The sequence below is a fragment of the Sulfitobacter sp. IGS-18 genome (assembly GCF_059628195.1).
On record NZ_CM184556.1, the window covers coordinates 3,419,919 to 3,644,417 of the forward strand.

A 224,499-nucleotide genomic window follows, 5' to 3' on the forward strand; every position below is an offset into this window, starting at 1 on the left:
ATTTCGCTGCCCGGCACCGGAAGACATTCGATTTCCCATGGCATCGACCTGCGGCTTTTCGGCGGCGGACCGTTGCCGCAATCGAGCCGCGCAAAGGCCTGGGCCTGGTCGCCGGTCACCTCCACCACCTTGCAACCGCTCACCATCGCGATCGCCGCACCGGCGCGCGACTGGATCGGTCCGAACCTCGGCGCATATTGCGCGTTGACGCGAATGGCCTCGGCCCTGCCACCCCGCACCCTGACATCGAAGGTGGAGCCCTGAACGGTCACACGCGTCGGGGCGACCCCGCGAAATTCAGGCGACGGGGTATTGCAGGCAATCAGGAATACCGCGGCACAAACAGCAAACAGGGATCTCATGACACCAGTGGAGGGCGGAAGGGTTAACAAATCCTTTCCCCCAGGGGCCCGCGAGACCAAACCGCCATAATGCATTTGCGGCAGGGGCGCTCTGGTCATATGATTTGACCAATTCAAGGGAAAGCCCATGCCATTCCAACCCGTCACCCCCGAGAAACTGTCCCAGGCCGTGATCCGCCAGATCGAGAAACTGATCCTGCGCGGCATCCTGCGTCCGGGAGAGCGGCTGCCGCCGGAGCGTGAACTGGCCGAGCGTCTGAACGTCTCCCGCCCGTCGCTGCGCGATGCCATCGGTGCGCTGCAGGCGGCCGGTCTGCTCAGCGCCAAGGCTGGTGCCGGGGTTTATGTCGCTGACGTCCTTGGCAGCGCCTTCGCGCCCGCGCTGGTGGAATTGTTCGCGCGCCATGACGAGGCTGTCTTAGACTATCTGTCGTTCCGGCGCGACATGGAGGGGCTGGCAGCAGAACGTGCCGCCACCCATGGGTCGGACACCGATCTGGCCGTGGTGCAGGCGGTCTATGACAAGATGGAAGCCGCCCACGGCAAGCGTAACGGCGATGAAGAGGCGCAGCTGGACGCGCAGTTTCACATGGCCATCATCGAGGCCAGCCATAACGTGGTCATGCTGCACATGATGCGCTCGATGTACGAGCTGCTGCGCGGCGGTGTGTTCTACAACCGGCAGGTGATGTTCAAGCAACGCACAACCCGCGCCGCCCTGCTGGACCAGCACCGCGCCATCAACGATGCGCTGCAGGGAAGGGACGCAACACAGGCGCGGGCGGCCGTCGAAGCGCATCTGGATTATGTCGAGGATGCGCTGACCAACCAGAAAAAGGCCGACCGGAACGAAAGCATCGCACGCCAGCGGTTGCAGCACGAAACGAAAGGATAACCCGCAGGTCCCAGGGGGCGCGCGCTCTTCACGGGTTTCGCCGGGACGTTGCCCCCGGAACGAAAAAAGCCCCGGCAGGGCCGGAGCTTTCAAACGTTTCTGGAAACGCCGATCAGTGCAGCTTGGCGTCGACCTGCGTAATTGCATCGTCGATCAGCTTGTTGCCTTCTGCTGCCGACATCTGCTTGGCGATGACATCGCGTGCCGCAGCAATCGCAATCGTCACGGCCTGATCACGGACTGCCTTGATCGCTGCCGCCTGGGCAGAACCGATCTGGTCTTCCGCAGCCGCAAGACGACGCTCAACCGATTTGGCCAGCTCTTCACGCGCCTGTCCGGCTGAACGCTGCGCTTCTTCCTTGGCGGTTGCGACGATGCGGTCGGCCTGTTCCTGCACTTCCTTCTGCTTGCGCTCGTAGCTTGCCAGCAGGGTCTGTGCTTCTTCGCGCAGGGCGCGGGCTTCTTCCAGCTCGGTCCGGATGTCCGCGGCACGTTTGTCCAGCATCACGCCGATCATGCCGGGCACCTTGAAATAGAACAGCACGGCAATGAACAGGATGAATGCCAGAAGCACCACGAAGTCGGTGTTCCCCAGCGAAAAGAACACGTCGCCTGCGGCAAGCGCCGGTGACGCGGCAAGAGCGGCGGTGAGGGCGGTCAGGGTCAAACGCATGGTTTATCCTTTCATCCGGGATGCAACGGCCGCATTGACAGTCTTTGCATCCGCCTTGCCACCCATGGCTGCCACGATCTCTTTTGTGGTGTCCTTGGCGACTTTCTCCACGTTCTCCAACGCCCCTTCGCGGATTTCCGCGATGGCTTTTTCGGATTCGGCGGTCTTGGCCGCGATCTCTTCGTCGGCCTTGGCCATGGCGGCATTGAGATCCGCCTGCATGTCGGCCTTGGCATCTGCGATGATGCGCTGCGCCTCGGCGCGGGCATCGACAAGCGCCTTGTTATAGGCCTCTTCCGCTTCCAGGGCCTTGGCCTTGAGATCCTCGGCAGCGGCGATATCGTTTGTGATCGTGCCCTGCCGTTCCGACAGAACCGCGCCGATGCGCGGCAGCGCCACGCGGGACAGGATCAGGTAGGTCGCGATCAGCGCCAGCACCAGCCAGAAAATCTGGTTTCCCCAAGTGGAGAAATCCAGCTGCGGCATGCCGGGTGTGCTTGCGTGTTCCGCCATATCGACGCCAATGGCGTCGGCAAGGCCATCGCTATGTGTTTCAGTTGCCATCAGGGCCTCCTTGGAAACTTGGCCTATACGCTTGGGCGGATGTCAACACACCCGCCCGTTCGTAAGGATGTCGTAACCTGGAAGTTAAACGGCGAACATCAGCAGCAGCGCGACGAGGAAGGCAAAGATGCCCAGCGCTTCTGCGAACGCGATGCCGATGAACAGGGTTGCTGTCTGCGATGCAGCAGCCGAAGGGTTGCGCAATGCGCCAGCCAGGTAGTTGCCTGCAACGTTGCCAACCCCGATTGCGGCTGCGCCGGAACCGATTGCTGCCAGACCTGCGCCGATGTGTGCGAGTTCGCCTTCCATGTGAATTCTCCTTACGATTGGAAGTTGAGAGGTGGCGGGCAAGCCCGCCGTTATCTTAGTGATGCGGGTGAAGCGCGTCCTTGAGGTAGACACACGTCAGGATCGTGAAAACATAGGCCTGGATAAAGGACACCAGAACCTCAAGCCCGTACATCGCGGTGATCGCCACCACGGAGACGGGACTGATGATGGTGATCGCGGCGAAACCTGCGAAAACCTTGATCACCGCGTGGCCCGCCATGACGTTGCCTGCCAGACGAATGGAGTGGCTGACCGGGCGGACGAAGTAGGAAATCAGTTCGATAATCGCCAGGATCGGGCGCAGCGCCAGCGGCGCGGAAGCAACCCAGAACAGGCCCAGGAAGCTGGCGCCATTCTTGACGAACCCCAGGATCGTGACGGTCAGGAACACGGCCAGGGCCAGCAGAACCGTCACCGCGAAGTGAGATGTCGGCGTGAAAGACGTCGGGATCAGCCCGAGGAAGTTGGCGCAGACAATGAACATGAACAGCGTCATGATGTAGGGGAAGTATTTCACCCCCTCCTTGCCGCAGATATCCTCGACCATCTTGTAGACAAAGCCATAGGCCAGCTCTGCCACCGACTGCATCCGCGAAGGCACGATGGCCCGCTTGGAGCTGCCCAGGACCATCAGCGCAAAGGTCGCCACAACCGCAAGGAACATCCAGAAAGTCGCATTGGTCACCGTGTACCAGGAAACCGCGCCCTCGCCGAAAAACGGTTCGACGATGAATTGATCCATCGGGTGAAAGACCAGACCGCCTTCTTCTGCACCGTGTGTCTCTGTCGCCATCTCAGGCTCCTTCGTTCCTGTCGTCCGTGTCGGACGCGTCCCCGGTCATTTCGACCATCTTCTTTTCCTGGATTTCCTGTGCGGAGCGGAGCATCGTCTTTACCCCCGCCGCCAGGCCCAGCATGACAAACAGCACCATGAAGATCGGCAATGTACCAAACAGCACATCCAGCCCGTATCCGATGCCAAAACCGATCCCCAGACCGGCCACAAGTTCGATCACCATCCGCCAGGCAAGCTGTGCCTGAGAGTGATGTTCATCCGCACGGGGCTTGGGCGCGCTGCGCTTCTTTACGGCTTTGATCCGCGCCTCTAGCTGCTCAAGCTGCTGCTGCTGGTCCGGATCGCTCATGCCGCATACCCCAAGGGATGACTTGGGCGTTAGGTACTGGGCAGGGCCGTTAGAGTCAACTGAGATCGGAGAGGCAATAAAGCAATCATTTACAATGCGTTACAGGTCGAATGAGATCGCTTCGCGACACGACGCCCCCGCCAGCACGCCGAAACTGCGGTGCTTTTCATATTCAACCTTTTGGTTGATCATTCTCGTCCGGTGTCCGCCAGGCCGCCGTCTGCTCAAACAACCAGTCACGGAAAACGCGCACGGCCTTGCGGCGCAGGACCCCATGACCACGCACCAGATGATACCCCCCTTCGCGAATCCCGATGTCGGAAACCCGCAGCAGCCGCCCCGCCGCCACCTCGCCTGCGACCACCTCTTCGGACACCAGCAAGACGCCCTGACCGGCAATCGCGGCCTCGACGCTCAGAACGGAACTCAGCCGCCAGGTAAACGCCGGCACTTCCGCCGGGGCGACCCCGCCCGCCAACGCGAACCACTTGTCCCAGCTGCCCTCCGACCGGTCCCGAAGCAGCGGATAGCTCAGCAGGTCACGCGGAGAGGGTTTGGCAGTGCGCAGCAGCCCCGGCGCGGCAAAGGGGTACAACTTCGCGTTGGTCAGCAGCTCCGAATTCGGATAGCGCGCGCCAGGCGGCACGAAACGGATGGCAAGGTCAGCCTCATAGCGCGCCACATCCGCCAGGTGGCGCGACGCTTCCAGCCGCACATTCACCTCCGGGTGCGCGCCGGTGAAAGACGCCAGATGCTGTATGAGGAACTTTGTCGCGAACAGGGGTTCCGAATTGACAGTGATCGTTCCCTCCGGCGTCTCGGCCAGCCCTTCGGTGGCAATGCCGATGGCATCGAGCGCGGGCGAGACCTGCGCCAGATAGGCAGCACCGTCATCGGTCAGCACAAGACCCCGCGACAGATCGCGGAACAATTGCACGCCCAGCCGGTCCTCCAGCCCCCGGACATGACGGCTGATGGACGAATGGCTGACCCGCAGCTCTTCCGCCGCGCGGGAAAAGCTCTGGTGACGCCCCGCAGCCTCAAAGGCGCGCAGGGCATTCAGCGGGGGCAATGTTCGGCTCATGCTTACTTGTGCAGTTTTCGCACATCTCACGTCAACCATTTGTCTTTGTGGGGCCTGGGCGATTTTGGCAAATTAGCTGCAACAGCAAGCAAGGAAGGCACAAAGATGGCCTATGTCGCATATCCAATGGTCCAGAAGTCAAACAAGACCCGTGCAAATTTGAAACGCATCCTGGAGTCACTGCGCAGCCTGTTTCAACGCCGCAAACATCCGCACCTGCGCGATCTGACCGACCGCGCCGCGCGGGATGCAGGGATCGACCTGGCGTCGCTCGAACCGCACCGCCTGCGCCTGCCGTCGCAGCACAGCCACCATCCCCGCAGCTGAACCGCTTCCCCAAACCCCACAGCTTCGTTATTGAAAGGGGATGACACCCACACTCGATCAGGTTTTTGCCGCCCTCGCCGATCCCACACGCCGCGCGATTCTGGCCATGCTGCTGGAAGACGACATGGCCGTGACCGATGTGGCGGAACCGTTCGAGATGTCGCTGGCCGCGATTTCAAAGCACCTCAACGTGCTGACGGGCGCTGGACTGATCTCTCAGGAAAAGAGGGGGCGGGTGAAATGGTGCAAACTGGAACCCGAAGCGATGAAGGCCGCATCGACCTGGATGCAGGGCTTTGGCCAGTTCGAACCGATCCATCTGGACGCGTTTGAACGTTTTCTGGAAACGGAGCTGCCAACGCCAGATGAAAAAGGCGCGTGATCCCTCACGCGCCGTGTTTTCAAAAGGCCAGTTGGATTATCACGAGAACGACAACAACAAGACCAACGATGTAAATGAGGTTACGCATCCGCGGCCGCTCAGACCAGGCCGATCAGGCGCAGGATGGCAAGAACAACGACCACGAGGCCAATGAGATAAATGATGCTGCGCACGTTCACGCTCCTTTTTATTCAGATTGAATAACGAACGCGTGATCAGCGGCTTTGGTTCCCGGCCTTTCAGATATTCTTTGCCGTGTCGTCCCGCAGCAAGAGCAGCAGCGCCAATATGGTCAGCCCGACACCCCCCAACACGAACACCGACGGCACCCCGTTGCCCAGGAAAATTTCCCAGACGATCACCCAGGTCGGTGTCAGGTAGGTATAGGCCATGACCTTGGCCGAGGGCAGCCGAAGCGTCGCAAAAGACAGCAGCACCACGGTGATCGACGTGGCGCAGATGGTCACATAGGCCAGCGTGATCCAGACAAGCGGCGGCAATCCCGTCCAGTCCGTGGCAGCGATGTCGCCCCAGGCATAGACCAGCAGCAAGACGGCACCGGCCAGCAAGGTCCCGAAAGTGAAGGTGACAGGCCCCTCGCCCCGGTTCAGGCGGCGGACCAGCGGCGTATAGATCGCATGGCTGACACAGCCCACGAAATAGATCGCCTCGCCCCGCCCCACGTCGAACGCCATCAGGGCGCCCAGATCTGCGCGGAAAATCACCCAAAGCGCCCCGACCCCGCCGATGACCAGCGCCAGCGCCATCCGGGAGGTCAGCACCTGTCGCAACATGAACCAGGCAATCGCCGCAGCCATGACCGGCACCAGGGTGAACACCGCCGCCGCGCTGACCGGCGGCGCGGTTTTCAGCCCCTCGAACATCAGGACAAAGTAGAAGGCAAAGAACCCTCCCAGCATCAGGTAACGCCACGGCGCGACAAAGCTGGAGCGCGAGAGCGAGCCGCGACGCCAGGCCAGCATCCCGACAACAAGCGCCGCGAGCCAGAAACGAAGCGCCGTGAACGCGGTGGGCGCGATGTCATTGGCAACAAGCGCGCCCAGCGAAAACGACCCGGCGACCAGCGCCGAGAAAGCCAGCATCGCCAGATGGCCCTGTGCGCCGGGGCTCAAACCCATGCCTCGCCCACATGTTTCTTGATGAAGGCCACCAGCGCCTGCACCTTGGTGGTGCGGTGCAGGTCCACATGGGTGACAAGCCAGAGCGGCCCGGCCCATTCGTCGCGCGGCGCGTGGACTTCGACAAGATCGGGATTACGGGCAGCTTCCACCGCATCCAGAAAGCCGATCCCGGCCCCGGCCAGCAGGGCGGCATCGGCGGCATGAGAGTCGGTGCAGCGAAAGCTGATCGCCTCAGCGGGAATGTTTTCGCGCAGCCAGATGTAGAAAGGCGCGCGGCTGTTGACATTATCCGGCCCGATGAACCGGTGATTGGCGTAGTCCTGCGGCCCTTCGGGCAGGCCGTATTCATCGACATAGGCGCGGCTGGCATAGGCCCCGATGCGGCTGGAGGCGAGCGATTGCACCACATTGTCGGGCTGGTCCGGCACGGTGCCCGCCCGGATGGCGACATGGGCCTCGCCATATTCCAGCCGGAACAGGCGGTCGCCAGTCAGATAGCGCACCATGACCCTTGGATATTGCCGCTGGAAGGCCACCAGCATGGGCGCGACGCTTTGCGACAGGCTGGCCAGCGAGGTCACGACAAGCTCGCCCGATACATCGGCACCCTGCCCCTTGATCCGCCCGACCAATTGGTTGAACTGATCGTCGGTGGCCTGTGCCACGCGCAAAAGGTCCACCCCCGCCTCGGTCGCGGTGTAACCGCGCGCATGGCGCTGGAACAGCTTGACCCCAAGCCGCCCCTCAAGCGCGTCGATATGCCGGATCACGGTGGCATGATGCACGCCCAGAATCTCCGCCGCACCGCTGACCGTGCCCAGCCGGGCCACATGAAAAGCGGTCCTGATCTCGTCCCAGTTGTCCATTCGATCCCTCACATCGCCTTGTGCAAATTTGAACAACGCAAGTGCATTTTCTGCCAGTTGTGTTTGGAAATGCAAGTGCTGATTTTGGATGTCAGAACAGCAAGACAGGAAAACATATCATGTCCATACTCCGCATCGACTCCTCCGCAAATACCGCAGATTCCGTGACACGCAAGCTCACCGACCGCATCGTCGCCAAACTGGGTGACAGCGATATCGTCACCCGTGACCTCGCCCTCGAACCGCTGCCCCAGATCACCCACACCTGGGCCGTTGCCCGCGCGACACCGGAAGCCGACCGCGCCCCCGAGCAAGTCGAGGCGCTGAAGGAATCCGACAAGCTGGTCGCCGAACTGCTGGCCGCCGACACCATCGTGATCGGCGCGCCGGTCTACAACTTCGGCGTGCCCGCATCGCTCAAGGCATGGATCGACCTTGTGGCCCGCGTCGGCGTCACCTTCCGCTACACTGAAAATGGCCCCGAAGGGCTGGTCAAGGGCAAGCGCGTCATCATCGCCATGGCCTCTGGCGGTGTGCCGGCAGGGTCGCCCGCCGATTTCGTCACCGAATACCTGAAATTCGTTCTGGGTTTCCTTGGCATGACCGATGTGACCATCGTCGCAGCAGATGCGCTGGCCAAGGATGCCGAAGGCACCATCGCCCGGGCAAATGACCAGGTCGACGGGCTTGCCATCGCCGCCTGAGGCCAAACCAACCGAACAGTAAGAACGCCAGTAACGCCGGGCCGACACCCCCTGTCGGTCCGGCGCAATTTATTGCCACCCGGTCACAGCCAGCCGGAACCACCCGCCGCCCTGCCGCGTTGACAGTCGGGTTCTGCCGCAGCGCACAAAGGGGTGAAGATGAGTGATTGGTTTGCGGGGTCCCAGGATCTTGTCGCATTGGGCCTGCTGGCCTGCGTGTTCATCGCCTTTATCCTCGAAAAATACCCGCCCGACACAACAGCGGTCGTTGGCGCGGCCGTGTTCATCCTCTTGGGTCTGGTCAGCCCGGACGACGTGATGGCCGTCTTCTCGAACTCCGCCCCGATCACGATTGCAGCGATGTTCGTCGTCTCGGGCGCGCTGGTGCGCACCGGGGTGCTGGACGCCATGGCAGGTTTCATCGTCGAACGGGCCAGGACGCGGCCCACCCTCGCATTGGTCACCTTCTTCCTTGCCGCGCTGGTCGCCTCGGCCTTTGTCAACAACACCCCGATCGTGCTGATCCTGATCCCGCTGGTGCTGCGCCTCAGCCATGCGGTGGGCATCGTTTCGACCCGCTTGCTGATCCCCCTGTCCTATGTGTCGATCCTGGGCGGCACCTGCACCATGATCGGCACCTCCACCAACCTTCTGGTGGATGGCGTTGCGCGGCAGAATGGCCTCGACGCCTTTGGCATTTTCGAAATCGCGCCGGTGGGCATCGTTGTGGCCCTCACCGGCCTGATCTTCATGGTGCTGGCCGGTCGGTTCCTGCTGCCCGACCGTGCCGACCAGGGTGCCGTGTCCATGTTGACCGAAACCACCTTCCTGACGGAGGTTGCCATCCTGCCCGACGCGCCGATGATCGGCCAGACGCTTGCCGACACGCCCGAATTCAACCGCACGGCGATCCGCATCACCGGGCTGCGCCGGGGCGGCAACATCCAGCGGTCGGACCTGCCCGAAACGGTACTGGCAAAAGGCGACACGCTGATCCTGTCACTGCCGACGTCGGAACTGCTGACATTGCACGACATTCCGGGGTTGCGCGTGGGTCTGCGGCGCCCGGGCCGCCCCCGCGAGGACGAAGACCCCCTGATCGCGGAAGCCATCGTGCCGCCGGGTCTGGCCCAGGGCCGGACCATGCTGGGGGTCACCGGGCTGGGCGCGGACTATGGCGTGCGCATCCTGGGGGCAAACCGGCACGGGCATATTCCGGGTCCCGACCTGTGGTCGGTCAAGCTGCGCTCGGCGGACAGGCTGCTCTTGCAGGGAACGGCGGCAGGGCTGGATGCGCTGGCGCGCGGCGGCACCATCGTCTCGGTCTCGCGGCCTTCGGGACGCGCATACCGGAGGCGTCAGGCCCCCATCGCCATCGGCGCATTGCTGGCTGTCGTGATCCTCGCCGCCCTCAACCTGGCCAGCATCACGCTGCTGTCGATCCTTGCGGTGGCTTTGATCCTGCTGCTGCGCTGCATCGACAATGATGAGGCCTGGGGGTCGATCGACGCGAGCATCCTGATCCTGATCTTTGCGATGCTGGTGATCGGCACGGGGCTTGAAAACAGCGGTGCCGTCGAAACCATCGTGGGCACCCTGACCCCGCTGCTGGAAACCCTCCCGCCCGTCCTGTTGCTGGCGGCGGTCTATCTGACCGCCTCGGTTCTGACGGAGCTTGTCACCAACAACGCCGTGGCGGTGGTCCTGACTCCCATTGTCATCACCCTTGCACAGCAATTGGGCATCGACCCCCGCGCGCTGGTGGTGGCCGTGATGTTCGGTGCCTCGGCAAGCTTTGCCACGCCGATCGGCTATCAGACCAATACGCTGGTCTATGGTGCCGGAAACTACAACTTCCGCGACTTTCTGCTGATCGGCGTGCCAATGAACCTGATTGTCGGCGGCGCGGCTGTTCTCTCCATCGCTTTCTTCTTCCCGCTCAGCTGAAACGCCGCCATGCTTGACTCCGCCCCGTCCAGCGCCTAAAGCGCTCGCAATCCCCGGAAGCATCGCCTTCCGGTCCCTGCCTTGTGCGGGGATCGCCCTCCACCAGCGTGTTACGCCCGTGGGGGCATTTGTGTATTCACTGCGGCCTCCCTACATCTGGGGTATTCCGCAACCGACGATAAGGGGCTTTGCCCATGTTCGAGAACCTCAGCGAACGCCTCTCCGGCGTCTTCGACCGACTGACCAAACAGGGCGCACTGTCCGAAGAGGATGTGAAAACCGCGCTGCGCGAAGTCCGCGTCGCCCTGCTGGAAGCCGACGTGTCGCTTCCCGTGGCGCGCGATTTCGTCAAGGCGGTGCAGGATCAGGCCACCGGACAGGCCGTCACCAAATCCGTCACCCCCGGCCAGCAGGTCGTCAAGATCGTGCATGACGCGCTGATCGACACCCTCAAGGGCGAAGGCGAGCCCGGCGCGCTCAAGATCGACAACCCGCCCGCCCCGATCCTGATGGTCGGCCTGCAGGGCGGCGGCAAGACCACCACGACCGCCAAGCTGGCAAAACGGCTCAAGGAGCGCGAGGGCAAGAAGGTCCTGATGGCCTCGCTCGACGTGAACCGCCCTGCGGCGATGGAACAGCTTGCCATTCTGGGCGTGCAGATCGGCGTCGATACCCTGCCCATCGTCAAGGGCGAAGACCCGGTCGCCATCGCCAAACGCGCCAAGACGCAGGCGGGGCTGGGCGGCTATGACGTTTACATGCTGGATACTGCCGGCCGTCTGTCCATCGACGAAGAGCTGATGCAACAGGTCGAAGCGGTGCGCAATGTCGCCAACCCGCGCGAAACCCTTCTGGTGGTCGATGGCCTGACCGGTCAGGACGCGGTGCACACCGCCCAGAACTTTGACGACCGTATCGGCATCACCGGCGTTGTCCTGACACGGATGGACGGCGACGGCCGCGGCGGTGCCGCCCTGTCGATGCGCGCCGTCACCGGCAAGCCGATCAAGTTCGTCGGCCTGGGCGAAAAGATGGACGCGCTGGAGACCTTCGAACCCGAGCGGATCGCGGGCCGTATCCTGGGCATGGGCGACATTGTTGCCCTGGTCGAGAAAGCGCAGGAAACCATCGAGGCCGAACAGGCCGAGAAGATGATGAAGCGCATGGCCAAGGGTCAGTTCAACATGAACGACCTGAAGATGCAGCTTGAACAGATGATCAAGATGGGCGGCATGCAGGGCATGATGGGCATGATGCCCGGCATGGGCAAGATGGCCAAACAGGTCGAAGACGCAGGCATGAACGACAAGGTCCTGACCCAGCAGATCGCGCTGATTCAGTCGATGACCAAGAAGGAACGCGCCAACCCCGCGCTGCTGCAGGCCAGCCGCAAGAAACGCATCGCCAAGGGTGCCGGCATGGAGGTCTCCGACCTCAACAAGCTGATGAAGATGCACCGCCAGATGTCCGACATGATGAAGAAGATGGGCAAGATGGGCAAAGGCGGCATGCTCAAACAGGCGATGAAGGGCATGATGGGCAAGGGTGGCGCCGGCATGGACCCCAGCCAGATGGACCCCAAGCAGCTTGAAGCCGCCGCAAAGGCGATGGGCGGCAAGCTGCCCGGCGGTCTGGGCGGCCAGAATCCCTTTGGTGGTGGCGGCATGGGCCTGCCCCCCGGCCTGTCCGGTTTCGGGAAGAAGAAATGACTGCCTTGACGTGTCAAATCCCTGTGATTGAAACCGAACGTCTGGTCCTGCGCGCCCCGCGTCTGTCGGATGTGGACGCCTACGTTGGGTTCAAAACTTCGGATCGGACAGAGTTCACGGGCGGCAAAGCCAGCCGGAAGGATGCGGCACGAAGTTTCTTTGCCATTTCCGGCCAGTGGCTGCTGCGGGGATACGGGCTGTTCATGGCGGCCCGCAAGGATGATCTGGAGACCGCAATCGGCGGCTTTGGCATTTTTCATCCCTTACACCAAGAAGAACCAGAGTTCGGCTGGACGCTCTACGACGCGCAATACGAAGGGCAAGGTTATGTGACCGAGGCCATGCGCAGCATCATTCCATGGGCATGGGACGCGATGGGTGTGGACACGGCGCAGTCTCATATCGACATCGGCAATGAACCGTCCGTCGCCGTAGCGCGCGCACTGGGTGCGACATTCGATCCCGAAACCACGAAAAAGGCCAATGGCCCTGGTGGGGAATTCGACGACGACGGTCCTTTCGTCAATATTTACCGCCACTACAAGGGGGCCCTGCAATGACCGACGCCATCACCCGCGCCGCCGAACTGCTGAAGGGCCACCGTGCCAGCATCGACCGGCTGGACGCCATCCTTGTCTACACTCTGGGCGAGCGGTTCAAACACACACAGGCTGTGGGGAAACTCAAAGCCGAACACGACCTTCCCCCGTCTGATCCTGCGCGCGAAGCCACGCAGATCGCACGGCTTGAAGATTTGGCGAAAGAGGCCGACCTCGACCCCGAATTCGCCAAGAAGTTCCTGAACTTCATCATCGCCGAAGTCATTCGGCACCACCAAATCCACCAATCTGACTCTTAAGGAATACACACAATGGCCATGAAAATTCGTCTCGCCCGCGGCGGTTCCAAGAAACGCCCGTTCTACCGTATCGTAGCCGCCGACAGCCGCATGCCGCGCGACGGCCGCTTCATCGAGAAGCTGGGCACCTATAACCCGCTGCTGCCCAAGGACAGCGAAGACCGCGTGCAGATGGACGTCGAGAAGGTCAAGGAATGGATCGCCAAGGGCGCCCAGCCGACCGACCGCGTCAAGCGCATGCTGGAAGCTGCAGGCGCATTGCCCAAGACCGAGCGTAACAACCCCAAGAAGGGCACACCCGGCAAGAAAGCCGCTGCCCGCGTCGAGGAGAAAGCCGCCAAGGCCGCTGCCGCTGCAGAAGCCGCCGCTGCCCCTGCCGAGGAAGCCCCGGCAGAAGAAACCGCAGCACAAGAATAAGGCGACCTGCCCGGCATGGAACAGTTTTCAGACGAATTCCGTGCCGGGCTTGCCGACCTGATGCGATGGCGGCGCGATGTGCGCCGCTTTCGCCGCGAACCTGTGGAGGCGGCGCTGCTGCAGCGCTGCCTCGATACCTTCGGCCTTGCCCCATCGGTGGGCCTGAGCGAGCCATGGCGCATCTGCCGTGTCACCAGCGACACCGCCCGCGCCCAAGCCATCGCCAATTTCAAGGCCGCCAATGCCAAGGCCCTGCAAGGCTATGACGGCGACAAGGCCGCGCTTTATGCCTCGCTCAAACTCTCCGGCATGGAAGACGCCCCTGAACATCTCGCGATCTACTGCGACGATGCCACCCCCAAGGGATCCGGCCTGGGGGCTGCCAGCATGCCCGAAATGCGCCGCTATTCCGTGGTCAGTGCGATCACGATGATGTGGCTCACCGCCCGCAGCCTTGGCCTGGGCATTGGATGGGTCTCCATCCTTGACCCGGCGCGCCTCAACCGCGATCTTGCAATTCCGGAGGATTGGTCGCTGGTTGCCTACCTGTGCCTGGGCTGGCCCGAGGAAGACAGCCTGACGCCGGAACTGGAAACCAGGGGCTGGGAAACCCGGGCCACCGCCCTTCATATCGAGGACCGCTGATGTTTCGCCTGATCACCATTGTCATCACACTCGCCATCGGTTTCAGCATGGGGGTCAGCTATGACCGCTGGCAGATGCGCAAGGAATGCGCTGCCGGCGAAGGCGGCTGGACCGGCACCATCTGCGTCAATTCGGAGTTGCTTCAATGACCGACATGATCTGCGTCGGCGCCATTGCCGGTGCCTACGGCGTGCGCGGCGAGTTGCGGGTGAAAAGCTATTGCGCGGTGCCGGAAGACATCGAAACCTACAGCCCGCTCTGGTCCGAGGACCGCAGCCGCCAGTTCGCGCTGGCCATCCTGCGCCCGATCAAGAACGGCTTTGCCGCCCGCATCCCGCAGGTCGCCACCAAGGAAGACGCCGACGCCCTGCGCGGCACGGCGCTTTATGCCGACCGGGATCAGCTGCCCAGCCTGCCGGATGATGAATTCTACCATGCCGACCTGATCGGGCTGGATGTCTATGACACCGGCGGCGTCCTGCTGGGCCGGGTCAAGACCGTGCAGAACCACGGGGCGGACGACCTGCTTGAACTGCAACTTGCCGGCAATTCGGCCACCACCTTCCTGCCCTTCACCAAAGCGGCAGTGCCCACGGTGGACCTGGCGGCCCGACGCATCATCGCCGATCCGCCGGAGGGCATCCTGCCCGACGCGCGCGACTGATGCCGCGCCGGATCATAATCCACGCAGGCTTTCACAAGACCGGCACGACCTCAATCCAGGCCACGCTGCGCGAAAACCGGGTGGCGCTGAAGAAACATGTCGCCCTGCGCCTGCGCTGGCACATGAAAGACCTTGTCGCCGCCACCCGGGGCTATTCGACCTGGCGCGACCCGCTGACGCTGATCAAGGTGCAGGATCGTTTCACCAGGCTGATGGAAGACCTGCCCGGCATGCCGCGGCGCACGCTTGTCATCTCTGCCGAAGAGCTTTCCGGCCACCTGCCCGGACGCGGCGCGCTGGAGGATTATTCCGCCGCGCCGATCCTGCTCTATGCTTTCTGGGAGATCGCCCGCGCGCGATACCCGGAGGCCGAGATCATGATCTATCTGTCCACCCGCGCGCCCGAACCCTGGCTGGCCTCTGCCTATGCCGAGCACGTCAAGGCCTCCAACATGACCCTGGATTTCGACGATTTCGCCGCGCGCTACCGGGGTGCATCAGACCTTGACGGCATGGTCGCAGAGGTCGCCAGCCGCGTGCCTGTGCCGGTACATCACCGCGCGCTGGAAAGCTGTACCGATCTGCCGCTTGGTCCCGCCGACCCGCTGCTGGACCTTTGCGACATACCGCTGAGCCTGCGTGCAGAGCTGACAGCCGTGCCGCCGGCAAATACCCGGCTGGGCGAAGACGTTCTGCAGGCCATGTTGCAGGCCAACCGCACCCATGAAAGCGCCGCGGCACGCAATGCCGCCAAGGCCCATATCCTGAAAGAGGCGCAGCCACGATGAAACCGCCCCGGTCCCACGGCCGCCAATCCGTCCGCGCCACGCTGAAGCCGCGCGAGCTGATGCAGGAAGCGCCCGACTATGCCGATGTCTGGCAGGCAAGGATCATCACCCTGTTCCCCGAGCTTTTCCCCGGGGTGCTGGGGGCCAGCCTGACCGGCAAGGCATTGAACGACGGGCTGTGGCAATTGCACACCCATGACCTGCGGACATATGGCATCGGCAAGCACCGGAATGTGGATGACACCCCGGCGGGCGGCGGTGCGGGAATGGTGCTGCGCGCCGATGTCGTGGGCCCCGCGATTGAAGAGGCGCAATCACACGCACGGGGGCGCTGGCCGATCCTTTACATGTCGCCGCGCGGCCGGCCCTTTACCCAATCCATGGCCCGCGATCTGGCCAGCTGCGCCGGTGTCACCATGCTCTGTGGCCGGTTTGAAGGCGTGGATGAGCGTGTGCTGGAACATTACAACGTGACCGAAGTGTCACTTGGCGATTTCGTGATGACCGGGGGCGAACTGGCCGCACAGGCGATGATCGACGCCACCGTGCGCCTGCTGCCTGGTGTGCTTGGCAATGCGGAAAGCACGGTCGAGGAAAGCCATTCAAGCGGGTTGCTGGAACACCCGCAATACACCCGCCCCGCCACCTGGGAAGGCCATGACATTCCCCCCGTGCTGATGTCGGGCAATCACGGCGAAATCGCGAAATGGCGTCAGGCGCAGTCACAGGAACTGACCCAGACGCGCCGCCCGGACCTTTGGGCGCGCTACAAGAAACCCTAGGACCCGGCCCTAGAAGTCCGCGTTGACGCCGGGCAATTTCAGCGCCTTGATCAGGTCGCGCAGCTCCTGCCGCGCCGCAACGTTGGATATGTTCAACTGCTTGACCCCGATGTCCTTGAGATCCAGCAAGGTCAGACCGCGCGGGAACAACTCCCGGAAGATCACCCGCTCGTTGAAGCCGGGGGCCACGCGGAACCCGATGCGCTTGGCCAGGTTGGCCACCGCGCGTTCCATCTTTTCCTTGTTGACCATGCGCTGCGCGCCCAGACGGTTGCGCACCACAACCCAGTCGATCGGGGCCAGCCCGGCCTGCGCGCGCAACTGCCGCGCATTCCAGACCATTTCGGAATAGACCGACGGCCCGGTGATCTTGTCGCCGCTGGCATCGGTATGGGCCAGCAGGTCAAAGTCGATGAAACTGTCGTTCAGCGGCGTGATCAGCGTATCGGCCAGCGAATGGGCCACCTGGCTGAGGCGCGTGTGCGAACCGGGACAATCGATCAGGATGAAATCACTGTCCGGCTCCATCGCCGCGACCGCCGCGCTCAGCCGGTGGTCATACATGTTTTCGCCGGGCCGCAACGCCCCGGCTTCGATCACGGGCAGCTCATGCAGGATCGGGCTGGGCAGCTCAAGCTCGGCCTGTTTGAGGAACGCAATCCGGTTCTCGACATAGCGGCCAAATGTCCGCTGCCGCAGGTCGAGGTCCAGCCCGCTGACCTTGTGCCCCATCCGGACCAGTGCGGTGGCCACATGCATCGACACGGTTGATTTGCCCGCGCCGCCCTTCTCGTTTCCGACAACGATGATATGCGCCATGCCTGTCCCCTTGCATCCGCGGTTTCTGTGCGGTTTGCCTTCTTTGGCACACTATATGTTGTGGATCGACCTGTGAAAAGCAGGGAGAGGCGCAAAGCTGGCAAAAATGACAGTGTGCGGGGTGGTTGTGGGGTCTTAGCTCGAAGCCTCGCGGCTATCCCCCGCGCGGAATCAAGGCCGCAGGCCGCCGCGCATCGCCGGGCCGCCCCACGGCACGGCGATTTGGTTGCTGTTGCGCGTGACGGATAGGTGGGAGGTGCTTGGCTGCCATAAAGTGGCATGCACGACGGTCGGATCGCCGCACCACGGCCCGACGATGCGCGGCTTCGCACTCCATTTCAAACGGCAGCTTCGTCCCGCTCACCGGACCTTGCCCCACACCGCATCCAAGGGCAGGTGTGGGTTACATACACTCACGCATAACGTCTGCGCCGGAACACTCCTGGGCAGTTATTCCGTTTCATCTGATGTGGATCGTGGGAAGGCCGTAAAAAAGGCGGCGCCGCCAGATCGGAGTGTGAGACAGGATTTTATCCCTGCATGTCTGAACCGTTCAGATATGACGCGGCCTGCGCGCCTCTGGTCCTATGGGATGCCGGTCGGGTTGATGGCCCGCACCGGCGGGTGTTGCAACGGGGCCAAGGATGCCGCCGACGGGTTAATGTCGCGTGAGCCGGGCGCGCGGTGCATCCCCCGCCAAAACGAAAAAGGGCGCGGCCATCGCTGGCCACGCCCTTCGTCATAACTGCTGGCAGGCTTAGAAGCCCAGACCGGCGTATTTGTTCTTGAACTTCGACACGCGGCCACCGGTGTCCATCAGACGGCTGGTGCCGCCGGTCCATGCCGGGTGGACGGAAGGGTCGATGTCCAGCGACAGCTGGTCGCCTTCCTTGCCCCATGTCGATTTCATTTCCACAACGGTGCCGTCGGTCATCTTGACGTTGATCGTGTGGTATTCGGGATGTGTATCGGCTTTCATGACCGCTCTCCTTACGCTTCGGCGCCAGATTTGGGCTTGTAATGCGCGTTCTCGACGATCCGCGCGGATTTGCCACGACGGGCGCGCAGATAGTAGAGTTTTGCGCGACGCACGCGACCGCGGCGCACCACGGTGATGCTGTCGATGTTGGTGGAATGCAGCGGGAACACACGTTCGACGCCTTCACCAAAGCTGATCTTGCGCACGGTGAAGGACCCGGCGATGCCGTGGCCGTTGTTACGTGCAATGCAGACGCCTTCGTAGTTCTGGACACGGGTGCGCGTGCCTTCGGTAACCTTGAAGCCGACGCGGATGGTGTCACCGGCGCGGAAATCGGGGATTTCCTTGCCCAGTTCGGCGATTTGTTCCGCCTCTAGTTGTGCGATCAGGTCCATTGACCATTCTCCTAAATGTGCTCGTGGTATGCCACGAAGTTGATTGTCCGATCCAAGAGCTTCGGTCTGTCTGTCGGGTCTGCACCGTGATCCCTTCAAGGGGGTGGCCCACCGGAGGTAACATCGTCTTTCCTTGTCGCTTGCGCATAACGCAAAGCACCGGAGCCGCAGAAACGCGATTCCGGATGGGCGGGGTATAGGGGGGATGACCGCAGGGATCAAGGGGGATGGTCAGCCATCAGGCCCCCTTTCGACGGCCGGACAATCTGCCCTGTTCAGAGGCCCTGCGCGCTTGGCCGGGGTCAGGACCCTGCCGAAGGCGCCCTGCGCCGCCGCGCCAGCACGACAAGGTTCGACAGGAAAAGCGCACCGACCACGATGCCGCCGCCCAGCAATGCATAGCCCCCAGGGTCCTCGCCGATAAAGAACCAGGCCAGCAGCGGTGCAAACACCGATTCCAGCAGGACAAGAAGCCCCACCTCCGCCGAGGTGATGTAGCGCGGACCCAGCGCCAAAAGCACCGAACTGCACAGGATGAACCCCACATGCATTGCCACCAGCGGCGCCTGCTCCGGCTGTATCGCGCCGGGCTGCGCCCAGGGCAGGATCACCAGCGCGCCCAGCATGTAACCCAGCGCCACGCCGGGCACCATCGACACCTGCCGGACCAGCCGCACCGCGGTCAGCCCGGCAGCGAAGACCGCCGAAACCGCCAGCGCCAGCAGGTCGCCTGCCAGCGATGCATTCGCCGTCTCGCCCGAGCCATAGGCGATTACCGCAAGTCCCGGCAGCACCGCCGCCATGGTCAGATACATGCGAAGGCTCAGCCGTTCGCCCAGTGCGACGCGGCTGAACAGGGCCGCAAAAACCGGCAGCGAGGCGATGATGAAAACAACATTGGCAACCGAGGTGAGGCTGACCGCGATCACGAACATGACACCGCTTGCGCCAATGGCGATCACATAGATCAGCCCGGGCCATCCGGTCCGCCAGAACGCGCGGAACGGCGCTGCCCCCTGCCAGACAAGCAGGGCTGCAAAGATCAGCAGACCCACCAGCAAGGCACGCCAGAAGGCGACAGTCAGCGCCGGGGCGTCTATCAGGCGCACGAACAGGGAATCCGGCACGACGCACAGCACGCCGAACAACGTGATGAGCAGGCCCTTGAGTTGATCATTCATGCCGCATCGGTGGCAAATTTTCCGGGCCGGGTAAAGTACCGAGCAGAAGACGATACCGCGTGCAGATTCGCCAGCTGCGCCGGCAAGACCGGCAAAAACCGGCGATGGCGCCACATTCGAGACATTTTTTCTGATGTTCCCCGGCCGCCCCCTCAGCGGCGGCGAAGGCCGAACCAACGCCCGATCCCGCGCAGGCGATTGTCAGAACTGCGCTGGCAGACTTGCCTCTGGGCGACAGCCAGACCGCCTGAAACGACGCTTTCCCAATGCCGCTGCTGCCAAAGAACGCCGGAGCGACCCGATCGGAACATCCTTGCAATCGGCCAGCGCGCGCAATGCTTTCAGATCAGCAACCCGATTGTACATGTCACGCGCCCGCAGCCGCGGGACGGAAGGCCCGATGGGCTTGACCTTACGGGGGGGAGTGCGTGACACTCTGCTGGCACCCTGCGGGGTTTGACATAAAACATGCAGGTCAACTGTATCACCCGGTGTCCGAACAGGCATCAAATTGGCGGGACATCGACATCCCGCTGACAACAGAGAGGAAGACAATGAAGCATCTTACACGTACCGGTAAACCGCTGCCGCAATCCATTCTGGATTCCGCCGAGGCCGCAAAAAGAGATCCGGTCAACCGCAGGGAATTCCTGGCGCTCGCCAGTGCATTCGGTGCGACCGCCGCCACCGCCTATGGCATGATCGGAATGACGCCGCCGGCCTACGCCGATGCGCATGCCAACATGAAAGAGGGCGGCACCGTCCGCATGCAGATGGAAGTCCGCGCCCTCAAGGACCCGCGCACCTACGACTGGTCGCAGATCGCGAACTTCTCGCGCGGCTGGCTGGAATACCTCGCCATCTGGGAAAACGACGGTACATTCAGCCCCGCCCTGCTGGAAAGCTGGGAAATCAACGACGACGCCACCGAATACACATTGAACGTCCGTCAGGGCGTCAAATGGAACAACGGTGACGATTTCACCGCCGAAGACGTGGCGCGCAACATCACCGGCTGGTGCGACAAGTCGCTCGAAGGCAACTCCATGGCGGGCCGTTTCGCGTCGCTGATCGACGAAGAAACCGGTCAGGCCCTCGAAGGTGCAATCGAAGTGGTCGACAGCCACACCGTCAAGCTGAAGCTGCCGGTGTCCGACATCACCCTGATTCCCGGCATGGCCGATTATCCTGCGGCCATCGTGCCCGCGGATTTTGACGCCAACAACATGGTCGACAACCCCGTCGGCACCGGCCCCTACCTGCCTGAATCGCTCGAAGTGGGCGTGAAGGGTGTGCTGGTCAAGAATCCCGATCACACCTGGTGGGGTACAGAGGTCTATGGCGGGCCCTACATCGACCGGCTGGAATACATCGACTACGGCACCGATCCTTCGGCCTGGATTGCCGCGGCGGAGGCCGAGGAAGTCGATGCCTTCTATTCCATGGAAGGCGAATACATCGACATCATGAGCACGCTGGACGGCTGGGTCGAGAACGAGATCGCGACCGCCGCGACCATCGTCATCCGGCCCAACCAGCTGGCCGAAGTCGATGGCAAGCGCCCCTACGAGGACAAGCGTGTCCGCCAGGCCATCGCGATGGCGGTAGACAACGAGATCCTGCTGGAACTCGGCTATGCCGGGCGCGGCATCGTCGCCGCCAACCACCACGTCGGCCCGATGCACCCGGAATACGCGGAACTGCCGCCGCTCAAGGTCGATCCCGCCGCCGCCAAGGCGCTGATGGACGAAGCAGGCTACGGCGATTTCGAGCACGAGCTGTTCTCCATCGACGATGCCTGGCGCAAGGACACCACCGACGCGGTGGCGGCGCAGCTGCGGGACGCGGGCATCAACGTCAAGCGGACCATCCTCCCCGGCTCCACCTTCTGGAACGACTGGACGAAGTATCCGTTCAGCTCCACCAACTGGAACGCGCGTCCGCTGGGCGTACAGATCTGGGCGCTGGCCTATCGCACGGGCGAGGCGTGGAACGAGTTCGGCTATTCCAGCCCCGAATTCGACGCGCTCCTGTCCGAGGCGCTGGCAACAGCAGATGTGGACAAGCGCCGCGAGCTGATGGCCAAGGGCGAAGCGATGCTGCAGGAGGATGGCGTGACGATCCAGCCCTACTGGCGGTCGCTCTACAACCACACCCGGGAAGGCCTGGTGGGTGCCGCGCACCACATCGGCTTTGAATACCATCCGGCACGGATGGCCTGGACCGGCGACGCCTAAGCACCGATCCCGTCAAAAACACGGGGGCCGCGTTCATCGCGGCCCTCAGATTGCTGACAAACCCGGAAACGGCTGCCGCCGGAGGTAAATCGTTCTTCTGCGCTCAGCGTTTCGTTTTCGAACGAAGGGCCGCGCCCGAGCCTGGGAGGGCGCATTGAGACGCGCATTCGGAGCGCTTCCCTTACAAATATCAATGTTGTCAGTGTGATACGAGAAGTCACCAAAAGCGCCCTCCCGTTTTGCCGGAGGCAAACCTTCGGTTTGACGGGAGGGTCGGGCGCGGCCCGGGCTGACACCCGGGCCAAGGCTTGTGGCTGGCGTCGTGGAAGAACGATTTCGTTGTTTCGGGGGGGGGCGGGTGCAGGAACGTGCTTTTTCAGCAGCCTCAGGGCCGCGTTCATCGCGGCCCTTTTTCTTTGGCGTGGTCGCACCCTGTATCGAAACAGATTTCAGGCAGCGTTACGTGATTCCGCTCTCTCGCATGACGCTTTAACGATTGGCGTCCAAATGCTCCGTTACCGTCTTCCTGCGCCGCATGGCATCGGGCTTTTCACAAGCCTGACCGGGATCCCGGAGCTGCGGCGCAGCCTTGTGTCGGCTCTGTTTCAGGTAGCGCAGGCAACCACAATCACCCAAGCGCGACAGGTCGTTCAGACCGCCGCCTTGCGCATCTCGTCGAGATAGATTTCCCGCAGGCGCGGCGCCACACGACCCGGCGTACCATCGCCCAGCGCCACGCCGTCGATCTCTACCACCGGCATGACAAAGGCCGAAGCCGAGGTGGTGAAGGCCTCATCCGCCTCCTTGGCCTCGTCGATGGTAAAGTTGCGCTCTTCCACTTCCATCTGCGCCTCGCGGGCGAACCGCAGCACCGCCGCACGGGTGATGCCGTGCAGGATGTCGTTGCTGAGGGCGCGGGTGATGATCTTGTTGCCCTTCACGATATAGGCGTTGTTGGAGGTGCCTTCGGTCACGAAACCATCCTCGACCATCCAGGCATCGTCGCAACCGGCCTTCTTGGCCATCATCTTGCCCATGGAGGGATAGAGCAGCTGCACCGTCTTGATGTCGCGGCGACCCCAGCGGATGTCCTCGATGCTGATGACCTTGGCCCCTTTCCGCGCCGCCGGATTATCGGCCAGGCCGGGCTTGTTCTGGGTAAACAGGACAACGGTCGGCTCGGTCTCGGGCGCGGGATAGGCGAAATCGCGATCGCCGTCGGAGCCACGGGTGATCTGCAAATACACCAGACCCTCGTCGATCCCGTTCAGGCGCACCAGCTCGCGGTGCACCTCCAGCAGATCATCCTTGCTGATCGGGTTCTTCATCTCCAGCTCGTTCAGCGAGCGGCTGAGGCGCACGGCATGGCCGTCGAAATCAATCAGCTTGCCATCCAGCACGGATGTAACCTCATATACGCCATCAGCCATCAGGAACCCCCGGTCAAAGATCGAGACCCGCGCCTCGTCCTCGGGGAGGTATTCGCCGTTCACATAGACTGTCCGCATCTTCTCAATCCTCTTTCAGCGGGCGACGCCCGTCCTGTTTTGTCCGGGTCCGACATGGCCCGGACGCCGCCGCCTGTCCATCCCTTTTGCGGTCCCGGTGCCGCCCGTTCGGCGCTGAAAAGCGCCACTGGAGCTTTTCCGGGACGCGCCTCACCCCCAAAGTGCGGCGAGCGGCGGGTGCACCCCGGCATCGTCGAACGTCAGGGCATTTTCGCGGTCCTCGCCCAGAAGCAGCGGCCCGTCAAGATCAACCACACGCGCCCCCTGGGCGACCAGTGTCGCAGGCGCCATCGCCAGCGACGATCCGACCATGCAGCCAACCATCACGTCGTATCCTTCGGCCAGCGCCGCCGCCCGCAGTTCCAGCGCCTCGGTCAAACCGCCGGTCTTGTCCAGCTTGATGTTCACCACATCGTATTTGCCTTTGAGATGCGGCAGGCTCGTCCGGTCGTGGGCGCTCTCGTCCGCGCAGACCGGCACCGGCCGGTCCATCCCGATCAGGGCGTCATCCTCGCCCGCGGGCAGCGGTTGTTCCACCAGCGCCACCCCAAGGCGGACCAGATGCGGGGCAAGGTCGGCATAGACCGCCGCCGACCAGCCTTCGTTTGCATCCACGATAATGGTCGATTTCGGCGCACCGGCACGGACAGCCTCAAGGCGGGGCATATCGTCCGGCGTCCCCAGCTTGATCTTCAACAGGGGGCGATGGGCGTTTTTCGCCGCCTGCGCCCGCATTTCCGCAGGTTCGGCCAGGGACAGGGTATAGGCGGTGATCTCGGGCCCCGGTTCCGGCAGACCGGCCAGTTCCCACACCCGCTTGCCGGCGCGCTTTGCCTCAAGGTCCCAAAGGGCGCAATCCACCGCGTTGCGCGCAGCACCTGCGGGCAAAAGATCATAAAGGCCCGCGCGGGTCAGATTGCCGCTCAACCCCTCGATCTGCGCCGCGACACTGTCCAGCGTTTCATCATAGCGCGCATAGGGCACACATTCTCCCCAGCCTGTCACGCCATCCGCGTGGATGTGCACCGTCAGCACCTTCGCTTCGGTCCGCGAACCGCGCGATATGGTAAAGACCTGTGCCAGCGGAAAGACATCCCGGCTCACTTCTATGCGCATGACCGCTCCCCTTTTTGGCCAAAAATATCCAATCCCGGACGCGCTGCGGTCGCGACGGTCAAAGGACTTCCAGCGCCTCGGCCAGGCGCGCGGCACCGTGGCGGAACGGATCGACCGCAGGCAGGCCCAGTTCGGCCTCTACCTTCCTGAGGTATTCGTCTGCTTCCTGCTCGGACAGATGCTGGGTGTTCACCGAAATGCCGACGACCTTGCAATCCGGGTTGGCCACCCGTGCCAGGGTCAGCGCCACGTCGCGCACCGCTTCCAGCGAAGGCGGCGTGTAATCGGGCAGGCCCCGCATATGCGGGCGCGTCGGCTCGTGGCACAGGATCAGCGCATCGGGCTGACCGCCATGGATCAGCGCAAGCGTCACCCCGGAGTAGCTGACGTGGAACAGGCTGCCCTGCCCCTCGATGATGTCCCAGTGATCGGGGTCGTTGTCAGGTGTCAGGTATTCCACGGCACCGGCCATGAAATCGGCAATCACCGCGTCCAGCGGCACGCCGGAGCCGGTGATCAGGATGCCGGTCTGCCCGGTGGCCCGGAAGGTGCTTTTCATGCCGCGCTCGCGCATCGCCACGTCCAGCGCCAGCGCCGTGTACATCTTGCCCACTGAACAATCCGTACCAACCGCCAGAACCCGTTTGCCGGTCCGCTTTTTGCCATTGGCGATCGGGTATTCCACGTTCGGCACCCGGACGTCATGCAGGGTGCGGCCGTTGACCTGGGAGGCGGCGACCAGCACGCCTTCATTGGCCAGCAGATTGTGCAGGCCCGACGCCAGGTCGAACCCCATGTTCAGCGCTTCTACCAGCACCTCTTTCCAGGCCGCGGAAATCACCCCGCCCCGGTTGGCCACGCCGATCACCAGCGTCTTGGCACCGGCTTCCTTTGCCTCCGCCAGGGTCATGTCCTTGAGACCCACATCCGCCTTGCACCCCGCCATGCGGAACTGGCCCACTGCATTCTCGGGGCGCCAGTCCTTGATGCCCTGGGCCACCTTCGCGGCAAGCTGGTCAGGCGCATCGCCAAGGAACAACAGATATGGGGTCTCGATCATGGCAGGCTCTCCAATAAGGTGGTTTGTCGCATCTTCCGCCATGTGGCACGCAAATCGATTGCAATTCTGCAAGCGACAGCGTCACGACGACAAGTTTCCAGCGTCAAGCCTGATATATGTGCAAGAATATTGCAACCGCCGCGCCAATGAAATGCTGCACCTGCGAAATCCGGCTTGCAGCTTGCTGCGCAATTTAATACCTGATTGCATCAGGAAAATCGTAATATTATTTCGCCACGAAGGAATCCGCCATGTCTTTCCGCATCCAGCCCACGCCGCCCGCCCGCCCGAATCGCTGCCAGTTGTTCGGCCCCGGCTCCAACAAGAAACTCTTTGAAAAGATGGCGGCCTCGGCAGCGGATGTGATCAATCTCGATCTGGAGGATTCCGTAGGGCCCAATGACAAGGACATGGCCCGCGCCAATGTGATCGAGGCGATCAACACCGTCGACTGGGGCAACAAGACCCTTTCGGTGCGCATCAACAGCCTTGATACGCCCTACTGGTATCGCGATGTGGTGGATCTTCTGGAACAGGCCTCAGAACGGCTCGACATGATCATGATCCCGAAAGTGGGCTGCGCGGCGGACGTCTACGCCGTCGACGCACTTGTGACGGCGATCGAGGCCGCCAAGGGGCGCACCAAGCGGATTGCGCTTGAGGTCATCATCGAATCCGCCGCCGGCATCGCCCATGTTGAGGAGATCGCCGCATCTTCCCCCCGGCTTGAGGCGATGAGCCTTGGGGCCGCAGATTTCGCGGCCTCCATGGGGATGCAGACCACCGGGATCGGCGGCACGCAGGAAAACTACTATATGCTGCACGAGGGCCAGAAACATTGGTCCGACCCCTGGCATTGGGCGCAGACCGCCATTGTCGCCGCCTGCCGGACCCATGGCATCCTGCCGGTGGACGGCCCCTTTGGCGACTTCTCAGACGACGAAGGCTGCCGGGCGCAGGCGCGGCGCTCTGCCACCCTGGGCATGGTCGGCAAATGGGCCATTCACCCGAAACAGATCGCAATCTCCAACGAGGTCTTCACCCCCTCGGAAGAAGCGGTCACCGAAGCGCGCGAAATTCTGGCCGCGATGGAGCAGGCCAAAGCCAATGGCGAGGGGGCGACGGTCTACAAGGGTCGCCTTGTCGATATCGCCAGCATCAAGCAGGCCGAAGTGATCGTGCGCCAGTCAGAAATGATTGCGAACAGCTGAATTCTGCCTTCAACCTGCCGGGTCGGCCCCTTTTGACAGGGGGCCGGCTCAGACCATCTGCTGCTGCGCCGGGGGCAGCTGATCGGCGGCATCGCTGCCAAAGCTGACCCGATGCTGGTAGATCGCCATGGCCACAACCGTGCCAAGCATGCCCGCGAGAATGTAATTTACCAGCGCCATCTTTGGCCCCTTTACCAACATATTTCCGCCTTAATCCAAGGCCCACCCTTCGCCTGACCCGGGGTTTTCGCAAGTAAAACAAGGAAAACACACTGTTTCCGCGAGGTTCTTCGCCTTAATTGCGCCGCATTCAGCCAATTGTCGCCGGTGGCGAAACACGGGGGTACGCACGCGCGCGCCCGCCGCCCCGCTGCCGCCGCGTTGCAAAGCGCCGCAACTGCGGCCATATATCGGGCAACAAGGCGGAGCATTACATGACGCAGTATCTGGATTTTGAGAAACCCCTGGCAGAGATCGAGGGCAAGGCGGAAGAATTGCGCGCCATGGCGCGCGAAAACGGGGAAATGGACATCACGGCCGAGGCCAAGGCGCTGGATGCCAAGGCAGCCAGCCTGCTTGAGGAAATCTATGGCTCTCTGACCCCCTGGCGCAAATGTCAGGTTGCCCGGCACCCCGAGCGTCCGCATTGCGAACACTACATCAAGGCCCTTTTCACCGAATTCACGCCGCTGGCAGGCGACCGCAACTTTGCCGACGATCTGGCGGTCATGGGCGGCCTTGCGCGTTTTGGCGACCGCCCCGTCATGGTGATTGGTCATGAGAAGGGCAATGATACCAAGTCCCGGATCGAGCGGAATTTCGGCATGGCCCGCCCCGAAGGTTACCGCAAGGCGGTGCGCCTGATGGAACTGGCCGGCAAGTTCGGCCTGCCGGTGATCACGCTGGTGGATACGCCCGGGGCCTATCCCGGCAAGGGGGCCGAGGAACGTGGCCAGTCCGAGGCGATTGCACGTTCCACCGAGAAATGCCTGCAGATCGGCGTGCCGCTGGTGAGTGTGATCATCGGCGAGGGCGGATCGGGCGGCGCTGTCGCCTTTGCCACCGCCAACCGGGTCGCGATGCTGGAACATGCGGTCTATTCCGTGATCACCCCTGAGGGCTGCGCATCGATTCTCTGGAAGGATTCCGAAAAGATGCGCGAGGCCGCAGAGGCCATGCGCCTGACCGCCGATGACCTGCGCAAACTGGGCGTCACCGACAGGATCATCACCGAACCGAAAGGCGGCGCGCACCGCGATGCCCCTGCCGCGATCAAGGCCGTCGGCAGCGCAATCGCCGCCATGCTGAAAGAACTCGACGGCAAGGATGCTGCCGCCCTGATCGCCGACCGCCGCAAGAAATACCTGGACATGGGCGCCAAGGGCCTGGCCGCCTGACGCCCCCTACCATTTGATGCGAAACCGTGGTCCCGGTTGCGGGACACGGTCGAACCCCATGGCGACATAGGCCTCCTGCGCGGCCAGGTTGCCCGGATCGGTCCCGACCGCCAGAAACCGGCAGCCCCGCGCCTGCGCAACGCCGATGCAGGCGTCGACCAGGGCGCGCCCCACACCCTGCCCGCGCATGTTGTCCCGGATGAACAGGTGATGCAGGTCCATGCCACGCACGCCGAACTGCAATTGGGCAAGCGGGCACAGCGCGGCATAGCCGGACAGGCCCTGTGCCGCTTCGGCGACAAGGACACTCAGCCAGGGATGCGCACCCAGCGCATCGCGGGCAAGGTCGTCAAGCGTAAGCTGCGCGGTATCGCCATGGTGCCGGGCAAGGTGGCAAACCATGGCATGAACCTGCGGCAGATCGTTTTCGGTGACAGGTCTGATGAGAGGCATTGAAAAGCTCCGTTCGGGCCGACCGCACGGAGGGGCCGCGCGTCAGGCGGCCAAATGTTTCTGAATAGGGAAAGGACCGCGCTTATTGGGTGCGGCGATAGTAGCGCTGGGTCGTGGTACGGCGGTTTTCCATAGGGGTAATTTGCGACCGGACAGGTGATGTGTCAACGCCACACCGCCGAAGTTGTGAAGCTGCCTGAATTGCAAACCCGCCCCCGCATCACGATATTTGTATCAGAGGGCGTCTGAGACCACCTCTTGGCCCCTAGGCGCCTTCCGGATCACATCGGAAAGGAGCCAGTCATGTACAAACGCATTCTCACCGCTGCCCTGCTCTTCGGGATGGCCTGCACCGGGCCCCCGGCCTGGGCCCTGACCTGCGCCCCGCGCGAGGCGCTGGTGGCGCGGCTGACGTCGGAATATGCCGAAACGCTGACCGCGCGGGGGTTGCAGAACGGCGCGGCCCTGATCGAGGTTTGGAGCTCGGAAGAAAGAGGCAGCTTTACCATCCTGCTGACCCGCCCGGACGGCATAAGCTGCGTGATGTCGGCAGGCACCCACTGGATGATGGAAAAGCCGATCGTCACCACCGGCGACGCTGCGGGCTGAGGCCGCGGCGGCAAGGGCAAGTTTCCGCGGCTTGTCTCCGGCTGAAGGGCTACCGCGCCAGCATCCGCAGGCCCTGCGTCACGTCGGACCGCACTGCCAACCGCAGACCGGGTTCATCCCCTGCACGCAGGGCGGCAATGATCAGCCGGTGAAACTGCGGCGGCTCGGTACGGCGCAACCGCCCGTAAAGCGCGCGCATCGTCGGCCCCATCTGCAACCAGACCGTTTCGGCCATGGCAAGCATCGCCGGCGCCTGCGCACGCAGGTAAAGCGTGCGGTGAAATTCAAGGTTGGTGCGGATATAGCTCACCGCATCGCGCTGCGCGACGGCCTCACCCACCGCATTGTTGATGGTCTGCAACCGTTCGATCAGCGCCAGATGTGCGCGCGGCAGGGCCCGGCTTGCCAGTTCCACCTCGATCAGGGCGCGCAGGGCCGCCAGTTCCTCGATCCGGTCGCTGGACAATTCCGGCGTCGAAATCCGCCCCGAGGTCGACATGGTCAGCGCTCCCTCGGCGGCCAGGCGACGCACCGCCTCGCGCGCGGGCGTCATCGACACGTTGTATTCCTTGCCGATGCCGCGCAGGGTCAGCGCCTGACCCGGCGGCAGATCGCCGTGCATGATCCGGCTGCGCATCCGTCGATAGACACGGTCATGGGCTGGCGGCGTGGCCTCGGCAGGGCGGCGGTTCAGGTTCATGAGGTTTGTGTGATCACAAATTTTCACCCGGTCAAGCGATTTGAAGGCACTACAGACCGCCGGATCAGAACCGATAACGGTGCAGGCCACTGCCATGTGTCCGCAGCCAGCGCCGGGGCGGATCATAATCACCGTAGAGCCGCGTGACCTCGGCCCAGAAGGCGGGCGAGTGATTCATCTGCGCCAGATGCGCAACCTCATGCGCGGCGACATAGTTGAGCACCTCGGGCGGCGTCATGATCAGGCGCCAGGAAAACATCAGCGCCCCGTCGCTGGTACAGGACCCCCAGCGCGACCGCGTGTCCCGCAGGGTCAGGCGGCTGTATCCCAGGCCAAGCTGCGCGGCATAGGCGTCGCTGGCCGCTGCCAGCCGGTCCCGCGCCACCAGCTTGAGATGGCTGGCAAGCCGCACACCCACGCGCTCCTCCGGCCCCGGCACGGCGATGACGTCAGCCCCGATCTGCACCCGGCGCCCCTGCCCCCGCGCCACCTTGAGCATCTGACCGGCCACCGGCACCTCGACCCCCGGCAACACCTGCAGATCTGCACCACGCGCATCCAGATGCTTGCGAATCCATCCTTCCTTGCTGCGCGCAAAATCCAGTGCCTCCCGCTCCGCCAGCCGTTTCGGCAGCGTCAGCGTGACCCGTCCGTCCAGTTGCGAAATGCGCAGGGAAATACGCTTTGCCCGTGCGGAACGACGCAGGATCAGGGGAATAGGCGGGTCGCCGGACAGGACAGGATCGCTCATCAATCGGACTCTACTCGGACAAGGGGCTAAAGCCTTTGACAGTCTCCCCCTCATATGGCACTTGCCCTGAATCATCTACACGCAAACGCAATTTTCAGAAGGGGTGTTCCATGCCCAACGAAGAATGGGGAACCAAGCGCCTGTGCCCCACAACGGGCAAGCGCTTCTACGACCTCAACAAGGATCCGATCGTCAGCCCCTACACGGGTGAAGTGCTTGAGATCGACGCATCCAAGTCGCGCATGATCGCCGCCGACGCCGAGGATGCCGAAACAGCCAAGGCCAAGAAGGCCGAAGTCGAAGATGATGTGATTCTGGACGATGACGACGATGTCGATGTCGATCTGGATGACGATATCCTGGACGACGACGACGATGATGATGACACAGTGCCGCTGGACGACATCGCGGATGTGACGACCAACGACGACGATTGAACCATTTGCGGTGGCGGGAGTGGATTTTCCACTTGATCCCGCCCCCGCTTGCGCCTAATCACGCACCACCAAACGGACCGCAGACAAGACGCGGACCTGAATGGGGCATTAGCTCAGCTGGGAGAGCGCCTGCATGGCATGCAGGAGGTCAGCGGTTCGATCCCGCTATGCTCCACCATTCCTTTCTTCGTAAGAGACCAGATAGGTTTGCCTTTCTCGTCAGGGGATTTGCCTCTGGCCGGATGGCCTCTGTCGTATTGGTCTTTTGCTGCGTCGGGCCATCGCCTGCGCGCCTCGCCGCCGTTGACCGGCCCTTTGCAATGCCCGAAATCAGGCCGGAGATACCAGTATCCTGATATGCCAGGTGATCGCGTTTCGATATCCCTGCTGTTCCAGCAGGCTGATCTTGGATTGCCACCGGGCCGGGCAGACCACCAGAATCGCCCGATCGCCCCGCTCTGCACGCGCCGCTTCCGCCGCCGAAAAGAGCGCCGCTGCTTCCGGCCCGGAGCTGGCGCGCATTTGCCTGTCTTCAAAGGCATCGTGGAAAAAATCGTCTATCACCCCGACATCCGAAATGTCATGGGCTGCCGGGAAATGCAGCGCGGTCGCGGGCTGCGAGATGGCATAGCCCCGGATGCCCCCTTCGTCCTCCGAAACGAACATGTCACGGTCCTCCAGCGACAGGCTCCGCCGCATCCAGGATCCAAAACGTGCGTCCGCCTCCTCATGTGGTTGCCAGAACAGGTGATGGATGTTGTCCAGAACGCGGCGGTGCAGGGCGCTTGCCCTGACAATCCCGGGGATGTCGCCACCGGTTGCTCTTCGCACCTTTGCCCCGGCAGTCTGCCCCCGCAGCCCGGATTTCGCGAAATACGCAGTAAGTCGGTCATAGCCCTGCGCGGCATAGGTCTCCTGCCAATCCCCGCCCTCCACGCCGGAGGCCAGAAGGATCACGGCGCCCGCTTCGATCAGGTCGGCTTCAGCGGCTCTGAACAGCGCGCGCCGGGTCTCCGCCGGGGCATCCGGCACAACAAAGCAGTCTTCCATGATCAGGCCGGGCGGCCCGAATGCGCCCGCATAGATCGGCGGCACCGGCAACAGGATGGTATGGGCAACACCAATGGCCTTGCCCCCATCCTCGGCGATCAGCCATTGCTGCCGGAACGGTGGCTGCGCAGCCTCCATCGCCGCTTTGACGGTTGATCGGATCTTGTCCCGGGCCGCCTGATCCAGCTTCCACAAATCGGGATCAAGGGCGTGCCGTGCCTCAGCATCCGCAAGCAGCAGCTCCGAAACAGCATCAAGGTCGCGCAGCTTGGCAGGTCGGATTGCAAGGGACATGGGGAGCCTTTCCTGTTCGCGGGGCATGATGGGTCGCGCACAACCGATTGCAGAAACGGAACGAATTGACAAAGCAGGAAATTTGCTTGCGATGTTAGAAAAACTAACAGCTTGGCAACCCGATGCAAAACCTCAATCTTAACGCCCTGCGCGTCTTTGCCATGGCCGCCCGGCATGGCAGCTTTCAGAATGCGGCAGAGGTGCTGAACATCTCGCACGGCGCGGTCTCCCAGCGCATCAAGCAGCTTGAGGCCGATCTGGGTGTCATCCTCTTCAACAGGAAACCGCGCGGCGTTTCACTGACCCACAAGGGCAGGACATACTTTGATGCCGTGGAACGGGCGCTGACGATCCTGACAGAGGCCACCACCGACCTGCAACAGCCCGGTCGCCAGATCACGCTGCACATCGGGGCGTCATCCGCCTCGAAATGGCTGATGCCCCGGATGGATGCATTCAACATGCGCCATCCCGACATTTCGCTGGAAACACAGATCCACAGCACCCTGCTGCAACGCAATCTGGGCCGCAATGAAATCGCCATATGGCCTGCCAGAACGCCAAAACCGAATGCGGCCCACCATATCCGGCGCCTCTGCGAATTGCGGCTCGTGGCCCTGTGCAGCCCGGATTTCCCGCTCCCCGACGGGCCTGTCGACCTCGGAACCTTGCTGACCTTGCCGCTGCTGCAGGATGCCCATCACCGCTGGAAACAGCTGATCGAGGCATCGGACCATCAGGGGCCGCAACGGATACTGAACTTCGGCAGCGCGGCCCTTGCCGTGGACGCCGCCATTCAGGGGCATGGCATCGCCATCGCCCCGACATACATGACAGAGGCTGATATCCGCGCCGGTCGCCTGAAACAGATATGGCAGCTTTCGGAACCATCGGGCGAATTCCTGTTCCTGTCCTGGTCCAGACACCACGCCCACGACCTGTCGCTGCGGCAAACCTTGTCCTGGGTTCTCTCGGAATTCGGATGTGATGAAACATTGGCCAGGGGATGACAGCCATCACGCATTGGCCCATGAGCAGAGCCAGATTGCGCCCCTGCCCCATTCCCAGCTAAAAGAGCCTGTCCCAGTGCAAGGCGTCCGATGAAACCACTGACCCTCACCTCGCTTGCCGAACTGGCCGACCTGACCGTCGATACCATCATCGACGTGCGCTCCCCCGCGGAATTTGCAGAAGACCATATGCCCGGCGCCATCAACCTGCCGGTGCTCTATGACGCGGAGCGCGCCGACGTGGGCACAATGTACAAACAGGTCTCGCCCTTTTCTGCGCGCAAGGTCGGCGCGGCGCTGGTGGCGCGCAATACCGCAACACATCTTGACGGACCGCTTGCGGACAAGCCAGGCGGCTGGCAGCCATTGGTCTATTGCTGGCGCGGCGGTCAGCGCTCCGGGGCCTTCGCCACCATCCTCGACCAGGTCGGCTGGCGCGTCACTCTGTTGCAGGGCGGCTATCGCAGCTATCGGCGTCTTGTGGTGGATGCGCTTTATGACCGGGCGCTGCCGCACCGTATCGCGCTGGTCTCCGGCGGCACCGGCACCGCCAAGACGGAAATGCTGCACCACCTGCAGGAGGCAGGCGCGCAGGTGCTGGACCTTGAGGGGCTGGCCCGGCATCGCGGCTCCCTTTTCGGGGCGACAGAAGTGGCTCAACCCAGCCAGAAGATGTTCGAAAGCCGTATTGCCAGCGCCCTTGGCCGTCTTGAGCCCTCCCGCCTGACCTGGGTGGAGGCCGAAAGCAGCAAGGTTGGCAACCGGATCATCCCGCCCGCGCTCTGGACCGCGATGTGCGCCGCCCCAAGGGTCGAAATCCATGCCCCCTTGCAGGCCCGCGCGACCTATCTGTGCCGCGCATATGCGGAGCTGAAGGAAGACCCCGCCCGCCTGCACCGCCAGATTGATCACCTGCGGCCCTACCACGCGGCCAAACAGATCGCGCAATGGCAAGAGCAGGCCGACACCGGCGATTTCGTCGCGCTGGCCGAGGGGCTGATGCAGACCCATTACGACCCGCGTTATGAAAAGGCCAATGCATCCGCCCCCGCGCCGATGCGCCGGCTTGATCTGCCCGATCTTGAGGCCGCAACCCTGCGCGCCGCAGCCGCCCGGCTGACGGCGGATTTCACGTAACCCGCAAGGCACCCGCGCCGGACCACAGCCGCCCGATCAGATGGCCGTCACACCCCTGGGCAGCAAGGGCGACCAGCGTCGCCTCCGCCAGCGGTTCCGGCACGGCGGCCAGCAGCCCGCCCGCCGTCTGCGGATCGAACAGCAGCGGATCGGCGCGCCCGCTCACCGGCGCATTCACCCGGTTTGCCGCCATCAGGGAGGATGCGACGCCCGCGCCGGACAGGGCCTGCGCACCTGCAAAGTAAGGCACCCTGTCGCCCCAGATCTCCACATCCAGGCCAGAGGCCCGGGCCATCGCCGCAAGATGCCCGGCCAGCCCAAAGCCGGTCACATCCGTCATCGCATGGGCCACCCGCGCCAGGACTTTGGCCTCGCGGTGCTGGGGCCGTGCCATGACCGCCAGTGCCGCCGCCAGATCGCGGCCATCGGCCTGCCCGGCCATGTCAGCAGCCAGCAGCACGCCTGACCCGACCGGACGGGTCAGGATCAGCAGATCACCCGCCAGAGCGCCCCCCTGCGTCAGCGGCATGTCGTCCCGCAGGCCGGTCACGGTGAAGCCCAGCGTCAGCTCCGCCCCCATGGTGGTATGGCCCCCGACCAGCTGGGCGCCCACCTCGGCCATCACCTCCTGCGTCGCCTGCGTGATCTCTGCCAGGGTCCGCGCCTGCATCTGAACCGACATCTGCGGCAGCACGATTGACGACAGCACGGCCTGTGGTGTCGCCCCCATCGCCCAGACATCCCCCAGCGCATGCACCGCCGCGATGCGCGCCATCAAATGAGGGTCTTCGATGAAACCGCGCAGGTGGTCGGTGCTGATCACCTGGAACCCCCCGTTGGGCTGCCGCAGGATCGCGGCATCATCCCCGGGGCCGGTCACCACGTCATTGCCACTCTGGGCGATACCGGCCAGCGCACCGCCCAGCACAGCGCCATCCACCTTGGCCCCGCAACCGCCACAAAGCGGCTTGTCCGTCAGCGCCTCGGCCACGCCCTGCGCCACGGGGCCGCGCACCCGGGGCGGCGGCATCGACGGCAAGGCGCCCAGCCGGTCCATGAACGCCCGGTCGATCCGGTCCTTCCAGCGCCACATCCAGGGGGCGGAAACCGCCAGCCCGAACTTCTCCCCCACCGCCGATTGGCCGCCAAGGGAAATCAGCTTCAGATAATGCTTCTGCGGCCGGAACGCCCGCCGCCGTCCCGCCCCCAGTGCCGCGCGCAGATTGCCATGCAAGACCGGCGCCGCGCGCACCGCAAAAACACCGGCCCTGGGCCGCGGGGCATGGTCCATCTCGGCGCAATCGCCCACGGCAAAGAGCCTGTCATCCCCCATGACCCCAAGGTCCGGCCCCACCTTGATGAAACCATCGCGCTGCGGCAGATCGGTCCCGAAGATCCATCCATGGGCAAAGGCACCCGCCGCCCCCACGCAAAACCGCGCTGGCACGCTGCTGCCATCGCCCAGCACCACGCGATCAGCCTCGATCCGTGCCACCTGCACCCCGGTCCGCAAGGTCACGCCAAGCCCGCGCATGGCAGACAGCACATGGCTGCGCGCCCGGTCCCCCAGGCCCGAGACTTGCTGTCCGGCCTCGATCACCGTCACCTCGGGCAGAGCGCCGCGGTCGCGCAGGGCATGGGCCATGGCCATCGACAATTCGCAGCCCGCCACACCGCCACCGATCACCACCACCTCGGGCGCAACCGCCCCACCCTCGACACGCTCCAGAAAGGCCCGCCAGCGCGCCGCATAGACATCCAGCGGCTTGGCCCCGACCGCATGATCGGCAAATCCCGGCACATCCATCTGCGCGGTGATGCCCACGTCGATGCTGGCCACGTCATATCCCACCGGCCCGCGCCCCGCGACACGGACCTGCTGCGCCGCCCGGTCGATGGCCTCGGCGCGGCCCAGGATCAGCCGCGCGCCCGCATGACGGCACAACTTGCCCAGGTCGATCTCCAGCTCATCGCGCCCGTAATGCCCCGCCACATGCCCCGGCAACATGCCGGTATAGGGTGCCGTCGGACCGGGATTGATCACCGTCACCCGCACCCCCGGCAAGGGGTCCATCCCCCAGCTCCGCAACACCAGCGCATGGGCATGCCCGCCACCCACCAGCAGCAGATCACGGGTCAGGGGCACCGCGTTCAACACCCATCCTGCCTTTTCTTTTTGGCCATAAATATTCCCGGGGAGTTTGAGGGGCAGCGCCCCTCATCAGCAAAAATAGATCGAATGCGGCGCAGCCGCTCCTGTTCCTAACAGCGCATCTTGCCCATCGCTAATGAAAATCCCGCGACCGGGGGTGCAGATGCGCCGCCGCGCCCCCAGCGCGAAAGGCCGGCAGCAGCGTTTCATCCGCCCCCCCCGGCAGGCTATTTTTTGGCGGTTGGAAAACCCGCGGCCAGCGTCGCCCGCGCATGCGCGATCAGCTTGTCAAGCATCATGTCAAAGCTCGCCACTTCCGCCAGGCTCAGAGGCTCAAGCACCTTTTCATTCCGGTCAAGGACATGCGCCATGGCCCGATCATATAGATCAAGCCCGATCGACGTCAGCTTCAATGCCACCGCGCGCCCGTCACGCGGGTCGGTGGTATCGACGACCAGATGCTTGGCGGTCAACTGCTTGATCGCCCTGCTCAGCTGGCTCTTGTCCATCAACAGGATGTCGGCAACATCGCCCGCCCGCACCGGTTGCTGCGATCTGACCACCGCCAGCACCCGCCACGCCGTGAGGCTCACCCCGAACAACGCCTCGGACCAGCCGCTTGCTGACCGGTCTCCGATCGTTTCCAGGGTATGCAATTTGAACGTGATGACATCCGTGATGCCCGTCACCGCGGGATGTTTCCCGCGCGGGATCTCGAATGCACCCGAGGTGTCAAAATCATGTGACATTGATTGCCTCCACCAACAGCAGCCCAGATATAATGGACTTTATCCATTATATTCAAGCAAAATGCGAAACCACCCTTGTTTCGACGTTGAAAAGAACCCCATGTACAAACGTGCCTGAACAACATAAGGCCTGCCCAACCCCTTCAAAGGCCGCCTCCCCGGCCCCCTGTGCGGTGCACAGCGACCTCACGAACAGGACGGACCCCGTGATTCAGACCATTGCCGACGCCCTTGCCGCCCAAGGCTACGATACTCTTACCCCCGTGCAGGAGGCCGTGACCGACCCCGCATTGGCCGACGCGGACCTGCTGGTCTCGGCGCAGACCGGCTCGGGCAAGACCGTGGGCTTCGGCCTTGCCATCGCACCCACCCTGCTGGGCGACCAGCCCCGCTTCGGCGCTGCCGGGGCACCGCTCGCCCTGATCATCGCGCCGACCCGCGAACTGGCCATGCAGGTGGCCCGCGAAATCACCTGGCTCTACGGTCAGGCGGGGGCCGTGGTCACCACCTGCGTGGGCGGCATGGACCAGCGCAGCGAACGCAGCGCCCTGGACCGTGGCGCGCATGTGGTCGTGGCCACCCCCGGGCGCCTGTGCGACCACATCAAGCGCGGCAACATCGACCTGTCCACCCTGCGCGCCGTGGTGCTGGACGAGGCTGACGAAATGCTGGACCTCGGCTTTCGCGAAGAGCTGGAGTTCATCCTCTCGGAAGCCCCCGAAGACCGCCGCACCCTGTTGTTCTCGGCCACGGTCCCGGCGGCCATCGCCAAACTGGCGCAATCCTACCAGAAGGACGCCCAGCGCATCAGCACCACCGGTGAGGCGCGCCAGCACGCGGACATCGAGTACCGCGCGCTGAACGTGCATCCCCGCGACACCGAAAACGCCATCATCAACGTGCTGCGGTTCTACGAAGCCAAGAATGCCATCGTCTTCTGCAACACCCGCGCCGCCGTGGCGCGGCTGACCACCAAATTCACCAACCGCGGCTTTTCCGTCGTGGCCCTGTCGGGCGAGTTGACGCAATCGGAACGCACCAATGCGCTGCAGGCCCTGCGCGACGGGCGTGCGCGGGTCTGTATCGCCACCGACGTGGCCGCACGCGGCATCGACCTGCCCAACCTCGAACTGGTGATCCACGCGGACCTGCCCAGCAATGCCGATACGCTGCTGCACCGCTCCGGCCGCACCGGGCGCGCGGGGCGCAAGGGGGTTTCCGCCCTGATCGTGCCGCCCAAGATGAAGACCAAGGCCAACCGCCTGCTGGGCTGGGCCAAGCTCAAGGCCGAATGGGCTGCCGCCCCCTCCGCCGAAGAGGTCAACGCCGCCGACGAGGCACGCCTGCTTGCAGACCCGGCCTGGGAAGCACCCGTGCCGGAGGAGGCCGCCGATTTCGTCGCCAACCTGGTCGCGACCTACAGCGCCGAACAGCTTGCCACCGCTTTCGTCAACCTCTACCGCGCCCGCGCCTCCGCGCCCGAGGAACTGGCCGATCCGGGATCAAAGGACGACAGCAAGCGCCCGGCCTTCGGCCCCTCGGTCTGGTTCTCGGTCAGCCAGGGCCGCAACGACGGGGCAGAGCCCCGCACGCTGCTGCCGATGCTGTGCCGCGCCGGCGACCTGACCAAGGACGACATCGGCGCAATCCGCGTGCAGGCCAGCCACAGCTTTGTGGAGATCCTTGCCAGTTCCGCCCCCAAGTTCCTCAATGCCCTCGGCCCCGACCGCACGGCAGAGGAAGGCGCGGTGGTCACCCAGCTGGACAAGGCCCCGGACCTGCCCAAGGGCGGACCGGCATCGCGCGCCCCGCGCGGACCGAAGCCCGGCGGCCCGAAGCCGCAGCGCAAACCCGCCTATGATCCCGACGCGCCATCACACAGCCGCGAACCCCGCGCCCCCCGCGATGCAGCGCCCATGGCAGAGACACGCGCGGAAAAGCCCAAATTCGACAAACCGAAGTTTGACAAACCAAGGGGCGACAAACCAAGGGCTGACAAACCAAAGGCCGACCGGCCGAAATTCGACAAGCCCAAAGCGCCCAAGGGCGAACGCCCGCCAAAGTCGCACAAGACCGAACGCAGCCCGATGAAGCCCGGTGCCGCGCCGAAGCCCAAGGCAGACGGCTCGCCCCCCAAGGCGAAACCCGTGTGGAAAAAGGACGGGCCAAAGTCTGATGCACCGCGCCGGGCTGCCCCGGCGGGCGAGGGCAAACCGGCCAAGAAAACCTATCAACGCGCGGGCGATCCCTCGAAACGCTTCACCCCGCCGCACAAGATGGGCAAGCCCGGCGCCAAACCCGCGCGCGGCAAACCCGCAGGCGGCAAGGGCGGTTTCAAGCCGAAGTAAGACGCCCGGGGCAAGGACCCGGAGTTTTCAAAAACTCCGGCCCGATTTTTTCGAAAAAATCGGCGCGACCCGCGCCGGAGGGATAACCCGCAGGGGTTATCCCTTTCCTTTCCAGGGCACCAGGAACCGCTCAGCCGCCCGCATCAGCATGTCGATGCCAAAACCGATGACGCCGATCAGGATGATCCCCATGATCACGATATCGGTGTTCTGGAACTTGGATGCGGTCATGATCATCATGCCCGCGCCCTGCTCCGCCGCAACCAGTTCCGCCGCCACAACCGTGCCCCAGCAAACCCCCATGGCGACACGCGCCCCGGTGAATATTTCAGGCAGCGAATTGGGGATGATGACATAGCGCATCACCTGCCATTTGCTGGCCCCCAGCGAATAGGCCGCATGCACCTTGGAAATCTTGACGCCCGACACGCCGGAGCGTGCCGCAATTGCCATGATCCATAGCGCCGCGAGGAACAGCAGGATGATCTTGCCCGCCTCCCCGATGCCGGCCCAGATGATCACCAGCGGGATCAGCGCAAGGGGCGGCACCGGGCGCATGAACTCCACGATCGGGTCGAACCAGCCTCTGAACCAGTTGCTCAGCCCCATCGCATAGCCCAGCGGAATCCCCACGACAGCGCCCAGCAGGAACCCCAGGATCACCCGGAACAGCGAATAGCCCAGATGTTCCAACAGCGTGAAATTGCGGAACCCGTCGCGCATGATCTGAAGCGTTCTGCTCCAGACCACTTCGGGGGCAGGCAGGTACAAAGGCTCCATCTGCCAGCCGCGCGCGGGCTGGAAATTGGGTGTCCCCTTGTCCGAGAGGGTCACGGTGCCATCCGCCGTCTGAACCGTCCCCCCGGGGGCGATCTTCTGACCGTTGATGGCAATCACCTCGGCCCCGTCGCTCTTTTTCAGCGCGTCGTTGGCATCGACGCGGATCAACCCGCTGCGCCATTGCGCAATGGCGATGGAATCGTCCTTGGCAAAGCCCTCTCCCGGCGGCACCTCGGGCGCCTCCGCAGGCGCGCCGCGCGGATGAACCACCACAGTCACCGTGGCATCGTCAGGTGCCTGCCCCGGCGCCTGGGCTGTATAGGTAAAGGTGGTTGTCCCCACAAAGGCACCCGGCGCATGCAGGAAGGAGGGCAGCAGGCTGGACCCGGTAAAGACCCCCCACATCACAAAGATCGTCAGGATCGACACCACACCGGCAACCCGGTTTGGCCGCACAGCACTTTCATCCCCGAAGGTCACTGTTTTCAACGAGGTATAATCCTGCGCCGTCTTCTGCAGCACGCGGGTCACGACAAAGGCGCTGACAACAAAGATGGCGACATAGATCGCGAGGAAGAACAGACCGGTCATGCCGCGTCCTCCTTGGTGCCCATGATCTCCTCTTCCATGTCCCAGATCATGTTGAGTATCTCTTCGCGGCGCGGCCCGAATTCGGGATGTTTCTTGACCTCCCGCAGGTCCGCATTCACGCCCAGCTCAGCAAAGGGCAGGCGGTATTCCTTGTGAATGCGCCCCGGCCGGGGTGCCATCACGATCAGCCGCTCACCCAGCAGCAACGCCTCCTCGACCGAATGGGTGATCAGGATGATGGTCTTGCCGGTCTCTTTCCAAAGTTTGAGCACGAGGCTCTGCATCTTCTCGCGGGTCAGCGCATCCAGCGCGCCCAGCGGTTCGTCCATCAGGATGACGTCAGGGTCATTGGCCAGGCACCGCGCCAACGCCACACGCTGCTGCATCCCGCCTGACAGTTCGTAAACCGCCTTTTCCTTGAAATCCTGCAGGCCCACCACATCCAGCAGACGATTCACCGTCTCGGCCTTGTCGTTTTTGGGCATGCCTTTCATCGAGGGGCCAAAGCCCACATTCTCCCGCACCGACATCCACTCGAACAGCGCCCCTTGCTGAAACACCATGCCGCGTTCCGCATCCGGGCCGGTGATCTGGTGGCCGTTCAGGGTCATCTTGCCGCCGGTGGGGGCCAGGAACCCGGCCACGATGTTCAACAGGGTGGTCTTGCCGCATCCCGACGGGCCAAGCACGCTCAACAATTCGCCGGCCTTGAGGTCCAGCGTCACGTTCTGCAGGGCCTGCACATGGCCGCCCCCCGGCAGATCAAAACGCATGGAGAGATTGTCGATGGAAAGTCCGCTCATCATTTCGGCTTTCTGCCCGGGGGGCAATGGGGCGGGTACACCCGCCTCAGTTTCGTTAGGTCGCCAGTTTATCGGGACCGGTGCAGAGAAATCCGCACCGGCCCCGAACCATCACGAACCGCTGTCCATCATCTCCTTGGCCGCTGTCAGCGGCGCGGTGTTGACGGCACCTTCATAGCTGTCCAGCGCCGAATCGATGGAGCCCGCCGCGACAAAGACCTCGGCCACACCTTTCATGAAGGTCGCCGCATTGCCGCCCAGCCAACGCTCGGAAAGCTGATCTTCCACGGTGGGGAACTTGAAGGTCGCAATCGCCGACCGAGCCGCTTCCAGGTCCATGCCGGATTGCTCCGCGATCTGGGCCAGCATCTCGTCACTGGGGTCGGCCGCCCATTGCGCATTGGCCTCGGCAGAGACTTTCAGGAACTTGGCCAGTTCCTCGCCGTTTTCCGCCGCATAGGACGCAGGCACGGAGGTCACGTCAAACACCAGGATGCCCAGTTCTTCCTTTTCATCGCCGGTCAGCAGAACGTTGCCATATTCCTTCATCCGCGTCAGGCCACCGCCATAGCCGCAGGCGAAATCAACCGCGCCCTGGCTCAGCGCAGCGGCACCTTCCGGCGGTGCCATGTCAACGATCTGCAGGCTGTCCAGCGACACGCCGAAGTGGTCCATCTGGCGCAGGAAGCCATAATGCGCCGCCGTGCCCAATGGCACGGCAACCTTCTTGCCCGCCAGTTCGGACGCGCTGTCCTTGTCGATCTCCAGATCGGCCTTCACCACGCAATTGTCATTGTCGGAATAGGACACGGCCACATCGACCACCTGGATGTCCTGCCCGCCCGAGACCGCCACGACGAAGGGCGGCACACCCTGGCTGATTGAAATCTGCACGTCGCCCGAAGCCATGGCGGCGGACATCGCGGTGCCGGTCTCGAAAGAGACCCAGTTGATCTTCTTGCCCAGCGCTTCCTCATAGGCACCCGAAGCCTTGGCCGCCAGCAACGGCATCGGCCATTCGAGAAAATAGGCGACGGTGATCTCGCCGGAATGGGCATCCGCCAATGCGGCCTGACCGGTCAGGGCCATCACGGCGCCGGCGACAAAACTGGTGGTGGTTTTCTTGATCATTGTAATCTCCCTTTGATCTTATTTACGGACATTGGCTGCCCGTTATTGGGTCGTATCGTCTCAATTTGTAATGCCAAGTTGGGCGTTATCCTGCGCGAAAATGCAAGGGACGCCGCGCTCACCTTCAAATTTCTGCCTTGTTTTCTCGTTTGTTCCGGTTTTCGCACGACCGCTGACTGATGTTTGGGCAGAGCCAAGGGGACATTTCAGCAAACCCGATTTCGCCATTCGGAACATCGAAATCCGATCTGACCTGGCTCCCGATCCTGTGAGCGATCACGCCGCGAACAAACGTCCAACCGGCGGCAGTGCATGAGTCCAGATGGCACAACCTGTCGCGCGCGACCGCCGGATTTGACCTCGGCTGCCACACCTCCTAACCTGATCTCATTCAACAGAACTGCTCCGCAGATTGAAAGGCCAGAAAAATGGTCATATTTTCCAACAACAGCTATCACCAGTTCAGTGACTGGATCCCAGGCGGGCACCAACTGGTGTCAGACCCCGATACGCCCGATCAGTTCATGTTCCTGCCAACGATCGAGGGGGAACGGGCGATCCGGGTCATCGGAACAGATCTGGTTTTCGATGATGCCGGATGGCCGATTTCAGGAACCGTCACCCAAATTGACTATCTGGAGGCCGATCTTTCCACCGTCGCCTCGAACATGACAGGCATGAATTGGGATGCGGCAGAGGTCGCACAAGCGCTGGATGACGCACTTACCCTGACAGGCGATGCGCGCTTCGCCGGGCTCGTGGACCTGCTGCGGGTTGAGGATATCGTTCTGAATGCCTCGATGGGCTACATGAGATATCAAGGGACGCTTTACGACTACCTCCCCGACCCACAGTCCATCACGATCATGGGTGGCATGTACGGCGAAATAATCTGGGGCTATCAGACCGGCACGGTGATCTACGGCAACGGTGGCGTCGACAGGCTTGATGGCTTTAACGGCGACGACACGCTCTACGGCGGTGCCAACAACGACTACCTGCGCGGGTTCAGCGGGGACGACGTGCTTTTCGGCGGTCACTGGCGTGACAACCTTCAGGGCGGAAGTGGCAACGACATCCTGCACGGCGGAAATGACCATGACCAGTTGAGCGGCGGTTCCGGGAATGACCGGTTGCATGGTGGTGCCGGCAATGACTTTCTGACAGGCGATTTCGGCTTTGACACCCTATATGGCGGCACGGGCAACGACACCCTGCGTGGCGGGGGCAACGCCGATTGGCTTTTTGGTGAGGATGGTAATGACCTCCTCGAAGGATCCGTCGGTTCTGACCGCCTGTACGGTGGCACCGGCGAGGACAGCATCGAGGGGCTCGGTTCTGACGACGCGCTGTTCGGCCAGCAGGGCAACGATCTGTTGTCCGGGAACGACGGTAACGACCGCATATTTGGCGGCACCGGTCACGATACGTTGGAAGGCAATGACGGGAACGATTTTCTTTCCGGCGATGCAGGGTTCGACAGGCTTGACGGAGGGCTTGGGAACGACAGCCTGATCGGCGGATACAATGCCGACACCTTTATCTTTGCAGATGGTTTCGGGCAGGACACTATCGCCGATTTCGAGGCTCTGAACCCTTTCGAGCGCATCGACCTCAGTGGCGTAACAGCCATCACCAATTTCGCGGATCTGCACGACAACCACCTGTTCCAGATCGGTGCGGACGTGGTGATCGACACCGGCGACGGCAGTACCATCACCCTCACCGGCACCGACCTCAGCGACCTGGACGCCTCGGATTTCATCTTCTGACCTCTGCCCCATTAGACACGCCCGAATTCTGGCGCTACGAATGGGGCAGGTCTGGCCCTACTTGATTCTGCCCGCAACCCTCAGACAGTTGGACAGACGGGGCCAGTTGTGCCCTGAATTCACCCGCTCTCCCAGCGAAGAAAGGTCCGATCCATGGATGGCAATTTCAACGAGAACGATATTTCCCGCGTGGTGGAATCCGACCGCGCGCATATCTGGCACCACCTGAGCCAGCACAAGCCCTACGAGACCACCGATCCCCGCATCATAGTCGAAGGCAAGGGCATGCGCGTCTGGGACCAGAAGGGCAAGGAACACCTCGATGCCGTTTCCGGCGGAGTCTGGACAGTCAACGTCGGCTACGGCCGCGAGCGTATCGCCAATGCCGTGCGCGACCAGCTGATCAAGCTCAACTACTTCGCAGGCTCCGCAGGCTCCATCCCCGGCTCCAACTTTGCCGAGATGCTGATCGACAAGATGCCCGGCATGAGCCGCGTCTATTATTGCAACTCGGGGTCCGAAGCGAACGAGAAGGGCTTCAAGATGGTCCGCCAGATCGCGCACAAGCGTTACGGCGGCAAGAAGCACAAGATCCTCTACCGCGACCGCGACTACCACGGCACCACCATCGGCGCGCTGTCGGCGGGCGGTCAGGACGAACGCAATGCGCAATACGGCCCCTTCACCCCCGGCTTTGTCCGGGTGCCGCATTGCCTGGAATACCGCAGCTTTGAACAGGACGGCGCACCGCAGGAAAACTATGGCGTCTGGGCCGCTGACCAGATCGAAAAGGTGATCCTGGCCGAGGGGCCCGATACCGTCGGCGGCCTGTGCCTTGAACCCGTGACCGCCGGCGGCGGCGTCATCACGCCCCCGGAGGGCTATTGGGAACGTGTCCAGGAAATCTGCCGCAAATACGACATTCTGCTGCACATCGACGAGGTTGTCTGCGGCGTGGGCCGCACCGGCACCTGGTTCGGCTACCAGAACTACGGCATCCAGCCGGACATGGTGACAATGGCCAAGGGGGTCGCCTCCGGCTACGCCGCCATCGCCTGCCTTGTCACCACCGAAGAGGTGTTCAACATGTTCAAGGACGATGCCGCCGACCCGCTGAACTACTTCCGCGACATCTCCACCTTCGGGGGCTGCACCGCCGGGCCGACCGCCGGCATCGAGAACATGAAGATCATCGAAGACGAGAACCTGCTGCAGAACACCACCGACATGGGCCATTACATGCTGGACCAGCTGCAGGCGCTGGCCGACAAACACGCCGTCATCGGTCAGGTCCGCGGCAAGGGCCTGTTCCTGGGCGCAGAGCTTGTCACTGATCGCAACAGCCGCGAACCCGTCGCTGAAAAGCTGGTGCAGCAGGTGGTGGGCGATTGCATGGGGCAGGGTGTCATCATCGGCGCCACCAACCGCTCCCTGCCGGGCAAGAACAACACGCTGTGCTTCTCGCCCGCGCTGATCGCGAAAAAGGACGACATTGACCAGATCGTCGAAGCGGTGGACGGGGCGCTGGGCCGCGTCTTCGCCTGAGCATCCGGGCGCTCAGCGCTTTCTTGCCAATAGAAACAGAGGCCGGGCTTGACCCGGCCTTTGATTTATCCGACCCACGCCATGTCTTGCCCGAACAAGATACGCGACCCTGCCAGATGGCTGATCTCCGCCGATAAACCGGTCGGTTAAAAATTTGTCTGAACTTTTCTGGAATGGATCGCGTTAACCCACGAACAACAATTCGGGAGACCAAAATGAAAAAGCTTCTTATCGCCATCCCCATGATCGCCGCACTTGCAGCCTGTGAACCGGGCGGTCCAAATCAGGGCGCCCTGACCGGTGCCGCTCTTGGTGCCGCAACAGGCGCTGCCGTTTCCGGCGGTGACGACCGTGTGGCCGGCGCGCTGATCGGTGGTGCCGTTGGTGCCGCTGCCGGGAACTACATCGGCAAGACCCAGACGGGCACCTGTGTTTACCAGCGTCCCGATGGCTCGCGCTATTCGGCGGCCTGCCCGTAAGACTGAACATCCCTCCAAGGATCGGTTGGGCTTCGCCGCAAGGCGGGGCCCTTCTTCATTTCGGCCCTTGTTGACTCCGATGCGTGCTGGTGGGCCGAGATCATGGCACGCTGATCCGCGCTGTCGGTCGCGGGACAGGTGCCCGTCGATCCAGCCCGATCCACTTTTCGGTCAGGCTTTCCCGCAGCCATGCGTCCTTCATGCCGTTCTGCAGCCGCTTCAGGCTCTGGACCCATTTCGGTATGCGCATCCATTCGCCGGGTTATGGTGGCGGCAAGGATGGCGCGCTTAGCTGAACAAACAGAGGATGCACCCTGCGGTGCATCGCCCGTGTACGGGTTGTGTCGGCCAATTCCCTTCGATCAATGGAATTGAACGAAACCAAAAGTCTCATTTATTGATTTACACGCGCTGAACGACCAGATAGACTCTCCCTGCAAGGCAATTCCATTTCGCATACCGATATCTCCAGATTGATTGCCCGTTAGGTCCAATCTAAGGTAACGTCATGGCCCTTCCCGTCGAAACCTTCTTTCTGCGCCCCGGCACACAGGGAACACTGCAGCAGCAGATCCAGCAAATGATCGCGCAGGGCATCCTGTCGGGCCGGTTCCGGCCGGGTGAAAAGCTGCCCTCCACCCGCAGGCTGGCCGCACATCTCGGCGTCAGCCGGATCACCGTCACCATCGCCTACACCGAACTGCTGGCAAACGACTACCTGACCTCCAAGGGCCGGTCCGGCTACTTCGTGTCGGGCAACGCCCCCACCCCGCCCAGCTTTGCCCCGGCGGCGGAACGGAAAGACGCGGTCGACTGGTCGCGCGCCATCGGCCAGAAGTTCAGTGGCGGCGCCACCGTGTCGAAACCGCAGGATTGGGCAAAGTTCCGCTATCCTTTCATTTATGGTCAGGCCGACCCGACCCTGTTTGACCATGCCAACTGGCGGCTTTGCGCCCTGCAGGCCCTGGGCCAGCGCGACTTTTCGGCCCTGACCACCGATTACTTTGACCGCGACGACCCGCAGCTGATCGAATTCATCGCAAGACACACCCTGCCGCGCAGGGGCATCAACGCCCGGCCCGAACAGATCCTGATCACCCTGGGTGCGCAGAACGCCCTCTGGCTGACCACCCAGGTGCTGCTGACCCAACGCAGACGCGCCGCCGTCGAAGACCCCTGCTATCCCGCGCTGCGCGACATCCTGACCCAATCGCGCTGCCATATGACACCCGTCCGGGTCGATGCCGATGGCATCCCGCCCGATGCGATCCCCCCCGACACGGATGTCATCTTTACCACCCCCAGCCATCAATGCCCGACCAATGCCACCATGCCGATGGAGCGCCGCCATGCCCTGCTGGCCCGCGCCGGAGAGATGAACGCCCTGATCGTCGAGGACGACTACGAGTTCGAGATGTCCTTTCTCAAACCACCCTCGCCGGCGCTTAAATCCCTCGATAGCGATGGCCGGGTGATCTATGTCGGCAGTTTTTCCAAGTCGCTGTTTCCGGGGCTGCGTCTTGGCTATCTCGTGGGGTCCGAGCCTTTCATCAAGGAAGCCCGCGCGCTGCGCGCCTCCGTCCTGCGGCACCCGCCGGGACATATCCAGCGCACCGCCGCCTATTTCCTGTCACTGGGCCATTACGATGCCCTGATCCGGCGCATGGGCAGCGCCCTGCAGGACCGGCGCGCGGTCATGGAAAAGGCCCTGTCAGAGCACGACCTGCGCATCTCCGGGCGCGGCTATTACGGCGGTTCCTCCTTCTGGATGCGCGCGCCCGACGGGGTCGATACCGACGTGATGGCCCGCAGGCTGCATCAGCAGAACGTGCTGATCGAACCGGGCCGCCCCTTCTTTACCGGCGCACATCAACCATCGAACTACTACCGTCTGGCCTATTCCTCGATCCCCGCCGCCCGCATCCCGGAGGGCCTGGCCCTGGTTGCACAGGCAATCCGGGAGTTTTCCTGAAGTGGCCTTAGGCGCCTGTTCTTTTTGGCCCTAACAGTAGGGGATATAGCCGCCTAGGGTGGGCCAAACGCCCGGGAATCGCGCGACTCACGAAATATTAAGGATCATCTGCGATGAAAATGACGACCGAAGAAGCATTCGTAAAAGTCCTCCAACGTCACGGCATCGACAATGCCTTTGGCATTATCGGGTCTGCGATGATGCCAATCTCTGACCTGTTTCCGCAGGCGGGTATCATGTTCTGGGACTGCGCCCATGAAGGGTCGGCCGGGATGATGGCCGATGGCTTCACCCGGGCGACCGGCAAGATGTCGATGATGATCGCGCAGAACGGGCCCGGCATCACCAATTTCGTGACCGCCGTGAAAACCGCCTACTGGAACCACACGCCGCTGTTGCTGGTCACGCCACAGGCCGCGAACAAGACCATCGGCCAGGGTGGCTTCCAGGAAGTCGAACAGATGAAACTGTTCGAGGATATGGTCGCCTATCAGGAAGAGGTCCGCGACCCGACCCGCGTGGCCGAGGTGCTGACCCGCGTCATCGCCAAGGCCAAGCGCCTGTCCGGTCCCGCACAGCTGAACATCCCGCGCGATTTCTGGACCCAGGTGGTGGACATCGAGATCCCCGAACCGATGGAATTCGAACATTCCCCGGGCGGCGAAGGCTCCGTCACCGCGGCGGCCAAACTGCTGAGCGGGGCCCGGAACCCCGTGATCCTCAATGGCGCCGGCGTGGTCCTCTCCGAAGGCGGCATTGACGCGGCCAAGGCGCTGGCCGAGCGGCTGGATGCCCCGGTCTGTGTCGGCTACCAGCACAATGACGCCTTCCCCGGCTCGCACCCGCTGTTTGCAGGCCCGCTGGGCTACAACGGGTCCAAAGCGGGCATGGAGCTGATCAAGGATGCCGATGTGGTTCTCTGCCTCGGCACCCGGCTCAACCCCTTCTCGACCCTGCCGGGCTATGGCATGGAATACTGGCCCAAGGACGCCAGGATCATCCAGGTGGACATAAACGCCGACCGGATCGGCCTGACCAAGAAGGTCACGGTGGGCATCGTGGGCGACGCGGCCAAGGTGGCCAGGGGCATCCTGAACCAGCTGTCCGACGATGCGGGCGACGCCGGCCGCGCAGACCGCAAGGCGCGCATCGCCAAAGCGAAATCCACCTGGGCGCAGCAATTGTCCTCGATGGACCACGAAGAGGACGATCCCGGCACCACATGGAACGAACGCGCCCGCAAGGACAAGCCGGACTGGATGTCGCCCCGCATGGCATGGCGTGCGATCCAGTCTGCGCTGCCGCGCGAGGCGATCATCAGTTCGGACATCGGCAACAATTGCGCCATCGGCAATGCCTATCCCGATTTCGACGCGGGCCGGAAATACCTCGCACCCGGTCTCTTTGGCCCCTGCGGCTATGGCCTGCCCGCCATCGTGGGTGCCAAGATCGGCCAGCCTGATGTGCCCGTCGTGGGTTTTGCGGGTGACGGCGCCTTTGGCATCGCGGTCAATGAGTTGACGGCAATCGGACGTGGCGAATGGCCGGCGGTCACGCAGATCGTCTTCCGCAACTACCAATGGGGTGCGGAAAAGCGGAACTCGACCCTGTGGTTCGACGACAACTTCGTCGGCACCGAGCTGGACACCAAGGTGTCCTATGCGGGCATCGCCCAGGCCTGCGGGCTGCAGGGTGTCGTGGCGCGCACGATGGATGAACTGACGGCGGCCCTGAAACAGGCGATCGACGACCAGATGAACCACGGCAAGACCACGCTGATCGAAGCCATGATCAACCAGGAACTGGGCGAACCCTTCCGCCGCGACGCGATGAAAAAGCCGGTCAGTGTTGCGGGCATCTCGAAGTCCGACATGCGGCCGCAGTCGGTCTGATCTGTGCCGGGGCCGATACTCGTCCTCAATGCGGGATCCTCGTCGATCAAATGCGCGCTTTTCGGGGCGCATTTCCGCGAGATGCTGCGGGTCGAGGCAACGGGGGTCGGTGCCCGGGGCGCGGTGAAGGTCAGCGGTGCCGCACCGCGCGCCCTGTCCCTGCCGGACAATGCCGCCGCGCTGCGCGCGGTGGCGGATGCGCTGGCGGCGGAAGGTGCAGCGCTGGACCGGCTCGCGCTGGTGGCCCATCGCGTGGTGCATGGCGGGGACGAATTCACCGCCCCGGCGCGCATCACTGACAAGGTCCGCGCGGGCATTGAGGCATGCATCCCGCTGGCGCCGCTGCATAACCCGCATCATCTGGCCGCCATCGACTGGATCGCGCAGGCCGCCCCGTCGCTGCCGCAGGTGGCCAGCTTCGACACCGCCTTTCACGCCACTGTGCCCGAGGTCGCCCGGCGATACGCTCTGCCCGATCTGCCCGCCACGCGCGGGCTGCGGCGCTACGGGTTTCATGGCAACAGCTATGCCGCACTTACCCGCGCCCTGCCGGAGATGACCGGCGCGCCGCTGCCCGCTCGGTTGTTGGCATTACATCTGGGCAACGGTGCCTCGCTCTGCGCGATCCGCGAGGGCAAGTCTGTGGCCACCACCATGGGTTATTCGCCTCTGGGCGGGCTCACCATGGGCACCCGCGTCGGCGTGATCGACCCCGGCGCGGTGCTGGAACTGGTCTCCCGCGTCGGGTTGCCGCAGGCCGATCAGATCCTCAGCGCGCAGAGCGGGTTGCTGGGGCTATCGGGCCTCAGCGGCGACATGCGTGAGCTGGCTGCCGGTGACACGCCTGAGGCCGCCTTCGCCCGCGATCACTTTGCCTATTGGGCCGCACGTCAGGCCGGGTCGATGTTCGCGGCCATGGGCGGCTGCGACGCCATCGCCTTTACCGGCGGCATCGGCGAGAACGACGCGGACATCCGCACCCGCATCACCGACCTGCTGCGCTGGGCCGGGGACCTGCCTGTCCATGTTGTCCCCGCCGCCGAAGAGGCGCATATCGCCATGCAGGCCGCGCAGCTGACCCGCATCGACACCGCCGATGCCTGATCCCTGGTTCCCCCTGCCTCTCACCCCGGTCGAGGTGGCGCTGCTGCTTGGCATCACCTTCGCCGCCGGTCTCGTGCGGGGGTTCGCGGGCTTTGCCCTGTCGGCGCTGGTGATGGCGGCTGCGGCCAGTTTCATCGCGCCGATCCTGTTGATCCCGATCCTGTGGTTTCAGGAAATGGCGGCCAGCCTGCTGATGGCACGGGGCGGCTGGCAATCCGCGAACCGAACCCGCGCGGGTCTGCTGGTTGCAGGCAACTGGATCGGCTGGCCCCTGGGCCTCTGGCTGACCGTAAGCCTGCCCGCCACCGCGTCCGGCCGCATCGCATTGGGCATGATCCTTGTGCTGGCCGCCCTGCAGATGCTCAAGGTCAACATCCCCGCCCTCGCCACCCGTGGTGGCACGCTCGTTGCCGGGGTGCTGGCCGGTATCGTCTCTGGCGTGGCACATGTGGGCGGGATGGTGGTCGCGCTCTATGTGCTCAGCCAGAACGATACGGCGCGGACCATGCGCGGCACCCTGGTGCTTTACCTCTTTGTCGGCTCACTTGGATCTTTGATATACCTTCTGGCTTTTGGCGTGATGACCCTTGCGTCAGCACAGGCTGCCATGTTCCTATTGCCGGTGACATTGCTTGGCGTCTGGCTCGGTACCAGGCTCTTTAATCCGAGGTGGGAACCCTACTACAAACCCTTATGTCTCAGCCTTCTGATCGGCTTGGCGATGCTCTCGCTGATCCGCAGCCTAATCTGACTCCCAAAAAAGGACCCGAGTGATGAACCAGCCCAAGCTGAACCTGAGCCCGAAAGTGTCAGATGAGGTGCGCAAGACGACCTGCTACATGTGCGCCTGCCGCTGCGGGATCAACGTTCACCTCAAGGAGGGCAAGGTCGCCTATATCGAGGGCAACCGCGACCATCCCGTGAACAAGGGTGTGCTTTGCGCCAAGGGGTCGGCAGGGATCATGCAGCACAATGCCCCCTCGCGCCTGCGTGCGCCACTGAAACGTGTCGGGCCCAGAGGGTCGGGCGAGTTCGAGGAGATAAGCTGGGACGAGGCCTATCAGATCGCCGCCGACTGGCTGAGGCCCATCCGCGAGTCAAATCCCGAGAAACTGGCCTTCTTCACCGGGCGCGACCAATCGCAGAGCTTCACCAGCCTCTGGGCACAGGCCTTTGGCACCCCGAATTATGCGGCACACGGTGGGTTCTGTTCGGTCAACATGGCCGCCGCGGGCATATACACCATGGGCGGCGCCTTCTGGGAATTCGGCCAGCCCGACTGGGACCATACCAAGCTGTTCATGCTGTTCGGCGTGGCGGAGGACCATGACAGCAACCCGATCAAGATGGGGATCGGCAAGATCAAGGGGCGCGGTGCGCGGGTCATCGGGGTCAATCCCATCCGCACCGGCTATAACGCCGTGGCAGACGATTGGGTCGGGATCACCCCGGGCACCGACGGGCTGTTCATCCTGTCGATGATCCATTGCCTGATGAAGGCGGGCAAGATCGACCTGCATTACCTCGCGCAATACACCGATGCCCCGGTTCTGGTGAACGGTGATGAAAAGTCGCCGGAGTTCGGGCTCTACCTGCGCGATGCGGATGGCAAGCAACTGGTCATGGACCGTGTGACCAAGAAGCTGACACCCTATGACCGGCCCGGTGTGAAGCCGGACCTGTCCGCCACCTACCGTGCAAAGGGCGTGACCCACCGGCCCGTGTTCCACAAGATGGCCGAAATGTACCTGAGCGGGGACTACGCCCCCGAGGCCGTCGCAGACCGTTGCGGCCTGCCTGCAAACCGCATCCGTGCCATCGCATCGGAACTTGCCCGCGTCGCCTTTGAAGAGGCGTTCGAGCTGGACCACAAGTGGACCGACTTCCGGGGCGAGACCCATGACACGATGATCGGCCGCCCGGTCAGTTTCCATGCGATGCGCGGGATCTCGGCCCATGCCAATGGCTTCCAGACCTGCCGCGCGCTGCATGTGCTGCAGATCATCCTCGGCACGGTCGAGGTGCCTGGCGGTTTCCGTTTCAAACCGCCCTACCCCAAGCCCGCGACCGCACATCCCAAGCCCCATGTCGGCATGACGCCGGGGGGGCCGCTGAACGGCCCGCACCTCGGCTTTGTCCATGGCCCCGACGATCTGGCGCTGAAGGAAGACGGCACACCCGCCCGCATCGACAAGGCATTCACCTGGGAAAACCCAATGTCCTCTCACGGGCTGATGCATATGGTGATCTCGAACGCCCATGCAGGCGATCCCTACAAGATCGACACGCTGTTCATGTATATGGCGAACATGTCGTGGAACTCCTCGATGAACACCGGCGGCGTGATGCAGATGCTGACCGACAAGGACGAGAACGACAATTACGTCATCCCGCATATCATCTACTCGGATGCCTATAGTTCGGAGATGGTGGCCTATGCCGACCTGATCCTGCCCGACACCACCTATCTGGAACGGCATGACTGCATTTCCCTGCTGGATCGCCCGATCTGCGAGGCGGACGCCGCCGCCGACGCGATCCGCTGGCCGGTGGTGGAGCCGGACCGCAATGTGAAGGGCTTCCAGTCCGCGCTTTGCGATCTGGGGGCGAAGCTGGGCCTGCCCGGCTTCGTGAACGAAGATGGCAGCCAGAAATACGCCGATTATGCGGATTACATCACCAACCACGAACGCCGCCCCGGCATCGGCCCGCTGGCGGGCTGGCGGATGGGGGCAAACGGCCTGCAACACGGGCGCGGCGGACCGAACGAAGGGCAGCTTGACAGCTACATCAGGAACGGCGGCTTTTTTGCCGAACACATCCCCGATGGTGCAAATTACTACAAACCCTGGAACCGGGCCTATCAGGACTGGGCGGTCAAACTGGGCCTCTACGACAGCCCGCAACCCTATCTGTTCTCGCTCTACGTGGAACCGATGCGCAAGTTCCAGCTTGCTGCCGAGGGCCATGGCGACCGCCAGCCGCCTGAACATCTGCGCGAGCGGATCAAGGCGACGATGTCACCCCTGCCGATCTGGTACGAGACCGACCAGCAGGGCAACGAGGGTTTCACCATCAATGCCCTCACCCAGCGGCCGATGGCAATGTATCACTCCTGGGGCAGTCAGAACGCCTGGCTGCGTCAGCTGCACGGCCACAACCCGCTGTACCTGCCGACCAAGCTGATGCGCCAGCATGACCTGTCGGATGGCGACTGGGCGCGGGTCAGCTCGCCACATGGTGAAATCACCGTGCCGGTGATGGAGATGGCTGCGCTGAACGAGAATACCGTCTGGACCTGGAACGCCATCGGCAAGCGCAAGGGAGCCTGGGCGCTGGACAAGGATGCACCCGAGGCGACCAAGGGGTTCCTGCTGAACCATCTGATCCATGAATTGCTGCCGCCCAAGGCGGACGGGATGCGTTGGGCCAATTCCGATCCGATCACGGGTCAGGCGGCCTGGTTCGACCTGAAAGTGCGCATCGAAAAGACCGAAGCGCCCAGGGAAGCACGGCCCGAGTATCCTGTGATCAAATCGCCCGTCCCGAACGCCCCGGACAATCTGGCGTGGAAGGTCGGCAAATGATCCCCTCTCTTTTTGGCCTTAAATATTCCCGGGGTCCGGGGCAGCGCCCCGGTGCCACACCGACAACGGAGCGCATCAGATGACCACTCTCCCACCCTCCACCGAAAAGAAGCTGGGCCTTGTCATCGACCTCGATACCTGCGTCGGCTGTCATGCCTGCGTGATCTCCTGCAAGGGCTGGAACACGGAGAACTACGGCGCGCCGCTCAGTGACCAGGATGCCTATGGCGGCAACCCCTCCGGCACCTTCCTGAACCGGGTGCACAGCTACGAGGTGCAACCCGAGGAAGGCCATGCGCAGCTGATCCACTTCCCCAAGTCCTGCCTGCATTGCGAGGATGCGCCCTGCGTCACCGTCTGCCCGACGGGTGCCAGCTACAAACGGGTCGAAGACGGGATCGTGCTGGTCAACGAGTCCGATTGCATCGGCTGCGGGCTGTGTGCCTGGGCCTGCCCCTATGGCGCGCGCGAGATGGACATGGAAGAGAAGGTGATGAAGAAATGCACCCTCTGCGTGGACCGTATCTACAACGAAAACCTGCCGGAGGTGGACCGCATCCCATCCTGTGTGCGCACCTGCCCCGCAGGGGCGCGGCACTTCGGCGACCTGGGCGACCCCGACAGCGATGTCAGCCAGTTGGTCGCAGAACGTGGCGGCGTGGACCTGATGCCCGAACAGGGCACCAGACCCGTCAATAAATATCTGCCGCCACGGCCAAAGGATAGGTTGCCGGAAATCGACGTGCTGGCCCCCTTCCTGGAACCGGTGGCGCAGGAGCCCAGCGGTTTCCTGGGCTGGCTCGACAAGGCACTGGAGAAACTCTGATGCATCCCGCACCTTCCGTCATCGCATTTTCGACCTTCTCCGGCCTGGGGTTCGGCCTGTTGTTCTGGCTGGGCTTCGGTGTGCCCGCGGTCAGCGGCTGGTCCGCCTTTGCCTTCTTCACCATCGCATACCTGCTGGCCGTGGGCGGTCTGATCTCTTCGACCTTCCACCTTGGCCACCCGGAACGGGCGCTCAAGGCCTTCACGCAATGGCGCTCCAGCTGGCTGAGCCGTGAAGGCCTCTGCGCCGTTGCAGCCCTGATCGTGATGGCGATCTATGGCGCGGGGCTGGTGTTCTTTGACGCCGCCTGGCAGCCCCTCGGGATTCTGGGGGCGCTGCTGTCGCTTGGCACGGTGTTCACCACGGCCATGATCTATACCCAGCTCAAGACTGTGCCGCGCTGGCACCAGCCGTTGACCCCTTTCTATTTCCTGTCCCTCAGCCTCGCGGGGGGTGCCCTGCTTGCCGGTCAGATCACCTGGGCGGTCGTCCTGCTGATCGCCGCAGGCGCGGTCCAGATCGCCACATGGCTGCTGGGTGACAAGGCGCTGAAGCAATCGGGGACCGATATCGCAAGCGCCACACAACTGGGCGGCATCGGCAAGGTCCGCGCCTTTGAGCCACCGCACACCGGCACCAATTATCTGCTGCGTGAATTTGTCTTTCAGATCGGCCGCAAGCACGCGCAGAAGCTGCGGGTGATTTCATTCGGCCTGATGATCGTGCTGCCGGTGCTGTTGTTGCTGCTGCCCTTCAGCCACCTGCTGGCGGTGGTCGCCGTGCTGGCGCATGTGGCAGGCGTGCTGGCCTCGCGCTGGCTGTTCTTTGCAGAGGCAGAACATGTGGTCGGTCTCTACTACGGCAAACGCTGAACCTGCCCCTGGATGGGTCAGCCGTTCAGGGGAAGCCGCCGCTCCACCACCCGCGCCATGATCGAGGCGCCCAGGGGCAGGACAGATGTATCCGGCACATAGCCCGGATTATGCAGCCCGGCGGTGCCCGCATGGCCCTGGGTGCAACACAGCGTCCCCGGCGCGCGTGGCGACGGTGGGCAGAATGTCCATGTCAGAAACTCCGGTCAGGCGAGGGTTTGCCCAACCCTGCGCCTGCTTTCGGAGGATGTGTCGCGCGGGCTACCCTGCGCCGATGGAGCCTAGTTCAACAGCCCTGCATGGCGCAGACCGGCATCGACCAGTTTCTTGGTCTCGTCGGACAGGCTTGTCAGCGGCAGGCGCACTTCTTCGCTGCACAGATCAAGCCGTGACATGGCGTATTTCACGCCAACCAGCCCAGGCTCGGTGAACACGGCAGTGTGCAGCGGCATCAGGCGATCCTGAATTTCCAGGGCCGTGGCATAATCGCCCTTGGCACAGGCCGCCTGCATCTGGCTGAGCAGCCGGGGCGCGACATTGGCCGTGACCGAGATACAGCCGACGCCGCCCTGGGCGTTGAAACCATGTGCGGTGGGATCTTCACCGGAGAGCTGGATGAAATCCTTGCCACAGGTGATGCGCTGGGCGCTGACACGGGCCAGATCGCCGGTCGCATCCTTGACGCCCACGATGCGCGGCAGCTTGGCCAGTTCGCCCATCGTCGCCGGTGTCATGTCGATGACCGACCGGGGGGGGATATTGTAGATGATGATCGGCAGTTCGCAGCAATCATGGATCGCCGTGAAATGTGCAATCAACCCCCGCTGGGTCGGCTTGTTGTAATAGGGCGTGACCACCAGAATGGCGTCTGCGCCCACCGCCTCGGCATGTCGCGCAAGCCGGATGCTTTCAAGCGTGTTGTTCGAACCGGCACCGGCGATCACCGGGATACGGCCCGCCGCCGCCTTAACAACCTCTTCGACCACCTGTTCGTGTTCGCGGTGCGTCAGGGTCGGGGATTCGCCGGTGGTGCCCACCGGGACAAGGCCGTTCGACCCTTCGCCGATGTGCCATTCCACAAGTTTCTTCAATGTCCCCAAATCCAGCTCGCCGTTCCTGAACGGCGTGACGAGGGCAGGCAGTGAGCCTTTGAACATTTGCACGCTCCTTTTGTGCTGGCCGGCGGGTTGCCGGACTGGAATACATTGGCAGGCACAGCCAAGTGATTTGAACTCACCTCAGCATGCCATATGTTGCAAGCCTCTAGCCCCTGACCCATGGAAACTCAAGCGATGACACGACTTCTGACTGCGCTGATGCTGGTTTGCACTGTCGCCTTCGCGGCTGAGGCCGAGCAACGCCCGCGCCCGCTGGGCTGGGCGATGGACGCCATGCGCAACGGCAATTGGGAAACAGCCGCGATGATCGCCGCCCGCGACGGCGAAGTCGCGGCAGATGTGATCGAATGGCACCGCCTGCGCGCGGGCCGCGGCACCTATGCCGAGGTCCGGGATTTCCTGGCGCGCCGGTCCGACTGGCCCGGCGAAGATTATCTGCGCCGGCAGAGCGAAGATGCCGTTATCGACGCGGGCAATGAAGCCATCCTGGCCTTTTTCAAGAATGTAGCACCGCAGACACCGCGCGGCGTCCTGGCCCATGCGGCGGCCCTGACCGCGGCGGGAAACCTGGGTGATGCTCAGGCTGACCTGGTTCTGGCATGGCGGACGATGCCGATGAATGCGACATCACAGGCACTGTTCCTGAAAGACCATGCCGAGCTGCTGAAACCCCACCATGCCGCCCGGCTGGAGGCGATGCTCTGGGACCGCGCACATGCCGAGGCGCGGCAGATGTTCGACCTTGTGGGCAAGGAGGACATAGCGCTGGCCGAAACCCGCATCGCCTTGCAACAGCTGCAAGGCAACGTGAACGCGATGATCGACGCCCTGCCCGCCTCCAAAAAGGCCGACGCCGGGTTGCAGCATGACCGTTTCGAATGGCGCCTCCGCAAGAACCTGGTGGATGACGCCAGGGATCTGATGCTGGAACGCTCGACATCCGCCGAAGCCCTGGGCCGACCCGACAAATGGGGCAACCGGCGCCGCGCGCTGGCGCGGGAGGAGATGCGCACCGGCGACCCCAAGGTCGCCTATCGCATGGCCTCCCGGCATTTCCTGCTGCCGGGGTCGGACTATGCCGATCTGGAATGGCTGTCCGGCTATATCGCACTGCGTTTTCTCAAGGATCCGGAAACCGCCCTGAAACACTTCAGCAACCATGACAGCGCCGTCGAATCACCAATCTCGCAGGGGCGGGCAGGCTACTGGCAGGGCCGGGCGCTTGAGGCGATGGGCGACAGCGAAGGGGCCGCCAAGGCCTATGCCATGGGGGCAAAGTTCCAGACCGCCTTTTACGGGCTGCTTGCGGCGGAGCGTGGCGGCCTGCCCTTCGACACCAGCCTTGCGGGGCCTGAACCGGAACAGGATTGGCGCAGCTCGGCGCTGGCCAAAGCCCCCCTGTTCGAAGCGGGCCTGCTGCTTCAGGCGTCGGGAGAATTGAGCCTGGCGGAACGTTTCTGGACCCATCTTGCCGATCAGCTTGTCGAAGAGGACCTGCATCTGCTGGGGCAGGCGGCGATTGACATCGGCCAGCCGCATCTGGCGGTGATGATCGGCAAGCGCGCCGCGCAGCGGGGTCTGACCATCGCAGCGCCCTATTACCCGCTGCATTCGCTGATCGAGATGGATCTGCCCATGGCCCCGGAAATGACCCTGTCTATCGCCCGCCGGGAAAGCGAATTCGACCCGGTGGTGCAAAGCGCAGTGGGCGCGCGGGGCCTGATGCAGATCATGCCTGCAACGGGCCGCGACATCGCGCGCGACCTTGGCATCAGCAGCCTGCACACCACCGACAGGCTGATCGCCGACCCGGATTACAATGCGCGGCTGGGGGCGACCTATCTCAGCCAGATGGCAGGGCGGTTCGATGGGAACGTGGTGATGATGTCGGCCGCCTATAATGCGGGGCCGGCGCGACCGCCGCGCTGGATGGCGCTTTACGGCGATCCGCGAAAAGGCGAGATCGACATCGTCGACTGGATCGAAATGGTGCCGTTCCGCGAAACCCAGAACTACATCATGCGTGTCACGGAAAGCCTGCCGACCTACCGAGCAAGGCTGGGCAAGGATCCGCTGCCGGTGCCCTTCTCAGAGGAGCTGACCGGGTCGACGCTTCAGGCGTTCGCGCCAAAAGGTGAATAGCCCCGCCGCCACGATGATGGCGGCCCCCAGAACCACGTTTGCCCGCACGGTTTCGCCAAAGAAGCTCAACCCGATGACGGCGGCAAAGGCGAGCTGGAAATAGGCAAAGGGCTGCACCGCGCTGGCTTCGGCCACCTCGTAGACGCGGATCAGCAGCCAGTGGCCGGAAATGCCCGTCACGCAGAGACAGGCCATGATCAGCCAGTCGGAACCGGCCATCGGTTCCCAGAACCAGACACCTGCGAGGGTCATGGTGATGGCCCCCGTGACCCCGGTCCAGAAGAAGCTGGTGGCCGTCGAATCCTTCTTGGCGACATATCGGGTGAGCAGGCCATAGACCGCAAACATGGCAGCCGCCAGCAGGGGGATCAGCGCGGCAGGGTCAAAGACGCTCATCCCCGGTTGCAGGATGATCAGCACGCCGACAAACCCGACCGCAATGGCCGCCCAGCGCCGCCAGCCGACACTTTCCCCCAGGATCGGCCCCGACAGCGCCGCCACCAGCAAAGGATAGCAGGTAAAGACCGCATGGCTTTCGACCAGCCCCAGAATGGTGAAGGCAAAAACCATGACGCAAATCTCGGTGGCCAGCAGAAAACCGCGAATACCCTGCACGATCGGCTGCGAGGTCCGGGCCGCCGCACGCACACCGCCGGCCTTGCGCCCCGCAATCGCGATCACGAAAGCTGCGAAGAACCAGTAGCGGATCATGACCACCATCAGCACGTTGTATTCCGATGCCAGATGCCGCGACAGGCCATCCTGAACCGCAAAGACAAATGTCGTCGCGATCATCAGGCCAATGCCCAGCGGTGTATTGTTGCCCTGACTCACCCTGCTATCCTTGCCCGTGTCATGTGCCGCTTGCGGCCAAATCCCTGTACCCGCTGCACCTCAAATCCTGCCGCCGCCAAACCGCGCCGCACATCGCCCGCCGCCGTATAGGTCGCCGCCGTCCCCTGTGGTGCGGTATGTGCTGCAACCTCGGCCATCAGCTCCGGCGACCAAAGTTCGGGGTTCTTGGCCGGGGCGAAACCGTCAAGGAACCATGCATCTGCGCGTCCGGCCCATGCGGGCAGCGTGACGCGCGCATCGCCAAGGATCACGTTCAGCCGCAATCCCGGCAGATCGAACGATCCGCCGGTCCCGGTCCAGGCCGCTGCCAGCGTATCGCGCTTGCCGTCGAATGAAGGGAAAGCACGATGCGCGCGGGCCATGTCATCGGATGACAGGGGAAAGGCTTCGAAACTGGTGAAATGCAGCGTTGCCCCCGGCATCGCGGTGGCGAAAGCATCCCAAGCGACCAACAGGTTCAGACCGGTGCCGAAACCCAATTCGCCGATGGCAAATGCATCGCGGAACCGCGCAGGCAGGTCATTGCCGGTCAGAAACACATGGCGTGTCTCGGCGATCCCGTCGTCCAGGCTGAAGAACGGGTCGTCGAAACGGGTGGAGACGGGGATATTGCCGTCGCGCCAGGTGATCGGATCGGAGGGTTGCTGCATGGGGTTGCCCGCTGGGGAGAGTTGCGCCAGATGTGCGACAACAGGCGGGGAATGGCAATGCATGATATCACCATCCGAGGCGCAGGCATTTTCGGCCTTTCGATAGCATGGGCCTGCCTCCGGCGCGGTGCCAAGGTGCAGGTGATCGACCCCAACGGCCCCGCCGCAGGCAGCAGCGGTGGCATCGTCGGAGCACTGGCACCACATGTGCCGGAAAACTGGAATCCCAAGAAGGCGTTTCAACTGGAGAGCCTGCTGATGGCCGCCGCCTTCTGGCGCGAGGTGGACGCAGCGGGTGGCGGTGAGAGCGGTTATGCGCGGCACGGCCGCCTGCAGCCCATCCCCGATCCGCATCTGCTGGAGCTTGCGCAGGCCCGCGCGGTAACAGCGAAGGCCTTGTGGCAGGATCACGCCACATGGCAGATCATCCCCGCCACGGGTGCCGCATGGGAACCGACAAGCCCGACCGGGCTCTTGATCCAGGACACGCTGAGCGCACTGGTTCATCCGCGCAAGGGCTGCGCATCGCTGGTGCGCGCCCTTGCCGCCCATGGAGTCCCGGTCACCACCGAAGGGGCCGATGAGGGTTCGACCCTCTGGGCGACGGGGGTGGCCGGGCTTGAAACTATGAATGCCGCTCATCACCGTGTGATCGGCGCAGGCGTCAAAGGACAGGCCGCCCTGCTGCAACATGACGCCAGGGGCGCGCCGCAGCTGTTCGCGGGCGGGGTTCACATCATCCCGCATCAGGACGGAACTGTCGCCATCGGCTCCACCTCGGAACGGGATTATGACAACCCGGACCGGACCGATGCGCAATTGGACGAGGTGATCGAACGGGCCCGCGCGGCGGTGCCTGTGCTGGCGGATGCACCCGTGATCGCCCGTTGGGCCGGGGTGCGGCCCCGTGCCCGCAGCCGCGCACCGATGCTGGGGCCGTGGCCCGACCGTCCCGGCCATTTCATCGCCAACGGCGGCTTCAAGATCGGTTTCGGCATGGCACCCAAGGTGGCTGAGGTGATGGCTGATCTCATGCTGGAGGGGGTCGATGCCATCCCCGATGGTTTTCGGGTCGCGGACAACCTCTAGATCATGCGGCGCAGGGCCTGCATGAGACCGGTCAGCTCCCTGACGTAAATCTCGCCCTTGAGCCTGCCCGCCTCGTCAAACTGGTCACCGCTGCCCGCAAGGTGAATTTCGGGCCCCTGCAGGATCCGGGGGCGGAAAGGCACCATGAATCCGCGCAGAACCATCTGCGCGCGTTCCCCGCCCGCGCGACCGGCAGCCGCCGACATCACGGCGACGGGTTTGTCGTTCCATGGCTTGAAGTCGACCCGGCTGATCCAGTCCAGCGCGTTCTTGATCACGCCGGAGGGTCCCTTGTTGTACTCCGGGGTAGAGATGATCACCGCGTCCGCCGCCTCGATCTGTCGGGCAACCTTGACCACGGCCTCCGGCACGCCCTCTGCTGCCTGCTCGTCGGCGTCAAACAAAGGGAACCGAATGTCGGCCTGGGTATATTCTGCCGCACCAAACAGCCGCGCGGCCTCGCGCAGCAGAAGCGTATTGGTGGCATTTGTCCGGAGGGACCCCGAAATCCCCAGGAGTTTTGGCTTTGTCATGGCAATCTTCGCTCCCCGTAAGTGCTCTGCCTTTTACAGCGTTTCGGGATGGGTTTGAAACATCCCACATCACTTTTCGCGCAGGGCCGAAGGGAGCGGCAGCGAACAAGTGATTCAGGTATATCCCGAAACGCCAGGTCGGGCGCAGGCACAAAAACAAGGAGCCCCCGCGCCATGCAGGGGCTCCGTGCAAAATTCAGCAATCAAGCACCCCGTGACGGGGCGCCCGGGGATCAGCGCGCGTTGGGCAGAATCACGATTTCGACCCGGCGGTTCTGCTGCTTGCCCTGCGGCGTCAGGTTGCTTGCAATCGGCTGGCTTTCGCCGCGACCGTAGGTCTGGACCCGGCTGACGGGCACGCCGTTGGCATAAAGCACCTGGGCCACCGCATTCGCACGACCTTCGGAGAGGGTCTGGTTGTAGGCGGCATCGCCGTCGCTGTCCGTGTGGCCGATGATCTGCAGCGTGGAATTTGCATAGACCTGCACGTTCTGGGCCAGTGCCCGCAGATCGTCCTGAATGCTCGGCTGCACCGCGGTGCTGTCGGTGGCAAAGGTGATGTCCTGCGGCAGGGTCACGATCAGCCGGTCACCGGTGTTGGTGATCACGACCCGGCTGTCCATCTGGCGGCGCAACTCGGCCTCCTGCTTGTCCAGTGAATAGCCGACGCCAGCACCGACGGCACCACCGAGCAGAGCACCGGCAAGGGCGCGGTCACCCCGGTTGCCGTCATCTGCCGTGAGCGCGCCCAGAACCGCACCGGACGCGGCCCCGATCAGCGCGCCGTTCTTGGTTTTCTGGTTCGGATCGTTGGGACCTGCACCCAATTGACCTGGCTCTGTACAGGCGCTGAGGGTCAATGCGCCGGCGATCAGCGCGGCGAGGGAAAGTTTGGAAGAAATCATATCTACTGCCTTTGGTTCTGGGGCCGCGTTCGGGCGCGGCATCTCGATGTAGCGCATATATAGTGCGCAAACGGCCCGCGTTCAGGGGGAATTTTCGATCGGCAGCATCCCGCCTACAGCGTTTCCAGTTCATGTTGTATCGCCAATACCCTGCCACGCCTTCGGCGCTCCCGGGACATCGGCGATGCCTTGTTTCAACGAAAACCGGAAACGCGTTAACAGCGCTCTGTCAGGCCTCTGCGCGGGCGGCCTCAAAGGCAAGCATCGCGCGTTTGACCGGCATACCCCAGTGGTAGCCCCCCAGCGCGCCGGATTTCCGCAGCGCCCTGTGGCAGGGGATCAGCCAGCTCACCGGGTTACGCCCCACCGCCGTGCCGACGGCCCTGACCGCGCGTGGGCTGCCAATCGCCTGTGCGATGTCGGAATAGGTCGTGACCTGCCCCGAGGGGATGCGCAGCAGTGCCTCCCAGACCTTGATCTGGAAGGGCGCACCGATCAGGTAGAGCGGCGCCTTTTCCAGCCTGTCATCCTGCGCGCCGAAGGCCGCCAGCACCCATGGCCGCAGCAACATCGGGTCCTCCACGAAATCCGCCAGCGGCCAGCGACCTGTCAGATCCTGCATCGCCGCCTCTTCACCGACTTCAGCGGCAAGGGCCAGGCCACAGATCCCCTTGTCGGTCCCCATGACCAGCGCCGGGCCGAAAGGGCTGTCGAACCAGCCCCAATAGATGGTGAGCCCCGCCCCCTTGCGGGCAAAATCGCCCGGGCTCATTGCCTCCCAACGCAGGAACATGTCGTGCAGACGCCCGGTCCCCGACAGGCCGACCTCATGGGCTGCATGCAGGGTTGTGGCATGATCGCGCAGCATCTGCTTGGCCTGGCCCAGCATCAGGTATTGCTGATACCTTTTGGGCGACACGCCGACCCAGCGGGAGAACACCCGTTGGAAATGGGCGGGAGACATGCCCATCCGGGCCGCCAGCGCCTCAAGCGTCAGGGGGGTTTCCGACGCATCAATCAAATCGATCGCGCGGCGCATCACGCCAAAGTGGTAGCCGTCATCGGCGGGGGAGGAAGCTTGGTTTGTCATGCAGCCAATCTAGGCAGTCCGAAGCGCCCAGGCGACCCGAAACATGCGCCTTTGCCGCCATGCCTTGCCCCCACCCCCGTTTCTGCGTCATATGCCCGACATGGCAAAACAGCTCGACTATCATACGATCCGCGAGATTTTCCTGCGCTTCCAGGCTGCTGACCCGGAACCCGAAGGGGAGCTCGATCACGTCAACGCCTATACCCTGCTGGTTGCCGTCGCGCTGAGCGCGCAAGCCACCGACGCCGGGGTGAACAAGGCGACGCGCAGTCTGTTCAAGATCGTCGATACTCCCGAAAAGATGGTCGAACTGGGGCTGGAAGGCCTGACTGAGCATATCAAGACCATTGGCCTGTTCCGGCAGAAGGCCAAGAACGTCATGAAAATGAGCCAGATCCTCGTGGAGGAATATGGCGGTGAGGTGCCCAATTCCCGCGCCGCCCTGCAGGGCCTGCCCGGTGTCGGGCGCAAGACCGCCAATGTGGTTCTCAACATGTGGTGGCGGCAGCCTGCCCAGGCCGTGGACACCCATATCTTTCGCGTCGGCAACCGCACCGGCATTGCGCCGGGCAAGACCGTGGACGTGGTGGAACGCGCCATCGAAGACCACATACCGGCGGATTTCCAGTTGCACGCGCATCACTGGCTGATCCTGCACGGCCGCTATCATTGCAAAGCCCGCAAACCCTTGTGCAGGACCTGCATTATCCGTGATCTCTGCCCATTTGAGGAAAAGACAATATGAAGACCTACGACCTTGTTGGCATCGGCAACGCCGTTGTGGATGTGATTACCCAGTGCGACGACAGTTTTCTCGATCACATGGGGATCGAGAAAGGCATCATGCAACTGGTGGAACGCGAACGGGGCGAAACGCTTTATGCCGCGATGGCGGAACGGGTGCAGACGCCCGGCGGGTCCGTGGCCAACACCATTGCGGGGGCCGGTGCGCTGGGGTTGCAGACGGGTTTCATCGGGCGCGTGCGGGACGATGCCCTGGGCAAGTTCTATGCCAGCGCCATGTCGGACCACGGCATCGACTTTGTGAATCCGCCCGTCACTTCGGGCGACATGCCGACGTCGCGCAGCATGATCTTTGTCACCCCCGACGGGGAGCGGTCGATGAACACATATCTTGGCATTTCAACCGGCCTGGCGTCGGAGGATGTATCGGGTGACGTCGCGGGCAACGCAAAGATGATGTTTCTCGAAGGCTATCTGTTTGACGAGGACGCGGGCAAGACCGCCTTTCGCGAGGCCGCGCGCGCGACCAAGGCGGCAGGCGGCATGGCAGGCATCGCCATTTCCGATCCGTTCTGCGTCGAGCGCCACCGCGCGGATTTTCTGACCCTGATCGAACATGACCTCGACTATGTGATCGGCAACGAGGCGGAGCTGAAATCCCTGTTCGAAACCGAAGATCTGGAGGAGGCGATCCGCAAGACCGCAGCGATCTGCCCGATCGTGGTCTGCACCCGTTCGGGCGACGGCGTGACCCTGATCCGTGAGGGTGAACGGGTTGATGTGCCGGTGAAGAAGATCACGCCGGTGGACGCCACCGGCGCGGGTGACCAGTTCGCGGCCGGGTTCCTGTTCGGCCTCGCCAAGGGGGCCGATCTGGAAACCTGCGGCCGCATGGGCAATCTTTGCGCTGGCGAGGTGATCAGCCACATCGGACCACGCCCGCAAGCGGACATGCTGGCGAGGTTCCGGGCCGAAGGTCTGTTCTGAGCCATGATCGCGGACGGGTTGCATGACGTTCCGCCGGGCAAGGTGGCAATGGTGGTCACGCATCTGCACATGCAGGCAAAACCGCCCCTGCGCCCCGTCGATCTGCCTGCCGGGCTGACATTCGAACAGATCAGGCCCGACCTGGCCCGCTACAGGGCGCTGTTTGATCGGGTCGGACGCGACTGGCTTTGGTTTGGTCGCCGGATGATGCCGGATGCCGAGCTTCAGGCGATCCTGGATGATCCCAAGGTGACATTCCATACCCTGCAGAAGGCGGGTGAGGATGCGGCAATCCTGGAGCTGGACTTCCGCCAGGAAGGTGCCTGCGAGCTTGCCTATTTCGGGCTGGCGTCCAGCCTGATCGGCTCCGGTGCCGGGCGTTACCTGATGAACCAGGCGATTGCGCTGGCATGGCGCGCGCCGATCACGCGGCTTCACGTGCATACCTGCACGCTGGACAGCCCGCAGGCCCTGGGGTTCTACATCCGCAGCGGCTTTGTTCCCTACAGACAGCAGATCGAGATCGAAGATGATCCGCGTCTGTCCGGCATCCTGCCCGCTGAGGCTGCTGGCCATGTCCCGATCTTCCAGCCCGGTTGAGCAGCTTGCGCATCAGGGGGCGGCCCCGTCTGCGCCGCTTTGCCTTTTTCGACAACGCCTGCACCCGGAAACATATCAAGACATGTCATAAATGACATGTCTTGATATGTTGAAACGGTCTTACCGGGTTCAGGGTTACCGACGTTCAGTTCCCGCGAACCTCTCCGGAACGGCTATTTCTTCTTGCAGGTCCCGCCGGTGAAACATTGTCTTACCTGTTCCATCTGAGCCGGTTGGGCAGGGGCAAATACATGCCCCCCGCAGGGGTTGATCCCCAATGCATAATGCCCGCCATCACGGCGGACAAAGGCCAGGACATCCGCACCATCGGCGATGGATCCGCACCAGGGACCAAAACAGGCGACTTCCAGCATGATGTCGTGATCAAAGGGCGTGTGGAAGCCCGATGCGCTCAGCGAGGTTCCGTTCAGCGTCGCAGGCACCATCGTCATCTTGGGCGGATTGGATTGCGTCGTACCCTCACTTGGCAGTTTGCTCTGATCCAGCGTCAGGCGTCCATGCACCACGACGTATTCGGCCTTGGCATCATTGACCTCGTGAAAGGTCCGCTCGACGGATGGGGCGATGCAGGACAGCGCCAGGGCCGGAAACGGGGCACAGAGTGCCAGCATGAAGACAACAGATCGCATTACAGATACTCCTCGAACTCATCTACCACAGCGCGGTAAACCGCCTGCTTGAAGGGAACGATGCTGGGCACCAGCTGATCCACAGGCAACCAACGCCAGCGGGAAAACTCGGGGTGCGCGGTTTCGATGTTCACCTGATCGTCCGTACCCGTGAAACGCATCAGGAACCATTTCTGTTCCTGCCCGCGAAACCGGCCCTTCCAGATATTCGGCACCAGATCATGCGGCAGGTCATATGGCACCCAGCCCCGCGTTTCAGCGACCACCGTGACCAGATCGCGCGAGACGCCGGTTTCCTCTTCCAGCTCACGCAGTGCCGCCTCGCGCGGGGCTTCATCCTTTTCAATGCCGCCCTGCGGCATTTGCCAGGCGTCCTGGTCGCGGTCCTTGCGCTGCCCCACAAAGGCGTCACCAGCGGCATTGACCAACATCACGCCGACGCAGGGGCGATAGGGCAGTTCGGCAATTTCTTCGGGGGTCATGCGAGCATCTTCTCCATTTCGGCGCGGCGCAGAACCTCACCGTTCCGGGTCACGTTTTCCTGACGGATAACATGGAACCCCACCGCCAGAAAGGCAGGTTGCGCCATCAGACTGGCGTGGGTCCAAAGCCGCCGATGACCCTGAGCCGCCGCTTCGACCCGGGCAAAAAGAGTCTTGAAAACACCCTTCCCCTGCCAGCCTGCAGCGACAAAGGCCAGGTCGATGTAATCCCCGTCAAGCGTCATGAAACCGACCGGACCGGTGCCGTCATGGGCGACCCAGACCTGTTGCGCCGACAGGCGCGCGCGCCACCCATCGCCCGCGTTCGGGGCCGGTAGCCAGGCCTGCCTTTCCGCGGCTGAATACTGGCTCGGACCGTGATGAATAGCATCATACATGATCCGGCCAAGCGCTTCGTCCTCCGCGCCCTGATCCCTGCGCGCCCGCACCTGCATCCTTGCCTCCATCGCCCCGATCATTACCAATGGTCAGGATGACGCCGCGTCTGCCGTGACACAAGCCTCCGGATCGGGTGTTCTTGCGCACAAGTGCCCGCAAGCCAGAAAGGATTTTCCATGTCCAGCTACCCTCATATGCTCGCCCCTCTCGATCTTGGGTTTACCACGCTGAAGAACCGCGTGCTGATGGGGTCCATGCATACGGGACTTGAGGAAACCGGCGACTGGAACCGTGTCGCGGAATTCTACGCAACGCGCGCACGCGGCGAGGTTGGTCTGATGGTCACCGGCGGCATCGGCCCGAACGCCGAAGGCTCCGTCGCGCATGGTGCGGCGATGATGATCAGCGATCAGGACGTGTCGAACCACAGCATCGTGACCCGGCGGGTGCACGAGGCAGGCGGCAAGATCGCGATGCAGATTCTGCACGCGGGCCGCTATGCCTTCTCTCCCGACTGCGTCGCCCCTTCGGCGATCAAATCCCCCATTTCCATGTTCGCCCCCAGGGAGCTGGACGAGGAAGGCATCGAAAAGCAGATCAGCGACATTGCAGCCTGCGCCGGGCGCGCCAGGGACGCGGGCTATGATGGCGTCGAGGTGATGGGATCCGAAGGCTATTTCCTGAACCAGTTCCTTGTCACCCACACCAACAAACGCTCCGACCGATGGGGCGGCTCTTATGAAAACCGGATGCGCCTGCCGATCGAGGTGGTCAAACGTGTCCGCGAAACGGTTGGTCCCGATTTCATCATCATCTACCGCCTGTCGATGATCGACCTGATCCCGAACGGATCGACCTATGACGAAGTTGCGCAACTGGCGCAGGAGATCGAAAAGGCAGGTGCCACCATCATCAACACCGGCATCGGCTGGCACGAGGCGCGCATCCCGACCATTGCGACATCCGTGCCGCGTGCCGCCTTTGCCTGGGTCACGAAAAAGCTGATGGGCAAGGTCGGCATCCCGCTGATCACCTCCAACCGGATCAACACGCCCGACGTCGCCGAACAGGTGCTGGCGGACGGCTGCGCCGATATGGTCAGCCTGGCCCGCCCCATGCTGGCGGATGCCGAATTCGTGAAAAAGGCGATGGAAGGGCATGCCGCCCGGATCGCACCCTGCATCGCCTGCAACCAGGCCTGCCTGGACCATACCTTTGGCGGCAAGATTTCAACCTGCCTTGTCAATCCGCGCGCCTGTTATGAAACCGAACTCACCCTCGAAAAGGCCGCGACGCCAAAATCCATCGCCGTTGTGGGGGCCGGGCCGGCGGGCCTGTCGGCCGCCATCACCGCGGCGGAGCGCGGTCATGCCGTGACCATCTTTGACCGCGCGTCAGAGATCGGCGGCCAGTTGAACCTGGCCAAGCAGGTCGCGGGCAAGGAGGAATTCTGGGGCTTTGTCGACTGGTATCGCACCATGGTCGCATTCCATGGGATCACGGTTGAACTCGGCACAGAGGTCTCTGCCAACGATCTGGACGGTTTTGACGAAGTGATCATCGCCACCGGTGTCATCCCCCGCGACCCGCAGATCCCGGGCCAGAACAGCGGCAATGTCGTCAGCTACATCGACGTGCTGAACGGCACCGCAAAGGCAGGGCAGCGGGTGGCGGTCATCGGCGCGGGGGGCATCGGCTTTGACGTATCCGAACACCTTGTCCACGACGGCGAAAGTACAACGCTGAACCTGCCCGAATGGATGCGTGAATGGGGTGTGACCGACCCGGCGCAGCATCGCGCGGGTCTTGCCCCGGAAGGCCCCCAGCCCGACGCCCCCGCCCGTGAGGTCACCATGCTGCAACGCAAGACCAGCAAGGTCGGCAAGGGCCTGGGCAAGACCACAGGCTGGATTCACCGTGCCTCACTGACCATGAAACAGGTCAGGATGATCGCAGGCGTAAACTATGAAAAGATCGACGCGGAGGGGCTGCACATCAGCTTTGGCGAGGCGCGTGAAAACCCGACCCTGATCGCGGCTGATACAATCGTGCTTTGTGCAGGGCAGCTTTCGGACCGGTCGCTGGCCGATGCGCTGGAGGCCAAGGGCAAGACCTGCCATGTCATTGGCGGCGCGGATGTTGCGGCGGAACTGGACGCAAAACGCGCGATCAATCAGGGGACAAGACTGGCGGCGACACTCTGAACCGGGTGCGACTACACCTTGCGGGCAAGGGCTGCCGGGTGCAGACTCAAGCCCGGGTAACGAGGGACCGCCAATGCCGATCTGTGTTTTCGATATTGCCGAGGACGGTACGACCACAGTGCCGCAGGACAACAATCTGACCGGCGGCGGGGTTTTCCGGTGGTGGCATTTCGACCTGTCCGATCCACTGCTTGAGGCCTGGACCAGAGAACACCTGCACAGCATTCCGGGTGGTGCCCTGATCCAACCCAAGACACGGCCAAGATGCGACCGCTTCGAGGGCGGGCTGATCCTGAACCTTCGGGGCATCAACCTGAACGCAGGACAGGATGCGGACGAGATGGTGTCGGTCCGCATCTACGCTGATGAGGACGTGCTGATCACCGTCCGCCGCAACAAGGTATTTGCCATCGACGCAATCCGCCGGAATGCAGAGGCTCAGCAAGCCCCGGTCAGCACGGCTAAGTTCCTTGAAACCCTGATCGAAGGGCTGACCGACCGGGTGGATCAGCATGTGGCCACGATCGACGCGCGCACGGATCACTATGAAATTGCGCTGGAGGACAAGAACACGCCGATGCCCCGGGACCTGCCGGAAAACCGTCGGAGTGTCATTCGCCTGCGTCGTTACCTGGAGCCGCAACGCGCCGCACTCAGCAAACTTTCAACACTTGACCTGCCCTTGATTCCGGAAACTGTCAGCCTGGGTTTGCGCGAACTTGCAAACCGGGCCGCGATTGCGGTGGAAGAACTTGACGAGCTGCAGGGTCGCCTGATCTCCGTTCAGGAAGAACATGACGGGAATATCGCCCAGAGGCAGGCGCGGCACAGCTATGTACTATCCGTGGCCGCTGCCATCTTTTTGCCTTTGGGCTTCCTGACCGGGCTCTTCGGGGTCAACGTCGGTGGTATGCCGGGTGTGGGATCGCCCAGCGCCTTTGCCATCCTTAGCCTGTCTATGCTGGGACTGGGCGCCATCATGGTTGCCCTTCTCAAGCTGGTGCGCTGGTTCTGATCACAGGCAGAAACAGACTGTTCCGTCGTTTCCCTGCCATCAACGATTCCTGCAAAGACCTTGCAACTGTCCCATCCCTGCCGCGATCTTGCCTAAATTGAACAGCATACACGGTCCTTGAAACTAAGAGGACGAGGAACCCTTGTATGGACCGCCTGACAGAAATGGAAGCATTCGCCACCGTGGTGGACCAGGGAGGCTTTACCGATGCCGCCAAGAAAATGGGGATCTCCAAATCCGCTGTGTCAAAACACGTCTCGTCCCTTGAGGCGCGGCTGGGCGCGCGCCTGCTGAACCGGACCACACGCCGCGTGTCCCCCACGGAAATCGGCCTTGCCTATTATGACCGGGCACGTCGCGTGCTGAACGATGCGGGCGAGGCGGATGCCCTTGTCACCTCGATGCAATCCGCGCCCTCCGGCCTGCTGCGCATTTCGGTTGCCACCGATTTCGGCGTGAACCACCTGTCACCGGCACTGTCGGATTTCCTCAAGGATTTCCCGGATATCACCGTGAACATGGTGCTCAACAACCGTTACGTCGAACTGATCAGCGAAGGTTTCGACATGGCCGTGCGCATCGGGGAACTGGAGGACAGCACATTGCGCGCGCGCAAGCTGACCGAAACCACAAAGCGCATGATCGCAAGCCCGAAGTATTTCGAAACCTATGGGCGGCCTGAAAAGATTGACGATCTGAACGACCACAAGCTGCTGCATTATTCCAACCAGTCCAGCGGCAACGTCTGGAAACTGACCGCCCCGTCGGGCGAAAAACGGCAGGTGCGCACCGCGGGCTGGCTGTCGGTCAACGACGGGCAATCCCTGCTGAATGCGGCGATCTCGGGCCTTGGCATCGCCTACCTGCCCAGCTTCCTTTACTCCGACGCGATGGAAAAAGGGCTGATCGAAGATGCGATCCCCGATTTGCCGCTTGAGACCCAGGGCATCTACGCTGTCTATCCGCCGGGCCGGTTCACCCAGCCCAAGGTGCGGGCCTTCATCGACTTTCTGGTGCATGCCTTTGCCGACAAGGGCCCCAACGACTGGTGAGCGGCCACAGAATTACGAACACCAACCTCCCTCGGTGAACTCCCCCGGCACATTCAAGGTGTCGGGGTTTTTTCTGCCTTCGGCTCACTCTCCCAGCACGATCACCTCAACCCTGCGGTTTTCGTCGCGGCCTGTTTCCTCAAGATTGCTCGCAATAGGCGCGAGGTATCCCATCCCTTCAGCCTCCATCCTTGCACCGTCGATCCCGTAGCTGTCGATCATGCGCCGGCGCACGGATTGTGCGCGGCGCTGGCTGAGCGCGATATTACCGTCCAGCCCGCCGACCGAATCCGTATGTCCGACAAGTGCGATGCGCAGCTCTGGCCGCGCCTCCAGCACCTCAGCCAGAGTTTGCAGCGATGCATAGCTGCCGTCGTTGAGGTCAGAGGCCCCGGTCGCGAATTCGAGATCCCGCAACACGGCATGGCCCTGCTGTATCAGCCGGTTGCCCAGATCGTTCTCGACCTGCGCTGCCGGGGCAATAGGCACCGGCGCATCGGTCACCACCTCGTCATCGCTTACCTCGCCCGCGCGGATGATCTGCAGATAGGCCGAGTTTGCCGCAGTGCTCGCAAGGATTGTCAGCACCTCCTGCGGAGCCGCGACAGAGGGGCGCACAGCGGTGATGAAATGATAGGCCCGGATGTTGACGTACATGTTCGGCCCCGGCAGCGTTTCCGTGGCAAAGCGGAAATCGAAGCCGCCGCAGGTCTGCGACGCGCAATCCAGCAGTATCTCGTATCCGGCGTCGACCAATTGCCGCCGCAGGGGGCGGACCAGTTGCAGCGGTGTCAGCCCTTGCTGGCTCAACCGCCAGGCGGCACGGTGCACGTCGCCCTCGACCTCAAGCGTGACAACCTGGCCATTGCGGAAAATGCCCGCCGGGGCGGAATACCTGTCAGGCCCGGTGTTGCGTTCGGCCGTCAGCCGCGCCGCGGCAGGCAGGGAAAGTTCCAGGGCCGCCGCCGGACCGACCAGAAAACAGCCCAGAACCAGCACCCGGAGGATCATCGCGCCTGTGCGTGATATTCGGCGTTTGGCCGCATGTCCGTACCGCTCGCCACGCGGTTGGTCATGTTGAAGAACCCCGCGACACTGGCAATATCAAAGATATCGCGGTCGGAAAAACCGTGGTCGCGCAGCACTTGCCGGTCCGCCTCGACCACGGCGGCGCTTTCGCGGGTCAGCTTGACGGAAAAGTCCAGCATCGCCATCTGCCGCGCGTCGATCCTGGCAACCTTGTAGTTCATCACCAGCGCCTCGCCCAGTTCAGGGTCCCCCGACAATTGCCGCACCGCCGCCCCGTGGGCAACGAGGCAATAATAGCATTTGTTGACCGAGGACACCGCCACCGCGATCATCTCGCGCTCAAGCTTGGTGAGGGCGCTGTCGCCCAGCATCAGGTCGTTATACATCGCGGTAAAGGCGTTCAGCTTGTCGATGTCGAAGGCATAGGCGCGCAGCACATTGGGGATCATCCCCAGTTTGTCCATGCAGACATCGAAATACTTCTGCGTCTGCTCTGGCAAGGGCTGGACCATGGGCAGGTCCAGTGCGGTTGGGGATGTGTCAGCCACGAAAGTCTCCTCTACTCCGGGGATTGACGATAATGGTAGCGTCCTTGCTCGGTGAAGCCCATAGCCCGATAAAGCGCGTTTGCGCCTGCATTCTGCACCACGCAGAGCACCGCCATCTGCGTCGCGCCCCGCGCCTGCGCCCAGAAGGCGGCACGCCGCATCATCCACCCGGCGACCCCCTGCCGCCGCTGATGGGGCAGAACCTCGACCGCGTGAACCATGCAGATGCCGTCATGGATCGCGGCAAAGGCGACCCCGGCGGGCATTTCCTTCCAACGGGACAGGATCGCCGTCTTCTCCTCGGCGCGTTCCATCACCTGAATACGCGCGGGACCGACCCCGCCCTGCGCCCATATCTCACGCATGATGGCCAGCGGCTCCCAGATGTTGAAAGCGGTCACCCGCGGGATCGGCACATCGGTCAACCGCTCGATCGGCAGGCTGTAGATGACAACCGGATCGACAACCCGGTAACCGCGCGCCTCAAGCATCCTGTCAAGCGCCTCATCCCCGTTGCGAATCATGAACAAAGGGGTCTGTTCCAGCGCGCGCATCGCGGTTTCGGCATCTTCGATGTCGGCGGCAGCAACCTGACCCCGCGCTGTCGCGGCAGAGACGCGCTTGCCACCGCCCTGCCCCTCCCGCAATGTCCAGACCCCGTGATCGAAACGCCGCGCGGCGGGCCAAGTCCGGTCGCAGACCTCGAAGAACCGTGCCGTTTCAGGTGTCATGGAAAGGCCGCCTTCAGCTCAACCAGCGCCGCATCGACGGCCACGGCATCACTGCCCCGGATCACGACATGCGCGCCGTATTTGCCGTCTTTCTGGAACGGGTAGGACCCCATCGACAACATCGGATAGGCCCTGGCCAATGCGCCCAGCGGTTCGGCTATGTTCCCCTCGCCCCGGTCAACGCGCAGGCTGCGGCTGATCAGCGGGGCACCACCGGTCAGGCCGGGCAGGACAGATTCGACCATGGCGTGAAAGACGCTGGGCACCCCCGCCATGACATGCACATTCTCAAGTTTGAAACCGGGCGCGGCAGAAACCGGGTTTTCGATCAGTGCCGCCCCGTCGGGAATACGCGCCATGCGCAGGCGCGCGGCATTCAGCTCGGTCCCGGATTTGGCATAATGCGCGGCAAGGATGGCGCGGGCATCGTCGCGCACGTCGATCCCCCGGCCAAAGGCCGCGGCAATGCTGTCGGCCGTGATGTCATCATGGGTGGGGCCAATGCCGCCGCTGGTAAAGACATGATCGTAGCGGGCTGACACCTCCTGCACAGCGCCGACAATTGCATCATGGTCATCGCTGATCATGCGCACTTCTTTCAGGTCGATCCCCGCCTCCGCCAGCTTGCCCGCCAGATGGTACATGTTGCTGTCCCGCGTTCGGCCCGACAGTATCTCGTCTCCGATGACGATCATGGCGGCGGTAGGGTTTGGCATCGGGTTCTCCTTGAGGCATTCTCAGGATCGGTATAGGCCGCACCCCATGCGCTTTCAAACCCAACTTGTCCCCGCCCGGCTGATCCGACGCTACAAGAGGTTCCTGGCCGATTGCAGGCTGGAGGACGGGCGCGAGATCACCGCCCATTGCGCCAACCCCGGGTCGATGATGGGGCTTGCCGACCCCGGCAGCAAGATCTGGCTGGAGCCCAACGACGATCCGAAGAAAAAGCTCAAATTCGGCTGGCGGCTGGTGGATCATGAGAACGGTCATTTCACCGGCGTCGATACCAGCCTGCCCAACCGGGCGGTAAAAGCCGCGCTGGAGGCCGGTGAGATTGCCGGGCTGGCAGGTTATGACGCCCTGCGTGCCGAGGTGAAATATGGTGAAAAGTCCCGTGTCGATTTCCTGTTGTCCGGTGCAGGGCGGCCCGATTGCTATGTCGAGGTCAAATCGGTCACGCTTTGCCGAACACCGGGCCTGGCGGAGTTCCCCGACAGCGTGACCGCAAGGGGTGCGAGGCACCTGGACGAACTTGCGCAAATGGCACGCGATGGCCATCGTGCCGTATTGCTTTATCTGGTGCAGCGTACCGATTGCACAGATGTTACAATGGCCGCGGATATTGACCCTGCCTATGCTGTGGCCCATGCGGCGGCGACCCGGGCCGGGGTGGAAACGCTGTGTCTCGGCACCCATATCAGCCCGGAATGCGTCACTTTGGCCGCCCCTCTGGCATTGCGCGGCCCCACGGGTTAAATATCGTTGGAAATGAGAATGGTATCATCATGGAGAAGCCGGTGAACGAACAGCACCGTGGCCGCGTCACAAGGGACGGCATCCGCATCTACGACCCGTCGGATTTTGCCGGAATGCACGCGGCCGGGCGGCTTGCGGCAACCATCCTGGATGAGATTGCCGAACATGTTTTCGTCGGCCAGACAACCGGCGAGATTGACCGCATCATCGAGGAAAAGGTCAATGCGGCCGGCGCGAAATCAGCGACCATCGGCTACAAGGGGTATCAGCATGCCTCCTGCATCAGTGTAAACCATGTGGTCTGCCACGGCATTCCCGGTGACAAGAAACTGAAGGACGGCGACATCCTGAACATCGACGTGACCGTGATCGTCGATGGCTGGTTTGGGGACACGTCGCGCATGTATGTCGCGGGCAAGCTGCCCCGCAAGGCGGAGCGGTTGATCGAGGTCACACATGACAGCCTGATGCGGGGCATCGGGGTCGTGAAACCCGGCAACACCTTTGGCGACATTGGCCATGCGATCCAATCCTACGTCGAGGCGCAGCGCATGTCGGTGGTCACGGATTTCTGCGGGCACGGGCTGGGCCGCGTCTTTCATGCGCCGCCCAACGTGCTGCATTACGGCAGACCCGGCACCGGCGCGATCCTTGAACCGGGCATGTTCTTTACCATCGAACCCATGGTGAATCTGGGCCGGGCCGAGACCAAGACCCTGTCCGACGACTGGACTGCCGTGACACGGGACAAATCCCTGTCCGCACAGTTTGAGCATTCTGTCGGCGTGACGGAAGATGGGGTCGAGATCTTTACCCTGTCTCCATCGAACATGTTTCATCCGACTTATGGCGGCTAACCCTCCGGGTTGTCTTCCGCTTCTGCCATCTGCTTCATCAGCAGGCTGAGCAGGGTCTCCCCCGCGACAGGTGTGATCGCATCGGTGATGAAGATCGCGGGGCCTGCCGGAGTGCGGACAGGCGCGGTGCGGTCATTGGCCCTTGTCTGAAACAAGGGCAGGGCCCAGCGTGGCAATGTCAAATCCATCATGCGGGGAAAAAAGCACGGAAGCGGAGCCTTTGCAGCTTTTGCCTGCTGGCGGGGTATTTGGGCCAAACTGTCCATTTGTCCGAACCGCCCCTGATTTACCCGGATGCACCCAGGAAAATCCGAACGCTGACCCGTCTTCGCCCAATCCCCGGGCCCGGCAACTATCCCGCCAGTTAGGTAAGAACTATTGCCATAGATTTGGTTTCGTGGTTACGTCCCCAAAAAGGGAGGGACCCATCATGGATTGGCACGATATTTTCGCGACGCGCATGGACCGCATGAAGGCCAGCGAAATCCGCGAGTTGCTCAAACTGCTGGATCAGCCCGACATCATCTCTTTTGCCGGCGGCATTCCCGACCCGGCGCTGTTTCCGACCGAAGCCTTCAAATCGGCCCTGGCCGATGCCCTGTCCCCTGAAAACGCCAGCGCCGCCCTGCAGTATTCGGTATCCGAAGGATACGCGCCCCTGCGTGACTGGATCGTCACCCAGATGGAGGCGCTGGGCGTGCCCTGTACCCGCGACAACGTGCTGATCACATCCGGCTCGCAACAGGCGCTGGACTACCTGGGCAAGCTGATGCTGTCGCCCGGTGACACCGCGCTGATCGGCTGGCCGACCTACCTTGGTGCGCTGGGGGCGTTCAACGCCTATGAACCCAACTACGACCGCCTGATCCCGCGTGGGAACCGGTCCGCATCGGATTATGCCGAGGCAGCCAGCGCGCAGGGCGGACGGGTGAAGTTCGCCTATGCCTCCGTCGATTTTGCCAACCCGACCGGTGAAACGCTGGACCTTGCCGCGCGCCAGAGCATCCTTGACCTTGCGGACGAGATGGACATCGCGGTGATCGAAGACGCCGCCTATCAGGTGCTGCGCTACGATGGTGATCCGATCCCGCCGATGCTGGCATTGGAAGTTGCCCGCAAGGGAACTATCGAAGACTGCCGGACACTCTATTGTGGCAGCTTTTCCAAATCCCTGGCACCGGGACTGAGGGTCGGCTGGGTTTGCGGTGCTGCCGATGTCATCAGCCGCCTTGTGCTGATGAAGCAAGCCGCCGACCTGCATTCCTCGACCATCAATCAGATGGCAATCAATACCGTCGCGCGCAGTGTCTTTGCCGATCACACCGCCAGGCTGCGCCGGACCTACGCCGCGCGACGTGATGCGATGCTGGCGGCGCTGGAAACCCATATGCCCGATGGCGTGACATGGACCAAACCGGAAGGCGGCATGTTCGTCTGGATCACGCTGCCAAAACACATGGACGGCGCCGACCTGTTGCGTGTTTCGCTGGAAACCCAGCGCGTGGCCTTTGTGCCCGGTCAGGCCTTCTTTGCCGACAGGTCCGGGGCGAACACCCTGCGGCTGGCCTTCTCCCTGGCGGATGATGCAAAGATCAGCGAAGGCATCAAACGACTGGCGGCAGCGATCCGCGCCGCCTGACCCTATCCCGCGTGGCGCAAAAGCGTCACATGGGTATCCCCGAACCGGCGATTGTCCAGCGGCGCGAAGCCATTCGGGGCAATCATCGGCGCGCTTTCTTCCCAGACGATGGTGGCCTCTGCGGCCAGCCATCCCCCCGCATGGGCAGCGGTCAGAGCCAGTTCGCCCATCCCCTTGCCATAAGGCGGGTCAAGAAACACCAGATCGAAGGGCGCGTTAGGCCAGGCCCCAAGCCGGGTCGCGTCGTCGCGCATGAGTTTCACCTCCTCCGCAACCCTCAGCTTCTGGATGTTCTGGGAAATCAACCGCTGGCCCACGCGACCATTCTCGACAAAACAAACCTCCTGCGCACCGCGGGAAAGCGCCTCCAGCCCCAGCGCGCCGGTCCCTGCAAACAGGTCAAGCACATGCGCGCCCGCAATCACATCGCGGTGGGTCAGCATGGAAAACAGGCTCTCACGCACCCGATCCGACGTCGGCCGCAGATGCGCCGCCGCGTCCCCCTTGCCCAGAGCCGCCAATGCGGTGCCGCGAAATCTGCCCGCGATAATCCTCACGCCTTTAGCAATGCCTTCAGGTCGGTTGCCGGGTCGGCGATGGCCATGGGATCAGGCGATCTTCCTGCTTCGATCAGGCGCTTGCCCACCATGTAGCCGCGCGGATCGTTCATCGCATCCACCGCAACCAGCTCCTCCCCCCGGTAATACCAGAACCCGACCGAATCCGCGTCCACGCGCCGGGTCACCACCCGGTCATAGCCGGTATTCAGGCCCGCAATCTGGAGCTTTACATCATATTGATCAGACCAGAACCACGGTTTGGCAACATAGTCCCTGCCCGCACCCATGATGTTCTCTGCCACCACCTCTGCCTGGTCGATGGCATTCGGAACCGATTCCAGGCGAATGCGCCCGCCACGGTAGGGGAAAGACGTGCAATCACCCGCCGCCCAGACATGCGGGGCCGAGGTGCGGCCCTGCGCATCAACCTTGATGCCATTGTCGATTTCGATGCCCGCAGCCTCCGCCAGCGCCACACCCGGCCGGATGCCGACGCCAACAATAACAAAATCGGCCGCAATCTCGGTGCCGTCGGTCAACCGCGCGCCACTCACGGCACCCTCGCCCAGCAATCTGTCCAGCCCGACGCCTTCGCGGATGTCCACACCATGCCCGCGATGCAGCGCGCGAAAGAAATCGGAGGTTTCAGGCGCCGCCACCCGCTGCAAGATCCGGTCGGCCATTTCCACCAGAACCACCTCAAGCCCGAGCTTGGCGGCAACCGATGCCGCCTCCAGCCCGATATAGCCACCGCCGACGATCAGAACCTTCGCACCCTGTTTGAACCGGGGGGCCATCGCGTCCACATCCGCCAGATCACGCACGACAAAGACGCCCTCCAGATTGCCCCCGATCGCTGCTGGCAGCCTGTTGGGGGTGGACCCGGTGGTCAGCACCAATTCGTCATATGACAGCGTTTCACCGGACAGGGTCACGGTGCGCGCCGCGGTGTCCACGCTTTCAATTGCGGTCCCCATGCGCAACGTAACGCGGTTGTCGGCATAGAACGCCTCGGGCCGCAGGAACAAACGCTCAAGCGACATGTCGCCCATCAGATAGGCCTTGCTGAGGGGTGGACGCTGGTAGGGCGGCACCGGCTCTGCGCCGATCAGGGTCACCTCACCGTCAAACCCGCCATTGCGCAGCTTGGCAACGCAGGACGAACCAGCTTGCCCCGCCCCCACAACTATCACATGTCCCATGGTCATTCCTTCCGATTATTCTGGTCGCGCCGATTGGGGAAACCTATATGGTTGCGAGGAATAAACACAATCACACGAAAGGCCCAGCCAATGACAATTTCAACAGGCGACGCACTGCCCGACGCAACCCTTGTCCAGATGGGTGCGGAAGGGCCGGCGCCGGTAAAGATGGCCGACAAGGTCGCGGGGCGCAAGGTGGTGATCTTCGCTGTACCCGGTGCCTTCACGCCCACATGCCATTCCGCCCATGTGCCCAGCTTTGTGCGCACCAAGGACCAGTTCGACGCCAAAGGCGTGGATGAGATCATCTGCATTTCCTGCAATGACCCCTTTGTGATGAAAGCCTGGGGTGAGGCGACCGGCGCGACCGAAGCCGGGATCACCATGCTGGCCGATGCCACGTCGGAATTCACCAAGGCCATCGGCATGGATTTCGACGCGCCGCCCGCCGGGCTGGTCGCACGGTCCAAGCGTTATGCGATGCTGGTCGAAAACGGCAAGGTCACCCTGTTCCAGCCCGAGGAAAACTCCGGTGTCTGCGACGTGTCGGGCGGCGAAGGTCTGCTGGCCAGCATGTAAGAACCAAAGCGCCCCGCCTTAAACTTGAATCGCCGATACCCTGCCGCGCTTCGCGCTCTCGGGACATCGGCGATACTGAGTGTATCAGGTTAAAGGCGGGACGCTGTAAAAGGCCGGGCCTCTGATCGAGGGGCCCGGCCTTTTCCCGGCAAGCGCTGTTCAGCTTGCCTGGTACAATGTCCGCGTCGGGAACGGAATATCGACGCCACCGGCATCCAGCGCCTCTTTGACCTGACGGGTCATATCGGCCCTGAACCCGAAATAATCCCCGGCATCGCACCAGACCCGCACCAGGAAATCGACGGAACTGTCGCCCAGATTCGTGACCTGAACGAAAGGGGCAGGTTCGGTCTTTGCCCGTGCATCCGCCATGATGGTGTCGCGAATGATGGTTTCAGCATCCTTGAGATTCGCACCATAACCCACCCCGAAAGTCCATTCGGCGCGCCGGGTCGGGTTGACCGAATAATTGTCGATCACATTGCCCCATACCTGTGAATTCGGCACGATGACATGGACATTCGACAGATCGGCAAGCTCGGTGAAGTTCAGGTTGATCTGCTTGACCGTCCCCATCTTTCCGGCGACCTCCACAAAATCACCGATCTTGATCGGGCGAAACAGGATCAGCATGACACCGGCGGCAACATTGGACAGCGTCCCCTGCAGCGCCAGGCCGATCGCCAGACCCGCGGCACCGATGAGCGCAACAACCGAAGTGGTCTGCACCCCGAAGGTGTTAAGTACGAACAGGACCGCGAAACCCAGGACCACATAGCGCACGATGGACGCCAGAAAATCGAACAGCATCTCGTCCAGGTGCCGGTTCTTCTTGCCCAGGTTCTGGACCCGGCGTTGCAACCAACTGGAGATAATCCAGCCCGCCAGCAGAATGGCAATCGCACCCAGGATAGAGCCTGCGGTGCTTGCCAGAAACTCTAGCGTCAAGAGATCGGCAAGCGATTTGCCGTTCCAGATCTCGGTATTCAGAAAATTATTCAACTCTTTATCCATCAGTCCCTGTCCACTCGGTCCTTTTCGATTCCGTACAATCCATCCATCTTGCGGGCCAGTTTCGCGTCCAGCGTGGTCAGGCTGTCCACGTCATGTGTGGTCAGCGTCACATTCACGGTCTTGTACACATTGTCCCATTCGGGGTGGTGATCCCATTTTTCGGCCCAGATGGCCACCCGCGTCATCCAACCGAATGCCTCCACGAAGTTCTGAAAGACAAATGTCTTGCGGATGGCATCGCGGCCTTCGGTCACCTCCCAGCCACTGTCGAACAAGGGTTGCAGCACGGTGTGGCGTGTCTCTTCACTGAGTTTCTCGGTCATTGCTGTTCCTCTATCTGAACGTGTTTGAACGGGCCGTATTCGGTCAGCACTTCAATTTCATGATCCACCGCTTCCCGTTCGGCCTGTAGATAGTTCTCGACCGCGCGGGCGAAACCCGCATCGCGCATCCAGTGCAGGGACCAGGTCGGCGTCGGCAGATAGCCGCGCGCCAGTTTGTGTTCGCCCTGTGCCCCCGCCTCGACGGTTTTCAGAGCGCGCGCGATGGCGATATCCATCGCCTGATAATAGCACAGTTCGAAGTGCAGGCAGGGATGATGTTCGATACACCCCCAATAGCGCCCGTAAAGCGCATGCCGTCCGACAAAGTTCAGCGCTCCGGCGACCCATCGTCCCTCGCGCTCCGCCAGCACCAGCACCATGTCGTCGCGCAGGGTTTCCTGGGCCAGATCGAAGAACCGGCGCGTCAGGTAAGGTGAACCCCATTTGCGCGCCCCCGTGTCTTGGTAGAACTGCCAGAACGCGTCCCAGTGTTCTGGCCGCAGGTCGTCACCGGCAAAGGTCCGGATCGTGCCGCCGAACCCCTGTGCCTGCGCGCGTTCCTTGCGCAGGTTCTTGCGCTTGCGGGAGTTGAGCCCCGCGAGAAAACCGTCGAAATCCGCATAGCCCTCGTTGCGCCAGTGGAATTGCTGCGATTTGCGCACCATCATGCCCAAGGCCTCTGCCCTTGCGACCTCATTGCCGGTGCAAAAGGTGACATGCAGCGAAGACAGACCATTGTTTTCCGTCAGTTGCACCGCCCCCTGCACCAGGGCCGCCAGCCCCGTCTCTTCGAACCCCGGTCGGGTGAGAAACCGGCGGCCCGTCGCGGGGGTATGCGGCACGGCGATCTGCAACTTGGGATAATACCGGCCGCCCGCCTGCTCATAGGCATGGGCCCAGTTGTGATCAAAAATGTATTCGCCTTGCGAATGGGATTTCGCATAAAGCGGCGCAACCGCGATGACCTGCCCTGCCACGGAGGCCGCCAGATACTGGGGCTGCCATCCCGTACCGGCACCGACACTGCCGCTTTCCTCCAGCGCAGACAGGAAACGGTAGGTCGTGAAGGGGTCGTATGGCGCGCCACCATCGCCGGTTTCGGGGCAGGCGCAGGCATCCCAATCGGCCTGCCCGATCTCGGACAGGTGGGGAACCACCCTGATTTCAATCTCTTGTGCGCTCATGCCTATTGCCCTGCCTGCCCTTTATCTGGTCCGGGCACGCGCCGGATCAAGCGGGAATGGCCGGTGAATACCCTTCAAAGGTGATATTATCCGCGACCCTGCGCGCCCATGCCTCCTGCGCCGCATCGCGAATCGTCCAGCAGCAGATCATCGCGCCCTTCGCCTTGATCTCTGCCACGCGGGGACGTGCGAGATCGTCGACCTCATGGCTGATGAATGACGCGCCGACCCGGTCGAAATCCGGCACTTCGCGCAGCATGTCGCAGGTGGCACGCGGCAATGGCCAGTCTTCATACCGGTAGGCGCTGGTCACGATGCCACGGGGCACCTCGGGCAGCAGTTCAGCCATTCGCGCCACCGAATGCGGATTGAAAGACATCACTGCAACCGGGCCGACATAGCCGGCAAGGCCCTCGGCAGCCGCCGCTTCCAATGGCCCGATGTCATGACCCATACCGCCATCCTGATCTTTCAGCTCGATCAGGAGCGGCACCTGCCCCGCCACCAGATCAAGGATTTCCCGCAGGGACGGTATCCCCTCGTCGCCGCCTTTCAACTGGATCTGTGCCAGTTCTTCGGCCTTGCGCAACCGCAGGGCCCCTGACGCCACCGACAGACGGTCCAGCGCATAGTCGTGAAAGACCATTGCCGCATGATCCGCACTCAGCTGCAGGTCAATTTCGATCCCGTAACCCGCCGCAATGGCCGCGCGGATGGAAGCACGGCTGTTTTCAGGCAGCCCGGCGTTCACATCGTGAAGGCCCCTGTGTGCGATAGGGGTAGAGTGGAATGCGCGTGGCAGGGTCATTTGATTTCGAAGATGCCTTCGATTTCGACCGCAACGCCCAACGGCAGCGAGGGCGCGGAAACCGCGGAACGGGCATGCCGCCCCGCGTCCCCCAGCGCCGCTACCAGAAAGTCGGAGGCGCCATTGATGACCTTGGGCTGATCGGTGAAATCTTCGGTGGAGTTGACAAAACCGGTCAGCTTGATGACCCGAACCAACCGCTCGATATCGCCACCGCAGGCCGCCTTGACCTGGGCGAGCAGGCTGATGGCACAGGATTTTGCCGCATCTGCCCCCTGCTCGACAGTCATGCCGGCGCCCAGCTTTCCAAGGATAAAACCATCCGGCCCATTGGAAATCTGGCCGGAGACGTAAAGGATATTCCCAACCTGCACGTAAGGCACATAGTTTGCCGCCGGGGCGGGCGCATCGGGCAGGGTCACGCCCAGTGCCGACAGCTGGTCTGCAAAACTCATGGATCGTCCTTTCGCGAATATTGCTTACGCAGAAACTAGCGCCGCAGCGCGGAATCCGAAAGCCCCGCGATCAACTTTCGCGAAACGCGCGGGCGAAATAATCGGCAACCGGTTTGACAAGATAAGCCATGGGGGACCGCTCGCCGGTGCGGATGAAAGCTTCCACCGGCATGCCGGGCAACAGGATCGTCCCCTCCGGCAGCTTGTCCATCTCGCCGGGGTTCAGGGCAATTTCCGCACGGAAATAGGATTGGCCCGTGGCCTCGTCCTCTATCGCATCTGCCGAAATCTGCATGACCTGTCCCACCAGTTCCGGCGTCGTGCGCTGGTCCAGCGCCGACATGCGCAGGTTGACCTGCTGGCCGACAACGATCTGGTCGATGTGGATCGGCAGAACCCGCGCCGCGATCACCAGCGGCCTGTCCTGCGGCACCAGGAACATCAGTGGTTCCGCCGCCCGCACGACCGACCGGGGGGTCTGCACCTGAAGCCCGTAGATGATGCCGGAGACCGGCGCGCGGATCGACAGGCGCTCGATCTCGTTTTGCAGGGCGCGGCGTTGCTGGATCAGCTCAAGCTCCCGATACCGCAGATCACGCAGGCGGGTGATGGCCTCTTCCCGACCCGCGGTGCCCAGTTTCAGGATCTCGATCTCGATCTCGGTGATCCGTTCCTCGGATTGTGCCCGGCTGGCCGCCAGTTCACCGATCTGCCCGGTCAACCGCGCCTTTTCCCTTTGCAGGTTCAGCACGGTCGAGGCCTGCGCCAATCCGCGATCCAGCAAGGACTGCTGGTTCGAAAGCTCCTGCTCAATCAGCCCAAGCTGCTGGGCAAGCGCGTCTTCCTGCGCGGTGACGCCGTTGATCTGCGCGCCGATCTGATTGCGGCGCTTGCCCAATTGCTCGATCTCCCGCGCGACAGAGGCGCGGCGGGCGACGAAGAGATTTTGCTGCCCCTCCATCAGTTCCGCAATTTCGGGATCCCTTGCGCCGGTCGCGATCAGTTCCTTTTCGTAAACGATTTCTTCGGCTTCGTCTCGCTCGGCCTCGAAACGGCCACGGCGGGCCATTAATTCGTACAATTGCCCTTCGACGATCGCCAGCTGCGACCCGATCTGCTGGCCGTCCAGCTGCAGCAAAATATCCCCTGCGACCACCGCATCGCCCTCGACCACGCGGATTTCGGCAACGACACCGCCGTTTTCATGCTGCACGATCTGCCGGTTCCGCTCCACTTCGATGCGCCCCGATGCGACCACCGCACCGGCGATCTGGGTCATCATCGCCCAGGTGCCAAACCCGCCGACCAGCACCAACAGGCCGAGAAGGCCAATGACAACAGGCCCGGTCGCGGACCACCTTCTTGTCGGTTGCGGGGTCATGTGACACCTCCTGCGTCCGCCGGGGCCGATTGGATCGCCTTCGCGTTCTTGACCATGCCTGCCAGCACCTCATCCTTGGGCCCGAAGGCCATGCGCATGCCACCATCCAGCACCAGCAATGTGTCACATTCCTGGATCGCCGCCGGGCGGTGCGCCATGATGAGAACAGAACGGCCATCGGCCTTCATCGACCGGATCGCATGGTTCAGCGCTTGCGAGCCGACATTGTCGAGGTTGGAATTCGGTTCGTCCAGGACAAGGATCACCGGATTGTCGTAAAGCGCGCGGGCCAGCCCGATCCGCTGCATCTGACCGCCCGACAGCCGGATCTGCCCGGCACTGACTTGGGTATCATAGCCTTTGGGCAGTTCGAGGATCATCTCATGCGCTGCCGCCTTCTTGGCCGCTTCGATGACCTTTGCATCGTCGGGCTGCGGCGACAGGCGTGCGATGTTTTCCGCAATCGTACCGTCGAACAATTGGACCCGCTGCGGCAGGTAGCCGATATGTCGGCCCAGCACTTCGGCCCCATAGTGGTCCAGCGCCGCACCATCGAGCCGCACATATCCGCCAGCGGGCGGCCAGACGCCGGTCAGGGTGCGCGCCAGGGTGGTCTTCCCTGCCCCGGAAGGGCCGATCACCCCGACGGCCTGCCCCGGTTCAACGTTGAAGTTGATCGACTTGAGCGAGGCCTGGCGCTCTCCCGGCGGGACGACGGTCAGGTTCTTGGCCACCAGCTTGGCCGCCGGTTTCGGCAGCGCTGTGCGCAGCGGCTCGGGCGACACGGCCCCCAGCAAGGTCGCAAGGCTCTGCCAGCCGTCGCGGCCCCGTTGCACGACCGGCCATTGATTCAGCGCCATTTCCACCGGCGCCAGGGCACGGCCCAGCAGGATGGACCCGGCGATCATCGCCCCCGGTGTCATTTCACCCTGCAACACCAGATAGGCACCCAGCCCCAGCATGGCCGACTGCAGGAACAGGCGCAGCGTCTTGGTCATTGACGAAAAGGTGCCGCCGACATCCGTCGCCCTGATCTGGCTTTCCAGCGCCTCGCCCCGGGCCTTTTGCCAACGGTCAAAGGCCGCATCGCGCATCCCCATGGCCTGCACCATTTCGGCCTCTGTCCGGATCTGATCCGCGATTGAACCTGCGGCCTGTCCTGCCATCCCCGCCTTTGCCTGCGAATTGCGGGACAGAATCTGGTTGGCGAATGTAATCGCGATAAGAACCCCCGCGCCGCAGACGGCAAGCCAGCCCAGCATCGGGTGGAAGATAAAGATCGCGGCGAAAAAGATCGGCGTCCACGGCATGTCGAAGAACGCCATCAGCACCGGTGAGGTCAGCAGCCGCTGCACAGCTTCCAGATCGGCCAGGTTGGCATTGGTCCGGGTATCCGGCGCAATCGCCGATTTGCGCACAACCGCGTCAAAGACGCGACGGTCCAAGGCATCCTGAAACCGCGCGCCCACCCGCGCCATGATGCGGCCCCGGGTGTGGTCCAGAACCCCCATCACCCCGTAGAGAAAGACCACCAGGATCGACAGGGCAATCAGCGTCTCTTCGGAGCCGGAGCCCAGCACCCGGTCATAGACCTGCAACATGTACATGGGGCCTGTCAGCATCAGCAAATTGGCAAACAGGCTGAACAGCGCCACCGTCCAGTAAAGCGCGCGACTGCGCTTGCGCACAGCGCGTAGTTCGGCAAGGCCACGTTGAGTTATTTCATCACGCATCTGCGCCTTCCTGCCCAAAGGCTGTCTAAAATCTCCGGTGTCAGGACAGACAGCGACAGACGCCGCAGATCGACCCGACAATGCCCCAAAAGGCCCGACCAGTCATGGCATAGCCAGTTTAACAGCGAATTTCCATTCCAAGAATCCGCAAGTCCGGCAACTGTGGCCCGTTCACATCCGGCGCACCGCGCCAACTCGCCTGGTCGGCAGAGTGCCAGACGGAACAGAAATCAAGCGAAGTGTGGTGACCCTCACCGGAACTGGAGGGTTACCTGTCCGAGGGGCTGGGCGGGGGGGAGGAACTGCCCGATCCGGTGCTGCCGCCGCCAAAGATGTCCTGAAGGACCTGGTCAATAATGTTGCCGGTGCCCTGATTGCCGCGATTGTCATCAACCGGAATCGGGTCAGAGGCCAGCACTGGATCACCCTCACCCAAACCACTGGGCGCGATCGGGGGCGACATCGGCAGCCCTTTCAGTTCGACCCCTTCATGCGCGCGGCTCATTGCCTCGCGCCAGATGTCTGTGGGTAGGCCACCACCGGTCACCCCCTTGAGCGGGGTGTTGTCATCATAGCCCATCCAGACCCCGGCCACATAATCTGCCGAAAATCCGATGAACCAGGCATCCTTGGCCGCCGAGGTTGTCCCGGTCTTGCCGGCCAGCTCGCGCCCGCCGAACTGCGCCCGCTTTCCGGTGCCGTCCGAAATCACCTTCTCCATCATATAGACCAGCTGGCGGGCCGCTTCTTCCTGGATGACCCGTTCGCCGATACCCCCGCCGGTCCCCATCAGTGGATCGTTGTCGCCCATCAGGCGCAGATCCACCAACCCGTAAGGCGTGACGGAGGAACCGCCGTTGAGAATGCCCGCATAGGCGCCGGTCATCTCGATCAATGTGCTTTCCGAAGCCCCCAGGGCGAGCGCCGGACCGGCGGCGAGGTCATTCTTGATCCCGAATTGGTCGGCCACCCGGCTGACCAGATCGCGCCCGACGCTTTCCGAGATTTTTACCGCAGGAATGTTCAATGAATCCTTCAAGGCATGGGTCAGCGTCACCGGGCCGAGAAAACGGTTGGTATAGTTTCTGGGGCACCACTGGCCCGACCCGGGGATGTTCATGCAAAACGGTTCGTCCACAACGATGTCATTGGGCGAATATCCCAGATCAAGCGCAGCAGCATAGACAAAGGGCTTGAAGGCGGAGCCGGTCTGCCGCAGGGCCTGGGTCGCACGGTTGAATGCCCCCGCCACCTTGGTCTTGCGCCCGCCCACCATGGCGCGCACCGCACCGTCCGCCGACATGATGATGACCGCGGCCTGCGCCGTCGATCCCTCGCGGACCTTGTTCTCGAAAACCCACTTCAGCCCGTCCTCGGCGGCCTTCTGGATGCGTTGATCCAGGGTGGTGCGAATGATCACGTCCTCGGTCGTGTTGCGGGTAAAAAACTCCGGCCCCGTCGACATGACCCAATCCGCGAAATAGCCACCCGCGCGGGCTTCTGCCGCTTCGGACAATTCGGCGGGGTTTGCCATGGCCATTTCGGCCTCCTCGGCCGACAGATACCCCTGCTCACGCATCAGCCGGATCACCGTTGCCGCCCGGTTCTGCGCCCGGTCGAGGTTGTTTGTAGGCGACAGGACGGAAGGCGAGGTCAGTAGCCCCGCCAGCATTGCAGCCTCGGACGGATTGACCGCCGCTGCCGACTTGCCAAAGAACCGCTGCGCGGCGGCCTCGGCCCCATAGGCGCCACCGCCCATGTAGGCGCGGTTCAGGTAGATGGAGAGGATATCGTTCTTGGAATACTTGACCTCCATCGCCATGGCATAGAGCGCTTCCTTGGCCTTGCGCTGCAGGTTGCCTGCGCGGCACCCGGCCTCGTATTCCTTCTCGGTCTGGCCGGTCGAGGGGTCAAAGGGCTCTCCCAGGCAGATCAGCTTGGCAGTCTGCTGGGTGATGGTCGAACCACCGTGCCCGGAAAGCGGCCCGCGCCCCTCGCTCAGGTTGATGCGCACGGCAGAGGCGATGCCGCGCGGGCTGATCCCGAAATGGCGGTAGAACCGCTTGTCCTCGGTCGCGACAACAGCATTCTTGAGGTGTTTTGACACGCTGTCGGCAGTGACCACACCGCCGAACTGGTCGCCGCGCCAGGCAAAGACATCGCCGTTGCGGTCCAGCAAGGTGACAGAGCCGCGCGCACGGCCATCCAGCAGCGCCTCCAGCGGCGGCAATGTGGTATAGAAATAGCCCACGGCCAGCGCGAGGCACAGAACGGCAACCGCCGTCACCCGCCAGACGATCTTCCAGATCAGCCGCAGAATCCATGACACCAGCGCCGCCAGCAGACCGATGATCCCGCCGCGACGGGGCTTTTTGGTACGGGCGGGTTTGCGCCGCACCGGAGCCTTCTTCGCAACCGGTTTCCTGGCAGGCTGTTTCGCAGCAGCCTTGCTTTTGGACGGATAGCGCTTGTCCGCCACCAACGGGCGTTTGCGCTTTGATGAATCACTCATGAATCTGGCCTGCTCGCCTGTCTTTTTCTGCACCTTACGCTGCAAATGCAGGATTGTTTAGCGCATCCAGCCGGAAAGCCCATCATTTATTTGATTATTTTTTGTGCAGATTCCTATTTCTGCACATTTTCCATGCAGGAAGCGGCGATTTTCTGCGCATATACCTGCGTCAAACCTTTCACCACAGGCTCAATACCCTGTTTTCTGCGGGGGCATCACGCAGGTCGAACCTGCCAACCGGAAGAGGGACTCAGAAGGTGAAACTCATCATTGCTACTATCAAACCATTCAAGCTCGAGGAAGTGCGCGAAGCGCTGACCGAAGCGGGTGTCCGCGGGCTGATGGTGACCGAGATCAAGGGTTTTGGCGCCCAGTCAGGTCATACCGAGATTTATCGCGGCGCCGAATACGTCGTGAACTTCGTGCCCAAAGTCAAACTGGAGCTTGTCGTCGCCGACAACGTCGCGGACCAGCTGGTCGAAGTGATCTCCAAGACAGCCCAGACCGGCAAGATCGGTGACGGCAAGATCTTCGTGCTCGACGTCGAACAGGCCGTTCGCGTGCGCACCGGCGAAACCGGCGAAGACGCCATCTGAACCTTCCCCTAGATCTGAGGAAACCCGAAATGAACAAACTCAAATATATCCCGCTGGCCACCGCGATTGCGTTGGTGCCCACGCTGGGGGCGGCCCAGGATGCGGAATTTGCATCACTCGCCCAGACAACATTCATCTTCAACACGCTGCTGTTCCTGATCGGCGGCTTTCTGGTGTTCTGGATGGCTGCAGGCTTTGCCATGCTCGAAGCCGGGCTGGTCCGGTCCAAGAACGTCACCACCCAGTTGACCAAGAACATGGGCCTCTTCGGCATCGCCGCAATCATGTACTGGCTGATCGGCTATAACGTGATGTACCCCGGCGACGGCAACTGGATGATGGACGGCGTGCTTGGCACGATTTCACCCAAGGACATCAAGACGGACATCGACGCAGGCGGCTATTCCAACGCTTCCGACTTCTTCTTTCAGTTGATGTTCTGCGCCACCACCGCTTCCATCGTTTCGGGTACATTGGCCGAACGGGTGAAGCTCTGGCCCTTCCTGATCTTCGTTGTCGTGCTGACCGGCCTGATCTACCCGATCGAGGCATCCTGGCAGTGGGGCGGCGGTTTCCTTTCCGCGATGGGCTTCTCTGACTTTGCGGGCTCCACACTGGTGCACGCCGCGGGTGGTTTTGCTGCCCTGGCCGGTGTCATCATCCTGGGACCGCGCATCGGCAAATATGCCAAGGACGGTCGTGTGGTGCCGATGCCGGGTTCCAGCCTTCCGCTGGCGACGCTGGGTACGTTCATCCTGTGGATGGGCTGGTTCGGCTTCAACGGTGCATCCCAGCTCGCCATGGGTACGCTGGAAGATGTCGATGCGGTTGCACAGATCTTTGCAAACACCAACATGGCGGCAGCAGCCGGTGCCGTCGCGGCGCTGATCCTGACACAGGTCCTGTACCGCAAGGTCGACCTGACGATGGTGCTGAACGGCGCACTTGCCGGTCTGGTCTCCATCACCGCTGGCCCGCTTGACCCGACGCTCTTTGGCGCGCTGTGGATTGGCGCTGTGGGCGGTGTCATCGTGGTCTTCGCCGTGCCTTTCCTTGACAAGCTCAAGATCGACGATGTGGTCGGCGCGATCCCGGTTCACCTGGTCGCGGGCTTCTGGGGCACATTGGTGGTGCCGGTCTATACCGACGGGACATCCTTCGTGACGCAGATCATCGGCTTTGTCGCCATCGGCGCCTTTGTCTTCATCTCAAGCTTCATCGTCTTCAGCATCCTCAAAGCCGTGATGGGCATCCGGGTGAGCGAAGAAGCGGAAATTCAGGGTCTGGATACCACCGAATTGGGCATGGAAGCCTATCCGGAGTTCTCCAAGGGCTGATCCCCCTCAAACCCTGTGGCAGCGAACCCGGCCTTTCGAGGCCGGGTTTTTTTATGCCGCCCGCCCCGATTGGCCCGTCAGCCAGATCTGGCCGACCCGCCTTTATCAAGATCACTCATCGGGAACCGCAACCACCCCTGCCGGGTTTCCACATAGATCAGACCGGACACGCGATCACCGCGCGCCGCACCTGACCTACCCCGAGAGGATCAGACCATGGGTGAGATTGCAGACAAGGCCAAGGGCAATGCCAACAAAGCCATTGGCGCCGCAAAATCTGCGGCGGGCAAAGTGACTGGAAATGACAAGCTGAGGGTCGAGGGCGAAGCCCAGAAGATCAAGGGCGAGGCACAAAAGGCCAAGGGCGCGGTCAAAGGCGCATTTGGCAACAAGATCTGATCCCGACGACATCCGGGATTGAAACATCCGGGGGCCCGCGCCGAAAGATCAGCGCGGGCCCCTTTGATGTCCTGCTCAGATACCGACGTCGATAATCGCCCGGGCAAGGATCGGAATGGTCTGCTGGTTCAGGCCGGCAATATTCATCCGGCTGTCGCTCACCATATAGACCCCGTGTTTGGCGCGCAGCTCCTCGACCTTTTCAGGCGTCGTGCCAAGGCGCGAAAACATCCCCCGGTGCTGCGCGAGGAAACCGAAACGATCAGATCCCGACAGGCGCTGCAATTCACCGGCAAGCTGGGTCCGCAGGTTCAGCATGGTGCCGCGCACGTCTTCCAGTTCCTGCATCCAGTCCTCCCGCAGCGCAGCGTCGTTCAGAATCGTCGTCACGATCCGCGCCCCGTGGTCCGGCGGGAAGCTGTAGTTCTGGCGGTTGAGGAACGCCAAAGTATCCTGATTGAGCTTGCGCGCCGCCGGGTCGGCAGCAATGGCCATCAGAAGACCTGTCCGTTCCCGGTAGATCCCGAAGTTCTTTGAACAACTGGCGGCGATCAGGCATTCCGGCACTGCTGCCGCGATCTTGCGGGTCGCGGCGGCATCTTCTGCCAGCCCGTCGCCAAAGCCCTGATAGGCGATGTCGATCATCGGCGTGGCGCCGGTTTCCTGCAACACCTTGATGACGGCATCCCATTCACTGGCGTTCAGGTTCGCCCCTGTCGGGTTGTGACAGCAGCCGTGCAACAGGATCACATCGCCCGCATGTGCCTTGCTCAGATCCGCGATCATGCCGTCGAAATCGACCCCGCGCGACTCATCGTCGAAGTAGCGGTAGTTCACCACCTCCATGCCAAGATACTTCAGGATCGACAGGTGGTTGGGCCAGGTCGGGTCCGACACGAATACCCGTGCATCGGGGCGGGCCATCTGGATCAGCTCGAACGCCTGACGCACCGCACCGGTGCCGCCCGGTGTCGCCGCCGCAGCCACGGTGTCGCGCGGAACGGCCCCCGCCAGCACCAGTTCGATCATCGCATCGGAAAAGGCCGGGTCACCGATAAGCCCGGTGTAGACCTTGCTGTCCTGCGACTGCCAAATCTGCTGTTCTGCCGCCTTTACCGCCCGCATCACGGGGGTGAGGCCCGTCGCGTCCTTGTAGACGCCGACACCAAGGTCGATCTTGGTGTCCCGGGGGTCGTCGCGGTACATCTGCATCAGGGCAAGGATCTTGTCCGCGGGCTGACTTTGTAGGGTTTCGAACATCTTATGCGTCTCCGGTAGCGATCGGCACGGTGGGGAACATCCCCCATTCCGCCCATGATCCATCATAAAGTGACCACGAGGTCTGCCCCATCCGCTCAAGCGCCAGCGCCAGGATTGCGGCCGTGACACCCGACCCGCAGGTCGTGATGACCGGTTTCGCGGGATCGACACCTGCGGCTTCGAAAACCGCGCGCAGGGCGTCGGGATCCTTCATGGTCTTGTCATCGTTCAACAGGGTCTCGTAATGCACGTTGCGCGACCCCGGAATATGGCCCGCGCGCAGCCCTTCGCGTGGTTCGGGCGCATCGCCACGGAACCGGGCGGGTGCCCGCGCATCGACGATCTGCGGCTCCCCCAGCTTGGAAGCCTGGGCCACCTGCGTCACATCCCGGACAAGCTGGTTCTGCAGGCGGACCGTCATATGGCGATCACGCGGAATCGGCGGCATGTCTTCCGTCGGGTGCCCCTCGGCCACCCATTTGGGCAATCCGCCGTCCAGCACCGCGACATTTTCCTGACCCATCAGGCGGAACAGCCACCAGACCCGCGCTGCAGAGAGCAGACCGGCCCCGTCATAGACCACAACCTGATGCCCGTCGCCCACGCCCATCGCGCGCATCCGCGACATGAATTTTTCCACCGGCGGCGCCATATGCGGCAGGTCCGAACGCCCATCCGAAATTTCGTCAATGTCGAAAAACCGGGCGCCTGGAATATGACCGGCGTCATACTCGGCCTTTGCGTCACGGCCCGCATCCGGCAAGTACCATGATGCATCCAGCAACCGCAGGTCCGGGTCCTTGAGGTGCTTGGCCAACCATGCGGTGGACACGAGCGTCTTGGGATCATCAACCATGGGCAGTCCTTCTAGAAAATGGCTCCATTCTTGCCTAGCCGCGCTGATGCAAACTGGCAAGAGCGCGCCCCGGTTGCGGAGTGATTACGGGCGTTCCTCGCCGGGAAACGGGTCCGTTTCCTGCACCAACGGGCTGCCTGACATTCCGGACCACCACGCCGAAAGGTCGGGATACTCTGCCAGGAGCTCTGCCCCCACAGCAACCCGCGTCAGGTAATCCATGACCGGGGCCAGATGCAGATCGGCAAGGGTCAGATCCATGCCGTTCAGCACCAGCCCCTCCGCCGCGATGGTATCGAGAAGTTTCAGGCCTGGCCTGCCCGCTTTGATACCGGCCGCGACCTGATCGGCATCAAAGGGTTCATTCATCAGCGGTGCGTAGAAGCCGTTGGAGAAAACCTGCCGGACAAGCGGCCAGTACAGGCTGGTATCCACAATGCCAAAGACCTGATCCATCCGTGCGAGCGCCTGTGAGTCGTCGGGCAGCAGGTGCATGGCGCCACTGACCCGCGCCAGATAGCGCAGGATCGCCGCTGTCTCGGTCAGCGTGAAATCACCGTGGCGCAGAACCGGCACGCGGGCCAGCGGCGTGAAACGATCCAACGCGGACGGATCGGAAAACGGGTCCACCTCGACATAGCTGGCCTGCAGGCGCATTTCGATCAGGGCAACCCGGACAATCCGCGCGTAGACCGAATGCCTGAACCCGATCAGCGTGAAACCGTCAGCCATGATCTTTGAGCAGACGCGCCTTTTGCCGCGACCAGTCACGTTTCGCCGAGGTCTCGCGTTTGTCGTGATTCTTCTTGCCCTTGGCGACGCCGATCTTCAGCTTTGCCATGCCACGATGGTTGAAATACATCACCAGTGGCACCAGGGTCATCCCCTTGCGCTGGGTGGCATTCCACAAATCCGCCATCTGCTTGCGCGAGACGAGCAACTTGCGCCGCCGCCTTTCGTCATGCTGAAACGTCTTTGCCTGCGCATAGGGCGCCACATAGGAGTTGACCAACCACAGCTCGCCCTCTTCCACAGCCGCATAGCTTTCCGCGATGTTCGCGCCGCCCTGCCGAAGGGATTTCACCTCTGACCCCTCCAGGATAATGCCGCATTCGATATCTTCCTCGATAGCGTAATCATACCGCGCCCGGCGGTTTTCGGCGATCACCTTGTAATTGGGATCAGATTTCGTGGCGGATTTGACCTGTGACATGCAGGCAGATGTAGAGCGCACCCAAAGCCAGTGCAAGGTTCGGCACCGCGCTTTCGCAGTTGCTTTGTCCTTAATACGGAAAGCACGAGCAGCATTGCCTACAACTTCGGGGAGAGTTCCCCGGATTTCCGCCAAACTTCTGCAGCAAGTGACGGCAGCTATCACGCGGCGGATATGGTCCCCCCTCCACCAAGGGGAGCGCCACCGCCGCCGCGCGGCGTGTCCTGGCGGCGCATTCAAACGCGCATGAAGCGCCTGTTACCCGCGCTTCTGAGAGCGGCGCAGGTGATGCACGGCCAGCAGCAGCGAAAGCGTGGCAGCCATGCCGCCGCCCCAGACAATGACGGGAATATGGTGGATATGGCCCAGCACCCGCGCCAGAACCGCGCCCACAAGATGCCCGACCAGGATGTAGAACAAAGCCCAGATCGCAGATGAAACTGCGGTGATCGCGCCATAGCGGCGATAGGTGATCTCTGTCTGGGCCAGCGCCAAGGGAACCAATATCCGCATGCCGGGTATAAAGCGAAACGATGCGGCAAACCGGCCGGGCTGGCTTCGGACCTTGCCCAGCAGGGCCGCAATCCGGCTTCCCGCCAGTTGACGCTTCACAAACGGGTGAGACCGGAAACGCCGCCCGAGCCAGAAAAACAATGTATCCGCGACCCAGGCACCTGACCCGATGGCAAGCAACACCGGGAAAAACGGCAGGACATGCCGGTGCACCAGAGCGCCGCCCATGATCGCAACGGATTCCCCTTCGATCCCACATCCAAGGAACAGAGCCGGCACGCCATAGGTGCTGACAAGGCTTTCCAGGCTCACGGCATCACCCTATGGCCAGGGGCTGCCATGGCCCTCAATCGCCCAGTTTGGCGTGCACTTCGTCCAGGTCGATTTCGCCCACCGGCATCTTGTTGCCCGGATTCTCGAAATCATACTTGAACAATTCGAAGTCGCGTTTGTAGATTTCGCGCATCAGGTGCATCGACAGATCGTCGAAGTAGTCTTCTACCGGATGGGCCCGCTTCGGGCCGTGCCCCTCGCTCTCGTTGAACCGCGGGATATCCGCAAGACGGACCTGGTGGGATGTCTCGATCGCATCCAGCACGTCCTGCATCCCGTCGTTGAATGCCTCGGTCCAGAAAATCTTGTCATAGCGCCCACCGTTCACGATGAAGGTGCTGACATGGCCGGACATGGCCGACCAGTGAATGTCGGGGTCCATCGGCCGCCGCCACCGGATGGTATCGCGGGCGAACAACAGGAACCTGCGGAAACTGGCAATCTGGTCGAACTCCTGCTTGCCGTCATCGCCGCCGACTTCGATGCCATACTTCTGGATCAGCAGGGGGACCAGGTTGCCGCGATAGCGTTTGCCGTTGCGTTGGATGCCGCAGATCTTGTCGAAGAACGAGCTCAGGATCCGCGTGTAGGGATTGCGCACGCAGGTAAAGGTGTAGGACTTGTGGCCCTTGACGTTCTCGGTGATCGGAAGTTGCGAGGCATCCAACGCCCATTTGTGCAACCCGGACTGCGCATCATGGATGTCACCGTCGAAGAATTCGCCGTGGTCGGAGTAGTACATGATCTGCCCGATTGTCGAACAGGCGCACTTGGGCACCACCCGATAGACCACGCTTTCGCTTTCCGTCATCCATGTTCCGGGAAACCCCATAGCCGACTGCCTCTCACTCGTTCTGTCATGACTGTTTTTAGCAACAGTTCTGAGTTGCCGCAAAAAAGCAAATAAATGCGGTTTATTCAATGTTGCTTCATCATTATCTAGGTAAACAATACAAGGTAAAGAGGCAGTTCGTTTCAGTCGTGGCCAAAATCGCTTACATACTGCTTTGTCACAAGGACCCGCTGGCGATCATCCGGCAGGCAGAGCGGTTGACGACGGCCGGCGACTATATGTCGATCCACTTCGACTCCCGGGCAAAGCCCGAGCATTACCAGCAGATCCGCGCGGCGTTGGACAATAACCCGAACGTGATCTTCGCGAAGAAACGTGTGAAATGCGGCTGGGGCGAATGGTCCCTTGTGCAGGCAACACTCAGTGCCCTGACCTCCGCCGTTGAGGCGTTTCCCCGCGCAACGCATTTCTACATGCTTTCCGGCGATTGCATGGCGATCAAGTCGGCGGAATACACTCACCAGTTCCTTGACGACAACGATGCCGATTTCATCGAAAGCTTCGACTACTTCGAAAGCGACTGGATCAAGACCGGCTGGAAAGAGGAACGTCTGATCTACCGGCACTGGTTCAATGAACGGACCCAGAAAAAGCGGTTCTACTGGATGTACGAGGTCCAGAAGAAACTGGGGCTGACCCGCAACATCCCCGCCGATCTGCAGATCATGATTGGCAGCCAGTGGTGGTGCCTCCGCCGCCGCACCGTTGAATGGCTGCTGGATTTTGTGAAAAAGCGCCGCGATGTCGTCCGTTTCTTCCGGTCCACCTGGATTCCCGATGAAACCTTCTTTCAGACGCTGGTCCGCCACCTGGTGCCCGAGGTCGAGATCCGTTGCCGCACCCTGACCTTCCTGATGTTCACGGATTACGGGATGCCGGTCAATTTCTACAATGACCATTACGAGCTGTTGCTCAGCCAGGATTACCTTTTCGCCCGCAAGATCAGCCCCGAGGCGCAGGACCTGAAACGCAGGCTCGGGCTGCTCTACGCCGCCGAGGGCGTCCAGTTCCAGATCAGCAACGAAGGCCGCGGCCTGTTCAAGTTCCTGTCAGGCCGGGGCCGGATCGGTCGCCGCTTTGCCACCCGTTTCTGGGAAACCGAAAGCACGCTGGGACGCGAACGGGAACTGCTGATCGTTGTCTGCAAGAAATGGCATGTCGCCAAAAGGGTCCTCGACCGCATCCGGCAGGTCACCAACGTCCCCGCGATCGAGTACCTCTTCAACGAAGAAGATACGACTCTGCCCGATCTGGGCGGCATCCAGAACACGCTGGAAAAACGCCACCGTCACCGGCGGGCCTTGATGCGGATGCTGTTCGACTATTTCGAAACCGACCGCATGATCGTCTGCATGGACCCGGGCAATATCGAGCTTCTGAACGATTTCGCCTCTGACCGGTCCATCACCCGCATTCTGGAAATCGAATGCCAGTTCACCGACGACTACCTGATCGGCCATGCGATGCGCGTGGGCCTTGCCGGGGAACAGACATCGCAGGACACGCTGGAACGCCTGTTGCCGACGATCCGCAACGACATGGTGCACGAAAGCGACCGCATCCGCGACGCCCAGTTCGAGAACCACATTCGCATCCGCGAGGCTGCCGATCCCGAGCTCAACGCCGAAAACCTTGAGAAATTCCTGAACATCTCCAAGGACAAGGCCCGCGAAATCGCCAAGACGGACTATCTGTTCGCAGACTGACGCAGATCATCGTTCTTTTGCCGGCAAACCGCCGCTTGGGGGAACGAGAGGGCAAGCCGCCCCCTCACCGGCACGCAGGGATCACAACAGCGCGGTCACTTCTTTGCCCGCCAGCTCCCGATCCACCGCGACATACCCTGCCGTTTCTCCGCCAGATCATCCTCAAGCGCCTCAAGCGTCGGGTCGATCCGCGCCCGCCGGAACCGCCGCCAGCGCACCCAGATGGCATAGACGATGGCAAAGAAAAGCGTGAGAATGATGATGTTCAGCCAGGGGATGCCCTTGGAAGCGTCGGGCCCCTCGACCTTGCGCAGCGATATGGCGTTGGGAAACACCGTCAGGAACTCGTTGCGCCAGCCGTAGTGTTTGATCGCATACCATTCCGGCGCCGCCTCGGTCGATTTGGCATCCGCCGCCTCTGCCTGCAGGTTCGAAGTGTCGAACTTGAAATAGGGCGGCCAGCCCCAGCCTGTATCCTCGTTGCGATAGACCATGACGTCACCCTTGGCGCGCCGCGTCTGGATGAAGAACACATCCCGGTTCGCCAGCGTCCCGTCCGTTCCGATATCCGCCTGCGCCCAGAAGATCGAGTTTTCACCCGGATCGACACGCTTTTCGTAGGTGTCGGTGACCCGGACGATATCGACCTGCGGCAGTGTGTAGTGGAAGAAGGCCGCCACCAGCACCCAGATGGTGATCCAGAAAACCCACTTGATAATCGCCATGTTGGCCCCTCTCAGGAAAAATTCGTCAGGTAAATGACCACGCCGACAACGACGACGGGTACGATATAGACGCCCAGGATCAGCTTGCGCCGGATCGACCCGTCATAGCGTTCAAGCCCGCGCTGCACAAACGTGTCGCGGTCCACCAGCTGTTTGCCCTCGTACCACTTCTTGCGCAGCTTCGACCGCCGCACGCTGCGCGAATAGAACGACAGACAGACATAGATGATCGTCAGAACGACAAAGCCGATCACCACAAGACGCGCCAGTGCAAACATCTATCTCTCCCTCACCGCGCCCCAGGGGCCGACACGGGCGATCATGTCGGACACCGGATCGGGCTTGCGGGGGGCAGGTTCTTCCATCGGCGCATCATGGCCGAACAGCGCCGCCCGCGCACCCGCCTTGTCCATCTGATACTCGGCCACGAGGAAATCGGCAACATAGGCCTTCTTCGCATCCGGCCAGCGGGCATAGGTCTGATAGAACAATTCCTTGTGGCAGATGAACATCTGCCGCGCGTCCTTGGGGGCCAGTTCGGCCAGCAGCATGTTCACCAGCGCCGCGTCCTTGGTATCGCTCGCCCGCAGGGTATAGAAATAGGCCGGATGGTCCGAGGATATCCGCGGCCAGTTGCCACCGTTCTCGGCCCAGTTCACCAGCGCGCCCAGCGCGTGGAACTCCTCCGGCAGCTTGTCCACATGCTCCCGCGCCAGACGCCGCATATCGGCGCGCGTGGCCCCGGTCAGGTCGCCGCCCTCATCCGCCACCGCGTCGATCAGGATGAAATCCATCTTCTGCCGCAGGATCGCCGCCGAGTTGATGCCCCGCGCCTCGACAATCGTTTCCGTCAGGCCGTTGTATTCGAAAAACTTGGCAAGCTGGTTCCGGTCGTCGGCGTCAAAAACATATTTGATCGGCAGATCGCCCAGACGATCCTTGCCAGAGGGGGCCACGACCGCCGGATGGTCCAGATCCTGGAACAGGTACAGCCCGCCGAAATGCGCCGTCCAGAAATTCCGTTGATCAAAGGACATCTGGCGCAGCCTGACCGGGTTGCGCACCACATCCCCGGTCTTGCCCGCCAGTTCGATCATCTGCGCGATCAGCACATCGTCGTACCAGCCGTCTTTCTCGGTCTTGAACCGCTCGACCATCTGCCCCAGCTTTTCCGCGTCGCGCACGGTGCCCGCGGTGGTATCGGCCTCGACCTTCACGCGTCTTATGTCGAACAACCGCGCGGGGGTTGAGACATCATAGACGCTGTTCACCAACTCCCCCGCCACCGCGTCACGGGCGGTCAGCGCGAACAACTGCGCCTCATTCTCGGCGATGAACTGCTGCAGGATACCGCGCGAAGTGGAGAATTTCATGTTGAGCAAAGGCGCCGAGCGCTGCTCCATGCTCAGCAGGATGAACTGCCGGTTCACGCCCGCATGGTTGAGATAGAGGTGATCGCCCAGCTCGTCACCCACTTCGGGGGAATAGCCTGAGATGTCGATGTGGAAATCGGTGAGGTCGGTGCGTTTGCCCGTCAGATGCTGGAGCGCCCGGTTGTAGCGGTCCACCAGCGCGGGGGAATCCACGTGGAAGAGGTTGCCGAACATGAGGCCGTGGCGGATGAGGCGGTTCATGGCTGCAACTCGCGATCACGCAACTTCCAGACATCTAAACTTAGTAGTTCGTCCAGGCGCTGAGAGAGTGCAGCAATTCTCATATTATGCAGTCGAATTTTCTGGTCATCCGCAAGAATCTCTTCCAAACGATTAATGTCGTCGAGCATTATCCTGAGACGCCGAAACTCTGACTGCCACGGCCTTCTTATTATCTCTTTAACCCTATCCGATTTCAGATGTTCAGAAAGGTCGGAAATTCTTGACGACGCAGTTCTAACGTTCTCATCCACATCAAGCATCCCGTCAAAAAGCTTTGCACGAACTGTCGCCTCTTCTGGCTCTTTCTCGTGATACTCCCGGTTTTCTCGCAAGGCGCTCTGCTTTGACAACTTTTGGAGTAGATTCAACTCTGGAGTTTGTAGGACGTACCAACTTTCCTTTTCAGCAATGACTAGCTGAGTTTGGATTCCTTTTAGAACCTGTTCCAAAACTGCCGCCGCTCGTGCTTCGGACCGATACTTCTGTTCGTCCTCAAATACTTTTGCTTGGGCTTTCATTGCCCTTGCCATGTCTTCTGTTGCCAATCGTTGCTCACGGTTTTCCATACGCTGTTCTCTCAACTCGTTCCTTTGCAAGAACACGGTTACTATGATCCAAATAAATGCCAAACTTGAAAAAATTCCTGCGAGTGTGTCACCCATCTCACTCGGTTGTAGTTTGAAAAAGTCCTCAAGCTTTGACGAGCAAGACTGCTCGTAGCAGCGAACAGGAAGCGCAATGCTCTGAACCACCAGAATTACTCCAATGGTCAATAGCCAACCAGTGTCGGTCGCCTCCCAACCGTTCACTCTCCAATCTCGTCGAAGATACCGCCAATACACCTTAGGTGAGCGCAAACTTCACCCCCCGGGCTCCGCCCGTTCGCGGTGGAAACGCTCCACTGGAGCGTTTCTTATTCACCGCTCACCCCCCAAATACCGCTTCTTCGCCTCTTCCATCCGCCCCATCTCCCGCACGGCGTTCTCGATCGCCACCTCGTCCGACTTGTCGGCATAGCGGAACTCTGAATCCGCGTAGCGGTTGATCTCCTGTATCACCATCTCCACCGTGATCGGCTGGCGCATGTCCTCGATCATCGCCTTCTTCGCGTCATACCCCTTGAACAGGAACAGATCGGGGTTCTCCATCCATTCATCGGGCAATTCAAAGTCCATCGCGCGGACCTTCACCGCATCCGTGATGTTCTTGATCGCGCGACCCGTGAACCGCGCGTCCGCCTCCTGAATGCCCTTCAGGTAGGTGCCCAGCTTGTTGATCGTGTCCAGCTCCCCGATCTCCCCGCGCACCGCTTCATAGACGCGCAGCAACCCCGCCTCATGGGGCCTGGAATGGGATTCAAACGAGGCCGCCACCGCCTTCTTGATCGCCTGCGCCTCGAAGGCCTTGTGGTCCCCCAGCGGGATGTCGTGGTTCCTGCCCATCAGCAGATACAGGATGTCGACATAATCCTCCCGCGTCTGCGGGCCGTCCACAAGGAACCGCGCCCCGGCACGCTGGCGCAGGGCATCGTCCACGTTCTCGGGGTAGTTGGAGAACATGCCAAAGGTGCAATTGCCCCGCACAACCGTATTGGCCCCCGCGAAACTTTCCATCAGAACCGCCGTGATCTCCAGCTGGCCCGCGCTCGACTGCCGGTCGCCGCGCTTGCCGGCCAGCTGGTCGATGTCATCAATCGTGCCAAAGCCGATCACGCTGGGGTCGATGATGTTGTTGATAAAGGCCTTGGCGTTCTGGCCCGATTTGCCCTGATAGCTGTCGATGTTGTCCGTGCTCAGGTTCTGATAGCGGAACGGATAGCCCGCGTTGCCGCAATATTCGCTGATCAGCCCCGCCATCATCTGGATCAACGTGGTCTTGCCCGTCCCCGGCGCGCCGTCACCCATGAAGGTAAAGATGAACCCGCCCAGATCGGCAAAGGGGTTCAGGCGGCGGTCGAAGTCATAGGCCATCAACATCTTGGCCAGTTTCATCGCCTGATATTTGGCGATGTGGTTGCCCACGACCTCGTTGGGCTTCTTGAAGGTCATCGTCAGCTTGGTGGACTTCGCCTTGGAGGCAGGGCTGAACCCGGCAATTGTGAAATCATCCGCCTCGACACGCCAGGACGCGCCCCTGAACCCTTCAAGGCGCGGGGCGGTCTGGGCGCGCAGGGCGACCTTCTCCATCAGCGCCTCGGCAAAGGCGCTGACCGTGGCCACCAGCCGCGCATCGTCCTGCGCATGCGCCGCGATGTCCTGATCCAGCTCCCACAACGCGCCATGCAGGGCGGTCTGGCCGTTGTCTGTCAGCACCTCATCCACATCGCCGACCTCGACCGTCGTTTCGGACAGATGCGACGACAGCAGATAGGCGGTGGCGTTACCGAAGACATAAAGCGTCACCAGCGCTTCCGCCGCCAACAATTCGGAAAACTCGGATTTGCGCGCGGCGGGCAGGGACCCTTCCAGGTTCGCGCGTTTCAGATCGCCGAGCCCGGATTGCTCCGCCACATTCTCGGCTACGGCCAGTGCGATGGCTGTGGCGCGGCGCAGGGCGTGCATGACGGTGGCCTGCAGGGGCGTGACCAGCGTGTCACCATCATCCGCCCCTTCGATCCGCGCCAGAAGCTGCACCGCACCGCTGGGTGTGGTCCGCCGCGTGGCCAGACCCGGCGTCGTGCTGCGGAACCGCCGCCGCGTGCCGATGCCCGGCGACCGCTCTGACCGGGGCACCTCATCCGCGGCCCTGCCGATGCGCGGCGCGTGGTCGAACCCCTCCAGCAGGGAGAGTGCCACGCTCACGTGCTTTGCAATATCCTCTTCCCGAAGCTCCATCGCGTCAGATGTCTGGCTCATATCTCAAACTCATTTTCATTGTTCAATAAATACACTCTTCCGGCACGACGTCGCTAATATCGAAGAACACGTCCTTTCGGGCTGACCACATATTTCCGCACCGAGGCAAAGCCGGGGGGGCGTTTTTCCTCCAGCACCTGATAGGGCCGCTGGGGCAGGATGATGCTGCGCTCCGTCCGCGTGGCGCCCAGGTCCGGCCCCTGCACGCCAAATGGATCAAGCGCGAAGACTTCCCGCTCGACCGTCGAGAACCAGCCCGATTTCTCTTCGATCACCCGGTCGCTCACCAGTTCTTCCTCGGTCCAGACCAGCGCCCAGTCCTGGCCCGCAGGTGCATTCGCCTCTGCCAGAACCTCGCGCAGAGGGCCCGCCTGCCGGGTGTAGGCGTGGCTGTACATCGGCCCCAGATGGAACCGGCGCAGCCGTTTGGGATGCAGATCGTCAAAGTCCTGATCGAAGCCGCGCGCGATGGTCAGCAGTTTCAGCCCGCCCAGCGCCTGCGCGCTCAGATGGGCCTGCACCTCCGGCCAGCGGCGTTCGTCCTTGGGCAGGCCGATCCGGCCGGAATCCTCCAGTTCCATCAGGTAGATGACCGGCAGGTTGACCTCTGAATCGTATGTGGCCCAGTGCAGGCGGAACCGTCTGCGCCCCTCGCTCACATTGCCCAGCCAGGCCGCCTGCGGATCATTCTGCACCCAGAACAGATCACCGCGCGCCAGTTCCGCGTAATACATCCGCTGGGACAGGGCGAATTGCAGCTTGGTGGGAATTTTCCGGTCGCCGAGAATGGTCTGCACCATCTCATCCTTCAGCCGCGCCTCGGTCGGCATGTTTTCCAGGTGTTTGGCGGCCTGCTGCGCGTCATTGGCCATGGTCATGATTTCCGCCGCCACCGGAAAGCCGCTGTCGCGGTTGTCCATGGTCAACGAACCAAAGAAGCGGCCCGTCTCGCGCCCCACCAACAGGTACTTGTAGCTGAGCGCACGGAAACTATGGGTCAGCTTGGCGGCATAGCGGGTGAGAATGTCGATTTCATCCCGGTCCAGCGCCCCTTCGGCCTCCATCACTCCGGCCACATGCAACATGTGCTGCATGATGCCTTCGAACTTGGCGAAGTAGCGGCGCGACGCGAAGGTGTCGGTGATGCCGACGTGGTCTTGCGAAAGCGTAAGATCAGCCATCAAAAAAGCGTCTTTTCAGAATGAGCCAGTTTAACTCCCGGCTACACGTCCGGATGATAAGGAACACGGCAATCAACAACCCCAGAGCATAGAAATTGGCTCCAATGCCGATATTGAAGACAACCACCAGAAGGGGCGGAAGGCCAACAAGCGAAATACCAATCAACAAGTCGCGCCTGCCTCGGTCGGAAAGCAAGTTTCCCGAATGCCTGTTCCTGTATTCCTTTTCAGCCGCCATACTGATTGCTGTCATGTTTCTCGATGATCGCGGCAAACCGCCGGGCAAAGCGTTCATCGGCCTTGGCCTTGGCCTCAAGAACTTCACGCGCGAACACCATGTGATCCTCGTGTTTTTCCATCATCTCGGCCATGCGGGCGTTGGTGGCGGCGCCGATCCCGGCCATCGCCGATTGCGCCTCCTGGTCCGTCTTCACACCGATCTCGTTGATGCGGTGCGCCACATCCTGCTGTTGCGCGGTTTTCAGCGATTTGGTCAGCGCGTCATAGAGCACCACCCGCTGCTTTGTGTCCGTCTGCAGTTTGTTGATCAGCACCATCTGCGTCGCCGCCTGGTTCTGCAATGAATCGATCCAGGTCTTGCCCTTCTCGATATAGCGCTCCAGCGTCTGGGACTTGGCCAGCTTGACCTGCTCCTCCTGCACCAGCGCGTTGTATTTCGCGTTGGCCTCTGCCAGCTCGGTTTCCAGCTTGGTACGTTTCGCGGCATCCGCTTCTGACGCGATGGCGTTTTCCAGCTTGATGATGTCCGGGTCCATACCGCCGATGTCGGCACGGATGGTTTCCAGCTCTCCCACTGTCAGCTCGCGTTCATCCAGCGTCTCGCTCAGATTGCTCTCGACCTTGACTTTCTGCTCTTCCAGCATCGCCAACTGCCCCTCCAGCAGTTGGACGATCACGTCGGATTTGCTGATCAGATCCTGCAACTTGTCGTCGATCGAGGCAGAGCGCACCCGTTCCTGCCGCATGCTGTCCGCCTTTGCGCGGGAGAAGATACCGATGAAGGTTTCCATCCCCGTCTTGTTGCGCATCTCGTCGAAATCGCGGCTGAATCCGGCGGTGACATCGTCCAGACCCATGATCAGTTCGGCGATGTTCGCGTTCATCACATCGGTATGGGCGTGGACATCTTCCAGAGACGCGTTCTCGATGTCGATCATCGCATCGTCACCCGTCTTCAGCTTGGCCCGCGCTGTCTCGATCCGGCTGGTCAGCTCTGCAATCTTGGATTGCGCCTGTGCGACCTGCGCCTGGGATTCCTTGACCTGTGCATCCAAATTCGACATTAAAGTCTCCGCTTTCCAATAAGTTAAAGTACATGTAGGTAATGTTATGGCAATTTACATCACCCACACCCGTAATTTAAGCAGAGTGTGGCAAAAGCCCATGCCCTTGAAAAGAGGGCATTGAGTCAGGTCAGTGGCCAGCGCAGGGTCACAACATGCCCTTTTTCACCGGAATGCGAGGTCAACTCGCCTCCCAGCTGCTGCGCTGCCGCCTGCATGATGCGCATCCCCAGGCCGGTTCCGACGATGGTCTGAACGCCCCCCGCAGCAGGCGGCCCGCCGTCGTCGGCACAGATCAGCACATAGCTTTCGCCTTCAATCTTGCCGGTGATGTCGAAAGCCCCCTTGTCACGCCCCTCGAAGGCATATTTCGCAGCATTCGCGATGGCCTCGTTCACGATCATTCCGACCGCTGAGGCAGCCCGGGACTGGAGCTTGCAGGGTTCCACCTCATGGCGCACATGGATGCCCTGCGGCATCTGCGCCGAAGCCGTCTGAACCACCCGGTCAAGAAAGCCGCTCAGATTTACCATGGCACCCGCATCGGACAGATACAGCGCCTCATGCAGGTTGCTGACCATGGCCAACCGTCCCTGTACAGCCTCCAGCGCCTCGCGCGCTTCGTTTGTCTTGACCGAACGCGTCTGGATACGGATCAGCGCCTCCAGCGCCTGAAGGGAGTTCTTGACCCTGTGATCGACCTCGCGGCGCAGCATCTCCGCAGCACCCAAGGCTTCGCGCAGCTCAAGGTGACGCATCACCTGCTTTGCCAGGATCTTCAGCGTGGTGCGCTGCATTTCTGTCAGCACCCTCGGCACGCGGTCCAGAACACATAATGTGCCCAACGCCACGCCATCGGCCGATGTCAGCAAAGCTCCCGCATAAAACCTGATCTGCTCATCGCCTGTGACAAGCGGATTTGCAGCCGTGCGCGGGTCATTGGTTGTGTCCTGGACCTCCAGATAATCGCCGGACTGGATGGCATGCGCACAAATGCTCATCTGGATGGGGGTTTCCGTCACATCCAGACCCTGAACCGCCTTGAACCACTGACGATCCTTTTCGACCAGCGACACCAATGCGATGGGTGTCCCGCATATCTCGCCCGCAAGTCGTGCGATTTCATCGAAGCCTTCCTCGGGCGCCGTGTCCAGGATGTTGTATCCGCGCAGGAGCGCAAGGCGGATCTCTTCATCGTCAATCAGCTTGTCTTGCATCCAGGCTCTTTCATTGCCGCGCCGCATCCTGACGAATTGGCCCGAACGTGAATTTCACATCGGTATTGTTGAACTGATCTGCCGGGTCAAGGTTGATCGGGCGCTTACCTCCGGGCAGGCAGGACCCCTCCTTCGGGCGCAACCTGCGCAGGGTCCGCAACCTGACCGGCCAGGGCAGGGTTCAGCCGCCCAGCACAGCCCGGACCATGTCGCTTTCAGGATCGGCCAGGGCATCGATCACGTCAAAATGATGCTTGCCCTCGACAACGACCTGCCGCGCTCCCCAGACCCGCGAGAGCTGTTCGGACTGTTCAAGAAAGGCGGGCCGTTCATCCGCACCGACCCAGACGGTCACATTGACGCCATGCGGCGGGCTCATGTTGACCGGGCTTTCCGCCTGTGCCTCTGCCGCGTCGATCCCCAGAATGTCGTTCATCGATGTCTGCATCAGCGGTGCAAGGTCGGCAACGGCGGAAATCGGGGCAATATTCGCGATCCGGTCGCGCACCTCGGATGGCAGCACCAGCGGATCAGTCATCCGCGACACCAGATGCCCGCCCGCCGAATGGCCCGCGAGCGACAACGTGCCGAATGTCCGCCTGGAAATCTCGGTAACGGCGGCGGCAATCTGGGTGGTGATTTCACCGATGCGCACGTCGGGGCACAGATCATAGGACGGCATGGCGACAGCCCAGCCGCGCGACAGCGGCCCCGCGGCCAGATGGGACCAATAGCTGCTGTCGAATGCCTTCCAGTAACCGCCATGAACAAAAATCACGGTCCCGCGCGACACGCCTTCGGGCTGAAAGAAATCAAAGACCTGCCTGTCAGAAGGGCCATATGACACCCCGATTTGCGCCCGCGCCCCCAGCTCCTGGCGAAAAGCAGCAGCTGCTTTTTCCCACTTCGGAGGGTATGTTTCAGCGCCCTCGATATGGCCGGAATTGTCATAGGCATCGTCAAATTGCGTCATAAGTCGTCCTCTGGATAGTGCCCCGAAACCAAACGGGAACTGGACAATCATAGCCAATGTTGCTTTGGGTTCCACAAACAAAAGCGGAGACAACCAAATGACAGACGCAAAAACCGATCTGAAATCCATGCTCAAGGATCCCGGCCTCCTGGAAACCCGCGCCTATATCGGTGGCAAATGGGTGGATGGCGAGGATGGCACATTTGATGTAACCAACCCCGCCCGCGGCGATGTGATCGCCAAGGTTGCGGACCTGAGCCGCGCGCAGGTCGCAGGTGCCATCGCACAGGCCGAAAAGGCGCAAAAGGAATGGGCCGCCTGGACCGGCAAGGAACGCGCCAACGTATTGCGCAAATGGTTCGACCTGATGATGGAGAACCAGGACGATCTTGGCACGATCCTGACCGCCGAACAGGGCAAGCCGCTGGCCGAAGCCAAGGGCGAAATCGCCTATGGCGCATCTTTCATCGAATTCTTCGGCGAAGAAGCCAAACGCATCTACGGCGAAACCATTCCCGGTCATCAGCGCGACAAACGCATCACGGTGATCAAGCAGCCCATCGGGGTTGCGGCCTCGATCACACCCTGGAACTTCCCCAATGCGATGATCACCCGCAAGGCTGCCCCCGCGCTGGCCGCAGGCTGCGCCTTCGTCGCCCGTCCCGCTGCGGAAACACCGTTGTCGGCCATCGTCATGGGTGTCCTGGCCGAACGAGCCGGCATCCCTGCCGGGGTGTTCAACGTGGTGCCCTCCTCGTCTTCCTCTGCCGTGGGCAAGGAATTCTGCGAAAACCCTGCGGTGCGCAAACTGACCTTCACCGGCTCCACCGAAGTCGGGCGCATCCTGCTGCGCCAGGCCGCCGATCAGGTCATGAAATGTTCCATGGAACTGGGCGGCAACGCCCCCTTCATCGTCTTTGACGACGCCGATCTCGACGCCGCGGTCGAAGGCGCGATCCTGTGCAAGTTCCGTAACAACGGCCAGACCTGCGTCTGCGCCAACCGCATCTATGTCCAGGCAGGCGTCTATGACGCTTTCGCTGCCAAACTGAAGGACCGCGTCAGCAAGATGAAGGTCGGCGATGGCTTCGCGGAGGGCGTCGAACTGGGGCCGCTGATCAACGGTGACGCCAGCGAAAAGGTCAGGGAACATGTGGAGGATGCCGTTTCCAAGGGTGCCCGGATCGTTCTGGGATCGGCAGAAGAAAAGCTCGCGGGCAACTTCCTCGCGCCGACCATCATCACCGGCGTGACCCAGGATATGAAAGTCTCCAAGGAAGAGACATTCGGCCCCCTCGCCCCGCTGTTCAAGTTCGAAAACGAAGATGATGTGATCGCAATGGCCAATGACACGATCTTCGGCCTCGCCTCCTACTTCTACGCCAAGGACCTGAGCCGCGTCTACAAGGTGGCCGAGGCGCTGGAATACGGCATCGTCGGCGTGAACACCGGGATCATCTCCACCGAGGTTGCCCCCTTCGGCGGCGTCAAGCAATCCGGCCTGGGCCGCGAAGGCAGCCACCACGGGATCGAAGACTACCTCGAAATGAAATACATCTGCATGTCCGTCTGACTGCCCGGTTGCCACGGGCGAAACAAATCCCCTCTCCCCCACGGGGGAGAGGGTTAGGGTGAGGGGGGCGTCCGCTACTCAACCCCATGGCCAGCAATCACCGCCGGATCAATCCTCGCCATCTCCGCATCGAACCGGGCCCATGTGATCGACGCCCGGTTGCCTGCATATCCGTGATAATGCGACTTGCCGGTGGCATTGGGCAAACCCGCCCAGATCTTCGCCAGATTGTTCATGAAGGCCACGCGCCCCAGCCTGCCCGCGCGGAATTCATGCAGACCCGCCTCCGCCAACAGGACATCTGCCAGACGGTCCTGAACAGCGGGGCTGAACGTAGTATTCGGGGCGATCCCAAGCTTTGCCACAACCCGGCGCAAGGTTGCGGGGATGAACTGGTATCTGCCGATGGCATGTGGCTGGCCCGGTGTTTGCCCGATCCAGCGGTAAATTTCGGCCAATGTCATCTGTGTCGGGGGTTTCGGCGTTTTGACGCGCGCCCCATGCTGGACGGCCTCATAGCCATCGCGCCGCGATTCCGCCGCACCGATCAGCGCCCGCAGCCGCGCAACATCAGAGCCCTGCGCCAGCACCGGCGACGCAGTGTCGAAGGCAGGTTCATGGGCCGGTCTTTCCGCGAACAGGCCGGCCGCGGCACGGCCCACGAACAGGCTGGGGGTCTCCTTGCTGTCACGCGAAAGGGCAGGCGTTGCAATCAACCCGCCCTGCGCGCCGCCCCAGTTCCCTTGCGAAAACAACGATCCGCTTTCGGCGCGGAGGATGTTGCATGGAACCGATGCGCACAGCACTGCCAGCAGAATTGGGGAAACGACACGCATCACGGCTCCGGCCTGGGGGACCGGGGCAGACTGGCAGTTGCGCCCTAATATTCCGTAACCGTCGCCACCGGGAAACCGCGCTGCGATTGCAAGCCCCTTACCACGCCCGCGACGGGGCGCAAGAAGCGGTCTGCCGCCGACATCCTGCGATCTGCGCAAGCTGCCGCCGACGCGGTGGCAGGCGGGAAACCCCCTGCCCATATCCGGGTTGGCACCACAACCGGTGGGCAGGATGCCTGCCGGTCTCTCGCCTTAACAGACAGAAAGGAAAACCTATGACCTTTTCGAAAATCACCCGCACCCTCGTCGGATCGACAGCTCTCGCGGCCGCATTCTCCATGCCGCTGATGGCGCAGGAAGCACCGGCAACCTCGCCGACACCAGAACAGCCGACAACCGAAGTCGCACCCGCAGCCACCGCCGAGATCAACAGCGCCACGACCGAGGCGATCGAAAACGGTACGGCTGTCGCGGTGACGTCAGACGATGCGGTGATCGGCAAGATCGAGACGGTGACCGCTTTGGAAGACGGCATGAACCGCTATGAGATCGCCCTGGGTGATTCATATGATGTCGAAGGCGGCCGCGTGTCGATCCAGAGCGCCGACCAGCTGAATGCCGAAGGCCAGCTCGAACTGGAAGTCACCGAACAGGAATTCGCCGCCGCAGTCCAGCAGCAGCTGGGCAATGGCGCAGGGACGGGCACCGAGACGCAGACAAACTGATTTCTCCCGGTTTGAACCCAAGACTGCCTCGGCTGTTCCGGGGGTCGGTTCTGCTACGGCAGATCCGGCCCCCTTTTTTGTCAGGGTGGACACCGGCGGATGAACATCGGCCACATTTGGAAAAACCCATAGCCTGAGCGCCGCTCATCAAAAAACCCGGAGCATCTCTGCTCCGGGCCCGGTCCGTCTTGAGTGAGGTTCAGACCGTGATCCGCCCCTTGGGGCTGACCAGCGTGAACCGGCCGCCTCAGTTGACGGATTTCGCGTCGACGACATCCTTGTCCAGCACCTTGGTATCCGATGCGATCTGGATCTGCCGGGGCTTCAGTGCCTCGGGAACCTGGCGCTGCAGTTCGATGTGCAGCATCCCGTTGGCATGCGCGGCACCCGTCACCTGGACGTGATCTGCCAGATGGAACCGGCGTTCGAATGCCCGTGTCGCGATACCGCGATGCAGATAGGTCTTTTCTTCATCCGCATCCGCTTTGCGCGCAGACACGATCAGTGCCTTTTCACGGACCTCGACGCTCAGGTCAGCGTCGGCAAAACCTGCCACCGCAATCGAAATGCGATAGCTGTCGTCGTCGAGTTTCTCGATGTTGTAAGGGGGGTAGCTGGGGGTTGCCCCGTCATTGCTCAACACGCGGTCCATCATGTTGGCGATCTGGTCAAAGCCAACGCTGGAACGGTAAAGCGGTGCAAAATCATAAGTACGCATGTGTCATCCTCATCTTCGAGCGATTAACGATATGGACCTTCCACCATTGGACAGGTCCGGCCTTGTTGTCAGGACCCTGCAGAGGCGTCCTGATATCGAAGATGTGGGAATACCATATCGGGGTTTCAAGACCCCGCTGACAGATCAGGGGCGCACGAACTTCGCGCCCGTATCCGTGCCGCGTTGCCCGGCCAGGATGCTCTTGCTGCCGCTGCCACTGACCGGGAACACACCTTTTCCGGCGACCAGTTCCGCCTGCAACAATGCCAGTGGCGTGGACAGCGCCGTACCGAGAGAGACCATTTCCCCCTCGACCTCTGCCTTGGCCGAGACCACGGAGACGACATGGGCCTCGCCGTTTTCCAGCGAGAAGATCGGCGCGCCGCTTGATCCGAAATCGACCGAGCAAGAGGTCACCAGAACGCCCTCCTGCTGCGCGATCACCTTGCAGAGTTCTTGCAGCGAGGGGGCTTCGGACCGGTCTTTGGCATAGCTGACCACACCAACGGAATCCCCCGGTCTGGGGCGTGCGGCAGTGCCGAAAGGCTTGATCGTCGTGTTGTTGATGGGCCGCTGCAACTCCAGCAGCGCCAGGTCATTGCGCACCCGATCGGATGAGACGACATCGTCATAAACGTAATCGGGGTGCACCACCGCCCTGCGGATGTCCCGGTAGGCCCCGGCGCGGCCGTTTCGCCACCCGGCAAGAAAGCGCACCTTGCTGTGATCCACACGCTGTTTCGTCTCGCGGTCGAACAGGCAATGCGCCGCGGTAAGCACAAGACGGGGAGCGATCAGCGTGCCGGTGCAAAATCCGCTTCCGGCGATATCCAGCCGCCCCACGGCCTCCCATGCGGCAGCATCATCACCGGAATCCAGACGCTTGAGCCGGGCATCCTGCGCTACAACCGCCGTTGCGGTGACGACCACCACCAATGTAAATGCCAGTAAACGCCGCACGAATTTCCCCTAAGCCAAGCCACTCGTGCCTTGTTATGGACAACTTGCGGCAAAAATTGGGCATCCCCCTTAACGCAGCCGGGGAATTTCCGCCTCGGCCGACAATTTTCCGCTCAGGGCGGGCGGCACCGGCCCGCCTGAGGCCCAGTCCAGCAATTCCACCGTGTGCACCACCGGGACAGAGGCCGCAGATCCGATCTGCATCATGCAGCCGATGTTGCCCGCCGCGATCACATCGGGGTGCCGCGCCTCCAGCGTCCGGATTTTCCGGGTTTTCAATTGCTTTGAAATTTCCGGCTGCATCAGGTTGTACGTCCCTGCGGAACCGCAGCACAGGTGCGGATCCGCAGGCTCCACCACGGTGAACCCGGCAGCCTTCAGCAGGTCTTTCGGGTGGCTCTTGATCTGCTGGCCGTGCTGCAGCGAACAGGCCGCATGATAGGCCACTGTCAGCCCCGCTGCGGGGCGGTGAGGATCACCGCGCCCTGCATCCGCCCCTGCCAGGTGATCGCCGGACCCCGGGCTTTCCCCATCAGCCGCAAACGCATCGGACAGGTCGACCAGAACTTCGGAAACATCCCTGGCAATCGCGGAAACCCGCGCGGCATCTTCTGCCAGGGGATCGTTCCGGAACATATGGCCATAATCCTTGACCGTCGTGCCGCAGCCCGAGGTGTTGATCACGATGGCGTCCAGCCCCGCGTCGTCCATCTCTTCGGTCCAGGCGCGAATGTTGCGCGCCGCGGAACGATGGCTTTCGTCGGTCTTGCCCATGTGATGGGTCAGGGCTCCGCAACATCCCGCCCCCCGAACCACGACAACCTCGCAACCCATGCGGGTCAACAGCCGGATCGTGGCATCGTTGATATCGGTGTTCAGCGCCTTCTGGGCACAGCCCGTCATCAGCGCCACCCGCATCCTGCCCCTCCCCTTGGCAGGGAACGTCTGCGGGTCATCATTGCGGCTGACCGGCGGGATAACCCTGGGCGCCATTTCCAGCATCGCCCGCAGCCGGGCATCCGGCATCAGCCGGGCAAAGGGGCGGCCGATCTTTGCGCCCAGCAAGGCCATGCGAAACCGCATCGGGTGGGGCAGGATACGTGCCAGCATCCAGCGCAGGGCACGATCGCCAAAGGGCCGCTTGTAGTTCTGCTCGATATAACTGCGGGCATGATCCACCAGATGCATGTAGTGAACCCCTGACGGGCAGGTCGTCATGCAAGCCAGACAGGACAGGCAACGGTCGATGTGCTTGACCGTCTTGGCATCCGGCACCCGTTCGTTTTCCAGCATGTCCTTGATCAGGTAAATCCGCCCCCTGGGACTGTCCAGCTCGTCTCCCAGTATCTGATAGGTCGGGCAGGTGGCGGTACAGAACCCGCAATGCACGCAAGACCGCAAGATCTCGTTGCTGCGCGCAACGTCGGGATCCTTCAGCTGGGCGGGGGTAAAGGTGGTCTGCATGATGGCTCCGCTAACTTTGATCTGACGACGGGTTCATCCGACCAGCAACTGGGCGGAAGCCAGACCGAACCAGGGCACCGTGGTCCCGCCCGCCCCCAGAATGCCGGTCCAGCGGCGCATGTACAGCCCCGGTTCCGCCCGCCGGAAAGCCTGTGCGCCAAGGGCCAGCACACCGATCCAGGCGAACCACAGCGCCAGAATGCCCCCCACCGTCAGCATCACCTCGTGCCCCCATAGCCCAGCAAAGCCAATGCGCAGCCCAAGCCCGAACAGGGCAAAGACTCCGGCAAAGACAATAAGTGCCTGCAGCGCATCACGCGACGGGGCCGGTCGGGTCAATGCCCGGAAGGTCAGCGGCCCCCCGACAAAGAAGATCGCGAAGATACCGATCAGAACTGTCATACAGCCTCCATCAATCCCGGATTGAAGATACCCTTCGGGTCGAACCGCGCGCGCAATCCCGCGGCCAACCGCGCCACGCCGGGCAATTCCGGCTGGAATCGGCCCAACCGCGCCTTGGTCGCCGCATCGGCCCGGATCAGGGTCGCGTGGCCGTCAAACGCCCCCAGCCGACCGCGCAGGTCATGGCCCGTCGGCACCCGCAGCCAGATCAACCCGCCCGACCAGTCGAAAAAATGCGCCTCGGCACCCGATCTTGCCGCCAGTTCCGGCCCGGCCGAGGGCTTGCACGACACCCGCCAGACATCGCCCGAAACGCCGTGAAACGCCTCGACATCCCGCAATGCGGCCCATTTCCGCGCCGAGGCATCGGATTGCAGCACATGCGCATCGGCGCTGGCCAACAGGTCCTTCAACCGCCGCATCCGATAGGAGACCGAATCTTCAAACCCCTCAAGACGCAGATAGCTTTCCCCGGCGCCCGGATCATGTGCCGCGCCGGTGACCTCAAAGGGGCTGCCCATCGCGCGACACAGCGCCGCGACGGCACGCATATCGTCCAGACCGGACAGTACAAGAGTTGCCTCGGTCTCGGGTCGGGGCAGAACTTTCATCGACACCTCCGTCAGAACCCCCAGCGTGCCACATGACCCTGCCATGAGCTTGACCAGATCATAGCCCGTGACATTCTTCATCACGCGCCCGCCATTCTTGATGACCACACCCTGACCGTCGACAAATCGAACCCCCAGCAGGAAATCCCGCGCCGCCCCTACGGCAAGGCGTCGTGGCCCCCCTACATTTGCCGCGAATATCCCGCCGATGGTGGGTTCGCCTTTCGTGGCCAGAAGGCCCCTGTGGTCCATCGGTTCGAATGCCAGCCGCTGGTTTTCCCTGGCGAGGGCCTGTTCGATCTCCGCGACAGGTGTTCCGGCCTGCGCCACCATGGTAAGCGCCCCCGGTTCGTAAAGCGTGATCCCAGAGAGCCCCGCCACGCTCAGGGCCTCGCCCGCGCCGGCCAGACCACGCGTAGCGCCACCGCAAACCGACAGAGGGCCCCTGGCCCCGGCAATAGCTGCGCTGACTTCTTTTTCCGAACTGAGATTCATTTTCTTTTTGGCCTTAAATATTCCCGGGGGTTTGGGGGCAGCGCCCCCAATGCATTGCCGCAGTCACCCGGCGACATCACTCAGCCGCCAGCATCGCCGCCCGCCGCCGTTCCGAGGCATTCAGCGGGAACACCTTGGCCGGGTTCAACAGCCACGCCGGGTCAAACACATCTTTCACCGCCATCTGCGCCTCCAGATCCTCCGGCGCATATTGAACATGCATGAGGTCCCGTTTCTCGATCCCCACGCCATGCTCTCCGGTCAGGCAGCCCCCCACCTCGACACACAGCTTGAGAATTTCTGCCCCGAAGGCCTCGCACAGCTCCAGATCGCCGGGCTTGTTCGCATCGAACAGGATCAGCGGATGCATGTTCCCATCGCCCGCATGAAAGACGTTGCCGACCTTCAGGCCGTATTCCGCGCTCATCTCACCGATCCGGCGCAGGACCATCGGCAGGGAAGAGACCGGAATTGTCCCGTCAAGGCACATGTAATCATTGATCTGCCCCATCGCGCCAAAGGCAGACTTGCGGCCCAGCCAGATCTTGGCCGATTCCTCCGCCGATTTGCTTTCGCGCAGCTCTACCGGGTCATGACGCAGTGCAATCTCCTTGATCAGCGAAAGTTGATGGTCGATCTCGGCGTCTGATCCCTCAACCTCGACGATCAGCAATGCCTCGCACATCGGGTATCCCGCCTTTGCAAAAGCCTCCGTCGCCTCGATGCAGGGGCGGTCCATGAATTCGATCGCCACCGGCAGCACACCCGCCTTGATGATGTCCGACACACAGGCCCCTGCCACCTCATTGTCGTCAAATCCCATCAGGACAGGCCGCGCGCCCTCCGGCTTGGGCAGGATCCGCAGCGTCGCCTCGGTCACGACACCAAGCTGGCCTTCCGATCCGCAGATCAGCCCCAACAGGTCAAGACCCCCGGCATCGAGATGTCCGCCGCCGATCTCAACAATCTCGCCATCCATCATCACCATGGTGACCCCCATCAGATTGTTGGTTGTCACGCCGTATTTCAGGCAATGTGCCCCGCCCGAATTCATCGCGATGTTCCCGGCGATGGCACAGGCCAGCTGGCTGGACGGGTCGGGCGCATAGAAAAATCCATCCGCCTCGACCGCACCCGTCACGCTGAGATTGGTGCGTCCCGTCTGCACCCGTATCAGGCGGTTGACGTAATCGGTTTCGATCACCGCATTCATCCGGGCCACACCGAGGATCACGCAATCCGCTGTTGGCAGAGCACCCCCTGCCAGCGATGTCCCCGACCCGCGCGGCACCACCGGCACCCCTTCAGCATGGCAGATCCGCAGAACAGCAGAGACTTCCGCCGTGGTGGAGGGCAGCACCGCCACCATCGGCGCGCATCTGTAGGCGGTCAGCGCGTCGCATTCATAGGCCCGCGTCTCCCGCGGATCGTCGATCACCGCATCCTCCGGCAACACGTCACGCAAACGCGCCACGATACGTGCCTTGCGGGCAAGGACCGTAGCATCCGGGATCGGCATTTCCATCGCACTACTCCAATTTGGTAAAATAATATGACCAATTTACCGCTATGGCAATAGTATTCCAGTCGCGTATGAACAACCCATGAATTGGATCGACCGCCTTGCCCTGTTTGACCCGCTGGATTTTTCAGCCGTGGTAATCATCATCCTTCTCTGGCTGTCTCTTGGATGGCGGATTGAGAACCCGGCCGCCCACCGGCCTTCGGTATCGGTCCTGATGGCAGATTATCGTCGCGAATGGATGCGCCAGATGATCACCCGCCAGCCCCGCATTTTCGATGCGCAGACCATCAGCACGCTGAGGCAGGGTTCGTCTTTCCTTGCCTCCACCTGCGTGATCGCCATCGGCGGGACACTCGCGCTGATTGGCAATGCCGAACGTCTTGCCAGCGTGGCAAAGGATCTGACATTTGCGCATCAGCCCGTCTTTGTCTGGGAAATCAAACTGCTGCTTGTGGTCTTCTTCCTGGCGAACGCCTTTCTGAAGTTCATCTGGTCAAACCGGCTCTTCGGATATTGTTCCGTCCTGATGGCGGCGGTGCCCAATGACGCCACCGACCCCAAAGCGCCCCGGATGGCCCACAAGGCCGCTGAAATAAACATCTTTGCCGCGCGCAGCTTCAACCGGGGGTTGCGCTCGATCTATTTCGGACTGGCCAGCGTGGCCTGGCTGGGGGGCGCCCTGATGTTGATCGCTGGTGCATTTGTGACACTATTTGTGATCTGGCGACGGGAGTTTGCCTCCCGTTCCCGGGGGATACTCTTGGAAAAGTAGATATGGTAAATATATACGTTCCAATCCTCCCAAGGTGAGTCCCATGTTCAAGCGATCCATACTGGCCATAGCTCTTGCCACGACACCCGCGCTGGCGGACCCGCCGGTCATTCAGAACGTCAACATCAAGAAAACCGGCGATACCTGGAACTTTGATGTGACCATCAAGCACACAGATACCGGCTGGGACGATTATGCCGATGGCTGGCGCATCGTGGATGGCGACGGCAAGGAACTGGGCCTGCGCAATCTGGCCCACCCCCATGTGAATGAGCAGCCCTTCACCCGGTCCCTTTCAGGGGTCAGCATCCCCGAGGGGGTGACCGAAATCGGCATTCAGGCGCGCGATACGGTGAACGGCTGGTCACCCGATATCAAACGCATCAAGCTGCGTTAAGGTCTGACACGGCCACCGCCTCGGGCTGCCTGCCCGTCAGCTGCGGTGATACGGCCCGCCGGACAGGATGGATGCGGCACGGTACAATTGTTCGGCCAGCATCACCCGTACCAGCATATGCGGCCAGACCATCTTGCCGAATGACAGCCCGTGATGCGCCTTTGCGCGCAGGGCTGGGTCTATCCCGTCGGCGCCCCCGATGACAAAGGCAAGATCACCGACCCCGCCATCGCGCCAGCCCGCCAGACGTTTTGCAAATTTCGGAGAAGTCTCGACGGTGCCGCGTTCATCCAGAACGCACAGGGTTGCCCCCTTTGGCAGCGCCTTTTCCAGCAGGGCCGCCTCGGCGGACATGCCGCCGCCCTTGCGGTCATCCACTTCGATCACCTGGGCCGGGCCAAGGCTCAGCCCCCTGCCCGTCCGGTCGAACCGGGTCAGGTAGTCATCAACCAGATCCTTTTCGGGACCTTTGCGCAGGCGCCCGACGGCACAGATATGAACGCGCATCGCGCCGGTCCGGGCAGATCAGTTCTGAACTGCGGCCTCGCCGCCCGCCATCCACATCTTCTCCAGCTGGTAGAAGTCGCGCACTTCGGGACGGAAAACATGTACGATGACATCGCCGGTGTCGATCAGAACCCAGTCTCCGATGTCCTTGCCTTCCATTTTCGGCGTTACACCGAATTCATCCTTGATATTCTGCGCGAGCTTTTCGGCAATCGCCGAGACCTGCCGTGTGGACCGGCCGGAGCAGATGACCATGTAGTCGCCAATTGCCGTCTTCCCGCGCAGATCAATCTGCACGATGTCTTCGGCCTTGTCGTCTTGAAGAGAGTTGAGAACAGCAGCCAGCACAGCATCGCTTGTGGCCATATCAGCAGTGGCCGTCATGACAGCCGCCTGAGGGTTCGCAGCCAAAGCTGCGTTGGCTTGGGTTGACAGGACATTGTCCTCCTTTTCAATGCACCGTTTCCCCCGATGCTGGGTAACCCCAAATTAGCAATCCAGGGGTGACAATTCAATGACAACCGGGATTTGTCGGCATTTACCGGCCTTCGCGGCTGATGATGCCGCTTTCTCCGGCACCAATATCTTTCAACAGGCCGCGAACTTCCTGCTCGAAACCACTCACACTGCTGGCGCAAATTGAACCGTTGGAAACGCTGTTCTGCCGCCTGATTGCGCGCGCCCCGTTGCAGGTCCGGAAAGGCCCTGCCAATCCCTGTCCAGCGCATCCAGCGCTTCCAGATCGGCCCTTTCCTGCAAGGCGTCATGGCGTCCGTCAGGCGTTGCATATCCCAAGGCGCGTTCCCTCGCCAGCAGGCTGCCGACCATGTGCCGGTCGACCGCGCCCGCTTCTGTCACCTCGTGCAGGTCAGCCGCGTCACATCGTGGAAACATCAGGCGGGACACATCGCCGGATAGGTTCACGCAGGCGCAACCCTGCAAGGCCGCCAGGACCGATAGACGTGCCGACTTGGCCCCGAGATCGCGCAGCGAGATGTCGGCCCGCAGCGGATCGGCGGCACCGGCCCCGTAGAAATGCGTTGGCCCCTGATCGGGATAAACCATGTCACAGCCCATGAATGCCATTACGCCGGGCCGGTATTCAGCCAGCGCCCAATAGGCCGTTGTAAAAGCCATCGTCGCGCCGGCAAAAACGAAACCGCCATAGCGGTTCTGCGCGGGCACAAAGGCGCTGGCATCGACCAGTGTCTGGTCCGGGCCAACCCGTGGCGGCATACGGTGAGCCGGGAAATCCTCGGGAAACACCAGGGCGTCCCAGTCCGGCCGGACCTGCCAGGCGTTGTTGATCACCACGATATGATCGAAAAGGGATCTGTGCCAACCGGCAGCCTGCACGACATTTGGACCGGACCCCAGAATCAGAACAACCGGACCGCGTTCTGTCATGGAATTTCCCCCGGGCGCCGTGGCGTTTCAGGAAAATTACCCCTGTACCGGCGCAAAGCAAGTCAATCCTTTACCGGGTTCCGGACGTTGCGCGACAGCGCCAGCTTGCTGTCTTCCAGCATCAGGACCTCGCGCTGCGGGAAGGGGATGGAAATGTTGTTTTCCTTGAATGCATCCCAAAGCGCCAGATAGACATTGCCGCGAATATTGGTCAGCCCTCCGGTGGGGTCCTTGATCCAGAAACGCAGGATGTAATCGACCGAACTGTCGCCAAAGCCGACGATGTGACAAACCGGTGCCTTGAAGCTGAGCACCCTTTCTACACCCGAGGCAGCCTCGATCGCCAGTTTGCGGACTACATGGGGGTCATCGCCATAGGCCGTGCCGAAATAGATGTCCAAACGCACGAAATCATTCGAATGCGACCAGTTGACCACCTGCCCGGTGATCAGGTCCTCGTTCGGGATCAGGTATTCCTTGCCATCCCGCGTAACGACCGACGCATAGCGCGCGCCCAAAGTCTGGATCCAGCCGAATGTCTCTCCCAGTGAGATCACGTCGCCCGGCTTGATCGACTTGTCGATCAGGATGATGACGCCCGAAACAAGGTTCGACACCACCTTTTGCAGACCGAAACCAAGGCCGACACCGATGGCACCCGACAGCACCGCAAGCCCGGTCAGGTCGATGCCGACCGCCTTGACCCCCATGAAGAATGCAAAGCCATAAAGGGCAAGCTGAATGCCCTTGACCGCAAGCACCTGCATCGAAGGGCTTATTTCCTCGTTCTTTCTGATTGTGCTGGCGGTCGCCTGACTGACCAGCCGTGCAACCGTGAAGAGCGCGCCGATCACCACCAGCGCGGTGATCAGGGTCAGGACGGACAGGCGGAAATCACCGACTTCGATGGCAAGACCGTCCAGGAACGCCGCCACATCGTCCGAAATATTGAGGAAATAGAGCGTCGCGTAGATCCACAAGGCCCAGGTCACGATGCGGCGCAGCGGCCGGTTGCGCACCAGCTGCGCTGCAAAGGCGATGCCGACCCAGACAATCGCCAGGGTTGCCGCCAGACCGATCAGATAGGACCGCGATGGCCAGGTGACGTTCTGCATCACCGTGTAGACCATATAGGCCATCAGCGAGAACCAGATCAGGCCCAGTCTGCGGCGCACCTGCACGATCACCCGCAGCTGCCACTTTGCCCAGCCCTGCCGTGACCGCACCCAATTGCGGACGGCCCGATCGCTGAAACGGTGCAGGACCCATGCAACCAGCGCCAGCCCCAGCACGATCAGCACCTGGTTCTGCCGCCATCCCGGCTGGATCACCCCCGAAACAAATCCCATCGCGTTGATCCAGACGCTCTCAAGCGAACCCAGGAAATGTGCAAACGGGTCTGTGGGTTGATCCATGTCTTGCCTCGCTACCGTACCGGTTTCATGCTTGCACATTACCCCAATCCCCGCAACGGCGGGGGTCCTTTCCGGCGGCACCGGCCTGCATCAAGAGGCACCTTGCGGGAATCTGCGCGGTGCCTTATCTCATCCCCATGATACAGGTCTTTGATCAAACTGATCGCGCACGCCTGCGCGAACGCTTTTTCGGTGCCACGCATACGGTGCTGGCACGCCTATAAGCCTGCCCGCCGCGCATCCGCGCGGCCCTTTCGCCTGTTCCACACCACCAATACGGGAGAGGACCCATGTCCCCCAAAACGCTTTACGACAAAATCTGGGATGCCCACGTGGCCCACGAGGCCGAGGATGGCACCTGTCTGCTCTACATCGACCGTCACCTTGTCCACGAGGTGACAAGCCCGCAGGCCTTTGAAGGGCTGCGCATGACCGGTCGCACTGTCCGCGCACCGGAAAAGACAATCGCGGTGCCGGACCACAACGTGCCGACCACCCTGGATCGCGCCAATGCCGAGACGATGACCGAAGACAGCCGTATCCAGGTGGCAGCGCTTGACACCAATGCAAAGGAATTCGGTCTGCATTACTATCCGGTGACCGATGTGCGTCAGGGCATCGTGCATATCGTCGGCCCGGAACAGGGCTGGACCCTGCCCGGCATGACCGTCGTCTGCGGCGACAGCCATACGGCGACCCACGGCGCTTTCGGCGCGCTGGCCCATGGCATCGGCACGTCAGAGGTGGAGCACGTGCTGGCCACCCAGACGCTGATCCAGAAGAAATCCAAGAACATGAAGGTCGAGATCACCGGCAAGCTGAGCCCCGGCGTCACCGCCAAGGACATCACCCTGTCCGTCATCGGCGCCACCGGCACGGCAGGCGGCACCGGCTATGTCATCGAATACTGCGGCGAGGCCATTCGTGAGCTGTCGATGGAAGGGCGCATGACCGTCTGCAACATGGCAATCGAAGGCGGCGCGCGCGCGGGCCTGATCGCACCGGATGAAAAGACCTTTGAATATTGCAAGGGCCGCCCCCACGCACCGAAAGGCGCGCAGTGGGAAGCCGCGATGGACTGGTGGAAAACCCTCTATTCCGACGACGATGCCCATTGGGACAAGGTGATCACGCTCAGGGGCGAGGACATCGCGCCGGTCGTGACCTGGGGCACCTCCCCCGAGGACGTGCTGCCCATCACCGCCAATGTTCCCGCCGCATCCGATTTCAAGGGCGGCAAGGTCGGGGCGGCTCAGCGCTCGCTCGACTACATGGGGCTGACCGCCGGCACACCGCTGTCCGAAGTGGAAATCGACACCGTCTTTATCGGATCCTGCACCAACGGCCGGATCGAGGACCTGCGCGCCGCCGCTGCGATCCTCAAGGGCAGGAAGATCAAGGAAGGCCTGCGTGCCATGATCGTCCCCGGTTCCGGCCTTGTCCGCGCCCAGGCCGAGGAAGAAGGCCTTGCCGATATCTTCAAGGAGGCCGGGTTCGAATGGCGTCTGGCCGGCTGCTCCATGTGCCTGGCGATGAACCCCGATCAGCTGTCACCCGGTGAACGCTGCGCGGCCACCTCGAACCGCAACTTCGAAGGCCGTCAGGGCCGGGGGGGACGCACCCATCTGATGTCACCCGCCATGGCAGCGGCAGCGGCGATCACCGGCAAGCTGACCGATGTTCGGACCATGATGTAACACCGGTGCCAGCCGAACCCCGGCTGGCATACCGGACATCTGAAGGAAGAAATGCTATGAAACCTTGGCTTACACTTGTCCTCATGGGCGTCGTGCTGATCATCGGTGGCATTCTTGCCATCGCGAATCCGCTCGCCGCTTCGATCGCGGTCACCACCCTGGTCGGTATCTTTTTCCTGCTGGGCGGCATCCTGCAGCTTTGGTTGCTGTTCAAGACCGGGACAGGCTTTGACGGTGCGCTGAACTGGATCATCGCCCTGATCACACTTGTGGTCGGTGTCTGGCTGCTGGCCAACCCGCTGGAGGGCACGATTTCCCTGGCCATCGTCGTCGGCGCGGGTTTTGTCATCTCCGGCATCGCGCGGATCATCTGGGCAACTCGGGCAGGCCGGGACACGCCTTCTTATGTGCCGCTCCTGCTGTCCGGCGCTGCCTCGCTTCTTGTGGGGGTCGTGATCTTTTCCGACTTCCAGTCGCTGGCGACGCAACTGCTGGGGCTTCTGCTGGGCATTCAACTGGTCATGGACGGCGTCGGTTTTGCCGCCGTCGGCCTTGTCCTGCGCAACCGGCAGCCATGAAAGCCATCACATCAAAAGCACCTCTGACAGGTGCATCCAACTATCTGGCCCCCTCTCTGCGTGGCCCTGAAACAGGAGTTCATTTCAATGGACAAGTTTGACACCCTCACCGGCATTGCGGCACCAATGCCCATGATCAATATCGACACCGACATGATCATCCCCAAGCAGTTTCTGAAAACCATCAAGCGCTCCGGCCTTGGGGTGAACCTGTTCGACGAGATGCGTTACGACGACAACGGCAATGAGATCCCGGATTTCGTCCTGAACAAACCGCAATACCGCGATGCGGAAATCCTTGTGGCCGGCGACAACTTCGGTTGCGGATCGTCGCGTGAACATGCGCCCTGGGCGATCAAGGATTTTGGCATCCGCTGCGTGATTGCCCCCTCCTACGCCGATATCTTTTACAACAACTGCTTCAAGAACGGCATTCTGCCCATCGCCCTGCCGCAGGAACAGGTCGATGTCCTGATGAAGGACGCAGAGAAGGGCGCAAATGCGCGCATGACCATCGACCTCGAAGCGCAAACCGTCACAACATCTGACGGCGAGACCTTTTCCTTCGAGCTCGATTCCTTCAAGAAACACTGCCTGATGAACGGCCTCGACGACATCGGCCTGACCATGGAAAAGGCCGCCGCCATCGACAGTTTCGAAACAGCCGTCGCGCAAAGCCGGCCCTGGGTCTGACAGTCGCTGAATATTTCAGCAGAGATTTCAAAGCACTTGTGGGCGATACCATTTCGCCCACAAGATATGGATCGCGCCATTTTCCTGCCCGAAAATAGATGCAAGAAGGCACCACCCCTGCCCTCAAAAAGCCCCAAGGTTTAAGTTCTGTTCATCAATAGTCTTGAGGATTGAGACGAAAGAAGGCACAAATTGGGCGATAATGAGGCAGGCCTCCAAACCCCGGGGGCAGCAAGTTGGGACAAGTACGCGGCAATGCACCGCGGCTGGCCAGTTTGGAAGGGAAAACTTGTGATCGGACGGATGACAGGCGCCGCGGCGCGTGGTCTCTTTGTGGCCCTGTTGGTATTGCTGCCAGCGCTTGTGCTTCCGGGCGTGGCTGCCGATTCCACACAGATCTCCGTTCTCGTTGCACTGCTGGCCGCCTTCCTGACCTTCGTCGAATACAACTCCAACTTTCCCAGCATCATGGAATTCCGCGATGCACCGCCTTTCAACCGGCTGCGCTTTGCCTCGCTCTTCGTGACGGTGCTGCTGCTGAGCATGATCTTGCGGGGCGCAACCGAGCCGACCCTGCTGACCGGCGCCTTGACCTCCGTCGGGACAATCATCGGCAATGCCGTCGACTTTCCCTATTCGCCGGTGCGCCTTGTGGTCCTGATGCTGCCCGAATCCGCCAACCCCGAACTGGTTGCCTCCGTGCGGACCTCAGCCGGGCTCGCCTATCTGATTTCGCTGGTGGCAATGACCGCCTTCCTGATCCTTGTCCGCGTGATGAACTGGCCCGCCCGCAAAGGTATTTTCAACGTATGGATCAACCTCCCCCTGTTCGACCCGACGGTCGGGGGCGATGTTGTATACCGCCTGCAACGCGATGCCCGCGTGAATATCGCACTGGGTTTCCTGCTGCCCTTTATCATCCCCGCTCTGGTCAAGGCGGCGTCCGACCTGATAGACCCGATCACATTGCAAAATCCGCAAACCCTGATCTGGACAATCAGCGCATGGGCCTTTCTGCCTGCCAGCATGATCATGCGTGGCCTTGCAATGGGCAAGGTCGCCGACATGATCGAAGACAAGCGTCGCCGCACCTACGCCGACGCGGATACCCCATTCCAGACTGCCTGATTGCCCTTTTCCTCTGCCTGATCTGCAGCGTCTCGGCAGCATCGGCCGAGAGCATCCGGATTGCCACCTACAACACCGAACTTGCGCGCGAGGGCCCTTGCCTCCTGCTGCGGGACATTCTGAAGGGTGACGATCCGCAGGTCGTCGCCGTGGTCGACGTGCTGGTCACCGCCCGCGCCGATATCCTGGTTCTTCAGGGCGTGGATTATGACCTGGAAGGACGCACTCTGGAAGCCCTTGCCGCGCAGATCAGGGCGCGTGGCCTGACCTATCCCTACCGATACGCAGGCCCGCCCAATGCAGGCCTGATGACAGATCTGGACCTGGATGGCGACAGCAGAGTTGGCGGGCCGGGTGATGCCCAGGGTTTCGGACATTTCTTTGGCCAGGGAGCCATGGCGATACTGTCCCGCTTTCCGATCAGACAATCAGAGGTGCAGGATTATTCGACCCTGCTCTGGCGCGAACTGCCAGGGGCGCTTTTGCCCGGAACGCGGCAGGCGCCTTTCCCAAGTGCCGAGGCATTGGCGATCCAGCGCCTGTCCAGCAACGGGCATTGGGTGGTGCCCATTTCGCATCCCGCCCTGGGGCCCATTCACATTCTCACCTATCACGCCGCACCCCCGGTCTTTGACGGGCCGGAAGACCGCAATGGCAGACGCAACCACGATGAAACGGAATTCTGGCGGCAATACCTAGATGGTCAATTCGGCCCCCCGCCTGCTGCACGGTTTATCCTGACCGGTGATGCGAACCTTGATCCGAACCGGGGGGATGGCCGCAGCATCGCCATACGCCGCTTGCTGGCCGACGCACGTCTGCAAGACCCTTTGCCGGAACAGGCCAGTGTGAACTGGCCGCAAACCGGGCCGCTGCGGGTGGAATACGTCCTGCCCTCTGCCGATTGGACCGTCATCGGATCAGGGATCACCGCGCCCAATCCGGAGGCAAGCCGCCATCAGCTTGTTTGGGTCGAATTGGGGACCTGATACCGGCCAGCTGCCAAGCCCAACTTGACCCGCCGCGCCGGGCAGGCTACGCCGCCTGAAACATGATCTTTCAGGAGCATCCCATGGCAAATCCCACCCTGTTAATCCTCGCTGGTGACGGCATCGGACCGGAAGTCATGGAGCAGGTCACCCGCGTGATCGACTGGTTCGGCGCGAAACGCGATCTTGCCTTCGATGTCGAACATGATCTGGTCGGCGGCGCTGCATATGACAAGCATGGCACCCCGCTGCATGACGATACGATGGCCAAAGCGCTGGCGGCAGATGCCGTCCTTCTTGGCGCCGTGGGTGGTCCGAAATACGACAACCTCGATTTCAGCCTGAAACCCGAGCGTGGCCTGTTGCGCCTGCGCAAGGAGATGGACCTGTTCTCAAACCTGCGCCCGGCACAATGCTTTGATGCGCTGGCTGATTTCTCCTCGCTGAAAAAGGATGTGGTCGCCGGGCTCGACATCATGATCGTGCGCGAGCTGACATCGGGCGTCTATTTCGGGGAACCGCGCGGCATCTTCGAGGAAGGCAACGAACGCGTCGGCATCAACACCCAGCGCTACACCGAATCCGAAATCGAACGCGTGGCCCGGTCAGCCTTCGAACTGGCCCGCCGCCGCGGCAACAAGGTCTGCTCGATGGAGAAGGCCAACGTGATGGAATCGGGCGTGCTCTGGCGTGAAGTCGTTCAGCGCGTGCGCGACGCGGATTATCCGGATATCGAGTTGAGCCACATGTACGCCGACAACGGCGCGATGCAGCTTGTCCGCGCGCCCAAGCAGTTCGACGTGATCGTGACCGACAACCTTTTCGGCGACATCCTGTCCGATTGCGCCGCGATGCTGACCGGGTCGCTGGGCATGCTGCCCTCCGCCTCGCTTGGCGCGCCGAATGCCGATGGCCGGCCCAAGGCCCTCTATGAACCCGTTCACGGCTCCGCCCCTGACATCGCGGGCCAGGGCAAGGCGAACCCGATTGCCTGCATCCTCAGCTTCGCCATGGCGCTGCGTTATTCCTTTGACCAGGGGGACGAGGCGACGCGGCTCGAACAGGCGGTCGAAAAGGTTCTGGCGGATGGCGCGCGCACCGCTGACCTGATGGGTCCCGACGGCGGCACACCGATTTCCACCACCGAAATGGGTGATGTGATCCTGGCGGCACTGGACGCCAGCCTGTGACGGCTGTGGCTTAACGCGATGCACAGCGCTTGCGCAGGCCGACCAAATATTCTGCGCAAGCCGACGAATTGCCCAGTCGGCCCTTTACGCTGCACCCTGGCAATACTAACTCGGCGACATGCCCGAGGCGACCGTGACCAGTGAAAATCACCAGCAGGTCCGCAGCACCACCCTTAGGGGCGTGCTGACAGGGCTGCTGGCCTTTGCGCTCTATGCCAGCCACGATGCGGCGATCAAAACGCTTGGCAGCACCTATTCGCCATTCCAGATCGTTTTCTTTGTGGTGCTGCTGAGCTTTCCGATGGTGACGCTGATGCTGGTCAGTGACACGAAGGCAGAGAACCTGCGCCCGCGCGATCCGTTCTGGGCGGGGGTGCGCACCGCTGCCGTCGTGATCGGCGGTTTCTGCGCTTTTTACGCCTTTGCCGTCCTGCCCCTGGCCGAGACCTATGCAATTCTCTTTGCCTCGCCATTGATCATCACGGTCCTGTCCGTCCCCCTGCTGGGAGAGGTCGTGCGTGTGCACCGCTGGCTCGCTGTCCTTGCCGGCCTGATCGGGGTGCTGGTGGTGCTGCGGCCGGGGTCGGCCGAATTGGGCCTTGGCCATCTGGCCGCACTGGTATCTGCCTTTGGCAGCGCCCTTGCGGCTGTCGTGATGCGCAAGATCGGCGCGCGGGAACGGCGAGAGGTCCTGCTGCTTTATCCGCTGCTGGCCAATTTCGGTGTGATGCTGTGCATCCTGCCGTTTGTCTATGTTCCGATGCCCCTTGCCGATCTCGGCCTTGTGCTGCTGATCGCCCTGCTTGCCGTCACCGCGATGAGCCTGATGATCCGTGCCTATACGCTTGCCGATGCAGCCATCGTTGCCCCGATGCAGTACAGCCAAATCCTCTGGGCCACGTTGTTTGGCTGGCTGTTCTTTGCGGAAACCTCGGACCTGACGACATTCATCGGAGCGGGAATCATCATTGCCAGCGGCGGCTATATCGTTCTGCGCGAAGCAGGCGGCGGCACATCAGAACATCTGCCCGTGCTGAACAATCTCAGCCGCAGGCCGGAAATGGGCGGCATGCCCCGCCTCAGCCTGATCGCACGCAAGACTGTCGCAAGTGTAAGAGAACAATTGCCAAGGCAGCGCCACTAAGCTATGTGGCGCGCATCGGTCGGGCTGTAGCGCAGCCTGGTAGCGCACCTGCTTCGGGAGCAGGGGGTCGGAGGTTCGAATCCTCTCAGCCCGACCAATAATAAGAACCGATCAGTTAAGACCGGTTCTTCGCAGGTTCATCACCTGAACAGTCAGCCGTCATTGCAGAGCCTCAAAGCGTGCCTTCAGATCAGACTGCGCGCTGCGGTATGGCCCGGGGCCATAGCTGACCCGGGAAACACCGGTTTGCGCAACGTCCCGGATTGAGGTCAGATTCCCCATCATCATGACGTTCACGGGCAAGCTCACGGCATCCACGATTCTTTTGATGAGCCGTGTGGCGTCAAGCCCCGGGATAAAGAACCCATTGGCACCTGCATCCTTGTATGCGGCTTCGCGCCTGATGGCTTCGTCGACCAGACCTTCGTGCTCGGATGGGTCAGAGGCCAGAAAAAGATCCGTCCGCGCGTTGATGAACAGATCGACGCCTTCCTGCTCAGCGGCACTGCGGATGGCCTTGATCCGCTGCACCTGATCCTGAATGGAAAAAAGCCCATCGCCCTGCACGATCTGATCTTCGAAATTGATCCCGATGGCACCTGCCCGAATGATCCGGCGCACATTTTCTGCAACTTCGTCTGGTGCAGTGGCATAACCGCTTTCAAAATCTACCGTGAGCGGAAGATCGACCGAGACTGCAATACGTTCAACCAGCTGGGCGACCAGGTCCAGCGGGATGGTTTCCCCATCTGCAAATCCATGCGCTGCCGCCATCGACCAACTGCCGGTTGCGATTGCCTTTGCACCCGCCTTCTCTACCGTCCGCGCACCGCCGGCGTCCCAGATGTTATAGAGGACCAGCGGATCGCCCTTTACGTGCATTGTCCTGAACTGAGCACTCTTTGCTGCATGATCCTTCATTCCGTGATGTCCTTTGAGGTTGTTTTGAAGTGTCGTTCGATTTCGAGAAGTTTTTGTTTGCGCCAAAGCCCGCCGCCATATCCCGTCAGTGATCCATCCGCACCAAGAACCCTATGACAAGGTACGGCTAGCGCAATCTGATTCGCGCCATTTGCACGTGCAACGGCGCGGGTCGCCGAGGGCCGCCCGATCCGCTTGGCGATCTCGGAATAGCTGCGGGTCACGCCGGGTGGGATCTGCACCAATTCAGCCCAGACACTTCTGGCAAAAGCAGAACCTCCGAAAGCCAGAGGGGTCGAGAACCGGGCGGAGGTTCCGTCAAAAAAGGCGGCCAGTTCGCTTTTGATCTGCGCGCCGGGGCCGGTTTTCCCGATACCGATCTTGCCCTTGGCAAAGGCATCCAGTTTGCCAAGCTCTGTTTTCAATGCCTTGCGATCCAGAAACTCCAGCAGATGCAGCCGGGACGTGCTGCAAACCGAAATCATGTTGCCCAGCGGCGTTTCGATCCAGTCGGCAAAAAGAAGCGGCGTGCTGTCCAGCCTGCCGGGCGCGCGCCCCAGTAGCCTGGAAAAGGACGCACGGAATGCGCTGGGAGAGTCGAAGCCTGCATCCAATTGCGCATCAATGACCTGCCCGCCTCCGGCAATCGTCTCAAATCCATCCCGCAATCGCCGCTGTCGCGCCATCTCTAGAAACGTCATGCCGAACTGGCGTTTGAAACTTCTTCTGACCGTCGAAAGATCGAACCCCATGCGTTCAATGTCGTGTTCCGACCAGCGATATGTCGGCCGCTCGTCCAATGCCGCCAGCAGCGCGGTGATCGACGGATCGGCAGAGGCCATCGGCTGCAGCGGGTGACATCGTTTGCAAGCGCGAAAGCCTGCTTCGAGGCAAGCGCCGACCGACGGATAGAAGGTGCAATTCTCAGGCTTTGGCTTGCGCGCGGGGCAGGTCAGGCGGCAAAACACACCTGTTGTGGACACGCCGACATAGGCTTGCCCGTCATAGGCCGCGTTGCGGGCCAATAACGCCTGATAAAGCGTGCTGTGATCTGGAAGGTCAAAAAGCATCCTTAGAATATACCACCCTTGCAGGCCCCGCGCCGTCGGAAATCAGGCGTCTATTAAAGTGTTCTGAGAACCGGCAAAACATTGCGGAAATCACGCCATATCAGCCGTAAATCCCCCTGGAATCCGCGCCGGACCGGCAGCTTTCTGGCAAGAATCACCTGTCGTTGACCCGCAATCCCATCGATTCTGGCACGGACAATCGGGCCAAATCCCGGCAAATACATGGCAAGCGGGAGCCAGCCAATTGTGGCATTGTCGCCGCTCGCTGCCCAGTGCCGGGACTCTGGCCAGATTGGCGCGCGGCGGTGGAGAGTTACCCTATTTTTAGAGAAAACCTGCCTATCTTTTGCGGAGGATTGAGGCGAAATATTGACCAGACCAAGGCCGCACTCTGGGGGCGGCGCTGATCAAATGGGGGCACATTTGAGAGGTTCACGACAATGGCAACAAGATCAACGCCACCCGACATGCGTAGACTGAAAGCATCCATCCGCGGTTTTGGCCGCAGCGAAGATGGATCCATTACGATCTTTGCCTGTTTCATGGTTCTGTGCATGCTGATGATCTGCGGCATTTCTGTCGACGTGATGCGTCACGAGATGGACCGCAGCCGCCTTCAGGCCACTGCGGACCGCGCCGTGCTTGCCGCGACCGCGCTGAACCAGCGCCTCGCCCCCGAAGATGTGGTGGCGGATTACTTCACAAAATCCGGCATCCGGGACTTCATGTCGAACGTCGAGGTCAGCGAGGGGCTCAGCTTTCGCACTGTGACCGTGGGTGCCTCCACCACCATGACCACGCAGTTCATGGATTACTTCGGCGTCGAAACGCTGAATGTCCCCGCCCTTGCCACTGCCGAAGACCGTGTGCCGAATGTGGAGATTTCGCTGGTCCTTGATATCTCCGGGTCGATGCGTTTCTCCAACCGCATGAATGATCTTCGGCCTGCCGCAGCGGATTTCCTCGACATTGTGCTGGATGACGCCAATGCCCAGAAAACCTCTGTCACCCTTGTTCCCTATGCAGGCCAGACAAACCCCGGCCCTTTCATGTTCGACCGCCTGAACGGGGAACGCTATCCCGCAATGGCCATGGACGAGGCCGACGGTGGCATCCCGGAGCACCTCAGCCATGGTGAACTGCCACAAGATGCCATCGGCGGTGTCGGGTCGGATCAGAACACGCGCTACGTCTATCCCAACGTCTCTTCCTGCCTGGACATCGGGACCGGCGGCTTTTCCTCGGCAGAACTGCCATCGGGCATGCTTTACCCGCAGACGCCGCATTTCATGAACTGGGACATTGCCGGCAACGTGATGGACTGGGGCTGGTGCCCGCAGGATCAGACCTCGATCCAATACCTCAGCAATGATCGCGCCGGCCTGAAAAATCTGATCAACAACATGCGGATGCATGACGGCACCGGCACACATTACGCGATGAAATGGGCCGTCTCCATGCTTGACCCCTCGTCGCAGGACGATGTGACCGCGCTGGCAAATGCAGGTCTTGCCGCGCCGGAATTCATCGGGCGGCCGGCATCCTATGATGACAGCACAACGCAAAAGTACATCATCCTGATGACGGACGGCCAGATCACCGAACAGGTGCGCCCCATAGACACGATGGACGTTGAAAACCCGGTCCGCGAGTTGCAAAGGGGCCGCCACAACGAACGCGAAACGATCACATCGGCGGGCACCAACGTCGACAGCTTCTTTCAGCAATGTGACCTCGCCAAAAGCCGGAGCCCGCGCCCGATCATCATCTATACGATTGCCTTCGAGGCACCGGGTACTCCGGAACAGCAGATGCGCGATTGCGCTTCCTCCCCGTCTCATTTTTTCAAGGCAGACGGCGACAGCATCGCGGATGTCTTCGAGGCCATCGCCTATCAGATCCGGCAGCTGCGGCTGACCCAATAGCGGTTTCCCGGACACGCCCCCCGCCGCCGAACGCCATCGGGTGGGCAGTGATCAGAACTGTCCGCTCGAATAACGCGACCGAGTTTGAATAAATCTGTACCGAACTGGTGATCCCGGCAGGATTCGAACCTGCAACCTGCCCCTTAGGAGGGGGCTGCTCTATCCAGTTGAGCCACGGGACCGCCGGGGAAGGGTCTAGCGCAGTGCGGCGGGCTTGTCATCGGCAGAAACGAAAACAAAGCCTGCGCTTGATCGTTGCCCATGCTTCGCGCTAACTGGTTGTTGAGTAATCAGGAATGAAAATTTGACCACATCTTCCAAACGGCCGCTTACCCTCCGCGATGTATCCGAGGCCTGTGGCGTCTCGGAAATGACCGTGAGCAGAGTTCTGCGCAAGAGGGGGGATGTATCGGAAGCCACACGCAACCGGGTGCTGGCGGCGGCAAAGGAGCTGGGATACGTGCCAAATCAGATTGCTGGGTCGCTGGCCTCTCAACGGGTGAACCTGGTGGCGGTCATCATCCCGTCGCTGTCGAACATGGTTTTTCCCGAAGTTCTGAATGGCATCAATCAGGTCCTTGAGGACACGCCGCTGCAGCCCGTGGTCGGCGTAACGGACTACCTGCCCGAAAAAGAGGAGCGGGTGCTTTACGAAATGCTGTCGTGGCGGCCGTCGGGGGTGATCATCGCCGGGCTGGAACATTCTGACGCGACCCGCGCCATGCTCAAGAACGCTGGCATTCCCGTGGTTGAGATCATGGACACTGACGGCCGGCCCGTTGACGCGATGGTGGGTATCTCGCATCGCCGGGCGGGGCGCGAGATGGCCAATGCGATCCTCAAGGAAGGATATGAGCATATCGGCTTCATGGGGACCAAGATGCCGCTGGACCACCGCGCGCGCAAACGGTTCGAAGGCTTCACGGAAGCACTGGCCAAGGCGGGTGTGGAGATCGAGGATCGCGCGTTCTATTCCGGGGGGTCCGCGCTGGCCAAGGGGCGGGAAATGACGCAGGAGATGCTGGAACGCTCTCCGGACCTGGATTTCCTGTATTACTCCAACGACATGATCGGCGCAGGCGGCCTGTTGTATCTGATTGACCAGAAAATCGACATCCCGGGCCAGATCGGCCTGGCCGGCTTCAACGGTGTCGAGCTGTTGCAGGGGCTGCCACGGCAACTGGCGACGATGGATGCCTGCCGGAGCGAGATTGGCCAGGCGGCGGCAAAGATCGTTCTGAACTACACCTCCGAGACTCCGGACCCGGATGTGCCGACGCAGGTAACCATGACGCCAACCCTGTCCTACGGGGACACCCTGCGCCGCCATCGCCGCTGACCATGCTGACCCTGGGCAATGGCCAGGCGCGGCGGATATTCCTTGACCGGCACTGCCTGTCCGACCCCCCTGTCGGCGAAGCAAGGGGTGCGGCACTGCACGGGCTGATCCATGACCTTGGCTTTGTGCAGCTGGACAGCATCAACACCGTGGCCCGCGCGCATGACCTGATCCTGTTTTCGCGCAGGCAACGATACCGGCCGAAGGCGCTCAAGAACCTGTACGAACGTGACAGGGCGCTGTTCGAACACTGGACACATGATGCGGCTGTCATTCCGATGGACTTCTATCCGCAGTGGAATCTCAGGCGCCAGCGCGACGCCGAAAAACTGCGCGCGCGGTGGCGCAACTGGCGGCGTGACGGGTTTGAGAAACGGTTTCAGAACGTGTTGGAGCAGATCGCAGCCGAGGGGCCGCTGTGTTCATCCGATGTCGGAAAGGATGAAACACGCGGATCCGGCGGCTGGTGGGACTGGCACCCTTCCAAGACTGCGCTGGAGTATCTGTGGCGCTCTGGCGCGCTTTGTGTGGTCGGGCGCGACGGGTTCAAGAAACGCTATGACCTGACGGAGCGGGTGATCGAGCAGCATCTGCACGACCCCGCGAACTGTCCCGATGTCGCGGCCACGATCGACTGGTGCTGCGATCAGGCGCTGGCACGGCTGGGGTTTGCCACCCATACCGAGATCGCCGCCTTCTGGGATCATGTCACCCCGGCAGAGGCCCGCGACTGGTGCGCAGAGGCGCTGGCGGCAGGCGCGCTGGAACAGGTGCAGGTCACCGGTGCGGACGGGTCCGTCAAACTTGCCTATGCGCGGCCAGGCCTTGATCAGGATCCGGCAGGCGACAAGGAGCCCACGAGCCGTTTGCGGGTGCTCAGCCCCTTTGATCCGGCCCTGCGGGACCGCAATCGTGCAGAACGGCTGTTCGGGTTCAACTACCGGATCGAGGTCTTTGTGCCGGAAGCGAAGCGCACCTTTGGCTACTATGTCTTTCCCATTCTCGAAGGAGACCGCATCGTTGGCCGTGTCGACATGAAGGCCTTTCGCGACGAGGATGTCTTGCGCGTCCGCGCGCTGTGGCCAGAGGGCAGGACACGCTGGGGCAGCGGACGGCAACGCGCCTTCGAGGCTGAACTGGAAAAACTGTGCAAGCTTGCCGGTGTCACCGAGGTCGCTTTTGAGGACGGCTGGCTGCGCCCCTCAGCGCAGAACTATCTCTGACAGATCGGCGGCAGCGGATCTGAGCCGATCCAGATGCGCCTCCAGGTCTCCGATGCTGACACGCTGGGTCGGGGCATGGATGGAAAGTGTGGACATCAGCCGCCGCTGATCGTCCCAGATCGGAACGGCGACAGCGACCATGCCTTCCATGAACTCCTCATCATCGGTGGAATAGTCACGTTTGCGCACCTCTTCGATGGCGCGATTCAGGGCGTCGGGATCGGTGAGTGTTCTTGATGTCTGCGGTTCCAGCGCTGCTGACGACAGGTATTTGCCCAACATCCGCGGCGGCAGGGTAGACAGGTACATCTTGCCGCTGGCGGTACAATGAAAGGGAACCGTTGTGCCGACAGGCAGTTGGATGCGCAGCGGCCATTTCGTCTCGACCCGGTCGAGATAGACCATCCCGTCCCGGTCCGGCATCGCGACGTTGCAGGTTTCGCCAACGTCTTCGGTCAGCGCGTTCAGCACCGCCAGCCGCACGGTCCGCAACCGGCTGGAGGACAGGACGTTGACCGAAAGCTTGCGCAGCCGCTGCCCCGCGGAATAGGACCGTCCGTCAATGTCGCGCTGAAGGAACCCCTCCTGTTCAAGCCTGTGGAACAGCCGGTGCACCGTGGGCTTCGGCAATCCCAGAACTTCGTTCGCGGCGGTCGGCGTCATCGGTGCCCCGACACGGGCGATCTCTTCCAGCAAGAGCAGCAGGCGCAAATTGGTCGGTATCGCCTTTTCGCGTTCGCCGACATCATCCATTGCGCTTCATCCGTCCGGGTTATGCCGCACACCGATCAGTTCCAGAAGGTAAGAGCCCCGAACCAGATCGGAATATGCTCGTACAGGTAACCGCCGGACAGCAGCGTTTTCGATAGAGAGGGGAAATACGCGACTGCGATCCACACTGCAACAAGCGATCCAAGATACATCGTCGCGTAACGCAGCAAGCGGAAATAGGGCACACCTGTCACACCGGAAGCGACGTAGAGGTTCAGCCCGTAGGGTGGCGTGATAAACCCGATGGAGGCACCAACAAGGAAGATCACAGCAAACTGGATCGGATCGACACCCACGGAATGGGCGATAGGTGCGAGAATAGGGGCAAGAATGATCGTCACCGGCAGGGATTCCAGGATCATGCCCGCGACAAAGACGATAGCCATCGCCGTGAACAGCACGGGGTAATAGCCGCCCATGCCCGTCACGAAGCCCGAGATCACCGATTGCGCGCCCAGCAGCGACAGGATCTGCTGCATTACCACGCTGACGGCGATCAGCGGTGCAAGGATGCCGGTGATCTGTGCCGACCGCACCACGATGGCGGGGATCTCAAGCGGCGTGAACCCTTCGACAACCACCATGGAGGCGAGCGATTTCGCCTCCACCGGGGTGTCGGGCTTGCTGCCCATCAGCTTGTTCAGGGGCCAGGACAGCACCCCCACGATGATGCAGAAACCCACCGTGACCCCTGCCGCCTCGGTCGGAGAGAACTTGCCGGTGTAGATGCCCCAAAGCACCAGACCGATGGCAAAGAAACCCAGCCAGGCACCAACGGCAGTCTTGAAGACGCGCCACGGGCTCAGCGCGATCAGAAACCCCCATTTGTTCACGGTGCATATGATGAAACATGCCACCATCATTGCCAGGACCATCAGGGTGCCGGGCACAATGCCTGCGATGAACAGATCAGAAATCGGCAGGTTCATCAGGAATCCGTAGACGATAAAGATGATCGACGGCGGGATGATGATGCCGACCGTGCCGCCTGCCGCCGCTGTCGCTGCGGAAAACCGTTCGTCATAGCCGCCCTTGACCATTTCGGGATGCAGCATGGACCCGATTGTCGCCGTGGTGGCGGAGTTTGACCCGGAAATCGCGGCGAAAAGCCCGCAGGCTCCGATGGAGGCCATGGCAAGCCCGCCGCGCATCCAGCCCAGACAGGCATAGGCGAAATCCGACAACCGCCGGGCAATCCCCGATTTGTTGATCAGGTCCCCCGTCAGGATAAACAGCGGCATCGCCAACAGGGCAAAGCCCTTGTTAAAGACGTTCAGCAGTTCCGCACCGGTGTTATCCAGCGTCAGCCCCATGACAAAGGAACAGCCGACAACCCAGTAGAAGATGACCAGCAGAACCGGCATGCCCAGCATGAACAACAGCGTGACACCCAGCGAAATCAGTGTGATCCAGGTTCCGTCGGTCATCAGACATCCCCCCCGATGACTGCTTGCTGAATCAGCGGCCGGCCCTCTCGATAATTGCGCAGATCCTCCAGCAGGTTCTCGATCACCCGACCGGCCATCAGGATAAAGGCCACGGGCACCGTGATCAGGAACATCCATTGCATCAGGTTGTCGGTCCCCAGCACGATCTGGAAGTTGTTATAGCTGTTGACGGTGACCCGCGCGGTCGTGGTGACGACGATGATGCAAAAGCCCATCCACAACACCGCATCCAGGATCAGCGTCAGGATCTGCAGCTTTGGCGGCATGTTGGTGCGGAATTCGGCAAAGCTGAGATGGGTCCGCAAGCGCACGTTGAACGCGCAGCCGAACCAGGCCATCACCATGAACAGCAGCGGCGGGACCGTGGTGGACCAGGCCACCTGCCCGTGCCAGGCCTGCGGGATCCACCAGATGTCCGCAGCAAAGCGCTGGATCACCCCGACAAAAATGATCAGGGCAATGACGATATAGGTCCAGACCACGATGGTCCGTTCCAGGTGCCGGTCAAGAAAGGGAACCGCCCGGTACATGTAATAGACCAGGATGCCACCCAGTACCGTCATGGCGCCGAACACCCACCAGGCCGCCTCCGACCGATAGGCCTGTACGCTCGAATAATCTATGTCGCCGCTCAGGGTTGAGGTGATGATCGTGGTTGCGTCCGCCCAGATGGACATCTGCCTTCCTCCCCGGAAAATGCAATGCGCCATCCCTCCCGATGGCGTGGTGGTATCAAACCGGCCCCTGTGGGACCGGTCCCTTCATCCTTCGTTACGTGTCGGCCGGGTTCAGGCCTTCCACCAGCGCCGCGGCTCCACGTTTTCGGGCAGTGTATCGACGGGGATCTGACGGGCAATGTCATAGATTTCCTGATAGGTATCCAGACCACCGGCCCAACCGTTCAGACGCTCCCGCCATTCTTCCCAAAGCTGTGGCTGATACTGGGGCGAACACATTTCCTCGGCCATCTTGATCTGATCGTCGGGCAGGAAGACGTTGCGCACGTTGTTCTCGGCAAAGATCGTGCCGGGCAGCTGCGGGTCAGAGAAACCGACGGTCTTGACCAGCGCGGCCTCGTTCGCGGCCTGCACGTGAACCTGCGTCAGGTAGGCCGATTCCATCACCGCGTCCTGCAGCGCACCATCCAGGCTGTCGAAGGCCGCGACGGACATGGCGGTATGCTCCGTTCCGCAGAAGAACTTGAGGTCGACCGACTGCGACACCACGGGCGACATATTGGCATAGGCCACGGCCGAGGCCCATGTCTCCGCCCCGTCGATCAGCCCCTGCTTGAGACCGTCAAGTGTCTCTTCCCAGGCCACCGGCACCGGGTTGAGGTTCAGCGCCTGCATCGCGATGCGGCCCAGCTGGGTTCCGGTCACGCGGTTCTTGGTGCCGAACATTTCCTCCAGTTTGGTGATGGCGGGCTTGTCCTGCCAGCCCAGCCCCATCTGGATGCCGCGCAGCTCGCAATGGCTGAACAGGAACTTCAGCCCGTGACGCTTCTCATAAGGATCGCGCAGCAGCTTGACCGACTCCGGGCTATACAGGAAATGGTACTGCGCCGCGCGTGACGGGAACATATAGGCATAGTCCAGCACGTTGAGATAAGGCGCGCCACCGGCGGAGTTCTGTGTCGAGGCAGCGTAGATGTCCACGATGCCCTGCTGCGCCTTCTCCACACAGGAGGTCTGGCCGCAGATCTGGTTGTCGCCGATGAATTCGACCCGGATCTCCCCATCCGTCCGGCTTTCCAGATCGCGGGCGAATTCCAGACACCCGGCACGTTCGATCAGCAGGTTGCGGGCGTTGAACCCGGAGGCGCCGAACTTGAACGTGACCTTGGGCTCTTTCGCGAACCGCTTTTCATAGGTCGATTCGGCAGCTTTCGCGAGATTGCCGAGGCTCATCGCGCCGCCGAAAGTACCCGCCGCAAGCAGGGTCGACGACATGCCGTACTGCCCAGCCAACCTGAACAAATCACGACGGGAAATGCCTTTCAGTTTCTCCTGAACACTCATTTTGGTTCCTCCCATTCAAGTGCTATTGTCAATTATTGAGACTTTTTGTTTCAAAAAACACTAGTATGGAAACGCGCATCTGTATACAAATTTCTTCACCGTGCGGAGGAGCAGTGGCATGAAAGCGGACTATATTGTGATCGGGGCAGGTTCTGCCGGATGTGTGCTGGCCAATCGTCTTAGCGCGGACCCGAAGAACTCCGTGATCCTGCTCGAAGCGGGCGGGCGCGATCTCAATCCCTGGATCCACATCCCGGTCGGCTACTTCAAGACGATCCACAATCCCTCCGTTGACTGGTGCTACAAGACCGAACCCGATCCAGGCCTCAACGGGCGGTCCATCGAATGGCCGCGCGGCAAGGTGCTGGGCGGCTCTTCCTCGCTCAACGGATTGCTCTACGTCCGTGGACAGCCGCAGGACTATGACCGCTGGCGTCAGATGGGCAACACGGGTTGGGGGTGGGACGACGTTCTGCCGCTGTTCAAGCGGGCCGAGAACAATGAACGCGGTGCCGATGCCTTTCACGGGGACAAGGGGCCGCTGTCGGTCTCCAACATGCGCATCCAGCGCCCGATCACCGACGCCTGGGTCGCGGCGGCACAGGCGGCAGGCTATCCATTCAACCCCGACTACAACGGCGCGACACAGGAGGGTGTCGGCTTTTTTCAACTGACATCGCAAAACGGGCGGCGCTGTTCGAGCGCGGTTGCTTACCTCAACCCGGTCAAGAAGCGGCCGAACCTGCGGATTGTCACCCATGCGCAGGTGGACCGCATCCTGCTGGACGGACGCCGCGCCACCGCAGTGCGCTATACCGACCGCGCCGGCAGGCCTCAAACCGTAACCGCCAACCGCGAAATCGTTCTTTCGGGCGGGGCCATCAATTCGCCCCAACTGCTGATGCTCTCCGGTATCGGCGAGGCGGACCAGCTTTCCGAACACGGTCTCACGGTGGCCCATGACCTGCCCGGCGTGGGCAAGAACCTGCAGGATCACCTGCAGGCGCGGCTGGTCTACAAATGTAATGAGCCGACCCTGAACGATGAGGTCAGCACATTGATGGGGCAGGCGCGCATCGGGTTGAAGTATCTGATGTTCCGGGCTGGGCCGATGACGATGGCAGCCAGCCTCGCGACCGGCTTTCTCAAGACCCGCGAAGATCTGGAAACCCCCGATATTCAATTCCACGTTCAGCCCCTGTCAGCAGAGAACCCCGGCAAGGGGGCCGACAGGTTCTCGGCCTTTACCATGTCGGTCTGCCAGCTGCGCCCTGAAAGCAGGGGCGAGATCAGGCTGAACTCCGCCAGACCACGTGACTATCCCCGGATCTTTCCGAATTATCTGAGCACGGACACCGATTGCCGGACCGTCGTGGAAGGCGTCAACATCGCCAGGCGCATTGCACGCCATGCCCCCCTGACCAGCAAGATTTCACAGGAATACCGCCCCGACGCCAGCCTGCCGATGGACGATTACGATGCCACCCTCGACTGGGCGCGCAGCAACAGCGCGTCGATCTATCACCCCGCCGGCACCTGTAAGATGGGCGATGGCAAGGACGCGGTGGTCGACGCGCGCCTGCGGGTCCACGGCATCGCGGGGCTTCGCGTTGCGGATTGCTCCATCATGCCGGAAATCGTTTCCGGCAACACCAATGCACCTGCGATCATGATCGGTGAAAAGGCCAGCGACATGATCCTGCAAGACGCACGCGGCTGACCGTCAAAACCCTCCTTGCCCGCTCCGCAATCACATCGGATACCGACATGAGGATGCCCCGGCTGGTCCAACGATGACATTTTACAAACATTTTGTTGATGTTTTGTGAATTCGTGTAATGATGCTCCGAGAGAATCAAAGGCACGACATTCATGACCCGAAAGCCCGCCAAATGAGCCGCCAAATCGTCGTGATCGGCGCAGGCATTGTTGGTATATCGACCGCGATCTGGCTGCGCCGGGCGGGTGTTGAGGTGACGGTCATCGACCGGGGCCTGCCCGGCACCGGCACATCTCATGGCAACGCGGGGGTGCTGGCGTCATGCTCCATGGTGCCTGTCACCGCGCCCGGCCTGCTGCACAAGGCCCCGATGATGCTGCTCAACAACAATTTCCCGCTGTTCCTGCGGTGGTCATACCTGCCCCGGCTGCTGCCATGGCTGCGTCGCTACATGGCGAATGCCAACGATACCGACACCCGACGGATCGCCAAGGCACTGACCCCGATCGTCGGCGACAGCGTCGAACAGCACAAGAGCCTCTGTGGCGAACTGGGTCTTGGCGACTGGGTGACCGACAGTGACTACTGCTTTGCCTACAGCGACCGCGCCGCATTCGCGGCGGACAAATACGCATGGGAGCTGCGCAAAGAAGCCGGTTTCGTACCCGAATTGATCGAAGGGCCGGCGGTGCAGGAATATGACCCCGCCCTGGGCCCGGACATCACCTGTCTGGCGGTGATGAAAGACCACGGTTTCATCCGCAGCCCGGGCGGCTATGTTCAGGCGCTGGCCAAAGCCCTTGCGGATCGTGGCGGCAAGATCATGCAAGCCGAGGTCACGGATTTTGACCTGACGGATGGGAAGATCACCGGCGTGCAAACCAGCACGGGCACCATCCCTTGCGACGCCGCTGTGCTGGCAACCGGCGTCTGGTCGAAACCGATGATGGCCAAGCTGGGGCTGAAAGTGCCCCTGGAAAGCGAACGCGGCTATCATGTGGTCTTTGAGGGCGCGACAGGCGGACCCCGTCAGCCTACGATGATTGCCAGCGGGAAATTCGTGGCGACCCCCATGGAACAAGGTCTGCGCTGCGCCGGTATCCTGGAATTTGGCGGGCTGGAGGCAGGACCCTCGCGCGCGCCGCTTGACCTGCTGCGCCGCCAGGTCCAGCGCGCCTTTCCCGGGCTCAGCGCCACCGGTGAAATCGAATGGCTGGGGCACAGACCCGCCCCCAGCGACAGCCTGCCCCTGATCGGCGAGATTGGACAAAGCCGGGTCTTTACCGCCTTCGGGCATCATCACATCGGGTTGACGGGTGGTCCAAAAACGGGCCGACTGGTCGCCGGATTGATCGCAGGGCAACCGGTCAACACCGACCTTGCCCCCTACCATCCTCAGCGCTTCAAATAGCGCCATTAAAAACCAACCGGGAGACGAAAAAATGAAACGCACACAGAAACTGATGGCAACAGCGGCAACAGCCGCCCTGACACTTGGCACCGCCCTGCCCGCATTCGCAGCAGAGAAATGGGACATGCCGATGGCCTATTCGGCATCAAACTTCCACTCCGAAAACGGCGTCGAGTTCGCCAAATGCGTGACCGACGGCACAGGCGGCGAGATCGAAATCACCGTTCACCCCGGCGGTGCGCTCTTTGCCGGCGCCGACATCAAACGCGCGATCCAGACCGGCCAGGTCCAGATCGGCGAGCGGCTGCTGTCCGGCCACCAGAACGAAAACGCCCTGTTCGGCTTTGACAGCATCCCGTTTCTCGCCCCCTCTTTTGATGACAGTGGCAAACTGTGGGAGGCTGCCAAGCCCGGGATCGAAGCACTGCTGGAGGAGCAGGGACTGCACCTGCTCTACAACGTGCCGTGGCCGCCGCAGGGTCTTTACTTCAAGAAAGAAGTGAACAGCGTGGACGATATGGCGGGCGTGAAGTTCCGGTCCTACAACAACACGACCGCGCGTCTGGCTGAATTGACGGGCATGGCCCCCGTGACAATCGAAGCCGCCGAGGTCAGCCAGGCCTTTGCGACCGGCGTGGCGGAATCGATGATTTCCTCGGGCGCGACGGGCTATGACCAGAAGGTCTGGGAAAGCCTGACGCACTTCTACGAAGTAGACGCCTGGCTGCCGCGCAACTACGTCATGGTGAACGCGGATGTCTGGTCGGGTGTTTCGGACGCCAACAAGGAAGTGATCAACAACTGCGCTTCCGAAGCCGAAGCGCGCGGCCTGCAGAAGTCCAAGGACTACACCCAGTTCACCTATGATGGTCTGAAAGAAGGCGGCATGATCGTGCAACCCGCCAGCGAAGAGCTGATGTCGGGCCTGCGCGAGATTGGTGAAACCATGACCAACGAATGGCTGGAAGCGGCCGGTGAAGACGGCAAGACGCTGGTCGATACCTACAAATCCATGAACTGATCACGACACCTCGGGCGGCCCTTCAACGGGCCGCCTTTCCTGTTCGCACAAGGAGGCGGGTCAGATGACAGCACTGCGCAGAACGCTGGATGGACTTTACGTTGCGGCGGGGGCTGTGGCTGCTCTTTGCCTTGTGGCAATTCTGCTGCTGATCGTGGCGCAGATGGTCGCGCGATGGACCGGTGCCGTCTTTCCGGGCGCCGCCAGCTATGCCGGATATGCGATGGCCGGTGCCAGTTTCCTTGCCTTCGCCAATGCGCTGAACCGCGGCGCGCACATTCGCGTTTCGATCCTGTTGAACACGCTTTCAAAAGGGCCCAAACGCCTGCTGGAAATCTGGTGCTTCGGCCTTGCGGCGGCGATAGCCTGGTATTTCACCTATTACGCCTATTGGTTCGTCTACTGGTCGTGGAAGTTCAAGGAGGTCAGCCAGGATCAGGACGCCACACTGCTTTGGATGCCGCAATCGGTCATGGTCATCGGTGGCGCGATCCTTGCCATCGCGCTGACCGACAACCTGCTGCATGTCGTCTTTCGGGGCAATCACCGCCTCAGCCGCGACCTTGTCGATCAAAGCTTCGGAGAATGATGCCATGACCGAAGTCTACGCCATCACGCTTTTCCTCTTTGTCCTGTTCTTCCTGCTGGGCACCGGCGTCTGGGTCGGTCTGGCCCTCATGGGTGTCGCCTGGGTCGGGATGGAGCTCTTCACCACGCGCCCCGTCGGCGACACGATGATCACCACGATCTGGGCCTCGTCCAGCTCCTGGACACTGACCGCCCTGCCCCTGTTCATCTGGATGGGTGAAATCCTGTACCGAACGCGCCTGTCCGAGGACATGTTCAAGGGTCTCGCCCCCTGGCTCGCACGCCTGCCCGGCGGACTGGTCCATACCAATATCGTCGGCTGTACCGTCTTTGCCGCCGTTTCGGGATCATCGGCCGCGACGCTGACGACCGTGGGCAAGATGTCGATCCCCGAGCTGCGCAGCCGGAATTATCCCGAAAAGATGATCATCGGCACGCTGGCCGGGGCGGCCACGCTGGGCCTGATGATCCCGCCGTCTCTCGCCCTGATCGTCTATGGGGTGACGGTGAACGAAAGCATCACCAAGCTGTTCTTCGCCGGCGTCTTTCCCGGCCTCATCCTCGCCCTGATGTTCATGGCCTATGTCGCTTTCACGGCCCTGACGTCAAAGGACTGGAAACCCAACGCCGAACCCTCCATGACCTTCGCGCAGAAGCTGGCCAATTCGCGGTTCCTGCTGCCGGTCTTTGCGCTGATCACTGTCGTGATCGGGTCGATGTACCTCGGCTTTGCCACCGCGACCGAGGCGGCGGCCATCGGGGTCATCGGTGCCCTGGTGCTGGCGCTGTTCCAGGGGTCGCTCAACTGGGACAGCTTCCGCGAAAGCCTGATGGGGGCGATGCGCACCTCTGCCATGATCGCGCTGATCCTCGCGGGGGCGGCCTTTCTGAAGCTGTCGATGGGCTTTACCGGCCTGCCCCGCGCCCTGGCCGACGGCATCGCGGCGATGGAGTTGACGCGGTTCCAGCTGCTGATGGCGCTGCTGGTGTTCTACATCGTGCTGGGCATGTTCCTTGACGGGATCTCTTCGGTCGTGCTCACCATGGCGGTGGTGGAGCCGATGGTGCGCGGCGCGGGCATCGACCTGATCTGGTTCGGCATCTTCGTCGTGGTCGTGGTCGAGATGGCACAGATCACACCGCCCATCGGGTTCAACCTGTTCGTCCTGCAAGGCATGACCGATCACGAAATGGGATACATCACCAGGGCCGCCCTGCCGATGTTCGCGATCATGGTGGTGATGGTCTTTGTCCTCATCTTCTTCCCCGACATCGCCACCTGGCTGCCTGACAACCTGCGCCAGGGGCCGTCATGAGGACTTGCCTTGATCCGGTTTCTTCATCTGGTGGCAACCCATGCCCGCGCCTGCCTGATCGCCGGGCTTGCGGCGGGGCTGCTGCTGCCGGGGCTCGCCCGCGCGCTTTATCCCTGGCTGGCCGAGATGGTGGCGCTGCTCCTGCTGCTGACCGCGCTGCGCATCGGACGGCGCGCGGCCCTGGGCGCGGTGCGGGACCTGCGCTGGGGGCTGGGTGCGATTGCCCTGCTGCAATTGGCCCTGCCGCTGGCGCTTTACGCCTGTCTCGTTCCGTTCGGATTGCACAATACACCCGGCGCGCTTGCGCTGGTGTTGACCTGCGCGGCTCCTGCCATATCGGGGTCACCGAACCTGGCCTTGATGATGGAGCAGGACGCGGGACGGACGATGCAGATCCTCGTCCTGGGCACGGCAGCCTTTCCGCTGACCGTGCTGCCCATCCTCGCGCTGTTACCGCAGCTCGGCCCGGCACAGGCCGTCCTCGCCTCGTCATTTCGGTTGCTCCTGGTGATCATCGTCTCAACCGGTCTGGGCTTCGCGCTCAGACATTGGCTGCTCCGCGTGCCGACACCCTCCCAGATCAAGGCGATGGATGGCGCATCCACCCTGGCGTTTTCGATCATCGTCATCGGGCTGATGGCCGCGCTCAACCCGGCGCTGCGCACGACACCGGGGCTGGTCGCCCTGTGGATGCTGCTGGCCTTCGCAATCAGCTATGGCTTGCAGATCGCGGTGCTGCTGACCCTGCGACACACCCGCCTGCGACCCGTCGCAGGGCCTTTGGCCATTGGCGCAGGCACCCGCAACATCGCGCTGTTCCTCGTGGCGCTCCCGGCAGATGTGCTGGCACCGCTGCTGGTCTTCGTCGGTTGCTGGCAGGTGCCGATGTATCTCACACCTATCCTGTTGCCCCGCCTCTACCGAAAGATGCTCTGCGATGACTGACTGGCCGCAAATCCGCCGCGTCGGGCTGTCCGGGATCCTTGTCACCTTCGCCGAAGCGATGACCGAACCCGCCAACCGCGCCGCGCTCGCCCTGCGCGCGGCGATCGAGGACGCGGATTGGCCAGAGGTGACCGAGACGAGCACCTCCCTTGTCTCCACCTTTCTGCAGGTGAACCTTGCCGTGACCCCGGCAGAGGAAATGACGGAACGCCTGCGCGACCTGCTGACCAGCCGCGACTGGTACAAGGCGGACCTGCCACCGGGGCGGACCCTTTGGCACATTCCCACCGTCTACGGCACCGATCTTGCGCCGCAGCTTGAAGAAGCCGCCGAAGTCGCCGGTGTCGACCCGGACGAGGCGATCCGCCAGATCTCGGGCGCGCGTGTGCGGGTGCTGACCATCGGTTTCGCCCCCGGCCAGCCCTACCTGGGCGAGCTGAGCGAGACCTGGAACATCCCCCGCCAGCAGGCCCTGTCAAAGTCGGTCCCCGCCGGGGCGCTGATCATCGCGATCCGGCAGCTGGTCCTGTTCACCAATGCCTCCCCCACCGGATGGCGCCATATCGGACAGACCGCGTTCCGCACCTTCCGCCCTGAAAGCGAGGATGCCTTTGCCCTCTCACCGGGGGACGAATTGTGTTTTCCCGCGATTGAGCCCGCCGAGCTGGAGAAGATCCGCAGCAAGGACCAATCCGGCGATGGCGGCGCAAGCAGGGAGGTCCTGGCATGAGCGCGACACTGACCGTTGTGCAGGCCGGTCCGGCGCTGAGCATTCAGGACTTCGGTCGCACGGGATACCGCGCGCAGGGGCTGACCAGGGGCGGCGCCGCCGACCCCATCGCCCTGCACGAAGGGGCTGCCCTGCTCCGCCAGCCGGCGGGGGCCGCGATCGAGATGATCGGCGCAGGCGGCACGTTCACCAGCGACACCGACCTGCGCATCGCGCTGACCGGGGCGGCGATGACCGCCAATATCGACGGGGCCGCGATCGTCTGGAATGCCAGCCACCTTTTGCCCGCCGGTGCCAAGCTGACCATCGGCGGGGCGACGGGCGGCACCTATGGCTACCTGCATATCGGCGGCGGGCTTGCCACGCCGGAACTGATGGGGTCGCGGTCCAGCCACCTGAGCGCCGGTCTGGGGGCGGCACTGAAATCCGGCGACACGCTGGCCATCGGGCCTGACAAGGGGTCTGAGACCGGCATGGCGCTGCCACGCGACAACCGTTTCGACGGCGGTACGGTACATGTGGTGGAAAGCATGCAGACCGTTCATTTCAACGCCGATACCCGCGCGCGTTTCACCCGGACGACGTTCAGACGCGATCCGCGCGCAAACCGGCAGGGTGTCCGGATGGACAGCGACGGTGAGGGGTTCTTTTCCGACGGTCAGCTCAGCATCGTCTCGGAAGTGATCGTGCAGGGGGATATCCAGATCACCGGTGACGGTGCGCCCTTCGTGCTGATGTGCGAAAGCCAGACAACCGGAGGCTATCCGCGCATTGCCACCGTGCTGCCAGCCGATCTGCCCCGCATCGCCCAGGCCCCGGCAGGTGCCGCAATCCGGTTCGCCTTCGTGTCGCTGGAAGAAGCCATCGCCATCGAAAAGCGTGCCGCCGCCGAGCTGACTGCCCTGCCCGGCAAACGCTATCCATTGGTCCGCAATCCTGCTGAAATGCGCGATCTGCTATCCTATCAACTGATTGGCGGCGCCGTATCTGCCAATGCAAACCCATTTGAAGAGGGAACATGACATGCCATCCGTCGATCTGAACGCCGACATGGGCGAAAGCTATGGTGCCTGGAAGATGGGTGACGATGCGGCCCTGCTGGATATCGTCACCTCTGCCAATATCGCCTGTGGCGGTCATGCCGGGGATGCCGATGTGATGGCCGCGACCATGCGCATTGCCCATGACAACGGGGTCGGCATCGGCGCGCATCCGGGGTTCATGGACATCGCCGGGTTTGGCCGCAACCGCATGTCGGTGCCGCGCGCCACCTTGCAGAACCAGATCCGCTACCAGGTTGCCGCAAGTGTCGGCATGGCCCGCAGCCTGGGTGCTGAGGTTCGCCATCTCAAACTGCATGGCGCCCTGGCCAACATGGCCTCGGAAGATGAAGGTCTCGCCCGCGATCTTTACGAAGCCGCGCTGAGCGTGGCCCCCGACCTCATCGTCATGGTGCTCTCTGCCACGGCGCAACAGAGCGCGGCAGAGGCGCTTGGCTGCGCCTGGGCCGGAGAGATCTTCGCGGATCGCGCCTACAACGACAACGCCACTCTGGTGGATCGTTCCCTGCCCGGTGCCGTGATCCACGATGCCGCCCTCGCAGGCAAACGGATGGTCGAGATGGTGCGCGCAGGGGCGATCATCACGGAAAGCGGCAAGCATATCCCGACGCGGATCGACACGATCTGCCTGCATGGCGATACCGCAGAGGCGGTTCAGATCGCCGCCGCTGTCCGGTCAGAGCTGGAAGCCGCAGGCATATCCCTGGCGCAGTTCAAGGGGCACAGAGCCTAACCGTTGCCGGCGGTGCGGCTGATCCGGTAGATATTGCCTGCGTCAAGCTGGCCTTCGATGGTGGTTTCGGTGCCATCTGCCCAGCGCAGCGACAGCTTTGTCGCGCGGCCAGTTTCACCCAACCCGAAATGCACGCGCGGCGCATCGAAAGACATGAACCCGCCGCCCATCTGCACCTCGCGCATTTGGGTCAGCCCGTTTGCATCCGTCAGGCGCAGTACGGCACCGATGCCGTCACGGTTGCCCGCCATATCCGCCAGTTCGAACACGATGCCCCGGGTCTGGCTGTTGTTACGGAATACGACCAGCGGGCCGTTGACGGGGTGGGTCAGCAGGTCAAGATCGCCGTCATTGTCCATGTCGAACTGGGTCGCGGCGGCTGTCATCAGGTAATCTTCCAGCCCGAAGGGCCCTGAGGCTTCCTTGAAGGTGCCGTTCCCCTGATTGTGGAAAAACAAGTTGGACGGTGACACTTCGTTGGGCACCCAGGTGCCGTTCACGATGTATACGTCCTGCCAGCCGTCATTGTCGAAATCAAAGATCTTGGTGTCCCAGCTCCAGCCGCCGACATCAAGGCCAACCTCTGCAGCCTGATCGGAATAGGCATTTTCCCCCCAGGACAGCAGCACGTTGGACCGCAGGATTTGCGGGTGGGTCAGGGCGATTTCCTCCGGCTTTGGCTGACGCACCGGCATGAAATGAGCATCGCAATAGGCGCGGGGAATGGTCTGCCCCACGGGGATCAGCGTGCAAATACCGGGGTCTTCCTTCTGGATCGCAAGGTCCTTGACCAGCATGGCGCGGCATTCGTCCTTGTAACGTCCTTCCAGCTCCTGGCACCGGCTGGCGTAGGTCGGGTCAAAGTTGTTGCCGGACTTGTACCAGGTCTTGATCTCCATGTTCCTGGCGCAGGTGGCCTTGGCCTCGGGATCGGCAATGCCGTCGCAATATTGGTCCAGCGACTGCATCTTCAGCTTTCGGGACACGCCCGACGACCGGCCCGCGATCTGCGCAAGGTAGATCTCCGGTGTGCCGTCGTTGGACAGGTCCGCCGTCTTTACCGCCATGGTGGTGGTGGTTGTATGCGGGATCAGCCCCGAGGCGTGGTCGATCATCGACAGCCCGCCAGCGCCGTCACCACGATAGAAATAATCCGGGATGTCGAAATCGTTGCCGACCACCAGATCGGTGGCCCCGTCACTGTCAAGATCGGTCCACAGGATACTCAGCGTCTCGCCCGGCAATCCCGGAAGATCGGTAAATTGCTTTCCCGAAAGCGCGCCGTCATCGTTCCAGATCACCCGGTTGCGCGATTCCTCACCCGGAATGCGGCGATACCAGCCAGCGGCCCAGTTCCCCAGTGCAACGTCAAGATCGCCATCGCGGTCCGCATCGGCAAAGCTGAGCGAGAGAGCCAGTATATCCGTGTCCCGGCCCTGCACCGGGCGCAGGCTGTCCGTGCTGAACTGCCCATCCGCATTCCGCCAGATGTAATTGCCCTGACGATAGGTGCCGAGGAAGAGATCAAGCCAGCCATCATTGTCGATATCCACCAGAGCCGACTGAAACACAGCCATATCGGCCAGCGGCCCCATGTCGATCTTCTGCCGTGTGAACTGCCCTTTCCCGTCATTCAGGTAAAGGTACAGGCCCACCTCGGTGGAGGCGATGGCGAGGTCAAGGTCGCCGTCACGGTCAATATCCCCCGAAGAAACCGACCGGCCTTCCCAGAACGGCGGCCACATGTCGCGAAAGGAAAACTCGACAGGTTTGTCGATGCCAATCGTGCTCGCCTCCATCCGGGTGAAACCTGTCTCGGCGGAGTCCGAAAGCGGTGCCAGCGGCTGGGCAGCCAAGGTGATCCGGTCCGCATCTTCGCTGGTGACCTGCCAGGGATCGGTCCCCGCTGCCTCCGCAGCCATAAAGAGCGGCGCGTTGACCGGGGCGGCATTGCCCTGCAACAGAATGTCCAGGGCCCGTTCCGATTGCTTGTCATAATAGATTTGCGCGCCAAGCCCGGCGATGATCCCCAGCACGCCGACCGCGGCGGCCAGCAAACCAGCCGCTCGCAACCCGATGGCCTGCCAGACGATAAAGAAGGAATAGACCGAAAAGGTACCCAGCGTGAACAGCAGCCCCATCACGTATCCATGTGACAGCCCCGCGCTCAGCAATGCCCCCGTGACCACCACGTCAAAGGCGATCGGCACCGGCAGGAACAACCCGACCAGCGCGATGGCGATCAGGGCGAGAAACGAGAACGACAGGCCGGTAATCATGTCCTGCGGCAGCAACACGGCGACCACCGTTCCCAGGAAACCGGCCAGCAGCATCAGGGGAACCGTCAGCTTGAGGATGTACCACAGGTTCTGCAGATACTCCTTGGCCACGTTCACCACAGCCCCCACCGGGCTGTTGCCCAGCCGCTTTCCCGCCATCAGTCCACCACCTGGGCTCATCGCGCAAACGACCTCGTCCTGCGGCAGTTCATTCCGTGCCAGAGTGCGGCAGATCAACGGCACGATGACCAGGATCACCAGCAGGCTCAAAGCGATCTTTGTCACCGCCATGAAGAACGGCAGGATCGAAAACGCCATCGTCAGCACCACAATGTTGAGCGTCGGAGATGCGATCATCGCAGAGAGGGTCGTTTCCGCCCGCAGACCCGCAGAATACATGCCCTTTGCAATCGGGGCGGCACAGTTCACACAAACGCCCAGTGGCGCGCCGATCACCATGCCCAGAAATGAATTGGCAAACCCGCCCTTGAAGCTGCGCCGTCGCAGATAGGGGATCATCGTCAGGAAGGCCGCGGCAAACAGGACGCCAAAGGTCATGCCCTTCTTGTTGGTATTGATCCAGTTCAGCGTGGACCAGAAAATCCGTTGGGGCAGAGTCATATCCGCCGTGATCGGGAACTTGGCCTCGAAACTCAGTGAATCTTCAAGCTGGATTGCACCCGACATCATCGCCTTTTCGTCCAGCGCCGGATAGCGCGATCCGGTCCAGAACAGATAGGCAAGAACGGCAACAATCAGAACACTCAGGACAAGTCGTAGCGTGTGGGGACCTGTCGGCGCGGATGTATCTGTCATTGTGAAACTCAATTTTCAAAAAATCCAATGTGCGCAAGATACCTCAATCTCGCGCATTCGCCAAATCCAATTGAAAGTCCGCTACCTCCCGCCGCAGATCGGTCGGAATGACCGACAGATCGTTTGTGCCAGCACGTCCGATGGTGGTCGGACGCACCAGATCCGGGGGCGGCATCGAATCCGCATTGCCGCCGGACAACGCCTTGATCAGATGCCAATAGCGCATCGGGTCGGTGCAGAAATCCTCGTATCGGATGACCATGAAGCGGCCCTGCATCCGTGTCTGGCCATAGGTCAGCGCGCGCCGGTTCGCGGCCAGCCAGTAGCGCAGCTGATGTACGGGCAGCGGCACATCGGGTTCAGGCGAAAGGCCAAGGATATGACCCCAGTTCTGCGCCTGCCAGGTGTTGCCGCTGAAAGCCATATCCAGCCCGTCCCGGACAATGTGGATGTAGCGAAAATCCGGCAGCAGCTGATCCAGATATGGCAGGAAGACATGGGTGTTCGGTTCTTTCCATCCCCATGGCCCGCCCATGGCGACCGGCGATGCACCGCTTTGCAGCAGATTCCGCGCCTGCGCGATCTTGGCCCCGCTGTCCCATGTCCCGTCTGGCAGCAGGTCCCGTTGCAGCGTCTCGATCAGCGCCTGATCCGGCCCCGACAATCCTGCAGCAAGGCCGAGTGTCATCGCCTGCCGGAACAGCCTGATCGCGGTCACGATCTGCGACGCGAGCGGCGGCTTGTCCGTCCAGTCGCGACGTTTGAAAAGGACAGTGAACCACAGATTGTCCAACGGACCGTTCAGATCCTCGCCGATAAACACACCTGCCTGCCGCAACATTGCGGCGACGACCCGGGTGCCACTGCCACCCAGCCCCCCGATTGCCGTGATGGGTGCGGTCGGGACGTTCATTTAAGAAACGGCATCGCTGCGGCGGGCATACCCCCGACATAGATCGGGTTTGGCACCGGCACGGGGGCAAAGCGTGCGCCGCGCAATTCTGTGTATTCCTCGTGAAAGGCCTGCAACGGACGCTGCCTGGGCGGTGCATTGGTTGCGATCCCGCCGTGCACCTGATGAAAGACGCCTTCACCCAGCAGTTTGACCGGAACGACTCCGGGCTGCTGCAGCACCCGGTTGCGGAAGTCATGGTTACAGAACCCGCCCCCCGGTGACTGGAACGCCGGATCGAAGCCGCCCAAGTCGAGGAACCTGTCCCGGGAAAGGGCGATCCAGCTGCACTCCACCGGGAAATCGCCAAAGAAACCGGTGCCGGACGAGGGCGCTATCGTGGATATGTCAAACAGGCGATACCCGTCCCCGCGCCAGGCTGCCTGTTCCAGCAAGGCGTCTTCGACCGTTTGATTGTACCCCTCCTGCGTCGATTTGGGTTGCACATCCGGCCCCAGATGCCACGACAGCGCACAGACAACCGCCTCGGGATATGCGGTGAAAGCCGACAGAGTGTAATGCAAAATGCCGGGCGTTGCCATGCGTGCGCCATCCACGATCAGTGCCAACACCTCTCCCTTGGCCATCTGCGCACCCAGGTTGATCGCGTCAACGGGGGACTTGCTGGCTGTTTTGTGGAAATGGTATTGAAACTGCGGCCCGAAGCGGGTCACGTCGGCCTTGTCCAGCGGCGCGGAAGAGCCATTGTCAATCACGATCACTTCGTAGTCGTCGGGCTTCACCCCGATCTGATGTGCAAGACTAAGGGAATACAGCGTGCGCGCCGCCTCCCGCCGCATGTTGTGCATGATCACGACAATGGACAGTTTCATGGGGGAAAGGTTCATGTGTGCCCTGTATCTCTTGTGGTCAAACGACAGTCCGCGGTGAAAGGTGAAAACCTGGGTTGAACTGCGTTCTGGTCTGCCCGAACAGAGCTACCCCATTGAGATATCGACCTCAATGCGCACCAGCAGAAACGCAAACCGCCACCCCGTTACCGGAGCGGCGGCTTTTCTTTATCTTCGCGGTTCGCCCTGATCAGTTGGCGCTTTTCAGCGTTTCGACTTCCGCTTTCAGCTCTGAAATCAGCGCCTGCTGCTCAAGCGTGTAGAGGGTCAGTTCTTCGACCTTCTCCAGCAACTTCAGCTGCATGTCCACGACGTTGAAACGCAGTTCCGAATTGATCTTGTTCGCCGAAGGAACTCCCGGCAGGTGACCGTTTGCTTCGATGAACGCCTCGACTTCTGCCAGCGGCAAGAGCTTGTAATCCGGTTCAAAGACGTAATCCGGCACGTTCAGCGGTGTGCCGTTGACGATGATCTGACCTGTGACGATGACAGCGTCGGAATTGGCATTGTCACCGATCTTCAGCAGGTTGTTGTCCGCGCCTTCGTCCACCTTGATCGGTGTGTTGCCACCGACCACACCGATGTTCAGACGCCCGGAATCCGCCTGCGCGCGGAATTCCCATGTCCCCGCGACCGCACCAGCGGTTTCCAGTGCAAAGGACGCGTCATTGCCCGCGCCGTTGGCCTCGATCAAAAGGTTCGCAGGACCGCTGGACCGTTTCACATGCAAAGATGCTTCGGGGCTTGTGCCTGCGCTCATACCTACGTTTTCGTTGCCGGCAATATGGATGGACGATGTTGCAGCGCCGGGCGCGATGCGGAATGGCAATGTGCTCCCGTTGGAAACGTCACGAATGAAAAAGTTCGTCTCATTGCCGGCCACGTCCCAAGTTTGCGCCGCAAAACCGCTGGATGTGTCCTGTTCAAGACGCAAAGTGGGCGTGTTGCCACTCCTGGCATGCAGATCGACAACGGGCGTCGCAGTTCCGAAGCCCACCTTCCCCGAGCCGTTCACAAAGATCGAGTTCGAACGCGCACCGGACAGAATGGTGAACGGCGTTCTGCCACTGTCGATTTCATCGACGGAAAACTTGTTGGCGCCGCCGTTCGTGGAATCGTTGAAAGTCAGTTGCCAGTCCACGGAAGGGAAAGCGCCAACGGACGTATCCATCGCCTTGATCCGCAGATTGTTTTCCTTGAGCCGGATCGTGTCGGAACCGAAGGCCTCACCGTTGGCACAATCGAACCCCACGCAAAGCGACCGCGTAATGATCACGTCGTCGGCTTGAACGATATCCGCCATCGCCATGCCGGATGTCAGCAACAGGGCACCCGCGGCCAGCGCGGTGCTACCCCTTATTCTGGATACAGTAATAGACATGTTAATTTCCCTTCATAATATGCGGTCAATGCCGCGAAATCATTTGTCAGCAATGGTCGGCTGTCAGTTTCGGCCGCTTTGCGCATTGTTCGCACCGACCGTTAAAAGAAAGAAATACAAATTCGCTAAATCGCACCGACCGCAGCTGCCTAGTTTAATAAAATATCAAACAAGGCCTGCCGCAGGCAAACATTATCTCAAAATCGTCTTGTTTCGAAGCATTTTGTTATGCTTTCAACCAATTGTCACTGATCCCCGAACAGTGGCGAAGTCAATCTTCTACTTAAGGTAGAAATTCGCGCAGGTCAGGGAATCACTTTGGCGCGTGCCTGAGCCTCGTTTATCTGCGCCGCTGTCATCAGCTTGATGTAGCCATCGCTCATGTTTTTTGCCTGTTCCACACCCCCCGCCGCCGCCCGCAGGATCCACATCTGTGCTAGTACGAAGTCCTGCGGCACTCCTTTCCCCTGAAAATAAAGGCTGCCGAGATTGGCCATGGCTGGCGCATATCCGGCTTCGGCGGCCGCACGGAACAGGGCGGCGGCCTGGAATTGATTTTGAAACGGCGCATCGGGCGATTGCAGCAAGACCCAACCCAGTTGGAACATCGCAACCGGGTCCCCGCCGGAGGCCCGGGATTGCACATCTTTCAGCACCTGCTCGGACAGATCCAGCGGTTTGAGCCGCGCATCATAGATCAAGGCAGATTGCTGTTCTGCGTCGGGTTCAATCTGCCTTCCCCCGGCGCGGTACAGCGCCTTCGCCCGCTCTTCATCAAGCTCGACCCCATAACCATTCTCGTAAAGCACGCCCAGATTGGTCATCGCGGTTGGCAGCCCCAATTCGACTGCAGCGGTAAAATACTCTGCCGCGCGCGCATAATCCTGCGGCACGCCGGTGCCCCGCACATAAAGAAGCCCCAGATTGTTCAACGCACGCCCGTTGCCCTGCGCCGCAGGACCCTCGTAAAGCTCAAGCGCACGAAGATAATCCTGCTCGACCCCACGCCCTTCCTGGTAGAGAACACCAAGGCTGACAGCGGCATCATCCAGGCCGGCGTCGGTGGCCTGCTGATAAAGCTGTGCCACCCGGCCCATATCGTCTCCGACCACTTCCAAGGCGCGCGCCAGATCATAGACATGATGCGGATCACCAGATGCCGCAGCGCTCTCGAAAAGGCGCAAGGCCTCTTCGACATCCTTGTCGCCGCCCAGCCCCTCGAAGCGGTAGCGCGCCAATTGGTTGCTGGCACCCGGATGCCCCTGTGCCGCAGCAAGCGCGAACCACCGCGCCGCCGCTGCATAATCCTCCGATGCGCCATCGCCCCTGTGGTAACGCATGCCCAGCGCGAACTGCGCTTCGGCCTGCCCGGCCTCTGCCGCCACTTCCAACTCGGCCAACGGTATTTCGTTCAGGGTCTGCGCCCAGACTTGCCCGCCCGAACAAACCAGTGCCAAGGCAAGGATCGCGTGAAGTACCGGACGGAACGCCATCAGTCGCGCGCTGTCGGTTCGGAGGCACCGGGATCAGAGGTCCGGACCACCTGATCCGTCTGCGGGGCGCGCGCCCGCGCCGTGTCGAAATACGCGCGGGCTTCGGCCTGTGCCTCGGCTATCTGATCCGGCGTCATCAGGTCACCGACAACCGCCCTTGTCTCTGCCGCTTCCGGGTGTCCGCTGGCGGCCGCGATGTTCAGCCACTTGTGCGCCGCGACATAATCCAGATCGACCCCGTCACCTGTTACATACAGGTTGCCCAGCTGAAACTGGGCCGGAACACTTCCCGCCATGGCGGCGCGCTGGATCAGGTCGACGCCTTCAGCCTTCTTGCCTTCCTTTTGCAGATAGAATTCTCCCAGTTTGACCTGGGCGATCCGCACCCCGGCATCCGCCTGGCCCAAGAGCCATGCCTCAGCCTCTGCATCGGCATTCTGGATCAGGTCGGTCATGACCCAGGGGACCGCCTGATGCGGCGACATCAGACCGTCAAGCAGCCCGGCCTTGGCCATCTGCGAAATTGCCAGCGCGCCATTCAACTCACCCTGCTGTGCCGCCTTGTCATAAAGCGCCACGGCCTTGGCCAGGTCCTGTTCCGTTCCTGTACCGTTTGCATAAAGCTGCCCGAGCGCAAAGGTGGATCGGCCCAGGTTCAGGTCCGACGCCTGTTCGAACCACCTGAGCGCCTTGTTGTAATCCTGCGGCAACAAACCACCGCTGACATATCCGATGCCAAGGTTGTGCATGGCCGACCGGTCGCCCGCCTCTGCCGCGGCACCAAGCCAGCGCAGGGCCTCTGCCGCGTCTGGTGTCACACCATCTGCGCCGACAAGATACTTGGTACCCAGTTCGCGCTGCGCCTGCGGCTGTCCATTCTCGGCGGCCCGACGAAACCAGTCCAGCGCCGCTTGCTTGTCCACGGGCACCCCGCCGCCATTGTCCAGCGCATTGGCCAGAAAATACTGTGCTTCAGGCAAACCGGCCCCGGCAGCTTCTTCCAGCCAGCGCAGCGCCTCCTGCGGGTTTGCTTGGGTGCCCTGCCCCCGGGAATAGGCTTTGCTCAGCTCGAATTGCGCGTGCATGTTGCCGCCCTCGCTTGCCGCGAGAAACCAGTCAAAGGCACGCCCGACATCCTGTTCCACCCCTTTGCCGGACAGCAAAAGCAACCCAAGGTAATATTGCGCCTCGGCATCGCCGCGTGTCGCGGCGTTCGACAACAGCTCCGCAGCGCGCTCCGCGTTCCCTTCGCCCTTGCTGCTGAGCAAGACACGCGCCAGCAGCGTGGCGGCATCCGCATTGTTCTGCGCGACCGCTTTCTCAAGCCAGCCGACGGCGCCCTGCACGTCTCTCGGCCCGCCTGTGCCCTCCAGCAGAACCCGCCCATAGCGATATTGCGCGAGGGCTGTGCCCTCCTGCTCGGCCAGGGTCTTGAGCCCCCTGCGGACAAAGACGAAATCGCCGCGTTGCCACGCCTGTTCGACCTCTGTCATGGTCGCGGGCGCGGCTGCTTCATCTGTCGCGCTGTCGGATGTGGCGCTGCTGTCCTGCGCAGCCAATGGTACAGCCAGTCCCGCGAGCAAAAGGGTCACCGAAAGAAGGCGGGTTGCGGAATTCTGAAATGAAATCATATGCTCGCTCGGATAAGGGGACAGGTGCCGCAGCAATGGTCCTGCAGGCGAAATTTCTAAATGCACCGCGACCATACCCGGCGCGAACGTGAAGTCAATTCACCAGGCCATGGGCGCCAGCTGCGGTCCGGTCAGCCAGAGCAACGCCGCAGCGGCACAGAGGGCAGCGCCAAACGGCAGGGGGCGGTCGGCAGCAAGCGACTGTCTGTTCACCAACCTCTGTCCCAGCGCGACCACCAGGGCCGTGACCGCCGCAAGCAGAACCAGAAGCGGCAGGTCGTATGGCCCGCCAAAGGCCCCGAGCCCCACCATCAGCTTTACATCCCCCAGCCCCAGCCCTTCGCGCCGCCGCACCAGCCAATAGCCCCAGCGCAGGGCGGCGAAACTGCCCGCGCCCAGCGCCGCGCCCAATGCGGCCTGTTCCAGACCCACACCCTGCGGTGCCAGCGCCATGGCAAAGGCCACCAGCGCCAGCGCTGCCGTCAGCGGATCGAACAGCCGAAACCACATCAGGTCTGCTGTTGCCAGCGCCGCTAGAAGCCACAGGAAAGCCGCCGACAAGACAACCTCCGTCGCGCCACCGCCGCGCAGGACAGCCAGAATACCAAAGCCAAGGCAGATCAGTTCAAGATAGAGCAGCCAGGACGGTATCGCGGCACCACAGTTTTTGCACCGCCCCCGCTGGATCAGAAACGACAGGATCGGGACCATCTGCCAAGCCTTGAGCGCCGCACCGCAGCTGCGACACCCCGAGGCGCGCAGAATGGTACCCTCTCCGCGCGGCAGCCTGTCCACAAGCACGGCGAGGAAAGACCCGATTGCCGGGCCGAGCAGGATCACCAGCAATAGCAACGGCTGCGCCCCTGTCATCCGACCGGCCGTCCCTTCAAATTTTGCAACATCGCATAGACAATCATATCGCCCCCCTCCTATCATGTGCTGAATTGAAAAGGACATATTTGATGAAACGTGCTGCTTCGCGCAGAAACATTGACCGGGCAGGGACACCATCCAGACGCGACGCAGGTTTTTCGCTGCTGGAACTGATGGTTGTGGTCGTCATCCTGTCAATTCTTGCTCTGGTGATTGTTCCCCGTGTCATTGACCGCCCCGATCAGGCCCGTGCCGCGCGTGCACAATCCGATATCGCTGCAATTTCCGGTGCGGTGAACCTCTACCGTCTGGACAATTTTCGCTATCCGACCACCGAACAGGGTTTGGCCGCTCTGGTGAACCCGCCAACCACCGATCCGCAGCCGCCGAACTGGGCAACAAACGGCTACATGGAGCGGCTGCCCATCGACCCATGGGGCCAGCCCTATCAATACCTGCAACCGGGGGTCCACGGGGATTTCGACGTGTTCTCCTATGGTGCGGACGGGGTGTCAGGCGGCACCGGTCCGGATTCCGACATCGGATCATGGAACCAGAACTGAAATCCAATCCTGCGCCCGACCGGGGCTTTACCCTGATCGAATTGCTTGTTGTCATCTCGGTGCTTGCGGTGCTTTCGGTGGGGGCAACGCTGGCAGTATCCGGCCGCGGTACGGACAGTGCCGCATCGGACCGCGCCTGGTTCGAGACACAGTTTCGCGCCCTTCAGGACCTTGCGATGCAGGGACGCAACAGCAAGGGTCTGAACATCACGCCTGAAGGCCTCGGCTTTGCCCGCAAAACGGACCAGGGCTGGGACATCGGCGACCCGGTCCGCCGCTGGCAAAGTGATGTGACCATTGCCAATCTTCAGCCGCGGCCGGGGCTGGATGAACCCCAGATCATCCTGCTGGCGAACGGGCAGACAACCGCCTTCAACATCCTGTTTTCAGGGAGCCGTGGCGCATCGCGAAGCTGCCGGAGCGACGGATGGACGGGGCTGAAATGCGGCGGCGATTGAAGGGTGACAGGGGCCTGACCCTGATCGAACTGGCTGTCGCCGTGCTGGTCCTGGCAATCGGAAGCATCGCCGCCCTGCGCGCCGCCGATCAATCACGGCTGGCCATCGGCGGTGCCGCGGACCGGCTGCTGGCGCAGATCGTGGCCCGGAACCGGGCCGAGGAACTGCGCCTGCTCCCGCCCGAGGAGCGCGCCGCCCTGCCAACAGAAATCACCATGGGCGGCCAGACGATCAGCCTGGCCACAACCACCAAGACAACCGCCGCCGGACTGACCGAGACAACGGTGACGGCCAGGGCACAGCGCGGCGGCGGCGCGATTTTCGTGATCTACCTCCCGGTGGAGCCCGCATCATGACCGATCAGCACCGTGATACCGGGATGACCCTGATCGAACTTGTGGTGGCCATGGCGATCTTTGCACTGGTTGCCGTCATGGGGCTTCAGGGATTGTCCGGCATGCTGCACATCCGGGACCGGTTGACAGAACTGGATGACAGCACCTCGGAGCTGTCACGCGCAGTCGCCCTGATGCGCAACGATCTGACAGCGATCATGCCGATGCGGTTCTTTCCCCCGGACAGCCCGTCGGCAGAGGCCGTCGGGCAAAGCACCGATGGGCGCGTCTTTTCCCTTTCGGTATCGGGGCAACCTGCCCTGGGCGCGCCGGAGTTGTCCGATCACCTGCAGCGCGTGGAATGGCGGCTGGCGCCCGAGGACGGCAGGCTTTTCCGGCGCGTCTGGACAACACTCATCCCGGCAGACACACAGGCCCTGCAGCCTGAAATCACGGTAATGGCCGGTGTCGAAGACCTGCGCATCCGCAGCTACTGGAGCGGCCTGGGCTGGGTCGACGGGCCAACCAACCCGATGCTGCAGAACCGACCGGCCCCAAGCGCCGAAGAAGACGACGACCGGGTAGGTCCGGCTGCGGAAAACTACTCCGACTTCGTCCCGCTGGCGATCGAGGTTACACTGGTCACCACAACTTGGGGCGAGATCACCTTGATCGAGACACTGAAATGACCCGCCAGGCCGGTTTCGTGCTGGTGAACGCGCTGGTGATTGTTGCGGCCCTTGCCGGGGCGGCGGTGTTCCTGCTGACCCGGGCCGAAGGTGGTCGCGCGCGTTTGCAGGCCAGCCAGACCGCCGGACAACTCAGCTATTATCTGGATGCCTTCGATGCGCTGGCGATCACCATGCTGAATGCCGACCTGATGACCAGCAATCATGATGATGCCAATGAAGCCTGGGCAAAGACCGACATCGCCGTTCCGCTGGACCGGGGCCGCGTCGCCGGCCGGATTCTGGATCAGCAGGCATTGTTCAACCTCAACTGGCTGAATGACCCAACCCATGACGCGGCGCAGAGCGCTTTTGACAAGCTCCTGCAACGGGCCAGCCTGTCGCCCCGCGTCGGCGATCTGATCAGGGATTTCATTCAACCGGGCGGACCGGACAACAAACGCGCCTATGCGGCGCTGACCCCGGCCCGCGCCCCGATTGGCGGTGCCCTGCTGATGTTTGACCAGATCAGCGAGATTCCCGGCCTCAGACCACAGGAAACAGACCGCCTGCGCGCCGTTGCGACTGCTCTGCCCGGCGGGCTTCCGGTGAACATCAACACCGCCTCTGTCGAGATGCTCGTGGACCTCATGCCGACACTGCCGCCCAGCACGTTGTACCAGATACTGAACACCCGCGACCGGACGCCTTTTCTGTCTGTAGATGGTTTCATCGACGCGCTGGAAGATCGCCTGGGCGAGCAGTTGCCGGAAGAATTTTCACCAGCACGCCTCACGGTGTCCTCGGAATGGTTCCGCACAGACATCGCTGCCGAACTGGATGGGCAACATGCAAGACGCATGACATTGCTTTACCGTCTCAACCGCCAGAGCGGGACATATGTGCGCCTCCGGGTCAGCCAATATGACTGACTTGGATGCCTGCCCATTGATCAATCCTCGCGGAGCCTGCATCGTGGCACCGCAGAAATGGGCGGGATACGACAGGTGACCGAAGTGGCCACATATGACGCGGGCAAGGACTTTGTCGCGCTGACCGGCGACGGCACCGCCCCCGGTGCCCAGCAGGTTGCGGTTGTCTGCGGCGCGGATGTTCCGGTCATCACTCTGGACCTACCCCCTGGCCTGCGCGGGCAGGCCCGCGAGCAGGTCGCCCGCCGCCAATTGCAGGACCGCGCAGGGCTGACGGCGGAAACCACCGAGATCAGGCCCATCTATCCCCCGAAGCAGAGCGAGAAATGGTCGAAGGTCCTGATCGCGGACGCCGCCCTGTTGGCAGAGTGGAAGGCCATCGCCGGCCCCCATTGCCGTGCTGTTTTGCCCGACTACCTGTCCTTGCCGACCGCCTCCGGCATCTGGTCCATGGCGATGCGGAACGACATGCTGATGGTGCGCCTTGGGCCTGACGAAGGGTTCACCGCGCAACCTGATCTGGCAATGGTGATGCTGGAAATGCAGCTTGATCAGGCCAGGGACATCCTCCCCGGTGCCATATTGTGCCTTGGCACCGCACCGGACGGGCTGAAAGCACTTGCTGACATCCACGACGTCCCACTCATCGCCTCCCCCGCCGAGGCCAAGGGCCTGGGGCTGGAAGTGCCTGCGGTTCTCACCCATGGCGAGATTGAATTCGATCTGCGGCGCGATCCGCAGATGGCGCGGACCAAATTACGTAAACAGGTCCTGCCCTGGCGCTGGCCGCTGCTTTTCGCGCTGATTGCCGCAGGCCTGTGGTCTGCCTCTCAGGTCATCGAAACACGGCGGATCGAAACCCGAACCGCCCAACTGAACACCCAGACCCGTGAACTGGTACGCGACAAGTTCATCCCGACGGGGCCACTGCTGGACATGCGCATTCAGGTCAGCCAGGTGCTGGCCGAGCGTCAGCTGCGCGCAGCGGGCTGGCAGGACAAGATAACGGCGCTGGACCTTTTTGCCACAGCGGCCGGCGTTCTCAGCACCCGTGGCGTGGAAACCGATCAGGTCAGCACCGTATCCGCAACAGAGGTTGCTCTGGATGTGACAATGCCCGATTTCGCCAGCGTCGACCAGCTTGCCAGCGACCTGCGCGCTGCCGGGCTGACGGTAACTGTCGTGCAATCGCGTGTCAGCGAAGGCTCCGCCGCCGTGCGCAGCGAAATCCGCCTGCGCCCCCCCGGGACGGAGGCGGCAAAATGAGCGGACGGTTGATTGATTTTCTGCTTCAGCGGTCCGGGCGCGAAAGGATGTTGCTGGCCCTGCTCTTTGCTGTCGGCCTGCCCCTGCTTGTGATTTTTGCGGTTCTGCTGCCATTGAAGGACGGCAGGGATGCTGCACTCGCGGAAAATGCCGAGGCCGTTGCGCTGAACATCTGGGTCCGGGACCGCGCTGCCGAACTGGACCAGATCGCCCAGGGCCCGGAACAGGCAGCGACCGCACCGATCGGATCAAGCGCCATAGAGGAAAGCCTGATCGCTGCCGGTCTGCGCCCCTTTGTCAGCGAGTTGGCGGTGGCGGACCAGGGCGTCGTCGAATTGCGGTTCGATCAGGTCAAATTCACCGCCTTGGCAGACTGGATGTCCGCCAACAGCCGCAGTTGGGGCTATGACATCTCGTCCTTCCGCTTCGAAACAACAGAGGAATCCGGCAAGGTCAGCGCCAGGCTGGCCCTGACCCCGGCCTCCTGAACCTTACCTCATCCCGCTGAGACGCGACTGGATGCTGGCCTTGCGACCCGCCAGGCTGCCCAGGGGGTCCAGATCAGGGTTGGTCGCCAGCACTTCGGTCAGCGCCGCCTCTGCCTGCTCAAGGTAGGATTTTCCGGCCTCCCTGTCGCCTTTTGCCAGCGCCTTGAGGCCAAGTTCATGCACCGCGGTGGCCTGCACAGACAGGGCTGCCGCACGTCCGTCGCCATTTTGCGACTGCGCCAGCTTGCCCGCTTCCTGCGCGGCGGCATCGAAATCACCCGCGCGGAGATAGCCATGGGAAAGCTCCAGACGGATACGCGGCTCGAACCCGCCTGCATCGGGAACAAGACGTTTGTAGACGCGGTTCGCCTTGGCAAAATCGCCGCCTTCCAAGGCGTTTCGCGCAGTAGAATACTCTGTTTCAAAGGACTTTTGACCAAGGCTGCCGTTCTCGGCACAGCTTGAGATCAGAAGGGCGCACAGAACAATCGTCCCGGCCCGGGCGTGTGTGTATACCTGCATTTGCCTGCTCTTTATTTATTGGTTTATTAAGTTTACCTTTACCACAGGACGGGATTTGCGTCTACAAATCCCGTCCCGAACGCGCAGGAGCGGTGCAACAATGCGACTGATAGCTGCGATAATGACACTGATTGCCCTCGCCGCCTCGGGGCTGGCGGGTCAAAAGCTTCATGAAACGCTGAACACCCCCGGCGACGAAGTCACAGGCGTCCGTGTCACGGATGGCGAGGTTGCCGAACCGCAACCACCGGCCCAGCCGCCAAGACCAAGGCGCTGGCCCGCCGTGTTCGGAGAGCTTCAGCCCCCCAAACCGCCGCCCGCTGCTGAACCGCAGCCACCCGCCCCGACGCCCGAACCTCAGCCGCCACGCCCCCCGCTGGACAGTCTCGGCTATGCCCTGAAAGGGGTTGTGCGCGTGGATCAGAAGATCTGGGCGATGGTGTCGCATCCCACCGGCGATCAACTGATGCGGGTGGGCGACACGCTCAGCAACGGGGCGACCGTCAAGCGCATCGACGAGCAGGGTGTGTGGGTCGACAACGGGGGTGATGATCTGGCGCTCCTCGGATTTGTCGAGGAAAAGCAACCGCCCGGCTGACAATGCCGCGCGACCGATTGGCCACATCCCGCGGGATTGCGCATGAAAGACGTGCATCGCTGTCGAATATGCGCTAGGATTCAAGCCAATACATGGCAAATCCCCCGAATGCGGTCATCAAGAACCTGCACCGGGCTTGAGGCAGAGAGCGGTCATGAAACGTATTTTATCCCTGAGGGCGGCAATGCTGGCCCTTTCTATGGCATGTTGTCAGGCTCTCGCCTGGGTTGTGGTCACGGCCCCCCCGGCTGCTGCCCAGATTGAACTGGACCTGCGCGATGCGGATCTGCGCAGCTTTGTCGAGATCGTGTCAGAGGCAACCAACCGCAGCTTTGTGCTGGACCCCAATGTGCGCGGCACTGTCACGGTGCTGGCCCCCGATACGCTGACCCCGGCGGAACTCTACGACGTCTTCCTGAACGTTCTTGAACTGAACCGGCTGACCATCGTGCAGGGATCCAGCGTCGACCGGATCGTCCCGATGAACGTTGCGCGCGAACTGTCCTCCGGCCCGGCACGGACCGCACCCAAAGGCTTCGAGACCCGGGTGATCGAGGTCAACAATGTACCCCTGACAGAGATCATCGAAGTGATCCGCCCCCTGCTCCCCGCGGAGGCCGTGCTGTCCCCCGTTCCGGGGTCCAACCTGCTGATCCTGTCGGACAGGGGCCAGAACCACGCCCGGATCGAAGCCTTGATCCGCCGTCTGGACACCCCGCGCGAACGGCCCATCGAAATGGTACGCCTGCGCAATGCCGATGCCGCCGAGGTGCTGCAGGTGATCCAGTCCATGCAGATCGTTCCCGACGATGCGGCGGTCTCCATCGACCGGCGTTCCAATGCGCTGATCGTCTCCGGCTCTGACAGCCTGGTGCAGCAGATCCGCACGCTTGCCTCGCGGCTGGACACGCAGAACGCCAATGTCGCCTCCCGCGCGGTCGAATTGAACTATGCCGATGCCACCCGTCTTGCGGATGTGGTGACCCGCGCCATCACCAACGAACAACGCGCCGAAACCGATGCGGCTGTCCGGATCATTGCGGAGACACAGACAAATACCCTGCTGATCACCGCCCCGCCCGAACAGATGGGCGACATCATCGAAATGGTACATTTCCTTGATCGCCGCCCCACCCAGGTGCTGGTCGAAGCGGTCATCTTTGAAATGTCGGTCATTGGCTTTGCCGACCTGTCCGCGCAATTCGGCGCAATCCTCAACGACGCGATCATCGGCGGCGTGGAGTTCACTCTGGACGGGCGTCCCAGCCTGACCAGCCTTGTGTCCTCCGTTCTGAACAACACCACAAACACCGTGCCGACCCCGGGCAACGGCGGCTATTTCGGCGTCGGCGCGCGCAATTCCAGCGGTGAGGGCATCGTCGGGCTGCTCGGCGCCATCGCCTCCACGAATTCGACCCGCCTTTTGTCCACCCCCTCGATCATGACCCTGAACAACCAGGAAGCCGAGATCGTGGTGGCGCAGAATGTACCGTTCGTGACCGGTTCCTTCGCCCAGGTTGGTGAAACCGCCCAGCCGGACAACCCGTTCCAGACCATCGAACGCCAGGATGTGGGCCTGACCCTCAAGGTGACACCGCAGATCAACGCGGACCGCACCGTGCGGATGGAGATCGAACAGGAAGTATCGAACCTGACCAACAGCAAGTCCTCAGCGGGGGGAGAGATCACGGCACGCCGGGCCCTGTCCACAACCGTTCTGGTGCGCGACGGCAATGTGATCATGTTGGGCGGGCTTCTGGAAAATGGCTCCGGGTCCGTGTCGCAACGGGTTCCAGGGCTCAGCAAATTGCCACTTGTCGGTGGTCTGTTCCGGGGCAAGAACGCCAACAAGAACCAGCGCGTGCTGCTGGTCATGTTGCGCCCGCGGGTGGTCAAGGATGACCATGAAGCCCGCAAGATCACCACAGCGATTGCCCGTGAGGCGAAAAACGCGACCCTTGCGCTGCAACCCCCCGATGATGGACAGTACCCGAAGACGCCCAGTGGCACCCTGCCCTTCGATGGCGTGGATTTGAACCAACCCTTTGACGCCGGATTTGTCGATGACTTTGCGCAAAACCGAAACTATCCCCCCCTCCCGACCCGGCTTCGGTTCAAAGGAGGACGTGACTGATCCGGCCCCGGCAGAGCGGCGTTTGCCGTTCGTCTTTGCCCGCGATCAGCAGGTGATACTGGATGGTTCGGATATCATCCTGGGACCGGCCGCCACCCAGACAGGCCTGCGCGAGGCGCAGCGGCGCGCGGCAAGGCAGGGGCCGCTGACCCTTGTCACCCAGGATGCAGCAGGTTTCGAAACAACGCTGGCACGGGTCTATCAATCCAAGGACGACAGCACCGACACGCAGAACACGTTGTCCTTTGACCTGGAAGACACCGGCGGCGGTGGTCAGGGTCCGGCCCGCCAGCGCGATCTTCTGGAAGATTCCGGCGATGCTCCGGTCATTCAACTGGTGAATCAACTGCTGCGCCGCGCCGTGACGGCGGGTGCGTCAGACCTGCACATCGAGCCCTATGAAGGCGGCCTGCGGGCGCGAATGCGCGTTGATGGTTTTCTAAAGACGGTGATGGACCGCTCTGACGTGCCCGTAAAGCGGGTGGTGTCGCGGCTCAAGGTCATGGCCGGTCTCGACATCGCGGAAACGCGGCTGCCGCAGGACGGGCGCATCCCCCTGTCCTTGGGCGGGCGGCAGATCGACACTCGCGTCAGCTCGCTTCCCGGCAACTACGGCGAACGGATCGTTCTGCGGATTCTGGACCGCTCTGCCGGGCTCATGGAGTTGTCCGACCTGGGTCTCAGCAAGGATCAGGTCACGCTGCTGCACCGGCTGGCGGCGCTGCCGAACGGCGTGATCCTCGCCACCGGGCCGACAGGTGCGGGCAAGACGACCACACTCTACTCCCTGCTGAAGCTGGCCAACCGGGACGAGCGCAATATCGTCACTGTCGAGGATCCCATCGAATACGATCTTCCCGGCATCTCCCAGTCCCAGATCAACGCCGAGATCGGGATGACCTTTGCCAACGGGCTGCGCGCCACCTTGCGGCAGGATCCGGATGTGATCCTCGTGGGGGAGATCCGCGACGGCGAAACCTCCAGCGTGGCCGCACAGGCCGCACTGACCGGGCACCTCGTGTTTTCCTCGCTGCACGCCAACGGATCGGTGGGCGCGGTGGTGCGCCTGCGCGACCTGGGGCTGGACGACTTCCTGATCGCGGCCACCCTGCGCGGCGTGATTGCCCAGCGGCTGCTGCGCCGCCTGTGCAGCGCCTGCCGCCGCCCCCATGCACCAAGCGAGGCCGAGGCCGAACATTTCAACCGACATGGCCTGCGGGTTCCCGAAACCATTTACGCCGCAGAAGGCTGCACAGCCTGCGGCAATTCCGGTTATGCGGGCCGGGTCGGTATCTTCGAGATGATCGAAGTAGGTGAAGCCCTGCGTGCGGCCATTGATGCCGGCGCCAGCGAAGCCGAGATGCGCAGGCTGGCACTGACCGGGCGGGAAACCTTGATCGGACAGGGCCTGATCGAAGTCGCGGCGGGACGGACCAGCATCGCCGAGACCCTCCGCGTGGTCGGGGACGTCGCGTGAGAGCTTACGCCTATGTTGCGTACACCAAAGCGGGAAAGCGCAAATCCGGCACGGTGATCGCCGATACCGAAGCCCATGCCGCTGCCCAGCTTGCCGAAAAGGGACTTTTCGTCTCTGAGCTGAATGAACGGCGCAACAGAACGACATCGGGGCTTTTTTCCGGCCAGAGACGCACCACCCTGAGCCCTGACCTTCAAGCGGTGTTCACCCGGCAAATGGCTGTCCTGCTGGGTGCCGAACTGCCGGTGGACGAAGCATTGGAAGCGGTCCGGCAAGGCGGACACCCCAGCCTTGATGCGGTGGCCGCGCGGGCGCGCGCGGACCTGATGGATGGCTCAACCCTGTCGGATGCATTGCGACGGACACAGGCGGGCTTTGCCCCCTATTATGTCGCATCCGTCCGGGCCGGTGAGACGGCCGGCAACCTCGCCGGTGTGTTCAACGAACTTGCCGATCACCTTGAAAACCAGGGGGTGGACAAGGCACAGATCTCGACCGCGCTGATCTATCCTGCATTTGTCGCCGCTGTCGCCCTGCTGGTCTGTGCGATCCTCATGGTCAACGTCGCGCCTGAGATCGTGGCGATGTACGAGCTGTCCGACCAGCCGCTGCCCTCCATCACGCAGGTGGTGCTGGGCATCAGCAACTGGATACAGGCCAATTTCACCATTCTGCTGATCGGCCTGGCGTGCCTTGTCGCTTTCGGCTTTGCCTCCGGGCGTGTGCCTGCCATCCGTGCCCAGCGCGACAAGCTGTTCTTGCGCCTGCCATTGGTGGGCCGTTTCATGCGCCTGTCCGCCGCCGTGCAATATCTGCGCACGCTGGCGCTGGTTCTCAGCAGCAGGAACACCGTGCCTGTCGCCATCCAGAACGCTTCCGAAGTCTTGGATGTGGCCCGGTTCCAGCAGGAAGCCGCACAGGTTTCGCTGGCGATCTCGCGGGGCGAGACGATGTCGCAGGCGCTGCGCGCGCTGACGATCATCCCGCCCGTCGCAAGACAACTCATCCAGGCGGGGGAGGCCTCTGTCAGGCTGGCCAGCATGACAGAACGCAGCGCGGTGCTGGTCGAGAACGGCCTTTCCACCGAACGCAAACGCATTGCCGCATTGCTTGAACCGGCCTTGATGATGCTGGTGGGCGCAATGGTGCTGGTCATTGTCCTTGCCGTGCTGCTGCCGATCTTCGACCTGCAGGCCGTTGTGGCGGGCTGAGCCCCGGTTCCGGCGCGGGTCCTGCACTTGCGGTAACGCCCGCCCAGCTGATCGAATGCCCATGCGTGCAACACGCGCGGCAAAAGAATTTCACTGAATTGCCGATTCGACTGTATAATCTTCTGGTTTGATCCACTTGATTTCCACGTCGGAGCTTTTCTGAATGCGCCAAGCAACTGGCAAATCTGCACCAATTTGCAATTTCCTGGCTGCCAACCCGTCAGATGCACCCGATTGGCTGCCCCTGCCTCCGCCGCCCTCGCACCGCTGGCCGGAGACGCAATTCAACCAGGCTTATCAGGACTTCCTGGATGCACATGTCGCCTACTGGGGCAGCGAGGAATGCGTTGTTCTGCCCAAATTTGCGGGAAATGCCCTGCGGACCGTGGCCAACTGGCGGCGCGGCTGCCGCGCCGTCGATGTGATCATGCCCATGGGCACCCCGGTTGCCAGTTTCATGGACCGGCGCGGACGGCCCAGTGATCGCTGGGATGGCGGCGAAGGTCTGGGGATCACCGGCAATCACACCACCCATTCCGGCGTGCTGGCGGGCTACCTCCTGGACGCCTACGGATCGGTCATCGGTCTGAAGCTTTGGGAAATCTACCCCGGCGCCGGCCGGGTGCGTCGGCGGATCTATCCGGTGGACGACAGCCGCTTTGGCACGGCGAACGCGCGGGCCTACCATGCGGTATTCGATATCGACCAGGCACCGCTTGGCGGCCCGGATAATCCGTATTATCGCCTTTGGCTGGCAAAACGTCAGACGCCTCCGGTCCGGTCAGGCTGGGCCGCCCACACGCCAGCCGCAGCCGGGCGTTGCGCAACGCCCCTGCCGCGCGTCCAACCCTTGCGCCTGGGCCCCAAGGCGTGACCGGCAGCCCCAGCTTCCTGCGCCGCCTGCTGCGACGGTCCGCCAGTGCTTTGGATAGTCCCGATACCGTTCAGCCAGCCCCGCAACGCATTCTGATCACGCAGCGGGAGCTGAAGAACTACGGCGGCTCGGAGTTCTTCGCCATCGAGGTCGCGCGCGCCCTCAAGAACCGGGGACGCGAGGTTGCCATCTATTGCCCTGCCCCCGGAAAACTGGCCAATATCGTCACGCCCAGCGGTATCCCGGTCTGCGAAACACCTGCTGAGGTGCCCTTCACACCTGATGTGATCCACGGTCAGCATCATTTGCCGACCATGGCGGCGCTCGCGCATTTCCCGGACACGCCCGCAATTTACTGCTGGCACGGCACAAGGCCCTGGGTCGAACGCCCCCCCGTCCATCCCCGCATCCGCTTTCATGTGGTCACGTCGGAGCGGATGGCCCCCCGGCTGGCCACCGAAACCACCATCCCCGAAGACCGTATCGTCACGATCCCCAATTTCGTCGATCTGGAGCGTTTCTCCCGGGTGCGCAAGACCATCGCCAGACCGGCACGCGCTGTCCTTTATGGCCAGTCAGGGTTCTACCCCGCAGAGCTGGAGCTGCTTGAAACGGCCTGCGCGGATCATGGCATCGCGCTGGACAAGGTTGGCTATGCATATGGCAACCCCCGCCCCCGCCCGGAGTATTTCCTGCCCGACTACGACATCGCATTTGCCATCGGACGCTCGGCCATCGAAGCGGCGGCCAGCGGATGCGCGGTGATCCCGGTTGTGCCGCAACTTGCCGGGGCAATTGTGGTTCCGGACACGCTCGACGATTGGGCCGCTTCCAATTTCAGCCCGCGTTACTTTACCTCGGCCAGCGTCATGGACAGCGATTGGCTGGGCCGGCAACTGGCAGACTTCGACCAGGAAAAGGTACGCCAGGTCACCCATGCGATCCGCGATCGCTTCTCGATTGGTCCCGCAATCACTGAATTCGAAAGCCTGTATCTGCGGGCGGGTTCAACCGGCCCGGCACAGGGAAGCGGGTCCGAATTCGGGCTCTACCTGACCACCATGGCCCATGAAATAGATGCCATGTGGGGCGATCTGGAGTGCCGCAAGGTAGATGAGCCCACAATCCAGGCCCGCATTGCCGCACTGGAAGCGGCGCTGGCCGACGCAGAGAACCGCACGCGCGCCCTGACGGACAAATTGCTCGAACAGGCGCCGGCACCATCCGGTTCGGAAAATTCATGAGATGCCCGCCTGACGAGGTTTCCCGCTGTTCGCCGCAGGCTGCACCGGGTTCGCAGTGTCGGTTCGCCTGCACGCCAAAGCCACGCGTCTTTGACACGCCCTGCCAGTTTCCTGCGTTCACGGGTGATCATCTGGGTGCCAACAGGTATCTGGTCACGCCATCCCAGGCTTATGCGCTCACATTTGGCCGGGATCAGTCGGCCCGGACCCAAGGACGTCCTTGATAAAGGTCGTCATCCAGTCATAGGCGGTCCGGCGCTGGCCTGTGCCCTTGTGCGCCAGGAGTCTGACAGTGAACCGCGGCAGAGGAATCGGGATATCGAGCACCTGCAGGTTCCAGGTCTCCGAAAAGGCGACGGCGCTGCGGTGCGGCACCACGCCGATCAGGTTGCTTTCCCTGATCGTGGCGGGCAACACGTTGAACTGCGCCAGGGTCAGGCGCACATCAAAGGCGGGTTCGTCAGCGTGGACAACATGGCTCACGGCCTGCCAGTGCCCTGCGGCATCGGAAACAACCGCATGGGCCGCGTTTCGGAAAGTCTCTTCGTCCAACGCGCCCTGAATCGTCGGGTGATCGCGACGGACGATGGCCGCATAGTGTTGGTCGATAAGGTCTATCTGAGACAATGCGGGGTCCTGGGTTTCCAGCTTGCCGATTGCAAAGTCGAGACGCCCGGACTTCAGCAGAGAATCCACCTGGGTAATCTCCAGTGGCGTCGCCTCGATCCGTATGCCAGGTGCCCGTTTCTGAAGAGCGCCGACAAGTGGCGGCAGGAATGTCAGCGCCCCGATATCCGAAAACGCGATGGTGAACCGGTCCCTTGTGGTTTTGGGGTCAAAGGGTTCGTCCGCACGAAACGTGCCTTCCAGCTGGTTCAGCGGACTGCGGCATTCGAGATAAAGCTGGGTGGCAAGTGACGTCGGGGTCATGGACCGCGACCCCCGGATGAACATCTGGTCGCCGGTGATGTCACGCAACCGTCCCAAACCCTGCGATATCGAGGGCTGAGAGACATTCAGGCGCTCTGCGGCCCCCGTTGTCGAACCGCATTCGTGCACCGCAACCAGTATCCGAAGGAGGCCGAGATCGTTCACCTGTTTTCCTGCCGTATATTACTGGACAGGAGTTATTTAATGTATGCACCAAGTTCAGTCTAGCGCTAACATGAGCCTGCTTCGTAACCCGCCACATCCCTATCCATTGGCCCGGCACCGGGTCTGAACCCTGAAACGACAGGGCGCAGCGGGGCCGATCAGACCAGCAAGTCCCGCGGCACCCTCACGCCTCAGGCATCGGGGGCTGCGGTCTTGCACGCCTTGGTCCAGTCTTCTGTCAGGCGCAGGATCACCTTGCCGCCAAGGTCCGCCGCCGAGGTTCCAACCCACAGCGCATAATCCCCTGCCGGCGCTTTCCACGCATTGCTGTCCACATCGAAATAGGCCAGGTCGCGCATGTCCAGTGCGATCCGCACCTCGGAGGCCGCGCCCGTTTCCAGAGTCAACGCCTTGAACCCGCGCAGCTCCTTGACCGGTCTTCCCCGCCCTTCCGGCGGCGCGACATAAAGCTGTACGACAGCCTTGCCACGACGTTGCCCGGTGTTCATAACCGGAACAGTGACCGTCACGCTGCCGCCCGCGTCGATCTCGGAGGCCGAAGCCACCGGCGCGCCGATCTCAAAGTCGGTGTAGGACAGGCCGAACCCGAACGGATACAAGACACCCGCCCCACCCTTTGCGTCGTAATGCCGATACCCAATGAACACGCCCTCGTCATAGCTGACATGGCCGTTGTCGCCCGGATAGTTGCCGGTGGTCGGATTGGCGTCGAGCGCATTCGGGAAGGTCTGTGGCAAGCGCCCGCCTGGCTCCGCATCGCCCATCAGGACATCGGCAACGCCGTGCCCAAGCTCCTGCCCCGGATACCAGGCCTCAAGGATCGCAGCCACGTCGTCTTTCCACGGCATGACCACCGGTCCGCCGGTCTGAAGCACAACCACGGTGTTGGGGTTGGCTGCGGCCACGCGCGCAATCAACGCGTCTTGCTCGCGCGGCAGCGACAGGCCCGGCAGGTCCCGCCCCTCGCTGTCCCACTCGGGTGTGCGTCCCACAAAGAGCACAGCAACCTCGGCATCGCGCGCGATCTCTTCCGCGCGCTTCAGCCCGGCTTCGCCGAGCGGACGGTGAACGCCGACGCGGAAGGCCTGGATGCCGTCCATGACTCCGGTGGTGGACTGGTAATCGACCCGGAAGTGGTAGGTCTTTCCTGCTTCAAGGTCGATCTCCACGATCCGCTCGTCACCACCGAAATCGTAATAGGTCGCCCCTGTCGGCTCCCAACCGTCCCAGCCATCGACGACCAGCGCGTCATCGACATAGAGACGGGCAAGACCGGCATTCGCCAGACCCAGCTCATGGCGGCCACTTTCGGTCGGCGTGAATTCGAACGTGTTGCGGACCGAGAACACCTTGAGGTCTACGCCCGGCTCGTTTGAGCCGAACCATTTGGCATCGGATTGGTTGTACTGCTTCTCAAACGCAACCGGCCCGGTAAAATCCGGGCTGTTGTAAAAGGTCGAAGTCATCGGCCCCTGCACCACCGGCAGAAGCAGATGGTTCGCGCAGCCGGTCTCGAAACGGATGTCCAGCTCGTCGCGGGCCTTGAGGCCTTCCAGCGGGCTGATGCGATAATGCGCATTCACCCGCGCGCTGCCGCCGCCCATGATCCGGGCCACATCGGCATTCGGCCCGATGACGGCCACCTTGGCCTTCTGGCCGGATTGCAGCGGCAGGATGCCATTGTTCTTGAGCAGCACGGTCCCTTCGGCCACGGCCCGCCGGATCAGCGCGCGATGGTGCGGGGCATCGACCGATTGCTCCTCTTTCGGGTTTTCCTTGATGCGGACACCCGCGCGGTCGACCAGACCCAGAATGCGCCGCGCCCCGTCGGTGACCATATCGATGTTCACCTCACCGCGCTCGATCGCATCGAGCAGCTTTTGCCCGCGATAAAGCGCCGGTCCGGGCATTTCGAGGTCGAGACCCGCGTTCATGCTCTCCGCCGTGGTCTTTACCGCCGTCCAGTCAGAGACCACCACCCCGTCAAAGCCGTATTCGTCCTTCAGCAGGTCACTCAACAGCCACTTGTGCGCGCTGGTGTAGGTGCCGTTGAGCTTGTTGTAGGAACACATGACGGCCCAGACACCCGCCGCGACCGCCGCCTCGAAGGGCGGTAAATAGATTTCCCGCAGCGCCCGGATGCCGATATCGCTCGACATGGTCATCCGCTGATATTCGCTCTCGTTGCCGATGAAGTGCTTGATCGTGGCACCAATCCCGTTCGATTGCAGCCCGTCGATATAGGCCAGCGCGATCTCGGTCGTCAGTTCGGGATCTTCGGAATAACATTCGAAGTTGCGGCCATTGAGCGGCCCGCGATGCATGTTGACCGTCGGTGCCAACAGGACGTTGGCGCCCTTGGTCCGGGTTTCCTCTGCCAGGGCCGCGGCAATCTCGCGGACAAGCTCCGGGTTCCAGCTTGACCCCAGCGCAATCCCCGCCGGGAAGACCGCCGCCGTCGGGCCGTTCTCGGTCACCCCGCCGCGCGCCCCGTTGGGGCCATCGGTGACCTTCGCAGCAGGCACGCCAAGCCGTTCGATGGCGACTGTTTCCCAGAAGTTGGCACCCGCGAGGAGAGAGACCTTTTCCTCAAGCGTCAGTTTTTGCAGAGTGTCTTCAACCCAGGCAGTATCCATCATCATTCCTTCTAATTTTTTGGCTTCGATCAAAGCCGCACGCCGGATTCCGCATCAAAGAGCGAGAGGGTGCGGGACGAGAAACCAAGCTCCATTTCAGTGCCGCGCGGCGGATTGAGCTTCAGCTCGCTGCCAAAGCGGACCGACGCCTTCTGACCTGCTGTGGTGCCCCACAGCACGCTGTCGGCCCCCATCGACTCGGATACCTTGACGGTGAAAGGCAGGCGCAAAGGCAGGTCCCCGGCATCGACGAACAGATGCTCTGGCCGGATGCCCAGCACCGCAGTGACGGACTGCCCGACCGGCGCGTCAAAGGCATAGTCGGATACGTCAATTTCCGGTCCGTCATTGATCACGAAGACGGTCTTGCCCGCCTCTGAGCGCAGGCTGCCGTCAAAGAAGTTCATGCCGGGCGAACCAACAAACCCCGCCACGAAAAGGTTCGCAGGGCGTTCGTAGATATCCTCGGGCGAGGCAAGCTGCTGGATCACGCCGTTCTGCATGACGGCGATGCGGGTGGCCAGGGTCATGGCTTCGACCTGATCATGGGTCACATAGATCATGGTTTTGCCGATGGTCTGGTGCAATTCCTTCAGCTCGACCCGCAGTTCCGCGCGCAGCTTGGCGTCGAGGTTCGAAAGGGGTTCGTCGAAGAGATAGATATCGGCATCCCGCACCAGCGCCCGCCCGATGGCCACGCGCTGGCGCTGACCACCGGACAGGGCCGCCGGGCGCCGCTTCAGATAGGGTTCGATCTGGAGCATCTTTGACACCCGGTCGATACGCCGCGCGATCTCGTCCTTGGGCATCTTCGCCATGCGCAGGCCAAAGCTCAGGTTTCCCTCGACCGTGGTCTGCGGGTAAAGCGCGTAGGACTGGAAAACCATCCCGATGCCGCGATCCTTCGGTTCCGCGAGGGTCTTGTCCTCGCCACCGATGCGGACCTTGCCGCCGGTCACGTCGATGAGCCCCGCAATCGCGTTGAGCAAGGTCGACTTGCCACAGCCAGAGGAGCCGAGCAGTACGATAAACTCGCCTTCTGCAATCAACAGGTTGAGGTCTTTCAGTACGCTTACGGCACCAAATTGGACGTCGAGATTTTCGATTGAAACTTCAGCCATGTCTTATCCCTTCACGGCGCCGGCAGCGATACCGCGCACAAACCAGCGCCCGGAAGCCAGATAGATTATCAGGGGAACCGCAGCGGTAAGGATGGTTGCGGCCATGTTCACGTTGTAGGCCTTCTCGCCCTGCGTCGAATTGACGATGTTGTTCAGCAAGACCGTCATCGGCTGGTTGTCTGATCCGGCAAACACCAGACCGAACAGGAAGTCGTTCCAGATGTGTGTGCTTTGCAGGATGACCGCGACGATCAGGATCGGCGGCGAGAGCGGCAGGATCAGCCGGATGAAGATGACCCAGAAGCCACCGCCATCGACCCGGGCCGCGCTGAACAGATCACGGGGCAGCCCGGCATAGTAGTTGCGGAACAGGAGCACCATGATCGGCATGCCAAAGATCACGTGAATGGCCACGATCCCGGCAAGGCTGTTGTAAAGCCCCACCTGGCTCAGCATCCGCACCAACGGGTAGATAAAGACCTGATAGGGAATGAAGGCCGCAACAAGCAGGATGCCAAAGATCAGCTCGGTGCCTTTCGGACGCCAGAACGAAAGGGCATAGCCCGTCACCGCCCCCAGCAGGATCGACAGCACCGTCGCGGGCACCATGATCATGACCGAGTTGAAGAATCCGACCGACAGGCCATTGCAGTTCAGACCCGTACAGGCGGAGTTCCAGGCCGTGATCCAGGCCTCCAGCGTCGGGGCGTCCGGCAGGGCAAAGATCGAGGTGACGCGGATTTCATCCATCGTCTTCAGCGAGGTCACGACCATCACGTAGAAGGGCATCAGGAAGAAGGCCGCCGAGATCACCAGGAAAGCGTAGACGCCGGTGCGGGCCAATGTCTTTTCAGAATTCGCACGCATGATCATGCCTCCGCTTTCTGCGCCATGTAGCGGCGCGCGTAATACATCGGAACCAGGATCGCGATGACGGCGACCAGCATCATGATCGCGCCCGCATTCGCCAGGGCGACGTTCTGGCGGGCAAACAGGTTTTCCATCACGAACTTGGCGGGAACTTCCGTGGCATTCCCCGGGCCGCCGCCGGTCAGGGCAACAACAAGGTCATAGGCCTTCACAACCGAGACAGCGAGCAGCACGGTGGCCGTTGCCGCCATCGGCGCGATGATCGGCAGAACGATGGAAGTATAGACACGCCATTTCGCGATGCCGTCGATCCGCGTGGCCTTCCACAGGTCCTCGTCGACGCCCCGCAGACCCGCCAGCAGGATGGCCATGACCAGCCCGCTGCCCTGCCACACGGCGGCAAGGACAAGGATATAGATCGCCCGGTCGGGCTGCACGATCCAGTCGAAGGTAAAGTTCTCGAACCCAAGGCCCCTGACCGCGGCCTGAATGCCGAAACCGGGGTTCAGCACCCACTGCCAGACCAGGCCGGTGACCACGAAAGACATGGCGTAGGGATAAAGGAAAACCGTGCGAAAGAACGCCTCGCCCCGGATCCGCTGATCCATCATGATCGCCATGATAAAGCCGAAGACCAGGCAGATCGCGATGAAGAGCACGCCGAACACGATCAGATTGGTCACCGCCACCTGCCAGGCCGGCAGTTTCAGCAGCAGTTCGTACTGGTGGAAGAAGTTGAACTTGTAGATGGGCAGAAGTTTGGAGTTGGTCAGGGAAATGACGAACGTCCAGACAGTCGAGCCGACAAGTGCAACAAGCACGATGATCCAGACCGGCAGCATCGCCAGATAGACATGCGCGCGCGTTCCCGAAAATTTAGCCATCGCCAGATCCTCCATTGACGCGTGGGTGGTGCGCGCCGCAGGCAGCCCTGCGATGCGCATTTCTGGTCGGACTCAGGATCAGTAGTTTTCCAGGATGCCCGCGACGGTTTCGACGTAGTCGTCGGCGGTCGCATCGGGGTTGACCCAAAGCACCTTCAGCTCGGACCCCAACGCCCCGAGCTTCTCGGGCGAGAAGTTGATGAAGAGCGCCATGACCGAATTGCCGTCCGAGATCGCCTTGGCCCCCGCCGCCGCACAGGCGTTGAACTTGGATGTGTCCACGCCTGAGCGTACCGGCAGCGAGCCCATGGTCGCGGTGAACTCGGCCTGAACCTCGACAGAGGTGGTGACCTCGGCCAGTTTGGTCTGCGCTTCGGTCAGCCCGTCGCCCTTGGCGGGCATCGCCCAGACATCCCCGGCCACAACCAGCGGGGCCTGGTTCGGACCGACACCGCAAAGCACTTCTTTGCCGGGGGTAAAGCCTGCGGCACCGATTTCGCCAATCGCCCAGCCGCCCATGATGAAGAAGCCCGCTTCGCCGTTCAGGATCATCTGGTTGGTGATGTTCCACTGACGGCCGGAGACGCCGGAATCCGCATAGCTCGGCAGTTTCGCCATGATCTCTGCCACCGGGCGGAATGCGTCGGAGCGGACGAACTCGGCACCATCGGGTCCGGTGAACTTGCTCCACTCCTCGGTGCCGAGGACCGATGCAAGCACCGCCTGGAATGTGTTCATGAACCAGACGTCGCGGTCACCCGCCTAGGCAAAGGGCACAATGCCCGCTTCGCGCAGCTTGTCGCCGGTTTCAAAGAATTCGTCCCAGGTTTGCGGCATTCCGGCACCCACCTTGCCGAGCGCATCCGCAGAAGCGAAGAGGAAGTTGGTGCCCTGAAGCTGGATCGGCACGCCGTAGATGTGCCCGTCCCGGGTCACGGCATCCAGCACGGCCTGGGGCATGACGCTGGCCCAGTCATTCGCTTCGGCCACAGCATCAATCGGTGCCAGAACGGCGCTGTCGACAAGGTTGTCGATATCCGCGCCAAGGTTGAATTGCGCCGCGTCGGGCGGGTTGCCACCGACCATCCGGCTGATCGCGGATGTCTTCGCGGCGTCACTGCCGGCCACGGCCTGGTCGATCCATTCGCCGCCGGTGTCACCGTAGGCATCAGCAATCACGCCAACGCCCGCCGACTCCGCAGCGGATGTCCACCAATGAATGACCTCCGCAGATTGCGCGTTCGCAGTCACGGCCGTCGTCGCGGTCATGGCAAGAGCCAGAGCAAGATACTTCATTTATCCTCCCAATCGGCGACTGACCTATTCCTGGCGGTCGCCCCAAATCCGTTTGTGGTTTCGCATGCCTGACTTTACACCTCTCAAAGTCCATACGTGGCGGTTGGTATAGGCGCTAACATGATAGTCGAAAAATTATTTAACGCTCTTGAGTGTTATTGGAAAAATAATATCACTCGGGAAATGGCGTAAATTTGCGGCCTGTCTGTCGCTACTTGTGGTTGCAGACCCAGCCTTCGGCCCGCAGACGGTCTTCGCCCCCGGTTCATCATCTCGCGCAAGCAAAGCAACCGTTGGTCCCGGCCACCAAACGCTTTGATCTGGCTTAAACGGATCGCCACCCGTTATGATGCACCTCATGACCTCGACCAGCGACATACCGCTTCCCTTGCGCAATGCCCGTGTTCACGAGGCGTTCGGACCGGGTGCGGTAAGTTTTGCGGCCGTTGCGGCGGCGCGGGCCGGGACTGTGCTGTGGATCCGGGAGGCCTGGCAGACAGAGGCCATCAATCCAATGGGACTGTCGGTCTTCTTCGACCCGTCGAAACTGCTGCTGGCCCAGACCAGGGACCAGACCGAATCGCTCGCCATCGCGGAAGAGGCGCTTAAGGACGGCGCGGTACCGCTGGTCATTATCGAGACCAGCCGCCCGCTTGATCTGCGCATGGGGCGACGGTTGCTGCTTGCCGCAAAGGCGGGCCAGGCCACCGGATTGTGCCTGATCCCCGAAGGCATGGGCGGCAACGCTGCCGAAACCCGGTGGCATTGCACCCCGGTTTTCGATGCTGATGACTCGACTCTGATGCGCTGGGAAACTATCAAGAACAAATCAGGAACATTGGGGGCCTGGCATGTTCGATGGCATACAACGGCGCGTCGTCTCGATGTGGTTTCCCCGGCTGGCAAGCGACCGGGTTCTGCGGACGCGCCCGGTTGAAGGTCCCTTCGCGCTGACACTCAAACAGGCAAATGCAGAACGGCTGCATTGCCTGAACATGGAGGCCGAGCGGCAGGGCCTGTACCGGGGGATGACCCTGGCCGATGCGCGCGCCTTTTGTCCCGGTCTGTTCAGCCGTCCGGCCGATCCCGTTGCGGACACAGGCTTCCTGCATGTGCTGCGCCGCTGGGCCACGCGCTATTGCCCATGGGTCGGGATCGAGGGCGATGATGGCCTGGTGCTGGACATCACCGGCTCCGCGCATCTGTTCGGCAGCGAGGCGATGATGTTGGCCGATATGCGCCAGCGGTTGAGCCGTGCCGGGCTGACCGCGCGGATCGGGCTGGGCGATACGCGCGGCGCGGCCTGGGCACTGGCCCATCACGGCGAAGGCCGGACCGAAACCGGGGCGCCACTGGAGGCTTTGTCGGATTTGCCCGTTGCCGCGCTGCGGCTGGAAGAAGCCACCATTACGGGTCTGCAACGGCTGGGCCTGCGCAGGATCGGTGACCTGGAAAGCGCCGCCCGCGCCCCACTGGCCCGGCGCTTCGGCCCGGACCTGCTGCTGCGGCTGGATCAGGCGCTTGGCCGTCAGCCGGAACAGGTCACCCCGCTGTCCGAGCCACCCCATTACGGGATCCGCCTGAGCCTGCCTGAGCCAATCGGCCTGTCGGATGACGTGATGGCGGCCACATCGCGCCTGCTGGACCAGCTTTGCGCCAAGCTGAAAGCGCAGGAAGCCGGGGCGCGGGTGCTCTGCCTGACGCTGCGCCGGGTCGATCAAGAGGCACAGGCGGTCGAATTACGCCTGGCCAGCCCGCTCCGTGACGCCGCGCGCATCCTGCCGCTGTTCGCGCGCGGTGTGGGTGAGGTCGATGCCGGTTATGGGATCGACCAGATACGATTGGAGGCGGTGCAGGTTGAGCCGCTGCCGGTGCATCAGGTCAGCCATGTGTCTACGGGACGGGCGGACCAGCTGGATGACCTGATCACCCGGATCGGCACCCGGATCGGGCTGGAGAATGTGCAGCGTTTCCTGCCCGCCGACAGCCATATCCCCGAGCGCAGTTTCCTGATCGCCGCCGCTGCCTGGTCCGAACCGGGCGGGTCGTGGGTGGCCCCGCGCCCGCGCCCTGTGCGCCTGTTTCCGCCGGAATCGATTACCGGAACCGGGGCACGCCCACCCCGTCAGTTCCGTTGGCGGCGTATGTCACTGACCACGGCGCGGGCGACGGGGCCGGAACGGATCGCCCCGGAATGGTGGCTGCCCGATGACAACTGGCGCAGCGGAATACGAGACTACTGGCATGCGGAAACCCGGCAAGGGCGGCGGCTGTGGCTGTTCTACACGCCGCAAAACCCCGGCTGGTTCGTGCAGGGGGAATTCGCATGACAGCAATCCCGCGTAATGACCGCGCCATGAACCCACCGGGGGATTTTGGCCCGCGCAACACCTATGCCGAGCTCTGCGTGACCACCAATTTCACCTTCCTCACCGGCGCGTCCCATCCCGAAGAACTGGTCGTTCGGGCAGCGGAGCTTGGTCTGGCCGCCATCGCCATCACGGACCGCAATTCTCTGGCCGGGGTGGTGCGGGCCTACCGGGCGTTGAAAGAACTGCGGCGGGATATGGAAAACGACATCCGCATCCGTTCGCAGCACCAGATCGATCACTGCTCGCGTCAGGAGGTGGGGCAGCCCAGCCCGATCACGCGGCCGGATACCGTGCATTTGCCAAAGCTGATCGTCGGATGCCGCCTTGTCCTGCGGGACAGCGCGGTGGACTGGATCGCCCTGCCGCGCGACAAGGCGGCCTATCAGCGGCTGACGCGGCTTTTGACCCTGGGCAAGCGGCGGGCGGAAAAAGGCGGCTGCCATCTTGACCGGGCGGATCTGTATGAAGGTTGCGCGGGCATGATCCTGATCGCGCTGCCACAGGGCAGGCTGCACGCCGCCGCCGCGCATATCCGGCAGATGCAGCGCCGCTTCCCCGGCCATGTCTTTCTGGGGGCGGCGCCGCGCTATGACGGCTCCGATCAGGCCTATCTGAGGGAATGCGCCCGGCTGGCACTTGGAACTTCGGCACCGATGGTGGCGGTGGGGGATGTGCTGATGCACCGGGCCAGCCGCCGGCAATTGGCCGATGTGCTGACCTGCATGCGGGAACATATCACGATTGACCGGATCGGCACCCGCGCCCTGGCCAACAGCGAACGCCGGTTGAAAGGGCACGCGGATATGGCGCGGGTGTTCCGCGACCATCCCGCCGCCCTGCGCCGCACGCTGGAGATCACCACCCGGTGCAGCTTTGACCTGGGCGAACTCAGTTATGAGTACCCCGATGAGATATCCCAAGGCGAAACCCCGCAGGCACGGCTGGAGCGACTGACACGCGACGGGCTGAAACGGCGCTATCCGGCAGGCGCGCCGCAGCGGGTCCATGACCTGATAGACAAGGAATTGAAACTGGTCGAGGAACTGGGCTTTCCGGCCTATTTCCTGACCGTTTACGATATTGTCCAGTTCGCCCGCGCGCAGGGCATCCTGTGTCAGGGGCGCGGCTCGGCGGCCAATTCGATCCTGTGCTACCTGCTGGGCATCACCGATGTCTCCCCCGATCAGATCGCCATGGTGTTCGAGCGTTTCATCTCCAAACACCGGGGCGAACCGCCCGATATCGACGTGGATTTCGAACATGAACGCCGCGAGGAGGTGATCCAGTGGATCTACGAAAAATACGGCCGCCACCGCGCCGGGCTCTGCGCCACGGTGATCCATTTCCGCAGCCGCGCCGCGATCCGCGAAGTCGGCAAGGTGATGGGGCTGTCCCAGGATGTGACGGCAAGCCTGTCCGGGCAAATCTGGGGCATGTCCGATGGTGGAGCCGACCCGGACAGGGTCAAGGAGCTTGGCCTTGATCCGACCGACCGACGCCTTGCCCAGACCATCCGCCTGATCAGAGAGATCATCGGCTTTCCCCGTCACCTGTCCCAGCATGTGGGCGGTTTCGTCATTACCAAGGGGCGGCTGGATGAGCTTGCCCCCATCGAAAACGCGGCAATGGAGGACCGCACCATCATCGAATGGGACAAGGACGATATCGACACGCTGAACATCCTCAAGGTCGATGTGCTGGGGTTGGGGATGCTGTCCTGCATCCGCAAGGCCTTCGACCTGATGCGCGACCACGAGGGGCATGACCTGAGCATCGCCGCTGTTCCGCAAGAGGATACCGCCACCTATGACATGCTTTGCCTGGCCGATGCGGTGGGGGTGTTTCAGGTGGAAAGCCGCGCCCAGATGAATTTCCTGCCCCGGATGCGGCCACGGACCTTTTATGATCTGGTGATCGAGGTCGCCATCGTCCGCCCGGGCCCCATCCAGGGCGGCATGGTGCAACCCTATATCAAACGGCGACAGGGGCTTGAAAAGGCCGAGCCTTTCGGCCCCGCGCTGGAGGCCGTGACGCGCCGCACCCTCGGCGTGCCGCTGTTTCAGGAGCAGGCATTGCAGATCGCCGTGGTCGGCGCGGGCTATAGCCCGGAAGAGGCCGACCATCTGCGCCGCTCGCTGGCCTCGTTCAAGCGGATGGGCACGATTGGCACACACCGGGATAAATTCATCAAGGGCATGCTGGCCAACGGCTACAGCCCCGAAATCGCCGAACGCTGTTTCGGCCAGATCGAGGGCTTTGCCGATTACGGTTTTCCCGAAAGCCACGCGGCGGCCTTTGCGATGCTCGCCTATGTCTCGGCCTGGCTGAAATGTCATTACCCGGCGATCTTTGCCTGTGCCTTACTGAATTCACAGCCGATGGGCTTCTACGCGCCTGCCCAGATCGTGCGCGACGTCCGCGAACACCGGGTCGAGGTCCGCCCGATCTGCGTCAATGCCAGTCATTGGGACAACAGGCTGGAACGCCGCGCCGACGGGGCACTGGCCCTGCGGCTGGGTTTTCGGCAGATCAAGGGCTTCAAAGAGGAGGATGCCGGCTGGATCGTGGCCGCCCGGGGCAATGGCTACCGCGATCCTGAATCGGTCTGGTTGCGCGCCGGAGTGGCCCCCGTGGTGTTGGAACGGCTGGCCGAGGCCGATGCCTTTACCGATATGGGACTGACCCGACGCGATGCACTCTGGCAGGTGCGGGCCATTCGCGGGCAGGCCCCGTTGCCCTTGTTCAACGATCCCCTTGACGGCGAGAGCATTCACGAACCCACGATTGTGCTGCCGCAAATGCAGCTGGGTGAAGAGGTTGTCGAAGATTACGTCTCTATGCGTCTGACCTTGCGCGCCCATCCCATGGAATTGCTGCGCCCCTCCATTCCCGGGCTGGTCACACATGACAGCCTGCATAACGTGCCGCTGGGGCGTTACAGCGTCTGCGGCCTTGTCATCACCCGTCAGCGCCCCGGCACGGCGTCAGGCGTTATTTTCCTGACGCTCGAAGATGAAACCGGGGTCTCGAATGTGGTGGTCTGGCCAAAGGTCTATGAGCAGTTCCGCCGCATCGTCATGGGCGGGCGCCTGCTGCGCGTGACAGGCTACCTGCAACGCGAAGGCATCGTCGTACATCTGATCGCCCAGCAGATCGAAGACCTCTCGCCCCGCCTGTCCGATCTCGGCCACCCGATGGACAGCGCCATCGGCCAGACAACCTCCAAAACAGACACCGCCCCACGCCCCCTGCCATCCCCACGTGCAACGCACCCGAGGGATCAGGCCAAGCGGCTGTTCCCGAGCCGGGACTTTCATTAACCGCGGAAGCATTCGACCCCATTGAAGAAACATTCGGCATGGAGGCGTTCCTTATCAAGCGCGCGGTCTCGATATAGCGTCCGACCTTAAACCTGAGACACGAATACCCTGCCACGCCTGCGGCGTTCTCGGGACATTCGTGTCACGATGATTCAGATAAAAGATCGGGCGCTTTAGGCCTCCGCAAGATCGACCCGACCCTACAACCGGTATGATCCGGGCGTCCGGCTGGTCCATTTGCGAAAGGCGCGATGGAAATTCGCAGGGGCGGAAAAGCCGGTGTCAAAGGCGATTTGTTCGATGCTCTCCGTGCCTTGCTGAAGCGCGCGGATGGCGATGTCGCGGCGCAATGCGTCCTTTATATTCTGAAAGGATGTTCCTTCCTCTTTCAGGCGGCGGTTCAGCGTCCGGGGCGTCATCTTCAGGGCCTGGGCCGCCTCCAGAAGCTGACAGCTCTGCCATGCCGCGCCGTAAAGGAAGGCGCGGACACGCAGGCTGTTCGTATGCGCGCGCGAGCCGGTGAAGATCCAGTCAAGCGGCGCACGTTCAAGAAACACGGATGCCTCGGCGGGACTGCGGGCGATCGGGCTCGCGAATTGGCGCGGATCGAACAGGATGCTGGTCTGCGCTGCCTCAAACGCGACCGGACAGGGGAAGACAACCGCGTAATCGGCGGCAAAATCCGGACGGGTAAAGGCAAATCGCACCTCTTTCACACCCGTTTCCGACCCACTGAGCCAGGACAGGAGCCCATGCGCCAGTTTCAGGATCAGCATGTGACCAAATCGCTGCGGGGCAGTTTCACGCAGGTAAGGGACCAATGCCAGTTCCACCTCCTCCGGGTTGCTCCGCAATTCCAGGCGGAAATCATCCAAAAGCAGGTTCCAGAACGTCGTGAACCGAAACAGAGCCGAAACCAGGCTGCTCGCCTCACGCTGCACGGTCAACAGATGCTGCAGGGCGCGGGGGCGGATCGGACGGCTCCAGAGCCCCATCATTTCATCCCCGGTCTCCGGCGCGGCAAGCTGATAGAGCCGGGCGATTTCTTCCAGCGTGACGCGCTGCGCGGGTGCCATCGGGCTGGTTTGCAGACCTGAGCGCTGGAGCAGGGAGGTCATTGCGTCCGGCGTGCATCGGGCGTTCAGCGCATCGAGCCAGTCCTGGATGAAACCCGCTGAAACGGTCGTCAGGGAGATGGGGTCATGACTGCTCATGTAGAGGCCCTGAATGGCGTGATCGGATAAGAACTTGGCAAAAGATGAGCTTATTGGCAAGGAAAGCAGCGGCTAGATGACGGGAAACCATAGTCGCTGTCGGAGAGCCAGTCATGCCCTATCAGCCGCCCCTGCAGGATTTGATGTTTTGCATCGAACATCTGTCCCACTGGGAAAACCTGTCCGCACTGGATGTATATTCCGATTGCGAACTGTCGGATATCGGCGCCGCGCTGGACGGCTATGCCCGGTTCTGCACCGAACAGGTCGCGCCCTTGTCCCAGGTCGGGGACAGGCTGGGCGCCCGGTTCGACAAGGGCCGTGTGACCATGCCCGAAGGCCACGCCCGGGCCTATGCCCGGTTTGTCGACATGGGCTGGCAGGCGCTGATCCACCCGGTGGAACATGGCGGCGTCGGGCTGCCGCGCGTGGTTGGCGCGGCAGCGGTCGAGATGCTGAATGCCGCCGACATGAGCTTTGGCCTCTGCCCGCTCCTGACCGACGGGGCGATCGAGGCCCTGTTGCTGACCGGCTCGGACGAACAGAAAGCCACCTACCTCGGGCCGCTGATCGCAGGGCGCTGGTCCGGCACGATGAACCTGACCGAACCGCAGGCAGGCAGCGATCTGGGCCGGGTAACGACAAAGGCGGTACGGCGCGCAGATGGCAGCTTTGGCATCACAGGCACCAAGATTTTCATCACCTATGGCGCCCATGATCTGACCGAGAACATCATTCACCTCGTGCTGGCGCGCATACCGGATGCACCAGCCGGGCCCAAGGGGCTGAGCCTGTTCATCGTGCCGCAGAAACTGGTGGAAACGGACGGAACACCGGGGACCGAGAACGCAGTCAGCTGTGTGAGCATCGAACATAAACTGGGCGTGCATGCCAGCCCGACGGCCGTGCTGGATTACGATGACGCTGCCGGGTTTCTGATCGGCCAGGAAAACTGCGGGCTGGAGCACATGTTCATCATGATGAACGCGGCGCGGTTTTCGGTGGGGGTGCAGGGCGTTGCGATTTCCGACCGGGCCTATCAGCGAGCGCTGGCCTATGCGCGGGGCCGGGTACAAAGCCGCCCGGTGAACGGTCTGGGCAAAGACGCCGTCCCGATCATCGACCACCCGGACGTGCGCCGCATGCTCCTGCGGATGCGCAGCCTGACCGAAGGCGGACGGGCGATGGCGGCCGCGACTGCGGGGCTGCTGGATGTCGCGCATCATGGGGATGACCCCGAGGCACGCGCCCTGGCCGAATTCATGGTCCCGCTGGTCAAGGGCTTTTGCTCGGAACGCGCGGTCGAGGTCGCGTCCCTGGGTGTGCAAATCCACGGCGGCATGGGATTCATCGAGGAAACAGGGGCCGCGCAGCACTACCGCGACGCCCGCATTCTGCCGATTTACGAGGGCACCACGGCCATTCAGGCCAATGACCTTCTGGGGCGCAAGGTGATGCGGGACGGGGGGGCGACAGCCCGTCTTTTCGCCAGCCGGATTGCGCAAACCGAAGCGCAGCTTGCCAGCGGTGACGCCCCGGCTCGGGCGATCGGCACAAGCCTCGCACAGGCGCGCGGCGCATATGAAACCGCGTTGGACTGGATGCTGGAAAACTGCCGCAAGAACATCGACAGGACCTTTGCCGGCTCTGTCCCCTTCCTGATGCTGTCGGGCACATTGGCGGCGGGCTGGATGCTTGGCAAGGGCGCCCTTGCGGCGCATGCCGCGCGCGCCGCCGGACAGGACAGCGCGTTCATGACCCGGAAGATCGCGACTGCCCTGTTCTTTGCCCGGCACATTCTGCCCGAATGCACCACCGAACAAACCCGCATCCTGCTGGGCGCGCCCAGCCTGCTGGACGCGACTTTCCCTGATTAATCCCACAAAAGGACCCAACCGATGAATGATGTCGTGAACCCCGATACCTACGAACGCCTCGCCATTTCCGCGCGTGACAACGGCTTGTATGTCGTGACGCTGAACCGCCCTTCCAAACGCAACGCTCTGGACGTGGCCACGATCGAGGAACTGATCCGCTTCTTCAGCGGCGCGCGGATGGCGGGCGTCAGGGCCGTGTTGCTGGCCGGAGAGGGAGATCACTTCTGCGCCGGTCTCGATCTGGTCGAACATTGGAAGGCCGACCGCAGCCCTGATGACTTCATGCATGTCTGCCTGCGCTGGCACGAGGCCTTCAACAAGATGGAATATGGCGGGGTGCCGATCATCGCCGCGTTGCAGGGCGCGGTTGTCGGCGGCGGGCTGGAATTGGCCAGCGCCGCCCATGTGCGGGTGATCGACCCGGGCACCTATTTTGCACTGCCCGAAGGCCAGCGCGGGATCTTTACCGGCGGCGGCGCAACGATCCGGGTGTCGGACATGATCGGCAAGTACCGGATGATCGACATGATCCTGACCGGGCGCGTCTACCAGGGGCAAGAGGCCGTCGATCTGGGTCTGGCGCAATATATCACCGAAGACGGGGGCAGCTTTGCCAAGGCGATGGAACTGGCGGAAAAGGTCGCGCAGAATCTGCCGCTGACGAACTTCGCGATCTGCTCGGCTGTCAGCCACATGAACAACATGTCCGGTCTGGACGCCGCCTTTGCCGAAGCCTTCGTGGGCGGAATCGTCAACACCCAGTCGGCCGCGCGCGCGCGCCTCGAAGCCTTCGCCAACAAGACCGCGGCCCGTGTACGGCCCAACAGCTAAGTCAGGCGTGATCAGCTTTGCCCTCGGGGAGGCTGGCCGGGAAGGCATCGCCGATTCCGCCGCCGCGAAACTGATCGCCTGCCCCAATGGCGCACGCAATTTGGCGAACCTTCCGGAGAGGTTCGTCAAATCCGGCACCAAACCCAAACAGGGAAAGGATAATTTGTGAAAAGTGGTGAGCCGTGTTGGGTTCGAACCAACGACCTACTGATTAAAAGTCAGTTGCTCTACCAACTGAGCTAACGGCCCACTAGGACGCGTATCTAGAAAGGTGAGCGAGGGGGGTCAAGCCCTTAATCCACGATTCTTCAGCTGTCCGCTGGATTAGTCAGGCAGGCGGGGTTATATGCGCGAAATGAGCAGTGATACGACATCCGGTTTGCCCTTCATGAAAATGCACGGGCTTGGCAACGATTTCGTTGTTGTCGACGCGCGCACGCTGGCAACTCAGATCACGCCCGGCATGGCAAAAGCCATCGGAGATCGCCATTTCGGCGTCGGCTTTGACCAGCTTGCGGTGATTTCCAAAGGAACCGGCGACGCGCATCTGACCTTTTACAATGCCGACGGATCGCTATCGGCGGCCTGCGGCAACGCGACACGCTGCATCGCCCGCTATCTGATGGATGAAACGGGTGAAGCCCGCCTGCACCTGACAACCGACCGCGGCGATCTTTACGCCGAGGATCAGGGTGGCGGCATCACATCGGTCAACATGGGCCAGCCGCAACTGCTGTGGCACGAGGTGCCGCTGGCGCAGGAGATGGACACGCTGACCTTGCCCATGGACGGCGCGCCGACAGCGACCGGTATGGGCAACCCGCATTGCACCTTCTTTGTGGAGGATGCTGGCGCGGTTGAGCTTGAAACTTTCGGCCCGGCGATAGAACACCACCCGCTTTATCCGCAACGCACCAATGTGCAGGTCGCGCAGGTGGTGGGGCCGGACCACATCCGCATGCGGGTCTGGGAACGCGGTGTGGGGGTGACATGGGCCTCCGGCTCATCCTCCTGCGCCTGTGCGGTCGCCGCAGCGCGGCGCGGCCTGACGGGGCGCAAGGTGCAGATCGACCTCGACGGTGGCACCCTGCACATAGACTGGCGCGAGGACGGCGTGTGGATGACCGGCCCGACCGTACATGTCTTTTCCGGCACCCTGACATCCGCATTCCTGGACAGCATCGCATGAACGCACCGGTCTTTTCCAACCACGGCTGCCGCCTGAACGCCTATGAAGTTGAGGCGATGAAGGACCTTGCCGGACAGGCCGGTCTGGCCAATGCCGTTGTGGTCAACACCTGCGCTGTCACGGCAGAGGCTGTGCGCAAGGCGCGCCAGGACATCCGCAAGCTGCGCAAGGCACATCCCGATGCCCGTCTGATCGTCACCGGATGTGCGGCCCAAACCGAACCCGATACTTTTGCCAGCATGGCCGAGGTTGATGCAGTCATCGGCAACACCGAAAAAATGCAGCCGGGCACCTGGCAGGGCCTCGCTGCGGACTTCATCGGAGAGACGGAATCGGTTCAGGTCGACGACATCATGTCCGTGACTGAAACTGCCGGGCACCTGATCGACGGATTCGGGACTCGCAGTCGCGCCTATGTGCAGGTGCAGAACGGCTGCGACCATCGCTGTACCTTTTGCATCATTCCCTATGGCCGGGGCAATTCACGTTCCGTCCCGGCAGGTGTCGTCGTGGATCAGATCAAGCGGCTGGTGGACAAGGGGTTCAACGAGGTGGTTCTGACCGGCGTCGACCTGACCTCATGGGGCGCGGACCTTCCGGCGGCACCGCGTCTGGGCGATCTGGTCATGCGCATCCTCAGGCTGGTCCCGGATCTGCCGCGCCTCAGGATCAGTTCCATCGATTCCATCGAGGTGGATGACAACCTGATGGCTGCCATCGCGACCGAACCCCGCCTGATGCCCCATCTGCACCTCAGCCTGCAGCATGGCGATGACATGATCCTGAAACGGATGAAGCGGCGGCACCTGCGCGATGACGCCATCGCTTTCTGCAACGAGGCGCGCAGGCTGCGCCCTGACATGACCTTTGGCGCAGATATCATCGCGGGCTTTCCGACCGAAACGGAAGCGATGTTCGACAATGCCCTGCGCATGGTTGATGAATGCGATCTGACATGGCTGCATGTCTTTCCCTATTCTGCCCGCCCCGGCACCCCGGCTGCGCGGATGCCGGCGGTCAACGGCCGCACGATCAAGGAGCGCGCCGCCCGCCTGCGTGCGGCTGGTGAGGCGCAGGTTCAGCGCCATTTGCAACAGCAAGTCGGCCAGACCCACCATATCCTGATGGAAAGCCCGACCATGGGCCGCACCGAACAATTCACCGAAGTCCGTTTCGATACGCCGCAGGTCGAGGGCGCGATTGTCACGACCAGAGTGACCGGAAAATCTCGGAACGCGCTGATCGCCTGAATTGGCGCCCGCCCCGCGACTTTCAGTACAATTTCTGATTGAATTGCTGTAGTTTCCCCGCAAAGGCGGCGGGGGCTTATGAAAGATCAACATCTATTTGATTGCGGTTTTCTGGCAGAGGCCTCCCCGGCACTCAGGGAAACGATGGCCGCGCTCGCGACGGAAACAACCCTGCGCGCCGGTGAGGTCCTGTTCGAGCATGGAGACCCCGGCGATACCCTCTATGCAATCCTTGAAGGCGCGCTGGAATTCAGCGTCATTTCGGTGGGGGGGCGCAAACTCTCGCTGGATGTGATGCACCCTGGCGCGGTCTTCGGAGAGATTGCCCTTTTCGACCCCGGCCCGCGCACGGCAACTGTCACCGCGCTGGAGCAATCCCGTGTTCTGGGCATCCGCAATGCCGATGCGATGACGGCCTTGCAACGCTCTCCCGATTTCGGGATCGACATGCTGCGGCTTGCCGGAAAGCGGATGCGCTGGATGGGCTATCAGCTGTCAGAACAGGTCTTCCTGCCCCTGCCCGCCCGCCTGGCCAAGAAGGTCCTGCATCTGACCTCCCATATCTCTGATCCCGAACCATTGCTGATCCTGTCCCAGTCAGAGCTGGCCGAATTCGCGGGCGCGAGCCGCGAAGCGGTTTCAAAGATCCTTTCGAGATGGGGACGCAGTGGCATTGTCAGCGCCTCCCGTGGCGGGCTGCGCCTGTTGAATCGCGACGCGCTGAGAGACCTCGCCGATATCAACGAAATCTAGAATCCAACTTTTTCAGCTTGTGTGACCCAGATCACAGACTGCCGTTACGTCAAGATTTAGGTTGGAACCATAGTAACGACGCTGCTCTGGTTCCTCGATCGCCTTATTCATCGGCGCATTGCAGGGCAAAGTTAGAAAAGTTCTGGATCAGGTTGCAGAGAGGGCGGCTAAGCCGTGCGTATCTGCCCAAGGGTGGTCTGTGCCACTGACCCGGCTCCGGTATTGTATCTGTCCCCGTTTTCCGGGCACCTCACCCATTATGAGGCCCCCCGGAAAGCAAAACCCCTCCCGACCGCAACAGTCGGGAGGGCTTTTTAGCAAGTCGCCGCGCGCTGGATCAGTCTTCGCGCTTGTATTTGACCGAAGCCCAGAGACGCTTGTTCGTCAGGTACAGAAGAACCGCCAGCAGGGTCAGGAAGATCACACCCGCAAAACCGGCCTGCTTACGTGCCATCATCTTGGGTTCTGCCGTCCACATCAGGAAGGCCGCCACATCCATGGCTTCGTGATGGACGTCTGCTTCGTGACCGTCCGCGAACTCCACGTCATCACCCGCCAGCGGCGGTGCCATGGCAATCCAGCTGCCCGTGACGGTCGAATGACCTTCTTCATCACGGCAGGAATCGGGGATACCGCCCGAGGCGAACACCTTGTTGTACGAACCGGGGAAATCCTCGGGTGCGCAATCCGGCGCTTCCTCGTATCCGGTCAGCAGGGAAGCGATGTACTCCGGCCCGCCAATCCCTTTGAAGAACTGGTTGATGCCAAGACCGTAAGGACCGTGGAAACCGGCGCGCTTCTTGGCCATCAGCGACAGGTCGGGCGCATTGTCCAAAGACGAGGCCGGGAAGTGATCCACCGGAGTCGCTTCGCGGAAATCATCCAGTTCCGGGTCGAACACTTCGAACTGCTTGGCGTATTCGCGCACCTGATCTTCGGGCATGCTGGGTCCGCCGTCGTCCGCAAGTGTGCGGATCGGGACGAATTTCAGCCCGTGACAGGCCGAACAGATTTCCGTGTAGATCTGCAGGCCGCGCTGCAACTGGTTCACGTCATAGGCACCAAAAGGCCCTTCGAAGGAAAAGTCGAAATCCTCGACATGGGCTTCGCCGCCGGCGGCCAGGGCACCGGTGGTGCCAAGGCCAAGTGCCACAAGGGCGGAGAGGGTCAGTTTCTTGATCATTGTCATCTCCGTCATTGCGCCGGTTTCGCAGCGGCTTTCGAGCCACCGGCCTTGGGCGCGTAATGGGCGTCGAAGTCTTCTTCGATCGTCGCCGGTTGCGGCAGCGGTTTCTCGATCACGCCAAGCAGCGGCAGGATCACCAGGAAGTACGCGAACCAATATGCCGATGCGATCAGCGAGAAGGACGCATAGGGTTCTTCCGCAGGCATCGCCCCCAGCCACATCAGGGCAAAGAAATCGATCACCAGCAGCGCGAACCACCACTTGAACATCGGACGATAGCGGCCGGAACGGACGCTGGATGTGTCCAGCCACGGCACCAGTGCCATCACCGCGATTGCACCGAACATCGCCAGCACGCCAAAAAACTTGGCGTCGATGATGCCACCGGTCACGAAGGACGCGATCTGCACAACCCAGACGTCAGAGGTAAAGGCCCGCAGGATCGCGTAGAACGGCAGGAAGTACCATTCAGGAACGATGTGCGCAGGCGTCGCCAGCGGGTTCGCCTCGATATAGTTATCGGGGTGGCCCAGGTAGTTGGGCATGAAGCCGACGATGGCAAAGAACACCGCCAGAATCACCGCAAGTGCGAAGAGGTCCTTGATCACGAAATAGGGCCAGAACGGCAGCGTGTCCTTCTGCGCCTCTTCCTTGGACCCGCGGCGCACTTCAACACCCGTGGGGTTGTTGTTGCCGGTGGAGTGGAAGGCCCAGATGTGCACGATCACGAGGCCCGCAATCACGAAGGGCAGCAGGTAGTGCAGCGAGAAGAAGCGGTTCAGCGTGGCATTGTCCACGGCAGGTCCGCCCAGCAGGAAGGTCTGCAGCGACTCGCCCACAAAGGGAATCGCGCCGAACAGGCCGGTGATCACGGTCGCGCCCCAGAAGGACATCTGCCCCCAGGGCAGCACATAACCCATGAAGCCGGTGGCCATCATCAGCAGATAGATCAGCATGCCGATGATCCAGGTGATCTCGCGCGGGGCCTTGTAGGAGCCATAGTAGAGCCCCCGGAAAATATGCGCATAGACAGCTACAAAGAACAGCGAGGCGCCGTTCGCATGCAGGTAGCGCAGCATATAGCCGCCGTTCACGTCGCGCATGATGTGCTCGACCGAGCTGAACGCCAGATCGACATGCGGTGTATAGTGCATGACCAGCACGATGCCGGTGACAATCTGCAACGCCAGGCAGAAGGTCAGGACGATGCCCCAGATCCACATCCAGTTCAGGTTCTTGGGCGTGGGGATCATCAATGTGTCATAGAGCAGACCAACAACGGGCAGGCGGCGGGCAAGCCACTTTTCTGCGCCGGACTTCGGCTCGTAGTGGTCGTGAGGAATTCCAGACATCGAGTTCTCCCTTAACCCAGTTTGATCGTGGACGCGTCCACGAATTCGGCGACGGGCACCGGCAGGTTGCGCGGTGCGGGCCCTTTGCGGATGCGCCCGGCAGTGTCGTAATGCGATCCGTGGCACGGGCAGAACCAGCCGTCGAAATCACCGGCATTGCCCAGGGGCACGCAGCCAAGGTGCGTACAAACACCCATCATGACCAGCCATTCGCCGGTTTCGTCCAGCGCGCGGTTTTCGTCGGTTGCAGGCGCATTCGCCGCAATATTCGCGTTCTCGGCATTCTGATCCGGCAGGTCGCTGACATTGACGGCACGTGCCTCTTCAATCTCTTTCTCGGTGCGCCGGCGGATGAACACGGGCTTGCCCAGCCATTTGACTGTCAGCTGCGTTCCTTCTGCAATCCCGCTCACATCAACGCGGATAGACGACAGCGCCAGAACATCGGCAGAGGGGTTCATCTGGTTCACCAGCGGCCAGACAGCCGCGCCAACGGCGACGGCACCTGTGCCAGCGGTTGCGTAATACAGGAAATCCCTCCGGGTGCCTGCGTGATCTTCTGCGTTGGACACGGCTCTACTCCACTTCTTGGCACAGAGGCCATTGGACATACCGGGGGCGGTTCAGCCCCCTGACTTCATCGCGCTGTCTAGCGGGCTGGCGCGCGTCCGTCCAGATGGCAAAGGCGCGCAAACCGTCGCAGGCAGGGAATTATTCCTGCCAATGCCGCCGATTCAGGCCTCAGGCGGCTTGGTTGCCTGCATCGAAGGACGCGATTCGAACCCGTTGAACCACTCCGAAAGCGCATCCTTGCCGCGCCGCCAGCCGCGCGCAGCATGACGAAACTCCACATAACCCAAAGCGCAGGCGACCGCGATCTGGCCCATATCCAGCGGGCCGCTCAGATGGCTCATCCAGCGGGCATTCAACGCGGTCAGCGCCCGGTCAACCTTGTTCCACTGCGCTTCGACCCACTCGGGCATCTGCGCGTGTTCAGGCCGAAGCCGGCCTTCATAGACCATCAAAAGCGCTGCATCCAGAATACCGTCCGCCGTTGCCTCAAGGGTCAAGGTATCCCAATGCCGCGATCCGGTGCCATAAAGCTTGCCACCCGCGCGATCATCCAGATAAGCGCAGATCACCCGGCTGTCGTACAGCGTCGGCCCCTCCGGACGCTCCAGCGCAGGCACCTTCCCCAGCGGGTTCTGCGGCAAGAGCGCGCTGTCCGGCTCTACCGGCGTGGTGTGCATGGTTTCCAGCGTTACATCGTCAAGCTGACCGGTTTCATGCAGCAAAACCATAACCTTGCGGACATAGGGCGAAGTGGGTGAATAGGCGAGTTTCATGGCGGATCTCCTGTCGCTTTGGGGCAGTATCACAGGCGCTGTGGTGACAGGCAATGACCTGCGGCGCGCTATTTGTTGCGGTCTGCCCGCATCTGCGCGGCCAGCACCTCCACCTCACTGCCGAATCCATAGCCTGCCAAATGCTCCGCCGCCGCCTCACGCACCGCATCGGGCTTGTTCTGGCTCAGTTTCCAGGTGCCGTCCACGCCGGTGATCTGCATCCGGCACGGCACGATCATCCGCATGAGCTTGTCCATGACCTCCGGCGTCATCTTGTCCGTTTTCCAGGGTGCCTTGGGAAGCAGACGCTCTTCATAGGCTGCCGACTGACGGTCCAGAAGATCGCGCAGCTCGCCGGCGGGCCGAACCTCCAGCGTTCCGGTCAGATGGACGGCGACGTAATTCCACGTCGGCACCTGATCGGGCACACCATACCAATCGGGCGAGACATATGAATCGCCCCCGGAAATGGCGATTGTCACGTCAAGCGGGGTCTTGAGCGCGCGGGCAATCGGGTTCGAACGCACCAGATGCAGCTCAACCAGCGCGCCATCCTCGCTGATCAGAAAGGGCACATGGCTGAGCATCGGGGCACCTGCCCCCTGCGCCGCCAGAACACCAAATCCCCTGTCCCGCGCAAAGGCGATATTCCGGTCGGTATCGGCATCATGGAAAACCGGATTCGGATGCATCGTATTCCCCTTCGTCGCGCAACGATTCCTACTTGCAGACAATTCTGCGGCTTGGCAACATAAGCCTATTCTCAGGGCGGGGTGAAATTCCCCACCGGCGGTAGGGGAGCAATCCCGAGCCCGCGAGCGCCGGTGCCACCTTCGGGCGGCACCGGGTCAGCAGATCTGGTCAAAGTCCAGAGCCGACGGTCACAGTCCGGATGGAAGAGAATGCGAAGGCAAGGGGGGCCACCAGCCCCTGTTGTTGTCGTGATCGCCTTGGGTGGACGTGTCTGGACCAGAAGGAGATCACATATGACACTTGGCTATCAACGCCCCGCCCGCTTCGCCTTTGTCAAAGCTGCGTGGCACGCCGATATCGTGGACCGCGCGCTTGACGGCTTTACCGAAATCATTCCCGCCGACCAGGTCGATGTCTTCGACGTGCCCGGCGCGTTCGAAATGCCGCTCATGGCGCAGAAACTGGCCCGGCAGGACCGCTATGCCGCCATCGCCTGTGCCGCCTTCGTCGTGGATGGCGGCATCTACCGGCACGACTTTGTCGCCGCTGCGGTGGTTGACGGGCTGATGCGCGTGGGGCTTGAAACCGGTGTGCCCGTGCTGTCCGTGTCCCTGACACCGCACCAGTATCAGGAAACCGCACATCACAATGCCATCTATCGGGACCACTTCGTGCTCAAGGGGAAAGAAGCCGCAAAAGCGGCGCTGGGCATGCTTGAGGCCCTGGAACCGATCCCGGCGTAACCCGATCTTTTTGAAAAGATCGGACCGGAATTTTCGAAAATTCCGGCACCTTCAGCCCAGGTAATCCCTCAGTTCCGGCGGCGGGTTGTCCATCAACGCCGCCGCCGGTTGCGGTGCCTCTGCCACGCCGCCCGCGACAAAGATCACCTCATCCGCGATCCGGCGCACATCATCGGGCGCATGGGTCACCATGATCAGTGCCGCCCCCGTTTCCGCCACAAGGTCCTGCACCAGATCCAGCATCTCGTTGCGCAGCGCCGGTCCCAAGGCAGCAAAGGGTTCGTCCAGCAACAGAAGCGGCCGTGCCTGCACCAGCACGCGCGCCAGCGCCACACGGCCTTGCTGCCCGCCGGACAGCGCGCCGGGCCGCTTGTCCGCATATGCGCTCAGCCCCACCCGCTCCAGCGCCTGCGTCACCCGGCTGCGGTCCTCCGCGCTCAGCCGCATTTCGGGGTTGATCCCCAACCCGACATTCTGCGTCACGCTCAGGTGCGGAAACAGGTTGTTGTCCTGAAACAACATCGTCATGGGCCGTGCGCCCGGGGCCGCTTGCGTGATGTCCTGCCCCCGCCAGATCAACCGCCCTGCCGTCAGCGGCACGAACCCGCCCAGCGCCCCCAGCAGCGTCGATTTTCCCGCGCCCGAAGGGCCGATCACCGCATATTTCCGACCCTGCTCAAGCGCCATGTCAGCGGACAACCGAAAACTGCCCAGCGTGATTTCCACCTTCTCAATCCGCAGCATGCCAGCGCCCTCCTCTGTCGCAAATCCAGAACACGCCCAGCGCCATGACCAGCAGCAGCACCGCCGCGCCGGCAGCCGCCTGCATCTGGTAGGACCCCATCAGCCGGTACATCTGCAAAGGCAAGGTGGCGCGGTCCGGATCGGCAAAAAGCGCAATCACGCCCAGATCCCCGATCGACAGCGCCCCCGCCAGCCCCGCCGCAAAGCCGACCTGAGGCCGCAGGCGCGGCAGGATCACCCACCGCCAGAGCGACCAGCCACGCATCTGCAGCGAAGCACTCAACCGGCCATATTCACGCAACGTGTCCCGCAGGCGCGGCACCAGGATCCGCAGCGCAAAGGGCAGGGCCATCAGTGCATTCACCAGCGCCGTTACCGGCAGCGCCAATGCCACCGGGTCCACCACCGGGTTGAGCAGGATGAACCACCCCGTCCCGATCATCAGCGGAGAGGCGGACAGGCCAAACAGGCCGATGGCTTCCACCCCACCCGACGCCCTGCCGGCGATCCAGCCCGCCATGGGCAGTGCCAGCGCCAGCAAAACCACGATGCTGAGCATGGCCACGCCCAGTGACGCCCCCGCCGCCTGCCAGACCGAAGCCGGCATCATCGGCAGCCCGGCAACGCCCCTCAGCACAACTGCCCCCAGTGGCAGCAGCAGAAAGGCCGCGCCCAGCAGGATCAATGCAACATCGCCCCAGCGCTGGATGCCGCCGCGCGCATCCCACCGGCGCGGCACCCGGTCCAGCCCGCCGCCAATGCCCACCGAAGGGATGAACCACAACGCCACCAGCGCCGCGCCGCCGGCAACAACCAGCTGAACCAGCGACAGCAACGCCGCGCGCGTCAGGTCGAAATCGTAGCGGAAGGTCTGATAGATGGCGAGTTCGATGGTTGTGGCCCTTGGCCCCCCGCCCAGGGTCAGCGCCACGGCAAAACTGGTCAGGCAGATGACAAAGATCAGCGCAAAGGCCCCCGGCGCGACCTGGCGCAACAGCGGCCATTCCAGCGTTCGCGCCACGGCGCGGGGGCTCAGATCAAGCTGCGCCACCAGCCGGAATCGCTCTGCCGGGATGGATTGCCACCCCTGCAGCAGCAGCCGCGTGGCGAGGGGCAGGTTGAAAAAGACATGCGCCAGCACCACACCGTGCAACCCATAGATCGACAGTTCCGGCAGGCCCATGGTGCCAAGCACGGTATTCAGCATGCCATTCCGGCCAAACACCGCCAGCAAGCCGATCACGGCGACAATCACCGGCAGGATAAAGGGCACCCCCAGCAGCATCACCAACATGCCATGCCCGAAGAACTGCCGCCGCGCCAGTGCCCGCGCAAGCGGCACCGCCAGCACAACGGAAAACCCGGCCGACAGCAGCGCCTGCATGACCGTGAACCGGATCGCTGCACCGTCGCCGGGGCCAAATCCCCCCGGTTCGGCACGCGAGACAATCCCGACACAGGCCGCCAGCACAACCGCCACCGTCAAACCGGCGGCGGTCATGCCCGCAATGCGCGTTACTGGGTCAGCGCGCTGCGCCATGCCTCGATCGCTTTCTCCTGCACGGCGGCGGCTTCGGTCTCATCGTAGAACAGCACCTTTTCCGGCAGATCCAGCTTGGCCCAGCCGTCCGGCCACTGGTCCTGCGGCAGTGCCGAGGGCAGCGACCAGTTGGCGGCCGGGATCAGTTTCTGGAAGATTTCAGACATCACGAAGCCCATGAACTGATCCGCCAGTTCCGGCACATCCGTATCTGCCACCTTGGCCACGGTTTCGACCATGAAATAATGCCCCTCCGGAAAGAGCGCGGCATGTTTGGTAAAGTCTTCCTCGGCAAACATGTGATAAGCGGGCGAAGTGGTATAGCTCAGCACCATGTCCGCCTCACCATCGGTGAACATCCCGTAGGAGGTCGACCAATCCTTCGTCACCGTCAGGATTTTCGGTGCCAGCTTGCCCCAGGCTTCCTGCGCCTTGTCGCCATAAACCGCCTCGACCCACAGCACCAGCGCGAGGCCCGAGATGGACGTGCGCGGGTCCTGGATCACGATCTTGACGTCATCAGGCATGTTCAGCAGATCGTCGAAGGTCGCGGGCGGGTTTTCCATCCGCGTGTCATCAAAGACAAAGGCGGTATGCCCGTAGTTGAAGGGCAGGAACACATCATCCGTCCATTCGATCGGCAGCGTCAGCGCGCTGTTGTCCTGGCCGTGCGGCGCAAAAAGCCCGGTCGCCCGCGCCTTGGCCGTCACGTCCGAGGTCAGGCCGATCACCACATCCGCCTTGGTCCGCTTGCCCTCCAGCAGCAGGCGCGGCAGCAGATCGCCGGTCGAGAATTGCAGATCGCAATCGCAGATCTTTTCAAATTCCGCCTCGATGACCGGGCCGGGGCCCCATTCGGATGTGAAATAATCGCCGGCATAGACTGTCAGCACAGGCGTCTCGGCCTGCGCGGCGGTTGCGGCAAGTGTCGCTAAAGCAGCAAAAGTTAGATGTCTCATGGCATCCTCCATCATGCGGCGTCAGAAAGCGTTGGATGGATGTCCAGACCTTCCCTCCGCCGGTGTTAACCGGTTCAGGTTCAACGGGTCAGCTTGCGCAATCTCAGCCCGATTGGGCCCCCCGAGGTGCATCAAGAGCTAGGACGCTCTTACCCGACTTGCAAGGCGAAATCCCTTGAGGCCCCTTTGCACGCCCGGTAACAGGGTCAGCAAAGGAGCGTCCCTATGTCGATCAACAGCTTTGGCCACCTTTTTCGTGTCACCACATGGGGCGAAAGCCACGGGCCCGCGCTTGGCGCCACGGTTGACGGCTGCCCCCCCGGCGTGCCGGTGGATGCGGCGATGATCCAGCACTGGCTGGACAAACGGAAACCGGGCCAGAACAAATACACCACCCAGCGCCGCGAGGCGGACGAGGTCCGCATCCTGTCCGGCGTGTTCGAAGGCGTCACGACCGGCACGCCCGTGCAGCTGATGATCGAGAATACCGACCAGCGGTCAAAGGATTACGGCGACATCAAGGACAAGTTCCGCCCGGGCCATGCCGACATCACCTATTTCCAGAAATACGGCGTACGCGACTATCGCGGCGGCGGCCGGTCCTCTGCCCGCGAAACCGCGAGCCGGGTTGCGGCGGGCGGTCTGGCCCGCGAGGCGATCAAGGCAATTGCGCCCCAGGTGCAAATCACCGGCTACATGGTGCAGATGGGCCCGCACAAGATCGACCGCGATGCCTTTGACTGGAACCAGATCGAACAAAACCCCTTCTGGGTGCCCGACGCCAAAGCCGCAATCGATTGGGCGGAATACCTCGACGGTCTGCGCAAATCGGGCAGCAGCGTCGGCGCGATCATAGAGGTCGTGGCGCGTGGCGTACCCGCGGGCCTTGGTGCGCCGGTCTATGGCAAGCTGGATACCGACCTGGCCGCCGCGATGATGAGCATCAACGCGGTCAAAGGCGTGGAGATCGGCGAGGGCATGTCGGCGGCGATGCTGACCGGTGAGCTGAACGCGGATGAGATATTTGCACCCCCTGCATCCGAAGACATCGTCGAGATCTTTTTCAAAGGTGCCAGACTGGACGCCACGGGAACATATATCATCCGACCTCAGAACGAGAACGACAAGGAACGCTGGTTCAAGGTGAAGGATCTGTTCCATTTCACCGAGGCCGAGGGCGGCATGACGCTTCAGGTCACGCGCAAGGCGCTGAACAAACGCATGATCGCAAATGGCGGCCTGCCGATCGTGAAGCGGGCGGAGCCGAGATATTCTTCCAACCACGCGGGTGGCATCCTCGGCGGGATCAGCACCGGGCAGGACATCGTGGTGCGTTTCGCGGTGAAACCGACCTCCAGCATCCTGACCACACGCAAGACCATCACCAAGACCGGCGAGGAAACCGAGATCATCACCAAGGGCCGCCACGACCCCTGTGTCGGCATCCGGGCGGTTCCGGTGGGCGAGGCGATGATGGCCTGTGTGCTGCTTGACCACATGCTGTTGCACCGGGGACAGGTGGGCGAGAACCGCGGCATCATCGGCCCGGACGCATGAGCCATTCATGAAGGTAGAAGATTTTTCCGAAAGACCCGCGCTCGGGGTTGCACTCAAGATCACCGCAATCTTTCTGTTCACCTGCATGTCGGCGATCATCAAGTCCACCTCGGACGAGATCCCGCCGGGTGAGCAGGTCTTTTTCCGCTCGCTCTTTGCGATCCCGATCATCCTGATCTGGCTGGCCCAGCGCGGACAGTTGAAGATCGGGCTCAAGGCCAGGAACCCCATGGGCCACGTCTGGCGCGGGCTGTTCGGGACCACCGCAATGGGCCTGACCTTTGCCGGGCTCGGCCTGCTGCCCCTGCCCGAAGTCACAGCCATCGGTTTCGCCACGCCGATCTTCACCGTGGTGCTGGCCGCCGTGATGCTGGGCGAACGCATTCGCCTGCTGCGCATCAGCGCCGTGGCGGTGGGATTGATTGGCGTGGTCATCATCCTGTGGCCCCGCTTTGGCAGTTCACAGCTCGACCATATGGCCACCATCGGCGCCATGCTGATCCTCGGTGCCACGATGATGCGCAGCCTCGTACAGGTGCACCTGCGCCAGCTGGTGCAGAACGAACATACCGCTGCCATCGTCTTCTACTTTTCCGCCACCGCAACCGTGCTGTCGCTGCTTACCATGCCCTTTGGCTGGGTGGTCCCGACCGGCCAGACCGCAGCGCTGCTGGTGATGGCAGGGCTGGTGGGCGGTGTTGCCCAGATCCTCGTCACCTCGTCCTACCGCTTTGGATCGGTGTCGATGCTGGCACCCTATGATTATACCTCGATGCTGTTCGCAATTGTTCTGGGCTATGTCATCTTTGGCGAACTGCCCACGATCATGATGCTGGCGGGGGCCGCGCTGGTGATCTGCGCCGGTGTCCTCGTCATCTGGCGCGAACACCAGCTCGGCATGGACCGCAGCAAGGTGCGCGCCGTGTCCGACCCCAAGTCCTGACCCCGTAAAAGGAGAGTGCCATGACCGACCAGTCCCACAAGGAAAAGATGCAGGAGCGTCAGACCGAACAGCGCAAGAAGGTGGCCGAGCTGCAGGACCCGGAAATGGGTCTGGTGCTGGTCCATACCGGCGCGGGCAAGGGCAAGTCGTCTTCCGCCTTCGGCGTGGTGTTGCGGGCGCTGGGCTGGAAACAGCGCGTTGGTGTTGTCCAGTTCATCAAGGGCAAGTGGAAAACCGGCGAGCGACTGTTCTTTGACCGTTTGGGCGGCGTCGACTGGCACACCATGGGCGAAGGCTTCACCTGGGATACGCAGGACAAGGAACGCGACATCGCCGCCGCTCAGGCCGCCTTTGCCAAGGCGCGCGAGATGATGGAAAGCGGCGATTACGATCTGGTGGTGCTGGACGAGATCAACATCGCCATGCGTTATGAATACCTGTCGGTCGAACAGGTCATCGCAGGGCTGGAGGCGCGCGACAAGCGCACCGGCGTGATCCTGACCGGGCGCGACGCCAAGCCGGAGCTGTGCGAATATGCCGATCTGGTCACCGAAATGACCGAGGTGAAACACCCCTTCAAGGCCGGGATCAAGGCGCAGAAGGGCGTCGATTTCTGATGCCCGCAGAGCAGAGCAAGGCCCAGAAGGTTGCGCTGGTTACCGGCGCTGCACGGGGAATCGGGCTGGCCACCGCAAGGCTCTTCATCGAAGAGGGCTGGCTGGTCGCGGCATTGGACCGCGATGCGGACGCATTGCAAAAGGCAGCCGCCGACCTTGGACAGGCAGCCAGCGCCTTTGTCTGCGACGTGTCGGACCCTGGCGCCGTGGACCGGACCGTCGCGGATGTGCTGTCGCGTTTCGGGCGGATCGACGCGCTGGTGAACAACGCGGGCGTGGCCGATTTCGGCCCGATCGAACAGACCGATTTCGCCCGGTGGCGCCGGGTGATGGAAACCAATCTAGACGGTGTCTTCCTGATGTCGCAGGCGGTCACCCCCGCGCTGAAGGACACAAAGGGCGCCCTGGTCAACATCGCGTCGATCTCGGGGTTGCGCGCCTCTACCCTTCGGGTCGCCTATGGCACCTCCAAGGCCGCGGTGATCCAGCTGACCAAACAGCAGGCGGCGGAACTGGGTGAATACGGCATCCGCGCCAATTGCGTCTGTCCGGGCCCGGTGCGCACCAAACTGGCGATGGCCGTGCATACCCAGGACATCATCGACGCCTACCATGACGCGATTCCGCTGAACCGCTACGGCACGGAGCGCGAGATCGCCGAAGTCATCGTATTCCTGTGCTCGGAGAAAGCCAGCTATGTCACCGGGCAGGTCATCGCCTCTGACGGCGGTTTCGAAAGCACGGGCGTCGGCCTGCCTGCGCTGCGCAAATAGGGCAGGCCAAACCGGCCCGCCCCATCTGGTATCTCGGATCGAATACTCAGATCGACGCGCCCTTGGGGTCGAGCGTGACCGAGTAAAGCTCGGTGTCTGCGCGGTCCATCAGACGCACCGTCATCTGCTGGGTCTGCGCGTCAATGTCCACGAGGCCAAAGAACTGCAAGCCGGCGCTGGGCGGCAGGTTCACCTGACCCTCTGCGGGGGCTTTCACGAACTTCAGCTCCGGCCCGAAGGTCGCGTCCAGCGCATTCGGCCCGAACGTGCCCGCATGCAGCGGCCCCGAGACGAATTCCCAGAACGGTTCAAAGTCCTGGAACTGTGCTTTGTCGGGGTTGTAGTAATGCGCCGCAGTGTAATGCACGTCAGCGGTGAACCAGACGGTGTTCTGCACCCGCGCGTTCTTGATGAAGCGCAGCAGTTCCGCGATTTCCAGCTCGCGACCGCCCGGTGCGCCGTCGTTCTTGTTGGCCACGCCTTCGATCTTTTCGCCATCGGGTACAACCAGACCAATCGGCATGTCGCAGGCGATCACCTTCCAGGTGGCGGTGGAATTGGTCAGTTCCCGCTTGAGCCATGCCATCTGTTCGGAACCCAGGATCGTGCTGTCCGCGTTGATCTCGCTTTCCTGCGATGCGCCGTTCGGGCCACGGTAGCTGCGCAGGTCCAGAAAGAACACGTCGAGCATCGGACCATAGTTGATCTTGCGGTAAACGCGGTTCGGCTCTGCCGGGGTGATCCGCAGCGGCGTCATCTCGTGGAACGCCTGGGCAGCGCGGGCGGCCAGGACATGCACGGATTTCTCGGTATAGCGGTCATCGGCGGTCAGGTCCTTGGACGCCGACCAGTTGTTGACGACCTCATGGTCGTCCCACTGCATGAAGGTCGGCACCTGCGCGTTCAATGCACGCACATGTTCGTCCAGCATGTTGTATTTCCACTGGCCGCGATATTCGTCCAGCGTTTCGGCAACCTTGCGCTTTTCATCGGGCAGAACCACGTTCTTCCACTTACCACCGTCAGGCAGGTCGACCTCGTCCTGCATCGGGCCATCGGCATAGATCGTGTCGCCGGAATGCAGGAAGAAATCAGGCGTATGGCGCGCCATCGTCGCATAGGTGCGCATGCCATTCGCGTCGATGCCCCAGCCCTGACCGGCCGTGTCGCCCGACCAGGCAAAACGCACATCGCGGCGTGCGGTCGGCGCGGTGCGGAACCGCCCCACCAGGGGTTCGGAGGTCACGTTGAGGTCGGTCAGATCGGCGGCGGTGAACCGGTAAAAGATATCCTGGTCGCTCGGCAGGTCCTGCAGCAACCGCTTGACCGCCATGTCATGCCCCGGCACCGCGTCCATGCTGGGCAGCTGACGTGCATTGGCAAAGCTCTCCGTGGTCGAAACCTCGACCATCACCCGCGAGGGGCGGTCGGTGCGCGTCCAGATCATACCGGAATTCGTGTCCACATCCCCTGACTGAACGCCATGGGTGAATACGGGCCGGGAGGACGCGCGGCTGATTGCGGGCATTGCAAGCGTTGCGGCAAAGGCGGCGGACCCCGCCAGCACGGAGCGGCGGGTGGGGCGCAGGAGTCTGGTCATGGATGGGTTTTCCCTGTCTGGATGAATTCTGCGCCACTCAAACCGCAGTCGCGTAACGGTCTGCCGACAGTTTCGTGACAAGTTTTTCAAGGTTTCATGACAGCAACCGACACATCCGTTCCCACCGGGGTCCCTGCGGGTAACCGCCCTGCACCTGCCGGTTTCAGCCCGGGCCAATTCGCCGGGGATTCCCGTGATTGGGGAAATTTCGTGTAACCTTTGCGCAGGGCCCAGGCGAATCTCGCCCGAGGCCCCTAATCCTAGGGAGGAAACCATGACAAGAATGATGACCGTGACACTGGCCGCGCTGGTGCTGGGGGCGACTGCGAGTTTCGCGCAGGATTGCGCGCCTTCGAAATGGGGTGCGGATGACACGATCGGTTCCGCCAACCTGGTGACGCCGGAACGCACGCTGGAGGCGGCCAAACTGATCAAACAGGGCAAATCCATGCCGCTGGGCATCACCATCGGCCCGGACACGCCGGCCTTTCCGCCCCGGTCGCTGAACCTGCAGGTGGTGCAACCCAACCAGCAGGGCGGGCAGAAGCTGACCAGCTTCGGCTACGAGGGCAACTACAACGACGATATCCTGCAAACCTGGATCGGCATCGGCTCGCAACTGGACGGGCTGGGGCATCTGGGCGAAGGCGGGCATTACTACAACTGCCTCGACGAAAAGGAGATTTCCGCCATCACCGGCCTGACCAAACTGGGCACCCATGATGTGCCGCCACTGGTCGGGCGGGCTGTGATCATCGACATGGCGAAACACCTCGGCAAGGAGGTCATGGAAGCCGGGGAACACTTCGGATCAACAGAAATCAAGGCCGCCGCCGAGGCACAGGGTGTCACCATGGGTGAGGGTGACATCATCCTGTTTCACACCGGCTGGACCGAAGGCATGCTGGAAAGCGACCCGATGCTATGGGGCAGCGCCGAACCCGGCCTGACCAACGAAGGCGCGGTCTATCTCGCCTCGCTCAACCCGATGGCGGTGGGCGCGGACACCTGGGGGCTGGACGCGATCCCCGCCGCAGAAGGAGACAAGGTGTTCTACGGCCATGTCACCCTGCTCAAGGACAACGGGATCTATATTCTGGAAACCATGAATGTCGGCCCGCTGCTGCGTGATGGGGTGAACGAGTTCATGTTTGTGCTGGGCCAGCCCCGGATCAAGGGAACGGTGCAGGCAATGGTCAATCCTGTCGCGCTGTACTGAACCTCTGGGCGGGACCCCGGGGTCCCGCCTCTGCTTTGGGCTATCTCAGCTGCGGACCAGCTTTTCGTAGCTTTCCGCGATTTCGCGGGTCATCGCGCCGACTTCAAAGGTATAATCGCCGATCTGTCCCACCGGGGTCACTTCGGCTGCCGTGCCGGTCAGCCAGCATTGTTCGAAGCCTTCCAACTCTTCCGGCATGATATGGCGCTCATGCACCGCAATGCCCTTGTCCTTGAGCATTCCGATCACCGTCTGGCGCGTGATCCCGTTAAGGAAGCAATCCGCGTCAGGCGTATGCACCTCGCCGTCCTTGACGAAAAAGATGTTGGCACCCGTCGCCTCGGCCACGTAGCCCCGATAATCCATGAACAAGGCGTCGGAACATCCTTTGGCCTCAGCCGCGTGTTTGGACATGGTGCAGATCATGTAAAGGCCCGCCGCCTTGGCATGGACGGGGATCGTCTCGGGGCTGGGACGTTTCCATTTGGAGATATCGAGCTTTGCGCCCTTCATCTTGGCGTCGCCGTAATAGGCACCCCATTCCCAGGCAGCAATCGCCAGCCGGACAGGGTTGCGGGCCGAAGCGACCCCCATGTCGTCGCCCGCGCCGCGCCAGGCCACCGCACGGACATAGGCATCCGTCAGACCGGATACTTTCAGAACCTCGGCCTTGGCGGCCTCGATCTCGTCCACGGAGTACGGGATTTCGAAATCAATCATCTCGGCAGAGCGTTTCAAACGCTCCGAATGGGCGCGGCTCTTGAAGATCTTGCCGCCATAAGCACGCTCCCCCTCGAAGACGGAAGAGGCATAATGCATCGCATGGGTCAGGATATGCACATTGGCCTGGCGCCAATCGACCATCTTGCCATCCATCCAGATGTGACCATCCCGGTCATCATAGGCACCTACCATTTTTTCACCCCTTGATTGAATAATGTTGCGCGACAAGGCCCGCGTCGGACACTTTATGTCGTGAAAGTTGTGGATGACTATCGTTTCGCTCTTGGAGTGTCAACAAGGCTGACGTAATATGCCCCCTCAAAGGCAAAGAGGTACATCATGGCGGACGGACGCGCCCCAACAGGGATCGGTGGCGAGAACCTGCTGTTTCTGACGGACGAACAACTGCGCCAGGGGAGCGAGGCGATGTTCTTCGCCTATCGCGGCTTCACCGCCGATCCCGACCGAATTCTGATGGATCTGGCCTATGGCCGGGCGCATCACCGGGCGATCCACTTCATCAACCGGGCGCCGGGCACCACGGTGAACAACCTGCTGAACATCCTTGGCGTTACGAAACAGTCACTGAACCGTGTGTTGCGGACCCTGATCGCGGATGGTCTGGTGGAAAGCAAGGTAGGACGGAACGATAAACGTGAACGCCATCTGCACCTGACCGACGCAGGCAAGGCCCTGGAACGGCAGTTGTCCGATGCGCAGCGCGCCCGGTTGCGGGCTGCCTTCAGGGAAGCGGGGCCAGAAGCGGTCGCAGGGTTCCGCAAGGTGTTGGAGGCGATGATGGACCCAGAGATGCGTGCAAGCTATGCGCGGCTGCGCGAGACCGGGGGATGACCGCCATGGACGCCCATCTGCTGATCGTCGATGACGATGAACGCATTCGCACCCTGCTGAAGAAATTCCTGATGCGGCACGGATTCCTGGTGACCGCCGCGCGGGACGCCGCCCATGCGCGGCGCATCCTGTCGGGGCTGGATTTCGACCTGATCGTGCTGGACGTGATGATGCCCGGCGAGGACGGTCTTACCCTCACGGCCTCGCTGCGCGAAACCCGGCAGACCCCGATCCTGCTGCTGACGGCCAAGGGCGAGACCGGGAACCGGATCGAAGGGCTGGAGGCAGGGGCGGATGATTACCTCGCCAAGCCGTTCGAGCCGAAGGAGCTGCTGCTGCGGATCAACGCGATCCTGCGCCGGATGCCCGAGACCCGGCCGGAGGATACCGCGCCCAAGGTTCTGTCGCTGGGCCACAACCGCTACGACATGGAGCGCGGCGAGCTGTGGCAGGGCGACGAGCTGGTCCGGCTGACGGCGACCGAGGTGCAGCTGATGCGGATATTTGCCGCTCAGCCCGGCGAACCGATGAGCCGTGCACGCCTGGTCGAGGAACTGGGCCGTGACCGGGGTCAGGCCCAGGAACGCGCGGTGGATGTGCAGATCACCCGGCTGCGGCGCAAGATCGAGGTGAACCCCAAGCAGCCGCAATACCTGCAGACAGTGCGCGGCGCGGGCTACATGCTGGCCCCTGACTGACGCGCTTGTTGCAACCGCCGGGGCTGTGTGCCCCCAGAATATTTTTGCCAAAAAGAAGCGGGGGCATGGCTGGCAGCCATCGGCGATCATCGCTATTGTGCCGCAACCTATGATCAGTGAGGCTCCGATGTCCGACACACCCGTTGAAGAAATGAGTTTTGAAACCGCCATGGCGGAGTTGGAGAAGGTCCTGGGCCAACTGGAGCGTGGCGATGTCGCGCTGGACGAGAGTATCGCGCTCTATGAGCGCGGCGCCGCCCTGAAAGCTCGCTGCGAGGCAAAGCTGAAAGAAGCCGAGGAAAAGGTTGCCGCAATCACGCTGGATGGCGATGGCAACCCCACCGGTGTCAAGGCGGTCGAAGGCCTGTAGCTGCGGTGTTCCAAAGCAGGCTCTCCGAGGCGGCGGATGCCGTGGCACAGCACTTTGAGCGGGTGTTGGGGTCATTTGACGATCTGCCTTTTGTCATGGCGATGGGTCATGCCACCCGTGGCGGCAAGTGTCTGCGCGGATTTCTGGTGCTGGAATCGGCCCGGCTGCACGGGATATCCCCCGAGCAAGCGATCTGGCCTGCCACTGCGATCGAAGCGCTGCATGCCTATAGTCTGGTACATGACGATCTGCCCTGCATGGATGACGATGATCTGCGGCGCGGCGCGCCGACGGTGCATGTCGCCTGGAACGAGGCGACAGCCGTTCTGGCCGGTGATGCGTTGCAATCCCTGGCCTTCGAACTGGTCACCCATCCCGATGCGGGCAATGACAGCGCCCGCATGGAACTGGCGCGCACCCTCGCGCAGGCTGCCGGCGCGCGGGGCATGGTGCTGGGCCAGGCGCTGGATATCGCGGCGGAAACAGCCCTGTCTCCGCTCACGCTTGATCAGATCACCGCATTGCAGCAGGGCAAGACCGGCGCACTGTTCGGCTGGTCCGCCATGGCCGGGCCGCGGATGGCGGGCGCAGATGCCGCACCGCTGGCGGCCTATTCCGGTGCGCTTGGTCTTGCCTTTCAGATCGCAGATGACATTCTGGACGTCGAGGGTGATGCCGCTACCGTCGGCAAGGCCACCGGCAAGGATGCCAGGGCAGGCAAGGCCACATTCGTGTCCCTGCTGGGCCTTGAAGAAGCCAGACAGCGTGCCCAGGATCTGGTGCAATCAGCCTGTGATGCGCTTGACGTATATGGCAAAGACGCCGAGACGCTGCGGGACGCCGCGCGTTTTGCCGTCACCCGCAGGAATTGACAGAGGGGGCAGACATGCCTGACCAACCCGCCACACCGCTGCTGGACAAGATCAAGCGCCCTGCTGACATGCACGGGCTGACCGATACCCAGCTCATTCAGCTTGCCCGCGAGGTCCGGGCCGAGACCGTCTCTGCCGTCTCCGAAACGGGCGGACACCTGGGCGCCGGGCTGGGCGTGGTTGAGCTGACGGTCGCATTGCACGCGGTCTTTGACACCCCCCGTGACAAGATCATCTGGGACGTGGGCCACCAGTGCTATCCACACAAGATCCTGACGGAGCGGCGTGACCGCATCCGCACCCTGCGCCAAAAGGACGGGCTGAGCGGGTTCACCAAGCGCAGCGAATCTCCCTATGACCCCTTTGGCGCGGCGCATAGTTCGACCTCGATCAGCGCGGCGCTCGGCTTTGCCGTGGCGCGTGATCTGGGCGGTGTGGTGCCCGAAGGTCTGGGCGATGCGATTGCGGTAATCGGCGACGGGGCGATGTCGGCCGGTATGGCCTATGAGGCGATGAACAACGCAGGTCACCTGAAAAAGCGCCTGATCGTGATCCTCAACGACAACGAGATGTCCATCGCCCCGCCGGTGGGCGCGATGTCCAGCTATCTCAGCCGCCTTTATGCCGAAGAACCGTTCCAGGATTTCAAGGCGGCGGCCAAGGGCGCGGTCAGCCTGCTGCCCTATCCGTTCCGTGAGGGCGCGAAACGCGCCAAGGACATGCTCAAGGGCATGGCTGTGGGCGGCACCCTGTTCGAACAGCTGGGCTTTTCCTATCTCGGCCCCATCGACGGGCATGACATGAACCAGTTGCTGCCGGTGCTGCGCACGGTCAGGGCGCGGGCGACGGGGCCGATCCTGATCCATGTGCTGACCAAGAAGGGCAAGGGATACGCCCCTGCGGAAAACGCGCGGGACAAGGGGCACGGCGTGTCCAGGTTCAATGTCGTCACCGGCGAACAGAAAAAGGCACCTTCCAACGCGCCCAGCTATACTTCGGTCTTTGCCAAGACCCTGTTGGAGGAAGCGGCAGAGGACGACAAGATCTGCGCCGTGACCGCTGCGATGCCGGATGGCACCGGGCTGAACCTTTTCGCCGAACGCTATCCGTCGCGCTGCTTTGACGTGGGCATCGCCGAACAGCATGGAGTGACCTTTTCTGCCGCGCTTGCTGCCGGCGGGATGCGGCCCTTCTGCACGATGTATTCGACCTTCCTGCAACGCGGGTACGACCAGGTGGTGCATGACGTGGCGATCCAGCGCCTGCCGGTCCGCTTTGCCATCGACCGCGCGGGTCTGGTGGGGGCTGACGGGGCGACTCATGCGGGCGCATTCGATGTGGCCTACCTTGCCAACCTGCCCGGCTTTGTCGTCATGGCCGCCGCGGACGAGGCGGAGCTGAAACACATGGTCGCCACGGCGGCTGCCCATGACGACGGGCCCATCGCCTTTCGTTTTCCCCGTGGCGAGGGCAACGGCGTGGACATGCCGGAGCGCGGCAAACCGCTTGAGATCGGCAAGGGCCGGATGATCCGGCAGGGCAGCCGCGTGGCGCTGCTGTCCTTCGGCACCCGGCTGGCCGAGGTCGAAAAAGCCGCCGAGGCGCTGGCGGCCAAGGGGATCACCCCCACCATCGCCGATGCACGTTTCGCCAAACCGCTGGACCGCGACCTGATCCTGTCCCTGGCGGCGGATCACGAAGCGCTGATCACCATCGAGGAAGGTGCCGTCGGTGGTTTTGGCAGCCATGTGGCGCAATTGCTGGCGGAGGAAGGTGTCTTTGACAAGGGGCTGAAATACCGCTCCATGGTCTTGCCCGACATCTTCATCGACCAGGCCTCACCGGCAGATATGTATGCGGTTGCGGGTATGAACGCCGAACAGATCGAGGCCAAGGTACTGGATGTTCTGGGCGTGACCCGGATCGGGGTGCAGCGGGCCTGAGGCCGCGCAGCAGCTACTTGGCCTTCTGCTGCTCCAGCAACCGGTCAAGGCGTTCCTCGATCGCGATCAGGCGCTCGTTTACGCTGTCCCGGTAGGCACCGGTTTCGGCATTCTCTTCCTCATGGTGGGCGTCCTGCATGGAGTTCACGATCAGACCGACCAGCAGGTTCACCACCGCGAATGTCGTCACCATGATGAAGGGGATGAAGAACAGCCATGCCAGCGGATAGACCTCCATCACCGGGCGGACGATGCCCATGGACCAGCTTTCCAGGGTCATGATCTGGAACAGGGAATAACCGGATCGGCCCAGGGTGCCGAACCATTCGGGAAAGCTGTAGGCAAAGAGCTTGGTCGCGATGACCGCACCGATGTAAAAGATCAGCGCCATCAGGGAAAAGACGGATGCCATGCCCGGCAGGGCGGTGATGAACCCCTCGACCACCCGGCGCAGGCGCGGCGCGGCAGAGACCAGCCGCAGCACCCGCAGGATACGCAGGGCCCGCAGCGCGCTGAAACCCTGCGCCGCCGGAACCAGTGAGACACCGACAATCACGAAATCGAAGATGTTCCAGCCATCACGGAAAAACCGGAAGCGGTGAACGACGAGTTTCAGCAGCAGTTCGACGACGAAGACCGCCAGGCAGAGCTTGTCCAGCAACACGATCAGCCCGCCTGCATGGGCCATCGCAACCTGTGAGGTTTCCAACCCCAGCAGGATCCCGTTGAAGATGATGACCCCCATGATGAAACTGCTGAAACGCGGTGCTTCGACAAAGGATTTCAAGTTCATTTTCTGCGGCCTGCCTCAATCTTTGGACCCTATATGGAGCCTGGTCACGATGCGAACAAGGGACGAAGCGTCACGGCCAGAACGACAGGATGGCACCCGCCGATATGGCGATCATGATGTAGCCCAAAAGCACGTAAACGCCGTCTTTGGTGTACAGGCCATAGGCCAGCAAGGCGACGGTTCCGCCGCCGATGGAGGACACCATGGGCAGCACCTCAAGCGGCGGCCAGCCCAGCGGGATCACGGCGCAGGCCGCCAGAGTGACCCAGCGCATCGGCCCCCGGGTCAGGAACATCAGGCGCTGGTGGGAATGCCTGTCCAGAAAGGCACAGGGTTTGCGCATCCAGGAAACGGCCTTGCGCAGCTTGCCGCTCGCGATGGTGCGGCGCAGCAGGAAATCGGGCAGCCACAGGCGGCGGCGTCCGGACAAGGCCTGCACCGCCATGATCACGATGATCGACGCGGCAATGGTGGGCATGCCGGGAATGCCGGAGATCGGGGACACCAGCAGAACCCCGATCAGCAGGATGAAGGGCGTGATGGTGCGGTCGCCGAATTCGGTCAGCACATCCTGCACCGACACGGTATCGCGGCGCGCAGCATGATCCATGCCGTCCAGAAGATGACTTAACGTTTGGTTCTTGTCGTCTGTATCGGCGGTTTCAGGATCAGATGTCATTCTTGAGCATTGCAGCGAGTCCGGTGCGGTAGTTCGGGAATTGGGGGTCCCAGCCTAACGCCTGCTTTGCGTGATCGTTCCGCACCTTCTTGCTCTCGGCGTAGAAACTGCGCGCCATGGGCGTCATTTCCGCCGTCTCGAAATCCTCTGCCGGGGGCAGCGGCAGGCCCAGAAGCTCTGCTGCATGGCCGATCACGTCCTGCGGAGGCGCCGGGTCGTCGTCGCACAGGTTATAGATCGCGCCCGGATCGGGCCGGGCGATTGACAGGACCAGCGCCTGCGCGATGTCTTCCACATGGATACGCGAAAACACCTGCCCCTTTTTGATGATGCGCCGGGCGGTGCCACGGCGCACCTTGGCAAAGGGCCCCCTGCCCGGTCCATAGATCCCCGCCAGCCGGAAAATGTGCAGCGGCAGGTCAGGGATCGCCTGCCAGGCAGCTTCGGCCTCTACCCGTGCCTGACCGCGCTTTGTGGCGGGGGTCAGGGGTGTCTGCTCGTCCACCCAAGCGCCCTTGTGATCGCCGTAAACGCCGGTGGTCGACAGGTACCCCAGCCAGCGCAGGCGTGGCGCAATTGCCGCGATGTCAGGACCAAGTGCTGCCAGCACCGGGTCACCTTCGGGCCCCGGCCCCGCCGACACCAGGACATGCCGGACCTCATGCAGGAGCGGGCGCAGATCGGTGCCCGGCCACAACAGCGGTTCCACACCGGTGCGGGCAATTTCATCCTGTTTCTCCGCGCTGCGGGTCGTGCCGATGACCCGCCAGCCCTGCGGGATCAGGCGCGCCGCCAGCGCCCGCGCGGAATAGCCGTGGCCAAGTGAAAGAAGGGTGTTGTCCATCTGCGCAACCTGCACCCGAACCCGCGTCAGAACAAGGGCTCAGCCCTGAAGGCGCAGGAAGTCGATATAGCCAAAGGTCGGCCCGGCCCATTGCCGGGACTTGCGCATCCGGCCGCTGCCGGTTTCCACCCAGTACTCATTGGTGAAACTGGCCTGACCATTGGAACAATCTTCGCGCATCCGGTAGGTTGAGATCCGCTGATCCACGATCTGGATGGTTTCGCGCCCCAATTGGGTCATGTCGCAGGAGAAAGCGACCGTCTGCGCTGTCCCGTTCGTGCGGTCGATGGTGATCAGGCGCTGACCGCCCCCACCCTGCCCGTCAAACCCGGCAAAGGCTGCCTCCGCCTCGGCAGAGCGTATGTCGCCGCCCAGCCCCTTGGTGCCCACCAGAACGCCGTTGCGCAGGATCACCTGCGCATCATCCGACGATTGCCAGACCTCGATTGTGCCGGGATTGCTGTCGTCGCGGCGGGCAATCAAGCGCAGGAAATCCTGCGCCTGCGTATTGTCGGGGATCACCTGCATCACCGGACCGGGGGTCTGGTTCAACTGCTTGCGGGTCACGTCGATACGAATGGGCGGGCCAGCGGGGGCACCGGCGCCTGCAGCCCTGGACTTGATCGAATCGAACAATGCCCGGGACGCGGCAAGGGCAGGATCACCGCCGTTGGGGTTGCTGCTGCACCCCGCAAGGGCAAGGGCAGAGACCATCACCATCAAAGAGATCGCACGCATCATTCCCAAACCCTCGACCATTCGCTCTCGATTGCATCGCGATGGCCCGACCGGACCTGTTCATAGAGCCTTCCCGGAACGTTCAGACGCGCGCCACCGTCCCGCTGGATCGGCCGGATGGTGGTATTGACCGTCCGCGTGCCGGGGGTACCCAGGAACCAGCTGACCGGGATGGTCAGGTTGATGCCCTTGTCGAATGACCCTTCGCCAAACTCGGCCGAGGAGACGTTTGTAAGGGTAAAGAACCCGCCGATGCGCCAGCCGTTCGAGAATTCGCGGGTCACGGTCACCGTGCCACCGACATCACCTGCCAGGTAACGACCCACATCGACCTGCCCCAGGTAACCACCGCCAAAATCATAATAGGCCGAGGCATGACCGGTGGCGACGCCGTAGCTTTGGAAACCCAGGCCGCCGTAATCGCGCTGCTTGACGTAATTTGCCTCGACCCCCAGTGCCAGACGGCTTGCCACCGGCTTCCAAAGGACCTCGGCAGAAATCCCGCCGAACATCCGTTCGAGGTAACCAGCGGTCACCCGGGCATAGACATCGTTGCCGGGTTTCCACTGGCGCAGGACATAGAGGTTCTCAAGGCTGGTATCACCGGCCCGCGCGTAAAGGATGCCGTCGGTCCGTACCCGCGCCAGCTGCGAGTTGCTGAGCCTTGCGCTGTCACCGACGTTGCCGAACAGGCGGTGTTTGACCAGGCCGCCGATTTCCCAGCCCGGTGCCGGGCGGTACTTGAAATCCGCCCTCAGGCCGGCATCGACACGCACCGGATTGTCGGGGTCGAAATAACTCGGATCGGCATAGGGTCCGAACGACCAGGAGAAGTCGGGATAAAGATCGGCATTGACCGCCGCACCCGGCAGATCGGGCGACGCGGCACCGAAACCGGTCACCGCCAGCAGGGCATCTGCGGCCTGCGGATCAAATTCAAGCGCTTCCAGATCGGACCGGCGCATGATCACCGCCGATTGCGCCAGCCCTTCCTGCATCGGCACGATGCGGAACGTCTCGACAGAGGCGGGCAGGACCTGCGCCATCGCCCGCGCGGCACGCCCGATTGCAACGGACATGGCACGATAGGTCCCGTTGCGCATCCGCAGTTCCGCGCTCGACGCCGAGACCTTCAGCGATACAAGGGTCAGCCCGTAATCTTCCAGAACCGGCTTCAGCCTGTCACGCATGGTCTGCGCCGCATTCTGGTTTTGCGACCAGGCGGTGTCATAGGCCTGCGGCTGCGCTGCCCGGCTTGGGCGTGGCTCGATCGGAGCGGTCGGCAGCACCCGTGTCGGGGTTGGCGGTTGTTTCGGGTTGAACTGCAACTGCGCGTTGAAGCCGAATTCGGAACCGTAAAGATAATAGGCCCCGAACCGCAACCGGTCCGAATACTGGTATTCTGCGCCAAAGTTGAAACGCGACTTGCGGGTAAAGACACTGCGCGTGACCGTTTCGGCCTCATAGGCATCGGAACTGTATTCCGCCTTCAGCCCCCAACGGTCGTTGATCTGCCATTCAACCCCGGCAAAGGGGGCGGCATCGCCACGGAACCACTGATCGAAAGACGGGCTGCCCCCGCGGCTTTGGGCGTCGAATGCGGGGCGCGGCCCACCAAAGGGCGCACCAATTGAGCCTGAGCTGCCCAACCGGCCCCAGCCCAGACCCGCCGTCACCTTGAAGGCGCCGGGAATGCTACCGATATTGTCAAAGGTCTTGGTCGCCACGACATATTCGCCGGCATAGATACCGGTGCCTGCGAAATCCTGCAGGCCGACCGTGATGGCGGGCCAGATCCGGCCTTCCTTGCGCACCTGGTAGCGCAGGTCGAAACTGCGGTCGCGATAGGTTTCAAAGCCGTCGGTGTTCCAGTCCTGGATGCCGACATACCGGAAACTGGCCGAAAGGCGCGGTGTGGCCTGGAAGGTCAGCGTGGTCCGGGTGATTCCGCCAAAGTTGGAGACGCCGACCGTGATCTGCCCGTCGGGCAGGACCTCGCCTGTCGGCATGTCGATCAGACCGGGAGAGCCGTAAAAATTCAGCGTCGGCCGATCCGGGACAGCGAAGATATCATAGGTGTCATCGGCAAGGACCGGCTGCGCCAGCATTCCGGCCGAGATGGAGAGCGCAAGGCAGGTTCCCCTGACCGGCGCAGACCGCCAGGCCCCTGTAGTGGCTTTCCCGTTTACCTGCGACACGCTGTTGTCCTCTTTCTGAGACACCTTAGCTGGTTCTGCCAACCACAATCCCAGAAATCAACCATTCCCCCGCAGGCTGGGACAGCCACAAGGGGATAGAGACATTACTGCGACATATTCAGGAGGTTTTCCGCTCGCGCGCATGTTTGGCATAGCCTTCGACCCAGCGCATCACGACCCCCCGGGCCATGTCCTCGTTCGATGCAACGAAAGCTTCGCGCAGGCGCCGGGTCGCCGATGCGATCTCGATCTCCGAAAGCCCCTCTTCGCGGGTTGCGAAAATCTTGGGATGCTGGGTCGGGAACCGCTCTCCGGACAGGGTCAGCTCCTCGACCATTTTCTCACCGGCGCGCAGGCCCGTGAACTCGATTTCGATGTCACCATCCGGGTTGTCTTCGTCACGCAGGGTATAGCCCGCGCTTTCGATGACCTGGCGGGCGAGCTGAAAGATGGAAACAGGCTTGCCCATGTCCAGCACGAATACTTCTCCGCCCTGTGCCATGGCACCTGCCTGCAGAACCAGCCTCACCGCCTCCTGAACGGTCATGAAATACCGTTCCACCAGCTTGTCGGTCACCGTCAGCGGACCGCCCCGGCTCAACTGATCCTGAAACAGCGGCACAACGGAACCGGAGGAGCCCAGCACGTTGCCAAAGCGTACCATCGAAAAGATCGTTCCGCCCGACTTGGCCGCAGACCGGCGCGCCATGTCCTGTATCACCAGTTCGGCCAAACGCTTGGAGGCTCCCATGATGTTGGTGGGCCGCACCGCCTTGTCACTGGAAATCAGGATGAACCGTTCCACCCCGGCCTTCGCCGCCTGTTCGGCCAGTGTCTGGGTCCCGAAGACATTGTTGACCAGTCCGGAAAGCGGATTGGCCTCGACCAGCGGAACATGTTTGTAGGCTGCCGCATGAAGGACCACCTGAACATTGTGCTCCGTCATGACCTTGCGGACCTGCCGCGCATCCGTGATGGAGCCAAGAACAGGCACGATCTCGATCGCGCGGCCTTCTGACAATTGGCGCAGTTCCATGTCCGCGTTGTAAAGCGCAAATTCGCTCAGTTCGAAAAGAACCAGCTTTGTCGGGCGACGGTCCAGCGCCTGACGGCACAGTTCTGCGCCGATGGACCCGCCGGCACCGGATACAAGGATCACCTTCTGCGTATAGCAGGCGGTGGTTTCGCTGATCGTGTCATCCACTTCATCCCGGTTCAGGAAGCGGTGCGCCGACAGCGGTGTCAGCTTGTCGACCAGCGCTTCTTCTCCGATAAGCTGGGCAAAGGATGGCAGGGTCTGCACCTCCAGCCCCATCTTTTCGAGCCGACGGGCAATCTGGGCCTGCTTTGGCAGGCTCAGCGAGGGAACCGCCAGAAGCACCCGGTCGATTTTCTTTTCCCGCGCGACCTCGGCAATCCGCAGGGGATTGTACACCGGCAGCTGCGCCACGCTGAGGCCCTGAATGGCCGCGTTGTCATCCACAAAAGCAACCGGCTCGATGTTCTCATGCCCGCGCAGGGCCGACACCAGCTGCGTTCCGGTGGTGCCCGCGCCGTAGATCAGAACCCGGCACCGCGAAGTGGAGCGGCGGTAAATCGCCAGCACCAGCTGCAACAAGACCGCCCGGCTGATCACCACGGAAGAAAAGAACGCCGCACCAAACACCAGATGGACACCCAGCGGCATGCCAAGACCCAAAATGTTCGACACGATAATCGACGTGATGGCGAGGAACATCGCGAACACGCCGGTCATCCCGATTGCCGCGGTTTCATAGGAGTTCAACTGGATTGCACAGACACCCAGCCACATGGAAACGCCGATGCCGACCAGCAGCACATAGGGCAGGACCGGAATATAGGCGATCATGTTCGCCACAAGCCCGCCCGGCAGCGCCTGCGCCACGATGGCAAACATGATGGAAAATACGACCAGAATGGAATCGAGGGTCAGCAAAATGCCGCGCTTCTGGCGCTTGGAAAAGGATTTGATCAGGTTCAGCATAGAGTTAAAGTCGCCCTCACCCAGGTGGAAATATATCAGATACACATGGGTTACAGCGCGCGACCGTCATTGGCAGCGTGGTGATCCCCCGGCAAATTTTTGTTCAAAAACAGGAGTTTTATTACACGATCTCCGCCAACAATCACAGTCCGGTTTCCAACAGGTTGCCGTCAAATGCACCTATAAAGGCAAAATGCCTTATTTATTGGCGGTTTTTGGCCTACCTTTGCGCCTGAATAAGTTACCGATGGTCTGGAATACCAAGTCAAAATCATAACACGTCGACTGATTCTCCCGGTAAATGAGGTCCAGCCGCGCCTTTCTGGGGACACAGATTCGGCAGTAGACATCATCGGTTTCCGCAGCGGTCTCGCAACGTGCAAGCAGACGCTCCTCGTGCTTGTGGAACCGGATCGTGGCCAGGCCGGTCACGCCGGGCCGCGATTTCAGTACCTCGCCATAGATCTCGGGAAAGCGCTCGACATATTCCCGCAGGGGCGGGCGCGGCCCGACA

At 62.1% G+C, this 224,499-nt stretch carries 221 protein-coding genes, 4 tRNA genes and 2 riboswitches (2 of these 227 running past the window's edge); of the genes, 106 read left to right on the top strand and 119 right to left on the bottom strand.

Annotation, left to right across the window (positions count from 1 at the left end):
- Window positions 1-491, bottom strand: the 5' portion of a protein-coding gene (locus ACWNZ3_RS16585) for a hypothetical protein (RefSeq protein ID WP_496900614.1). 49 nt of this gene lie to the left of the window's left edge; 491 of the gene's 540 nt are visible here — the first part of the coding sequence; its start codon is at window positions 489-491; its stop codon lies beyond the left edge, outside the window.
- On the opposite strand from ACWNZ3_RS16585, the gene ACWNZ3_RS16590 reads away from it, so the two are divergent.
- Window positions 490-1,257 carry a FadR/GntR family transcriptional regulator gene (locus tag ACWNZ3_RS16590; RefSeq protein ID WP_496900615.1) on the top strand — a complete coding sequence of 256 codons (768 nt, stop codon included), beginning with the start codon at window positions 490-492 and terminating at the stop codon, window positions 1,255-1,257. The two genes, ACWNZ3_RS16585 and ACWNZ3_RS16590, sit on opposite strands and share 2 nt — an antisense overlap.
- A gap of 112 nt (window positions 1,258-1,369) precedes the next feature.
- On the opposite strand, the gene ACWNZ3_RS16595 is transcribed toward ACWNZ3_RS16590, so the two are convergent.
- The 6 genes from ACWNZ3_RS16595 to ACWNZ3_RS16620 all read right to left on the bottom strand — a co-directional run bounded on the left by ACWNZ3_RS16595 (window position 1,370) and on the right by ACWNZ3_RS16620 (window position 5,053).
- The gene (locus ACWNZ3_RS16595; protein ID WP_114273685.1) at window positions 1,370-1,930 is read right to left on the bottom strand and encodes a F0F1 ATP synthase subunit B; all 561 of its coding nucleotides are present in this window, start codon (window positions 1,928-1,930) and stop codon (window positions 1,370-1,372) included.
- A gap of 3 nt (window positions 1,931-1,933) precedes the next feature.
- Entirely contained in the window at window positions 1,934-2,494 is a 561-nt protein-coding gene (locus ACWNZ3_RS16600; protein ID WP_114273686.1) for a F0F1 ATP synthase subunit B', read from the bottom strand.
- A gap of 84 nt (window positions 2,495-2,578) precedes the next feature.
- Window positions 2,579-2,803: a F0F1 ATP synthase subunit C gene (locus ACWNZ3_RS16605; RefSeq protein WP_011567586.1), complete on the bottom strand. Its 225-nt coding sequence runs from the start codon at window positions 2,801-2,803 to the stop codon at window positions 2,579-2,581.
- A gap of 55 nt (window positions 2,804-2,858) precedes the next feature.
- Complete coding sequence (locus ACWNZ3_RS16610; RefSeq protein ID WP_269367306.1) at window positions 2,859-3,617, bottom strand: F0F1 ATP synthase subunit A; 759 nt, start codon at window positions 3,615-3,617, stop codon at window positions 2,859-2,861.
- Window position 3,618: 1 nt separating this feature from the next.
- Window positions 3,619-3,969, bottom strand: coding sequence for an AtpZ/AtpI family protein (locus ACWNZ3_RS16615; RefSeq protein WP_269367305.1), 351 nt, complete (start codon window positions 3,967-3,969; stop codon window positions 3,619-3,621).
- Between the two features lie 172 nt (window positions 3,970-4,141).
- Window positions 4,142-5,053: a LysR substrate-binding domain-containing protein gene (locus tag ACWNZ3_RS16620; protein ID WP_496900616.1), complete on the bottom strand. Its 912-nt coding sequence runs from the start codon at window positions 5,051-5,053 to the stop codon at window positions 4,142-4,144.
- A gap of 105 nt (window positions 5,054-5,158) precedes the next feature.
- Here ACWNZ3_RS16620 and ACWNZ3_RS16625 point away from each other — a divergent pair, with 105 nt between their 5' ends.
- Together ACWNZ3_RS16625 and ACWNZ3_RS16630 are read left to right on the top strand one after the other, a co-directional pair.
- Window positions 5,159-5,380 (top strand): hypothetical protein, encoded by a 222-nt coding sequence (locus ACWNZ3_RS16625; protein ID WP_496900617.1) that lies wholly within the window; start codon window positions 5,159-5,161, stop codon window positions 5,378-5,380.
- 40 nt (window positions 5,381-5,420) lie between these two features.
- Window positions 5,421-5,762: an ArsR/SmtB family transcription factor gene (locus ACWNZ3_RS16630; RefSeq protein WP_114273691.1), complete on the top strand. Its 342-nt coding sequence runs from the start codon at window positions 5,421-5,423 to the stop codon at window positions 5,760-5,762.
- Window positions 5,763-6,001: 239 nt separating this feature from the next.
- Here ACWNZ3_RS16630 and ACWNZ3_RS16635 read toward each other — a convergent pair whose 3' ends face one another.
- On the bottom strand, window positions 6,002-6,901 hold the full coding sequence (locus tag ACWNZ3_RS16635; protein WP_269367302.1) for a DMT family transporter: 900 nt from the start codon (window positions 6,899-6,901) through the stop codon (window positions 6,002-6,004).
- Window positions 6,892-7,770 carry a LysR family transcriptional regulator gene (locus ACWNZ3_RS16640; protein ID WP_269367301.1) on the bottom strand — a complete coding sequence of 293 codons (879 nt, stop codon included), beginning with the start codon at window positions 7,768-7,770 and terminating at the stop codon, window positions 6,892-6,894. Before ACWNZ3_RS16640 ends, ACWNZ3_RS16635 begins: the two co-directional genes overlap by 10 nt.
- 119 nt (window positions 7,771-7,889) lie before the next feature.
- On the opposite strand from ACWNZ3_RS16640, the gene ACWNZ3_RS16645 reads away from it, so the two are divergent.
- The 11 genes from ACWNZ3_RS16645 (at window position 7,890) to trmD (ending at window position 16,285) form a co-directional block, all read left to right on the top strand.
- Window positions 7,890-8,474, top strand: coding sequence for an FMN-dependent NADH-azoreductase (locus ACWNZ3_RS16645; protein ID WP_269367300.1), 585 nt, complete (start codon window positions 7,890-7,892; stop codon window positions 8,472-8,474).
- A gap of 159 nt (window positions 8,475-8,633) precedes the next feature.
- On the top strand, window positions 8,634-10,421 hold the full coding sequence (locus ACWNZ3_RS16650; RefSeq protein WP_269367299.1) for an SLC13 family permease: 1,788 nt from the start codon (window positions 8,634-8,636) through the stop codon (window positions 10,419-10,421).
- A gap of 194 nt (window positions 10,422-10,615) precedes the next feature.
- Window positions 10,616-12,130: a signal recognition particle protein gene (gene ffh / locus ACWNZ3_RS16655; RefSeq protein WP_269367298.1), complete on the top strand. Its 1,515-nt coding sequence runs from the start codon at window positions 10,616-10,618 to the stop codon at window positions 12,128-12,130.
- Entirely contained in the window at window positions 12,127-12,690 is a 564-nt protein-coding gene (locus tag ACWNZ3_RS16660; RefSeq protein WP_496900618.1) for a GNAT family N-acetyltransferase, read from the top strand. The genes ffh and ACWNZ3_RS16660 overlap by 4 nt, the downstream gene beginning before the upstream one ends.
- Entirely contained in the window at window positions 12,687-12,989 is a 303-nt protein-coding gene (locus tag ACWNZ3_RS16665; protein ID WP_114273698.1) for a chorismate mutase, read from the top strand. The genes ACWNZ3_RS16660 and ACWNZ3_RS16665 overlap by 4 nt, the downstream gene beginning before the upstream one ends.
- 12 nt (window positions 12,990-13,001) lie before the next feature.
- Window positions 13,002-13,406, top strand: a complete 405-nt coding sequence (rpsP, locus tag ACWNZ3_RS16670; RefSeq protein WP_269367296.1) for a 30S ribosomal protein S16 — start codon at window positions 13,002-13,004, stop codon at window positions 13,404-13,406.
- A 15-nt stretch (window positions 13,407-13,421) separates the two neighbouring features.
- Window positions 13,422-14,051, top strand: a complete 630-nt coding sequence (gene bluB, locus ACWNZ3_RS16675) for a 5,6-dimethylbenzimidazole synthase (RefSeq protein WP_274576032.1) — start codon at window positions 13,422-13,424, stop codon at window positions 14,049-14,051.
- A complete protein-coding gene (locus ACWNZ3_RS16680; RefSeq protein WP_205388142.1) occupies window positions 14,051-14,200 on the top strand; it encodes a hypothetical protein in 150 nt (49 codons plus the stop codon). Before bluB ends, ACWNZ3_RS16680 begins: the two co-directional genes overlap by 1 nt.
- A complete protein-coding gene (gene rimM, locus ACWNZ3_RS16685; RefSeq protein ID WP_269367294.1) occupies window positions 14,197-14,715 on the top strand; it encodes a ribosome maturation factor RimM in 519 nt (172 codons plus the stop codon). The genes ACWNZ3_RS16680 and rimM overlap by 4 nt, the downstream gene beginning before the upstream one ends.
- On the top strand, window positions 14,715-15,503 hold the full coding sequence (locus ACWNZ3_RS16690) for a sulfotransferase family protein (RefSeq protein WP_496900619.1): 789 nt from the start codon (window positions 14,715-14,717) through the stop codon (window positions 15,501-15,503). The genes rimM and ACWNZ3_RS16690 overlap by 1 nt, the downstream gene beginning before the upstream one ends.
- Window positions 15,500-16,285 (top strand): tRNA (guanosine(37)-N1)-methyltransferase TrmD, encoded by a 786-nt coding sequence (gene trmD, locus ACWNZ3_RS16695; protein WP_269367292.1) that lies wholly within the window; start codon window positions 15,500-15,502, stop codon window positions 16,283-16,285. Before ACWNZ3_RS16690 ends, trmD begins: the two co-directional genes overlap by 4 nt.
- Window positions 16,286-16,294: 9 nt before the next feature.
- Here the strand turns inward: trmD and ACWNZ3_RS16700 are convergent, their stop codons facing one another.
- The 4 genes from ACWNZ3_RS16700 to ACWNZ3_RS16715 all read right to left on the bottom strand — a co-directional run bounded on the left by ACWNZ3_RS16700 (window position 16,295) and on the right by ACWNZ3_RS16715 (window position 19,659).
- Window positions 16,295-17,104: a division plane positioning ATPase MipZ gene (locus ACWNZ3_RS16700; RefSeq protein ID WP_269367291.1), complete on the bottom strand. Its 810-nt coding sequence runs from the start codon at window positions 17,102-17,104 to the stop codon at window positions 16,295-16,297.
- 757 nt (window positions 17,105-17,861) lie between these two features.
- Entirely contained in the window at window positions 17,862-18,083 is a 222-nt protein-coding gene (rpmE, locus tag ACWNZ3_RS16705) for a 50S ribosomal protein L31 (RefSeq protein ID WP_114273707.1), read from the bottom strand.
- An 11-nt stretch (window positions 18,084-18,094) separates the two neighbouring features.
- Entirely contained in the window at window positions 18,095-18,478 is a 384-nt protein-coding gene (gene rplS, locus ACWNZ3_RS16710; RefSeq protein ID WP_067288140.1) for a 50S ribosomal protein L19, read from the bottom strand.
- Window positions 18,479-18,780: 302 nt separating this feature from the next.
- Entirely contained in the window at window positions 18,781-19,659 is an 879-nt protein-coding gene (locus ACWNZ3_RS16715; RefSeq protein ID WP_496900620.1) for a DMT family transporter, read from the bottom strand.
- A 554-nt stretch (window positions 19,660-20,213) separates the two neighbouring features.
- On the opposite strand from ACWNZ3_RS16715, the gene ACWNZ3_RS16720 reads away from it, so the two are divergent.
- The gene (locus tag ACWNZ3_RS16720; protein ID WP_274576037.1) at window positions 20,214-21,896 is read left to right on the top strand and encodes an ABC transporter substrate-binding protein; all 1,683 of its coding nucleotides are present in this window, start codon (window positions 20,214-20,216) and stop codon (window positions 21,894-21,896) included.
- Between the two features lie 650 nt (window positions 21,897-22,546).
- On the opposite strand, the gene ACWNZ3_RS16725 is transcribed toward ACWNZ3_RS16720, so the two are convergent.
- The 3 genes from ACWNZ3_RS16725 to dgcN all read right to left on the bottom strand — a co-directional run bounded on the left by ACWNZ3_RS16725 (window position 22,547) and on the right by dgcN (window position 25,580).
- Window positions 22,547-23,404 (bottom strand): D-amino-acid transaminase, encoded by an 858-nt coding sequence (locus ACWNZ3_RS16725; RefSeq protein ID WP_269365975.1) that lies wholly within the window; start codon window positions 23,402-23,404, stop codon window positions 22,547-22,549.
- A 150-nt stretch (window positions 23,405-23,554) separates the two neighbouring features.
- Window positions 23,555-24,520 (bottom strand): N-acetyl-D-Glu racemase DgcA, encoded by a 966-nt coding sequence (gene dgcA, locus ACWNZ3_RS16730; protein WP_496900621.1) that lies wholly within the window; start codon window positions 24,518-24,520, stop codon window positions 23,555-23,557.
- Between the two features lie 58 nt (window positions 24,521-24,578).
- Window positions 24,579-25,580, bottom strand: a complete 1,002-nt coding sequence (dgcN, locus tag ACWNZ3_RS16735) for an N-acetyltransferase DgcN (protein WP_269365978.1) — start codon at window positions 25,578-25,580, stop codon at window positions 24,579-24,581.
- A 251-nt stretch (window positions 25,581-25,831) separates the two neighbouring features.
- On the opposite strand from dgcN, the gene ACWNZ3_RS16740 reads away from it, so the two are divergent.
- A complete protein-coding gene (locus ACWNZ3_RS16740) occupies window positions 25,832-26,791 on the top strand; it encodes an L-malyl-CoA/beta-methylmalyl-CoA lyase (RefSeq protein WP_269365981.1) in 960 nt (319 codons plus the stop codon).
- Window positions 26,792-26,839: 48 nt separating this feature from the next.
- Here the strand turns inward: ACWNZ3_RS16740 and ACWNZ3_RS16745 are convergent, their stop codons facing one another.
- Entirely contained in the window at window positions 26,840-26,971 is a 132-nt protein-coding gene (locus ACWNZ3_RS16745; RefSeq protein ID WP_269365983.1) for a hypothetical protein, read from the bottom strand.
- A 254-nt stretch (window positions 26,972-27,225) separates the two neighbouring features.
- Between ACWNZ3_RS16745 and ACWNZ3_RS16750 the strand changes: the two genes are divergently transcribed.
- The gene (locus tag ACWNZ3_RS16750; protein ID WP_269365984.1) at window positions 27,226-28,188 is read left to right on the top strand and encodes an acetyl-CoA carboxylase carboxyltransferase subunit alpha; all 963 of its coding nucleotides are present in this window, start codon (window positions 27,226-27,228) and stop codon (window positions 28,186-28,188) included.
- A 6-nt stretch (window positions 28,189-28,194) separates the two neighbouring features.
- Here ACWNZ3_RS16750 and ACWNZ3_RS16755 read toward each other — a convergent pair whose 3' ends face one another.
- Window positions 28,195-28,641 (bottom strand): GNAT family N-acetyltransferase, encoded by a 447-nt coding sequence (locus ACWNZ3_RS16755; protein ID WP_269365986.1) that lies wholly within the window; start codon window positions 28,639-28,641, stop codon window positions 28,195-28,197.
- A gap of 303 nt (window positions 28,642-28,944) precedes the next feature.
- On the opposite strand from ACWNZ3_RS16755, the gene ACWNZ3_RS16760 reads away from it, so the two are divergent.
- On the top strand, window positions 28,945-29,250 hold the full coding sequence (locus ACWNZ3_RS16760) for a hypothetical protein (RefSeq protein ID WP_496900622.1): 306 nt from the start codon (window positions 28,945-28,947) through the stop codon (window positions 29,248-29,250).
- A gap of 49 nt (window positions 29,251-29,299) precedes the next feature.
- Here ACWNZ3_RS16760 and ACWNZ3_RS16765 read toward each other — a convergent pair whose 3' ends face one another.
- Window positions 29,300-29,950 carry a GntR family transcriptional regulator gene (locus tag ACWNZ3_RS16765; protein WP_269365989.1) on the bottom strand — a complete coding sequence of 217 codons (651 nt, stop codon included), beginning with the start codon at window positions 29,948-29,950 and terminating at the stop codon, window positions 29,300-29,302.
- Between the two features lie 64 nt (window positions 29,951-30,014).
- Entirely contained in the window at window positions 30,015-30,701 is a 687-nt protein-coding gene (locus ACWNZ3_RS16770) for a M48 family metallopeptidase (protein WP_269365991.1), read from the bottom strand.
- A 110-nt stretch (window positions 30,702-30,811) separates the two neighbouring features.
- Here ACWNZ3_RS16770 and ACWNZ3_RS16775 point away from each other — a divergent pair, with 110 nt between their 5' ends.
- Together ACWNZ3_RS16775 and ACWNZ3_RS16780 are read left to right on the top strand one after the other, a co-directional pair.
- Complete coding sequence (locus ACWNZ3_RS16775) at window positions 30,812-31,138, top strand: TIGR02300 family protein (protein ID WP_114273717.1); 327 nt, start codon at window positions 30,812-30,814, stop codon at window positions 31,136-31,138.
- A 102-nt stretch (window positions 31,139-31,240) separates the two neighbouring features.
- Window positions 31,241-31,316: transfer RNA gene (locus tag ACWNZ3_RS16780), tRNA-Ala, on the top strand.
- Window positions 31,317-31,468: 152 nt separating this feature from the next.
- Here the strand turns inward: ACWNZ3_RS16780 and ACWNZ3_RS16785 are convergent.
- Window positions 31,469-32,482, bottom strand: a complete 1,014-nt coding sequence (locus tag ACWNZ3_RS16785; protein ID WP_496900623.1) for a GNAT family N-acetyltransferase — start codon at window positions 32,480-32,482, stop codon at window positions 31,469-31,471.
- A 122-nt stretch (window positions 32,483-32,604) separates the two neighbouring features.
- Here ACWNZ3_RS16785 and ACWNZ3_RS16790 point away from each other — a divergent pair, with 122 nt between their 5' ends.
- Both ACWNZ3_RS16790 and mnmH read left to right on the top strand, forming a co-directional pair.
- Window positions 32,605-33,492 carry a LysR family transcriptional regulator gene (locus tag ACWNZ3_RS16790; protein ID WP_496900624.1) on the top strand — a complete coding sequence of 296 codons (888 nt, stop codon included), beginning with the start codon at window positions 32,605-32,607 and terminating at the stop codon, window positions 33,490-33,492.
- Between the two features lie 90 nt (window positions 33,493-33,582).
- Window positions 33,583-34,629 (top strand): tRNA 2-selenouridine(34) synthase MnmH, encoded by a 1,047-nt coding sequence (gene mnmH, locus ACWNZ3_RS16795; RefSeq protein WP_496900625.1) that lies wholly within the window; start codon window positions 33,583-33,585, stop codon window positions 34,627-34,629.
- On the opposite strand, the gene selD is transcribed toward mnmH, so the two are convergent.
- Both selD and ACWNZ3_RS16805 read right to left on the bottom strand, forming a co-directional pair.
- Window positions 34,622-36,784 carry a selenide, water dikinase SelD gene (gene selD, locus ACWNZ3_RS16800; RefSeq protein WP_496900626.1) on the bottom strand — a complete coding sequence of 721 codons (2,163 nt, stop codon included), beginning with the start codon at window positions 36,782-36,784 and terminating at the stop codon, window positions 34,622-34,624. The genes mnmH and selD overlap by 8 nt on opposite strands.
- Before the next feature lie 224 nt (window positions 36,785-37,008).
- Window positions 37,009-37,530, bottom strand: coding sequence for a MarR family winged helix-turn-helix transcriptional regulator (locus ACWNZ3_RS16805; RefSeq protein WP_496900627.1), 522 nt, complete (start codon window positions 37,528-37,530; stop codon window positions 37,009-37,011).
- A 206-nt stretch (window positions 37,531-37,736) separates the two neighbouring features.
- On the opposite strand from ACWNZ3_RS16805, the gene ACWNZ3_RS16810 reads away from it, so the two are divergent.
- On the top strand, window positions 37,737-39,878 hold the full coding sequence (locus ACWNZ3_RS16810; protein WP_496900628.1) for a DEAD/DEAH box helicase: 2,142 nt from the start codon (window positions 37,737-37,739) through the stop codon (window positions 39,876-39,878).
- 96 nt (window positions 39,879-39,974) lie between these two features.
- Here the strand turns inward: ACWNZ3_RS16810 and ACWNZ3_RS16815 are convergent, their stop codons facing one another.
- From ACWNZ3_RS16815 to ACWNZ3_RS16825, 3 genes are all read right to left on the bottom strand, one after another.
- A complete protein-coding gene (locus tag ACWNZ3_RS16815; RefSeq protein ID WP_269366002.1) occupies window positions 39,975-41,249 on the bottom strand; it encodes an ABC transporter permease in 1,275 nt (424 codons plus the stop codon).
- On the bottom strand, window positions 41,246-42,052 hold the full coding sequence (locus ACWNZ3_RS16820; protein WP_269366003.1) for a taurine ABC transporter ATP-binding protein: 807 nt from the start codon (window positions 42,050-42,052) through the stop codon (window positions 41,246-41,248). Before ACWNZ3_RS16820 ends, ACWNZ3_RS16815 begins: the two co-directional genes overlap by 4 nt.
- Window positions 42,053-42,163: 111 nt before the next feature.
- The gene (locus ACWNZ3_RS16825; protein WP_496900629.1) at window positions 42,164-43,183 is read right to left on the bottom strand and encodes a taurine ABC transporter substrate-binding protein; all 1,020 of its coding nucleotides are present in this window, start codon (window positions 43,181-43,183) and stop codon (window positions 42,164-42,166) included.
- Between the two features lie 428 nt (window positions 43,184-43,611).
- Between ACWNZ3_RS16825 and ACWNZ3_RS16830 the strand changes: the two genes are divergently transcribed.
- The 3 genes from ACWNZ3_RS16830 (at window position 43,612) to ACWNZ3_RS16840 (ending at window position 46,979) form a co-directional block, all read left to right on the top strand.
- The gene (locus ACWNZ3_RS16830; RefSeq protein ID WP_496900630.1) at window positions 43,612-44,955 is read left to right on the top strand and encodes a calcium-binding protein; all 1,344 of its coding nucleotides are present in this window, start codon (window positions 43,612-43,614) and stop codon (window positions 44,953-44,955) included.
- A gap of 153 nt (window positions 44,956-45,108) precedes the next feature.
- Window positions 45,109-46,500 (top strand): aminotransferase class III-fold pyridoxal phosphate-dependent enzyme, encoded by a 1,392-nt coding sequence (locus ACWNZ3_RS16835; protein WP_114273725.1) that lies wholly within the window; start codon window positions 45,109-45,111, stop codon window positions 46,498-46,500.
- Window positions 46,501-46,715: 215 nt separating this feature from the next.
- Window positions 46,716-46,979, top strand: a complete 264-nt coding sequence (locus ACWNZ3_RS16840) for a YMGG-like glycine zipper-containing protein (RefSeq protein ID WP_269366007.1) — start codon at window positions 46,716-46,718, stop codon at window positions 46,977-46,979.
- A 100-nt stretch (window positions 46,980-47,079) separates the two neighbouring features.
- On the opposite strand, the gene ACWNZ3_RS16845 is transcribed toward ACWNZ3_RS16840, so the two are convergent.
- Window positions 47,080-47,229 (bottom strand): hypothetical protein, encoded by a 150-nt coding sequence (locus ACWNZ3_RS16845; protein WP_496900631.1) that lies wholly within the window; start codon window positions 47,227-47,229, stop codon window positions 47,080-47,082.
- A gap of 258 nt (window positions 47,230-47,487) precedes the next feature.
- Between ACWNZ3_RS16845 and pdxR the strand changes: the two genes are divergently transcribed.
- From pdxR to ACWNZ3_RS16880, 7 genes are all read left to right on the top strand, one after another.
- Window positions 47,488-48,951 (top strand): MocR-like pyridoxine biosynthesis transcription factor PdxR, encoded by a 1,464-nt coding sequence (pdxR, locus tag ACWNZ3_RS16850; protein WP_269366009.1) that lies wholly within the window; start codon window positions 47,488-47,490, stop codon window positions 48,949-48,951.
- Between the two features lie 113 nt (window positions 48,952-49,064).
- On the top strand, window positions 49,065-50,843 hold the full coding sequence (gene xsc / locus ACWNZ3_RS16855) for a sulfoacetaldehyde acetyltransferase (protein ID WP_496900632.1): 1,779 nt from the start codon (window positions 49,065-49,067) through the stop codon (window positions 50,841-50,843).
- A gap of 3 nt (window positions 50,844-50,846) precedes the next feature.
- Entirely contained in the window at window positions 50,847-51,947 is a 1,101-nt protein-coding gene (locus tag ACWNZ3_RS16860; protein WP_496900633.1) for an acetate/propionate family kinase, read from the top strand.
- On the top strand, window positions 51,940-52,698 hold the full coding sequence (locus ACWNZ3_RS16865; protein ID WP_269366012.1) for a sulfite exporter TauE/SafE family protein: 759 nt from the start codon (window positions 51,940-51,942) through the stop codon (window positions 52,696-52,698). The genes ACWNZ3_RS16860 and ACWNZ3_RS16865 overlap by 8 nt, the downstream gene beginning before the upstream one ends.
- A 22-nt stretch (window positions 52,699-52,720) precedes the next feature.
- On the top strand, window positions 52,721-55,534 hold the full coding sequence (locus tag ACWNZ3_RS16870) for a molybdopterin oxidoreductase family protein (RefSeq protein ID WP_496900634.1): 2,814 nt from the start codon (window positions 52,721-52,723) through the stop codon (window positions 55,532-55,534).
- A gap of 79 nt (window positions 55,535-55,613) precedes the next feature.
- Window positions 55,614-56,360: a 4Fe-4S dicluster domain-containing protein gene (locus ACWNZ3_RS16875; RefSeq protein ID WP_496900635.1), complete on the top strand. Its 747-nt coding sequence runs from the start codon at window positions 55,614-55,616 to the stop codon at window positions 56,358-56,360.
- Window positions 56,360-57,232 (top strand): dimethyl sulfoxide reductase anchor subunit family protein, encoded by an 873-nt coding sequence (locus tag ACWNZ3_RS16880; RefSeq protein ID WP_496900636.1) that lies wholly within the window; start codon window positions 56,360-56,362, stop codon window positions 57,230-57,232. The genes ACWNZ3_RS16875 and ACWNZ3_RS16880 overlap by 1 nt, the downstream gene beginning before the upstream one ends.
- 281 nt (window positions 57,233-57,513) lie before the next feature.
- Here ACWNZ3_RS16880 and dapA read toward each other — a convergent pair whose 3' ends face one another.
- The gene (dapA, locus tag ACWNZ3_RS16885; protein WP_274573754.1) at window positions 57,514-58,389 is read right to left on the bottom strand and encodes a 4-hydroxy-tetrahydrodipicolinate synthase; all 876 of its coding nucleotides are present in this window, start codon (window positions 58,387-58,389) and stop codon (window positions 57,514-57,516) included.
- 135 nt (window positions 58,390-58,524) lie between these two features.
- Here dapA and ACWNZ3_RS16890 point away from each other — a divergent pair, with 135 nt between their 5' ends.
- Window positions 58,525-60,492 carry a lytic transglycosylase domain-containing protein gene (locus tag ACWNZ3_RS16890; protein ID WP_269366021.1) on the top strand — a complete coding sequence of 656 codons (1,968 nt, stop codon included), beginning with the start codon at window positions 58,525-58,527 and terminating at the stop codon, window positions 60,490-60,492.
- Here the strand turns inward: ACWNZ3_RS16890 and ACWNZ3_RS16895 are convergent.
- Both ACWNZ3_RS16895 and mnmC2 read right to left on the bottom strand, forming a co-directional pair.
- A complete protein-coding gene (locus ACWNZ3_RS16895; protein ID WP_496901916.1) occupies window positions 60,439-61,287 on the bottom strand; it encodes a DMT family transporter in 849 nt (282 codons plus the stop codon). The genes ACWNZ3_RS16890 and ACWNZ3_RS16895 overlap by 54 nt on opposite strands.
- A 35-nt stretch (window positions 61,288-61,322) precedes the next feature.
- Entirely contained in the window at window positions 61,323-61,997 is a 675-nt protein-coding gene (gene mnmC2 / locus ACWNZ3_RS16900; protein ID WP_496900637.1) for a tRNA (5-methylaminomethyl-2-thiouridine)(34)-methyltransferase MnmC2, read from the bottom strand.
- Window positions 61,998-62,054: 57 nt separating this feature from the next.
- On the opposite strand from mnmC2, the gene ACWNZ3_RS16905 reads away from it, so the two are divergent.
- Window positions 62,055-63,086, top strand: a complete 1,032-nt coding sequence (locus ACWNZ3_RS16905) for an NAD(P)/FAD-dependent oxidoreductase (RefSeq protein WP_496900638.1) — start codon at window positions 62,055-62,057, stop codon at window positions 63,084-63,086.
- On the opposite strand, the gene ACWNZ3_RS16910 is transcribed toward ACWNZ3_RS16905, so the two are convergent.
- The 3 genes from ACWNZ3_RS16910 to ACWNZ3_RS16920 all read right to left on the bottom strand — a co-directional run bounded on the left by ACWNZ3_RS16910 (window position 63,083) and on the right by ACWNZ3_RS16920 (window position 65,614).
- Entirely contained in the window at window positions 63,083-63,619 is a 537-nt protein-coding gene (locus tag ACWNZ3_RS16910) for an NADPH-dependent FMN reductase (protein WP_496900639.1), read from the bottom strand. The two genes, ACWNZ3_RS16905 and ACWNZ3_RS16910, sit on opposite strands and share 4 nt — an antisense overlap.
- 233 nt (window positions 63,620-63,852) lie before the next feature.
- Complete coding sequence (locus ACWNZ3_RS16915; RefSeq protein WP_269366029.1) at window positions 63,853-64,524, bottom strand: YiaD family glycine zipper/OmpA-like lipoprotein; 672 nt, start codon at window positions 64,522-64,524, stop codon at window positions 63,853-63,855.
- Window positions 64,525-64,753: 229 nt separating this feature from the next.
- The gene (locus ACWNZ3_RS16920) at window positions 64,754-65,614 is read right to left on the bottom strand and encodes a methylated-DNA--[protein]-cysteine S-methyltransferase (protein ID WP_269366031.1); all 861 of its coding nucleotides are present in this window, start codon (window positions 65,612-65,614) and stop codon (window positions 64,754-64,756) included.
- Window positions 65,615-65,714: 100 nt separating this feature from the next.
- Between ACWNZ3_RS16920 and nth the strand changes: the two genes are divergently transcribed.
- Genes nth through ACWNZ3_RS16935 form a run of 3 tightly spaced genes read left to right on the top strand, consistent with a single transcriptional unit; the run spans window position 65,715 to window position 67,945 of the window.
- Window positions 65,715-66,359 carry an endonuclease III gene (gene nth, locus ACWNZ3_RS16925; RefSeq protein ID WP_114274408.1) on the top strand — a complete coding sequence of 215 codons (645 nt, stop codon included), beginning with the start codon at window positions 65,715-65,717 and terminating at the stop codon, window positions 66,357-66,359.
- Window positions 66,356-67,345 (top strand): adenosine kinase, encoded by a 990-nt coding sequence (locus ACWNZ3_RS16930; RefSeq protein ID WP_496900640.1) that lies wholly within the window; start codon window positions 66,356-66,358, stop codon window positions 67,343-67,345. Before nth ends, ACWNZ3_RS16930 begins: the two co-directional genes overlap by 4 nt.
- Window positions 67,346-67,348: 3 nt before the next feature.
- On the top strand, window positions 67,349-67,945 hold the full coding sequence (locus tag ACWNZ3_RS16935; RefSeq protein WP_496900641.1) for a GNAT family N-acetyltransferase: 597 nt from the start codon (window positions 67,349-67,351) through the stop codon (window positions 67,943-67,945).
- Window positions 67,946-68,118: 173 nt separating this feature from the next.
- Here the strand turns inward: ACWNZ3_RS16935 and ACWNZ3_RS16940 are convergent, their stop codons facing one another.
- Genes ACWNZ3_RS16940 through ACWNZ3_RS16950 form a run of 3 tightly spaced genes read right to left on the bottom strand, consistent with a single transcriptional unit; the run spans window position 68,119 to window position 69,544 of the window.
- Window positions 68,119-68,595, bottom strand: coding sequence for a hypothetical protein (locus tag ACWNZ3_RS16940; RefSeq protein WP_269366038.1), 477 nt, complete (start codon window positions 68,593-68,595; stop codon window positions 68,119-68,121).
- Window positions 68,595-69,077, bottom strand: coding sequence for an RNA pyrophosphohydrolase (locus ACWNZ3_RS16945; protein ID WP_496900642.1), 483 nt, complete (start codon window positions 69,075-69,077; stop codon window positions 68,595-68,597). Before ACWNZ3_RS16945 ends, ACWNZ3_RS16940 begins: the two co-directional genes overlap by 1 nt.
- A complete protein-coding gene (locus tag ACWNZ3_RS16950; RefSeq protein WP_496900643.1) occupies window positions 69,074-69,544 on the bottom strand; it encodes a GNAT family N-acetyltransferase in 471 nt (156 codons plus the stop codon). Before ACWNZ3_RS16950 ends, ACWNZ3_RS16945 begins: the two co-directional genes overlap by 4 nt.
- A 108-nt stretch (window positions 69,545-69,652) precedes the next feature.
- On the opposite strand from ACWNZ3_RS16950, the gene ACWNZ3_RS16955 reads away from it, so the two are divergent.
- The 3 genes from ACWNZ3_RS16955 to ACWNZ3_RS16965 all read left to right on the top strand — a co-directional run bounded on the left by ACWNZ3_RS16955 (window position 69,653) and on the right by ACWNZ3_RS16965 (window position 73,747).
- Window positions 69,653-71,680 (top strand): oxidoreductase, encoded by a 2,028-nt coding sequence (locus tag ACWNZ3_RS16955; protein ID WP_496900644.1) that lies wholly within the window; start codon window positions 69,653-69,655, stop codon window positions 71,678-71,680.
- 73 nt (window positions 71,681-71,753) lie between these two features.
- Window positions 71,754-72,695 (top strand): zinc transporter ZntB, encoded by a 942-nt coding sequence (locus ACWNZ3_RS16960; protein ID WP_496900645.1) that lies wholly within the window; start codon window positions 71,754-71,756, stop codon window positions 72,693-72,695.
- Between the two features lie 146 nt (window positions 72,696-72,841).
- The gene (locus tag ACWNZ3_RS16965; RefSeq protein ID WP_269366047.1) at window positions 72,842-73,747 is read left to right on the top strand and encodes a LysR family transcriptional regulator; all 906 of its coding nucleotides are present in this window, start codon (window positions 72,842-72,844) and stop codon (window positions 73,745-73,747) included.
- An 84-nt stretch (window positions 73,748-73,831) separates the two neighbouring features.
- Here the strand turns inward: ACWNZ3_RS16965 and ACWNZ3_RS16970 are convergent, their stop codons facing one another.
- Genes ACWNZ3_RS16970 through ACWNZ3_RS16985 form a run of 4 tightly spaced genes read right to left on the bottom strand, consistent with a single transcriptional unit; the run spans window position 73,832 to window position 76,771 of the window.
- Window positions 73,832-74,758: an OmpA family protein gene (locus ACWNZ3_RS16970; RefSeq protein WP_496900646.1), complete on the bottom strand. Its 927-nt coding sequence runs from the start codon at window positions 74,756-74,758 to the stop codon at window positions 73,832-73,834.
- A complete protein-coding gene (locus ACWNZ3_RS16975; RefSeq protein ID WP_114273750.1) occupies window positions 74,755-75,324 on the bottom strand; it encodes a peroxidase-related enzyme in 570 nt (189 codons plus the stop codon). The genes ACWNZ3_RS16970 and ACWNZ3_RS16975 overlap by 4 nt, the downstream gene beginning before the upstream one ends.
- An 11-nt stretch (window positions 75,325-75,335) precedes the next feature.
- Window positions 75,336-76,055 (bottom strand): GNAT family N-acetyltransferase, encoded by a 720-nt coding sequence (locus tag ACWNZ3_RS16980; protein ID WP_269366051.1) that lies wholly within the window; start codon window positions 76,053-76,055, stop codon window positions 75,336-75,338.
- A complete protein-coding gene (locus ACWNZ3_RS16985) occupies window positions 76,052-76,771 on the bottom strand; it encodes a competence/damage-inducible protein A (protein ID WP_496900647.1) in 720 nt (239 codons plus the stop codon). The genes ACWNZ3_RS16980 and ACWNZ3_RS16985 overlap by 4 nt, the downstream gene beginning before the upstream one ends.
- Before the next feature lie 46 nt (window positions 76,772-76,817).
- On the opposite strand from ACWNZ3_RS16985, the gene sfsA reads away from it, so the two are divergent.
- Both sfsA and map read left to right on the top strand, forming a co-directional pair.
- Window positions 76,818-77,531 (top strand): DNA/RNA nuclease SfsA, encoded by a 714-nt coding sequence (sfsA, locus tag ACWNZ3_RS16990; protein ID WP_496900648.1) that lies wholly within the window; start codon window positions 76,818-76,820, stop codon window positions 77,529-77,531.
- Window positions 77,532-77,560: 29 nt separating this feature from the next.
- The gene (gene map / locus ACWNZ3_RS16995; RefSeq protein WP_269366055.1) at window positions 77,561-78,388 is read left to right on the top strand and encodes a type I methionyl aminopeptidase; all 828 of its coding nucleotides are present in this window, start codon (window positions 77,561-77,563) and stop codon (window positions 78,386-78,388) included.
- Here map and ACWNZ3_RS17000 read toward each other — a convergent pair.
- Window positions 78,385-78,564 (bottom strand): hypothetical protein, encoded by a 180-nt coding sequence (locus tag ACWNZ3_RS17000; protein ID WP_274573737.1) that lies wholly within the window; start codon window positions 78,562-78,564, stop codon window positions 78,385-78,387. The genes map and ACWNZ3_RS17000 overlap by 4 nt on opposite strands.
- Window positions 78,565-78,818: 254 nt before the next feature.
- Between ACWNZ3_RS17000 and ACWNZ3_RS17005 the strand changes: the two genes are divergently transcribed.
- Entirely contained in the window at window positions 78,819-80,027 is a 1,209-nt protein-coding gene (locus ACWNZ3_RS17005; RefSeq protein WP_496900649.1) for an aminotransferase-like domain-containing protein, read from the top strand.
- A 2-nt stretch (window positions 80,028-80,029) separates the two neighbouring features.
- On the opposite strand, the gene rsmD is transcribed toward ACWNZ3_RS17005, so the two are convergent.
- Together rsmD and ACWNZ3_RS17015 are read right to left on the bottom strand one after the other, a co-directional pair.
- Complete coding sequence (gene rsmD / locus ACWNZ3_RS17010) at window positions 80,030-80,584, bottom strand: 16S rRNA (guanine(966)-N(2))-methyltransferase RsmD (RefSeq protein ID WP_496900650.1); 555 nt, start codon at window positions 80,582-80,584, stop codon at window positions 80,030-80,032.
- Window positions 80,581-81,789, bottom strand: a complete 1,209-nt coding sequence (locus ACWNZ3_RS17015; RefSeq protein ID WP_496900651.1) for an NAD(P)/FAD-dependent oxidoreductase — start codon at window positions 81,787-81,789, stop codon at window positions 80,581-80,583. Before ACWNZ3_RS17015 ends, rsmD begins: the two co-directional genes overlap by 4 nt.
- 90 nt (window positions 81,790-81,879) lie before the next feature.
- Between ACWNZ3_RS17015 and ACWNZ3_RS17020 the strand changes: the two genes are divergently transcribed.
- Complete coding sequence (locus ACWNZ3_RS17020) at window positions 81,880-82,368, top strand: peroxiredoxin (protein ID WP_269366064.1); 489 nt, start codon at window positions 81,880-81,882, stop codon at window positions 82,366-82,368.
- 159 nt (window positions 82,369-82,527) lie between these two features.
- On the opposite strand, the gene ACWNZ3_RS17025 is transcribed toward ACWNZ3_RS17020, so the two are convergent.
- The 8 genes from ACWNZ3_RS17025 to ACWNZ3_RS17060 form a co-directional block, all read right to left on the bottom strand.
- On the bottom strand, window positions 82,528-83,382 hold the full coding sequence (locus tag ACWNZ3_RS17025) for a mechanosensitive ion channel family protein (protein ID WP_269366065.1): 855 nt from the start codon (window positions 83,380-83,382) through the stop codon (window positions 82,528-82,530).
- The gene (locus ACWNZ3_RS17030) at window positions 83,382-83,705 is read right to left on the bottom strand and encodes a 4a-hydroxytetrahydrobiopterin dehydratase (RefSeq protein WP_269366066.1); all 324 of its coding nucleotides are present in this window, start codon (window positions 83,703-83,705) and stop codon (window positions 83,382-83,384) included. The genes ACWNZ3_RS17025 and ACWNZ3_RS17030 overlap by 1 nt, the downstream gene beginning before the upstream one ends.
- Window positions 83,702-84,889 (bottom strand): GNAT family N-acetyltransferase, encoded by a 1,188-nt coding sequence (locus ACWNZ3_RS17035; RefSeq protein WP_496900652.1) that lies wholly within the window; start codon window positions 84,887-84,889, stop codon window positions 83,702-83,704. The genes ACWNZ3_RS17030 and ACWNZ3_RS17035 overlap by 4 nt, the downstream gene beginning before the upstream one ends.
- Before the next feature lie 46 nt (window positions 84,890-84,935).
- The gene (locus ACWNZ3_RS17040; RefSeq protein ID WP_496900653.1) at window positions 84,936-85,697 is read right to left on the bottom strand and encodes a glycerophosphodiester phosphodiesterase family protein; all 762 of its coding nucleotides are present in this window, start codon (window positions 85,695-85,697) and stop codon (window positions 84,936-84,938) included.
- Window positions 85,694-86,152, bottom strand: coding sequence for a RidA family protein (locus ACWNZ3_RS17045; RefSeq protein ID WP_496900654.1), 459 nt, complete (start codon window positions 86,150-86,152; stop codon window positions 85,694-85,696). The genes ACWNZ3_RS17040 and ACWNZ3_RS17045 overlap by 4 nt, the downstream gene beginning before the upstream one ends.
- A gap of 70 nt (window positions 86,153-86,222) precedes the next feature.
- Window positions 86,223-87,533, bottom strand: coding sequence for an HlyD family type I secretion periplasmic adaptor subunit (locus ACWNZ3_RS17050; RefSeq protein WP_114273765.1), 1,311 nt, complete (start codon window positions 87,531-87,533; stop codon window positions 86,223-86,225).
- Entirely contained in the window at window positions 87,530-89,266 is a 1,737-nt protein-coding gene (locus ACWNZ3_RS17055) for a type I secretion system permease/ATPase (RefSeq protein WP_496900655.1), read from the bottom strand. Before ACWNZ3_RS17055 ends, ACWNZ3_RS17050 begins: the two co-directional genes overlap by 4 nt.
- A gap of 268 nt (window positions 89,267-89,534) precedes the next feature.
- Window positions 89,535-91,778 (bottom strand): transglycosylase domain-containing protein, encoded by a 2,244-nt coding sequence (locus tag ACWNZ3_RS17060; RefSeq protein WP_269366073.1) that lies wholly within the window; start codon window positions 91,776-91,778, stop codon window positions 89,535-89,537.
- 257 nt (window positions 91,779-92,035) lie between these two features.
- On the opposite strand from ACWNZ3_RS17060, the gene ACWNZ3_RS17065 reads away from it, so the two are divergent.
- The 3 genes from ACWNZ3_RS17065 to ACWNZ3_RS17075 all read left to right on the top strand — a co-directional run bounded on the left by ACWNZ3_RS17065 (window position 92,036) and on the right by ACWNZ3_RS17075 (window position 94,110).
- The gene (locus ACWNZ3_RS17065; RefSeq protein ID WP_114273768.1) at window positions 92,036-92,374 is read left to right on the top strand and encodes a P-II family nitrogen regulator; all 339 of its coding nucleotides are present in this window, start codon (window positions 92,036-92,038) and stop codon (window positions 92,372-92,374) included.
- Between the two features lie 29 nt (window positions 92,375-92,403).
- Window positions 92,404-93,711, top strand: coding sequence for an ammonium transporter (locus ACWNZ3_RS17070; RefSeq protein WP_269366076.1), 1,308 nt, complete (start codon window positions 92,404-92,406; stop codon window positions 93,709-93,711).
- Window positions 93,712-93,927: 216 nt separating this feature from the next.
- On the top strand, window positions 93,928-94,110 hold the full coding sequence (locus ACWNZ3_RS17075; RefSeq protein ID WP_269366078.1) for a CsbD family protein: 183 nt from the start codon (window positions 93,928-93,930) through the stop codon (window positions 94,108-94,110).
- A gap of 75 nt (window positions 94,111-94,185) precedes the next feature.
- On the opposite strand, the gene ACWNZ3_RS17080 is transcribed toward ACWNZ3_RS17075, so the two are convergent.
- The 6 genes from ACWNZ3_RS17080 to ACWNZ3_RS17105 all read right to left on the bottom strand — a co-directional run bounded on the left by ACWNZ3_RS17080 (window position 94,186) and on the right by ACWNZ3_RS17105 (window position 99,117).
- A complete protein-coding gene (locus ACWNZ3_RS17080; protein ID WP_496900656.1) occupies window positions 94,186-95,370 on the bottom strand; it encodes an amino acid aminotransferase in 1,185 nt (394 codons plus the stop codon).
- Between the two features lies 1 nt (window position 95,371).
- Window positions 95,372-96,226 (bottom strand): 3-mercaptopyruvate sulfurtransferase, encoded by an 855-nt coding sequence (gene sseA / locus ACWNZ3_RS17085; RefSeq protein WP_114273771.1) that lies wholly within the window; start codon window positions 96,224-96,226, stop codon window positions 95,372-95,374.
- An 84-nt stretch (window positions 96,227-96,310) separates the two neighbouring features.
- Window positions 96,311-96,958, bottom strand: a complete 648-nt coding sequence (locus tag ACWNZ3_RS17090; protein WP_496900657.1) for a glutathione S-transferase family protein — start codon at window positions 96,956-96,958, stop codon at window positions 96,311-96,313.
- Window positions 96,951-97,439, bottom strand: a complete 489-nt coding sequence (gene smpB, locus ACWNZ3_RS17095) for an SsrA-binding protein SmpB (protein ID WP_114274409.1) — start codon at window positions 97,437-97,439, stop codon at window positions 96,951-96,953. Before smpB ends, ACWNZ3_RS17090 begins: the two co-directional genes overlap by 8 nt.
- 258 nt (window positions 97,440-97,697) lie before the next feature.
- Window positions 97,698-98,264 (bottom strand): DedA family protein, encoded by a 567-nt coding sequence (locus ACWNZ3_RS17100; RefSeq protein ID WP_496900658.1) that lies wholly within the window; start codon window positions 98,262-98,264, stop codon window positions 97,698-97,700.
- Between the two features lie 34 nt (window positions 98,265-98,298).
- A complete protein-coding gene (locus ACWNZ3_RS17105) occupies window positions 98,299-99,117 on the bottom strand; it encodes a sulfotransferase family protein (protein WP_496900659.1) in 819 nt (272 codons plus the stop codon).
- Window positions 99,118-99,266: 149 nt separating this feature from the next.
- Here ACWNZ3_RS17105 and ACWNZ3_RS17110 point away from each other — a divergent pair, with 149 nt between their 5' ends.
- A complete protein-coding gene (locus ACWNZ3_RS17110; protein ID WP_496900660.1) occupies window positions 99,267-100,844 on the top strand; it encodes a DUF5928 domain-containing protein in 1,578 nt (525 codons plus the stop codon).
- 95 nt (window positions 100,845-100,939) lie between these two features.
- Here ACWNZ3_RS17110 and ACWNZ3_RS17115 read toward each other — a convergent pair whose 3' ends face one another.
- The 10 genes from ACWNZ3_RS17115 to ACWNZ3_RS17160 form a co-directional block, all read right to left on the bottom strand.
- Complete coding sequence (locus tag ACWNZ3_RS17115) at window positions 100,940-101,569, bottom strand: DUF1523 family protein (protein ID WP_114273776.1); 630 nt, start codon at window positions 101,567-101,569, stop codon at window positions 100,940-100,942.
- A gap of 11 nt (window positions 101,570-101,580) precedes the next feature.
- Complete coding sequence (locus ACWNZ3_RS17120) at window positions 101,581-101,847, bottom strand: hypothetical protein (RefSeq protein ID WP_114273777.1); 267 nt, start codon at window positions 101,845-101,847, stop codon at window positions 101,581-101,583.
- A complete protein-coding gene (locus ACWNZ3_RS17125; RefSeq protein ID WP_496900661.1) occupies window positions 101,848-103,203 on the bottom strand; it encodes a DUF6638 family protein in 1,356 nt (451 codons plus the stop codon).
- Window positions 103,200-104,033, bottom strand: coding sequence for a hypothetical protein (locus tag ACWNZ3_RS17130; protein ID WP_496900662.1), 834 nt, complete (start codon window positions 104,031-104,033; stop codon window positions 103,200-103,202). The genes ACWNZ3_RS17125 and ACWNZ3_RS17130 overlap by 4 nt, the downstream gene beginning before the upstream one ends.
- Before the next feature lie 108 nt (window positions 104,034-104,141).
- Window positions 104,142-106,079: an AAA family ATPase gene (locus ACWNZ3_RS17135; protein ID WP_496900663.1), complete on the bottom strand. Its 1,938-nt coding sequence runs from the start codon at window positions 106,077-106,079 to the stop codon at window positions 104,142-104,144.
- A 53-nt stretch (window positions 106,080-106,132) separates the two neighbouring features.
- Window positions 106,133-107,260 (bottom strand): hypothetical protein, encoded by a 1,128-nt coding sequence (locus tag ACWNZ3_RS17140; protein WP_269366095.1) that lies wholly within the window; start codon window positions 107,258-107,260, stop codon window positions 106,133-106,135.
- On the bottom strand, window positions 107,253-107,498 hold the full coding sequence (locus ACWNZ3_RS17145) for a hypothetical protein (RefSeq protein ID WP_496900664.1): 246 nt from the start codon (window positions 107,496-107,498) through the stop codon (window positions 107,253-107,255). Before ACWNZ3_RS17145 ends, ACWNZ3_RS17140 begins: the two co-directional genes overlap by 8 nt.
- Window positions 107,488-108,564 carry a coiled-coil domain-containing protein gene (locus tag ACWNZ3_RS17150; RefSeq protein ID WP_269366099.1) on the bottom strand — a complete coding sequence of 359 codons (1,077 nt, stop codon included), beginning with the start codon at window positions 108,562-108,564 and terminating at the stop codon, window positions 107,488-107,490. Before ACWNZ3_RS17150 ends, ACWNZ3_RS17145 begins: the two co-directional genes overlap by 11 nt.
- Before the next feature lie 125 nt (window positions 108,565-108,689).
- Window positions 108,690-109,781, bottom strand: coding sequence for a histidine kinase dimerization/phosphoacceptor domain -containing protein (locus ACWNZ3_RS17155; RefSeq protein ID WP_269366101.1), 1,092 nt, complete (start codon window positions 109,779-109,781; stop codon window positions 108,690-108,692).
- Window positions 109,782-109,962: 181 nt separating this feature from the next.
- The gene (locus ACWNZ3_RS17160) at window positions 109,963-110,754 is read right to left on the bottom strand and encodes a hormone-sensitive lipase (RefSeq protein WP_269366103.1); all 792 of its coding nucleotides are present in this window, start codon (window positions 110,752-110,754) and stop codon (window positions 109,963-109,965) included.
- A gap of 97 nt (window positions 110,755-110,851) precedes the next feature.
- Between ACWNZ3_RS17160 and ACWNZ3_RS17165 the strand changes: the two genes are divergently transcribed.
- A complete protein-coding gene (locus ACWNZ3_RS17165; RefSeq protein WP_496900665.1) occupies window positions 110,852-112,327 on the top strand; it encodes an NAD-dependent succinate-semialdehyde dehydrogenase in 1,476 nt (491 codons plus the stop codon).
- A gap of 74 nt (window positions 112,328-112,401) precedes the next feature.
- Here ACWNZ3_RS17165 and ACWNZ3_RS17170 read toward each other — a convergent pair whose 3' ends face one another.
- Entirely contained in the window at window positions 112,402-113,163 is a 762-nt protein-coding gene (locus ACWNZ3_RS17170; protein WP_496900666.1) for a lysozyme family protein, read from the bottom strand.
- Between the two features lie 275 nt (window positions 113,164-113,438).
- On the opposite strand from ACWNZ3_RS17170, the gene ACWNZ3_RS17175 reads away from it, so the two are divergent.
- Entirely contained in the window at window positions 113,439-113,888 is a 450-nt protein-coding gene (locus tag ACWNZ3_RS17175; RefSeq protein ID WP_269366108.1) for a hypothetical protein, read from the top strand.
- A gap of 247 nt (window positions 113,889-114,135) precedes the next feature.
- On the opposite strand, the gene ACWNZ3_RS17180 is transcribed toward ACWNZ3_RS17175, so the two are convergent.
- The 6 genes from ACWNZ3_RS17180 to ACWNZ3_RS17205 form a co-directional block, all read right to left on the bottom strand.
- A complete protein-coding gene (locus tag ACWNZ3_RS17180; RefSeq protein WP_269366109.1) occupies window positions 114,136-114,606 on the bottom strand; it encodes an Hsp20 family protein in 471 nt (156 codons plus the stop codon).
- 144 nt (window positions 114,607-114,750) lie between these two features.
- Window positions 114,751-115,566, bottom strand: coding sequence for a trypsin-like serine peptidase (locus ACWNZ3_RS17185; RefSeq protein ID WP_496900667.1), 816 nt, complete (start codon window positions 115,564-115,566; stop codon window positions 114,751-114,753).
- A gap of 69 nt (window positions 115,567-115,635) precedes the next feature.
- On the bottom strand, window positions 115,636-117,030 hold the full coding sequence (gene glcF, locus ACWNZ3_RS17190) for a glycolate oxidase subunit GlcF (RefSeq protein WP_496900668.1): 1,395 nt from the start codon (window positions 117,028-117,030) through the stop codon (window positions 115,636-115,638).
- 33 nt (window positions 117,031-117,063) lie between these two features.
- Entirely contained in the window at window positions 117,064-117,432 is a 369-nt protein-coding gene (locus ACWNZ3_RS17195; RefSeq protein WP_274573715.1) for a hypothetical protein, read from the bottom strand.
- Window positions 117,429-118,538, bottom strand: coding sequence for an FAD-binding protein (locus ACWNZ3_RS17200; protein WP_496900669.1), 1,110 nt, complete (start codon window positions 118,536-118,538; stop codon window positions 117,429-117,431). Before ACWNZ3_RS17200 ends, ACWNZ3_RS17195 begins: the two co-directional genes overlap by 4 nt.
- A 76-nt stretch (window positions 118,539-118,614) precedes the next feature.
- Entirely contained in the window at window positions 118,615-120,063 is a 1,449-nt protein-coding gene (locus ACWNZ3_RS17205) for an FAD-linked oxidase C-terminal domain-containing protein (protein WP_496900670.1), read from the bottom strand.
- A gap of 79 nt (window positions 120,064-120,142) precedes the next feature.
- On the opposite strand from ACWNZ3_RS17205, the gene ACWNZ3_RS17210 reads away from it, so the two are divergent.
- Entirely contained in the window at window positions 120,143-120,835 is a 693-nt protein-coding gene (locus ACWNZ3_RS17210) for a DUF599 domain-containing protein (RefSeq protein ID WP_269366118.1), read from the top strand.
- 43 nt (window positions 120,836-120,878) lie between these two features.
- Window positions 120,879-121,232 carry a hypothetical protein gene (locus ACWNZ3_RS17215; RefSeq protein WP_114273795.1) on the top strand — a complete coding sequence of 118 codons (354 nt, stop codon included), beginning with the start codon at window positions 120,879-120,881 and terminating at the stop codon, window positions 121,230-121,232.
- Window positions 121,233-121,268: 36 nt separating this feature from the next.
- Here the strand turns inward: ACWNZ3_RS17215 and rlmH are convergent, their stop codons facing one another.
- From rlmH to ACWNZ3_RS17235, 4 genes are all read right to left on the bottom strand, one after another.
- On the bottom strand, window positions 121,269-121,739 hold the full coding sequence (gene rlmH, locus ACWNZ3_RS17220) for a 23S rRNA (pseudouridine(1915)-N(3))-methyltransferase RlmH (protein ID WP_269366120.1): 471 nt from the start codon (window positions 121,737-121,739) through the stop codon (window positions 121,269-121,271).
- 18 nt (window positions 121,740-121,757) lie between these two features.
- Window positions 121,758-122,123, bottom strand: coding sequence for a ribosome silencing factor (gene rsfS, locus ACWNZ3_RS17225; protein WP_114274410.1), 366 nt, complete (start codon window positions 122,121-122,123; stop codon window positions 121,758-121,760).
- 237 nt (window positions 122,124-122,360) lie between these two features.
- Entirely contained in the window at window positions 122,361-123,146 is a 786-nt protein-coding gene (locus ACWNZ3_RS17230) for a hypothetical protein (RefSeq protein ID WP_496900671.1), read from the bottom strand.
- Window positions 123,147-123,208: 62 nt separating this feature from the next.
- A complete protein-coding gene (locus ACWNZ3_RS17235) occupies window positions 123,209-124,561 on the bottom strand; it encodes a mechanosensitive ion channel family protein (protein ID WP_496900672.1) in 1,353 nt (450 codons plus the stop codon).
- 290 nt (window positions 124,562-124,851) lie between these two features.
- On the opposite strand from ACWNZ3_RS17235, the gene leuC reads away from it, so the two are divergent.
- From leuC to ACWNZ3_RS17275, 8 genes are all read left to right on the top strand, one after another.
- Window positions 124,852-126,258: a 3-isopropylmalate dehydratase large subunit gene (gene leuC / locus ACWNZ3_RS17240; RefSeq protein WP_496900673.1), complete on the top strand. Its 1,407-nt coding sequence runs from the start codon at window positions 124,852-124,854 to the stop codon at window positions 126,256-126,258.
- Window positions 126,259-126,314: 56 nt separating this feature from the next.
- Complete coding sequence (locus ACWNZ3_RS17245; protein ID WP_269366128.1) at window positions 126,315-126,836, top strand: HdeD family acid-resistance protein; 522 nt, start codon at window positions 126,315-126,317, stop codon at window positions 126,834-126,836.
- 87 nt (window positions 126,837-126,923) lie between these two features.
- A complete protein-coding gene (gene leuD / locus ACWNZ3_RS17250) occupies window positions 126,924-127,529 on the top strand; it encodes a 3-isopropylmalate dehydratase small subunit (protein ID WP_114273800.1) in 606 nt (201 codons plus the stop codon).
- Window positions 127,530-127,820: 291 nt separating this feature from the next.
- The gene (locus ACWNZ3_RS17255; protein ID WP_496900674.1) at window positions 127,821-128,657 is read left to right on the top strand and encodes a hypothetical protein; all 837 of its coding nucleotides are present in this window, start codon (window positions 127,821-127,823) and stop codon (window positions 128,655-128,657) included.
- A complete protein-coding gene (locus ACWNZ3_RS17260) occupies window positions 128,657-129,646 on the top strand; it encodes an endonuclease/exonuclease/phosphatase family protein (protein ID WP_496901918.1) in 990 nt (329 codons plus the stop codon). The genes ACWNZ3_RS17255 and ACWNZ3_RS17260 overlap by 1 nt, the downstream gene beginning before the upstream one ends.
- 83 nt (window positions 129,647-129,729) lie before the next feature.
- Window positions 129,730-130,836, top strand: coding sequence for a 3-isopropylmalate dehydrogenase (gene leuB / locus ACWNZ3_RS17265; protein ID WP_496900675.1), 1,107 nt, complete (start codon window positions 129,730-129,732; stop codon window positions 130,834-130,836).
- Between the two features lie 118 nt (window positions 130,837-130,954).
- Window positions 130,955-131,980: a DMT family transporter gene (locus ACWNZ3_RS17270; RefSeq protein WP_496900676.1), complete on the top strand. Its 1,026-nt coding sequence runs from the start codon at window positions 130,955-130,957 to the stop codon at window positions 131,978-131,980.
- A 20-nt stretch (window positions 131,981-132,000) separates the two neighbouring features.
- Window positions 132,001-132,077: transfer RNA gene (locus ACWNZ3_RS17275), tRNA-Pro, on the top strand.
- 62 nt (window positions 132,078-132,139) lie between these two features.
- Here ACWNZ3_RS17275 and ACWNZ3_RS17280 read toward each other — a convergent pair.
- Together ACWNZ3_RS17280 and ACWNZ3_RS17285 are read right to left on the bottom strand one after the other, a co-directional pair.
- Window positions 132,140-132,901, bottom strand: coding sequence for an isocitrate lyase/PEP mutase family protein (locus ACWNZ3_RS17280; RefSeq protein WP_496900677.1), 762 nt, complete (start codon window positions 132,899-132,901; stop codon window positions 132,140-132,142).
- The gene (locus ACWNZ3_RS17285) at window positions 132,898-133,971 is read right to left on the bottom strand and encodes a bifunctional transcriptional activator/DNA repair enzyme AdaA (RefSeq protein ID WP_496900679.1); all 1,074 of its coding nucleotides are present in this window, start codon (window positions 133,969-133,971) and stop codon (window positions 132,898-132,900) included. Before ACWNZ3_RS17285 ends, ACWNZ3_RS17280 begins: the two co-directional genes overlap by 4 nt.
- A 467-nt stretch (window positions 133,972-134,438) precedes the next feature.
- Here ACWNZ3_RS17285 and ACWNZ3_RS17290 point away from each other — a divergent pair, with 467 nt between their 5' ends.
- Entirely contained in the window at window positions 134,439-135,896 is a 1,458-nt protein-coding gene (locus ACWNZ3_RS17290; protein WP_496900680.1) for a pilus assembly protein TadG-related protein, read from the top strand.
- Window positions 135,897-136,001: 105 nt separating this feature from the next.
- Here ACWNZ3_RS17290 and ACWNZ3_RS17295 read toward each other — a convergent pair.
- Window positions 136,002-136,078, bottom strand: a tRNA-Arg gene (locus ACWNZ3_RS17295).
- Window positions 136,079-136,200: 122 nt separating this feature from the next.
- Between ACWNZ3_RS17295 and ACWNZ3_RS17300 the strand changes: the two genes are divergently transcribed.
- Together ACWNZ3_RS17300 and ACWNZ3_RS17305 are read left to right on the top strand one after the other, a co-directional pair.
- The gene (locus tag ACWNZ3_RS17300) at window positions 136,201-137,235 is read left to right on the top strand and encodes a LacI family DNA-binding transcriptional regulator (protein WP_114273807.1); all 1,035 of its coding nucleotides are present in this window, start codon (window positions 136,201-136,203) and stop codon (window positions 137,233-137,235) included.
- On the top strand, window positions 137,232-138,458 hold the full coding sequence (locus ACWNZ3_RS17305) for a winged helix-turn-helix domain-containing protein (protein WP_496901919.1): 1,227 nt from the start codon (window positions 137,232-137,234) through the stop codon (window positions 138,456-138,458). The genes ACWNZ3_RS17300 and ACWNZ3_RS17305 overlap by 4 nt, the downstream gene beginning before the upstream one ends.
- Here ACWNZ3_RS17305 and ACWNZ3_RS17310 read toward each other — a convergent pair.
- The 4 genes from ACWNZ3_RS17310 to ACWNZ3_RS17325 all read right to left on the bottom strand — a co-directional run bounded on the left by ACWNZ3_RS17310 (window position 138,438) and on the right by ACWNZ3_RS17325 (window position 142,698).
- Entirely contained in the window at window positions 138,438-139,211 is a 774-nt protein-coding gene (locus tag ACWNZ3_RS17310) for an IclR family transcriptional regulator (RefSeq protein WP_496900681.1), read from the bottom strand. The genes ACWNZ3_RS17305 and ACWNZ3_RS17310 overlap by 21 nt on opposite strands.
- Before the next feature lie 35 nt (window positions 139,212-139,246).
- A complete protein-coding gene (locus ACWNZ3_RS17315; RefSeq protein ID WP_496900682.1) occupies window positions 139,247-140,656 on the bottom strand; it encodes a TRAP transporter large permease in 1,410 nt (469 codons plus the stop codon).
- Window positions 140,656-141,354: a TRAP transporter small permease gene (locus tag ACWNZ3_RS17320; protein WP_496900683.1), complete on the bottom strand. Its 699-nt coding sequence runs from the start codon at window positions 141,352-141,354 to the stop codon at window positions 140,656-140,658. The genes ACWNZ3_RS17315 and ACWNZ3_RS17320 overlap by 1 nt, the downstream gene beginning before the upstream one ends.
- Window positions 141,355-141,465: 111 nt before the next feature.
- Window positions 141,466-142,698: a TRAP transporter substrate-binding protein gene (locus ACWNZ3_RS17325; protein WP_274573701.1), complete on the bottom strand. Its 1,233-nt coding sequence runs from the start codon at window positions 142,696-142,698 to the stop codon at window positions 141,466-141,468.
- A gap of 118 nt (window positions 142,699-142,816) precedes the next feature.
- Between ACWNZ3_RS17325 and ACWNZ3_RS17330 the strand changes: the two genes are divergently transcribed.
- The 9 genes from ACWNZ3_RS17330 to ACWNZ3_RS17370 all read left to right on the top strand — a co-directional run bounded on the left by ACWNZ3_RS17330 (window position 142,817) and on the right by ACWNZ3_RS17370 (window position 152,223).
- Window positions 142,817-144,418: a GMC family oxidoreductase gene (locus tag ACWNZ3_RS17330; RefSeq protein WP_496900684.1), complete on the top strand. Its 1,602-nt coding sequence runs from the start codon at window positions 142,817-142,819 to the stop codon at window positions 144,416-144,418.
- 172 nt (window positions 144,419-144,590) lie between these two features.
- Window positions 144,591-145,829, top strand: a complete 1,239-nt coding sequence (locus ACWNZ3_RS17335; protein WP_269362693.1) for an NAD(P)/FAD-dependent oxidoreductase — start codon at window positions 144,591-144,593, stop codon at window positions 145,827-145,829.
- Window positions 145,830-145,860: 31 nt separating this feature from the next.
- Complete coding sequence (locus tag ACWNZ3_RS17340) at window positions 145,861-146,850, top strand: TRAP transporter substrate-binding protein (protein ID WP_269362692.1); 990 nt, start codon at window positions 145,861-145,863, stop codon at window positions 146,848-146,850.
- A 64-nt stretch (window positions 146,851-146,914) separates the two neighbouring features.
- Window positions 146,915-147,439, top strand: a complete 525-nt coding sequence (locus ACWNZ3_RS17345; protein ID WP_269362691.1) for a TRAP transporter small permease — start codon at window positions 146,915-146,917, stop codon at window positions 147,437-147,439.
- A gap of 4 nt (window positions 147,440-147,443) precedes the next feature.
- Window positions 147,444-148,754, top strand: a complete 1,311-nt coding sequence (locus ACWNZ3_RS17350; protein ID WP_269362689.1) for a TRAP transporter large permease — start codon at window positions 147,444-147,446, stop codon at window positions 148,752-148,754.
- Window positions 148,755-148,763: 9 nt separating this feature from the next.
- On the top strand, window positions 148,764-149,699 hold the full coding sequence (locus ACWNZ3_RS17355) for a hypothetical protein (RefSeq protein WP_496900685.1): 936 nt from the start codon (window positions 148,764-148,766) through the stop codon (window positions 149,697-149,699).
- Window positions 149,692-150,429 carry a 5-oxoprolinase subunit B family protein gene (locus ACWNZ3_RS17360; RefSeq protein WP_269362686.1) on the top strand — a complete coding sequence of 246 codons (738 nt, stop codon included), beginning with the start codon at window positions 149,692-149,694 and terminating at the stop codon, window positions 150,427-150,429. The genes ACWNZ3_RS17355 and ACWNZ3_RS17360 overlap by 8 nt, the downstream gene beginning before the upstream one ends.
- Window positions 150,426-151,451 (top strand): 5-oxoprolinase subunit C family protein, encoded by a 1,026-nt coding sequence (locus ACWNZ3_RS17365; protein WP_496900686.1) that lies wholly within the window; start codon window positions 150,426-150,428, stop codon window positions 151,449-151,451. The genes ACWNZ3_RS17360 and ACWNZ3_RS17365 overlap by 4 nt, the downstream gene beginning before the upstream one ends.
- Before the next feature lies 1 nt (window position 151,452).
- Entirely contained in the window at window positions 151,453-152,223 is a 771-nt protein-coding gene (locus ACWNZ3_RS17370; protein WP_274573695.1) for a LamB/YcsF family protein, read from the top strand.
- Here ACWNZ3_RS17370 and ACWNZ3_RS17375 read toward each other — a convergent pair.
- The 7 genes from ACWNZ3_RS17375 to ACWNZ3_RS17405 form a co-directional block, all read right to left on the bottom strand.
- Window positions 152,220-155,318, bottom strand: coding sequence for an FG-GAP-like repeat-containing protein (locus ACWNZ3_RS17375; protein WP_496900687.1), 3,099 nt, complete (start codon window positions 155,316-155,318; stop codon window positions 152,220-152,222). The two genes, ACWNZ3_RS17370 and ACWNZ3_RS17375, sit on opposite strands and share 4 nt — an antisense overlap.
- Before the next feature lie 43 nt (window positions 155,319-155,361).
- Window positions 155,362-156,231 carry a sulfotransferase gene (locus ACWNZ3_RS17380; protein ID WP_496900688.1) on the bottom strand — a complete coding sequence of 290 codons (870 nt, stop codon included), beginning with the start codon at window positions 156,229-156,231 and terminating at the stop codon, window positions 155,362-155,364.
- Window positions 156,228-157,118: a glycosyltransferase family A protein gene (locus tag ACWNZ3_RS17385; protein ID WP_496900689.1), complete on the bottom strand. Its 891-nt coding sequence runs from the start codon at window positions 157,116-157,118 to the stop codon at window positions 156,228-156,230. Before ACWNZ3_RS17385 ends, ACWNZ3_RS17380 begins: the two co-directional genes overlap by 4 nt.
- A gap of 193 nt (window positions 157,119-157,311) precedes the next feature.
- Window positions 157,312-158,502, bottom strand: a complete 1,191-nt coding sequence (locus ACWNZ3_RS17390; RefSeq protein WP_496900690.1) for a hypothetical protein — start codon at window positions 158,500-158,502, stop codon at window positions 157,312-157,314.
- Between the two features lie 305 nt (window positions 158,503-158,807).
- A complete protein-coding gene (locus tag ACWNZ3_RS17395) occupies window positions 158,808-159,995 on the bottom strand; it encodes an SEL1-like repeat protein (protein ID WP_496900691.1) in 1,188 nt (395 codons plus the stop codon).
- The gene (locus ACWNZ3_RS17400) at window positions 159,995-161,554 is read right to left on the bottom strand and encodes an SEL1-like repeat protein (protein ID WP_496900692.1); all 1,560 of its coding nucleotides are present in this window, start codon (window positions 161,552-161,554) and stop codon (window positions 159,995-159,997) included. Before ACWNZ3_RS17400 ends, ACWNZ3_RS17395 begins: the two co-directional genes overlap by 1 nt.
- Window positions 161,555-161,725: 171 nt before the next feature.
- Entirely contained in the window at window positions 161,726-162,496 is a 771-nt protein-coding gene (locus tag ACWNZ3_RS17405; protein WP_496900693.1) for a prepilin peptidase, read from the bottom strand.
- Window positions 162,497-162,588: 92 nt separating this feature from the next.
- Between ACWNZ3_RS17405 and gspG the strand changes: the two genes are divergently transcribed.
- From gspG to ACWNZ3_RS17440, 7 genes are all read left to right on the top strand, one after another.
- Window positions 162,589-163,062 (top strand): type II secretion system major pseudopilin GspG, encoded by a 474-nt coding sequence (gene gspG / locus ACWNZ3_RS17410; RefSeq protein WP_269362670.1) that lies wholly within the window; start codon window positions 162,589-162,591, stop codon window positions 163,060-163,062.
- Entirely contained in the window at window positions 163,047-163,520 is a 474-nt protein-coding gene (locus ACWNZ3_RS17415; RefSeq protein ID WP_496900694.1) for a prepilin-type N-terminal cleavage/methylation domain-containing protein, read from the top strand. Before gspG ends, ACWNZ3_RS17415 begins: the two co-directional genes overlap by 16 nt.
- Window positions 163,505-163,876, top strand: a complete 372-nt coding sequence (locus tag ACWNZ3_RS17420) for a type IV pilus modification PilV family protein (protein WP_269362666.1) — start codon at window positions 163,505-163,507, stop codon at window positions 163,874-163,876. Before ACWNZ3_RS17415 ends, ACWNZ3_RS17420 begins: the two co-directional genes overlap by 16 nt.
- Window positions 163,873-164,544 (top strand): type II secretion system protein GspJ, encoded by a 672-nt coding sequence (locus ACWNZ3_RS17425; RefSeq protein WP_496900695.1) that lies wholly within the window; start codon window positions 163,873-163,875, stop codon window positions 164,542-164,544. The genes ACWNZ3_RS17420 and ACWNZ3_RS17425 overlap by 4 nt, the downstream gene beginning before the upstream one ends.
- A complete protein-coding gene (gspK, locus tag ACWNZ3_RS17430) occupies window positions 164,541-165,455 on the top strand; it encodes a type II secretion system minor pseudopilin GspK (protein WP_496900696.1) in 915 nt (304 codons plus the stop codon). Before ACWNZ3_RS17425 ends, gspK begins: the two co-directional genes overlap by 4 nt.
- A gap of 75 nt (window positions 165,456-165,530) precedes the next feature.
- Complete coding sequence (gene gspL / locus ACWNZ3_RS17435; RefSeq protein ID WP_496900697.1) at window positions 165,531-166,721, top strand: type II secretion system protein GspL; 1,191 nt, start codon at window positions 165,531-165,533, stop codon at window positions 166,719-166,721.
- Window positions 166,718-167,209, top strand: a complete 492-nt coding sequence (locus tag ACWNZ3_RS17440) for a type II secretion system protein M (RefSeq protein WP_269362658.1) — start codon at window positions 166,718-166,720, stop codon at window positions 167,207-167,209. The genes gspL and ACWNZ3_RS17440 overlap by 4 nt, the downstream gene beginning before the upstream one ends.
- Window positions 167,210-167,212: 3 nt before the next feature.
- Here ACWNZ3_RS17440 and ACWNZ3_RS17445 read toward each other — a convergent pair whose 3' ends face one another.
- Window positions 167,213-167,731: a tetratricopeptide repeat protein gene (locus ACWNZ3_RS17445; RefSeq protein WP_496900698.1), complete on the bottom strand. Its 519-nt coding sequence runs from the start codon at window positions 167,729-167,731 to the stop codon at window positions 167,213-167,215.
- A 121-nt stretch (window positions 167,732-167,852) separates the two neighbouring features.
- Between ACWNZ3_RS17445 and ACWNZ3_RS17450 the strand changes: the two genes are divergently transcribed.
- The 6 genes from ACWNZ3_RS17450 to ACWNZ3_RS17475 all read left to right on the top strand — a co-directional run bounded on the left by ACWNZ3_RS17450 (window position 167,853) and on the right by ACWNZ3_RS17475 (window position 175,269).
- Window positions 167,853-168,329: a type II secretion system protein N gene (locus ACWNZ3_RS17450; protein ID WP_114273834.1), complete on the top strand. Its 477-nt coding sequence runs from the start codon at window positions 167,853-167,855 to the stop codon at window positions 168,327-168,329.
- 154 nt (window positions 168,330-168,483) lie between these two features.
- Window positions 168,484-170,463, top strand: coding sequence for a type II secretion system secretin GspD (gspD, locus tag ACWNZ3_RS17455; protein WP_274573680.1), 1,980 nt, complete (start codon window positions 168,484-168,486; stop codon window positions 170,461-170,463).
- Window positions 170,456-171,940, top strand: coding sequence for a GspE/PulE family protein (locus ACWNZ3_RS17460; RefSeq protein ID WP_269362650.1), 1,485 nt, complete (start codon window positions 170,456-170,458; stop codon window positions 171,938-171,940). The genes gspD and ACWNZ3_RS17460 overlap by 8 nt, the downstream gene beginning before the upstream one ends.
- On the top strand, window positions 171,937-173,151 hold the full coding sequence (locus ACWNZ3_RS17465; protein ID WP_269362648.1) for a type II secretion system F family protein: 1,215 nt from the start codon (window positions 171,937-171,939) through the stop codon (window positions 173,149-173,151). The genes ACWNZ3_RS17460 and ACWNZ3_RS17465 overlap by 4 nt, the downstream gene beginning before the upstream one ends.
- A 163-nt stretch (window positions 173,152-173,314) precedes the next feature.
- The gene (locus tag ACWNZ3_RS17470) at window positions 173,315-174,025 is read left to right on the top strand and encodes a hypothetical protein (RefSeq protein WP_496900699.1); all 711 of its coding nucleotides are present in this window, start codon (window positions 173,315-173,317) and stop codon (window positions 174,023-174,025) included.
- Window positions 174,022-175,269, top strand: coding sequence for a glycosyltransferase family 4 protein (locus ACWNZ3_RS17475; protein WP_496900700.1), 1,248 nt, complete (start codon window positions 174,022-174,024; stop codon window positions 175,267-175,269). Before ACWNZ3_RS17470 ends, ACWNZ3_RS17475 begins: the two co-directional genes overlap by 4 nt.
- Window positions 175,270-175,446: 177 nt before the next feature.
- Here ACWNZ3_RS17475 and ACWNZ3_RS17480 read toward each other — a convergent pair whose 3' ends face one another.
- From ACWNZ3_RS17480 to ACWNZ3_RS17510, 7 genes are all read right to left on the bottom strand, one after another.
- The gene (locus ACWNZ3_RS17480; protein WP_496900701.1) at window positions 175,447-176,364 is read right to left on the bottom strand and encodes a LysR family transcriptional regulator; all 918 of its coding nucleotides are present in this window, start codon (window positions 176,362-176,364) and stop codon (window positions 175,447-175,449) included.
- Between the two features lie 191 nt (window positions 176,365-176,555).
- Window positions 176,556-179,021, bottom strand: coding sequence for a beta-glucosidase (locus ACWNZ3_RS17485; RefSeq protein ID WP_496900702.1), 2,466 nt, complete (start codon window positions 179,019-179,021; stop codon window positions 176,556-176,558).
- Between the two features lie 29 nt (window positions 179,022-179,050).
- Window positions 179,051-180,142: an ABC transporter ATP-binding protein gene (locus tag ACWNZ3_RS17490; RefSeq protein WP_496900703.1), complete on the bottom strand. Its 1,092-nt coding sequence runs from the start codon at window positions 180,140-180,142 to the stop codon at window positions 179,051-179,053.
- 3 nt (window positions 180,143-180,145) lie between these two features.
- Window positions 180,146-181,009: a carbohydrate ABC transporter permease gene (locus ACWNZ3_RS17495; protein ID WP_269362638.1), complete on the bottom strand. Its 864-nt coding sequence runs from the start codon at window positions 181,007-181,009 to the stop codon at window positions 180,146-180,148.
- A gap of 2 nt (window positions 181,010-181,011) precedes the next feature.
- Window positions 181,012-181,896 carry a carbohydrate ABC transporter permease gene (locus tag ACWNZ3_RS17500; RefSeq protein ID WP_496900704.1) on the bottom strand — a complete coding sequence of 295 codons (885 nt, stop codon included), beginning with the start codon at window positions 181,894-181,896 and terminating at the stop codon, window positions 181,012-181,014.
- 78 nt (window positions 181,897-181,974) lie between these two features.
- On the bottom strand, window positions 181,975-182,634 hold the full coding sequence (locus ACWNZ3_RS17505) for an extracellular solute-binding protein (protein WP_496900705.1): 660 nt from the start codon (window positions 182,632-182,634) through the stop codon (window positions 181,975-181,977).
- A gap of 24 nt (window positions 182,635-182,658) precedes the next feature.
- The gene (locus ACWNZ3_RS17510; protein ID WP_496900706.1) at window positions 182,659-183,192 is read right to left on the bottom strand and encodes an extracellular solute-binding protein; all 534 of its coding nucleotides are present in this window, start codon (window positions 183,190-183,192) and stop codon (window positions 182,659-182,661) included.
- 358 nt (window positions 183,193-183,550) lie between these two features.
- Here ACWNZ3_RS17510 and ACWNZ3_RS17515 point away from each other — a divergent pair, with 358 nt between their 5' ends.
- Genes ACWNZ3_RS17515 through ACWNZ3_RS17525 form a run of 3 tightly spaced genes read left to right on the top strand, consistent with a single transcriptional unit; the run spans window position 183,551 to window position 188,884 of the window.
- Window positions 183,551-184,129: an ImuA family protein gene (locus ACWNZ3_RS17515; protein ID WP_496900707.1), complete on the top strand. Its 579-nt coding sequence runs from the start codon at window positions 183,551-183,553 to the stop codon at window positions 184,127-184,129.
- A complete protein-coding gene (locus ACWNZ3_RS17520) occupies window positions 184,044-185,522 on the top strand; it encodes a Y-family DNA polymerase (RefSeq protein WP_496900708.1) in 1,479 nt (492 codons plus the stop codon). Before ACWNZ3_RS17515 ends, ACWNZ3_RS17520 begins: the two co-directional genes overlap by 86 nt.
- A 26-nt stretch (window positions 185,523-185,548) precedes the next feature.
- Window positions 185,549-188,884: an error-prone DNA polymerase gene (locus tag ACWNZ3_RS17525; protein WP_496901920.1), complete on the top strand. Its 3,336-nt coding sequence runs from the start codon at window positions 185,549-185,551 to the stop codon at window positions 188,882-188,884.
- Window positions 188,885-189,084: 200 nt separating this feature from the next.
- Here ACWNZ3_RS17525 and ACWNZ3_RS17530 read toward each other — a convergent pair whose 3' ends face one another.
- Window positions 189,085-190,098 (bottom strand): AraC family transcriptional regulator, encoded by a 1,014-nt coding sequence (locus ACWNZ3_RS17530; protein WP_496900709.1) that lies wholly within the window; start codon window positions 190,096-190,098, stop codon window positions 189,085-189,087.
- 113 nt (window positions 190,099-190,211) lie between these two features.
- Between ACWNZ3_RS17530 and ACWNZ3_RS17535 the strand changes: the two genes are divergently transcribed.
- From ACWNZ3_RS17535 to ACWNZ3_RS17545, 3 genes are read left to right on the top strand one after another with little or no spacing between them, the layout of a single operon-like run.
- Window positions 190,212-191,975: an acyl-CoA dehydrogenase family protein gene (locus ACWNZ3_RS17535; RefSeq protein ID WP_496900710.1), complete on the top strand. Its 1,764-nt coding sequence runs from the start codon at window positions 190,212-190,214 to the stop codon at window positions 191,973-191,975.
- A gap of 21 nt (window positions 191,976-191,996) precedes the next feature.
- Window positions 191,997-192,806: a methylthioacryloyl-CoA hydratase gene (gene dmdD / locus ACWNZ3_RS17540; RefSeq protein WP_114273841.1), complete on the top strand. Its 810-nt coding sequence runs from the start codon at window positions 191,997-191,999 to the stop codon at window positions 192,804-192,806.
- 7 nt (window positions 192,807-192,813) lie between these two features.
- Window positions 192,814-192,975: a hypothetical protein gene (locus tag ACWNZ3_RS17545; RefSeq protein WP_274573665.1), complete on the top strand. Its 162-nt coding sequence runs from the start codon at window positions 192,814-192,816 to the stop codon at window positions 192,973-192,975.
- A gap of 4 nt (window positions 192,976-192,979) precedes the next feature.
- Here the strand turns inward: ACWNZ3_RS17545 and ACWNZ3_RS17550 are convergent.
- Window positions 192,980-193,055, bottom strand: a tRNA-Lys gene (locus tag ACWNZ3_RS17550).
- 106 nt (window positions 193,056-193,161) lie between these two features.
- Between ACWNZ3_RS17550 and dapF the strand changes: the two genes are divergently transcribed.
- From dapF to ACWNZ3_RS17565, 3 genes are all read left to right on the top strand, one after another.
- Window positions 193,162-193,995 (top strand): diaminopimelate epimerase, encoded by an 834-nt coding sequence (dapF, locus tag ACWNZ3_RS17555; RefSeq protein ID WP_496901921.1) that lies wholly within the window; start codon window positions 193,162-193,164, stop codon window positions 193,993-193,995.
- Window positions 193,992-195,245 (top strand): tRNA (N(6)-L-threonylcarbamoyladenosine(37)-C(2))-methylthiotransferase MtaB, encoded by a 1,254-nt coding sequence (gene mtaB / locus ACWNZ3_RS17560; RefSeq protein WP_496900711.1) that lies wholly within the window; start codon window positions 193,992-193,994, stop codon window positions 195,243-195,245. The genes dapF and mtaB overlap by 4 nt, the downstream gene beginning before the upstream one ends.
- 78 nt (window positions 195,246-195,323) lie before the next feature.
- Window positions 195,324-195,998, top strand: a complete 675-nt coding sequence (locus ACWNZ3_RS17565) for a Crp/Fnr family transcriptional regulator (protein WP_496900712.1) — start codon at window positions 195,324-195,326, stop codon at window positions 195,996-195,998.
- A gap of 337 nt (window positions 195,999-196,335) precedes the next feature.
- On the opposite strand, the gene ACWNZ3_RS17570 is transcribed toward ACWNZ3_RS17565, so the two are convergent.
- From ACWNZ3_RS17570 to ACWNZ3_RS17590, 5 genes are all read right to left on the bottom strand, one after another.
- Window positions 196,336-197,187: a cytochrome c1 gene (locus tag ACWNZ3_RS17570; RefSeq protein WP_496901922.1), complete on the bottom strand. Its 852-nt coding sequence runs from the start codon at window positions 197,185-197,187 to the stop codon at window positions 196,336-196,338.
- Window positions 197,188-197,192: 5 nt separating this feature from the next.
- Window positions 197,193-198,536 (bottom strand): cytochrome b, encoded by a 1,344-nt coding sequence (gene petB, locus ACWNZ3_RS17575; RefSeq protein WP_269362621.1) that lies wholly within the window; start codon window positions 198,534-198,536, stop codon window positions 197,193-197,195.
- Window positions 198,537-198,547: 11 nt separating this feature from the next.
- Window positions 198,548-199,108, bottom strand: a complete 561-nt coding sequence (petA, locus tag ACWNZ3_RS17580; RefSeq protein ID WP_269362619.1) for a ubiquinol-cytochrome c reductase iron-sulfur subunit — start codon at window positions 199,106-199,108, stop codon at window positions 198,548-198,550.
- A 162-nt stretch (window positions 199,109-199,270) separates the two neighbouring features.
- The gene (locus ACWNZ3_RS17585; protein ID WP_496900713.1) at window positions 199,271-199,882 is read right to left on the bottom strand and encodes a glutathione S-transferase; all 612 of its coding nucleotides are present in this window, start codon (window positions 199,880-199,882) and stop codon (window positions 199,271-199,273) included.
- Window positions 199,883-199,950: 68 nt separating this feature from the next.
- Window positions 199,951-200,574, bottom strand: coding sequence for an FMN-binding negative transcriptional regulator (locus tag ACWNZ3_RS17590; protein WP_496900714.1), 624 nt, complete (start codon window positions 200,572-200,574; stop codon window positions 199,951-199,953).
- A gap of 63 nt (window positions 200,575-200,637) precedes the next feature.
- A riboswitch (FMN riboswitch) is annotated at window positions 200,638-200,790 on the top strand.
- Window positions 200,791-200,868: 78 nt separating this feature from the next.
- Between ACWNZ3_RS17590 and ACWNZ3_RS17595 the strand changes: the two genes are divergently transcribed.
- On the top strand, window positions 200,869-201,318 hold the full coding sequence (locus ACWNZ3_RS17595; protein WP_496900715.1) for a 6,7-dimethyl-8-ribityllumazine synthase: 450 nt from the start codon (window positions 200,869-200,871) through the stop codon (window positions 201,316-201,318).
- 51 nt (window positions 201,319-201,369) lie between these two features.
- Here the strand turns inward: ACWNZ3_RS17595 and ACWNZ3_RS17600 are convergent, their stop codons facing one another.
- The 3 genes from ACWNZ3_RS17600 to ACWNZ3_RS17610 are packed head-to-tail and all read right to left on the bottom strand — an operon-like array spanning window position 201,370 to window position 204,561.
- Window positions 201,370-202,062 carry a thiamine ABC transporter ATP-binding protein gene (locus ACWNZ3_RS17600; protein ID WP_496900716.1) on the bottom strand — a complete coding sequence of 231 codons (693 nt, stop codon included), beginning with the start codon at window positions 202,060-202,062 and terminating at the stop codon, window positions 201,370-201,372.
- Window positions 202,049-203,602: a thiamine/thiamine pyrophosphate ABC transporter permease ThiP gene (locus tag ACWNZ3_RS17605; protein WP_496900717.1), complete on the bottom strand. Its 1,554-nt coding sequence runs from the start codon at window positions 203,600-203,602 to the stop codon at window positions 202,049-202,051. The genes ACWNZ3_RS17600 and ACWNZ3_RS17605 overlap by 14 nt, the downstream gene beginning before the upstream one ends.
- Window positions 203,578-204,561 (bottom strand): thiamine ABC transporter substrate-binding protein, encoded by a 984-nt coding sequence (locus tag ACWNZ3_RS17610; RefSeq protein ID WP_496900718.1) that lies wholly within the window; start codon window positions 204,559-204,561, stop codon window positions 203,578-203,580. Before ACWNZ3_RS17610 ends, ACWNZ3_RS17605 begins: the two co-directional genes overlap by 25 nt.
- A 34-nt stretch (window positions 204,562-204,595) precedes the next feature.
- A riboswitch (TPP riboswitch) is annotated at window positions 204,596-204,695 on the bottom strand.
- A 91-nt stretch (window positions 204,696-204,786) separates the two neighbouring features.
- On the opposite strand from ACWNZ3_RS17610, the gene aroC reads away from it, so the two are divergent.
- From aroC to ACWNZ3_RS17630, 4 genes are read left to right on the top strand one after another with little or no spacing between them, the layout of a single operon-like run.
- Entirely contained in the window at window positions 204,787-206,118 is a 1,332-nt protein-coding gene (aroC, locus tag ACWNZ3_RS17615) for a chorismate synthase (protein ID WP_496900719.1), read from the top strand.
- Window positions 206,119-206,125: 7 nt separating this feature from the next.
- Window positions 206,126-207,061, top strand: coding sequence for a DMT family transporter (locus ACWNZ3_RS17620; RefSeq protein WP_269362610.1), 936 nt, complete (start codon window positions 206,126-206,128; stop codon window positions 207,059-207,061).
- 20 nt (window positions 207,062-207,081) lie between these two features.
- A complete protein-coding gene (gene cobO / locus ACWNZ3_RS17625) occupies window positions 207,082-207,678 on the top strand; it encodes a cob(I)yrinic acid a,c-diamide adenosyltransferase (protein ID WP_274573656.1) in 597 nt (198 codons plus the stop codon).
- Window positions 207,678-208,451, top strand: a complete 774-nt coding sequence (locus tag ACWNZ3_RS17630; protein ID WP_496900720.1) for an SDR family NAD(P)-dependent oxidoreductase — start codon at window positions 207,678-207,680, stop codon at window positions 208,449-208,451. Before cobO ends, ACWNZ3_RS17630 begins: the two co-directional genes overlap by 1 nt.
- A 46-nt stretch (window positions 208,452-208,497) precedes the next feature.
- On the opposite strand, the gene ACWNZ3_RS17635 is transcribed toward ACWNZ3_RS17630, so the two are convergent.
- Window positions 208,498-210,051 (bottom strand): alkaline phosphatase D family protein, encoded by a 1,554-nt coding sequence (locus ACWNZ3_RS17635; protein ID WP_496900721.1) that lies wholly within the window; start codon window positions 210,049-210,051, stop codon window positions 208,498-208,500.
- A 274-nt stretch (window positions 210,052-210,325) separates the two neighbouring features.
- On the opposite strand from ACWNZ3_RS17635, the gene ACWNZ3_RS17640 reads away from it, so the two are divergent.
- Complete coding sequence (locus tag ACWNZ3_RS17640; protein ID WP_496900722.1) at window positions 210,326-211,270, top strand: cyclase family protein; 945 nt, start codon at window positions 210,326-210,328, stop codon at window positions 211,268-211,270.
- Between the two features lie 45 nt (window positions 211,271-211,315).
- Here ACWNZ3_RS17640 and ACWNZ3_RS17645 read toward each other — a convergent pair whose 3' ends face one another.
- The gene (locus ACWNZ3_RS17645) at window positions 211,316-212,185 is read right to left on the bottom strand and encodes a branched-chain amino acid aminotransferase (protein WP_496900723.1); all 870 of its coding nucleotides are present in this window, start codon (window positions 212,183-212,185) and stop codon (window positions 211,316-211,318) included.
- A gap of 147 nt (window positions 212,186-212,332) precedes the next feature.
- Here ACWNZ3_RS17645 and ACWNZ3_RS17650 point away from each other — a divergent pair, with 147 nt between their 5' ends.
- From ACWNZ3_RS17650 to dxs, 5 genes are all read left to right on the top strand, one after another.
- Window positions 212,333-212,845, top strand: a complete 513-nt coding sequence (locus tag ACWNZ3_RS17650) for a MarR family winged helix-turn-helix transcriptional regulator (protein WP_114273858.1) — start codon at window positions 212,333-212,335, stop codon at window positions 212,843-212,845.
- Window positions 212,842-213,543 (top strand): response regulator, encoded by a 702-nt coding sequence (locus tag ACWNZ3_RS17655; RefSeq protein WP_269362602.1) that lies wholly within the window; start codon window positions 212,842-212,844, stop codon window positions 213,541-213,543. The genes ACWNZ3_RS17650 and ACWNZ3_RS17655 overlap by 4 nt, the downstream gene beginning before the upstream one ends.
- A gap of 127 nt (window positions 213,544-213,670) precedes the next feature.
- A complete protein-coding gene (locus tag ACWNZ3_RS17660) occupies window positions 213,671-213,913 on the top strand; it encodes an exodeoxyribonuclease VII small subunit (protein WP_269362601.1) in 243 nt (80 codons plus the stop codon).
- A 5-nt stretch (window positions 213,914-213,918) separates the two neighbouring features.
- Window positions 213,919-214,785, top strand: a complete 867-nt coding sequence (locus ACWNZ3_RS17665) for a polyprenyl synthetase family protein (RefSeq protein WP_496900724.1) — start codon at window positions 213,919-213,921, stop codon at window positions 214,783-214,785.
- A gap of 14 nt (window positions 214,786-214,799) precedes the next feature.
- Window positions 214,800-216,728: a 1-deoxy-D-xylulose-5-phosphate synthase gene (gene dxs, locus ACWNZ3_RS17670; RefSeq protein WP_496900725.1), complete on the top strand. Its 1,929-nt coding sequence runs from the start codon at window positions 214,800-214,802 to the stop codon at window positions 216,726-216,728.
- A 13-nt stretch (window positions 216,729-216,741) separates the two neighbouring features.
- Here the strand turns inward: dxs and ACWNZ3_RS17675 are convergent, their stop codons facing one another.
- From ACWNZ3_RS17675 to ACWNZ3_RS17705, 7 genes are all read right to left on the bottom strand, one after another.
- Complete coding sequence (locus tag ACWNZ3_RS17675; protein WP_496900726.1) at window positions 216,742-217,521, bottom strand: ion transporter; 780 nt, start codon at window positions 217,519-217,521, stop codon at window positions 216,742-216,744.
- Window positions 217,522-217,591: 70 nt separating this feature from the next.
- On the bottom strand, window positions 217,592-218,200 hold the full coding sequence (locus tag ACWNZ3_RS17680) for an exopolysaccharide biosynthesis protein (protein ID WP_269362594.1): 609 nt from the start codon (window positions 218,198-218,200) through the stop codon (window positions 217,592-217,594).
- Window positions 218,190-219,044, bottom strand: coding sequence for an SDR family oxidoreductase (locus ACWNZ3_RS17685; RefSeq protein ID WP_496900727.1), 855 nt, complete (start codon window positions 219,042-219,044; stop codon window positions 218,190-218,192). Before ACWNZ3_RS17685 ends, ACWNZ3_RS17680 begins: the two co-directional genes overlap by 11 nt.
- A gap of 39 nt (window positions 219,045-219,083) precedes the next feature.
- Entirely contained in the window at window positions 219,084-219,785 is a 702-nt protein-coding gene (locus tag ACWNZ3_RS17690) for a YjbF family lipoprotein (RefSeq protein WP_274573649.1), read from the bottom strand.
- A complete protein-coding gene (locus ACWNZ3_RS17695) occupies window positions 219,782-221,980 on the bottom strand; it encodes a YjbH domain-containing protein (protein ID WP_496900728.1) in 2,199 nt (732 codons plus the stop codon). Before ACWNZ3_RS17695 ends, ACWNZ3_RS17690 begins: the two co-directional genes overlap by 4 nt.
- A gap of 118 nt (window positions 221,981-222,098) precedes the next feature.
- Window positions 222,099-223,985, bottom strand: coding sequence for a polysaccharide biosynthesis protein (locus ACWNZ3_RS17700; protein WP_269362587.1), 1,887 nt, complete (start codon window positions 223,983-223,985; stop codon window positions 222,099-222,101).
- Between the two features lie 198 nt (window positions 223,986-224,183).
- Window positions 224,184-224,499, bottom strand: the end of a protein-coding gene (locus ACWNZ3_RS17705; protein ID WP_269362585.1) for a sugar transferase. The gene runs 320 nt beyond the window's last position; 316 of the gene's 636 nt are visible here — the last part of the coding sequence; its start codon lies beyond the right edge, outside the window; the stop codon is at window positions 224,184-224,186.

Coding starts and splice junctions, on each gene's coding strand:
- sfsA (WP_496900648.1), top strand. CDS start 76,818: ATGCGCTTTCAAACCCAACTTGTCCCCGCCCGGCTGATCCGACGCTAC.
- ACWNZ3_RS17070 (WP_269366076.1), top strand. CDS start 92,404: ATGAACAAACTCAAATATATCCCGCTGGCCACCGCGATTGCGTTGGTG.
- glcF (WP_496900668.1), bottom strand. CDS start 117,030: ATGCAGACCACCTTTACCCCCGCCCAGCTGAAGGATCCCGACGTTGCG.
- ACWNZ3_RS17620 (WP_269362610.1), top strand. CDS start 206,126: ATGAAGGTAGAAGATTTTTCCGAAAGACCCGCGCTCGGGGTTGCACTC.
- ACWNZ3_RS17585 (WP_496900713.1), bottom strand. CDS start 199,882: ATGAAACTCGCCTATTCACCCACTTCGCCCTATGTCCGCAAGGTTATG.
- ACWNZ3_RS17440 (WP_269362658.1), top strand. CDS start 166,718: ATGAGCGGACGGTTGATTGATTTTCTGCTTCAGCGGTCCGGGCGCGAA.
- ACWNZ3_RS17420 (WP_269362666.1), top strand. CDS start 163,505: ATGCGGCGGCGATTGAAGGGTGACAGGGGCCTGACCCTGATCGAACTG.
- ACWNZ3_RS16615 (WP_269367305.1), bottom strand. CDS start 3,969: ATGAGCGATCCGGACCAGCAGCAGCAGCTTGAGCAGCTAGAGGCGCGG.
- ACWNZ3_RS17165 (WP_496900665.1), top strand. CDS start 110,852: ATGACAGACGCAAAAACCGATCTGAAATCCATGCTCAAGGATCCCGGC.
- rimM (WP_269367294.1), top strand. CDS start 14,197: ATGACCGACATGATCTGCGTCGGCGCCATTGCCGGTGCCTACGGCGTG.
- aroC (WP_496900719.1), top strand. CDS start 204,787: ATGTCGATCAACAGCTTTGGCCACCTTTTTCGTGTCACCACATGGGGC.
- ACWNZ3_RS16905 (WP_496900638.1), top strand. CDS start 62,055: ATGCATGATATCACCATCCGAGGCGCAGGCATTTTCGGCCTTTCGATA.
- ACWNZ3_RS17060 (WP_269366073.1), bottom strand. CDS start 91,778: ATGAGTGATTCATCAAAGCGCAAACGCCCGTTGGTGGCGGACAAGCGC.
- bluB (WP_274576032.1), top strand. CDS start 13,422: ATGGAACAGTTTTCAGACGAATTCCGTGCCGGGCTTGCCGACCTGATG.
- ACWNZ3_RS17290 (WP_496900680.1), top strand. CDS start 134,439: ATGCGTAGACTGAAAGCATCCATCCGCGGTTTTGGCCGCAGCGAAGAT.
- ACWNZ3_RS17155 (WP_269366101.1), bottom strand. CDS start 109,781: ATGCAAGACAAGCTGATTGACGATGAAGAGATCCGCCTTGCGCTCCTG.
- ACWNZ3_RS16630 (WP_114273691.1), top strand. CDS start 5,421: ATGACACCCACACTCGATCAGGTTTTTGCCGCCCTCGCCGATCCCACA.
- ACWNZ3_RS16870 (WP_496900634.1), top strand. CDS start 52,721: ATGAACCAGCCCAAGCTGAACCTGAGCCCGAAAGTGTCAGATGAGGTG.
- ACWNZ3_RS17515 (WP_496900707.1), top strand. CDS start 183,551: ATGACCTCGACCAGCGACATACCGCTTCCCTTGCGCAATGCCCGTGTT.
- ACWNZ3_RS17370 (WP_274573695.1), top strand. CDS start 151,453: ATGCCATCCGTCGATCTGAACGCCGACATGGGCGAAAGCTATGGTGCC.
- ACWNZ3_RS16930 (WP_496900640.1), top strand. CDS start 66,356: ATGAAGACCTACGACCTTGTTGGCATCGGCAACGCCGTTGTGGATGTG.
- ACWNZ3_RS17600 (WP_496900716.1), bottom strand. CDS start 202,062: ATGCTGCGGATTGAGAAGGTGGAAATCACGCTGGGCAGTTTTCGGTTG.
- ACWNZ3_RS16775 (WP_114273717.1), top strand. CDS start 30,812: ATGCCCAACGAAGAATGGGGAACCAAGCGCCTGTGCCCCACAACGGGC.
- ACWNZ3_RS17630 (WP_496900720.1), top strand. CDS start 207,678: ATGCCCGCAGAGCAGAGCAAGGCCCAGAAGGTTGCGCTGGTTACCGGC.
- ACWNZ3_RS17090 (WP_496900657.1), bottom strand. CDS start 96,958: ATGGCTGACGGTTTCACGCTGATCGGGTTCAGGCATTCGGTCTACGCG.
- ACWNZ3_RS16985 (WP_496900647.1), bottom strand. CDS start 76,771: ATGCCAAACCCTACCGCCGCCATGATCGTCATCGGAGACGAGATACTG.
- ACWNZ3_RS17330 (WP_496900684.1), top strand. CDS start 142,817: ATGAAAGCGGACTATATTGTGATCGGGGCAGGTTCTGCCGGATGTGTG.
- ACWNZ3_RS17195 (WP_274573715.1), bottom strand. CDS start 117,432: ATGACAGTTCTGATCGGTATCTTCGCGATCTTCTTTGTCGGGGGGCCG.
- ACWNZ3_RS17445 (WP_496900698.1), bottom strand. CDS start 167,731: ATGCAGGTATACACACACGCCCGGGCCGGGACGATTGTTCTGTGCGCC.
- ACWNZ3_RS17390 (WP_496900690.1), bottom strand. CDS start 158,502: ATGTCTATTACTGTATCCAGAATAAGGGGTAGCACCGCGCTGGCCGCG.
- ACWNZ3_RS16820 (WP_269366003.1), bottom strand. CDS start 42,052: ATGAGCGGACTTTCCATCGACAATCTCTCCATGCGTTTTGATCTGCCG.
- ACWNZ3_RS17365 (WP_496900686.1), top strand. CDS start 150,426: ATGAGCGCGACACTGACCGTTGTGCAGGCCGGTCCGGCGCTGAGCATT.
- ACWNZ3_RS16910 (WP_496900639.1), bottom strand. CDS start 63,619: ATGACAAAGCCAAAACTCCTGGGGATTTCGGGGTCCCTCCGGACAAAT.
- ACWNZ3_RS16590 (WP_496900615.1), top strand. CDS start 490: ATGCCATTCCAACCCGTCACCCCCGAGAAACTGTCCCAGGCCGTGATC.
- ACWNZ3_RS17500 (WP_496900704.1), bottom strand. CDS start 181,896: ATGGCTAAATTTTCGGGAACGCGCGCGCATGTCTATCTGGCGATGCTG.
- ACWNZ3_RS17415 (WP_496900694.1), top strand. CDS start 163,047: ATGGAACCAGAACTGAAATCCAATCCTGCGCCCGACCGGGGCTTTACC.
- ACWNZ3_RS17530 (WP_496900709.1), bottom strand. CDS start 190,098: ATGAGCAGTCATGACCCCATCTCCCTGACGACCGTTTCAGCGGGTTTC.
- ACWNZ3_RS16760 (WP_496900622.1), top strand. CDS start 28,945: ATGTACAAACGCATTCTCACCGCTGCCCTGCTCTTCGGGATGGCCTGC.
- ACWNZ3_RS17520 (WP_496900708.1), top strand. CDS start 184,044: ATGTTCGATGGCATACAACGGCGCGTCGTCTCGATGTGGTTTCCCCGG.
- ACWNZ3_RS17490 (WP_496900703.1), bottom strand. CDS start 180,142: ATGGCTGAAGTTTCAATCGAAAATCTCGACGTCCAATTTGGTGCCGTA.
- rlmH (WP_269366120.1), bottom strand. CDS start 121,739: ATGCGCGTTCATATCTGTGCCGTCGGGCGCCTGCGCAAAGGTCCCGAA.
- ACWNZ3_RS17205 (WP_496900670.1), bottom strand. CDS start 120,063: ATGGAAATGCCGATCCCGGATGCTACGGTCCTTGCCCGCAAGGCACGT.
- ACWNZ3_RS17160 (WP_269366103.1), bottom strand. CDS start 110,754: ATGACGCAATTTGACGATGCCTATGACAATTCCGGCCATATCGAGGGC.
- ACWNZ3_RS16845 (WP_496900631.1), bottom strand. CDS start 47,229: ATGCGCATACCGAAATGGGTCCAGAGCCTGAAGCGGCTGCAGAACGGC.
- ACWNZ3_RS16830 (WP_496900630.1), top strand. CDS start 43,612: ATGGTCATATTTTCCAACAACAGCTATCACCAGTTCAGTGACTGGATC.
- ACWNZ3_RS16700 (WP_269367291.1), bottom strand. CDS start 17,104: ATGGCGCATATCATCGTTGTCGGAAACGAGAAGGGCGGCGCGGGCAAA.
- ACWNZ3_RS16920 (WP_269366031.1), bottom strand. CDS start 65,614: ATGACAAACCAAGCTTCCTCCCCCGCCGATGACGGCTACCACTTTGGC.
- ACWNZ3_RS17055 (WP_496900655.1), bottom strand. CDS start 89,266: ATGCGTGATGAAATAACTCAACGTGGCCTTGCCGAACTACGCGCTGTG.
- ACWNZ3_RS17280 (WP_496900677.1), bottom strand. CDS start 132,901: ATGAAGGATCATGCAGCAAAGAGTGCTCAGTTCAGGACAATGCACGTA.
- ACWNZ3_RS17510 (WP_496900706.1), bottom strand. CDS start 183,192: ATGAAGTATCTTGCTCTGGCTCTTGCCATGACCGCGACGACGGCCGTG.
- sseA (WP_114273771.1), bottom strand. CDS start 96,226: ATGGTTGATGATCCCAAGACGCTCGTGTCCACCGCATGGTTGGCCAAG.
- ACWNZ3_RS17045 (WP_496900654.1), bottom strand. CDS start 86,152: ATGAGTTTTGCAGACCAGCTGTCGGCACTGGGCGTGACCCTGCCCGAT.
- ACWNZ3_RS16720 (WP_274576037.1), top strand. CDS start 20,214: ATGAAGCATCTTACACGTACCGGTAAACCGCTGCCGCAATCCATTCTG.
- ACWNZ3_RS16965 (WP_269366047.1), top strand. CDS start 72,842: ATGGACCGCCTGACAGAAATGGAAGCATTCGCCACCGTGGTGGACCAG.
- smpB (WP_114274409.1), bottom strand. CDS start 97,439: ATGTCACAGGTCAAATCCGCCACGAAATCTGATCCCAATTACAAGGTG.
- ACWNZ3_RS17200 (WP_496900669.1), bottom strand. CDS start 118,538: ATGAATCTCAGTTCGGAAAAAGAAGTCAGCGCAGCTATTGCCGGGGCC.
- ACWNZ3_RS17285 (WP_496900679.1), bottom strand. CDS start 133,971: ATGCTTTTTGACCTTCCAGATCACAGCACGCTTTATCAGGCGTTATTG.
- ACWNZ3_RS17505 (WP_496900705.1), bottom strand. CDS start 182,634: ATGAACACATTCCAGGCGGTGCTTGCATCGGTCCTCGGCACCGAGGAG.
- leuD (WP_114273800.1), top strand. CDS start 126,924: ATGGACAAGTTTGACACCCTCACCGGCATTGCGGCACCAATGCCCATG.
- gspD (WP_274573680.1), top strand. CDS start 168,484: ATGAAACGTATTTTATCCCTGAGGGCGGCAATGCTGGCCCTTTCTATG.
- ACWNZ3_RS16610 (WP_269367306.1), bottom strand. CDS start 3,617: ATGGCGACAGAGACACACGGTGCAGAAGAAGGCGGTCTGGTCTTTCAC.
- ACWNZ3_RS16645 (WP_269367300.1), top strand. CDS start 7,890: ATGTCCATACTCCGCATCGACTCCTCCGCAAATACCGCAGATTCCGTG.
- ACWNZ3_RS17105 (WP_496900659.1), bottom strand. CDS start 99,117: ATGGGGTTTCCCGGAACATGGATGACGGAAAGCGAAAGCGTGGTCTAT.
- leuC (WP_496900673.1), top strand. CDS start 124,852: ATGTCCCCCAAAACGCTTTACGACAAAATCTGGGATGCCCACGTGGCC.
- pdxR (WP_269366009.1), top strand. CDS start 47,488: ATGGCCCTTCCCGTCGAAACCTTCTTTCTGCGCCCCGGCACACAGGGA.
- ACWNZ3_RS17595 (WP_496900715.1), top strand. CDS start 200,869: ATGACACTTGGCTATCAACGCCCCGCCCGCTTCGCCTTTGTCAAAGCT.
- ACWNZ3_RS17470 (WP_496900699.1), top strand. CDS start 173,315: ATGCGCCAAGCAACTGGCAAATCTGCACCAATTTGCAATTTCCTGGCT.
- ACWNZ3_RS17140 (WP_269366095.1), bottom strand. CDS start 107,260: ATGGCTGATCTTACGCTTTCGCAAGACCACGTCGGCATCACCGACACC.
- mnmC2 (WP_496900637.1), bottom strand. CDS start 61,997: ATGCAGCAACCCTCCGATCCGATCACCTGGCGCGACGGCAATATCCCC.
- ACWNZ3_RS17660 (WP_269362601.1), top strand. CDS start 213,671: ATGTCCGACACACCCGTTGAAGAAATGAGTTTTGAAACCGCCATGGCG.
- ACWNZ3_RS17175 (WP_269366108.1), top strand. CDS start 113,439: ATGACCTTTTCGAAAATCACCCGCACCCTCGTCGGATCGACAGCTCTC.
- leuB (WP_496900675.1), top strand. CDS start 129,730: ATGGCAAATCCCACCCTGTTAATCCTCGCTGGTGACGGCATCGGACCG.
- ACWNZ3_RS16825 (WP_496900629.1), bottom strand. CDS start 43,183: ATGATCAAGAAAACCACCACCAGTTTTGTCGCCGGCGCCGTGATGGCC.
- ACWNZ3_RS16690 (WP_496900619.1), top strand. CDS start 14,715: ATGCCGCGCCGGATCATAATCCACGCAGGCTTTCACAAGACCGGCACG.
- ACWNZ3_RS17270 (WP_496900676.1), top strand. CDS start 130,955: ATGCCCGAGGCGACCGTGACCAGTGAAAATCACCAGCAGGTCCGCAGC.
- ACWNZ3_RS17210 (WP_269366118.1), top strand. CDS start 120,143: ATGAATTGGATCGACCGCCTTGCCCTGTTTGACCCGCTGGATTTTTCA.
- ACWNZ3_RS17215 (WP_114273795.1), top strand. CDS start 120,879: ATGTTCAAGCGATCCATACTGGCCATAGCTCTTGCCACGACACCCGCG.
- ACWNZ3_RS17035 (WP_496900652.1), bottom strand. CDS start 84,889: ATGAGCGCACAAGAGATTGAAATCAGGGTGGTTCCCCACCTGTCCGAG.
- ACWNZ3_RS17610 (WP_496900718.1), bottom strand. CDS start 204,561: ATGAGACATCTAACTTTTGCTGCTTTAGCGACACTTGCCGCAACCGCC.
- ACWNZ3_RS16970 (WP_496900646.1), bottom strand. CDS start 74,758: ATGATCCTCCGGGTGCTGGTTCTGGGCTGTTTTCTGGTCGGTCCGGCG.
- ACWNZ3_RS17640 (WP_496900722.1), top strand. CDS start 210,326: ATGACAAGAATGATGACCGTGACACTGGCCGCGCTGGTGCTGGGGGCG.
- gspG (WP_269362670.1), top strand. CDS start 162,589: ATGAAACGTGCTGCTTCGCGCAGAAACATTGACCGGGCAGGGACACCA.
- ACWNZ3_RS17395 (WP_496900691.1), bottom strand. CDS start 159,995: ATGGCGTTCCGTCCGGTACTTCACGCGATCCTTGCCTTGGCACTGGTT.
- ACWNZ3_RS16620 (WP_496900616.1), bottom strand. CDS start 5,053: ATGAGCCGAACATTGCCCCCGCTGAATGCCCTGCGCGCCTTTGAGGCT.
- trmD (WP_269367292.1), top strand. CDS start 15,500: ATGAAACCGCCCCGGTCCCACGGCCGCCAATCCGTCCGCGCCACGCTG.
- ACWNZ3_RS16980 (WP_269366051.1), bottom strand. CDS start 76,055: ATGACACCTGAAACGGCACGGTTCTTCGAGGTCTGCGACCGGACTTGG.
- ACWNZ3_RS16750 (WP_269365984.1), top strand. CDS start 27,226: ATGACGCAGTATCTGGATTTTGAGAAACCCCTGGCAGAGATCGAGGGC.
- ACWNZ3_RS17605 (WP_496900717.1), bottom strand. CDS start 203,602: ATGGCGCAGCGCGCTGACCCAGTAACGCGCATTGCGGGCATGACCGCC.
- ACWNZ3_RS17380 (WP_496900688.1), bottom strand. CDS start 156,231: ATGAACGTCCCGACCGCACCCATCACGGCAATCGGGGGGCTGGGTGGC.
- nth (WP_114274408.1), top strand. CDS start 65,715: ATGGCAAAACAGCTCGACTATCATACGATCCGCGAGATTTTCCTGCGC.
- ACWNZ3_RS16945 (WP_496900642.1), bottom strand. CDS start 69,077: ATGACCCCCGAAGAAATTGCCGAACTGCCCTATCGCCCCTGCGTCGGC.
- ACWNZ3_RS17690 (WP_274573649.1), bottom strand. CDS start 219,785: ATGATGCGTGCGATCTCTTTGATGGTGATGGTCTCTGCCCTTGCCCTT.
- ACWNZ3_RS17020 (WP_269366064.1), top strand. CDS start 81,880: ATGACAATTTCAACAGGCGACGCACTGCCCGACGCAACCCTTGTCCAG.
- ACWNZ3_RS17485 (WP_496900702.1), bottom strand. CDS start 179,021: ATGGATACTGCCTGGGTTGAAGACACTCTGCAAAAACTGACGCTTGAG.
- ACWNZ3_RS16665 (WP_114273698.1), top strand. CDS start 12,687: ATGACCGACGCCATCACCCGCGCCGCCGAACTGCTGAAGGGCCACCGT.
- ACWNZ3_RS17345 (WP_269362691.1), top strand. CDS start 146,915: ATGACAGCACTGCGCAGAACGCTGGATGGACTTTACGTTGCGGCGGGG.
- ACWNZ3_RS17120 (WP_114273777.1), bottom strand. CDS start 101,847: ATGTTTGCACTGGCGCGTCTTGTGGTGATCGGCTTTGTCGTTCTGACG.
- ACWNZ3_RS17135 (WP_496900663.1), bottom strand. CDS start 106,079: ATGAGCCAGACATCTGACGCGATGGAGCTTCGGGAAGAGGATATTGCA.
- ACWNZ3_RS17655 (WP_269362602.1), top strand. CDS start 212,842: ATGACCGCCATGGACGCCCATCTGCTGATCGTCGATGACGATGAACGC.
- ACWNZ3_RS17645 (WP_496900723.1), bottom strand. CDS start 212,185: ATGGTAGGTGCCTATGATGACCGGGATGGTCACATCTGGATGGATGGC.
- ACWNZ3_RS16740 (WP_269365981.1), top strand. CDS start 25,832: ATGTCTTTCCGCATCCAGCCCACGCCGCCCGCCCGCCCGAATCGCTGC.
- ACWNZ3_RS16770 (WP_269365991.1), bottom strand. CDS start 30,701: ATGAGCGATCCTGTCCTGTCCGGCGACCCGCCTATTCCCCTGATCCTG.
- ACWNZ3_RS17040 (WP_496900653.1), bottom strand. CDS start 85,697: ATGACCCTGCCACGCGCATTCCACTCTACCCCTATCGCACACAGGGGC.
- ACWNZ3_RS17565 (WP_496900712.1), top strand. CDS start 195,324: ATGAAAGATCAACATCTATTTGATTGCGGTTTTCTGGCAGAGGCCTCC.
- ACWNZ3_RS17680 (WP_269362594.1), bottom strand. CDS start 218,200: ATGACATCTGATCCTGAAACCGCCGATACAGACGACAAGAACCAAACG.
- ACWNZ3_RS16940 (WP_269366038.1), bottom strand. CDS start 68,595: ATGCGATCTGTTGTCTTCATGCTGGCACTCTGTGCCCCGTTTCCGGCC.
- ACWNZ3_RS16640 (WP_269367301.1), bottom strand. CDS start 7,770: ATGGACAACTGGGACGAGATCAGGACCGCTTTTCATGTGGCCCGGCTG.
- ACWNZ3_RS17360 (WP_269362686.1), top strand. CDS start 149,692: ATGACTGACTGGCCGCAAATCCGCCGCGTCGGGCTGTCCGGGATCCTT.
- ACWNZ3_RS16650 (WP_269367299.1), top strand. CDS start 8,634: ATGAGTGATTGGTTTGCGGGGTCCCAGGATCTTGTCGCATTGGGCCTG.
- ACWNZ3_RS16915 (WP_269366029.1), bottom strand. CDS start 64,524: ATGATTTCTTCCAAACTTTCCCTCGCCGCGCTGATCGCCGGCGCATTG.
- ACWNZ3_RS17405 (WP_496900693.1), bottom strand. CDS start 162,496: ATGACAGGGGCGCAGCCGTTGCTATTGCTGGTGATCCTGCTCGGCCCG.
- dapF (WP_496901921.1), top strand. CDS start 193,162: ATGAGCAGTGATACGACATCCGGTTTGCCCTTCATGAAAATGCACGGG.
- ACWNZ3_RS16815 (WP_269366002.1), bottom strand. CDS start 41,249: ATGACCGGTCTGTTCTTCCTCGCGATCTATGTCGCCATCTTTGTTGTC.
- ACWNZ3_RS17590 (WP_496900714.1), bottom strand. CDS start 200,574: ATGCATCCGAATCCGGTTTTCCATGATGCCGATACCGACCGGAATATC.
- ACWNZ3_RS16785 (WP_496900623.1), bottom strand. CDS start 32,482: ATGTCCCTTGCAATCCGACCTGCCAAGCTGCGCGACCTTGATGCTGTT.
- dgcN (WP_269365978.1), bottom strand. CDS start 25,580: ATGATCGAGACCCCATATCTGTTGTTCCTTGGCGATGCGCCTGACCAG.
- ACWNZ3_RS17700 (WP_269362587.1), bottom strand. CDS start 223,985: ATGCTGAACCTGATCAAATCCTTTTCCAAGCGCCAGAAGCGCGGCATT.
- ACWNZ3_RS17005 (WP_496900649.1), top strand. CDS start 78,819: ATGGATTGGCACGATATTTTCGCGACGCGCATGGACCGCATGAAGGCC.
- ACWNZ3_RS17535 (WP_496900710.1), top strand. CDS start 190,212: ATGCCCTATCAGCCGCCCCTGCAGGATTTGATGTTTTGCATCGAACAT.
- ACWNZ3_RS16950 (WP_496900643.1), bottom strand. CDS start 69,544: ATGGAGGCAAGGATGCAGGTGCGGGCGCGCAGGGATCAGGGCGCGGAG.
- ACWNZ3_RS17230 (WP_496900671.1), bottom strand. CDS start 123,146: ATGACAGAACGCGGTCCGGTTGTTCTGATTCTGGGGTCCGGTCCAAAT.
- ACWNZ3_RS17340 (WP_269362692.1), top strand. CDS start 145,861: ATGAAACGCACACAGAAACTGATGGCAACAGCGGCAACAGCCGCCCTG.
- ACWNZ3_RS16765 (WP_269365989.1), bottom strand. CDS start 29,950: ATGAACCTGAACCGCCGCCCTGCCGAGGCCACGCCGCCAGCCCATGAC.
- mnmH (WP_496900625.1), top strand. CDS start 33,583: ATGAAACCACTGACCCTCACCTCGCTTGCCGAACTGGCCGACCTGACC.
- petB (WP_269362621.1), bottom strand. CDS start 198,536: ATGTCTGGAATTCCTCACGACCACTACGAGCCGAAGTCCGGCGCAGAA.
- ACWNZ3_RS16595 (WP_114273685.1), bottom strand. CDS start 1,930: ATGCGTTTGACCCTGACCGCCCTCACCGCCGCTCTTGCCGCGTCACCG.
- rsfS (WP_114274410.1), bottom strand. CDS start 122,123: ATGACGGCCACTGCTGATATGGCCACAAGCGATGCTGTGCTGGCTGCT.
- ACWNZ3_RS16715 (WP_496900620.1), bottom strand. CDS start 19,659: ATGAATGATCAACTCAAGGGCCTGCTCATCACGTTGTTCGGCGTGCTG.
- ACWNZ3_RS17375 (WP_496900687.1), bottom strand. CDS start 155,318: ATGACAGATACATCCGCGCCGACAGGTCCCCACACGCTACGACTTGTC.
- ACWNZ3_RS16725 (WP_269365975.1), bottom strand. CDS start 23,404: ATGCGGACAGTCTATGTGAACGGCGAATACCTCCCCGAGGACGAGGCG.
- ACWNZ3_RS17125 (WP_496900661.1), bottom strand. CDS start 103,203: ATGAACCGCCTCATCCGCCACGGCCTCATGTTCGGCAACCTCTTCCAC.
- ACWNZ3_RS17315 (WP_496900682.1), bottom strand. CDS start 140,656: ATGACCGACGGAACCTGGATCACACTGATTTCGCTGGGTGTCACGCTG.
- ACWNZ3_RS17150 (WP_269366099.1), bottom strand. CDS start 108,564: ATGTCGAATTTGGATGCACAGGTCAAGGAATCCCAGGCGCAGGTCGCA.
- ACWNZ3_RS16960 (WP_496900645.1), top strand. CDS start 71,754: ATGCCGATCTGTGTTTTCGATATTGCCGAGGACGGTACGACCACAGTG.
- ACWNZ3_RS16835 (WP_114273725.1), top strand. CDS start 45,109: ATGGATGGCAATTTCAACGAGAACGATATTTCCCGCGTGGTGGAATCC.
- gspK (WP_496900696.1), top strand. CDS start 164,541: ATGACCCGCCAGGCCGGTTTCGTGCTGGTGAACGCGCTGGTGATTGTT.
- map (WP_269366055.1), top strand. CDS start 77,561: ATGGAGAAGCCGGTGAACGAACAGCACCGTGGCCGCGTCACAAGGGAC.
- ACWNZ3_RS16745 (WP_269365983.1), bottom strand. CDS start 26,971: ATGGCGCTGGTAAATTACATTCTCGCGGGCATGCTTGGCACGGTTGTG.
- ACWNZ3_RS16680 (WP_205388142.1), top strand. CDS start 14,051: ATGTTTCGCCTGATCACCATTGTCATCACACTCGCCATCGGTTTCAGC.
- ACWNZ3_RS16755 (WP_269365986.1), bottom strand. CDS start 28,641: ATGCCTCTCATCAGACCTGTCACCGAAAACGATCTGCCGCAGGTTCAT.
- ACWNZ3_RS16605 (WP_011567586.1), bottom strand. CDS start 2,803: ATGGAAGGCGAACTCGCACACATCGGCGCAGGTCTGGCAGCAATCGGT.
- ACWNZ3_RS17675 (WP_496900726.1), bottom strand. CDS start 217,521: ATGAACTTGAAATCCTTTGTCGAAGCACCGCGTTTCAGCAGTTTCATC.
- dmdD (WP_114273841.1), top strand. CDS start 191,997: ATGAATGATGTCGTGAACCCCGATACCTACGAACGCCTCGCCATTTCC.
- ACWNZ3_RS17350 (WP_269362689.1), top strand. CDS start 147,444: ATGACCGAAGTCTACGCCATCACGCTTTTCCTCTTTGTCCTGTTCTTC.
- ACWNZ3_RS16895 (WP_496901916.1), bottom strand. CDS start 61,287: ATGATCGCGACGACATTTGTCTTTGCGGTTCAGGATGGCCTGTCGCGG.
- ACWNZ3_RS17115 (WP_114273776.1), bottom strand. CDS start 101,569: ATGGCGATTATCAAGTGGGTTTTCTGGATCACCATCTGGGTGCTGGTG.
- ACWNZ3_RS16625 (WP_496900617.1), top strand. CDS start 5,159: ATGGCCTATGTCGCATATCCAATGGTCCAGAAGTCAAACAAGACCCGT.
- rpmE (WP_114273707.1), bottom strand. CDS start 18,083: ATGAAAGCCGATACACATCCCGAATACCACACGATCAACGTCAAGATG.
- ACWNZ3_RS16890 (WP_269366021.1), top strand. CDS start 58,525: ATGACACGACTTCTGACTGCGCTGATGCTGGTTTGCACTGTCGCCTTC.
- ACWNZ3_RS17075 (WP_269366078.1), top strand. CDS start 93,928: ATGGGTGAGATTGCAGACAAGGCCAAGGGCAATGCCAACAAAGCCATT.
- ACWNZ3_RS16865 (WP_269366012.1), top strand. CDS start 51,940: ATGCCTGATCCCTGGTTCCCCCTGCCTCTCACCCCGGTCGAGGTGGCG.
- ACWNZ3_RS17635 (WP_496900721.1), bottom strand. CDS start 210,051: ATGACCAGACTCCTGCGCCCCACCCGCCGCTCCGTGCTGGCGGGGTCC.
- ACWNZ3_RS17235 (WP_496900672.1), bottom strand. CDS start 124,561: ATGGATCAACCCACAGACCCGTTTGCACATTTCCTGGGTTCGCTTGAG.
- ACWNZ3_RS17495 (WP_269362638.1), bottom strand. CDS start 181,009: ATGCGTGCGAATTCTGAAAAGACATTGGCCCGCACCGGCGTCTACGCT.
- ACWNZ3_RS17450 (WP_114273834.1), top strand. CDS start 167,853: ATGACACTGATTGCCCTCGCCGCCTCGGGGCTGGCGGGTCAAAAGCTT.
- rplS (WP_067288140.1), bottom strand. CDS start 18,478: ATGGACCTGATCGCACAACTAGAGGCGGAACAAATCGCCGAACTGGGC.
- ACWNZ3_RS16955 (WP_496900644.1), top strand. CDS start 69,653: ATGTCCAGCTACCCTCATATGCTCGCCCCTCTCGATCTTGGGTTTACC.
- ACWNZ3_RS17180 (WP_269366109.1), bottom strand. CDS start 114,606: ATGCGTACTTATGATTTTGCACCGCTTTACCGTTCCAGCGTTGGCTTT.
- ACWNZ3_RS16660 (WP_496900618.1), top strand. CDS start 12,127: ATGACTGCCTTGACGTGTCAAATCCCTGTGATTGAAACCGAACGTCTG.
- ACWNZ3_RS17015 (WP_496900651.1), bottom strand. CDS start 81,789: ATGGGACATGTGATAGTTGTGGGGGCGGGGCAAGCTGGTTCGTCCTGC.
- ACWNZ3_RS17335 (WP_269362693.1), top strand. CDS start 144,591: ATGAGCCGCCAAATCGTCGTGATCGGCGCAGGCATTGTTGGTATATCG.
- ACWNZ3_RS17310 (WP_496900681.1), bottom strand. CDS start 139,211: ATGGATGATGTCGGCGAACGCGAAAAGGCGATACCGACCAATTTGCGC.
- ACWNZ3_RS16875 (WP_496900635.1), top strand. CDS start 55,614: ATGACCACTCTCCCACCCTCCACCGAAAAGAAGCTGGGCCTTGTCATC.
- ACWNZ3_RS17570 (WP_496901922.1), bottom strand. CDS start 197,187: ATGACAATGATCAAGAAACTGACCCTCTCCGCCCTTGTGGCACTTGGC.
- ACWNZ3_RS16805 (WP_496900627.1), bottom strand. CDS start 37,530: ATGTCACATGATTTTGACACCTCGGGTGCATTCGAGATCCCGCGCGGG.
- ACWNZ3_RS16935 (WP_496900641.1), top strand. CDS start 67,349: ATGATCGCGGACGGGTTGCATGACGTTCCGCCGGGCAAGGTGGCAATG.
- rpsP (WP_269367296.1), top strand. CDS start 13,002: ATGGCCATGAAAATTCGTCTCGCCCGCGGCGGTTCCAAGAAACGCCCG.
- ACWNZ3_RS17170 (WP_496900666.1), bottom strand. CDS start 113,163: ATGCGTGTCGTTTCCCCAATTCTGCTGGCAGTGCTGTGCGCATCGGTT.
- ACWNZ3_RS17030 (WP_269366066.1), bottom strand. CDS start 83,705: ATGACCGAGAAACTCAGTGAAGAGACACGCCACACCGTGCTGCAACCC.
- ACWNZ3_RS16880 (WP_496900636.1), top strand. CDS start 56,360: ATGCATCCCGCACCTTCCGTCATCGCATTTTCGACCTTCTCCGGCCTG.
- dgcA (WP_496900621.1), bottom strand. CDS start 24,520: ATGCGCATAGAAGTGAGCCGGGATGTCTTTCCGCTGGCACAGGTCTTT.
- ACWNZ3_RS17050 (WP_114273765.1), bottom strand. CDS start 87,533: ATGACCCCGCAACCGACAAGAAGGTGGTCCGCGACCGGGCCTGTTGTC.
- ACWNZ3_RS17685 (WP_496900727.1), bottom strand. CDS start 219,044: ATGGACAACACCCTTCTTTCACTTGGCCACGGCTATTCCGCGCGGGCG.
- ACWNZ3_RS17320 (WP_496900683.1), bottom strand. CDS start 141,354: ATGTCCATCTGGGCGGACGCAACCACGATCATCACCTCAACCCTGAGC.
- ACWNZ3_RS16635 (WP_269367302.1), bottom strand. CDS start 6,901: ATGGGTTTGAGCCCCGGCGCACAGGGCCATCTGGCGATGCTGGCTTTC.
- xsc (WP_496900632.1), top strand. CDS start 49,065: ATGAAAATGACGACCGAAGAAGCATTCGTAAAAGTCCTCCAACGTCAC.
- ACWNZ3_RS17325 (WP_274573701.1), bottom strand. CDS start 142,698: ATGAGTGTTCAGGAGAAACTGAAAGGCATTTCCCGTCGTGATTTGTTC.
- ACWNZ3_RS17025 (WP_269366065.1), bottom strand. CDS start 83,382: ATGGATAAAGAGTTGAATAATTTTCTGAATACCGAGATCTGGAACGGC.
- ACWNZ3_RS17385 (WP_496900689.1), bottom strand. CDS start 157,118: ATGAACCTTTCCCCCATGAAACTGTCCATTGTCGTGATCATGCACAAC.
- ACWNZ3_RS17425 (WP_496900695.1), top strand. CDS start 163,873: ATGACCGATCAGCACCGTGATACCGGGATGACCCTGATCGAACTTGTG.
- ACWNZ3_RS16790 (WP_496900624.1), top strand. CDS start 32,605: ATGCAAAACCTCAATCTTAACGCCCTGCGCGTCTTTGCCATGGCCGCC.
- ACWNZ3_RS17650 (WP_114273858.1), top strand. CDS start 212,333: ATGGCGGACGGACGCGCCCCAACAGGGATCGGTGGCGAGAACCTGCTG.
- dapA (WP_274573754.1), bottom strand. CDS start 58,389: ATGTTCAAAGGCTCACTGCCTGCCCTCGTCACGCCGTTCAGGAACGGC.
- dxs (WP_496900725.1), top strand. CDS start 214,800: ATGCCTGACCAACCCGCCACACCGCTGCTGGACAAGATCAAGCGCCCT.
- cobO (WP_274573656.1), top strand. CDS start 207,082: ATGACCGACCAGTCCCACAAGGAAAAGATGCAGGAGCGTCAGACCGAA.
- ACWNZ3_RS17245 (WP_269366128.1), top strand. CDS start 126,315: ATGAAACCTTGGCTTACACTTGTCCTCATGGGCGTCGTGCTGATCATC.
- ACWNZ3_RS17080 (WP_496900656.1), bottom strand. CDS start 95,370: ATGTTCGAAACCCTACAAAGTCAGCCCGCGGACAAGATCCTTGCCCTG.
- ACWNZ3_RS17145 (WP_496900664.1), bottom strand. CDS start 107,498: ATGGCGGCTGAAAAGGAATACAGGAACAGGCATTCGGGAAACTTGCTT.
- ACWNZ3_RS17525 (WP_496901920.1), top strand. CDS start 185,549: ATGAACCCACCGGGGGATTTTGGCCCGCGCAACACCTATGCCGAGCTC.
- ACWNZ3_RS16600 (WP_114273686.1), bottom strand. CDS start 2,494: ATGGCAACTGAAACACATAGCGATGGCCTTGCCGACGCCATTGGCGTC.
- mtaB (WP_496900711.1), top strand. CDS start 193,992: ATGAACGCACCGGTCTTTTCCAACCACGGCTGCCGCCTGAACGCCTAT.
- ACWNZ3_RS16840 (WP_269366007.1), top strand. CDS start 46,716: ATGAAAAAGCTTCTTATCGCCATCCCCATGATCGCCGCACTTGCAGCC.
- ffh (WP_269367298.1), top strand. CDS start 10,616: ATGTTCGAGAACCTCAGCGAACGCCTCTCCGGCGTCTTCGACCGACTG.